The organism is Mycobacterium neglectum (assembly GCF_002591975.1).
Classification (GTDB): domain Bacteria; phylum Actinomycetota; class Actinomycetes; order Mycobacteriales; family Mycobacteriaceae; genus Mycobacterium; species Mycobacterium neglectum.
Genome location: NZ_NVQE01000001.1, coordinates 115344 through 346029 on the forward strand (window position 1 = coordinate 115344; position 230686 = coordinate 346029).

Consider the following 230686-nt stretch of genomic DNA (forward strand, 5'->3'; position numbering starts at 1 on the left):
CACCCGCGCCGTCGGCCTCACCACCCGAGTGACGACACCGTAGGAGGATCGAGATGGCCATCAACATGGACGTGATGCTCGACAAGATCAAGGACCGGCAGTGGGCGCTGGCCGACATCGATTGGGATGCGCCGGGTGCCGAGATGATCACCGACGAACAGCGGCCCAAGCTCAAGGCCTTCATGGCCGACCTCTGCTGGATCGAGAACATCGGTGCCCGCGGCTTCGCGGCGCTGGCCAAGAAGGCCCCGACGCCGACGATCGCCGAGATCTATCGCTACTTCCACGCCGAGGAACAGCGGCACGCCAATGCCGAACTCGCGCTGATGAAGCGCTGGGGGATGCTCGAAGACGGCGAGGTCCCCGAACCCAATGTCAACATCCGCCTGGCGATCGACTGGCTGGACCGCTGGGCGGACGATATGCCGCTGTCGCTGCTGGGCACGGTCATTCCGATGCTCGAGGTGGCGCTCGACGGCGCTCTGCTGAAGTTCCTGCTCGACGAGGTACACGATCCCGTGTGCCATCAGGTCTTCGAGAAGATCAACAACGACGAATCTCGGCATCTTGTAGTCGATTTCGAGGTGCTCGACATGATCGGTCACGCCAAGATCCGGCGGTTGCTGATCGACTTCGTGGGCCACAATGCCACCCCGGGTCTCATCATCGGCGCGATCATGGGTGCACCGCTGATCAACCGGATTCGCAACGAGATCACCGCGATGGGCATGGAGCCCGAGCGGCTGTACAGGGCAGTGAAGCGATTCAAGGAACTCGGCGATCGCGGCCAATACACCCACCGGGTACCGACTTACCTGTTCCTGCGGCGCTATGCCGGGGTGGTGACCAACCCGCGTCATCCCTACCATCTGCTGGCCAACTCCATGGTCTGGATCTCCGACCGGTATCCGCGGCCGCTTTTGCCCTCGGTACCGAGCTGGGTCAAAGAGGTCACCCACGAGCCGGCGGCCTGATGATGAGCACCCACATCTACGACACACTCATTGTCGGTGCGGGATTCAGCGGCATCGGCGCGGCGATCAAACTCAGCCAGGCCGGCGTCGACGACTTCACCATTCTGGAGCGCAGCGACCGGGTCGGCGGTACCTGGCGGGACAACACATACCCCGGTGCGGCCTGCGATGTTCCGTCTCTGCTGTATTCGTACTCGTTCGTCAAGAACTCGTCGTGGTCTCGGGCCTACTCTCCGGCTGACGAGATCTGCCGCCACATCGAGGACATGACCGCGAAATTCGACATCGGACGCCGGATCCAGTTCGGCGTTGAAGTCAACGGTCTCGACTTCGACGAGAAGACCGGCGTCTGGGCGGTGAAGGTAAAAGATAAACGCTCCAAGACTTTTCATGCACGCACCGTCGTGCTGGCATCGGGTCCGCTGCCCGACCACAAGGTGCCCGACATCCGCGGTCTTGACACCTACCGGGGACACACCATCCACAGCGCGCGGTGGGACCACGACTACGACTTCGCCGGTAAGCGAGTCGCCGTCATCGGCACCGGCGCCAGTGCCGTTCAGATCGTGCCGGAGTTGGTCAAGCAGGCCGAGTTCGTCAAGGTCTTCCAGCGCACGCCGGGCTGGATGCTGCCACGACTCGACATCGCCACCCCGGCTGCGGCACAGACTCTGTTCGCCAAAGTGCCTGCCGTTCAAGAGCTTGCGCGTCAGGCCCTTTACTGGGGCCACGAGATCACCGCGACCGCAATGGTGTGGAATACACCGCTGACGGGGCTGGTCGCCAGATTGGGCAAGGCCCACCTGCGCAGGCAGGTGTCCGACCCCTGGCTGCGGCGGCAGCTGACACCGGATTTCACCCCGGGTTGTAAGCGGATGCTCGTCTCCAGCGACTATTACCCGGCGCTACAGCAGGACAACTGCAAGCTCATCGACTGGCCGATCGCCACGGTCAGTCCGGTGGGCATTCGTACCAGCGACGGTGTCGAGCACCATCTGGACTGCATCGTCTTCGCCACCGGTTACGACGTGCATCTGACGGGGCCGCCGTATGAGGTCACCGGTATCGGCGGCCGCTCACTGTCGCAGGAGTGGGCAGCGGGTGCGCAGGCCTACAAGAGCATCAACGCCAACGGCTATCCGAATCTGTTCTTCATGACCGGTCCCAACTCGGGGCCAGGCCACAACTCGCTGCTGGTCTACGTCGAGGGCCAACTCGACTACGCGGTCAACGGCATCACCACGATTCTGAAGGAGAACCTGAAGTATCTGGATGTGCGCAAAGAGGTCCAGCAGCGCTACAACGAGCGCATCCAGCAGCGCCTGATCAAGACGACGTGGATGTCGGGATGCAGCAGCTGGTATCTGACGGCCGACGGCTTCAACGCTTCGATGTACCCCGGCTTCGCCACGCAGTATCTTCGTCAGATGCGCGACTTTCGATTCAGAGACTACGTCGCCGTGGAACACGGCGTGCGCACTGGCAGCAGCGCCCGCTCAAGCGCATGACCAATCCGCCCGACAGGCCACCGCGCCAACAGGCGGGGGCGATCTCGGCGATACTGAGAACCCTGCGGCGCGCACCTCGCCGCGTGCGGCGCGGCTCCCGCGACGTCATCGAGACCGCCGTATCGCAGTTGTTCGATGCGGCGGTGCTTCATCCGCACGCCGAAGCGACCTCTGGTGAGTACCGCATCGACGATCTCGCACGTACGGCGGGCACCACGACACGCAACATCCGGGTGTACCGCGACCGCGGACTGCTACACCCGCCACTGCGGGTCGGGCGTATCGCGCTGTTCAACGACACGCACCTGACGCGGCTGCGGCTGATCACCTCGATGCTGGACCGCGGCTACAACATCGCCCACGTCCACGAGATGCTGTCGGCCTGGGAGCAGGGTAAGAACCTGGGCGACATGCTGGGAATCGAATCGGCGATCGCCGGCAGCTGGGCGACGGAAAAACCCGAGCGGATGAGCGTGGCCGACGCCAGGCGGTTGGTCGATGACGACCCCGGATTCGACCGCATGGTCGGGTTGGGCGTGATCAAGCTGGAGGACGGCGAGGCAGTCGTGGTGCGCCCCAAGCTGATCGAGGCGTTCAACGAGATCAGACAGTACGGTGTTGCCACCGACAAACTGATCGACCTACACGAACAGATCTCGCCACTGCTCGATCAGATCAGCGGAATGCTGGTGCAGGCGGGTATCGAGGAGGTTCTGCACCGCGTCAACCCGGGTGCCGCACTGCCGCCGGATACCGAAGTGGCCGAACTGATCACGATGCTGGTGCGCTTCCGCACCCAGGCTGTCTCGGCGGTGTCGGCCACGTTGGCCTTCTCCATCGAATCGACGATCGAAACGACTGTCGGTCAGATCCTCGGCGAATTCATCGAGAAGGAACCGCCCGTCCCCGAAAACCACGAGGACGCCTGATCACTCCCATTCGATGGTGCCGGGCGGCTTGCTGGTGATGTCCAGCACCACACGGTTGACCTCGCGGACCTCGTTGGTGATACGCGTGGAGATGCGCTCCAGAACCTCGTAGGGCACCCGCGTCCAGTCCGCGGTCATGGCGTCCTCGCTGGACACCGGGCGAAGCACGATCGGATGACCATAGGTGCGGCCGTCGCCCTGAACTCCCACCGAACGGACGCCGGCAAGCAGCACCACCGGACACTGCCAGATCTGGTGGTCCAGTCCGGCAGCGGTCAGTTCCTCCCGCGCGATCGAATCGGCACGCCGCAGCGTTTCCAGCCGCACAGCGGTCACCTCGCCGACAATCCGGATGCCAAGTCCTGGGCCCGGGAACGGCTGGCGTGCAACGATTTCCTCGGGTAGGCCGAGTTCTCGCCCGACCGCGCGGACCTCGTCCTTGAACAGCAGCCGAAGCGGCTCGACAAGTTTGAACTTGAGGTCGTCTGGCAGTCCGCCGACGTTGTGATGGCTCTTGATGTTTGCAGTTCCCGACCCGCCGCCGGACTCCACGACATCGGGGTACAGCGTGCCCTGCACCAGGAAGTCGACCTCAGAACCGGTATCACCCACGATATCTCGGACAGCACCCTCGAACGCGCGGATGAACTGCCTGCCGATGATCTTGCGCTTGCCCTCGGGGTCGGTCACGCCGGACAGCGCTTCCAGGAATCGGTCGGCGACGTCGACGGTGACCAGATTCGCACCGGTGGCCGCGACGAAGTCACGCTGTACCTGCGCCCGTTCCCCTGCTCTCAAGAGACCGTGGTCGACGAATACGCACGTCAGCCTGTCACCGATGGCCCGCTGCACCAGTGCGGCGGCCACTGCGGAGTCCACGCCGCCGGATAGACCGCAGATCGCCCGCCCGTCGCCGATCTGGTCGCGCACCTGGTCGACGAGCGCGTCGGCGATGTTCGCCGGCGTCCACGTCGAGTCGATACCGGCGAATTCATGCAGGAACCGGCTGAGTATCTGCTGGCCATGCGGAGTGTGCATCACCTCGGGGTGGTACTGCACTCCTGCCAGGCCCCTTGACCTGTTCTCGAACGCCGCGACGGGGGCGCCGGAACTGGTGGCAACCACGTCAAAGCCCTCAGGGGCGGCGGTGACGGCGTCACCGTGGCTCATCCACACCGGCTGGGTCGTGGGTAGGTCGGAATGGAGTTCTCCCCCAGTAACTTCCAGTTGAGTGCGGCCGTACTCGCTGGTCCCGGTACGAGCGACGGTACCGCCCAGCACCTGCGCCATCGCTTGAAAGCCGTAGCAGATGCCGAATACCGGCACCCCCAAGTCGAATACTTCGGCGTTCAACTGCGGCGCGCCGTCTTCGTACACGCTCGAGGGGCCGCCGGAAAGCACGATGGCCCGTGGGTCACGGGCCTTGATCTCCTCCACGGTCGCGGTATGCGGAATCACCTCGGAGTAGACGCGCGCTTCGCGGACACGGCGAGCAATCAGTTGCGCGTATTGCGCTCCGAAGTCGACGACCAACACGGGACGGGGAGGACCTGTTGTCACCCGGACAGTCTAATCAGCGCGAACTCCCGTGACGTCCACGCTCATGCCTCAAGTATGCCCGGGGACGAAACTGGGAATGGTGAACTGGAGGCACGAACCCCAACCAAAGCGAGGTCACCCAGTGCTCGGTCTACCCGAACAGATTCGTGCCACCCTTTTCGACCTCGACGGCGTGCTGACGGACACCGCCAGCGTGCACAAAAAGGCCTGGAAGGCGATGTTCGACGACTATCTCAAGGCCGACGCCGAGCGCACGGCCACCGAATTCGTGCCATTCGACGTCGACGCCGATTACCTGAATTACGTCGACGGCAAAAAGCGCGAGGACGGGGTCCGGTCCTTCCTGGCCAGCAGGGGTATCAACCTGCCTGACGGTAATCCCGACGACGGCGCGGACGCAGAGACGGTCTTCGGCCTCGGAAACCGCAAAAACGATGCGTTTCAGCACACGCTGCACACCGACGGGGTCGCGGTCTTCGAGGGATCGCGCCGCTATCTGGAGGCGGCCGTCGACGCGGGGTTCGGCACCGCGGTCGTGTCGTCCAGCGCGAACACCCGCGAGGTGCTCGAACTGACCGGGCTCGACAGATTCGTCCAGCATCGTGTGGACGGGGTGACGATGCGGGAGCAGAACATCGCGGGAAAGCCGGCACCCGATTCGTTTCTGCGCGCCGCGCAGCTACTCGACGTCACGCCCGCGGAGGCCGTCGTGTTCGAGGATGCGCTCTCGGGCGTCGCAGCAGGACGTGCCGGGAAGTTCGGCTACGTCGTCGGCGTAGACCGAGTCGGGCAGGCAGAAGCACTGCGGGACAACGGTGCTGACGTCGTCGTCACCGACCTGGCGGAGCTGATGTTGCGATGAACACCGGCGACAATTTCACCGTCGAGCCATGGCATATCCGCGAAACCTCACTCGATCTCGACCTTCTGGATGAGTCCGAGTCGCTCTTCGCGCTGTCGAATGGCCATATCGGCATGCGCGGCAACCTTGACGAGGGCGAACCGCACGGGATGCCCGGCACGTACTTGAACTCGTTCTACGAGGTTCGTCCGTTGCCGTACGCCGAGGCGGGCTTCGGCTATCCGGAAGCCGGCCAGACGATCGTCAACATCACCAACGGCAAGCTCATTCGCCTGCTCGTCGACGACGAGCCGTTCGACCTGCGATACGGCGATCTACTCGAACATGAACGCATCCTTGATATGAGGGCGGGCACGCTGACGCGCACCGCACATTGGCGCTCTCCGGCGGGCCGGCAAGTGAAGGTGACCTCGACCCGCCTGGTGTCGCTTGCGCAACGCAGCGTCGCCGCGATCGAGTACACGGTCGAGGCTCTCGACGAGTTCGTCCGCGCCACGGTCCAATCCGAGTTGGTCGCGAACGAAGCGGTACCCGCGTCGTCACACGATCCGAGAGTCGCCTCCGTACTCGACAAGCCGCTGAAAGCCGTTCAGCACGAACACTCCGAATGCGGGGCGATCCTTCTGCACCGCACGAACTCCAGTGGGCTGTTGATGGCAGCGGCGATGGACCACGACGTCGAGGTTCCCGGACGTGTCGAAGTAACGACGGGCGCGGGCGAGGATTGGGCGAACACCACAGTGATCTGTGGTCTCCGACCGGGTCAACGACTGCGCATCGTCAAGTACCTCGCGTACGGGTGGTCGAGCCTGAGATCGCGCCCTGCACTACGTGATCAAGCAGCCGCGGCTCTCAGCAGCGCGCGCTACACCGGTTGGGAAGGCCTGCTCAAGTCCCAGCGGGAATATCTCGACGAGTTCTGGGACTGCGCCGACGTGGAGGTCGAGGGTGATCCCGAGAGCCAGCAGGCGGTGCGGTTCGGACTCTTCCATGTCTTGCAGGCCAGCGCGCGTGCCGAACGTCGGGCGATCCCCGGAAAGGGATTGACGGGCACCGGGTATGACGGTCACGCGTTCTGGGACACAGAGGGTTTCGTGTTGCCACTACTGACGTATACGGCACCGTATGCGGCCGCCGACGCCCTGCGATGGCGGGCCTCCACTCTTGACCTGGCCAGGGAGCGCGCCGCACAACTCGACCTCACCGGCGCCGCCTTTCCGTGGCGCACCATCCGTGGTGAGGAATGCTCGGCATACTGGCCGGCAGGGACGGCTGGTTGGCACGTGAACGCCGACATCGCAATGGCGTTCGAGCGGTACCGCATCGTGACGGGTGACGAGTCGCTGGAAGCCGAGTGCGGGCTGGCGGTCCTCGTCGAGACGGCGCGGCTGTGGCTGTCGCTCGGGCATCATGACCGGCACGGGGTGTGGCACATCGACGGAGTCACCGGGCCCGACGAATACACGGCGGTGGTGCGAGACAACGTCTACACCAATCTGATGGCGGCCCACAACCTTCGAACTGCCGCCGAGGCCTGCCTGCGCCACCCTGATGGCGCCGACGAGCTGGGTGTCACCGCGGCGGAGATGGCCGATTGGCGAAACGCGGCCGACGACGCGTTCATCCCGTTCGACGACGACCTGGGCGTCCATCCGCAGTGCGCGGGATTCACCACCCTTCGGGAGTGGGACTTCGTGTCCAACACCACCTATCCCCTGCTGTTGCACGAACCCTATGTGCGGCTGTATCCGGCTCAGGTGATCAAACAGGCGGATCTGGTGCTGGCCATGCACTTGCAGAGCCACGCGTTCACACCGGAACAGAAGGCGCGCAACGTCGACTACTACGAGCGCCGGACCACGCGCGACTCATCGCTTTCGGCGTGCACGCAGGCGGTGATGTGCGCAGACGTCGGCCACCTCGAACTCGCCCACGACTACGCGTATGAGGCCGCGTTGATCGATCTGCGCGATCTGCACCACAACACCCGTGACGGCCTGCACATGGCCTCACTGGCAGGTGCGTGGACGGCGTTTGTATCGGGCTTCGGCGGGCTGCGCGACGACGACGGCGTACTGTCGCTCGACCCACACCTGCCGTCCGGCATCACCAGACTCCGATTCAGGCTGCGGTGGAAAGACTTCCGGCTCACTGTCGATGTGAACCACGAGAACGTCACCTACACCGTCCGCGACGGGCCGCACACCTCGTTGACCATCCGGCACGCCGGCGAGGATTTGGAGCTCAGTACGACGAACGCTTCGACAGTCACGATCCGGCCACGTGAACCTCTGCTGCCCGAGCCGCAGCAGCCGCCCGGCCGGAAGCCCTTGCTCCGCAAGGCGCGCTAGGGCGTCAACACCGTCGAACCATGGGTGCGCCGGCCTTCGAGATCGCGGTGCGCCTGCGCGGCGTCCTTGAGCGCGTACTGCTCACCGACGGTGAGAACGATGACGCCCTTCGCGATTGCGTCGAAGAGTTCACCACAGCGCCAGGAGAACTCCTCGCGGGTCCGGTTGAAATGACTACGCATCGGACGCGTCAGATACACCGAACCGGCGGCGTTGAGCCGCTGTGGATCGACCGGCGGTACCGGCCCACTGGCGGCCCCGTACAGCGCGAGCGTTCCGCGTACCGCCAGGCTCGCAAGGCTCGCGTCGAACGTCGACCGACCGACGCCGTCGTAGACCGCGACGACCCCGTTGCCGCCAGTGAGATCGCGGATCCGCGCACCGAATTTCAGCGGGTCATCCGGATAGTCGAGCACATCGGCCGCTCCTGCTTGTCGAGACATGTCGGCCTTCGCCGACGTCGACACCGTCGTGATCACTCGGGCGCCCAAGGACGCAGCCCACTGGGTGAGGATCAGCCCGACACCACCTGCGCCCGCGTGCACCAGGATGTCGTCGCCCGGCTTCACCGCGTACACCGACCTGGTCAAAAAGTGCGCGGTCAGTCCTTTCAGCAGTGCCGAAGCAGCCACCTGATAGGTAACGCCATCGGGGATCTGGAAAACCAAATCAAGCGGTGCAACACAGTATTCGGCATAGGTGCCCACCGCATCAGCGCTGGCGACCCGATCACCGACGCGCAGGGACGTCACCCCATCGCCGACACCGGCCACAGTGCCCGACACCTCGCTGCCGGGCACGAAGGGCAGATCGTGTGGGTATGCGCCGGTCCGGAAATAGGTGTCGATGAAGTTGACACCGATGGCTTCGGCCTTGATCAACACTTCTCCCGGGCCCGGATTGGGCTGGGCCATATCGACGTACTCCAGAACCTCAGGTCCTCCGTTGTGAGGTACCTCGATCGCGTGCATGGTCATGCTCCTTCCGCAAGCCGGGCTCCCTTTCGTCACCATCAGCCGAGATGCGGCAGTTGCGGTTTCGTGGGAACAACGATGACAGTGGGACCGTCGGCGTCGAGCGCAGCGGTGAACTCATCGGCCAGCATGTCGGTGCTGTTCACCTCCACCGCACGGCATCCGAAGCCGGAGGCGATTGACGCGATGTCGAGGCCAGGCAGCTCCAACCCTGGCACGTTTGGCGTCTCCTCCAGCAGCGCAAAGGATTTGAGGATCGCATACTCGCCGTTGCGCAGCACCACGAACACGATCGGCAACTTGTGCTGCGCCGCGGTCCAAATCGCCTGGATCGAGTACTCGAACGAACCATCGCCGATGGTCGCGACGATGTGGCGTTTGACGCCACGGGCGCGATCACCCAGTGCGATGCCCACGGCTCCGGGCACGCCCCAGCCGATGCCGCCGCTTCCCGTGGCGAAGAAGCTCTTCGAGTGGGTCGTCGGCAGCCAGTTGAACAGGTCGACCATCGTCGACGTCGACTCCATGACAACGGCGGAGTCGTCGGGTTTGACGGTACTGATCACCTCGTACACCGCATTGGAGGTCATCGGCGCCTTCGCGGGAACGTCAGAGCGTCGGTCGCGCACCAGCGGTGCGGGGCGCTCGCGGTCGGCGGGCACCCGGACGATTTCGGTCAGCCGCGTGAGCGCCACACCGACATCGCCGACCAGGCTGTCGCCCACCGGGGCCACCGCGGACAGGTGCGTATCGGCGGTGATCTGCAGTAGTTCGGTGCCTTCAGGTAGGAACTCGCCCGCCACATAGGGGTAGTAGCGGAATACCTGGGCACCGATCACCACGACGAGGTCGTGACCGTGGACTGTCTGCTCGACCTCAGCGATGGTCATCGGCAGCGGCCCTGCATAGAGCGGGTGATCCTCGGGGAACGAGATCCGGTCCGCCAGCGCGCTGCCATACACCGGTGCGCCCAGTTTCTCGGCAAACGCGATGCCCGCGTCCCATGCTCCGGCCCGGTCGACCTCGGGGCCGAGCACCAACATCGGGTGCTGCGCCGCATTGATCCGCTCGGCGAATTCGGCCAGCCGGGTGGCATCCGGCGCGACCCGCTCGCTGATGCTGCGCACCACGGCCGGACCCAGCGCCTGCTTGTCCCAGTCGTCGAGTGGGATCGACAGGAACACCGGGCCCATCGGCGGCTGCATGGCCACCGCATACGCCTGCATGAATGCCGCGGGCACATCTTCGGCGCGAGCCGGCTCGTAGGCCCACTTCACCCACGGCTGAGGCAGCTGCGTCGCGTTCGGATTGTTCAGATATGGGTCGTAAAGCGACATTTCACGAGTCTGCTGTCCCGCGGTGACGATGAGCGGAGTGTTGGCGCGGTACGCCGCGATCAGACTGCCCATCGCGTTACCGGTCCCCGCAGCCGTGTGAAGATTCACCAATGCAGGCTTGCCGGTGGTCTGAGCGAACCCGTCGGCCATCGCCAATGCCGATGCCTCCTGCAGCGCCAACACATAGGTGAAGTCGTCGGGGAAGTCTCGCAGGAACGACTGCTCGGTGGAGCCGGGATTCCCGAAAACGGTTGTCAGGCCCAGTGTTCGAAGCAAGTCATACGTCACGTCGTGGACAGTCTTCTGATCGGCCATGGTTGCGTCCCTCGAAGTTGGAATAGATTTCGACTGCCGGGTGTTGTGCTGCAGCCTGCCAAGAGGGTCGCCTGTGTGATACCCCAGCGTCATCGGCGCTGGCAGCCATTCGGCCGTCGGCTGACGGGAAGAGTGTGATTACCGCTAGCGGGTACGGCGCTAAGCCAGCTGTTTCGAGTCAGGCAGTCCACCGGTCGCCTCGAACACCACCCGCCTGCCGATTTCGACAGCGTGGTCGGCGAACCGCTCGTAGTAGCGACCCAGCAGTGCAACGTCGACCGCGGAGCACACACCGTCCTGCCACTTGTGGTCGATCAGCAACGTGAACAGATGCCGGTGCTCTGCGTCCACGGCGTCGTCCAGGTCGTGCATTTGTGACGCCTTTTCCAGATCACCGGACAACAGCACCTCACGTGCAATCCTGGCCAAAAGGACCGCACGAGTACCCATCTCCGTGAAGCTGGCTCTGACGTCGTCGGGCAACGCGCAGTCAGGGTGGCGCAACCGCGAGATGCTGGCGACGTGCACCGCAAGTGCACCCATTCTTTCGATGTCGGCGCCGACGTGGATAGCGGAGACCACCGTCCTCAGGTCGCCGGCGACGGGCTGCTGCAGCGCGAGCAGTTTGAGCGCTGTGTCCTCGGCCTGACGGCCCATGACCGCGATGTGTTCGTGCTCGGCGATGACCTGTTCCGCCAAGGACAGGTCTGCCTCAAGCAGAGCCCGTGTCGCGTCGTCCAATGCCTTCGCTGCGAGGCCGCACATCTCAGCCAGCCGCGCGCCCAGGCCCGACAATTGTTGGTGATAGGCGGTGCGCATCGGCACTAGGTACCCGGGGCCGATCAATTCAAACGCGTTTGCTGGTGATTTATCCTGCCGAGCTGACCGGCTCGATGGGCAGGTGTCGCAGGGCCGCGGGTGCATCGGCAGGGACAACGGGGTGGTTCGGCGAGATCGGCGCAAGACGCCTATAGGGCTCACCCTGCGCCGGGCGCTGATCGATTTCACCTTTGTTGGGCCATAGCGACGCAGCGCGTTCTGCCTGCGCAGTGATCGAAAGCGACGGGTTGACACCGAGATTCGCCGAGATCGACGCGCCATCGTGCACCGAGAGCGTCGGGTAGTTGTACACCCGCTGATACGGATCGATGACGCCGTGCTCGGCGGTGTCACCGATCGCGGCACCACCGAGATAGTGAGCGGTCAGCGGGATGTTGAACAGTTCGCCCCAGGTACCACCCGCGACACCGTCGATCTTGTCGGCGATCCGGCGCGTGACCTCGTTGCCGACCGGAATCCACGTCGGGTTCGGCTCGCCGTGGCCCTGCTTGCTGTCCAGCCGCCGGAAGCCGAATTTGGTGCGACGCGTAAAGGTCGTGATGGAGTTGTCGAGGTGCTGCATCACCAGCGCGATCATGGTCCGTTCGCTCCACTTGCGCGGGTTCAGCAGCCGCAGCAGCTTGCGGGGGTTCGACCCGGCCTGCTGGAAGAACTGCTTCCATCTTGGAACATCCGATCCCGAGGGACCCGCACCGTCGGTCATCAGCGTCTGCAGCAAGCCCATGGCATTGCTGCCCTTGCCGTATCGCACCGGCTCGATGTGAGTGTCTGCGGTCGGATGGATCGATGATGTGATCGCCACCCCGTGAGTGAGGTCCAGATCTTTGGACACCTCGAAGCGTCCTGCGCCGACGATCGACTCGGAGTTGGTCCTGGTCAGCACGCCGAGCTTCTCCGAGAGCTTCGGAAGCTTGCCCTTATCGCGCATCTTGAACAGCAGCTTCTGCGTGCCGAACGTGCCGGCCGCGAGCACCACGTGGGTGGCGGTGAGCGTGCGGCGCTTACGCAGCAGACTGCCGGTGCGTGCGGTGCGCACATCCCACAGGCCGTCGGACCGTTGCGAGAAGCTCGTCACGGTTGTCATCGGAACGATCTCTGCCCCAGCCTTTTCCGCCAGGCCGAGGTAGTTCTTCAGCAGCGTGTTCTTGGCGCCGTATCGGCAGCCCGTCATGCAGGAACCACATTCGATGCAGCCCGTGCGCATCGGGCCGGCGCCGCCGAAGTACGGGTCCGGAACGGTCTTGCCCGGCGCCTTGGTGCCGTCGGGGCCGAAGAACACACCGACGGGCGTCGGAACGAACGTGTCCTCGACGCCCATGTCGGCGGCGACCTCTTTCATGACGCGGTCGGCATCGGTGAACGTCGGATTCTCGACCACGCCGAGCATCCGCTGCGCCTGGTCGTAATGCGGGGTCAGCTCGCTACGCCAGTCGGTGATCTGCTTCCACTGTGGGTCGTTGAAGAACGCGTCAGGGGGCACGTACAGGGTGTTGGCGTAGTTGAGCGATCCGCCGCCAACACCCGCGCCCGCCAGGATCATCACGTTGCGCAGCAGGTGGATTCTCTGGATGCCGTACATCCCGAGCCTCGGCGCCCATAGGAATTTGCGCAGGTTCCAGGAGGTCTTCGCGAATTCCTCATCAGCGAAACGCCGGCCGGCCTCGAGAACGCCTACGCGATAGCCCTTCTCGGTGAGCCGCAGCGCGGTGACGCTGCCCCCGAACCCGGAGCCGATGACCAAGACGTCGTAGTCAGGCTTCATTTGCCCAGTATCTACTTACCCGCCAGTAACTACTAGTCAGGTCACCCTTAGTGGGAGCCTTCAGTCGCCGACGGTCAGGCCGACCTTCTGGAACTCCTTGAGGTCGCAATATCCGGCCTTGGCCATCGATCGTCGCAGGCCGCCGACAAGGTTGAGTGAGCCGAACGGATCGTCTGAGGGGCCGGTCAGCACCTGCGCCAGCGACGGCCGCTCGCCGATGGCGACCTGCAGCAGAGCGCCCCGCGGCAGCGACGGGTGGGCCGCGGCGGCGGGCCAGAACCAGCCTCCCCCCAGCGCCTCTGCGGCGGTGGCCAACGGGGTACCGAGCACCACGGCGTCGGCGCCGCACGCAATGGCCTTGGCCAGATCGCCGGAGGTATGGATGTCGCCGTCGGCCAGCACGTGCACGTAGCGGCCGCCGGTCTCGTCGAGGTATTCGCGGCGTGCGGCGGCGGCGTCGGCGATCGCGGTCGCCATCGGCACGCTGATCCCGAGCACCTCGTCGCTGGTGGTGACACCGCTGGTCGACCCGTATCCGACGATGACGCCCGCCGCGCCGGTACGCATGAGGTGCAGGGCCGTGCGGTGGTCGAGCACACCGCCGGCCACCACCGGAATGTCGAGTTCGGAGATGAAGGTCTTCAGGTTCAAGGGTTCGCCGACTCCGTGATCCTGGGCGACCCGCTCGGCGGAGATGATCGTGCCCTGGATGACCAACAGGTCGACGCCTGCGGCGACGAGCGCCGGCGTCAGCGCCGCAGCGTTTTGCGGACTGACCCGAACGGCCGTCGTCACCCCGGCGTCGCGGATCCGTGCCACCGCGGCCCCCAGCAGGTCGGGGTCCAACGGCGCGGCGTGCAGTTGTTGCAGCAAGCGGATCGCCGCCGACGGTTCCGGCTCTCCCCAGCTGTCGCGGGGGCCCGTCTCAGCTGCGGCGATGATCTGGGCGATCTTCTCATCGACGTCCGCGTGCCTACCGATCAGGCCCTCACCGTTCAGCACGCCAAGACCGCCCTGACGACCCATTTCGATGGCGAATTCCGGGGACACCAGCGCGTCGGTCGGGTGCGCGACCACCGGGATCTCGAATCGGTACGCATCCAATTGCCAGGCCGTGGATACGTCCTGGGACGAGCGGGTGCGGCGCGACGGCACAATGTTGATGTCGTCGAGTTCATATGTGCGACGGGCAGTTCGGCCCATGCCGATTTCAACTGTGTCACGCACTGAGCCATCTCCTCTTCGCGCAGCGCGCGTCAGCGGGTGTAGTAGTTCGGGGCCTCGACGGTCATCGCGATGTCATGCGGGTGACTCTCCTTCAGACCCGCGGCCGTGATTTGTACGAACTGCGCCTGCTGCAAGTGCTCGATGGTGGCCGAACCCGTGTAGCCCATCGCGGCACGCAGCCCACCGGTGAGCTGATGAATCACCGTCGACAGCGGACCGCGGAACGGCACCCGCCCCTCGATGCCCTCGGGCACCAGTTTGTCCTCGGACAACGCGTCGTCCTGGAAATAGCGGTCTTTGGAGTAGGACTTTCCCCCCGCACGCCCGGCCATGGCCCCAAGCGAGCCCATGCCGCGGTAGCTCTTGAACTGCTTGCCATTGACGAAGATCAATTCGCCAGGCGACTCGGCGGTGCCGGCCAGCAGCGATCCCAGCATGGCGGTCGATGCGCCCGCGGCGAGCGCCTTGGCGATGTCACCCGAGTACTGCAGGCCGCCGTCGGCGATCACTGGAATCCCCTTGGGCGCGCACGCGGCGACCGCCTCCAGAATTGCGGTGATCTGCGGTGCGCCGACGCCCGCAACCACGCGGGTGGTGCAGATGGAGCCCGGACCGACACCGACCTTGACAGCGTCGGCGCCCGCGTCGACGAGGGCGGCAGCCGCGGCGCGGGTCGCGACGTTGCCGCCGATCACCTCGACGCGGTCACCGACCGCCATCTTCACGCGGTGCACCATGTCCAGCACGCCACGGTTATGGGCGTGCGCGGTGTCCACGATGACGACGTCGACGCCGGCGTCCGTCAGCGTCATCGCCCGCGTCCACGCGTCGTCGCCGACACCGACCGCGGCGCCGACGAGCAGCCGACCGTCACTGTCCTTGGTGGCGAACGGGAACTGCTCGGTCTTCACGAAGTCCTTGACGGTGATGAGCCCGGTCAGCTTGCCGTGGCCGTCGACGATCGGCAGCTTCTCAATCTTGTGGCGGCGCAACAGACCTAGAGCGGCTTCGGCCGAAACACCTTCCTGCGCAGTGATCAACGGCGCTTTGGTCATCACCTCCGACACCGGCTTGGACTGGTCGACCTCAAATCGCATATCGCGGTTGGTGATGATCCCGACAAGGGAGCCCTGCGAGTCGACGACCGGCAGCCCCGAGATCCGAAACCGCGCGCACATCGCATCGACCTCGGCCAGTGTGTTGTCCGGTGAGCACGTGACCGGGTCGGTGACCATCCCCGCCTCGGAGCGCTTGACGGTTTCGACCTGGCCGGCCTGTTCGGCGACGGGCAGGTTTCGATGCAGGACACCCATGCCACCGGCGCGGGCCATCGCGATCGCCATCCGCGATTCGGTCACGGTGTCCATGGCGGAGCTGACGAGCGGGACCCTCAGCCGGATCCGCTTGGTCAGCTGGCTGGAGGTGTCGGCTGTGGCGGGCACCACATCGGAGGCGGCGGGCAGCAGCAGCACATCGTCGAAGGTGAGTCCGAGCATCGCGATCTTCGTCGGATCATCGCCACCGGTAGGCACCGGAACGGCGAGGGGAAGGCTGCTTTCGGCGATCGACATGGGTGGGGCCTCCCGGGACAGACGAGCTAGATTCCCCATCTTATCGGCATTGACGTCGCCGGTTCCGCGCCACACTCCCGGTTGCGCCATGCCGGGCGGACGGCTGGCGCGAAATGTGGACGGCTGCGTAATGTGGAGTCGTGCGCGACCACCTCCCGCCGGGTTTGCCGCCCGATCCGTTCGCCGACGACCCGTGCGACCCCTCGGCTGCGCTCGACGCCCTTGAGCCTGGCCAGCCGCTGGACCCGCAGGAACGGACCGCGGTCGAGGCTGATCTGGCGGATCTCGCAGTATATGAAGCATTGTTGGGACACAAGGGAATTCGTGGCCTGGTCGTGTGCTGCGACGAATGCCAGCAGGACCATTACCACGATTGGGACATGCTGCGGGCCAACCTGCTGCAACTGCTGGTCGACGGCACGGTCCGGCCGCACGAGCCTGCCTACGATCCCGAACCCGACGCCTACGTCACCTGGGATTATTGCCGCGGCTACGCCGACGCCTCGCTCAACGAGGCCACGACGGACACCGACGGGTATCGCTGAGGGCGCAACCGTTCCCGGTTAGCTGCCTTCGCCGCCCGACCCGGTATCGGGTTCAGGAACCACGAATGTCGTCGTAACCGGCGCTTGCCGCTGTGTTGGCGGCGCCTGGACCGTTGCGGGCGGCGCTGGGACCGTTACCGGCGGTGCCTCGACCGTGGCCGTCGGCGCCTCTTCGGCGGCCTCGGAGACAGTCGATGACGGCGCCGGCTGGGTCTTCGTGGTCATCGCGACGGTGGTCGTCGTAAGTGGCGGTGTGGATGCCACCGATGACGTCGGCAGCGGTTCTTCCTCCGACGTCTGCGATGGAGGCGGCGTGCTGGGCGGAGCGGTGCTGGGCTCAGTCGCCGGCAACTGGGACACCGGTCCGGACGTCGGCGGCGTGGTCTCCGACGACGTGCTGGTCGGCGACGACGTCGGACTGGAAGGCGGCGTGGTCTCCGACGACGTCGGACTGGACGGCGGCGTGGTCTCCGACGACGTCGGACTGGACGGCGGCGTGGTCTCCGACGGCGACGTGGTGGCGGACGGCGGCGACTCGGTACCGGTGTTGTCCGGCGACGTGGGTGTCTGGAGCACGACCACGTCGGGGAAGACCGGCGGCGGCGCATCGGGCGGCAGGACCGCGGCGGCGTCTTGCGCCTCGACCTTCACCGTCAGCTCTTGCCACTCGGTGACCAGTTCCTGCTTGCGCACATCGTCGTTGACTGTCGCCACAGTGGTGGTGAGCGTCTCCAGTTTGTCCTGAGCGGCCTGCCACTGGCCCTGGTCGACGAGCTGCTGCACCTCGGCGAGTTGCTGCGAGGCGAGCATCACGGCGTCGTCCCTGGGGGCCGGCTGCTCACCGAAGATCATTGTGCGCAGCCCGTAGAGCGAGTCACCCGGGCCTGCGCCCGCGACGACGCTGGCGAAGCCACCGAGACACAGCACCGCTGCGGCAGTCGACCCGACAAGAGCCAGGGTCCGGCGCGAACGCGTGCGCGTGCGCTGCGCGGAGTCCAACGCGATCACCGCATCCCGCGGAGTCACCGGAACCGTCAGCGGCGCATCACGAATGTCGTCGCGCCAACCGGACAGCAGATTGATCAGTTCGGCCTCGCCGCGATCGGTTGCGTACACCGGCTGTTCGAACGCGAGTGCGTCGAGGAACCGATCGGTGCGGTTGATCTCATTGAGCGACGGGTCCCCGCCGTTGGAAGTCCAGCGTCCGAAGTCAGGCATGGTCGCGCCCCTTCGACATGATCTCGTCCTTCAACCGCGCCAGGGCGCGGTGCTGGGCGACCCGGACCGCGCCCGCGGTGCTTCCAACCGCTTCGGCGGTCTCTTCGGCGCTCATGCCGACGACCACGCGAAGGATCAGAATTTCGCGCTGTTTCTCGGGCAACACGGCCAGTAGCTGCTTCATCTGGGCCGAGGCCTCGGAATCCAGCGCCATCTGTTCTGGGCCTGCGTCAAGCGAGAGGCGTTCCGGCACGACATCCGTCGGGTCGGAGCGGTTCCTGCCCGCTGCGCGATGAGCGTCAGCGACCTTGTGCGCAGCAATGCCGTACACAAAGGCCAGGAACGGTCGTCCCTGATCCTTGTAGCGCGGCAGCGCCGTAATGGCGGCCAAGCACACCTCCTGCGCGACGTCATCTGCTGAGAGGCCACTTCGTTCAGTCGACCCAACCCTCGCCCGGCAATACCGAACGACGATGGGACGAATGGTCTCCAGCACCCTCCGGAGCGCATCCCGATTGCCCGCTACAGCCTCAGCAACGACATCATCGAGACGTTCTCCCGAAATTGTCATCGTGGGCGATCTCTCCAGCGTTACTTGCAGGACACTTACCGGTGGACTTGGCTCAGCTAAACAATAACTTTCAGGATGGCGTGCTCCCGTGTCAGCGGGCGGCCCACACGCCGCCCCGTGACCGGACTGTGTCGGCGGCACCATCGCGAATGGCTGTTACCTCTACATCTGAGCGCGTCGCGCTGCCGACACCGGCCAGCAACGACGCCAACGCCCACACCAGCGGCATCATTCCGAGACGTTGGGTGTCGTCGAGCGCGGTGTCGGCGACCTGCCGGGAGCCGTCGAGGTCACCTGCGCAGCACAACGCCGCGGCCAGGACCACCTCCGATTTCAGGGTGTGCCGTACCGAGCCGAACGCCACGGCGGCAATTCGGGCCGTTTCGGCGTGGTCCATCGCCGCCGCGCCATGACCGCGGGCCATCGCGAGCTCTGCGGACACCCATGCGATCCGCACGCGCAGTCGCGCAGGCCCCCGCTCGTCTATCAGGTCGGCGGCGCGGTGCAGTGCCCGCTCCGATGCCGCGAACCGTCCCGTGCCGAGCGCATCTGCGGCCAGTCCGATCAGTGCGTCGCCACCCGCCTCGCGATCGGGACCCGCGAGCGCCGACGCCCGGCCGTCAAAGGCGCGGGCGCGGTCGTGCCAGCCGAGTTGGCGAAGGAATGAGGCACGGGTGCTGTGGGCCAGCGACACCACAGGGTCACCCGGACCGCGACGCACTGCGGCGAGATCGGCCAGCGCGCTGCTGTAGCGGCCCTGACCGCCCGCCGCGACGGCCCGCAGCCAATGTTCATACGGAGTCGTCGCGGCGGGCAGTGGCCAGCACCCCGGGTCGTCGCCGAACGCGGCGTTCGTCAGTTCTGCGGTGGAAGTGATCATCTTCGGCCGCGACGCTATCAACGTAGACGCGCGGTACCCGGTACCGGCGGGCACGTTTTAGGGTGGAATCAAAATCACTTTGGTTAACAATTGATGCTGCCAACGTTAATTCCATGTAAGACGGCGACGGGTCCTGACAATTTGCCCGAACAACACCAATCGACGCGAACAGGACAAATGCGGGATGCCGGGCGCCACAACACGTTCGCTAAAACATCGAACTTGGCCACCAAGAGTCTCAAGATGAACGTGACGTAAATTCTGTACCTGCTGTTATGTCAATTAGCACATGCTCAGGCTATTGACGGAATTTCCTGAGCCCACCTAGTTTGTGTGCACGCAGTCATCGATGACTAGCGCTCGGTTCGGTTCCAAACTCCCGCACTCGTGTAGTTGGCGAATTGGGTGTGTAGAGAGGGGTTTCTCCAATGCCACAGCCTCAACAGCTTCCCGGCCCCAACGCTGATATCTGGGATTGGCAGATCGCCGGCCTATGCCGTGGCGTCGACTCAGCCATGTTCTTCCACCCCGACGGCGAACGCGGCCGGGCCCGCGCTCAGCGCGAGCTGCGCGCCAAGGAGATGTGCCGGAGCTGCCCGGTGATCACGCAATGCCGTTCGCACGCGCTGGCAGTCGGTGAGCCCTATGGCATCTGGGGCGGCCTGTCGGAGTCCGAGCGCGAACTCTTGCTGAAGCGGGGCATCCGCCGCGCCTCGTAGTCCCGAATCCATCGAGAAGGCCCCACCCCGAAGATGCCGGGGTGGGGCCTTCTCGATTCCGCGAACGCCACCAAGACGATTCGGATCAAGTTGGGCAATGCTCGGACACTCGAGCAAGGCCGTAGCCGAAACGGCGCGACAGCGGCGAGAACCTAGCGCAAGATGGACGCCGTGCCAGGAGCCTTCGACCATGACAGCAGCCTCGTCGACTTCGCAACGGCGACGGCCAGCACCGCGGTAGCCGGGTCGGTGTCGACCACTGCCAGCTCGGCGGTGGCCGGCTCTGCCGCGACAGTGGCGAGCACGGCAGTCGCCGGATCGGCGGCCACCGTGGCGAGTGCCGGTGTGGTCAGCTCGGCGGCTACCGTCGCCAGTACTGCCGTCGCCGGATCGATTGCCACCGCAGGCAGCGTCGCCGTGGCCGGAAGTATCGTCACCGCAATGTCTCTCGCGGTCGCCGGCAGTATCGCATGCGTGGCCTGTGCATTCTGCAAGAAGTGCATCGCGTGCTTGGGTTGCGTCGGCTGTACCGACTGCGTCGGGTGCGTGGGGTGCTACAACTGCTCAGGCCTGCGGTTCGCCGTCGGGCTGCGCGACGTCCACGTCTGATTCGTCGGCGGGTGTGTCCCGAACCGCGGCCTTGGGTTGGCGGGCGCCCACCAGCCGGATGACGCCGTAGCCGAGACCGACCGCAACGACGAGCACGACCAGCCAGGGAAGCAGCAAACCGAACAGCAGCACCAGGTTTCCCACAACGAAAACCATTGTGTCCCAGCCCCGTTCTACCTGCCCCAGGAAGCCTTGGTACTCCTTGGGCGCCGGCCCGCCGATCGTTTCGGCCACGAACGTGACATCTACGGTGCTGTACTCGATGCGGTCGCCGAGCGCGTCGCGCTGAGCACGCAGGCTGTCCAAATCAGCTTGGCGCTGCGAGAGTGCGTCCTCGGCGGAGATCAGCGCTTCGGGATCCCTGGCGTCGCGCATGATGGCCAAAAGGCGATCCACCGATGTCTGCAGAGCCTTGATGCGCGCGTCGAGGTCGACCCGTTGTGCCGTCACATCCTCGGACGTGGTTACGGCCGTCTGCACCGTTCCCAGAGTCTTGAGCTCCCGCACCACCCCGTCGAGCTTGCCCACCGGAACTCGCAGCACCACCGACGTACGGGCGAATCCGCGGTCAGAGCCGGCATCCTCGCTGCGACTGTCCACCCGACCGTCGACGTCCTCCACCATGACGGCTGCCTTGTCCGCGGCCTCAGAGGTATTGGCAACCGCGATGGTCATCGACGCGGTCTTCACGACATCGCGTGTGGCGTCCTCCACCGGCAGAGGCTCCTGCTGAGGTGGAGCCTCCGGTGCGCCGACGGAGGCGTCGTCGGTGAACTTGGACGCGGGCGCGTCGTCGCGCAAAGAAGGCCCTGATCCTGCGCAGGCCGTCAGAAGACTTAGTGTGGCGATCCCCGTAATCGCCAACGTCAACCACTTGCGGTACAACGTGCAGGAAAACCGGCTCATGAGAGCCACCATGCCATTAGCTGAGAATTTGGACCATTTTCGCTGGTTGGATAGGCGTCACCGAGTCAAGTCTGGGCCGAGATACGCGAGAGGGTGTGGAAAGCATTTTGAGACAGGGGCTCTAGTCGTCGGACTTATCGGGCTTATCGGACTTATCGGAGTCGTCGGACGTGTCTGAGTCGTCGGAGTCGCCGTCCTCGCCTGAGTCGTCAGCCTCGTCAGCGTCGTCGGCCTTTGCGGACTTAGCCGATTCGTTGATGCCGTCGGCGTGCTTCGTCAGAAGTCGAGCCAATTCGCGAGCTTCTTCAGGTGCCAACGAGTCGTCGAACAGCCGCTCGCTGTCCTCCGACACTCGCTCGAGGTAGACCTCGTTCTCTTTCGTGGCGACGTTCCACTGGCCGCCTTCGTGTTCCACCATGAATCCTGGGGTACCCGACTTCTGGGTTGTCACCCATTGTCAGGGGACGCGGGTCCAGGGTTGGCAGTTACGAGACTCAAAGGCCATCACCGTCGTATTGATATTCGCGAACATCGGTCCGATGGACATATTCGTCGCGACCACATTGTCCTTGTTCATATCGGGAGTGCTGTAGGTGAACCACACGCACATCGAGTCCTGTGTGGGCACATCGTTGATCCAAACCCCGAAGGTCGACGCCGAACCGCCCGTTTGGTAGAGCCCCGACGAGATATCTGGCCCGACGAGGAAGAAACCGTTCCCCGGGATCGGGTCCATCGGGGCGGCACTTGCCGGTGACACAGAAGCGACTGCGGCCACACCGGCAGCGAGCACAGCCGCTGCGCGACGCCGACGGATTGGGAACATACGCACCTCCTAGATACCCGACTTGGACGGCCCACGAAAGCGACGGAATCGGGCCTCCAGGCTCAGCGGTAAGCCCTGCTTCACCGGTGCAGCGCGCACCGTTGCACCAGGCAGCGCGCGGTCGCCGGCGCGAACGACAACCGGAAGCGTGAGCATCTTGCCGAGCACGCTGATCTCTCGCTTTGCCTGCTCGCGGGCGATGAACAGCAAGTCGAGCGGATACCAAAGGCCAACCCACGCTACGACCAGAAACACGCCGCTGCCGATCAAGTCGGTCGCAAATTCGCCCATCCCCGGTCGCGAGAACGCGAACGACAGCGCGATGCCAACAAAGAACAGCAGCGAGCCACTGAGCAGCGACCGCATGCCCTGGCGCCAGATGAGGTCGTGTTCGCGGTTTGCCCGCCGCAGTCGCAGGTCGCAATAGCGGCGGACGGCCGCGACCACGTTGGCGGCCTGCTCGTCGGGGCACTCGTCGGCGATATCCAGAACGACGCGCTGGTCAGGGTCGACGCTTCGCTGGGCCAGTAACCGCTCGACCAGTTCGTCCATACCGCTGTCAATGCGATGCGCTCCAGCGAGCAGGCCGCTCGGATCCGCATAGAACAGCTCTTCGGCATTGGCGACCTCGATCACCATGTCGGCCGCTGGCGTGCTCGTCCTGCGTCGCACGTTTCACCACACCTCCCCGGGCCGGGGCGTAACTGGCACCGCTCACCGACGGCAATCGGGATATTACGTACCAAGGCGTCCGCAAACAGCCGGATCGGCGCACCCGGTGCGAAACCCCGGCTAAGAGGGGAAGTTGACCACGCTCCCGTCCAGCGGCAGCTGGTTGGTGCGTTCGCCGGGCGCCGGGTCCCATTTGACGCGATCGCCGTCCATCGATCCAGCAAGTGTGAACCGATCGATCTCGTACGGCGCGTTGTCGCTCGACAGCGGAACCGGTCCTCGGGACACATGGAAGTGAAGATGAGCCTCACTGGTATTACCCGAATTGCCAAGCCGCCCAATGACCTGGCCGCGGGTGACCTTGTCGCCGACTTTCACGGAGGCAGACCGGGGAATCATGTGGGCATAGAACGCGAAATGCCCGCCACCGATGTCGATGATGATGTGATTGCCCCCGAGCTCCTCGAAGGACTGATCAGCCGTGATGACCTGTGGCACAGCCTCGTTCAGGTCCGACACCACCGTTGTCACCGTGCCATCGGCCACCGCCAGCAGCGGCGCGTCGAAGGCGAGGTAGTCCTCGTTGCGCTTTCCGTCGCCGGTGAAGGTGGCGGCCGGGTCCCTGGTCGGGTCCACGCGTAACCAGTCGATGGCATAACGCTCACTGCCGTTGAGCCTGGAACCGACGCCCATCACCGCTCCGCGATGCGACGTGACGCCGCAGCATCCGTTGAGCGCGACCCAGTCGTCACCGGCGAGCGGCGGACCGATGACCACCGGTGACGCCGCGCTGATGCGGACGACGCCACCGATCTGCGTCACATCATCGGGGTACCGGGAGCTGACGGGTTGGTTCTCCGGCAGCGCCGGACCAAGCGTCATGCCGACCCGGTGCGTCACCTCGGCGGGAACCTCGGCGCGGGTGTCGTAGACGTCGTCGAGCACGAGCACCGCAGTACGTCCTGCGGGGATTTCGGTGACTGGGCCGGAATGAAGATTGGGAATCAGGATGGTTCGTTCCGCGATCTCCTGCGGTCCGACGGTGGCTACTGTGGCTCCGTCAGGACCGCCGGCGAGGGTCTCGACCCGTGTGATCGTCGCCGGCTTCGGTCCGGAGTTGAGTACCTCGATCTCATAGGCCACGTGGATCTTTCCGTCTGTGCCCGTGACCGGAATCGGGTCGGGCGAAAGCGCCGTGAGAACCAGCGGCGCCACCACGTCCACATCGAGCGGATAGCCGGGCGGGATTCCGCCGCGGGACTGCACGACCGATGGTGCGGCGGTGTCGGTCGATGAGCCGCAAGCCACCAACAAAGCGGCACAAGACATCAGAAGAATCGGTGACGTTCGCATAGAGCACCCGCCTTGCTTGTCGTTGACGCATGGCATCAGGCTCGAAGTGGTCCCGCCTCTGCGGGAGGAGCTTAACGAAAACACCCCCGGCCCAACAGGACCGGGGGTGCGTCGTCAAGAACACTCAGTGCGAGTGGCCGTGCCCATGGCTGTGGCCGTGGCCGTGGCCGTCGTCTTCCGCCTCGGCCGGCTTCTCGACAATGGCCGTCTCGGTGGTCAGCACCATCCGCGCGACGGACGCCGCGTTCAGCACCGCCGACCGGGTGACCTTGACCGGATCCACGACGCCGTCGGCCGCCAGATCGCCGTACTCGAGCGTGGCGGCGTTGAAGCCCTGCCCGGCGGGCAACTCGGCGACCTTGTTCACCACCACGGCGCCGTCGAGCCCGGCGTTGGTGGCGATCCAGAACAGCGGCGCGGACAGCGCGGAAGCGAACACGGCGACGCCGAGCGCCTCGTCTCCCTTGAGCGACTCGCGCAGCGGGCCCAGTACCGAGCCGGCCTGGACGAGCGCAGCGCCGCCGCCGGTGACGATGCCTTCCTCCACAGCCGCTTTGGCTGCCGAGACGGCGTCCTCGACCGCTTCCTTGCGCTTCTTGAGGTCGGTCTCGGTCGCCGCGCCGACCCTGATGACGGCGACGCCACCGGACAGCTTGGCCAGACGCTCCTCGAGCTTCTCGCGATCCCAATCGGAATCGGACGCCTCGATCTCGGAGCGCAGTTGCGCCTTGCGCCCTTCGATGGCGTCCTCGGTGCCACCGCCGTCGACGATGACGGTGCTGTCCTTGTCGACCACGACCCGGCGCGCGGTACCCAGCACCTCGAGGCCGACCTCGCGGAGCACCAGACCGACATCGGGGTTGACGACCTGTCCCCCCGTGACGACAGCCAGATCGTCGAGGAATGCCTTGCGCCGGTCCCCGAAGAACGGCGCTTTGACGGCAACGGCCTTCAGCGTCTTGCGAATCGCGTTGACCACCAACGTCGAAAGGGGTTCACCCTCGACGTCCTCGGCCACGATCAGCAGCGGCTTGCCAGACTCGGCGACCTTCTCCAGCAGCGGAAGCAGATCGGGCAGCGAGCTGATCTTCTCGCGGTGCAGCAGCACCAACGCGTCCTCGAGCACCGCTTCCTGAGCGTCGAAGTCGGTGATGAAGTACGCCGAGACGAAGCCCTTGTCGAAGCCGACGCCCTCGGTGACCTCGAGCTCGGTGCTCAGGGTCGAGGACTCCTCGACCGTCACAACGCCGTCGACGCCAACGGTGGTCATCGCCTCGCCGACCAGCTCGCCGACCTCTTCGTCACGCGAGGAGACGGTGGCGACCTGGGCGATCCCCTTCTTGTCGCTAACCGGCGTCGCCGCCGCCAGCAGTGCTTCGGAGACGGCATCTGCGGCCTTGCTGATGCCTTGGCCCAGCGCGATCGGGTTGGCACCCGCCGCCACGTTGCGCAGCCCGGCCTTGATGATCGCCTGTGCGAGCACGGTCGCCGTGGTGGTGCCGTCGCCCGCCACGTCGTTGGTCTTGGTGGCGACCGACTTGACCAGCTGGGCACCCAGGTTCTCGAACGGGTCCTCCAGGTCGATCTCGCGGGCGATGGTGACGCCGTCGTTGGTCACCACTGGTCCGCCGTACGCCTTGGCCAACACCACGTGGCGGCCACGCGGCCCCAGCGTGATCCGCACGGCGTCGGCAAGCTTGTCGACCCCGGCTTCCATTGCCCGGCGCGCAGTTTCGTTGAACTCGATCTGCTTGCTCATGAATGTCCTTACTGAATGAAACTACTCGAAACGACTCGAAACGAGTGCCGCCCCGGAACTCACCCGTCTATACGGGAAGCTCCGGGGCGGGACACGGGTGCTTACTTGTTGACGACAGCCAGCACGTCGCGCGCGGAGAGAATCAGATACTCCTCGCCGTTGTACTTGATCTCGGTGCCGCCGTACTTGCTGTAGATGACGGTGTCGCCTTCAGAAACGTCCAGGGGGATGCGCTTCTCGCCGTCCTCGTCCCAGCGGCCGGGGCCAACTGCGACGACGGTGCCCTCCTGGGGCTTCTCCTTGGCGGTGTCGGGAATGACCAGACCGGATGCGGTCGTGGTCTCGGCCTCATTGGCCTGAACGAGGATCTTGTCCTCGAGTGGCTTGATGTTCACGCTCGCCACGATGGAGCCCTCCACTAATTTCGGGTTGTCGATCCCGGGGGATCCCGGGGTCTCAATTACCAGGTGTTCGGCATAGCGTCCGTGCCTCGCGCCGTCGTCGCGGGTGCCGGCGCAGGGGTTGGTCGCCTGCCACCTAGCACTCTATACATGAGAGTGCTAGCACTCAAGATCACCCCACTGCCTATCGCCGGTGGCGAACACGCAGGTCCCCGAAGAAGGCCGTGACCAGCGGGTTGACCACGCAGCGCGCTCCCACTGCAGGAAATGGCCGGCACCCGGGACCACGACCGGCCCCGTCCGGTTGGTGAACGCCACCTCGCAGGTGTGCAGAAAGTCCGGGCCGATCACCTGATCGTCCATGCCGTAGAGGATCAACGTGGGCACATCGACCTTGCGATCGATGATCGGCGGCTCGCTCATCGGCCGGCCGTGCTGGAGCTGGTAGCAAGCCCAGCCCGCGCGCATCCGCTCCGCTGTGGCGAACGGCTCGGTCATGAAGTCGATGTCTGCCGAGGTGAAGGTGCCGGGAGACGCCCATAGCCGGTGCCCATACATTCCGGCGATATGCCGGCGGCGCTTGGCTGGTGTATCGAGTTCGGCCGCCAGCGCGTCCGGTGTCGCCCCCTGAAGGTGGCGATAGTCGGCCGTCGGACCGTCGCCGATAGAGCGGATCGACGCGACGTCTATCCCGGCCGCGACGAAGTCGTCGAAGACGAACGGCGGCACCGTGTTGAAGTAAACGAGCTTCTCCACGAAATTCGGATAACGGTGCAGAAGGTCCACCGCGACCGCGCCACCGAGATCACCTGCGACCACAGCGCACCGCTGATGGCCGAGCACGTCATGCACGAGCAGATACGTGTCACGGCTCCACGCCGCAAGGTCGTACACATCGGCCGCCGAAAGATCCGAGTCGCCGAAGCCGCGCAGGTCCGGGACGATCACCCGGTGGCCGGCCTCGGCCAGCGCACCGATATTGCGCCACCAGATCCGCTTGGTTTCGGGCCATCCGTGCAGCAGCACGACGGGATAGCCATCATCGGGGCCTACGTCCACGAAGGCGATCGACAAGCCATCGCGGCCCTCACTCGGCGGGACCTCACGGCGGTGGACCGGGTAGGCATCCGGTGCCGGGGTCGCCGGTTGGGCGGGTCGCAATCGCAGGTCGTAGTGCACGGCAGCGAGTCTGCCGCAGCGACGCTCAGAAGTTCGTCGGATCGACCGTCAAGTGATCGGACACATCGCCGAGCATCTGGATTTCCACCTTGCGCTCGGTGAAATGCCAACCGCTTCCATCACGGCCGAACGTATCGAAATACCGCCCGACGACGATCGGCTGAATCGGCACGGAGTCGGTGTCCTGCACGACGCAGAACGTCGAACGGGAGACCGCGGTGTCACCGGTGAGCTCGACGATCGGGTTGAGCACGAGGTGACGTGTCCGCGGTGTGTTGCCGTGGTCCGGGTAGCGGCGGGTCGTGGCCGCGAACAGCTTGGCGATGTTCGCCGCACCGGAGACACCGTGTGGACCGGTGCCGCCGAACGACGCACGTGACAGCAGCGCGCCGACCCCGTCGAAGTCGCCGGTATCGATGAGTTCTGCATAGCGGTAGAGCAATTCGATGATGTCCAGCTTGTCGCTCAAGCCACCTGTCCCTTCACCACGGGTAGCCCGGGGTCGCTGACGGCATCCAGCGGCGACGGCGCCGCACCCGCCGCGATCAGGTGCGCCGCGAACGACGCGATCATCGCCCCGTTGTCCGTGCACAGCCGCGGCCGCGGGATGCGCAGCGTCAGTCCGGCCTCCTCGCAACGCTGCTCCGCCAGTTCACGCAGCCGCGAATTCGCCGCCACCCCACCGGCGATCAGCAACGTCGACACGTCGAGTTCCTTCGCCGCTCGTACCGCCTTGCGGGTCAGCACATCGGCGACCGCTTCCTGGAAGCCGGCGGCGACATCGGCCGAAGAGAAATCGGGATGACTCACGTTCTTTTCCATGTAACGCGCTACGGCCGTCTTGAGCCCGGAGAAGCTGAACGCAAACCGGTCGTCGCGCGGTCCGGTCATTCCACGGGGAAACACGATGGTGTCGCGGTCGCCGGTACGTGCGAGGTCGTCGAGCGCCTTGCCGCCGGGATACCCGAGGCCCAGCAGACGCGCCACCTTGTCGTAAGCCTCACCCGCGGCGTCGTCAACGGTGCTGCCGAGCTCGACGATAGGTTCGCCCAGTGACCGCACGTGCAGCAGGTTGGTGTGGCCTCCCGACACGAGCAGACCCACACTTTCGGGCAGCGGGCCGTGGTCATAGACGTCCGCGGCCAGGTGCCCACCGAGATGGTTGACGGCGTAGAACGGCACCTGCCACGCGGCCGAATATGCTTTGGCGGCAGCCACTCCCACCAACAGTGCACCGGCGAGTCCGGGTCCGATGGTTGCCGCGACGATATCCGGCTTGACGATGCCCGCCGTCTCCATGGCGCGGCGCATCGTCGGCCCCAGCGCCTCCAGGTGGGCCCGCGACGCGATCTCGGGAACGACGCCACCGAATCGGGCGTGCTCGTCGACGCTGGACGCCACTTCGTCGGCCAGTAACGTCACCGAGCCGTCCGCACCGAGTTGGGCGATGCCGACGCCGGTTTCGTCGCAGGAGCTCTCGATGGCCAGAATGACTGTCATGACGGATCCTCTTGAGGAAGTCGCTTCATCGTATAGGCGTCCGCCCCGCTGGCGCGGTAATAGCGCCTGCGTAATCCGACGTTGACGAAGCCGAAGCTCTCGTAAAGCGCAATCGCGGGCACGTTGTCCGTTCGGACCTCGAGGAAAATTACGCTGCCGGAGGCCAATTCGAGGAGTTCGGTCACCAGCCGTTTACCGATGCCTTGGCCTTGGTACGCCGGGTCGACGCCGATGGTGTGAATCTCATACTCGTATGGCCGTATTCGGCCCAACCGCGCGATCCCCGCATAGCCGATGAGGGTGTCCTCGCTGCGCGCGGCGACATAGTGAATGTGCTTGGCCTTGAGTTCGGCGAGGAACGCCCGTTCCGGCCAGGGGTCGTCGCCGGAGAACAGTTGGGACTCCAGCTCGGCGCACCGCGCAGCGTCAGACGGTTTCAGTTTCCCGTAGACGACGGTCATCGCGCCGCAGCCTGCCGCTCAGCCAGCGTCTTGGCGTCGGGACGCCGGAGATACAGCGGCACCAGTGGCGCCGGGGCGGAGGTCCAGTCGGCGACCGCCCGCACCAACCCCGTCGCGGTGGGATACCGGGCTGGCTGCGCCAGCGCTTCATCGGCGCCGGGTACATCGGCCGGGGCCGCGACGGCCGGACCCGCCACTCGCGCACCGTCGCGGTAGCGCGCCCAGTACACCTCGCGCCTGCGCGCATCCGTCACGACCAACAGGTCTCCCCCGGCCACGATGCCGATGGCGTCAAGACTGCACACTCCGTGCACAGGCAGACCGAGCGCATGGCCGTATGCCGCGGCGGTGGCCATCCCGACTCGAAGACCCGTGAACGGGCCCGGCCCGCAGCCGACGACGATCGCCTCGAGCTCATCGACGCCGACCTCGGCATCGGCGAGTGCACGGACCGCGTTGGGTGTCAGCTGCTCGGCATGCGCGCGCGCATCGAGCGTGACCCGTTCGGCCAGCACATCGATCGCGTCGCCGTCACGACGGACCACCCCGGCGGTGACCGCAGGCGTGGCGGTGTCGATCGCCAGGATCAGGCTGCTCACGGCGCGCTCCACTGCCAGATCGCCGTCCGCACCTCGGTGTCGGCTCCTCGTTCGAGCCGGATGTCGAGATGGCTGTCGGACAACCGCTCGGCCAGTCCTTCCCCCCATTCCACGACGACGACCGCGTCGTCGAGATCGGTGTCCAGATCCAGCGAGTCGAGTTCGGCGAGCAGGTCGACCGAGGTGGCATCGAGCAGCCGATAGAGGTCGACGTGAATCATGGCCGGGGCGTCGGCACGGCGCGCCCGGTGCACGCGGGCCAGCACGAATGTCGGCGAGACAACCGGCCCGTCGACATCCATCGCCTGCGCAATACCCTTGGCCAACACCGTCTTTCCCGCGCCCAGCGGGCCCGACAGCACGACTACGTCACCGGCGCGCAGTCCTCGGCCCAGCCGCTCCCCCAGGGCGATGGTGTCGGCCGCCGTCGGCAGCTCCGCCGTCCCCGCGCCACGCTCAGCCATGGTGGCGAACCCGATCCCGGACGCGGCGGGTCAGCGCGACGAGCTTGGACGGAGTTGCGCGCTCTACCAGCCGGACCAGCGCGTCATCGATGACCTCCGGCTGTTCTAGCTCAACGAGATGCCCTGCGCCTTCGACAATCACGAGTTCGGACTTCGGCAGGGCGTCGGCCATGTCCTGCGAGTACTCCATCGGGGTCAGCAGGTCCTCATCGCCACACGCGATCAGCGTCGGCACCTTCGCCAGCGTGGTCAGCCCCTCGGTTTCGTCGTGGACCTCGAGTGCGTGCAGGAACTCGACGAGCGTCTCGATCGGGGTGTCGTGCATCATCTTTTCGGAGAATCCGACGACGCTCGGGCTGACCTTCACATCACCGTAGGAGGCGGCGCGAAGGATCGGAGCGATCACAGCCTTGGCGGCGCCGCGAGTGCGATGCACGGTCTTCGGTGCGTACCGAACAGCGAAGCGGACCGCCTCCAGCGCGGGGTTCTTCAGGATCTCCCCCAGCGGGGAGCGTGAAACCCCCTCGGCCGCAGACGCTATCAGCGCAGCGCCGACGACGCGAGTGGGATAGCGCTGCGGGAACTGCCTGGCGTGCGACAACACGGTCATACCGCCCATCGAATGGCCAACCAACACAATCGGACCGCGCGGTGCCATCACCGCGAGCACCGTCTCCAGATCCCTGCCGAGTTGCGCCACACTGTAGGTCTCCGGCGGTGCTTGGCCGGACTGACCGTGTCCACGCTGGTCGTAGAAGACCATCCGCACCTGCGAGCCCCACTCCTGCGTCAGACGGGCACGTTGGAAATGAAAGGCGCCCATGCGAAGACAGAAGCCGTGGGCGAACACCACCGTGAGCCCGGCGTTGGGGTCCCCCACCTCGCGGACCGCCAGGTCGACACCGTCCGGTGTGGTGACGACGACGCTCCGGTCGGCGTCGAGAAGGCTGAAATCCTCGTGTTCGTAGGGATCGTCGCTGCTGACACGTCGGCGTAGCGATCTCGCGACGGACACCGCGGTGGCGGTGCCTACGGCGGTCACACCTGCCGCGCCCGCCAACCAGCGGGTACCCTGATCGCTCAACGGCTTTGACCGATCGGCTGGGTTTCGCGGTAGGTCCGCACCACGCGGCCGCGGGGGCTCGTGACGACCTCGTAGTTGATGGTGCCGAGCAGTTCGGCCCAGTCCTGCGCGGTCGATTCGCCCTGCGTTCCCGGCCCGAACAGGATCGCGTCGTCGCCCTCGGAGACGTCGCCGCCGGAACCCACGTCGACCACGAGTTGGTCCATGCAGACGCGCCCGACCGCGCGGCGCAACCGTCCGTTGATCAACACGTCGATACGGCCACTGAGGTTTCGGAAGACACCGTCGGCGTAGCCGATGGGTAGCAGCGCCAGGGTGGTGTCGCCCTCGGCGATCCAGGTGTGGCCGTAGGAGACACCTTCGCCCGCTTTCACCGGCCGTAGCAGTGCCACAGGGCATTTGAGCGTCATCACCGGCTTCAATCCCATGGCTCCACGCTCGGGAATCGGCGTCTGCCCGTACACGGCGATACCGGGCCGGACCATGTCGAACGCAAGATCGGGACGCGTCAATGCCGACGGCGAGTTGCTCAGGTGCACCAGCTCGTACCGCACACCCTGATCGCGTGCCTGACCCAACATCTCTTTGAGCCGTTGCGCCTGAACGTCGTTGAGGGGATGTTCGGGGACGTCACCGTGCACCAGATGCGACATGAGGCCACCCAGCGTGAACGCCCCGTCGGCCAGGGCACGCTTGAGTGCGGTCAACATCGCCGGATACTCTGCCGGGCTTGCACCGTTGCGATTCAGGCCGGTGTCGACCTTGACGGTGACTTTCGCGGTACGGCCGGTCTGCTCGGCCGCGGCGCGGAGTTCGCCCAGCTGGCGCAGCGACGACACGGCGATCTGCACGTCGGCGTCGAGCGCGGGTGCGAAGTCGGTCCCAGGCGGGTGCAGCCACGCCAGCACGGGGGCGGTGACGCCGTCGCGGCGGAGCGCGATCGCCTCCTCGATGGTGGCGACACCGAGTTCCGCCGCGCCTGCGGCGAGGGCAGCCCGGCCGGTCCGCGTCGCCCCGTGTCCGTACCCGTCGGCCTTGACGACAGCCATCACCTGCGCCGAACCCGCATGCTCGCGCAGCAGGGCCACGTTGTGTGCCACGGCGTCGAGGTCGATCACCGCCTCGGGGGCCACGTGCGTCGTTCCAGTCGATTGCATGGTCATGTCACCACAGTCGATTGTCCCAGACCAGAAATTGTGCCTTGGCGCACAGTGACGGCCGGTCAGTGCGCGAACGGCCGCAGCTCGTCGAAGTGGCCCTGCGGCTTCAGCGCGTCGAGCTGGGCAAGCACGGTAATCATGTCGTCGCGCAGCATCCTGGCCAGGTCAGCGGAGAAACCCTCCCGGACGACGATGCGTAAAACGACGACGTCGCTGGCGTTGTCCGGCATGGTGTACGCGGGCACCTGCCAGCCGAATGAGCGCAGGGCGTGGGAGACGTCGAACTCGGTGTAACCGGGATCACCGGACAGCCGGAAGCTGACCACGGGGATGGCCGAGCCGTCGGAGATGATTTCGAAGTGTTGGCTCTCTCTGAGCTGATCGCCAAGCCAGCGCGCCGTAGTCGACAGCGACGACATCACCTGGGCGTAGCCGGATCTGCCGAGCCGCAGAAAGTTGTAGTACTGGCCGATCACCTGGTTGCCGCCCTTGGAGAAGTTCAGCGTGAACGTGGGCATGTCACCGCCCAGGTAGTTGACCCGGAAGACGAGGTCCTCGGGCAGGTACTCGGCGCTTCGCCACACCACGAAACCGATGCCCGGGTACGTCAGTCCGTACTTGTGGCCGCTGACATTGATCGACACCACCCGGGGCAGCCGGAAGTCCCACACCACATCCGGGTGCAGAAATGGCACGACGAAGCCGCCACTGGCCGCGTCGACGTGCACGGGAACGTCGACACCGCCGTCGGCGGCCATCTTGTCCAATGCGGCGCAGATCTCGGCGATGGGTTCGAGTTCGCCGGTATAGGTGGTGCCGAGGATGGCGACCACACCGATGGTGTCCTCGTTGACCGCGGACAACACCTGCTCGGGTGTGATGACGTAGCGCCCCTCCTCCATCGGGAGGTAGATGGGCTCGACATCGAAGTAGCGACAGAACTTCTCCCAGACCACCTGGACGTTGGCGCCCATCACCAGATTCGGCTTACGGGTGCGCCAGCCGCCTTTTCCGTCTTTTCCGTCGCCGACCTTTGCGCGCCACCGCCAGCTCATCGCCAGACCGGCGAGCATCACGGCCTCGCTCGACCCGACGGTGGAGACGCCGATCGCGCTGGCCGGGTCGTCGTCGCGCAGGTCTTCGGCGTGGAACAGGTCGGCCACCATGCACACGCAACGCTGCTCGATCGCCGCGGTGGCCGGGTATTCGTCTTTGTCGATCATGTTCTTGTCGAACGTCTCGGCCATCAGTTTCTCGGCCTCGGGGTCCATCCAGGTGGTCACGAAGGTCGCCAGGTTCAGCCGGCTGCTGCCGTCGAGCATCAATTCGTCGTGGATGAAGCGATAGGCGGCGGCGGCGTCCATGCACTCGTCGGGCATCCGCAGCGCGGGAACGGGTGCCATCGCGAACCGCCCGGTGTATGCCGGGGAGATCAACGGAGCGTGAGAGCGCTTGCGCGACATGGCAAGACCTTTCGTTAGAGAGATGCGATGGCGGCCCGGACATGGGCCAGGATGCGTGATGCTGATGTCGGTGCCGGGTGCGGCCCGGGATCGGCGGCGGACAGGTTGGCAGCACGAGCGTGGACGTAGGCGGCTGAGGCTGCGGCTTCGCCGGGGGGCAGGCCTGCGGCGAGCAGTGCACCGACGACGCCGGAAAGCACATCGCCGGAACCGGCTGTGGCCGCCCATGATTGGCCCGCGGAGTTGAGGTACACCGACCCACCGGGTTCGGCGATCACGGTGATGTTGCCCTTCAGCAACACGGTAACGCCGAGGCGGTCGGCGAGCCTGCGGGTCGCGCCGATGCGATCGACACCGGGCGGCGAACCGGCCAGCCGCTCGAACTCTCCTGCGTGCGGCGTCAACACCGTCGGCGCAGCCCGATTGGCGACGAGGTCGGGGTGGGCCGCGAGGATGGTCAGCCCGTCGGCGTCGACGATCACCGGCAGATCGGTCTCCAGTGCGAACCACAGCGCCGCCGCACCCTTTTCATCGGTCCCCAGCCCCGGTCCTACCACCCACGCCTGCACTCGCCCCGCAGCGGAGATGGTCGGGGCGGCGACAACCTCTGGCCACTGTGAAATCACCTGCTGTGCGGCACTTCCCGCGTAGCGCACCATGCCCGACGTCGCGGCGACCGCGGCGCCTGTGCACAGCACGGCCGCACCGGGGTAGGTGGCCGAGCCGGCCAGGACACCGGTGACGCCCTGGGTGTACTTGTCGTCTTTCGGGCCGGGGACGGGCCATCGCGCAGCGACATCGCCGGCGTCCAACTCGAGCACGTCGGACCGTGGCAGGTCCAGGCCGATGTCGACCAGCTCGACACGGCCGCAATCGCCAAGGGCGTGAACCGGCTTGAGGCCACCAAAGGTCACGGTCAGTGCGGCGCGCACGTGCGGGCCCTCTGCGGCACCCGTGTTCACATCGATGCCGCTCGGGATGTCGACAGCGACCACCGGGGCGGTAACGCTTTCGAATATCTGGGCCGCTTCGGGCCGCAACGGCCCAGAGCCGGAGATCCCGACGACGCCGTCGATCACCAGATCGGTTGCCGCCGGAATGCTTTCGACGATCCGGCCGCCTGATGCGATATACGCGGCCAGCGCCTCGGTGTGCGTGCGTTCCGGTTTGAGCAAAACCGCCGCGGCCGATGCGCCGCGACGACGCAGGAGGGTGGCCGCCCATAGTGCGTCGCCGCCGTTGTCCCCGGAGCCGACGACCGCGCAGACCCGGCGACCGGCGACGCCGCCGGTGAGCAGGGTGAGTTCGCGTGCAATCGCGGTGGCCAGACCGTTGGCGGCGCGGCGCATCAGGGCACCATTGGGGAGGCTCGCCAACAGCGGCGCTTCTGCCTCGCGGATCTCGTCGGCGGAGTAGTAGTACCGCATCGGGATCAGGATGGCATGCCGAACCTCCTCCGCGTTGCTGGTGCGGGAAATGCCCGTGGACGACTTTTCCGGCGAGCAAGCAGAGAGCAAATTGCGCCCGCGCAACGAACCCGGCGCGGCCCACCGACGATTGTCACGATCCGATAACGTTCGGTACCGGAGTCAGCGCATTCTGCCCACCGGTTTTCCGCTGGCCAACCTGCGCTTCGGGCCGGTCGAGCCCATCCCGCCGACCGGAACCGAACTTGATCGGAAATACGAGTCTGTGCTTGGTTAGGCACACCGATGACTTGACGCGACTGAATCGAAATTTTGATCGGCGGTGAACAGCTAACTCATATGTGTGCGCTTGGTCACGATATCCGGGCTTCCGAAGGAACCAACCGGTCGAACCGTCCTTCGTGGGATCGATCTTTGCGGGTACCACAGGGTTCCGACGCCATAGCCATGCATCGGCTGGCGCACGCCACCGGGGCTCTCGACGTCAACTCGCCCTACGCGTACCTGCTGTGTGCGACTGACTTCGCCGATACGGCGATTGTCGCCGAGGAGGACGGCGACCTGCTGGGTTTCATCACCGGCTATCACCCCCCGACGCGGCCCGAGGTGTTGTTCGTCTGGCAGGTGGCGGTCGCCCCGTCTGCGCAAGGCCGGGGGTTGGCCAGCGCGATGTTGGACGGCCTCGCCGACCGGGTACGGACCGACCGCCACGGTCATCCGCTGACGGTCGAAGCGACGGTCGCACCGAACAACGAACAGTCACGTGCGCTGTTCGGTGCGTTCGCGCGCAGGCACGGGGTCCCGATGACCGAACATCCGCACTTCCCCGCGGAGCTTCTCGACCCTGACCTCAACCACGAAGACGAACCGATCCTTCGGATCGGTCCGATCACTGCTTCTCGCTAGAACCAAGACTGAACGGAGGCGCTGTGTCGCTACTGGAAACCGAAACTTTCGACCGCGAATCGGAACTTCCCGACGTGTTCGCAACAACCGAGTCCGAGGTGCGAAGCTACTGTCGCGCCTGGCCGACGACTATCGAAACCGCGCAGGGTTCATGGCTGACCGATACCTCGGGCCGGCGTTATCTGGACTTCTTCGCAGGCGCAGGCGCGCTCAACTACGGACACAACAATCCGGTTCTCAAGCGGGCGGTGATCGACTACCTCGCCTCGGACGGAATCGTGCACTCACTCGATATGGCCACCTCTGCGAAACAGAACTTTCTCGAGACGTTCTCGCGGGTGGTCCTTGCACCCCGCGGCTTGGACTACAAGGTGCAGTTTCCCGGCCCGACTGGCACCAACGCGGTCGAATCGGCATTGAAGCTGGCAAGGAAAGTGACCGGACGCGAGTCAATCATCAGCTTCACCAACGCGTTTCACGGCATGACGCTCGGATCGCTGTCGGTGACCGGCAACTCGATGAAACGGGCAGGCGCAGGCATCCCACTGGTACATGCCACGCCCATGCCGTACGACAACTACTTCGGCGGCGTGACCGAGGACTTCCACTGGTTCGAGCGGGTCCTCGACGACTCCGGAAGCGGGCTGAATCAGCCGGCTGCCGTGATCGTCGAAACCGTCCAGGGCGAAGGCGGCTTGAACGTCGCCCGTCTCGAATGGCTGCGCGCTCTTGCCGAGCTGTGCCGCCGACGCGGCATCCTGCTCATCATCGACGATGTGCAGATGGGCTGCGGCCGAACGGGTCCGTTCTTCAGCTTCGAGGCGGCCGGGATCGTGCCGGACATCGTCACCTTGTCGAAGTCCATCAGCGGCTACGGGTTGCCGATGGCACTGACGCTGTTTCACCGCGAGCTCGATGTTTGGGCACCTGGCGAACACAACGGAACGTTCCGCGGCCACAATCCCGCGTTCATCACCGCCACGAAGGCGCTGGAAACGTACTGGGAAACCAGCGCCCTCACCGAAGGTACGATCGCCAAGGGCACCTCCATACACGATCGACTCGAGCATATTGCGGCCGGACACGACGGTGTCTCGACGCGGGGTCGCGGCATGGCACAGGGGTTGAAGTTCGAGCAACCGGACCGCGCCAGTGACATCTGTCGTGCCGCGTTCGAGCGCGGTGTGCTCATGGAGACCAGCGGACCGGCCGACGAAGTTGTCAAATTGCTTCCCCCCCTGACCATTTCACCGGCTGATTTGACAGCCGGCCTAGACATCCTCGCCGAGTCGGTCGCCGCGACTGCCGCGTAGCCTGGAAGTTGGAAAGGAGCATTCAATGATCGTTCGCACCACCGACGAGATCACCGACACAGACCGCGACGTGTCAGACGGGTCGTGGCGGTCCAAGCGCATTGTCCTTGCCGGCGACGGTGTCGGCTTCTCGTTCCACGAAACGACGATCAACGCCGACTCGGTATGCGAATTTCACTACCAGCACCACGTCGAGGCGGTTTGGGTGGTCGAAGGCCAAGGCACGCTCACCAACCTCGAAACCGATGAACAGCACCGGTTGTCGGCGGGCACGATGTACTTGCTCGACGGGCACGAACGACACCGTGTGACCTGCCATGACCAATTGCGGATGTTCTGCGTGTTCAATCCGCCAGTCAGCGGGCAGGAAGTCCACGACGAGACCGGCGCCTACCCGCCGCCCCGGCCGGCGGCGTGATGACCATGGACCGTGTCGACAACTACCCCACCCGCCTCGATCACGCGACCCCGCCGATTCCGCGAATCGAGCCGACGGTGTGGGGAACAGAGGCTCACGGCCCGCTCACTGCGGCGGCGCTGAACAACTTCGCGGAGCAGGGCTATCTGATACGGGGCGACGCCGTGGGCGACGACTGGCTGCCCCCGCTCCACCAGGAGTTGGAGCGGTTGGCCGTGGACCTCGATCACACTGATCCGCGAATCATCCGTGAGCCGGGCGGCACCGTCCGCTCGGTGTTCGAACCGCACCTGCTCTCCGACCTCGTCGCCCAGGTCGTCGAACTCGACACCGTGCTACCGGTCGCTCGCCAACTACTGGGCAGCGACGTCTACATTCACCAGGCGCGGATCAATTTCATGCCTGGCTTCACCGGAACCGGGTTCTACTGGCATTCCGATTTTGAGACCTGGCACGCTGAGGACGGCATGCCCGCCATCCGTGCGGTGTCGTGCTCGATAGCGCTGACCGACAACTTCTCCTACAACGGCTCGCTAATGGTGATGCCGGGCTCACACGGCACGTTTTTTCCATCTGTGGGTGCCACGCCGGACAACAACTTCGACACGTCGTTGATCCGGCAGGAAGTCGGCGTTCCCGATCAGACGGTGCTCACGAAGGCGGCCGACCGGTACGGCATCAATCAATTCACCGGCCCGGCGGGCACCGCCCTGTGGTTCGACGCCAACCTGCTGCATGGGTCTGGATCGAATATCACGCCGTTCCCCCGGTCGAACGTCTTCCTGGTCTTCAATTCGGTGCAGAATCCGCTGTCCGAACCGTTCGCGGCGGCCACACCGCGACCGGAGTTTCTCGCCTCCCGACAGGTGCGGGCCTTGGGCAGCGCCGCAGCCAACGTCGACTGACGCCGTAATCGGACTAGCCGTCGGCCTGCTCCCAGAAGGCCGCGGCCAGCTCGGCGATCTCTTCCGGATACTCGCCGTTGATCGCATGCGACGCGTCGGGCCACAATTCGACGTGCCCGCGCGGCAACAGGTTTCGCGCCCGTGCCGCAGCCTTGGCGGAGTTGTGCATCACGCTGCGGCCGGCGATCAGGGCGAGGACCGGGATGTCCAGCGAGCGCAGCTGCTCATCAGAAATCATCTTGGGCATCGCCTTGCGTAGCACGTAATCAGTCGAGCCAGCGGAGATCAATGCCGCCCCAGGAAGTGGGCCGTCGACATCCGCGCCGCCTGAGATCCAGCTGAGCACTCGACTTCGCAGGGATGTGGGAACGCCGGGCACGAACAAGGCCGGCGACGCAAGCACTGCCTTCGCGGCGATCGGTGCGAAGGTGAACACCGGATCCAACAGGACCAGCGAGGCGGCCCGGCCAGGGCGACGGGAAGCGTAGTTGACCGCGGTCCAGCCGCCGATCGAAACGCCCATCAGGTGCACCTCGGCCAGCCCGAGGCCCGCCAAGGTCTCGTCCAGCCATTGCGCCTCGTCGTCGGGTCCGGTGATCGCCTTGTCCTGCACGGACATGCCCGCCTCACCGAGCAAGTCCACGCAGATGACCGAGCGGTGCTCGAGTATGGCGGGAATGTTGCCCAGCCACATCGGGGTCGACGCGTTGCGACCCGGCAGCAACATGACTGGCGGGCTGGTGGAAGGCCCATCGAGCCGGCATACGCGCACGGAGCCGAACGACGTTTTCACGTCGGCCAATTCGCGGACCGACGGCATTTCCGCCATGGCGGCCTGGTAGACACCGACGTAGTGCGCACGTGCCGCATCGCTGCGGAAGTGCCCGACCTTGCCCACTACTCGACGGTGACCGACTTGGCCAGGTTGCGCGGCTTGTCGACGTCGTAACCGCGCGCCTGCGCGACGCCCGCGGCGAAGATCTGCAACGGAATCGTCGACAGGAGCGGCTGGAAGAGCGTTGGTACCGCAGGAATCTCGATCAGATGGTCGGCGTGCGGCCGGACGGTGTCGTCGCCCTCTTCGGCGATGACGATGGTGATCGCGCCTCGGGCCTGTATCTCGCGGATGTTCGACAGCAGTTTGGCGTGCAGTGTCGCAGCGTTCTTCGGCGACGGCATGACGACGATGACCGGCAGGTCGTCCTCGATCAACGCGATCGGCCCGTGCTTGAGCTCGCCGGCGGCGAAGCCCTCTGCGTGCATGTACGCCAGTTCCTTGAGCTTCAGCGCGCCTTCGAGCGCGACCGGATAGCCGACGTGGCGGCCGAGGAACAGCACGGTCTGCGACTGCGCGAATCGCCGTGCCAGCTCGAATACCGGATCGATGGTGTCGAGTACCCGCGCAACCAGATCCGGCATGGCCTCGAGATCGGCGAACTCGCGGGCCACCTCTTCGGGGTACTTGGTGCCGCGTGCCTGCGCAAGGGCCAGCCCGACAAGGTAATTGGCGGTGATCTGGGCGAGGAACGTCTTGGTCGACGCCACGCCGATCTCGGGTCCGGCACGGGTGTAGAGGACTGCGTCGCACTCGCGAGGAATCTGACTGCCGTTGGTATTGCAGATGGCCAAAACCTTGGCCTTCTGCTCCTTGGCGTGCCGGACTGCCTCCAGGGTGTCGGCTGTCTCGCCGGACTGGGAGATGGCGACGACAAGCGTGTGACGGTCCAGAACCGCGTCGCGGTAACGGAACTCACTCGCGAGCTCTACTTCGACGGGAAGCCGGGTCCAGTGTTCGATCGCGTACTTGGCCAACAGACCGGAGTGGTACGCCGTGCCGCAGGCGACGATGAACACCTTGTCGATCTCGCGCAGTTCTTGATCGGAAAGGCGCTGTTCGTCGAGCACGATGCGGCCGTCGGCGAAATGGCCAAGCAGCGTGTCGGAGACGGCAGCGGGCTGTTCGGCGATCTCCTTGAGCATGAAGTACTCGTAACCGCCCTTTTCGGCGGCCGAGATATCCCAGTCGATATGGAATTCGCGGGCATTCGCGGAGTCGTCGGCTCCGTTGAAGTCCGTGATGCGATAGCCGTCGGCAGTGACGATCACCGCTTGGTCCTGACCGAGTTCCACCGCGTCTCGGGTGTATTCGATGAACGCTGCGACATCTGAGCCGACGAACATCTCACCGTCGCCGACACCGAGCACCAACGGCGTTGAGCGGCGGGCGGCGACGATCGTGCCCGGATCGTCCGCATTGGCGAAGACCAGCGTGAAATGGCCTTCCAGTCGGCGCAGCACGGCCAGCACAGAAGCTGGGAAGTCGCCCGCTGTGGGTCCGTGGTGGTACTGCCAGGACACCAGATGCACGGCCACCTCGGTGTCGGTGTCACTGGCGAACTCCACGCCGGTGGCTTCCAGTTCCGCGCGCATGGCGGAGTAGTTCTCGATGATGCCGTTGTGGACGACCACGATCTTCCCGGCGGCGTCCCGGTGCGGGTGGGCGTTGCGATCGGTCGGCCTGCCGTGGGTCGCCCAACGGGTATGCCCCAGTCCGGTGCTGCCCGCAAGGGTGCCCGCCTCGGATTCGGCAAGCGCAGTCTCGAGGTTGGCGAGCCGCCCGGCCCGGCGCCGTACCGTCAGGCCGCCGTTGCCGTCGAGCAGGGCCACCCCTGAGGAGTCGTATCCGCGGTATTCCATCCGGCGCAGCGCCTCGACGACAACGTCGCAGGCAGGACGCTGCCCGACGTAGCCGACGATTCCGCACATAGCCTTTCAGGGTAGTGCAAGGGCGACCGACAACCACCTGCGCTACGGTCGTCTGGTGGCGCGGACAGCGAAGCTCTTCAATGCGTTGAAGCGCCGTGGCCCCCACCGCGTTTTACGTGGTGACCTGGCATTTGCCGGCCTGCCCGGCGTCGTGTTCACCCCGGAGTCGGGCATGAATCTCGCGGGTGTGGCATTTGGTCACGATTGGCTCACACGTGACGACCGCTACTACGGAACGCTCGAGCATCTGGCGTCATGGGGCATCGTCGCCGCAGCGCCCGCCACCGAGACCGGACTGGCACCGTCGGTGCTCAATCTGTCCTACGACCTGGGCACGGCGCTCGACATCATCGCCGGGGTGCGGCTGGGGCCGGGCAGGATCAGCGTGCATCCCACCAAGCTCGGCGTGGCCGGACACGGTTTCGGCGGGTCTGCAGCCGTGTTCGCGGCCGCGGGGATGGCAGGCAGATTGAAAGCCGTCGTGGCGGCGTTCCCGACGGTCACCAAGCCACGCGCCGAAGAGCCCGCGTCGACGCTGAAGGTGCCCGGCCTGATCCTCGCCGACCCTGGAGATCCGATGTCGTTGCGTTCCAACGCCGTCGAACTCGCCCGAGTCTGGAAGAGCGGAACCTTGCGCGACTTGAGCGGCGTGAAGGCCGGTGGGCTCGTCGAAGGTCGCCGGCTGGCCAAGGCGGTCGGACTGCCTGGCGCCGATCGCGGCACGCAGAAGATCGTGCGCGCTCTGATGACCGGATATCTCCTGCACATGCTCACCGGCGACAAGGCCTACCGCGACTTCGCCGATCCTGAAGTCGCGCTTCCCAAGGCTACGACGATGGACCCGTTCGCCGACGATCCGGTGGCTCTCGAGAACAAGGTCGTCGCACTTCTCAAGCCCTGAGCGAGGCCAACCAACCGGTTGGGTGTATAACTTCCCCATGTCCACTGCGCCGTCTGTGCCTTCCTTGCGGACCGGAATCTTCCTCAACTACGCGGGCGGTTTCCTCGAGGCCGTCGACCAAATCGTCGAGCTCGAGAAGATCGGCGTCGACGTCGCGTTCGTCGCCGAGGCCTATTCCTACGACGCGATCAGCCAGCTCGGGTTCCTGGCGGCCAAGACGTCGCGGATGGAACTGGCCACCGGGGTTGTCCCGATCTACATCCGCACCCCGACGCTGCTCGCGATGACTGCGGCCGGACTCGACTATGTGTCCGACGGGAGGTTCCGGTTGGGCATCGGCACGTCCGGCCCACAGGTCATGGAGGGCTTCCACGGCGTGCCCTTCGATGCACCGCTGGGCCGGACCCGCGAGGTCGTCGACATCTGCAGGCAGGTGTGGCGCCGCGAACGGGTGACCTACGACGGCAAGCACTATCAGATTCCCCTGCCGGCCGATAAGGGCACCGGCCTCGGCAAGCCCCTGCGCTTGATCAATCACCCTGTCCGCGATCGCATTCCGATCAATATCGCCGCACTGGGCCCGAAGAACGTCGAACTCACCGCCGAGATCGCCGACGGCTGGCAGCCGGTGTTCTTCCTCCCCGAGAAAGCCGACGACGTGTGGGGCGACTCCCTGCGCGCAGGGTTCGCCAAGCGCGACCCGGCACTGGGCCCGCTGGATGTCACGGTCAGCGCTCCGCTGGCAATCGGGGATGACGTCGACGACCGACTGGCGTGGACGAAACCACAACTGGCGCTGTACATCGGCGGCATGGGCGCTCGCGGCAAGAACTTCTATCACAACCTGGCGACGCGCTACGGCTATGGCGAGGTCGCCAACGACATCCAGGACCTGTACCTGGCAGGCAAGAAGACCGAAGCCATCGCGGCCGTCCCCGACGAGTTGGTGCGCGCCGTATCGCTGGTGGGCCCGCGCGGTTACGTCAAGGAGCGTCTCGCCGCGTTCGCGGAAGCCGGTACCACCACACTTCTGCTGCAGCCACTGTCGGGTGACCGGGCCGAAACACTGCGATTCGTAGAGGAATTGCGCGAGCTGCTTCCGTAGCCGATTAAGCCGAATGCGGTTGGGCCTGTAGACTGATCATCAGCGGCATCGTCTGTTCTGCCTTTTGCCGTTTCTCGATCGTCATACCGAGCGCCGCGGACTGAATCCGCGCCGGGCAGGACGACCACACTACACTTTCGGAGCTTTAACCTTGTCTGTTCAAATCACTGATGGCACAACCGTGCCCACATTCGTCGACCTCGGCCTGCCCCAGGCGGTCGTCGACGTCCTTGCCGGCAACGGCATCGACACCCCGTTCCCCATCCAGGCCGCGACGCTGCCCGATTCATTGGCCGGCCGCGACGTACTGGGTCGCGGCCGCACCGGATCCGGCAAGACTTATGCGTTCTTGTTGCCCATGGTGACGAGACTCACATCGAGCCAGACGAAGCGAGCGCCGGGCCGTCCGCGTGCGCTCATCCTCGCCCCGACCCGCGAGCTGGTCGCTCAGATCGATGCCGCGCTCGCACCGTTGGCCGCCGCGACGAACCTGCGGAGCGTCGTCGTATTCGGCGGCGTCGGGCACCAGCCGCAGATCGACAAGCTGCGTGCCGGCGTCGACATCGTCATCGCCTGCCCCGGCCGCCTGGAAGACCATGTGAAATCGCGTCATGCAGATCTGTCTGCTGTCGAGATCACCGTGCTCGACGAGGCTGACCATATGGCGGACCTCGGCTTCCTGCCGCCGGTGAAGCGACTGATGGACAAGACGCCTCGCAATGGACAGCGAATGCTGTTCTCCGCCACCTTGGATGGTGGTGTGGATGTTCTGGTCAAGCGGTACCTGACCGATCCGGTGGTCCACAGCGTCGATTCGGAGCAGTCGCCGGTCGCAGCGATGGACCATCACGTGCTGCACGTCGAGAAGGCGGCCCGCATCAACGTGCTCGCCGACCTGGCGGCCTCGCCCGGACGAAAAATCGTCTTCGCCCGCACCAAGCACGGCGCCAAGAATCTTGCCCGCCAGTTGAATTCACGCGGAGTACCTGCCGTCGAGTTGCACGGCAACCTGTCTCAGAACGCCCGTACGCGCAACCTGGCGGCATTCTCCGATGGTTCGGCCTGGGTACTGGTCGCGACGGACATCGCCGCGCGCGGCATCCACGTTGACGATGTCACTCTTGTCGTGCACGCCGACCCGCCGGTCGAGCACAAGGCGTATCTGCACCGGTCCGGCAGGACGGCGCGCGCCGGAAACGACGGCACCGTCGTGACGCTGATGCTCGATGAGCAGGTGTCCGACGTGCGACAGCTGACGCGCAAGGCAGGCGTGAAGCCGACGATCACGCGCTTTCGCGGCCCGTCGCATCCGGTGCTGCACGAGATCGCCCCGGGTGAGCGCACCTTCGGCAAGCCGATCGTGCCTGCCGCCGCCCCCAGCCGACCCGCACCGACCAAGCCGGAGCAGGCCCGTCGCCGCCGTCCCGCACGCCGTAGGCGGCCGACCAACGCGTAGGAGTTGCGAACCAGCAGTTCAGGCACGCGCAACTGCATCGCACGCACGCTACCTCGTCACTGACCCACCTGGGGCAGTTCATCGGCCGCGATCTCACACGGCGTGCCCGTTGCCGTAGCAGGTACTGGCTCTGTAACGGGTTCTATTGGCGGTGGAGCCGGTGTCGGCGGCGGAACAGGCTCGACGGCGGCAGAAAGCGGCTCGGCAGGCGACTCTTCCGGAACAGGTTCGCCCGCGGCGTCGGTCGCGAGATCCGCCTCGACGACTTCAGGATCCTCTTCCGCTTCGGCATCGGCTTCAGGCTCTTCCTCCCCGTCATCGTCATCATCGTCGTCGAGTGAGTCGGGCTCGTCGTACTCGTCGGGCTCGGGCAGATCCGATAGCGCATCCTGTGACGTCCCCATCAAGCCGCCAAGAAGATCGCCGAGTTGCCCTCCGAATCCAGACAATCCGCTGCCCATATCAGGAATACCTCCGCCCATAGATGGCACAGTCGGCGGCCCCATCGCTGCCGGGTCGGCCGGGGGTGGCTGCGGCGGGGATGGCGGCGGTGCGGAAAGCTGTTCTGCCACAGCAGGGGCGGACCACGCCGGCAATCCACCAGCAGGAGCGGGCGCTCCGCCAGGCGTCGCGCCACCAGGTCCAGCGCCAACAAGTCCACCGGGACTCGAGATGACGCCCGCGGGCGCCGTCACGACTCCGTCGCCCGATGCCGGCAACCACGATGGGCCGAAATCTTCGGGTACACCGAACTGAACGGCCGCGTCGGGGCTGAGTTCAGCTGTCGCGGTGTCGTAGGCCTGAATCACAGCCGCCATCGTCGAACGCATCGCAGTCAACCACTCGGATCGAATCTCGTTGTCTACGAACGGCCTGACCTCTTGATCGACAAGCTCGCTGGCCGTGGCACGATCGCCCGAGCCGGTGGTGACCGTGTGCGCAGCGGCCCGCCAATCCGGCCGTGCCCCCCGGTCCCCCGTCGCCAAAGTCGCAGCGGCTTTCCGGTCCACACTGTGCCACAACCGATCCCGCAACGAAGCCAGCGATTCGGCCGCCCCACGCACGGCCGTCACCACAGCGGCCGAAGTGTCACCGTGCCTGCGCAGGAAATCCCGCGACGCCTGCGCACCCGCGCTGTGCCACGCGACCGACATCGAAGCAAGCTGGACATCCTGACGGGCGAGCAGCCCCTCGGCCGCTGCGGCCGCCGCCCTCAGTGCCTCGCAGTCGGCGTCCAGCGCATGCAGGTCGATTCCGTCCTCGCTGCCGTACCAGTCGCGCACCTGTGACGCGTGCAGGGTCAGGTCCGGATCTTGGAAGCCGAGCAGATGGCACGCCCATACGTAATCCTGGACGGCGTCGACGGCGGGCCGTCCTTCGGCCAATCGCGCAGCAGCATCGTATATCTCGGCCACCGCTCACCCCACCAGTCGGCCGGCGCGGACGTCGGCCTCGTCGTACCGAACCGCGGTGTTTCGCAACGTCGCCGCGATCTCCGCCGACGCCCGCGACCATTCTCGCAGTCGGTCGGCGATACCGTCGACCGCGATACGCACGGCTTCGCCGCGCCCCACGTGCAGCCGGCCGGCACTGGCAGCACCGAACTGCAGACCCGCGAGCCGGGTGCGGACAACGGCGTCGACAGCGTCGGCTACGGATTCATACTCGCCGGCCACGCCGAGCAGCGCAGCGACGTCGACCCGTGCGGCGTCTCGTTCCCCCATGTAGAGCTAGGACGCGGGAGACGTCCCGCCGGTTCCCACCGGATTCAGCGCTGTTCGCTGACCGATTCCGCTACCCGGACCGCGAGCTGGCGCGCGGTGTCCTCGTCGGCGGCTTCCACCATTACCCGAACTACTTGCTCAGTTCCCGAGGGTCGCAATAGGATTCGGCCCGAGTCGCCCAGTGTACGTTGGGCCTCTGCTACCGCGGTGCGCACCGACGGCGCTTCTGCCACGGTGGCCTTGTCCGCGACCTCGACGTTGATCAGCACCTGCGGCAGCGTCTGCATCGGCTCGGCGAGGGTGGCCAAAGACGTTTGTGTCTGTGCCATCCGCGACATCAAGCGCAAGCCCGTGAGGATGCCGTCACCCGTCGTGCCGAACGCGGGCATGACGATGTGTCCGGATTGCTCGCCGCCGAGCGAATACTCGCCGGCGCGCAGTTCCTCGAGCACGTAGCGGTCTCCGACGCCGGTGGTGCGTACCTCGATGGACGCCGCGCGCATCGCGAGGTGCAGACCGAGGTTGCTCATGACGGTGGCGACCAACGTGTTGGATGCGAGCTCACCGGCCTCCTGCATCGCCAGCGCCATGATCACCATGATCGCGTCGCCGTCGACGGTTTGGCCGCTTGCATCCACAGCCAGGCAGCGGTCGGCGTCGCCGTCGTGTGCGAGGCCGAGATCCGCGCCGTGCGCGATGACCGCCGCCCGTAAGGGCTCCATGTGCGTGGAGCCGCAACCGTCGTTGATGTTCAGCCCGTTGGGCTCTGCGTTGATGGCGATGACGTTGGCGCCTGCGGCGCGGTAGGCGCGAGGCGCGGCCGCCGAAGCGGCGCCGTGTGCGCAGTCGACGACGACGGTCAGCCCGTCGAGGCGAGTCGTGACGGCCTTGCCGACGTGTCGGAGGTATCGGTCCAGCGCGTCCTCGGCATCGACGACACGGCCGATGCCTGCACCGGTCGGCCGTTGGCCGGGTCCTTGGTGGACCAGCTCCTCGATCCGGTCCTCTGCCGCATCGTCGAGCTTGTGACCACCAGGGCCGAAGATCTTGATGCCGTTGTCCGGCATCGGATTGTGCGACGCGCTGATCATCACGCCGAAATCGGCGTCGTACGCACCTGCGAGGTAGGCCACGGCCGGGGTCGGCAGCACGCCGACCCGCAGGGCGTCCACGCCCTCGCTGGTGATGCCTGCGATCACCGCCGCTTCGAGCATCTCGCCGCTTGCCCTCGGGTCGCGTCCGACGACCGCCACCCGGCGGGCCCGTCCACCTACGCTGCCAAGGCGCCGAGCCGCCGCGGAACCCAACGCCAATGCCAGCTCAGAAGTGAGATCCTGGTTGGCGACGCCGCGCACCCCGTCGGTGCCGAACAGTCGACCCATGCCGACAAACTTCTCATAAGTGGCGCCCAAAGAGCCAACTGTCGGCTTCGGGGCCCGTGCCGCCGCCGAATCGGTACTCAAACGCGACTCACCGCCCGCATCCGGATGGATACGGGCGGTAAGAACGCTTCAGTCGCTTGTTTTAGCTGCCCTGCTCAGCGGACGGCCCCGCAGGCGTCGCGGGCTCCGTGGTCGGGACCTCGTCACCGGACTGGCCGGGGGTCGTGCCCTCAACCGCGCCCGGGAGGACCTCAGCCTGGCCAGGAAGGCCCTCGACCGCGGCGTTCTGCTGGATCAGGACCGAACCGAGGCTGTTAGTGCAGACGGTCTGCTCAGTGCCGTCGGCCTCAGTGGTCTCGGCCATGGTGGTGACCTGGTCGACCTCCAGGTCACAGACACCAGCAGCGATCTGAGCGGCGTCGGCGGCCTTCACGTCCTCGAGGATTCCGGCGTTCCCCAGGCTCACATTGACCAGGCCGTCGGGTGCGGTCTCGGGCTGCGCGGTCGCGATGCCCAGGCCTGCAGTGAACAGCAGCGACCCGCCGATAACGGTCCCGGCTGCGACGTTCTTCATGACGTTCCTCATCAATTACTCCTTTTCAGTCAGGAGGCGACAGTCCGGTACCCAACGTCGTGAACTGGATTTGTACCGGTGGCCGTCGCGGCCCCTCCGCACATGCGGCGCCGCCACCTCCGAAATGGCTGTATTCACGATCGGGACCGGCCCCAAACGAGAAAGCGGGGAATTGTGAGCTGGTCGGCGTTGAATGCAAACCGTCGTGAATGTCGGGAATTACCGGCCGGTAGTGGGGCCAACGCGAGACCGCCGGGTACGCGAAATCGCGTACCCGGCGGCCATCGAGGAATCGATCAGCGCTTGCTGTACTGCGGCGCCTTACGGGCCTTCTTGAGACCGTACTTCTTACGCTCGATGGCCCGCGGGTCGCGGGTCAGGAAGCCGGCCTTCTTCAGTGCAGGCCGGTCCTCGGGCTGCACCAGGATCAGCGCGCGGGAGATTGCCAGGCGCAGCGCGCCGGCCTGCCCGGACGGGCCGCCGCCATCGAGGTGGGCGTAGATGTCGAAGGCGTCCACCCTGTCCACGGTCACCAGCGGAGCCTTGATGAGCTGCTGGTGCACCTTGTTCGGGAAGTAGGCCTCCAGAGAGCGACCATCGAGGTGGAACTGGCCGGTGCCCGGCACGAGACGCACCCGGACGACGGCTTCCTTGCGGCGGCCGACGGTCTGGATCGGACGGTCGATGATGACTGGCTCGCGAGCAGGAGCCGCTTCAGGCGCGGCCGCCTCGGTCGCTGCCTCCTCGACGGGAGCCTCGGCCACAGCTTCTGTGGCTTCTGTGGCTTCCGGGGCCTCGGTGGCCTCTGGGGCCTCGGTGGCCTCTGGGGCTTCGGTCACTTCTTCGGTCGTGTCAGTCGGTTCGGTCACTGGGCCACCTGCTTGATCTCATACGGAATGGGCTGCTGAGCAATGTGAGGATGATCCGGCCCCACGTAGACCCGCAGCTTCTTCTGGATCTGATGACCGAGCTTGGTGTGCGGGATCATGCCGAGAATCGCCTTTTCGACGACCCGGTCGGCGTGCTTCTCCATCTCGTCGCCGAGCGCACGCGCGCGCAGACCGCCGGGAAAACCCGAGTGGCGGTAGGCGAACTTCTTCGTGAGTTTGTCGCCGCTGATGGCGACCTTGTCTGCATTGATGACGATGACGAAATCGCCACCGTCGACATTCGGCGTGAATGTCGGCTTGTGCTTGCCCCGCAGCAAATTCGCTGCTGCGACGGCGAGCCGGCCGAGCACCACGTCGGTGGCGTCGATGACGTACCACGAACGTGTGGTGTCACCCGCCTTCGGCGTGTACGTAGACACAGCGCTACCTCTCCATATATCGGGTTGATCCCGGAGTGACCCGGGGGTCGGTCTGGCATTGCGGTGGGGAATCCTCGGCGACCGACGTAGACCCGAGGCCCCGGCTGACTTAGTGCACCGTACGCCAACGAGGCAGCTTACCCGCGGACGTCCTCGCAGGTCAAAACACGAGTTTGGGCCACCGTGACCGCCTCTCCCAACGGCCGCGGTGGCCCAAACCTTTCACTGGCGAACCCCATGGCTCCCCTCCAAACGGGACCGCACAGACTTCATCGGCTATCCGCCCCAGGCGTTGGCCGCCATCCGATCCGTCGCAGCGACCTCGTCGGACCCGTCGCGGACGGCGTTGCCCAATCTGACCAGGATGTCATTCAGCGCACTCGCCGCCTGCTCCCATCGGACCTGCTCGATGCGATATGCCTCGGCGGCCTGGCGCGTCCAGATTTCCTGCAGTGGCGCGATCTGGGCGCGCAGATCATCCAGCGCAGCGTTCAGTCGCGCCGAGGTGGTGTGGATCTCCTGTCGGACCGTGTATTCGATCTCACCGAAGTTGTACGAGAGCACGTTCTCCATTTCGGACTCCTCAGAGGTTGGTGGCGACCGCGCCGATCTGGTGCGAATGGGTCTCCGCGGCATCGCGAAGTGTCGCTTGGTTAAGGCGGATCGTCTCGGCGATCCGCTGCAGCGCCGCGTGGAGCTTGACCGATTCGGAGTTCCATCGATCGACGACCTCGTGGAAACGGGACGCGGCCACCCCGCCCCAGACGGACGCCGGCACGCCACCCATGCGCCCGATGAAGGTCTGGAGCATCGCCCGGATCTCCTCATTTCGGGCATCAGTTTTCCCGGCGATGGCCGCCATCAGGTCGAAGTCGGTGTTGAGTGAGCCACCTGCCGGTGTCGTCATCGGTGTCCTTCCGTTCCGTTCGCGTTGTTATGAAGGTTCGACGTCCTCGCCGCCGATTCGGTTCCCTCTAGGAAATAGCGTGCGCGGAACGAATCGCTCGATCGCAGGCTTCCCGTACGAGATGTTCACGGCGCGGCCGGCTCTGGCAGCCGATCGCAATGCGCGCCGTCCCGTCGACCACTACCGCCCATGCGATGTTTCGCTCCGGTCGGATCTCGCGATACGTCACTGCGTCTCTGTCGGCGCGACGGTCCGACGGATTGAAATCCACGAAGGCGCCGTCGGCCGACTGGGCCAACGCTGCGAGCAGAGTGTCCGCCGTTTTCGCGAGATTGGAGGGCTGGGCGAGGACGGACTGTGTGATATGCAGGGCGACGTCACCGTCAGTCGGCGAAACCACTTGCACCCGAGCCGATCCCGGTCCCGATGTGATGCGCTGGGCGGTCCAGGTCGCCGGCACCATCAGACCGATCCTGCCTTCGACCAGCAACGTCATCGGCATATCGCCAACGCGATCCGAACTATTGTCGTGCACCGCCGCGACACCGCCGCACAGCACCACCGTCGACGCCACGCCGACCAGAACCGCAAGCGTCTTGCGGTGCCGGCGCCAGCCCGCTCCGCCAGTGGAGACTGCGGATTGAGCATGAATGCGTGATCGTTGCGCCGCGCCGGCGCGCAATATCCATCCGTCGTCGGCGATCCTGACCGGCACTCCGACGCCACGCAGACGATCGCAGACCGACGACCCGAGCAGCCCGGCACCGAACACGCTTTCCGGGGCGTCCACCAACACTGCCGCGGGCGCACCGACGGCCGCCGCCACCGCCTCGGCGTCCGCTACCGGCTCGCCCTGCCGCGGTACGACGGCGACGATCTTGCCGAAGACGGTCACGATCACGACATCTGTGGCGATCTCCACGATGGTGGTCTCAGCCGAGATGCCCTCCCGCAGCATCGCTGTTCGTTCCAGCAGGACAACGCCATTCGCCACGGTGCGTGCGGCCCGCTGTGCCGTGTCGATCCTGGCTGACGACCACCACACGGGGCAGACGAGGACCACGGTGCCGACGCCACCACCCGCGGCAGCGCTCATCACGTCATCCCACACATCGCGTACGGACACCGGACGGTCGTCGATCAACGCGATCTCGTCGTCGATGCAGTCGAGCGCGACTGAAACCCATTCCGGCCGGACATCGTTGACTCCGCGAATGGTCCCGGGTCCGACCTCGATGACGACCTCGCTCACGGTGGATCGGTCCAGGCCACCTGGATGAGCTGATCCGCACGTCGAGTGATCAACGTTCCCCGCCCTGGCGGAAGCGCTGATGGTCGGACCGTCCCGAGTAGCACACCTTCCTCCGGGCTCGCGCTCATCATCAACCCCATCGCGCCGAGTTCGCGCATCCGTGCGAGAACCGGATCGAACATCGCACGTGCCGCGCCACCGGACCGGCGGGCGACGACGACGTGCAGCCCGAGATCCGCGGCATGCGGCAGGAAGTCGGTGAGCGGAGCGAGCGGATTGCCGGTCGCCCCTGCCACCAGGTCGTAGTCGTCGACGATGAGGTAGATGTCGGGCCCCGACCACCAAGACCGCGTGCGTAGCTGCTGCTGGGTGACGTTCTCGCCGGGCATCCGCGCTTCCAGCCTTCCGACTATCGCCGGCAGTCGTGATGTCAGAGATGATGGTGACATCGCGTAACCGCCGAGGTGTTCGGACTCGACGACGCCGAGCAGGGTCCGGCGATAATCGACGATCTCGAGCTGAGCCTCGTCGGCGGTGTTGGTGCGAATCAGTTGTCGACACAGCAGCCGTAACATCGCCGTCTTCCCACACCCGGTTTCGCCGAGCACGATCAGGTGCGACTGCTCTGCGAAATCGACGTGTACGGGCTTCAATTCGTTCTCACCGATGCCGATCAGAACGTGTGAGCCGGGCTGCCGATCATGAACCGCGAGATCGCCACACGGGATCTGTCTCGGCAGCAACTGGACCACCGGTGCAGAGTTCGGCGCCCACCGGTCACGCAGGCGTTCACACTCGACGGCGATTGCTTCGGCGAGCCCTCTCGTGGTCGTCTCGCCGTCGAACCGAGGTATTGCAATCGCGAACTCCAGGCGGTTCGCCGCGATGCCGCGTCCCGCCGGTCGGGCCGACAGGTCACGCGCGCGCTTGCGGTCCATCTCGGATTCAGAAGGGTCACCGAGCCGAAGCTCGATGCGCGTCGCGATCTGATCCTTCAATGCGGGCCGCACTTCAGCCCAGCGCGATGCCGCAATGACGACATGAATGCCGAACGAAAGGCCCTGGGCGGCAATCGCGGTGATCGGGCCCTCGAGGTAGTCGAACTCCTGGCGCAGCGTCGCCCAGCCATCGATCACCAGAAACACGTCACTGAAGGGATCGTCGCCTCTTCGCGACGACGACTCCCGCCGCTGCAACATCGAGGCCACCGCCGCAACGGTGCGGCGGCACAGGTCGACATCTGAACGCCCGGCCATCGAGCCAACATGCGGCAGTCGCCGCATGGACGACAACGCTCCGCCCCCGAAGTCGAGGCAGTAGAACCCCACATCCGCCGGATCATGGTGTCGGGCCAGTGCCAGCAGCATCGTGCACAACGCTGTCGACTTCCCAGACCGCGGCGCGCCGACGATCGCGACATTTCCTGCTGGGCCGTCCAATTCGACGACGAGCGGATCGCGGCGCTGCTGGTATGGATTGTCCATCACACCGATCGGCACCGTCAGCCTGCGCTGGCCCCGCCCCGGCATCAACGCATCGAGGGTCGGCGACTGGGTCAGTGGTGGCAACCACACCTGATGTGCCGGCCGGCCCTGACCCGCAAGGCGATCCAGCATCCCGTCCAGCACGGTGCGAGCAGGCTGTTGGAACTGCTTGGTCTCGACCGGCTCGCTGAATCGTGACTGCACCCTGGTGAACACCCGCGGGATCGCCGGTGCCGACGACACGGACGTGTCGCGCCGCTCGTCGTCGGGGCCGGACACGAATGCGGTCTGAAACCGCACGAGGTCACCCGAAGCAGACTTGAGATAGGCCACCCCGGGTGCGGTCGGCAAATGATAGGCGTCGGGAACACCGAGGACCGCCCGAGACTCACCGGCGGAGAAGGTCTTCAGGCAGATCCGGTACGACAGATGGGTTTCCAGTCCCCGCAACCGGCCTTCGTCCAGTCGCTGGCTGGCGAGCAAGAGGTGCATGCCCAGCGATCGGCCCAACCGTCCGATCGCGACGAACAGTTCGGCGAAGTCGGGATGCTGGCTGAGCAGTTCGGAGAACTCGTCCACCAGGATGAACAACGCCGGCAACGGTGGTAGTCCGGCACCTCGCGAACGTGCCCGCCGATATTCAGCGAGGTTCGCCAATCCCCCCGCCGTCCGAAGTAGCTCCTGGCGTCTGTTCATCTCACCGGCGAGCGCATCGTTCATCCTGCTGACGAGGTGCGCTTCGCCGGCCAGATTCGTGATGACGGCGCCGACATGGGATGCCCGCTCCAGCCCGAGGAAAGTCGCGCCCCCTTTGAAGTCGACCAGAATCAGGTTGAGGACATCCGGAGGATGGGACGTGATCATCCCGAGGGCCAGCGTGCGCAGCAGTTCGGATTTTCCAGAGCCGGTGGCGCCCACGCACAAGCCATGCGGTCCCATCCCGTTCCGCGCGGCCTCGTTGATATCGAGGTGTACGCGAGTCCCGTCCTCCGCGACCCCTATGGGCACCGCCCTGATATGCCCGTCAGCGGCTGCTTTCCAATACTTCTCGGGATCGAGACGGTCTCTGTCGATCCCCATCATGTCGAACCAGCCGTGCGCCTCCGCACGCCCGTCCACCGCGGATCGGTATTGCGTGAGACGCCGAGCGCACGCCGACGCCTGGGTGATCGAAATCAGATCGGGACGCGCGGTCACCTCATCGCCATCCTGAGCGCGCACGGCTACGATTCCAGCGTCGACGTATAGGTGCAGTCGCCTTGGGGAAGCGGCCGGCACCAGCGACATTCCAACCTCGATAACGGTGGTGGAATTGCCCTCGTCGAGCCCACTTTCGAGCGCCGACGAATCGCCGCCGTCCAGGACCATCACGACGTGCCGCTGTTCGACACCGCCCTCGGGCAGAACGTGCCGATGGTGTGGCAGCCATTTCAGCCAATCCCACTCATTGCTCGACTCGGCACCGGCGACAGCGCCGATCACGATGTGGTCAGGACCATGCAGGATGGCAAGTTGACAGATCAGCGATCGAAGCAGCGCCCTCGCGGCCTGCGCGTCACCGTCGACGGTGATCACCGAGAAGTGCAGCAGAGCCAACGTTATTGGCGTATCGACGAGGGTCGACCGACTGCGAATCAAACTCCGCATTGCACTGACAGTCACCGGGTCTGGCTCGTCGACGGTGCTCAGATCCGGTTCGATCAATGCCGTCGACAGCGGTTGGTCACCGATGCCCACCCGGAGAAGGCAATAGTCCGGATCTTCTGGTCTTCGCTCCCACATCCGTCGGCTACCTGCCAGGGTCCACAGCGCTCGCGGTTCGGGGTGACACCACTGCAGTGAGTGCCGTTGACCGTCGGCAGTGCTTGTGGCCGCCCGGTCGAGCGTGTCGAGGTAGTTGAGATATTTCTGCCGATCCCTGTTGATCTCGGCGGTGCGGTTGGTGCCGCGGGCGCTGTAGACGAGCGTCCCGATCACCGACGTCAGCATCATCACGGGAAAGAACAGATACATCGGGTTGCGCGTCGTCTGCGCGCCGGACGTGAAGTACACCGCCATCATTCCGATGGCGGCAGCGAGCATCGCCACTGGCAGCAGTCGGGCGAGCAGGTTCGCCGGCGTGGCCGCCGGAATCTGTGGTGGCGCATCGACGACAACGGGGACGTGTGCCACCGGCGGCACCGGCACTCGTGGCACACGAACGAAATCCATCGAAATTATGGACGTCGCTGTCGCCGATCTGGTTCCATCCGAAATTCATCCCCAGCCCGCAAGTTGCCGCGATTGCCCTCCCGCGGGCGGGGTTACGGTCGTTTGGCACAGACACCCGAGGGGGGATCGATGCCAGATTCGCTGTGCCCGCTCACCGTCGCGGTCTGTACCGCGGCCGCACGATGCGCAGTCGATGTGACGCTGCCGGCCGATATGCACATCGGTTTGCTGCTGCCGCAGATCGTCGCCATCGTTCACCGCGATCTTGGCGACATTGAACCGGACACCGCGCGCGACTGGCGGCTGTCGAGGCTGGGCGATCTGCCCATGGATGAGTCTTTGACCCTGAACGACAACGATGTTCGTGCGGGCGACGTACTACTGCTCACGACCATCGCGTCTCCGGCAGCGACATGGGTCGAGTACGACCCATGCCGCGCCGTTGCCGCGACCAAGTCCGCTGTTCCGCCCGTCCTGCGAATCCTCCCTGCCATCTGCTGCGTCCTGCTCGGCGGATTGGGTGCGTCGGCATTGATGCTTCCTGCGGCGCGGGCCACTACCACCGGCCTGTACACCGGCATGTGTCTCGCAGTCGCTGCGGCCGCTGGAGCGATCGTCGTTCGGCGTGTTCACGGTGACCCGCTGGCATGTCTACCGCTGAGCCTGATAGCCGTGCTTTACGCGGGTGTCGTCGGCTTTCTGAGCGTACCGCCGGGCCCGTATGCACCCGGCCTGCTGCTGGCATCCGCAGTCATGATGTGTGCGGCGATTCTGCTCGTACGCGTGACCGGCTGTGGCAGAACCTGTTTGACGGCCGTGGCGACCGTCTGCGCGGTGGTGGCAGCCACCTCGGCCGCCACCGTGAACTGGAGACTACAACTCGACGCGGGCGGCGCGGTGCTTGTCACCGTGTCACTCGCGACGCTCGCATTCGCGCCGAGGTTGTCAATGGTGCTCAGCGGCACCGCCCCGGACGCGGCGCATGACGCCGGGCTATGCCATCGCATCTTGACCGGTCTGGTGGTGGGATCGTCGGTAGGCGCAGCGCTCGGCGTCACATCGGTTGTCATCGGAGAGATCCGTGCCATGGAGTCGACGATGCGCGCAACCACTTTCGCCACGATTGTCGCGCTGGTACTTCTGCTGCGGGTACGCACTCATGTCGATTCGACGCGTCGTATCGGCCTCGCTGTCGCCGCAGGCCTCACTGCGACAGTGGGTTTCGCCGCGGCTGTCATCTCCTATCCGGCACAAGCGCATGTGGTAAGCGCACTCGCTGCCACCGCGGGGGCTGCGGCACTGGGCTGCGTGGTCGGGCCGACGGTAAGTCCAATCGCTTTGCGCGCCGTGGAAGTCGTCGAGTATCTCGCGCTTGCGGCAGTCGTTCCCTTGGCCTGCTGGGTCGGCGGTATTTACGGATGGGCTAGGGAGATGAACCTGATATGACCACGATCGTCCGACTGGTGGGAGCCAGTGCATTCGCAGTCATGCCGCTGTGGACAGCGCCGGCCGCAGTTGCGGTGACGCCGCCGGTCGTCGACATGTCGACACTGCCCAAGCCGGGATCGCCAGCACCGCCGCAACGCACCGAACAACAGGGGCAGTGCGTGGTTTCCGCCGTTTCCACCGACAACGCGATTGAGAACACCGTCGACGATCTGCTGAGGCTGCAGGATGTCTGGCCACTTACGCGGGGTGCGGGTCAAACAGTCGCCGTGATCGATACCGGCATATCGCGACACCGTCTGCTCCCCCACCTCGTCCCCGGCGGTGACTATGTGTCGACCGGTGACGGCACCGCAGACTGCGACGGTCACGGCACGGTTGTCGCCGGGATCATCGGTGCGTCTCCGGACGCGGAAACCGGATTCAGTGGAATCGCGCCCGAAGCCACTATCATCAGTATCCGCCAGTCCAGCAACAAGTTCCGGGCAGCCGACGATCCGTCCGGGATCGGGTTCGGCGATGTCGACACCCTGGCGATGGCGGTGCGTACCGCGGCCGATTTGGGAGCGACCGTGATCAACGTGTCGACGGTCGCGTGCCTGTCGACAAAGGACGAATTGGACGACCGCGCTTTGGGTGCAGCGCTGGCCTACGCGGTCGACGTCAAGAACGCGGTGGTGGTGACCGCGGCCGGAAACGTCGGCTCGGCCGGCCAGTGCTCCGATCAGAATCCGACAACCGACCCCCGCCGACCCGGGATGCCCAACTGGTCCGACGTCAACACCGTGGTGACTCCTGGCTGGTACGACGATTATGTGCTGACCGTGGGCTCGGTGGGCCGCGACGGTATGCCATCACCGTTCAGCCTCGCCGGACCGTGGGTCGACGTCGCCGCGGTGGGCGAAGGGATCGTGTCGTTGGACCCCGATCGCGAAGGACTGATCGACACGCTCGTCACGACCGGTGACGAGGAGCCGATTTCGGGGACGAGTTACGCCGCACCCGTCGTCAGCGGAGTCGTCGCGCTGCTGAGGTCGCGAGCACCCGAACTGACCGCGCGACAGGTCATGGCGCGCATCGAAGATACGGCGCAGGCACCCTCCGCCGGTTGGGATCCCGCTGTCGGCAGCGGTACGGTCGACGCGCTCGCCGCGGTGAGTGCAGGCCCGGGATCGCACCTCGCCGGAAGCACACCTCGGCCGCTGCTCATGCCCGGTGTCGAGGCTGCCGAGCCCCCCAACCACTTTGCGATGCGAGGGGCCGCCCTGTGTGTCGCGGCGTCGATCGCGCTGGTTGCGACGACGGTGGCGGCGAGGCGGCTACGGCGTCGGACCGACGCTGTCCCGCTCGACTGAGGCGCTTCCGACGCTGAGTTCGGGACCGCGCGGCAACTGAGCGAGCAGCGTCCACGGCGCAGACACCGGGTTCGCCAGGCCCAGGCGTTGGGCCGCATCCTCGTCACGTATCCCGAACACCACACCCGCGTCGTTGACGAAGAAAAGCGTGCCGGTCACCGCCCCCTCGCCGGCCACGCTCGTCGCGCGGACGAATGCGCTCCGCCCGGGCGGCATGGCGAAACTGTCGACATTTGCGCCCGTGTCGTCGGCCTGCGCAAGTCGCACGGCATGACCGTCTTCGGACTCCAGTGAATCACCGACGAGGACGGCTCCGGATTGCGTACAGAGCACCGGATTTTCGGCGACACCGGCGCGATCGGGGAATGCGTCAACAGGAAGGGTGTCGAGAATCGGGGCATTACCGATGACATCCGGTGCCACGGTGACGACATCGCGCCGGGCCGAATAAGTGAACCTGATCAGGTCGGCCGCCACCTCGCCGACCCGCTGGACGCCGTCCGCGAGCACGACGTAGAAGTCAGCGGAATCGGCGCGAGTCAGTCGCACCACGGTGCCCACCGGCGAACCGGGCAGCACCGATGCGACGCCGGCCGCGGGGATGGCAGGCGCGGTGATCTCCGGCACCTCAGGTACCGCGTCGAGCAGAGCACGTGAAACCGGCCGTGGTGCAATGCCTTCGAGCTTGAGCGCGCGGACAGCGGCGTGGTTGCGCAGGTCTACCTTCGCCCGCCGCCCGTCGTAGAGCAGGTAAGTCGTGGCCGCGCTCTCACCTCGTGCGGTGACGAGTGCCGTCCGGCTCGAATCAAGGTGTGTTGGCGGGCGACCGACCAGAACCGTGGTTCGCCCTGCGGCGTCCTCGCACACCGTCCAGACCGATTCGTCCGCGCCGAGTGAAACCCCAATCGTGTCGGGGGCACCGGGAATACCCACGAGTGGCCCGCGCTTGGTGCGGTCCAGCGCCGAGGTGCTGACCAGGTCGGGTTCGTCCGGCGCGCCGGTGATCAACCGCGCGGACGCCAGGTTGAGCGCGGGATGCATGGTTTCACCGATACGTACGTAAAGCGCACCGGATTCGCGGGCCGTGACGATCGCCGCGCCGCCGACATCGCCTCTCGGCTGAAAGAACGCGAGAACCGCGCACACCGCGACCGCGATGGCCGCCAGCACACACCCGGCAGCCAGCGAAAGCGACTGCGCACGAAGCGGATCGTCGAGCATGCGAACATCGCCGCGCACCAGCGCGTTTTCCATCCGCCGCACCAGGAAGCGATATCCGTTGACCTGCAGTCGGTTTGTCGAATGTCCAGCCATCCCCTCCCCCGCCAACAGCCTAACGGCCGGCGGAGGACGGTTAAGACACAGATTTCAGCGCCAGCGCAGCCCTTTATCGAGTGTGGCGCGATGGCGGCCGGGACCGACGTTCGCGATAGGCCGCGACGTGTTGGCGGTTTCCGCAGTTTCCGGTGTCGCAGAACTTTCCCGAGCGATTGCGCGAGAGGTCCACCAATACCGCGTCGCAATCGGACGCGGCGCAGATCTTGAGCCGGCGCAACTCGCCGATGCGGATCAGGTCGGCCAGCGCCATGGCCATCTCCGCCCCCATCCGCTGCCAGAGTGGATCGTGCACCGACGCCAGGTGCAGGTGCCACTCGGGCATCTCCGCATGGCGGGTCAGCCACGGTGCTGCGTGGGTGTCGCTCAGCAGTGCATTCACCAGAGAAACCGCTTGCTCCTCGTCGCCGGCGACGGACCAGATCGCGCCGAGCCGCTCCCGCAGGCGATGCACCGAATCCAGTTCAGCCGCATCGCGGTCGCGTCTGCCGGTCCAGCCGAACCCATCGAGGTATACATCGAGTTCCCCCAGGTGAGCGAGCTGTTCGCCATCAATCCGGTCGCTGTTCACCAGCACACATGCGGCGCGCAATGTGAGCTCAGTGTCATGACTGAAAAGCATTTGACTCATGACCCCCTTCCCGGCTACGGTCATGACCAAAGTTAATTTTACTCATTACATGCCGGAGGTGCACCCGTGACCGCGAATCAGGCCCGCGCGTCCGTCGACCATTTCCGGCTCGGGCTGTTGTTCGCCGTCGGTTCCGCCCTTGCATTTGGGTCATCGGGTCCGTTCGCCAAAGCGCTGATGGAGGCTGGCTGGACACCGACGGCAGCCGTCGTCGCCCGCCTCGCCGGCGGCGCCCTGGTGATGGCCGTGTTCGCAACGATCGTTCGGCCCGGCTGGGTCCGCGAGGCGCTGCGCCACACGAAGACCGTCATTCTGTACGGGGCAATCCCGATCGCCGGTGCGCAACTCTTCTACTACAACGCGGTCGCGCATCTGTCCGTCGGCGTCGCGCTGCTGTTGGAGTACACGGCGCCGATTCTCGTCGTCGCCTGGGTCTGGATGACCACGCGGCGCAGGCCGACCAACCTGACGCTCGTCGGCGTCGCATTGGCGGTTGCCGGAATCATGTTGGTGCTGAACGTGTTCAGCGGTGCTCATATCAACCTGGTCGGCGTCGGCTGGGGGTTGGCCGCTGCGGTATGTGCTGCGTGCTACTTCGTGATGTCGGCCAACGCCAGCAACGGCTCGGCCGACAGCGAGGGCGTCAACCCCATCACGCTGGCCGCGGCCGGCCTGGTGGTCGGCGCCGCTGCGGTCACGCTGCTGGGTGTCGTGGGCATCATGCCGTTGACGTTCACGACCAACGACACCGTCATCGCCGGGTGGACCACCTCGTGGTTGGTTCCGGTCGTCGCGCTGGGAGTGGTGGCCACCGCGGTCGCGTACACACTCGGCATCGTGGGCATCGCGATGTTGCGTCCACGGTTCGCCTCACTGGTCGGCCTGTCCGAGGTGATGTTCGCCGTGCTGGCGGCCTGGGTGCTGCTGGGCGAGGCGATGACGCCGATTCAGGCGGTCGGCGGAGCCGTCGTTCTGGTGGGCTTGGCGCTGGCCCGTCAGGGCGACCGCAGCGAGGAGTCCGCCGACGTGACACTGCCCGAGGGTGTGCCTGCCGGGCACGCGGCAGACCGCTGACCTCAGATAATTGACGCGAGCGTCGACAGCAAGCGGTTGGCCGCAACCGGCCCCGATATGGGAAAATGGCCGACGTGAGTTTGCTCCGGATGTCATCGCGGCTGGCCGTGGTCGTTTCGACCGTTTTCTGTGCTGCTTCAGCACTCGTCGCCCCGTCGGCGGTGGCGCAGCCCGGACACCAGCCCGGGCCCGTGCCCGGGCCGGGACCGTCCCCCGGGCCGATCGCGGCGAACGCACCCGGCCCCGTCGCGACGCAGGCATCGTCATGCTCCGACATCGAGGTCATCTTCGCGCGGGGAACCGACGACACACCAGGGCTCGGAACGCCAGGCTCGGCGTTCGTCAGTGCGCTGCGCCCGCTGGTCGGCGGTCGTACCGTGAGCTCGTACGCGGTCAACTATCCCGCGTCGTACGACTTCCTGGCCGCTGCCGACGGCGCCCGCGATGCCGAGAACCGCGTCGCGATGATGTCGCAGCAGTGCCCGTCGACACGGATCGTGCTCGGCGGATACTCGCAAGGCGCTGCCGTCATCGACATGCTGGCCGGAGTCCCGCCGCTGGGCAACAAGATCGGCGACATCGGTTCGGCGGCTCCGCTGAGCCCGAGCCTGCAATCCAACATCGCTGCGGTAGCCGTGTTCGGCAACCCCGCAACGAAGTTCAGCAATCCGCTCACCAGCTCGGTATTCGGCGGTAGGGCGATCGACCTGTGCAAGGACGGCGACCCCATCTGCTCGGACGGCAGGAACCCGTTCGCACACAACGATTACGTGTCCGCGGGCATGGTTGCGCAGGCCGCGAACTTTGTCGCTGGACGGGTTTGACGGGTTCATCTCGGCTAGCGGCTACCCTGTTGATCTTGTGACCTTCGATCGACTCCGCAGCCGGCTCATCGTCGCGCTAGCCGCCACGCTGACCGCCTCCGCCGCGCTCCTCGCGCCCGCACTGTCCCCCACGCCGATCGGTGTCCTTGGAACCGCATCGGCCCAAGGTTGCCCCGACATCGAGGTCGTGTTCGCGCGCGGCACCAATGAGGACGCCGGCCTCGGCGTCGTGGGCGGCACCTTCGTCGACCAATTGCGGGGCAAGGTCGGCGGCAGATCCGTTGGCGCATACGCGGTCAACTACCCCGCGACGTTCGACTTCCTCAAGGCGGCCGCCGGGGCCAACGACGCGAGCGGCCACATCCAGTACATGGTGAACACCTGCCCCAACACCCGACTGGTGCTGGGCGGGTATTCGCAAGGTGCGGCGGTGATCGATGTGATCAGCGCTGTGCCGGTACCCGGCATCGGCTTCGACAACCCGCTGCCGCCCAACGTGCCCGAGCACGTCGCGGCGATCGCCGTCTTCGGCAATCCGTCCGCCAAGCTGGGTCTGCCCCTCACGGTCAGCCCCGTTTGGGGGGGTAGGTCCATCGACCTGTGCAACCCGGGCGATCCGATCTGCCAGACGAACGGCGAGGATGTCGCCGCACACCGGGCGTACGCGGGCGGGCCCACCAACGTGGCCGCCGACTTCGTCGCTGGACACCTCTGAGCTGGACCTATACCGCTAGTCACGGGTGTGTCAATCGTTTTCCATTAACATCCGTGGGGTGATCCGCCGCCATCTGCTCACCGGCCTCGTCGCCGCCCTCGTTTTCGGTGCCCTGCTCGTCGCCCCTCAAACCGTCGCCACGCTGACGCCTTCGGCGAATGCCCAGTCGTGCCCTGATGTCGAGGTGATCTTCGCCCGCGGCCGGCAGGAATCGGCCGGTGTCGGAAGGCTCGGCAATGCGTTCATCAGCGCGCTGCGCAACAAGACGAACAAGAACATCGACGTCTATGCGGTGCAGTACCCCGCCGACAGCGAGATCGACGTGGGCGCCAACGACATGAGCGGCCACATCCAGCACATGATTGCCACCTGCCCGGATACGCGGTTGGTCCTCGGCGGCTACTCGCTCGGCGCAGCAGTCACCGACGTGGTGCTCGCAGTGCCGTTCGCGTTCTTCGGCTGGGACAATCCGTTGCCGCCCGGCGCCGACACGCATATCGCCGCGGTCGCGCTGTTCGGCAACGGCGCCGCGTGGATTGGACCGATCACGAATTTCAATCCGCTCTACCGCGAGCGGACCATCGAGTTGTGCCACGGCGCCGACCCCATCTGCAACCCGGCCGATCCGAACACGTGGGAAGACAACTGGCCCGCCCACCTGGCCGGTGCGTACATCGACGCGGGCATGGCAAACCAGGCGGCCGACTTCGTCGCGGGTCGGATCTAGTCGATCACCCGTAGATCGCGGGTGACCTTCGTACGGGCCTCGAGCTCGGCGTCGGGCGGATAGTCGACGCCGACGAGCGTCAGGCCCTGCGGCGGTGCCGCCGCGAACTCACTGGATCGGTTCGTCGCCTTCAACAGCGTGGCGCACCAGCCGGGTTCGCGGCGGTGTTCACCGACTGCCAGCAGTGCGCCCACGACCGACCGCACCATCGCCCAGCAGAACGCGTCCGCGGTGACATGGGCGGTGACCCGGTCTCCGTCGCGTGACCACTCCAGTCTCTGCAGATCGCGAATGGTGGTGGCGCCGTCGCGATGGCGGCAGAACGCCGCGAAGTCATGCAGTCCCAATAGATCCCGCGATGCCGCCGCAATGGCGTCGATATCCAGCGGCCGGGGCCACGCCGTGACGAAGCGGGCGTCCTGCGGTTCAACACCGTACGGCGCCGTTGAAAGACGGTAGACGTAGTGCCGGCGCAGCGCGGAGAATCGGGCATCGAAACCCGTTGCCGCGCGGCCGATGTCGAGCACTCGCACATCGGTGGGTACGAACTTGGCAAGCCGTTGGACAAGCGGAAGAAACTCGCTCTGACCGGGTCGGGTCGTGCGGGGATACGCGTGCGGCAGCGCCTCGGCCGGCACATCGACATGGGCGACCTGCCCCGTGGCATGAACGCCGGTGTCGGTGCGTCCGGCCGCGCGAAGTTGCACCCGGGTGCGAAACACCGTCGACAAGGCGTCGTCGAGCACACCTGCCACGGTGCGCTGTCCGGTCTGTGCCGCCCAGCCCGCGAAGTCCGTTCCGTCGTAGGCGATGTCGAGACGAAGACGAACAAGCCCGCCACCGTTGTCGATGGCGGGCTTGTTCATAGCTTCGCTATTTGGCGTCGTCGGCCTTCTCGTCAGCCTCGGCTTCGGCGACCTCTTCGGCGGCCTCAGCTTCCTGGGCCTCCTCGATCGCTGAGTCTTCCGCCTTGACCTCGTCGACGGTCTCTTCAGGACCGACCGCAGCCTCGGGCTCAACCGCAGCCTGCGGTGCCGCGGCAGCCGCGACCGGCGCGGCCTTCTTCGACGCTCCTGCACGGCGAGCGCGGTTGGCCTCATCGGTCACGGTCTTCTCCCGCACCAGCTCGATGACGGCCATCGGGGCGTTGTCGCCCTTGCGTGCCTCCACCTTGATGATGCGGGTGTAGCCGCCGTTGCGGTCGGAGAAGAACGGACCGATCTCGGCGAACAGCGTGTGCACCACGTCCTTGTCGCGGATCTTCTTCATCACCTCACGCCGATTGTGCAGCGTGCCCTTCTTGGCATGGGTGATGAGCTTCTCCGCATAGGGCCGCAACGCCCGCGCCTTGGGCTCGGTCGTCTTGATGCGGCCGTGCTCGAAGAGCGACGTGGCCAGGTTGGCCAGCAGTGCCTTCTGGTGCGAGGACGACCCGCCGAGGCGAGGACCCTTTGTTGGCTTGGGCATTGCGACTATCTCCTAAATGGGGCCGGCCCCCGTATCAGGTAGGACCGGGACGGTTCTCTTTCGAGAAATTGGGGCTTAGAGCTGTTCGGTTTCGGCGTAGTCCTGATTGTCATCCAGGTCGTAGCTTGCATCACTGTTCCAGGTGCCGGTGGCGACGTCGTAGCCGGCGACCTCGGACGGATCAAACGTCGCCGGGCTGTCCTTGAGCGACAGACCGAGCTGGTGCAGCTTGATCTTGACCTCGTCGATGGACTTCTGGCCGAAGTTGCGGATGTCCAGCAGATCGGACTCCGTGCGGGCCACGAGCTCGCCCACCGTGTGCACACCTTCGCGCTTGAGGCAGTTGTACGACCGCACCGTGAGGTCCAGGTCGTCGATCGGCAACGCGAAGCTGGCGATGTGATCGGCCTCGGCGGGCGACGGGCCGATCTCGATACCCTCGGCCTCGACGTTGAGTTCCCTTGCCAGACCGAACAATTCGACTAGCGTCTTGCCTGCGGACGCCAGCGCGTCCCGAGCGGTGATCGAATTCTTTGTCTCGACGTCGAGAATCAGCTTGTCGAAGTCGGTGCGCTGCTCGACGCGGGTGGCCTCCACCTTGTAGGTCACCTTGAGCACCGGGCTGTAGATGGAATCGACCGGGATGCGGCCGATTTCGGCGCCCGAGGCCTTGTTTTGCACGGCGGGCACGTAACCGCGCCCGCGCTCGACAACCAGCTCCACCTCGAGCTTGCCCTTGTCGTTGAGGGTGGCAATGTGCATCTCGGGGTTGTGCACCGTCACACCGGCCGGCGGAACGATGTCACCCGCGGTGACCGCACCTGGGCCCTGCTTGCGCAGGTACATGGTGACCGGCTCGTCTTCCTCCGAGGACACGACCAGACCCTTGAGGTTCAGGATGATGTCGGTGACGTCTTCCTTCACCCCGGGGACGGTGGTGAACTCGTGCAGCACGCCGTCGATGCGAATGCTGGTGACCGCCGCGCCCGGGATGGACGACAGCAGCGTGCGCCGAAGCGAATTGCCAAGCGTGTAACCGAATCCGGGCTCCAGCGGCTCGATGACGAACTGGGACCGATTCTCCGAGGTGACCTCTTCGGACAAAGTGGGTCGCTGAGAAATCAGCATTTTTCTTCTTCTCCTTTTGACGCCCGCTATTTGACGTCTCTTGGGGGTGCTCGGGGGGCGGCGCCCCCCGAGGGTTTACTTCGAGTAGAGCTCGACGATCAGCTGTTCGGTCAGCGGGATGTCGATCTGCGCGCGCTCGGGCAGCTGGTGCACCAGGATGCGCTGACGTTCGCCGATGACCTGCAGCCAGCCCGGGATCGGACGATCGCCCGCGGTTTCGCGCGCGACCTCGAAAGGCAGCGTGTTGAGCGACTTTTCCTTGACGTCGATGATGTCGTACTGCGACACCCGGTAGCTCGGGATGTCGACCTTGACACCGTTGACCGTGAAGTGGCCGTGGCTGACCAGCTGACGCGCCATCCGGCGGGTGCGAGCCAGGCCTGCGCGGTAGACGACGTTGTCCAGCCGGCTCTCGAGGATGCGCAGCAGGTTGTCGCCGGTCTTGCCGGGCTGCCGGTTGGCCTCTTCGTAGTAGCGACGGAACTGCTTCTCCATCACGCCGTAGCTGAAGCGGGCCTTCTGCTTCTCCTGCAGCTGCTGGCGATATTCGCTCTCCTTGATCCGCGCGCGACCGTGCTGGCCGGGCGGATAGGGGCGCTTCTCGAACGATTGATCGCCGCCGACCAGGTCGACGCCGAGGCGACGCGACTTGCGGGTTGCGGGTCCGGTGTAACGAGCCATTATCTGTAGTCCTCCTAGACCCGGCGCCGCTTGGGCGGACGGCAGCCGTTGTGCGGCTGCGGCGTGACATCGGCGATCGCGCCGACCTCGAGGCCTGCGGCCTGCAACGAGCGGATGGCGGTTTCGCGGCCCGAGCCCGGGCCCTTCACGAAGACGTCGACCTTCTTGACGCCGTGCTCCTGCGCCTTGCGAGCGGCGTTCTCGGCGGCCAGCTGCGCGGCGAACGGGGTCGACTTACGCGAGCCCTTGAATCCGACGTGCCCCGAGGACGCCCATGCGATGACGTTGCCCTGCGGGTCGGTGATCGTCACGATCGTGTTGTTGAACGTGCTCTTGATGTGAGCGGCGCCGTGCGGGACATTCTTCTTTTCCCGGCGACGGGTCTTCTGAGCCTTCTTGGGCGCTCCGCCTGCTACCTTCTTTGCGGGTGGCATTACTTGGCCTTCTTCTTACCGGCGATGGTGCGCTTCGGGCCCTTGCGGGTGCGCGCATTGGTCTTGGTCCGCTGGCCACGCACCGGCAGGCCGCGGCGGTGCCGCAGACCCTGGTAGCAGCCGATCTCGATCTTGCGGCGGATATCGGACTGCACCTCGCGGCGCAGGTCGCCCTCCACCTTGAGGTTGCCCTCGATGTACTCACGCAACTGGGACACCTGATCGTCGGTCAGGTCCTTGGTGCGCAGGTTCCGGTCGATGCCGGTGGCTTCCAGGATCTCCTGGGAGCGGGTACGGCCGACGCCGTAGATGTAGGTCAGGGCGATCTCCATGCGCTTATCGCGCGGGAGGTCAACGCCCACTAGACGTGCCACAGTGGTGTGTTCCTTCTCGTTGCGGAGGTCTGTTCCCAGTCCGTTCCCGACGGCGTCGGGGTTTGGCCTCCGTGCCAAACGTGGGCAAGCGGCGTATCCGCTCAGTGGTACCGGGATTTCGTCATTGAGTTGTCTAGGGAAGCGGAAGCGCGACTAGCCCTGTCTCTGCTTGTGGCGTGGATCAGAGCAGATCACCATGACCCGCCCATGCCGACGGATCACCCTGCACTTGTCGCAGATGGGCTTGACGCTCGGGTTCACCTTCACGGCTATGTCGATCCTTCTTCTGTGCTTCTAGTTACTTGTACCGGTAAACGATGCGGCCCCGAGAAAGGTCGTATGGAGACAGCTCCACTACGACACGGTCCTCGGGCAGAATGCGGATGTAGTGCTGCCGCATCTTGCCGCTGATGTGGGCGAGAACCTTGTGACCGTTCTCCAGCTCAATGCGAAACATCGCATTGGGCAGGGGCTCGACCACGCGACCCTCGACCTCGATGGCACCGTCTTTCTTGGCCATTATCTTTCGGAGATCCTCCGTGTCCTAACGATTCGTTGGCGCCTTCCCGCCGCGAACGGCGGATACTGCTCGGGCGCAGTTGCACTCCGACTACAAAACGTGAGCCTGTAGCCAGAAATTCCAGCGATTCGAGGACAGAGTGCACGCAAAGAGCCGGCGCGGAAGCCGCACCGTCGATCCATACTACCCGTTCGGCCGTCGCTCCCAAAATCGCAGAACTTGCAGCTCAGCGCATAGACCGTGCGAGGCGGGTGGAAAGAGCCGGACCGACCGGTTCGCTCATGGCGAACCCTAACCCTGACCCTGATATCGGCTGGACGACGGGCGCATACTTATATCCGATGACTGCACCTGCTGCGGAGGCCCGCAAACCCGCAATTCTCACCGTCGACGACGACCCGGCAGTGTCTCGCGCGGTAGCCCGCGACCTGCGGCGCCACTACGGCGAGCGGTACCGGATCCTGCGCGCCGAGTCCGGCGCCGACGCGCTCGCCACCTTGAAGGAACTCAAGCTGCGCGGCGACACCGTCGCGGTTTTCGTCGCCGACTACCGGATGCCGCAGATGAGCGGCACCGAGTTCCTCGAGAAGGCGATGGAGTTCTTCCCTATGGCACGGCGGGTGTTGTTGACGGCATACGCCGACACACACGCCGCGATCGACGCCATCAACGTCGTCGACCTCGATCACTACCTGCTCAAGCCGTGGGATCCGCCGGAGGAGAAGCTGTATCCGGTGATCGACGGGCTGCTGGAGGAGTGGCGTGCGGTGGGCGACCGGGGTATGCCGTACACCAAGGTCATCGGCCATAGATACAACGAGCGGTCGTGGGAGGTGCGCCAGTTCCTGGCCCGCAACGGCTACTCGTTCCGCGCCGTCAACTCCGACGAGCCCAAAGGTTCGCAGCTCCTCGAGGCCGCGGGGCTCGACGACAAGAGGCTCCCGGTCGTCATCACCGAAAAGGGCGAAACGCTCGTCGAGCCGTCGGATGTCGAACTGGCCACGCTGCTCGGCCTGTCGACCAGCCCGCAGCTGGAAATGTATGACCTTGCGGTGATCGGCGGCGGGCCCGCGGGCCTGGCCGCAGCGGTATATGGCGCATCGGAGGGCCTCAAGACGGTCCTGATCGAGAAGGCCACCACCGGTGGTCAGGCGGGTCGCAGCTCGAAGATCGAGAACTACCTGGGCTTCGAGAACGGCATCTCCGGTGTCAACCTGACGACGACGGCGCGCAGGCAAGCCGAGCGTTTCGGCGCAGAGGTCATCACGACCCAGGAGGCCGGCCGGCTCGAGATCAACGGCGTCGGTGCGGCCCACTCCATACGCCTCAACGGAGACAGCGCAATCGGCGCGCGCGCCGTAATCCTCGCCACGGGCGTGGACTACCGCCAACTGGAGATCACCGGATGCCGGGCGACTCCCGAAGACCCCAACGAGGCGAACTTCGTCGGCCGCGGCGTGTTCTACGGCGCCTCGGTGTCAGACAAGAGTGAATGCGCCGGCGAGGACGTCTACATCGTCGGCGGCGCCAACTCCGCAGGCCAAGCCGCGATGTACATGTCGGAAACCGCCAAATCGGTGACCATGCTGATCCGCGGTGCGTCGCTGGAGGCGGGCATGTCGCAGTACCTCGTCGACCGGATCCTCAAGTCCCCGAACATCACGGTCCGGACCTGCACCGAGGTCGTCGACACCGTGGCCTCCGACGACCACCTGTCAGGGCTGGTGCTCCTCGACAAGCGGACAGACGAGACCGAGACGGTCACCTGCGACCGGATGTGCTGCTTCATCGGCGCGACGCCCCGTACCGACTGGCTCGAGGCAGCGGGAATAGCGCGCGACGATCACGGTTTCATCCTGTCGGGACCAGATTTGCGCGACAAGGTCGGTTGGACGCTGGATCGGCCGCCGCATCATCTGGAAACAAGCGTGCCGGGTGTGTTTGTTGCAGGGGATGTGCGTTCGGAGTCCGCGAAGCGGGTTGCGGCGGCCGTCGGCGAAGGGTCGATGGCCGTGATGTTGGTGCACAGGTATCTAGCGGAAGCCTGATTGAGAGGATGGCGCCGATGAGCACGCAAAAAGAAGAGGAATGCGTGCGTGACGAGCTGCGGACCCTGTTCCTTTTCGAGGACCTGTCCGATGAGCAGCTCGACATCCTGTGCGCCGCCGGCCACATCGAAACGTTCCCTGCCGGCGCTGTCGTTCAGGAAGGCGAACCGGCGACCTGCTTCTATGTGATGATCGACGGCGAGTTGATCATGTCGAAGCGCTCTGGCGGCGTCGACATCCAGACCAACCGTACGTCTCAGCGCGGCGTGTACTTCGGGGCGTGGTCGGCCTACATCCCCGGTGAAGAGCAGGCCTACCAGGCGTCGGTACGGCTGACCAAGCCTGCCCGCTGCTTCGTGTTGGACTCGAACAAGTTCGCCGACTTCATGCGGACGCAGTTCCCCATGGCCGTCCATCTGCTCGAGGGCCACCTCGTCGGCGGACGCCGACAGACCCAGATCATCGGTCAGCGCGAGAAGCTGCTCGCACTGGGCACCATCACCGCGGGACTGACCCATCAGCTCAACAATCCGGCGGCGGCCACCGCCCGCGCGGTGGCCGACCTGCGCGAGGGCGTCGGGCACATGCGGCACAAGCTCGCGATGCTGGCCGAGGCCAAATTCACCCCGGAGGCGCTGCGCGTCCTGGTCAACATTCAGGATGAGGTTGCCGAGCAGGTCGCCAAGACCCGCGATCACGAACTGACCGCACTGGAGGCCTCCGATCGCGAAGACCAGATCGGCGAATGGTTGGAAGACCACGGCATCGCAGGCGCCTGGGACTACGCGCCGACGTTCGTGGAGGCGGGCCTGGACACCGACTGGCTCGAGCGGGTTTCGGCATTGGTCGACGACGTCGACAAGACCGCGTCGCTGCAGGGCGCGATCGGGTGGCTGAAATACACCATCGACAACGAACTACGGATGAACGAGATCGCCGAAGCCTCCAAGCGCGTCTCGGCGCTGCTCGCCGGCGCGAAGCAGTACTCGCAGATGGACAGGGGTTCCTACGGAAGCGCCGACGTGCACGAGTTGCTGCGGAGCACGCTCATGATGTTCGGCGACAAGATCGGAATGGCAGGCAAGGGCAGGCCTGTCACCCTGGTCAAGGACATGGACAAGTCGCTGCCCCAATTGCAGTGCTATCCAGGCGATCTCAATCAGGTATGGACCAACATCATCGACAACGCCATTCAGGCGATGGGCGGGCACGGCACCTTGACCATCCGGACGGCACGTGAGAACGACGAGATGATTCGCGTCGAGATCTGCGACGACGGCCCAGGGATCCCCGAGGACATCATCGGACGAATCTTCACCCCGTTCTTCACGACCAAGCCGTTCGGTGAGGGCACCGGCCTCGGCCTGGACCTGGCCTGGCGCATCGTGGTCGAGAAGCACGGCGGAAACATTGCGGTGCAGTCCGAACCGGGCGACACCCGGTTCATCGTGTGCCTGCCGCTGGTTACGCCCGCCCCCATCGCACCCACTCCTGGCGAGCTTTCGGCCGCGGGCACCGAATAGTTCTACTCAGGTTGGAGCAACCATGACAAAGCCCGATCTCGGCAGGTTCGGCGTGTTCGGCCACTATTCGGGGTGGCAGCAGCTCACTGCACAACAGCTCAAGGACATCGAAGCCCTTGGGTACCGCGCAATATGGGCCGGTGGCTCACCGCCGGCCGAACTCGACTGGGTCGAGCCCATTCTCGGTGCCACCGAGTCGTTGAAACTCGCGACCGGCATCGTCAACGTCTGGACCGCCGCTGCAGGCCCTGTCTCGGAGTCCTTCCACCGCATCGAGGCGGCCTACCCCGGCCGCTTCCTGCTCGGCATCGGCGTCGGCCACCCCGAGGCGCACCAGGAGTACAAGAAGCCGTACGACGCCCTGGCCGACTATCTCGACAAGCTCGACGAGTACGGCGTTCCCAAGGACCGCCGGGTGGTCGCCGCGCTGGGCCCCCAGGTGCTCAAGCTGTCGGCCCGCCGCAGCGCCGGGGCGCATCCCTACCTGACCACGCCCGAGCACACCGCGCAGGCGCGCGAGCTCGTCGGTCCCGACGCCTTCATCGCCCCCGAACACAAGGTGGTGCTGACGGCGGATGCGGACAAGGCGCGCGCCGTCGGCCGCAAGGCGCTCGACGTCTATCTGAACCTGGCCAACTACCTGAACAACTGGAAGCGTCTCGGCTTCACCGACGACGACGTCGCCAAGCCGGGCAGCGACCGCCTCGTCGACGCGGTCGTGGCGTACGGGACGACCGACGCCATCGCGGCACGACTCACCGAGCATCTGAGCGCCGGGGCCGATCATGTTCCGGTTCAGGTGTTGACGGGTACAGACAAGCTCGTGCCCGCGCTCGCCGAGCTGGCGGGCCCGCTCGGACTCCAGTGAAGGGGAACACATGACTGAGCTCAAACCCGATCTCGGCCGTTTCGGGGTATGGACATTCGGCACGCCCAAGCCCGAACAGGCCACTGAGATCGAGCGGCTGGGCTACGGCGCCATCTGGATCGGCGGCTCACCGGCCGGCGATCTCGAGTACGTCGAACCGCTGCTGGAGGCCACCGAGAGACTTCAGGTCGCCACCGGCATCATCAACGTCTGGACTGCCCCGGCCGAGCAGGTCGCCGAGGCCTATCACCGCATCGAGGACAAGCACCCGGGCCGGTTCCTGCTCGGCATCGGCATCGGCCACCCGGAGCACACCGATGAGTACCGCAAGCCCTATGACGTGCTCGTCGAATACCTCGACGCGCTCGACAGCAGGAAGGTGCCAACGAGCCGACGGGTCATCGCTGCACTCGGACCCAAAGTGCTCAAGCTATCGGCGCAGCGTAGCGCGGGCGCGCACCCCTACCTCACCACCCCGCAGCACACCGGAGAGGCTCGAAACATCTTGGGGCCGACGGTGTTTCTCGCTCCGGAACACAAAGTGGTGCTGGCGCGCGACGCCGAAGCGTCGCGGAAGATCGGCCGCGACACCGTCGATTTCTACCTCAACCTCTCCAACTACCTGAACAACTGGAAGCGGCTTGGCTTCACCGACGACGACATCGCCAAGCCGGGCAGCGACCGCCTGATCGACGCTGTCGTTGCCCACGGAACCCCCGATGACATTGCCAAGCAGCTCAACGAGCACGTGGAGGCCGGCGCCGATCATGTCGCGATCCAGGTGCTCGGCGGCTGGGACAACCTGCTGCCGACGTTGGAAGAACTGGCAGGCCCCCTCGGGCTCAAGAGCTGAGCGTTGAATTATCGTATGCATGCGCTTATCATCTGCGCATGCATACTTCATCGGACATTCTTCCCCTCCACCGCATCGCGGTACTGGCATCGGTGGACGCGGTCAATGCCGTCACACCCGACGATCTCGCCCGGCCGACGCCGTGCGCCGGTTGGGACCTGGCGGCCCTGCTCGCGCACATGACCGTCCAGCACCGCGGCTTCGCGTCGGCGGCTCGCGGCGGGACCGACCTCGAGGTGTGGGATCCCGCGACCGTCGCCGACGCGGTCGCCGCAGACCCCACCGGTTCCTATTCGGCGGCCGCCGACGATGTGCTCACAGCGTTCGGGGCTGACGGCGCGCTCGACGCAACCTTCGCGCTCCCCGAATTCGGGCCGGGCGCAACATTTCCGGCGACGATGGCCATCGGTTTCCATTTCGTCGACTATGTGGTGCACGGCTGGGACGTCGCGCGCAGCGTCGGCGCAGCATTCGAGCTGCCGCGCGACGTCATCGAAGCCGTATTGCCGATCGCATTCGCCGTCCCCGATGGCGAATTCCGCGCCGAGGAGGGCAGCCCGTTCCGTCGTGCCGTCGAGGTCGACGACGATGCCAGCGCCATGGACCGGGTACTCGCCCATCTCGGCCGCTCGCCGGCCTGGACGCGCAGCCATCGTCCCACTTCCATACGGGTCAGCCCGGCCCGATGATCCCATCGGCCCGTTGGTTAGGGTTTGACCATGCGGTTACTGGTCACTGGCGGTGCCGGCTTCATCGGCGCCAACTTCGTCCACGTTGCTGCGCGCGAACACACAGTGACCGTTCTCGATGCGCTGACCTACGCGGGTAGCCGCGAGTCACTGGTGCCGGTCGAGAACGAGATCCGGCTGGTGCAGGGCGATATCACCGACTCCGAGTTGGTCGGCAAGCTGGTCGCCGAGGCCGACGCCGTCGTACACTTCGCCGCCGAAACCCACGTCGACAACTCGCTGTCCGGGCCGGAGCCGTTTCTGCATGCCAACGTCGTCGGCACGTTCACCATCCTGGAGGCGGTCCGCGCGCACGAGGTTCGGCTGCACCATATCTCGACCGACGAGGTATACGGCGATCTGGAACTCGGCAGCCCGCAGCGGTTCACCGAGTCGACGCCGTACAACCCGTCGAGCCCGTACTCGTCGACGAAGGCCGCGGGCGACATGCTGGTGCGCGCCTGGGTGCGGTCCTACGCTGTGCGCGCGACGATCTCGAACTGCTCGAACAACTACGGGCCCTACCAACACGTGGAGAAGTTCATTCCGCGCCAGATCACCAACGTGCTGACCGGGCGTCGACCCAAGCTCTACGGAGCCGGCGCCAATGTGCGCGACTGGATCCACGTCGACGATCACAACAGCGCGGTGTGGCGCATTCTGTCCGACGGGCAGATCGGCCGAACGTATCTGATCGGCGCGAACGGGGAACGCGACAATCTCACTGTGATGCGCACGATCCTGCGGTTGATGGATCGCGATCCCGACGACTTCGACCACGTCACCGACCGCGTCGGCCACGACCTGCGATACGCGATCGACGCATCTCCGCTGCGCGACGAGTTGGGCTGGAGTCCCTCGCACACCGATTTCGAGGATGGTCTTCGCGACACGATCGAGTGGTACCGGGCCAACGAATCATGGTGGGCCCCATTGAAGGACGGCGTCGAAGCCGGTTACGCAGGGCGCAACCAGTGACGTTCCGCGAGCTCTCGGTGCCCGGTGCGTGGGAGATCACCCCTCGCGTGCACCGCGATTCGCGCGGCGCATTCTTCGAGTGGTTCACCGATTCAGAGTTCACCGCACTCGCCGGGCATCGGTTCGATCTGCGTCAGGCCAACTGTTCGGTGTCGGCCGCCGGGACACTGCGGGGCGTTCACTTCGCCCAGCTGCCGCCGAGCCAGGCCAAGTACGTCGGATGCCCGCGCGGCAAGGTGCTCGATGTGGTCGTCGACATCAGGGTCGGGTCGCCGACCTTCGGACAGTGGGATTCGGTTGTCCTCGACGACACCGACCGGCGGTCCATCTACATCTCCGAGGGCCTGGGCCATGCTTTCTTTGCGCTGGAAGACGATTCGACGGTGATGTACCTGTGTTCGACGCCGTACAGCCCCGGACGGGAGCACACGATCAATCCGCTTGATCCCGCACTGGACATCGCCTGGCCGAAGGTCGACGGTGGGTCCATTCTGTCGGATCGGGACCGTGCAGCGCCGACGCTGGCGGAGGCCGAAGCCGCTGGTCTGCTGCCGACCTGGGACGAGACGCGGGCGTTCGCCGACGAGTTGCGGCGACGCTAGCGCAACTCCTCCTACGCACCCTTGCGCACGCCAACCCGGCATTACTAGGATATCCAAGTATCTAGCAGCGAGGGACGAACATGACCACACAGATTTCACATTTCATCGACGGCAAGCGCGTGGCCGGGCAATCCACCAGGACGGCCGACGTCATGAATCCCAGCACCGGCGAGGTGCAGGCCAAGGTGCCGATGGCGTCGCGTGCCGACGTCGACGCGGCCGTCGCCGGAGCCGCCGAGGCGCAGAAGGGGTGGGCGGCGTGGAACCCGCAGCGTCGCGCCCGCGTGATGATGAAGTTCATCGAGTTGGTCAACCAGAACGTCGACGAGCTGGCCGAACTCCTCTCGCTCGAACACGGAAAGACCGTCCCCGACTCCAAGGGCGACATCCAGCGCGGCATCGAGGTCATCGAGTTCGCGATCGGCATCCCGCACCTGATCAAGGGTGAGTACACCGAGGGCGCGGGCACCGGCATCGATGTCTACTCGCTGCGCCAGCCGCTCGGCGTGGTCGCAGGCATCACGCCGTTCAACTTCCCCGCCATGATCCCGCTGTGGAAGGCCGGCCCCGCGCTCGCGTGCGGCAACGCGTTCATCCTCAAGCCCAGCGAGCGCGACCCGTCCGTACCGGTCCGGCTGGCCGAGCTCTTTCTCGAAGCCGGCCTGCCGCCAGGCGTGTTCCAGGTGGTGCACGGCGACAAGGAAGCCGTCGATGCGATCCTCGAGCACCCCCTCATCCAGGCCGTCGGCTTCGTCGGCAGCTCCGACATCGCGCAGTACATCTACTCGGGTGCGGCCGCCAACGGGAAGCGCGCGCAGTGCTTCGGCGGCGCGAAGAACCACATGATCGTCATGCCCGATGCCGATATGGACAATGCAGTCGATGCGCTGATCGGCGCGGGTTACGGCAGCGCTGGCGAGCGCTGCATGGCGATCAGCGTCGCGGTGCCCGTCGGCGAGCAGACCGCAGACCGGTTGCGCGCCAGGCTGGTCGAGCGTGTCAACGAACTGCGAGTGGGCCACAGCCTCGATCCGAAGGCGGACTACGGCCCGCTGGTCACCGAGGCCGCGCTGGCCCGGGTCAAGGACTACATCCAGCAGGGCGTGGATGCAGGCGCCGAGGCCGTCGTCGACGGCCGTGAACGCGCCAGCGACGAACTGACCTTCGACGAAGCCGACCTGTCGAAGGGTTACTTCATCGGCCCGACGCTGTTCGACCACGTCACCCCCGACATGTCGATCTACACCGACGAGATCTTCGGCCCGGTGCTGTGCATCGTGCGCGCGAAGGACTACGAAGAGGCACTCGCGCTGCCGTCCGAGCACGAATACGGCAACGGCGTAGCGATCTTCACCCGCGACGGCGACACCGCGCGTGACTTCGTATCCCGGGTGCAGGTCGGCATGGTCGGCGTGAATGTGCCGATCCCGGTGCCGGTCTCGTACCACACCTTCGGCGGCTGGAAACGGTCCGGATTCGGCGATCTCAACCAGCACGGCCCGTCGTCGATCATCTTCTACACCAAGACCAAGACCGTGACACAGCGCTGGCCCGCGGGTAGCCACGGCGCCGAGTTCGTCATCCCGACCATGAAGTAGATGGACTACTTCGGGCTGGACGAACATGAACGCGTGATCGCCGAGACGGCGGCAGCGTTCGCCGAGAAGCGGCTCGCGCCATACGCGTTGGAGTGGGACCAAAGCCACCACTTCCCCACCGATGTGCTGCGTGAGGCGGCCGAACTCGGGATGGCCGCGATCTACTGCCGAGAGGATGTCGGCGGCAGTGAGTTGCGCCGACTGGACGCCGTGCGGATCTTCGAGCAGCTGGCGATGGCCGACCCGACCATCGCGTCGTTCTTGTCGATTCACAACATGTGTGCCTGGATGGTCGACACATACGGCACTGACGAGCAGCGCAAGTCATGGTTGCCGCGCCTGGCGTCGATGGAGGCGATCGCGAGCTACTGCCTGACCGAGCCGGGCGCCGGATCTGATGCCGGGGCGTTGCGCACCAAAGCGGTACGGAGCGGCGGGGACTACGTGCTCGACGGCGTCAAACAGTTCATCTCCGGTGCCGGAGCATCCGACGTGTACGTGGTGATGGCACGCACCGGTGGTGACGGCCCGCGCGGCATCTCGGCGTTCCTCATCGAGAAGGACACGCCGGGACTGAGTTTCGGCGCATCCGAGGACAAGATGGGGTGGAACGCCCAACCGACCGCGCAGGTGATCTTGGAAGGTGCGCGAGTTCCCGCCGACACGATGCTCGGCGGAGCCGACGGGGAGGGCACCGGGTTCGGTATCGCGATGAACGGACTCAACGGCGGCCGCATCAACATCGCCGCGTGCTCACTCGGCGGTGCCCAGTCGGCCCACGACAGAGCACGCAGCTACCTGGCGGACAGGCAAGCCTTCGGCGGGGCACTCCTCGACGAACCGACCATCAGGTTCGCCCTCGCGGATATGGCGACGACGTTGCAGGCTTCACGAACCCTGTTGTGGCGCGCGGCATCCGCGCTCGACGAGAACCATCCGGAGAAGGTCGAACTGTGCGCGATGGCCAAACGCTTCGTCACCGACGCCTGCTTCGACGTCGCCGATCAGGCGCTGCAACTACACGGCGGCTACGGGTACCTGCGCGAATACGGACTCGAGAAGATCGTGCGCGATCTGCGGGTACATCGAATACTCGAAGGCACCAACGAAATCATGCGTGTCGTCATAGGTCGGGCCGAAGCGGCCAGGGCCCGCGCGTCGGCTTAAGGGAGAACAATGACCACCATCGCATTCCTCGGGTTGGGCCACATGGGTGGTCCGATGTCGGCCAACCTCGCCGCCGCGGGCCACACCGTGCACGGCTTCGATCCGGTTGCCGCACTGAAGGATGCCGCGGCAGCAAAGGGTGCGCAGGTCTTCGACAGCGTCGCTGCGGCGGTTGCCGGAGCCGACGTCGTCATCACCTCGCTGCCCAACGGCAACATCGTGAAGGCGGTGTACGCCGATGCGCTGCCCGCAGCGCCGAAAGGGACGCTGTTCATCGACACCTCCACCATCTCGGTTGACGACGCGCGCGGGATTCACGCGCAGGCCGCGGACTACGGGCACGCACAGCTCGACGCGCCGGTGTCCGGTGGGGTGAAGGGCGCGACAGCGGGCACGCTGGCCTTCATGGTCGGCGGTGAGGATGCCGCGGTCGAGCGTGCCCGACCGGTGCTGGATCCGATGGCGGGCAAGGTCATTCACTGCGGCGGCTCGGGGACGGGCCAGGCTGCAAAACTGTGCAACAACATGGTGCTCGCCGTGCAGCAGATCGCGGCGGGCGAGGCCTTCGTGCTGGCCGAGAAGCTGGGTCTGTCCGCGCAGTCGCTGTTCGACGTGATCACCGGTGCGACCGGCAACTGCTGGGCGATCCATACGAACTGCCCGGTTCCCGGCCCGGTTCCGACGTCGCCGGCCAACAATGATTTCAAGCCGGGCTTCGCGACCGCCTTGATGCACAAGGACATCGGCCTGGCAATGGATGCGGTCAAGTCGACGGGATCGACTGCGCCGCTGGGCACCCACGCCGCCGAGATCTATGCAAAGTTCAACGAAGACCACGCCGACAAGGACTTCAGCGCGGTCATCGAGCTGATCCGCAACGGTTAGAACGGGGCGGGCGCTTGGTTGCGTGTGCGCTCAGACCTGATCCGTGAGGCGAACTCGGCGGCGCGGGTACGTCGCCGTTTCGGCATCATGAGACCGCGGTCGGCGTCGGTTGGAACCAGAATCGGCGGAGGCGGAAGGTCGGCGGTGGTCGTGTCCCACTTCTCGAAGAACAACCGACTGCCGGGCTTGGTGGTGTACTTCCTGCCACTCGGTGAGGTCCAGATGACGGTGCCGTCGGGCAGTTGAACGTCCTGCCATCCATCAAATGTCTTCATAAGATGGTTCTTTCGGCATAGGCACTTGAGGTTCGACGCATGAGTCGGCCCGTGCGGATACGGGATGGTGTGATCGATGTCGCAGCGATCAGCCGGCACGTCACAGCCGGGAGCCCGGCAGAACAGATCTCGCATCCGCACGAACTCGGCCAACCCCGCGGACGGCTGATAGCGCGGCTCTGCGTCGTCGCTGGGCATGGCGATCGGACGGACCTTGGCGCCGCCACGGATCAACTCCGACAGCAGCGGCGTCGGCACAATGCCCTCTCCGACGATCAGCGCCGCGGGTGCCTTGCCGGCGGTAGGCGCCTGCTCGCGCGAAGCCGCCTCGACCGCGGATTGTTCTGCCAAAACATGGATCACGATGTTCGAAGAAGCCTGTGCGCTGTCCGCGGCGCACCTTTCAGAACCGCACTTGCACGCCAGACGGTCACTGCCCGCGACGATTGCGCCAACTGCGTCTGAGCGACGTTCACCCATGGAGCGGGGGTCCTCATCGCAAACACCGGCAACCATCGCCGCAACGCGACGTTTGAGCACCGCGGCGTCGGTGGTCAATAGCCGACCCCACACCGACGTGGTCTCGGCTGGGTCGTCGAGGTCTCCGATCGAGAAGTCCCGCGAGCGCTTGGATGATTCGGTCCGCCGCACCGCCGCAGGATCGAATCGCTCAATCCAGGCATCGATCTTCTGATCCAGTTTCTGCTCCGACAACCGACCCCAGGTTCTCGCGCTCTCCGCCAAGGCGGCGTCGATCAACGCGATCGCCTCTGGGTCTTCCACCAACTGGGTGCGCCAGGTGATGGCGGAGACGACGCGCGAGCTCACCAGGCCCTGCAGGTAGAGCGCGGCGACGCGGGTAAGCCGGTCACGCAGCGCAACGGCTATCCGCATCTGGCCGGACGCTCGCCGATGCCCGACTGTCATCGCGGCAGCTACTTCCGCAGCAGCCGAATCCCAACCATCGAATGCCCAATTCGCCCGTTCGTCATCGTCATCGACCCGGCGCCTGGCCAGCTCAGCGATTGCGGCCAGGCGGCGCGCCGCCGCGGCGGCCTCGGCCCGCGTCCCGTCCTCGATCGCGGCAACGACCGTCGCGTCGTCCGCGGCGAGGAGGTCTGAATCGAACATACATTCGATTATGCCATTCGGCACCGACACGCAATGGCGCCTTCCGCAGCGACTGGCTCATCGCTGGTTCCTGCCACGCTCGCGCTTGATAGCCGGAGCATGTCCAGAAGCGATCGTGAACAGTTCGGACCACTGCTCGGCTGTGAGGTCACGCGGCAGCGATGTCTCTGAGATTCCATGCGCTGCAGTCCATGTCTTGATTTCCGCTTTAGCTTGGCCTCCGGTGCTTCTAGACAGAATTTGCCGCAGGCCGCGGCCTTTGCTCGAAAAAACGGCATGAACGTATGAGCTGTATTGCCGTCGTTGTGCGGGGTCGACGAGTGGGACGGTGCGTCGGGTGATGGTCATGATTCCGGCGTCCACTCCTGGCTGGGGCGTGAATGCCGATGCGGGTACCCGCTTGCTCAGTTTGAAGACGTACCACGGCCAGCACTGAGCGGTCATCATCGTCGCGCCACCAACGGCAGCGCGGCGACGTGCGACCTCCCACTGCACGATCAGAATCGCGCTTGTCCAGTGGTCGGTGTGCAGGATGCGCCGCATCATTGCGGTGGTTTGGTGGAATGGCAGATTTCCCACGATGGTGTGCGGTGTTCGAGGCAGTCGGAAGCGTAGGAAGTCGCTGTGAACGATGGTCGTTTGCGGGTTCACTCGGTGTTGTAGCCCCTTGACCTGTCGCAGGTCTATCTCGACCGCTGTGATCGGCCGGCGCAGGGTCTGCATTGGAAGTGTCAATGCCCCGCCGCCGGAGCCGATTTCGATGATTGGGCCGTCAGTTTGGGAAACGAGGCCGACGACCACGTCGACCATTTTTGGGTCGGTTAGAAAGTTCTGGCCGAACTCGTGTCGGCCGGCGCGGTAAATAGACATCGCGAATGGACTCCGGGCAGTGGTGGGATGGCCCGGGCAGCACAAAACGCCGCCCAGCTGGTGCGCTGAAAGCGACGGAGCGTGTATCGGTTCGCTGTCCGCCGCTAGAAGCGGCGGAACCTGATCACTGCGATGCTCGTAATTCCCACGGCGGCACCCTACAACATCTTCGCTGTCGTGAGTGCAACGTCATGACCCACAGCGACTAGGCCTGGGTTCTCGCCCCGAGTACGTCGCGGAACAGCGCTTGACGCAGCGCGAGTTCCCTGGGGTCGCTGTAGGCGTGGTACCCGAGCTTGTTCATTACATACCCGAACCCGACGCCGGTGTCCGGATCGGCAAACCCGAACGAGCCGCCGAGGCCGGGCCATCCGAAAGCCTTACCGGTGGAACCGAACACGAACTTGGATGTCGGCTTGCCGAAGCCAAGCGAGAAAGACGCGTCGAGGTGCATGATCCTGTCGCGCGACCCACCGGAGGGCGTCACCGCGGGGCCCGCCAAGGCATCGCGGACGGGCTGGCTCAAGCCCAGTTGCGAATCGCCGGTAGCCGCGCCGCCGTAGAGTTTCGCGATCGACCGGGCCGTGGCCGTTCCGTTGACCGATGGCATTTCCGGTATCCGCACATCGTCACGGTTGAAGTCGCCTGCCTCCTTGATTCCTTCGGCGATCAGGAACGCTCTCGCGATCAGACTGCGTGGGTTGAACAGGCCCGCCACGAACTTCGGGGGCATCGTGTGTAGATGCAACAGCATCTCGGTCCGGGTAACGGGGTCGAGCAGCGCCACCCGATTGCGATCAACCGACTCCGGTAGACCGATGAAGAAGTCCAGACCCAGTGGTGTCGCGACCTCGTCGGCGAAGAACCTGCCGAGCGTGCGCCCCTGCGGGTCGACGCGGTGGATGAGCGCGGACTGGTACCAGCCGAGGGTCACGGCGTGATAGCCGTACCTGCTGCCGGGTGCCCAGGCCGGCACCTGCGCCGCGATTCTCGCCGACAGCTTCTCTGGATCGGTGATGTCGGCGAGCGTCAGCGGCGGCGTGATCGCGACGAGACCGGCCTGGTGGCCGAACAGCTGTCGGACCGTGATCGCGCCCTTGCCGCCCTGCGCGAATTCGGGCCAGTAATCGGCGACCTTGGCGTCGTAGTCGATGAGCCCGCGTGACGCGGCAACCGCTACGGCGAGTGAGGCAACGCCTTTCGTGGTCGAGAAGACGTTGACGATCGTGTCCTGCTCCCAGCGCGCTTGGGTCTTGCCATTTCGGTGGCCGCCCCACAGATCGACGACCTTGCGGCCATCTCGGTACACCGCGACAGCGGCACCGATCTCCTTGCCACTGCTGAAATTACGATGGAATGCGTCGGCGACCTTTCCATACCCCTCGTCGGCGTCACCGCCGATCAGATCCTGTGTCACCTTTGCGGCCTCGCGCGGAGAACGTCGCGAAACAGCGCTTGGCGCAGGCGAAGAGCTCGCGGGTCGCTGATGAAATGGAACCCTAGCTTGTTCATCACATAGCCGAACCCGATACCGGTATCCGGATCGGCGAAGCCGACCGAACCGCCCGCACCGGGTGCCCCGAATGCCTTGTCGGAGGATCCGATCACATACTTCGTACTCTTCGGGATGGGCCTGCCGAAGCCGAGGGAGAACGACGTGTCGACATGCAGCACCTTGTCGCGCAGGCCCTTCGTCGGATTCACCGGTGGTGCCGTCAACGCCGCGAAGACCTCTGGGGTCAAACCGATACCCGAGCCGCCGATGGCCGCATCGCCGTAGAGTCTGGCCACCGATTCAGCAGTGCCCGTCCCGTTGGCGGCGGGTATCTCCACGACACGGACATCCTCACGGTTGAACGTCCCAAGACCGGTCGCGCCCTCGAATGCGACGCCCGCTTGGGCCGTCAGCGTCATCGGAATGAACCAGGCGGCCGCCAACTTCGGTGGCAGCACATGGAGGTGCATCAGGGTCGCGATCTGAGAAGGCACGTGCAGATGCGCCACGCGGTCGCGGTCGATGTAGTCCGGCAGGCCGATGTGAAAGTCCAGCCCTAGCGGCCGTGCGATCTCGTCGGTGAAATACCGACCGAGAGTACGCCCATCGGGATCGGCATGCCGAATGAGTTCGGACGCGTACCACCCGAGCGTGACGCCGTGGTACCCATGTCGGGTGCCCGGGGTCCAGGCGGGGACCTGCGCAGCCAACCTCTCCGAGAGTCGATCGGGGGCCGCGATATCGGCAAGGGTCAGCAGCGGTTTGATCACCGGCAGCCCGGCCTGGTGGGCCAGCAACTGCCGCACCGTGACCGCTTCCTTGCCGCCCTGCGCGAACTCCGGCCAGTAGTCGGCCACCCTCGCGTCGTAGTCCAGCAGCCCGCGCGAGACCGCCCGCGCCACCGTCAGAGCGGCAACACCTTTGGTCGTCGAAAACGTATTGACCAACGTGTCGTTCGTCCACGGTGATCGGGTAACACCGTTGCGGAATCCACCCCAGAGATCCACGACCTTGCGGCCGTCGCGGTAGATCGCAAGCGCGGCTCCGACCTCCGCACCGCTGTCCAGGTTGAGCCGAAACGCGTCGGCAACCTTTCCGTAGCCCTCATCGACGTCACCGCAGACACGCTCCGGCGAGACTCGGGTTCTCTGAGCCATAACCTAGTTCACCGCCTAAACGGCGGGCGCAGCCAACGACACACCGCCGTGCGCGGGAATGTTATCTGCGCAGACGCCGCGAGACGTGATGTTTGGGCTACGCGGCAGAGGACTTGTGTGTCGACCACCAGCGGCCGTGCATACGTTGGCAATCGGCGACACGCAGCGGCGTATCGCCGCCGAAGTCCGGTCGCACCGCAACGGCGGCCGGGATTTCAGGCACACCTTCTCCGGTGATGACGACGGAGGCCAGCCCGGAGCTGTTCGCCGCTCGCAGCCCGGAGGCCGAGCCGCTGATCGCAAGCGCACTGTCGGCGGTGATCCCGAGTTCGCACAGCGCGAGGCGGTGAGCTTCGGGACAGGGCATCGTCTTTTTGACATCCTCGACGGTCGCCACCGTCTCGACGATTCCCTCGCCGACCAGCTGCCGGACCAGGGGCTCCGCCCAGCTCCGCTGCCCACTGGTCACGACGGCCACCTGCACGCCTGCCGCGAAGATGTCCGCGACGAAGTCGACGAGTCCGGGACGCGGGGCGAGATCCCGGTCGAGAATCAGCTCGTCGAACAGCATCGTCTTGGTGGCGTAAATCTCGTCGGCGAGCAGCTTTGTCAGCACATCGGACTCGGTCGCCACGCCACGCTTGCGCAGTTCAGCCGCGACACGCTGTCGCTCATCGGTGAGCGCCAGCAGTTGTCGGTAGCGCGTCACCGACCACCGGAAGTCGAGACCATGCGCGGCGAAGGCCGCGTTGTACGCCTCCCGATGGCCGTCGCATTCGATGTCGGTCAGGGCGTCGAGGTCGAAGATCACGGCGCGCAGCGCGCTGCTGGTACCTACCGGTGCGGCGGAGTCCCACCAGAAGCGGCCCGCACGCCAAGTCGTCTCATGCGTAGTCGGCATGAAGCTAGGGTGGCCCACATCACAGCCTGCCAACCTCCCCCATTTGGGGGATCGGCGATGCCAACTTCTATTACCCCTGGAAAACGCCAGCTCTAAGGTGGTGCACATGACATCCGGCAGCGCTCCGGTGCGTCTGGTGCTCGTCGACGACCACGAGATGGTCATCGAGGGCCTCAAGGCCATGCTCGCGGCCTTCCAGGAGCGCGTGCAGGTGGTCGGGCAGGCCGTCGGTGCCGAGCGGGCGCTCAGCGTCGTCGACGAACTCAACCCAGACATCGTGCTGTCGGATGTGCGCATGCACGGATCCAGCGGGCTGGACCTCTGCATGGAGCTGCGCGAGCGGGATCCCAAGCGCAAGGTCGTGATGCTTTCGGTTTACGACGACGAGCAGTACCTGTTCCAGGCCCTGCGGGTAGGTGCTTCCGGGTATCTCCTGAAGAGCATCAGCAGCGACGAACTCGTCCGCCAGCTCGAGTACGTGCACCGCGGCGAGACGGCGATCGATCCGAGCATGGCCGCCAGAGCGGTGGACACCGCGGCACGGATGCAACGCGACGAATTCTGGCCCGGCGCGCGGCAGGGTTTGACACAGCGGGAGAGCGAGATTTTGTCGTATGTCGTGAACGGCCTGTCCAATCGCGCCATAGCCACCAAGCTGGTGATCGGCGAGGAGACGGTCAAGACGCACCTGAGCTCCATCTACCGCAAGCTCGGGGTCAGTGACCGCACCGGCGCTGTCGCAACCGCCCTGCGCGAAGGCATCTACCAATGACCTCGTCGGACCGTCCTTCCAACGCCGTCCGTGACCTGGTCGACGCCGACCGCGAACTCGCGTTGTTACGCGAACTGATCCAGGCCGCGTCCAAGGGGCCCGGCGTCGAGCCGCTCGCTGCCGCGGCGGCCCGGATGATCACCGCCGCCACCACCAGCGATGTGTGCTTTGTGCACGTCCTCGACGACAGCGACCGGTCACTGACGCTCGCGGGGGCGACGCCGCCGTTCGATGCCGAGGTCGGCAAGATCAGGCTGCCGTTGGGCCAGGGAATTTCCGGCTGGGTGGCCAGTCACCGCGAACCGGTGGTGATCAGGCAGGACAAGGAGACCGATCCGCGGTACATGCCTTTTGAGTCCCTGCGCGGCAAGGACTTCACGTCGATGGTGTCGGTGCCGATGGAGACGGACCCGGGCGGGCTGGTCGGCGTGCTGAACGTCCACACCGTCGACCGGCGCGAGTTCACCTCGGGTGACGTCGAACTGCTTCTGGTGATCGGCAGGCTCATCGCAGGTGCGCTACATCAAGCCCGACTGCACCGACAGCTGGTGGCCCGCGAACGGGCACACGAGAACTTCGTCGAGCAGGTGATCGAGGCCCAGGAGCTCGAGCGGCGGCGGCTGGCCGGCGACATTCACGACGGCATCTCGCAACGGCTGGTCACTCTGTCCTACCGGCTCGACGCGGCGAGCCGGTCGGTGCCCGACGATCCGGAGGCTGCCGCCGAACAGTTGGAGAAGGCCCGCGAATTGGTAGACCTGACGTTGCAGGAGGCCCGCGCGGCGATCGGCGGTCTGCGGCCACCTGTGCTCGACGATCTCGGCCTTGCCGGCGGGCTCGCCAGCCTCGCGCGCTCCATCCCCCAGATCGGTATCGACGTCGAACTGGTGGAAACCCGCGTGCCCGACCACATCGAGATCGCGTTGTACCGGATCGCTCAGGAATGCCTGCAGAACGTCGTCAAGCATGCGAAGGCCACGTCAGCGCGACTCACCTTCACCGTCGATGCCGGTGACACCGGAGAGGTCGCCCGGCTCGAGATCGTCGACGACGGAGTCGGTTTCGACACATTCGAGCATCCGCTGGGCAGCGACGAGATGGGTGGCTACGGTCTGCTGTCGATGGCCGAACGAGCCGAGATAGTCGGCGGCAGGCTCAACATCCGCTCGCGCCCGGGTTCGGGCACGGCGGTCACGGCGACGATCCCGCTGCCCCGGACCTAGAAGTCACCGGAGTTGCGGCGCAGCGTCTCGATGGACTCCGCGAGCGACCGGGACTCGTCGTCGGACATGCCGATATCGGCGAAAACCTCGTTGTTGAGCGTGACGGTGGCGTCCTCGACCGTCGACCGGCCGAGGTCGGTGATCCGCACCAGCGTGGTGCGGCCGTCGGTCGGATGCGGGGTGCGCTCGACCAGGCCGTCGGCCTCCAGCCGCCGGATGGCGTGCGTGACGCTGGTGACGTGCACCTGCAGCCGGTCGGACGCCTTGGTGATCGGCAGCGCGCCGTCCCGACTGAACGCCAACAACCGCAACAACTCATATCGGGAAAAGCTGAGGTCGTACGGTCTTAGCGCGTTCTCGACGCGGGCCAGCAGAATCTGGTGCGCCCGCATCACCGACGTGACCGCGACCATACCGTCGGCGACCTCGCCCCAGCCGAAGCGCTCCCAGTTGGTGCGCGCCAACGCGATGGGATCGCGCTTGCGCGGCCACGAAGGTCGGGAGGGCACGCCTCTTCATACCGCACGCGGCACACTTCCGTCCCCGTGTTGCGTCAGTGGACCGCGGCCCTCACCGCGGTCAGCACCGCGCGGGTGGACTGGCGGCTACCTACGGTGATCCGCACGCCGCCGTCGGCATAGCCGCGGACCTGCAATCCGGTGTCGTCGAACATCTTCCGCCACTGCCGACCCCATGACGGCAAGTAGACGAAGTTGGCATGCGCGTCGGTGCTGTAGATCCCCATCGCCCTCAGCCGTGTCCGCAGATAGCGACGTTCAGCCGTGATCATCCGGATACGTTGTTGCAGCTCACTTTCCGCGTCATACGATGCTGCGACGGCCACCAGACCGGTGATGGCGATGCCGAACGGCAGCTGCATGGACCACAGCCTGCGGGCCAGATCGGGGCCGCAGAAGCCATAGCCGACGCGGAGTCCCGCCAGCCCGTACGCCTTCGAGAAGGTCCGCACGACGACCACGTTGGGGTGTCGCGCGACGAGCGCCGGGCCGTCGATTCGATGATGCGGCGAGAGGAACTCCGCATACGCCTCATCGAGCACCACGACGGTCTGCGGTGGGACGCGTCGAAGGAACCGCTCGATATCGGCAGGCGACTCAACGGTTCCCGTCGGATTATGTGGTCGGCACACCACCACAACGCGGGCCTTCGCGGCCGCGTCGGCCATCGCATCGAGATCGTGGTGTCCGTGCGCATCGAGCCCGACGGTGACCGGTTCCAGCCGCGCCATGTGGGCGAAGATCGGATAGCCGTCGAAGGTCGGCGAAGCCATCACCATCCGGTCGCCCGGATTGGTGACGGCGTTCAGCACCTGCATGATCACACCCGTGGCGCCAGCTCCGATGACGACCTGCTCGTCGCGCACACCGACGTGGCCTGCGATGAGAGCGCGAAGCCGCTCGGGCAAGAACTCCGGATACCGGTTACCCGAGTCGATCGCGGAGACCAGCGCGGACCGAACAGCAGGCAATGGCGGAAAGGGATTCTCGTTGAGCGACAGGGCCATCGGGTTCACCGCATCGGGTAGGGCGCCGACTGCGGCAACAGTCACCTCACGATTCGGCGTGGACATCAGTCTCGACCGCCCCACCTGACGGCGGCGGCGCCTGCGAAGTCCCCGGCATGGGCGAAAGCCGACATCAGCACGATGTCGCCCCGCTTCAGTCGACCGTCGGTGACGGCGCGGTCCAGGTTGACAGGAATGCCCGCGGCGAACAGGTTCCCGCAGTCGTCGAAACTATCGACGTGTCTCGATTTATCAAGTTCGAGCGCCTCGCGCCAGTTCCGCAGAAAGGCCCGATTCGGCTGATTGGTGACAAGGAGGTCAAGATCGGAGGGCTTCACTCCGATTCGATCGCAGACTACATAGGAGACCTCGGGCACCTGGCGATTACCACGGGCCAGCACCTTGGTGATCTTGCTTTCGGTGAAGCCGATGCTGGCCTCCCCCGGCCCGGGCTGCCACCATTTGCGAGGGGGATCGACCGCGAGCGTCATATCGCCTGCGAACTCCCCGTAGGTGCGGCATTCGATGTCGAGGATCGGTGAGGAGTCCGACAGGGTCACCAGTCCGACCGCGGCGCCATCGCCGGGTACCGACGCCTGCGCCTTGGTCCGAACGGTCGGCTGGTCGAACGCCTGACCTGCCGCGTTCTGGGCTATCGCGACAAGTGCGGTTCGCCCCTCACCCGACTCGATCAGGTTGCGGGCGACTTTCAGCCCGAGCACGAATGCCGCGCATCCGCCGTTGTGCAGGTCGAGCACCCAATTCGGTTTCATACCAAGGCGATGCGCCATTCCACCGCCACCGCCGTAGAAGGGCATGTCCGGCATCTGGGTGTGGGTGATGAGGATATCGGCACCCGCTATGGTGTCGTGGCCGTGGCGTTCGATCAGCCCGGCCGCGGCGCGCTCCACCATATCGATGGCGGTTTCGTCCTCGGCAACATGGTGACGGAACTTGGGTGCGCGGAACATCACGTTGTCCCGCAGGTCGTCGGACTCGGCGAACTGCGCGTAGTAGGCGGCGCTGATCGGTTCGCCCGGTAGATATGTCGACACATCGAGAAGACTGACGCTCATGAGTTCCTCACTTCATCCAATCCGGCTTGACGGCAAGGCCGTTGCGATGGCGGTATTCGGCGATCGCTTTGAGGTTCTTCAGCTCCAGTAGGTGGCCGGGGCCGAACATGTCCCAGAAATCCCCGACCCACACCGGCCGCTTGGGCGGCGCGGTCTCCGGGTACGGGTTCTTGTCGTAGAACGGATGGTGGCAGTTGGTCCACAGAACCACCGAGCCCGGTTTGTCGAACACCAACTGCGCGTCGACAATTCGCATCAGATAGATCATCCAGAGGTGCTTGCCCTGATCCCATGCGCAGTGGTAATCGATCGTCCGCGATTCGGGGTTGGCGACAGTACGGGTGTAGATCGGGCTGCCGGTATCGCCACCGAGTTTGTCGTATGCCACCCACAGCCCCGGTTCCTCCGTCGGCTCGAAGCCGCGCAGGCTGTAGGTCCACTCCTCCAAGCAACGGGTATCGGCCAACCATTCGAAGAGCTCATCGGGTGGACATTCAACGTAATCGTTGACGGTGCAGTATTTTCCGAATACCTCATCGTGTGGATACACCGAACGCATCTGCTCCATGATCATGGGTGTCGCCTTCTCCTTCGGCGAGGTCTCGACGCGGATCACCCCGTCGATCGGATCGGTGGTACCCCGATCGACTGCGATGTCCTCAAGTGCGGGCAGTGACATAAGAGTGTTCCTCCTTCGTGATGGACGGTTTGGTGACAGCACGGGCGTCGTTGCCGAGGAAGGCTGCGAATGGCGGCACTTCATCTGCGGAGCACTCGATACTGATGACCGACGGCCCGTCGACATCGAGTGCGCCCTCGAGCGCGGCAGGCAGTGCGTCGAGGTCGTAGACATCCACCGCCCGCAGCTTCGGGAACATCGCGGCCAGCCCGGCACCCAACCGGCTCGGCCCGAACCGGTTGTAGCTGTATAGGTCGCCGTAGAACTGCTGCTCGCGTGTCACACACATGGCGTGCGCATGGTTGTCGAACAGCAGGAAGGTGACCGGCAACCGGTACTGCAGTGCCGTGTGAATCTCCATGCCGTGCATGAAGAATGAGCCGTCACCCGCGATGACAACGGTCCGGCCGACGGAGTCTGTACCGCGGCCGAACGCCACGCCGATGCCGGCGCCGAAGCTGTATCCCATCCCGCCCATGCCCAGCGCGACGATGAACCGGCCATCGCGGCGGACCGGCAGGTGATGTATCGCTGCGGCGCCGATGTTGCCGGCATCGACGATGACGTCGGACCCATCGGGCAGCATCCGGTCGAGCACCGTCATCGCATCGCGGTACCGGATCCCCGAACCGCCGTGCCCTGGCGGGCGCAGTTCCGTACGCCGCACCGCGTCTGGCACGCGGATGCGGGCCGGGCGGCCGTGGCCCGACAGCGCCGAGGTGAGCATCGACAGCGATCCGCGCAAGTCCTCGGTGTGTACGTGGGTGCACGGCAGGTACGGAGTCTCGGCGCCGATCGAATAGACGCGTGTCGACCGCAGCGCGTCGTCCAGACCTGCACGGGCCGTCACCGAGAGTCGGGTGCCGACCACGATGCACAGAGCGCTCTCGGCGATGGCATCCGCGACGCTCGGGTGGCCCATCACACCAGTCACTCCGAGTGCGGATGACGATCCCATCCCTGGCGTTCCTGCAACGTCTTTGGCGTCGGGAACGCACGCCACGCGCGCCCGCAACAGCGAGCGCAGCTGCTCGAGTTCTGTGCGCGCATCGTCACGAGCCACCTGTTCGCCGGCGATGATCGTGACTGGCCCGTCGATGCGCCGAAGCGCCCGTGCGATCGGATGCGGGTCGCCGGTGTGCTTGTCGCTCCGATCGATGAAGGCGTCGCCGCCGTTCACCGCGCGAAGCGCCGCCTGCTGAATGTCCTTGGGCAGCAGCAACACTGCTGGTCCACCGGAGCGGGCTGCGGCGACCGCCTCCGGCAACGCCGTGATGATGTCTTCCGGTGTCGTCACCCGCTTGCAGTAGACCGACACCGCTGAGAACAACGCCTGACCGTCGAGGGTGCCGTTGCGGCCGCTGGTGTCCTGGAAAGAACCACGACCGTCAAGGGACGTGGGCGCCTGTCCGATCAGCGCCAGCACGGGAATTCGGCTCGCGAAGGCCTCCCCGAGGCCCGGCACGGTGTTGAGGCATCCGCCGCCCGATGTCGCAGCCACCACACCGAGCCCGGCTCCACTGCGGCTGTATCCGTCGGCCATTGTCGCAGCGGAAAACTCGTGCTTGGCAAGCACCGCCGTGATGTCCGCGCGGTAGAACGCCGCATCGTAGAGATCTTCAATGTTGGCGCCATCGACGCCGAATATGTAGTCGACGCCCATCCCGGCGAGATACTCGACGATGTGGTCCACAACGCGATGCCTGGCCATATGTCACCTGTCCCCTATGCTCGTCGAGCGGCTTCATAGAGGACACGAGTGGCTAGTGGATTCGGTTCACCCGGTGGCTCGAATCACAGTTGCTTTTCGAGCAGCACCTGGCCCGAATCAGACGAAACCAGTTGCACAGCAGCGATTTCCTCCACCGGGAGGGGGGTGTTCGCGCTGGGCAATGCCGTCGCACCGGACAGTCCGAGCCACGTCGCAACCTGGCTCTGACTTCCGTCACGGCCGACGATGACCATGCCGAGGTTCTGCGGCGGCGCATCGCGTCGCCCCCAATCGCCGTACGTGCACGCCATGTCGATTCGGGTACCCCAGCCGTAACCCGTCATGCTGATGGTCGCGTTGATCGGCGTCTCGGACACCTTCGTCATTTCCATCGCGGATCCGGCGGCCTGCTCCGTGCCGGTCTGCAGCCCGAGACTGCCCGGGCGAATCGCGATCACCAATCCGATCGCCAGCACGGCCGCCGCGGCGGCGAGCGCGGCGGTGGTCACCCACCGGGAGCGCCTGCGACTCGCGTTGACGCGGTGCAGAAGCGAATCCAGCATCTGGGGTCGCAGCTGCGGCTCAAGGGAGTTGCCGTCGAGCGATGCGACATCGGCGGAGTCGAGTTTGGCTAGCAAGGGCGGGATTTCACCCAACTCCTCGACGGCGGCACGGCACCGCGAGCACGTCTGCAGGTGCGCTTCGTATTCGCGGAGATCGTCTGCGGACAAGGAGCCAAGGACGTACGCGGCGTCCCACGTCGCATAGCGATCGTCGTCCACGTCGTCACCCCCTCTGGGTAGCCCGAACAGAGTCATCTCCTCACCCCCATCTCCTGCAGCGTGAGTCGCAGGGCCCGCATCCCGTAGTGCATTCGCGACTTCACGGTGCCCTCGGCGATCTCCAGGTCGTCGGCGATCTGCGCGGTGGTGGCGCCTTGGTAATACGCGCGGGTGATGACAGCCCGGTGGTCGTCGGACAGCTGGGCCATGGCCTCGATCAACAACATGCGGTCCAACGCCGTCTCCACCTCGTCGGGCCCCGCGCGGTCCGCCGCCTGTTCGATGTCGGGCGTGCCCGATTCGCTGCGGAACCTTGCGCTTCGTCTCTCGTCGATGACGAGGTTACGCGCCACGGTGAACAGCCAGGCCCGCGCCGATCTCTCTTTGTCATCGGTCACCTCGGGGTGGCGCCACGCACGCAGTAGCGTCTCCTGCACGACATCCTCCGCCCGAGCCGTATCCCCGGTGAGCCGCACGGCGTAGCGCCAAAGAGCTGCGGCGTGCTCCTGATAGAGCACCCGCATGACCTGGCCTTCGGCGGTCTCCGGGTCGTCCAAATTTCAACCTCCGTTGTTAATACGAGGTTGCCGGTCATCTGGTTCAGTATCGGCGTATTGCCATACACCGCCCAGTGTGGACTTGATGCACACAATCAGGGTCACAACCGTGCGGGTAACCCACGTTCGCGCGGAAACTAGAGAGACGTGAGAATCCGCGGTCCGTCATCGGTCACGGCCACGGTGTGCTCCCAATGCGCGGCCCGGGAGCCGTCGGCGGTGACGACGGTCCATTGGTCTTCGAGGACAACCGTCTTCGTGGTGCCCAGAGTGAGCATCGGTTCGATGGCCAAAACGGATCCGGGCGCCAGGTGCGGACCGCGGCCGGGGGCTCCCTCATTGGGTAGAAACGGGTCCATGTGCATCTGTCTGCCGATGCCGTGGCCTCCGTAGCCGGCGACGATCCCGAACTTGCGATCGTGCTTGGCCTCGGCTGCACGGGTTCCGACCTCGATGGCGTGTGACACGTCGGAGAGCCGGTTGCCGGGCACCATCGCGGCGATGCCGGCCGCCATGGCCTCCCGGGTGGCCGCGGACAGCGCTTCGTCGACGGGGATAAGCGCACCGATACCGAAGGTGATCGCCGAGTCGCCGTGCCATCCGTCGAGGATGGCGCCGCAGTCGATGGACACCAGATCACCCGACGCCAGTGTTTCGGATGCAGTGGGAATGCCGTGCACCACACGGTCATTGACCGACGAGCAGATGCTGGCCGGGAAGCCGTGGTAGCCGAGGAACGACGGGATACCGCCACCGTCGCGGATCACGGATTCGGCGATCTCGTCCAGCTCGAGCGTCGATACGCCCGGGGCGGCGGCGTTGCGCACAGCCAGCAGCGCGGACGCAACCAGTGCGCCAGCGGCGGCCATGGCATCAAGTTCAGCGGGGGTCCGCTGCGGGACGACCCGACGGCTTCGTAGCCCTGGCAGACCCATGGCTTACTTTCCGAGCGCTCGTAACGCCCGGGCGAAGACCTCGTCCAGCGCGCCGACCGCATCGACGGTCTGCAGATTGTTGTGCGAGTAGTACTCCAGCAACGGCTCGGTCTCGTCGCGGTACACCTGCATACGGTTGCGGATCACGTCTTCGGTGTCGTCGGCGCGGCCGCGGGCCGACAGGCGCGTGAACAGCTCGTCCTCGGAGACAGCGAACTCCAGAACGGCATCGAGCTTGGTGTTGTGGTTCTTCAGCATCTCGTCGAGTGCCTTGGCCTGCTCGACCGAGCGCGGGTAGCCGTCGAGGATGAACCCCGCAGCCGCGTCCTCGTGTTCGATCCGGTCCTCGACCAGCGCATTCGTGAGGGTGCTCGGCACCAGGTCGCCGGCATCGAGGTAACGCTTGGCCTCGATCCCCAGTTCGGTGCCTTCGTTGATGTTCTTGCGGAACAGGTCCCCGGTCGAGATCTGCGGGATGCCGAGCTTCTCGGAGAGCTTCTGCGCCTGGGTTCCTTTGCCCGCCCCGGGCGGTCCGAGTAGAACGACTCTCACTTGAGGAACCCTTCGTAGTTTCTTTGCATCAGCTGGCTCTCGATCTGCTTGACGGTATCCAAACCGACACCGACCATGATCAGAACCGCAGTACCGCCGAAGGGCAGATTCTGTACCGAGCCGGTGTTGCCGATCTGCAGGAACAAGTTGGGCAACACAGCGATGACACCCAGATAGATCGAGCCCGGCAGGGTGATCCGGTTGAGCACGTATCGCAGATAGTCAGCGGTCGGCGCGCCTGGGCGGATACCGGGGATGAACCCGCCGAACTTCTTCATCTCGTCGGCACGTTCTTCGGGGTTGAACGTGATCGACACATAGAAGTAGGTGAAGAAGATGATCAGTCCGAAGTAGACCGCGATATAGGCCGGATCAGCCGGGTTCGTGAGGTATTCGGCAATGAACCTGGAGAAGCCGCTGTTGGCCGCATTCGGGTCACCGCTCGTGATGAGCTGGGTGATCAGGTGCGGGATGTAGATCAGCGACGACGCGAAGATGACCGGGATGACGCCTGCCTGGTTGACCTTCAGCGGCAGGTACGTCGACGTTCCGCCGTACATTCGCCTGCCGACCATGCGTTTGGCGTACTGGACCGGGATGCGTCGCTGTCCCTGCTCCACGAACACCACGCCGACGACGATGCCCAGGGTCGCCAGGCAGACCATGGCGAACACGAGGCCGCCACGGCTGTCCAGGATGGACTTGCCCTCGCCCGGCATCGCCGACGCGATGCTGGCGAAGATCATCAGCGACATACCGTTGCCGATACCGCGCTCGGTGACCAGCTCGCCCATCCACATCACCAGCGCGGCGCCTGCGGTCATGACCAGCACCATGACCACGAGGGTGAAGATGTTCAGGCCCTCGCTCTGGCCCTCGATGATGTCCAGGGTGCAGCCCTGCAGCAGACCGCCGTTGGCGGCCAGCGCAACGATGCTCGTGGATTGCAGCAGAGCCAGCGCGATCGACAGATAACGCGTGTACTGCGTCATCTTCGTCTGGCCGGCCTGGCCTTCTTTGCGTAGCTGCTCGAAACGTGGGATGACGACCGTCAGCAACTGGACGATGATGCTGGCGGTGATGTACGGCATGATGCCGACCGCGAACACCGAGAGCTGCAGCAGCGCGCCGCCGGAGAACAGGTTGATCAACGAGTAGACCTGCCCGGAGGCGCCGCCGCTGACCTCCGCGATGCACTGCTGGACATTCGGGTAGTTGACGCCGGGCGACGGAATCGAGGCGCCCACCCGGTACAGAATGACGATGCCGAGGGTGAAAAGGATTTTTCGCCTCAGGTCGACTGTCCGCAGTGACGAGATGAAAGCCGAAAGCACTCTTCCTCCTGCGCAGCCGACCTGTGACTAGCGGCATGCAAATGTGGCTGGTCTGACCAGCGGGTTCTGGTTAAGTCGGGTGTGTATCCCCGTCAGGCGCGCAGCCTGCGAAGTCACGCGTCAAACAGTCTACGAGACTAACAGTTGCAGCTCCTTTGCCCTGCATCACGCTGCCAGGATCGGGGCTCACAGTCCCTTCTCAGCTCGGGAACATACCGTGGGCCTCATATCGTTATATCCACTAAGTAAATGACTTGATTGAGGGGCTATTGATGGCAAGGACTGACAACGACACCTGGGATCTCGCATCGAGCGTCGGCGCGACGGCCACGATGGTCGCCGCGGCGCGTGCAATCGCGACCACTGCCGACGATGCGCTGATCAACGATCCGTTCGCCGAACCACTGGTGCGTGCGGTCGGCGTGGACTTCTTCACCAAGCTCGTCAGTGGCGAACTGCGCGCCGAGGATCTCGACGCCGACGACGCATCCGTCGGGATGGCGCGGATGACCGACAACATGGCGGTGCGGACCAAATTCTTCGACGAGTTCTTCGCGGCCTCTGCGGCCTCGGGCGTCCGGCAGGCGGTCATCCTCGCGTCCGGTCTCGACTCCCGGGCCTACCGGCTGGCGTGGCCTGCGGGCACGACGGTCTACGAGATCGACCAGCCCGAGGTCATCGAGTTCAAGACCAGGACGCTCGCGGATTTCGGCGCCGAGCCGACCGCGGACCGCAGGACCGTCGCGGTGGATCTTCGCTTCGACTGGCCGTCGGCACTGATCGCCGCGGGGTTTGATCCGAGCCAGCCCACCGCGTGGAGCGCCGAAGGCCTTCTCGGCTACCTGCCGCCGGAGGCCCAGGACCAGCTGCTCGACACCATCACCGAACTCAGCGCCATCGGCAGTCACGTCGCGGTGGAAAGCACACCGGGCATCGATCCCGCGGCCCACGAGAAGGCGATCGAGAGGATGCAGGAGGCGGCCCAGCAGTGGCGGAGCCACGGCTTCGAACTCGACTTCGCCGACCTCCTATATCTCGGCGATCGCAACGAGGCGTCCACCTACCTGGCCGATCGCGGCTGGCAGATCTCTTCGCAGAGCGTCAAGCAGCTGTTGCGTGAGAACGGCCTGCCCGAAATCACTGAAGCGGACGAGGACGTCGCGCGCTTCGGCGACCTGCAATATGTCAGCGGCATACTCGAGTCATGAGCCGAACGGACGGGGACAGCTGGGATCTGGCGTCCAGCGTCGGCACCACCGCCACGATGGTCGCCGCGGCGCGCGCGGTGGCCAGCCGTGAGCAGGACCCGCTGTTCGACGACCCATATGCCGCGCCGCTGGTGCGCGCCGTCGGCCTGGACTTCTTCACCAAGCTCGTCGACGGGGAGGTCGAGTTGCCCGACGACGGTAATCCGGGCGGCCCGGCGTTCCTCGCCACCTCGATCGCGGTGCGAACGCGGTTCTTCGACGACTTCTTCACCGACTCGGGCGCGGGAGGGATACGGCAGGCGGTGATCCTGGCGTCGGGCCTGGATTCGCGCGCCTACCGGCTGGAGTGGCCCGACGGCACCGTCGTGTACGAGATCGACCAGCCGCAGGTCATCGAGTTCAAAACCGCGACGATGACGTCGATCGGCGCACCCCCCGCCGCCGAACACCGCACGGTCGGCATCGACCTGCGGGAGGACTGGCCGAAGGCCCTGCGCGACAGCGGCTTCGACGTGAGCCAGCCGACGGCGTGGAGCGCCGAGGGTCTGCTCGTCTATCTGCCGCCGGACGCGCAGGACCGCTTGCTCGACGACATCACGGAGCTCAGCGCACCGGGCAGCCGGCTGGCCACCGAATATCACCCGGACGCCGCCGCGAGCATCGGCGCACGGCTACAAGACATGAAAGACCAGTGGGGTGACGCCCCCGTCGACCTGGACATCACGAAGTTGTTCTACGACGGTGAACGCAACGGTGTGGTCGACTACCTCACCGACCACGGCTGGCAGGTGTCCGCCCGTCGCCGCCCAGACGTATTCGCCGGCTACGGTCGCGTGTTTCCCGATACCGAATCGCTGGTACCCCTTCGCGATTCGCTCGCCGTCATAGCAACCCGAAAGTAGAGATCATGGCACGCACCGACAAGGACTCGTGGGATCTGGCATCCAGCGTCGGATCGACCGCGACGATGGTGGCCGCTCAGCGAGTGCTGAGCAATCGTGAGGGCCTCATACACGACCCGTACGCCGAACCGCTGGTCCGCGCTGTCGGCCTCGACTTCTTCGTCCGGGCGCTCGACGGTGAGATCAATCTCGACGACGTCGACCCTCGGTTCAACATGCGCCGCGCAGCGGAGGGAATGGCGGTCCGCACACGCCATTTCGACACGCTGTTCACCGATGCGGCGGCCGCCGGCGTGCGTCAGGCCGTGATACTCGCCGCCGGTCTGGACGCGAGAGCCTACCGATTGGGGTGGCCCGCGGGCACCACCGTCTACGAGCTGGATCAGCCCGAGGTCATCGCGTTCAAGGGCGAGACGCTGGCGAAATTGGGCGCCGAACCCGCTGCCGACCGTCGGCCCATCGCCGTCGACCTCCGCGAGGACTGGCCGAAAGTGCTTCGGGACAATGGCTTCGATCCCACACAGCCAACAGCGTGGATCGCCGAGGGACTGCTCATCTATCTGCCGCCCGAGGCGCAGGATCTGCTGTTCGATCGGATCGACGAACTCAGCGCGCCTGGTAGTCGTGTCGCCACCGAGCACATACCGGACATCAGCGCATTCTCCGACGAGAGGTCACAGGAGATCGCCGATCGGCTCAAGAAATACGGCCACGACATCGAAATGTCGGAGCTGATCTATCACGACGAGCGCAATGACGTCATCGACTACCTCACCGCGCACGGTTGGGATGTCACGGCCCAGACGATGCGGGATGCCTACGCCGCCAACGGGTTCGAGTTCCCCGAGGATAGCGCGATGGGCTTCTTCGCAGACATGAGCTACCTGTCCGCCATCAAGCGTTAGGCGCACCCGCTGTCGCGAGTTCGAGGAATCTGGCGTAGCGGTCTCCGACGGCGTTCGTCCACGCAGGATCCGGGTCGACGACTCGATCGACCGACGCCCACCGCGCGGCATCGCTGACCGACGATTCGAGTCCAGCCGCCATCCTGCCCAGATACGCCGCGCCGAGCGCAGCACCTTCGGCGACGCCGGACACGCTCACGGGCAGTCCGGTGGCGTCGGCGATGGCCTGCATCCAAGGCGCGACGCGCGTGCCGCCGCCGGTCGCGACGATGCGCGTCGCCCGGGCACCGCTCATCTCGATGATCTGCCGCACAACGAATCCCGACGCCTCGAAGGCCGCCCGTCGCACCGAGGCGCCGTCGTGGGTGAGGTCCAACCCGTCGAGCACGCCGCGGCGATCCGGATCGTGCAGCGGCACACGTTCACCCCGCAGGTACGGCGACCACACCGGGACCCGCCCGGGGTCGACGTCGCCGGCCGGCCCCACGAGGCGGTCCACCCAGCCGAGGAAAAGACCGCCGGCGTTACTCGGCCCGCCGATCTGAAGCTTGCCTGCGGCGGTATGGGGCAGCGTCCACAAGCCGGGAACCTCGCGGAACTCGCCGCTTGTCACCCACACGATCAGAGTCGTGCCGCACAACACCAATACGTCGCCATCCTGATCGGCGCCCGCGACGAGCTGTTCACACACCGCATCGACGGCTCCGACGCCCAACGCGCAGTCCGAGTCCCGCACCCGGCCCGCCGCGGCGCCCGTCGTCTCCACGCGCGGCATGGCCGCCGGTGACGCACCGCAGTCCGCGCAGACCGTCTCACTCCAACCGGTGCCGTCGAAGAGCGGATAGGCGGTGCTTGCGGTGGAGTTGTCGATCATCGCCTCGCCCGCCAGAGCATGATTGGCCACCGCCATCGCGGGCCAGTACCCGTGTGCGCCAGGTGCCTCCCCCGCCGTCCAGCGCAGGAACTCGACCGCCTCACCGGAGAGGAACGTGGTGTCCGGACCGGTGGCCGAATGGCCACGGACGTCTCCATAGAGCAGGCCCGGCGTCAGCGGGCGCCCGTCGTCGTCGACGGCGGTCAGGGACGGCACCATCGCGGTGACCGCCACCGCCGCGGCATCGGGTCGGCACAAGTCGGCCAGCGCTTTCAGGGCATGCGCCGGGCCATGGCGCCACGCCTCGTCGGCGTCGTGCTCGAGCCGATTCGGCGCGGGGACCCGCAGCCGGTGTGGAATCCGCACCCTCGCGGTTACCTGGCCGTCCTCATCGGCGGCGACGGCCTTGACGGCGGTGGTGCCGATGTCGATGCCGATCGTCAAGGCTTTTGCTGACACGAGCGCCACCGTACGTCAGCATGAACAACCGTGAGCCGACTTCGCGCCCTCGTGACGGCACCCCTTCGCGGTCCGGGTTTCGACAAGCTGAAGCAATTGTTCGACGTCGTCTACGACCCGTGGATCGAGCAGCGCCCGCTGCGCATCTACTCCGCCGAGCAGCTCGCGGAGCGCGCAAGGGCCGAACAGGCCGACATTCTTGTCGTGGAGGGTGATTCGGTGAGCGGGCCGGTATTCGACGTGCCGTTGCGAGCCGTCGCGTCCACCCGCGGAGACCCCAACAACGTCGATATCGCGGGGGCGGTCGCGGCGAGTGTCCCAGTGCTGCATACGCCCGGCCGCAACGCCGACGCCGTCGCGGAGATGGCGATCGCCCTGCTCTTTTCGGCCACTCGCCATGTGTTGACCGCAGACGCCGATGTCCGCGCCGGCGAGGTGTTTCGTGACGGCACCATCCCCTACCAACGGTTCCGGGCGCCCGAGATCGCCGGGTTGACGGCCGGTCTCGTCGGCCTTGGCGCGGTAGCGCGAGCGCTGCGGTGGCGGCTGCAAGGACTCGGTGTGACGGTGATCGCCTACGACCCCTACCACGACGAGGCCGGCCACAGCCTCGACGAACTGCTCGCCGAGTCCGACATCGTCTCGCTGCACGCGCCCGTCACCGAAGACACCGTGGAGATGATCGGCGCCGACCAGTTCGCAAAGATGCGCGACGGCGCGGTGTTCCTCAACACCGCTCGGGCCCAACTGCACAACACCGACGCACTGGTCGACGCGCTGCGCAGCGGGAAGATCGCCGCGGCAGGACTTGATCACTTCGTCGGCGAGTGGTTACCCGTAGACCACCCGCTGACGGGTATGTCCAACGTCGTACTCACGCCACATATCGGCGGGGCCACGTGGAACACTGAGGCACGACAGGCGCAGATGGTGGCCGACGATCTCGAGGCCGTCCTGTCGGGGCGCACGCCCCAGCACATCGTCAACCCGGAGGTGCTGACCTCGTGAAATTCGTCGCCGACCCCGAAAACGCGGTGCTGGCAGCCGCCAAGGACATGCTGCGCCGCGGTCTCGTCGAGGGCACAGCGGGCAACATCTCGGCAAGGCGCGAGGACGGCAACATCGTCATCACGCCGTCGTCGGTGGACTACGCCGACATGGCACTCGCCGACCTCGTGCTCGTCGACCGCTACGGCAGCGTACTGGAGGCCAAGGACGGCAGGGGCCCGTCGACGGAGATGGAGCTGCATCTCGCGTGCTACCGCGCGTTCGACGACATCGGCAGCGTGATCCACAGTCATCCCGTGTGGGCCACCATGTTCGCGGTTGCGCACCAGTCGATTCCGGCCGCCGTCGATGAGTTCGCCGTGTACTGCGGCGGCGAAATCCGGTGCGCCGAGTACGCCGCATCAGGCACGCCCGATGTCGGACACAACGCCGTGAAGGCATTGGAAGGCAGGGCCGCAGCGCTCATCGCCAACCACGGTCTGGTGGCCGTCGGGCCGCGGCCCGACAAGGTGCTGCACGTCACCGCGCTGGTTGAGCGCACCGCGCAGATCGTATGGGGTGCAAGGGCTCTGGGCGGCCCGGTGCCGATCCCCGACGAGGTCAACAAGAACTTCGGCGCCGTCTACGACTACCTTCGCCAGAACCCCATGTGAGCTCGGCTAGAAGCGGTACTCGCCCAACCAGAGCGCGCTGACACCGGTGAGTGATCTGTCGGCCTGGCTGAGTACCCCCGCCACCGAGCGACCCACCAGGACGGCCAGCGCCTCAGGCACCGAGGCGGCCGCAGGCTGCGACGAGGGCTTGGGCCTGAGCATGTCCATCAACGATGAGCCCGGGTAGTTGATCAGGCGCACGTCGTCGTCGGGGTCCAGTCCGGACAGCACCTTGGCTCTGTTGATCGCGGTCCGGAGCCCGCCGAGCTCGTCGACCAGGCCGTGTTCCAGCGCGTCGGCCCCTGTCCACACCCGACCGCGGGCGACCGCATCGACCGCCTCAACCGTCATGGTGCGGCCGGCGGCGACCCGCTCGACGAAATCGGTGTAGAACAGGTCGGCTTCGGCCTCGACATGCGCGTGCTGCGCGTCGGTGAACGGCTGATTGATCGACCATGCGTCGGCGTTGGCGTTGGTGCGCACCGAATCCGAGCCGACTCCGAGGCGGTCCTTGAGCTCACGGGCGACCAGCTTGCCGGTCACGACGCCGATCGAGCCGGTGATCGTTCCGGCGTTGGCCACGATCGCATCGGCGGACATCGACACGTAGTAGCCGCCGGAAGCCGCGACGGCACCCATCGAGGCGACGACGGGCTTCCCGCTGTCACGGACCCGATTCACCTCGCGCCAAATGGTTTCCGAGCCGGTGACCGATCCGCCGGGGCTGTCGACGCGCAGCACGATCGCGGAGACGGAATCGTCGGCCGCTGCCTCGCGCAGCGCCGCGGCGATGGTGTCGCCGCCTGCGCTCGAATTGCCGATCGGCAGCACCTGCGGTCCGCCTCGGCCGCTGACGATCGGGCCGTGCAGCGTGACGACGGCAATCGTCGGCTTACCCTTGCGCCCGGGCACCGGCGGCATCGGTGGCGACGGCCGCGAAGCGGTGGCCTTCGCGTAGCGCGACAGATACAGCCGGGGCGGCGCATCTTCGGAATCCGCATCCCCTGTTTCGGGTGAAATACCTGGTGCGCCAACGAGTTCGCCAATACGGCCGTACGCCTCGTCGCGGAATCCGATTCGGTCGATCAATCGGCCGATGACGGCATCGTCGCGCAGCAGCGGCGCCTTGTCAGCGAGCGCGTCGACCTCGGAGGACTCGAGATGGCGCGAGTCGGCGACCGCCTGCCACACCTGGGCCTGCAGGCTCTCGATCAGTCTGCTGTCGGCCTCGCGGTGCGAGTCGGTGTAGCTGTCCTGGGTGAAAAGGTTTGCGAAGGACTTGTATTCGCCGCGCGCGATGAACTGTGCCTCGATACCCGCCTTGTCGAGTGCATCACGCAGGAACATCGCATTGGTGGCGAAGCCGACCAACCCGACCGTGCCGGAGGGCTGCATCCACACCTCGCGAAACGCCGATGCGAGGTAGTACGACAGCGTGCCGGGGTAGGTCTCGGCCCACGCCAGCGAGGGCTTGACATCACTGAATGCCGAGATCGCCGCGCGCAGCTCCTGTACCGGCCCCGCCGTCGCGGCGGGCAGCTGGACTCGCGCGATCAGCCCGGCCACTCTCGGATCGTCGGCGGCTCGGTGAATCGCCGCGACGGCGTCACGCAGCACCATCGGCCTGTTACCGACGTTGATCAACGCCAGCGGGTCGAATCCGCCGGTCTCCTGCGGCTCGGCCAGCAGATCCAGTTCCAGCACACACCCGTCGGGGACTCCGCGGTGTCGGGCGGTGTCGACACGCCTGCCGAGCGCGCGAAGGTCGTCGATCCCGGGGATACCGGGAAGAAATGCGAACATCCTCTGAGTCTACGGACGCCCGTGCCAGGGGTTCAGCGCCCGATGAACCGGCCGAATTGCGGGCAGTACACGATCACCGAGGCCTGCATGAACCCCACTGCCTGCTCGCGACTGAAGTTACTGTTCTGCAGCGTGCCGACGATGCCCCGGACCACCGGCACCGGGTTGGGGTTCTGCGCCAACTGCTGAGTCATCGCGTCGCACACGGATCGCCCCATGGCGGGGATGTCGGTTTGGGGACTCGCCTGGATTCCCAGGGAGCTCACCGCCTCCTCGAACCGTTCGTCATTCGTCTGGGCGTTCGCTGACTGCAGTGCTGCGGTACCGCCGAACATCGCGAGACCGGCGGCAACCATCACAACGGTGATGGCGCGGCGGGCAGTGGTCATGTCAGCTCCTGAAGTTTCGACACGCGCAATGTAGATCGCACCCGCGCCCACATGCGTTACCGCATTCGGCGAACGCAAGAGCCCCCACCGTAACGGCAGGGGCTCTTGTCGACAACTCGATCTACTGGTCGGTCGCGGACCCGCGAGCACCGTCTGTGGATGATCCGCCCGCGGCTTCTGTACATGATCCGCCCGCAGCTGTGATCTTTTCGCGTGCGCTGCCGCTGAACTTGTGAGCGGTGACGTTGACCTTCACGGTCAGCTTGCCGTCACCGAGCACCTTGATCAACGAGTTCTTGCGTACCACGCCCGATGCCACCAGTTCCTCGACACCGACATCGCCGCCCTTGGGGAACAGCTTGTCGAGGTCACCGACGTTGAGGACCTCGTAGGAGGTGCGGAACCGGTTGCGGAAGCCCTTGAGCTTCGGCAGCCGCATGTGGATGGGCATCTGGCCACCCTCGAACGTCGCCGGGACGTTCTTGCGCGCCTTGGTGCCCTTGGTGCCGCGACCGGCGGTCTTGCCCTTGGAGCCCTCACCGCGACCGACACGGGTCTTTGCGGTCTTCGACCCCGGCGCCGGACGCAGGTCGTGCAGTTTGATTGTCATTGCTAAACCTCCTCTACCTCAACGAGGTGGTGGACGGTCTTGATGAGTCCACGGGTCTGGTCGTTGTCCTCACGCACGACAGACTGCCTGATCTTGCGCAGTCCGAGGGTCCGCAGGCTCTCGCGTTGCTTCCAGCGCGCGCCGATGGTGCTGCGCACCTGGGTGATCTTCAGCTCTGCCATTTCTTAAGCCGTTCCTTCACGCGCGGCCGATGCGGCGACCGCTTCAGCTTCGCGTCGCGCCCGCAGCATGCCTGCCGGAGCGACGTCCTCGAGAGGCAGGCCACGTCGGGCCGCGACCTCTTCGGGACGCTGCAGCAGCTTGAGCGCGGCAACGGTGGCATGCACCACGTTGATCGCGTTGTCGCTGCCCAGCGACTTGGCCAGGATGTCGTGCACGCCAGCGCATTCCAGCACCGCGCGGGCCGCACCGCCGGCAATCACACCGGTACCGGGGCTGGCCGGGCGCAGCATCACCACGCCCGCTGCGGCCTCGCCCTGCACCGGGTGGACGATGGTGCCGCCGATCAGCGGAACCCGGAAGAAGCCCTTGCGCGCTTCTTCGACACCCTTGGCGATGGCCGCGGGGACCTCTTTGGCCTTGCCGTAGCCGACACCGACCATGCCTTTGCCGTCGCCGACGATGACCAGTGCGGTGAAGCTGAACCGCCGGCCACCCTTGACCACCTTGGAGACACGGTTGATCGCCACGACGCGCTCGATGTAGTTGCTCTTCTCGCCGCTATCGCGGCCACCACGGCCACCGCGGTCGTCGCGACGACCACGTCCGTCGCGATCACCGCGACCGCCACCGCGGTTGTCCTGCGCCGGAGCGGCGCCAGCCTGCTCGGCCATCATGCAGTCCTTCCGTAACGAATCATTAGAACTTCAGCCCGCCTTCGCGCGCTGCGTCAGCCAGTGCCGCGATGCGTCCGCCATAGGTGTAGCCACCGCGGTCGAACACCACCGCGTCGATCCCTGCGGCCTTGGCCCGCTCGGCGATCAGCTGACCGACCCGCACGCTGTGGGCCTTCTTGTCGCCGTCGACCGCGCGCACATCCGGCTCGATGGATGACGCCGCGGCCACGGTGGTGCCGTCCAGGTCGTTGATCAGCTGCACGTGGATGTGTCGCGCCGACCGGTTGACCATCAAGCGCGGCACCTCGGCCGTGCCCTCGATCTTCTTACGCAGCCGGGCGTGCCGACGCAGTCGTGAGACCCGCCTGGCCTCGGACACGCTCTGTCCCACCGGCTTACGCGCCGCTGTCGCGGCTTCTTTTGTCTTGGTAGCCATTACTACTTACCTGTCTTTCCGACCTTGCGGCGGATCTGCTCACCCTCGTAGCGAATGCCCTTGCCCTTATAGGGATCGCTCTTGCGCAGGCGGCGGATGTTCGCCGCGATCTGGCCGACCTTCTGCTTGTCGATGCCGGTGATCGAGAACTTCGTCGGTGTCTCCACCGCGAAAGTCACGCCCTCAGGGGCGTTGATCAGCACCGGGTGGCTGTAACCCAGGGCGAACTCGAGGTTGCTGCCCTTGGCCACCACGCGATAGCCGACACCGAAGATCTCCATCTTGATGGTGTAGCCGTCGGTGACCCCGGTGACGAGGTTGGCCACCAGCGTCCGCGACAACCCGTGCAACGAACGGTTGCGCCGTTCGTCGTCCGGCCTTGCCACCACGATGGCGCCGTCGTCGCCGCGCGACACCCGGATCGGTTCGGCCACCGCCAGTTCAAGGGTTCCCTTGGGACCCTTGACCGAGACGTTCTGGCCGTCGATCGACACGTCGACCCCGGCGGGAACCGGGACCGGTTGCTTTCCAATTCGCGACATATCTCTTTACGCTGCCTCTCCCGCTACCACACGTACGCGAGGACTTCGCCGCCAACGCCCTCTCGGGCGGCCTGGCGGTCGGTCCTCAGACCCGACGACGTGGAGATGATCGCCACGCCCAGACCGCCGAGCACGCGCGGCAGATTGGTGGACTTCGCGTAGACACGCAGACCGGGCTTGCTCACCCGGCGCAGCCCCGCGATGCTGCGTTCACGGCTCGGACCGTATTTCAGTTGCACCACAAGCGACTTGCCCACCCGGGCATCCTCGGTGTGGTAGTCGGTGATGTAACCCTCGCGCTTGAGGATCTCGGCGATGTTGGCCTTGATCTTGCTGTGCGGCAGGGACACCTCATCGTGATACGCCGAATTGGCGTTGCGCAGACGTGTCAAGAAGTCTGCGATCGGATCCGTCATGGTCATGACAGCCGGTTCACCTTCCTCGCGGCGGTTCCCACTGGGTTAATCCCTTTGGGGCCTACCGCAACCTTTTTGGTTAGTAGTTGTTGGGCTGACTAGGGCTTAGCGCTCTTCGCGCAAGCGCTCATCACCAGCTGGACTTCTGCACACCCGGCAGTTCGCCGGCGTGCGCCATTTCACGCAGGCAGATGCGGCAGAGCCCGAACTTGCGGTAAACCGCGTGTGGGCGTCCGCACCTGTTGCATCGGGTGTACCCGCGCACCTTGAACTTGGGCTTCTTATTGGCCTTGTTGACCAGAGCCTTCTTTGCCATCTGTTCAGTTCTCCTTGAACGGGAAGCCAAGTGCACGCAGCAGCGCGCGGCCTTCGTCGTCGTTCGTCGCCGAGGTGACGACGGTGATGTCCATGCCACGGGGCCGATCGATGTCGTCGATGTTGATCTCGTGGAACATCGACTGCTCGTTGAGGCCGAAGGTGTAGTTGCCGGTGCCGTCGAACTGCTTGGGGCTCAGGCCGCGGAAGTCGCGGATACGCGGCAGCGCGATCGAGGTCAGCCGATCGAGGAACTCCCACATCCGGTCACCGCGCAGCGTCACGCGCGCACCGATCGGCATGCCCTCACGCAGCTTGAACTGTGCGATGGACTTGCGGGCCTTGCGAATCTCGGGCTTCTGGCCGGTGATCAGCGCCAGGTCATTGACCGCACCGTTGATCAGCTTGGCGTCCCGGGCGGCGTCGCCGACACCCATGTTGACGACAACCTTGACCACGCCGGGGATCTGCATGACGTTGGCGTAGTTGAACTCTGATTGCAACGCGCCACGGATCTCTTCGCGGTAGCGCTGCTTGAGGCGGGGGATGGTCTTCTCAGCAGTCGTCATCTCAGATGTCCTTGCCGTTGGTCTTGGCGATGCGGACCTTCTTGCCGCTTTCTTCATCCGTGCGGTACGTGACGCGGGTCGGCTTGCCGTCGGAGTCGACGACCATCACGTTGCTCACGTGGATCGGCGCCTCCTGCGTGACGATGCCGCCGGACTGCGCGCCGCGCTCGTTGCGTGAGATCGCGGTGTGCTTCTTGATCCGGTTGACGCCCTCGACGAGGATCTTGTCCCTGGTCGGATAGGCCTGCAGCACCTTGCCCTTGGCGCCCTTGTCTTTACCGGAGACAACCAGAACGGTATCGCCCTTGTGGACCTTCATTTACAACACCTCCGGAGCAAGCGAGACGATCTTCATGAAGCGCTTCTCGCGCAGTTCACGGCCGACCGGGCCGAAGATGCGCGTACCGCGTGGGTCGTTGTCGGCCTTGATGATGACGGCCGCGTTCTCGTCGAACTTGATATAGCTGCCATCGGCGCGACGGCGTTCCTTGACGGTGCGCACGATGACGGCCTTGACGACCTCACCGCGCTTGACGTTGCCGCCCGGGATGGCGTCCTTCACGGTGGCCACGATGATGTCGCCGATGCCGGCATAGCGCCGCCCTGAGCCGCCGAGCACGCGGATGCACAAGATTTCCTTGGCGCCCGTGTTGTCGGCGACCTTCACCCGCGATTCCTGCTGAATCACTCGAACTCCTCGACCTGGTAAATGTGTGCACGGCAGATACCGACCCGACGTGCGCGGTCTTGCTGTCACCGAAGAGCACGCAGGGCCATCTCCTGGCGATGAGCGCTTGCGCGAAGAGCACATCAGAGCTTGGCCGAGGTCTGCCCAAGGCAACCCGTTGATTCTAGGTGACGACCTGCGAGGAACCAAATCGCCGCTGGTCGACGGAGGACCCCAAGATCACTGGAAGTAAGGGTACCCTAACTTCCACTGCGATCAGAGGAGTTTCAATGCCCACTACCTGGCTCGACAGCGTCCTTCGCCAAACCCGGCGCGTTGGGAGCTTTCCGTATCCATATTGGGCGGCCTTTCTCCTGGACAATCCGGTCCGACGGCTGCTCGCCGACCCTGCCGACCTCGCCGCTGCGCTCGAGCTGGCCGGCTCCGAAACAGTCCTGGAGCTCGGACCCGGATCCGGGTTCTTCAGCAGGGAGGTCGCGGGCCGCCTGCCCCGCGGCCGACTGGAGTTGTTCGACATCCAGCCCGAGATGCTGGCCAAGGCGCGCCGCAAGCTCGACGGCGCCGGTCATCAGAACGTCGGATTCAACAGCGGTGACGCCGGCGCGGGACTGCCGTTCGAAGACGACACGTTCGACGTCGCGTACTCGGTCAGCGTCATCGGGGAGGTCCCCGACAAACCGTCGTGCCTGCGGTCGCTGGCGCGCGTGATCAAACCCGGCGGACTACTGGTCTTCATGGAGGGGTTCCCCGACCCGGACCGGCTCGACGCCAACGAACTCCGCGGTCTGGCCGAACCCGAGGGTTTCCGCCTGCGCGATGCCGGCGGGACGATCGTGCGCGACATCGTGCGCTTCGAGAACGCCTGACATTCCGATCCGTCCCTAGACGTCGGCCACGCAACGGAACCCGATATGGGTGGTCGCGCTGTCCTGCGACTGCGGCGAACGTGCCGCAGGCCGGTAGCGGTGGCAGTACTCCGGTGCACACAGGTGCGATCCGCCCTTGAGGGCCTGGTTCACGGCAGGGTTCGCCGTCGTGGGCGGGGTACAACAGCCCTTGTTCTCGTCGAGCCGGTGCTGCGCCGCGAATTCCGTGGTCGTCCACTCCCACACGTTGCCGATCATGTCGACCAGACCGAAGGCGTTGGCTTCGAAGGTGCCGACGGGCGATGTGCCGGTCCAGCCGGCCGCACCCTCGTTGAGATAGGGAAAGCGGCCCTGCCATGTGTTTGCCATCAGCCGACCCTCGGGCGTCGCATCCTCACCCCACGGGTAGGTGGTGGTGACGCCCGCGCGTGCGGCGTACTCCCATTCCGCTTCCGTCGGCAGCCGGCGGCCGGCCCACCGCGCGTAGGCCGCGGCGTCGGGGTAGGCGACCTGCACCACCGGATGATCGAGTCTGTCGTCGATCCCGCTGTCCACTCCGAACGGCCGACGCCAGTTCGCCCCGGGCTCCCACTTCCACCACTGCCGCCAGTCCCGAAGGTCCACCGGACCGCTCGTCGGCTGGAATACCAACGCACCCGGCACCAAATCCTCCGGTGCCACACCCGGATAGAGCGCAGGGTCCATCGGCTGCTCGGCAACGGTGAGATAGCCGGTGGCATCGACGAATTCGGCAAACTGCGCGTTGGTCACGGGATGGCGTTCGACGGCGATCGCGGCGACGGTCGCGGTGTGCGCCGGCGCCTCTTCCGGATAGAACTGCGTCGAGCCCATGCGAAATGACCCGCCGTCAAGCTCGACGAGCTGGGTGAGCATGAATCAAGGGATTTCGATGGCGAAGTCGTCCATCATCGGGGAGGTGAACGGGTCAAAATCCGCACTGCCCTGCGGACCCTGCACGTGCACCACGACCAGGTAGTCGCCGGAGTTCGTCCAGACGTGAGCGACCCGGTCGCCGAACTCCACCGCCTGCTCGGGGGTGTCAGCCCACGAACCGAGCAGCTTCTGACCGCTGTATCCGCACAGGTCGGCGGGCAGGACGCTGACGCTGCTGATGGGCGACGCCGCCATCGCCTCGTCGGCGTACTGCTTGAATGCCGCCGCGGGATCCAGCGTCGTCTTGGCGATCGTGACCGTTGCCGAGATCCCGTCCGGCCCGGTCAGATTCGCGCCGACGTCACCGTCGCCTTGCGTCGTCGACCAGCCGGGTGGCAGCGCCACGGTGATTACCGGAGCCCCAGGATCCGCAACCGCTGCCGTCACACCCTCCGACGAAGGATCCGGCAGGGCACAGGTCACCGTCCCGGGGGCCACCGCGGTGCGTGTGGTGGGCAGGACGCCGGGTTCGGTGAGTTCGGCCTCCGGGGTCGGGATGGTCTTCGTTGTCTGCGTTGACGTCGCGATCGTCGACGGTGTCGACTCCGCGACCGACTCCACGGCGTCGGCGACGGGTTCGCCTTCACTGGCCTTGCCGCAGGCCGACACCAGCACGGTTGTCAGGCACAGTGCGGCGATCGCCGCCGATCGAGTTCTCATCGCTTCAGTCCTTCGCCTCGGTCAATCGCTTCAGTCCTTCGCCTCTGTAAATCGCTTCAGTCCTTCGCCTCTGTAAATCGCTTCAGTCCTTCGCAAAAGCGCGCGCGAACTCGCGCTCCAGATCCGCATACGGCTGACCGGACACATTGACGTTCACCTGAGCGATAGTGCCACCTGTGAACGCGAACGGGGCCCTATATGCCCGCGATACCGGCGATCCGGTGTTGCGGCCGACGCTCAGGGTGGCTCCTGCGAGTCCGAAGGTCCCCGGGTGGATTCTGATGTCCGCTCGGGACGCGACCTCGGTGCCGTCGATGTAGAGCGCCGCATCGCCCAGCGGCGTATGGCTGCCCTCGACCGTTCCGGTCCGCGTGTAGGCGACACCGAACGTGTGCTTTCCCACCGGGACTGCTTCCGGTGACGACAGCTCCTGCTCCTCCTCGCCGAGGAAGTTGTAGATGTAGTGCAGCCGCCCGTCCTGCATGAAGAGGACGTGCCCGCCGTGTGCGCCGCCGTGCTTGAACAAAACTCCTTCCGCGTCGGCGCGCTCGATCGTCACCTCGACCATCACCACGAACGAGCGCCCCTGGATCTCCGCAGCCGCTCCCATCCCGACGTCGGCGGTGCCGGGATAGTAGAAGTACGACTCGCGGGCACCGGTCAGGTATGGCCGCCACCGTGACAGGGTCTCGAGGATGTTCAGGTCCGACAACGGCAGGCCGTTGTACTTCTCGGCCTCGCTGAACCATATGGACTTGAGTTCTTCGAGCTTGTCGGCGTTCTCCGCAGCGACATCATGGCATTGGCTGCGGTCAGCCTCGATGTGGAACAGTTCCCAGCGGTCCTTGTCGAAGTTCGACCAACCGGCAGGTGACGCCGCATGCACGGTGTTGGCGAACCAACCCTCGTGCCAGATGCCGCGGGTGCCCAGCATCGCGTAGAACTGGGTGTCCTTACCCGTCGCAGCCTCCGGATCATCAAGGGCCACTTTGAAACTGACGCCGTCGAGCGGCTTCTGGGCGTAGCCCTTCACGGTCTCGGGCGGATCGATACCGAGCAGCTCGTACACCGTCGGGGTGATATCGCAGACGTTCACGTAGTTGTCGCGCACCTCACCATGGGCGGCGATGCCCGCCGGCCAGGAGATGATCGCGGTGTCGGCGATGCCACCCTCGTGCGACGCGTAGCGTTTGTACAACTTGTAGGGCGTGTTGAAGGCCATCGCCCAGCCGATCGGATAGTGGTTGTAGGTCTCGGGCCCACCCAGGTTGTCCATGAACCGCAGGCCCTCTTCCACGGTGTCGACGTATCCGTTGAAGAACTTGACCTCGTTGACCGATCCGTTCGGTCCACCCTCGCCGCTGGCACCATTGTCCGAGATGACCACGATGATGGTGTTGTCCAGTTGGCCGGACTCCTCCAAATAGTCCAGGATGCGGCCGATTTGGGCGTCCGTGTAGCTCAGGAAGCCGGCGAACACCTCGGCCATCCGGGAGAACAACCGCTTGTCGTCGTCGGCGAGCGAGTCCCATGGCCGCACGGTGTCCTGCACGGGCCACGGTTCCCCATTGGGCCCCTTGACATCCGCATACGGGTTGATCGGTGATAGCTCGGTGTCTGCCGGGACGATGCCGAGACGTTTCTGGTTCTCCAGCACGACCTCGCGGTAGCGCTCGTAGCCCATGTCGAACGTGCCCGCGTACCTGTCTGCCCACTCCTTGAAGACGTGATGCGGCGCATGGCCTGCGCCGGGACAGACATAGGAGAACCACGGCTTTTCGGGGGCGATCACCTTGGCGTCGCGGATGAATTCGATTGTCTTGTCGGCGATGTCCTTCGACAGGTGGTAGCCGTCCTCGGGCAGCCCTGGCGGTGCGACGGGATGATTGTCATAGACGAGTTCGGGATACCACTGGTCGGTCTCGCCGCCCATGAAGCCGTAGAACCGTTCGAATCCTCGCGATAGCGGCCAATGTCGTTTGGTGGATGCGAGATTGGATTCCTCCAGCGGAGTCAGATGCCACTTGCCGATGCAATAGGTGTTGTAACCGTTTTCGGCGAGGACTTCCGAAAGCAGCGCGGTGTCGTTGGGGATGCGTCCGTTGCAGCCCGGGAATCCGTCGGTGAACTCCTCGATCGTCGCCATGCCGACCGTGGTGGCATTGCGCCCTGTCAGCAGTGACGCCCGCGTGGGCGAGCACAGCGCGGTGGTGTGGAACTGCGAGAGCCGGACACCGCGCTCGGCGATGCGGCTCATCGTCGGCATCTGAACCAGACCGCCGAAGCAGTCCCAGGTCGCGATGCCGGTGTCATCCCACACGAGGTACAGAACGTTGGGTGCATCTTCGGGCGCGGTCGGTGCGGCGTAGGGACCCCAATCCGGTTCCGAATCCCGGATGTCGAGTTCGATCCTGCCGTTGAATTCCGTCGCCATCGCCGCCTCGTCCCGGTTCGCTGATCGCCGCGTGCTCGACGATCGCCGTGGAGATTACCCCGGTGATATGAGCTCAGACTGAGAAATCGGCGATGGTGGCGCTCCTCGCTTGCGGGTCAGCCACCACTGCACCGAGGCCAACGGAATCGTCCAACCCAGCCACGCACCCAGGCCGGCCACGAACCAGAGGTAGTGTTCCTCGTTACCGCCAAAGATACTGTCCTGCAACGGCTGCAGCGAAATGAACAACACCGGTGTCCAGATCCGGTTGGTGATCGTCGACAGCGCAACGGTGGCGCTGCGCACCATATGGACGCGGTGGTCGGCGAAGCGCCGCTGTCGCGCCGCGGCGAACCCGTTGATGGTGAACCACAACCACACCGCACCCAACAGCACATTGCTGACCGCCAGCAGTGGACCGAAAGGGGTGGCGGCCCCGATCACCATCGCCAGCGTCGCGGCCGGGATCGCCGCGGCGACATAGACGCGCCCGGTGCGACGGTGCAATGCCGGGTGGCGGCTGCGCAGCCGCGGCCAGACCTGCGCGACGGCGGTGACCATGGCCACGCTGCCGAACATCACGTGGGCGACCAGCAGCGGATAGTGCCACGCAAACGTCGCGGGGACGCGGGTGCCGCCCGTGAAGTACGGCGGCAACGAGAACAGTAGGAACGCGGCCACGATCACCGCGAGAACCGGGGTCAGCCATTTCGCGCGCGGCCGAAGTGCGTATGTCATACGCACAAAGCGTACGGCATACGCACCACCCCTGCAATCGCCTATGCTGGCACCAAATGAGCGATCCACTGCCCCGCGCGCTGGAGATTCTGTGGCAGGAGCCGAGTGCACCCCGACGCTCTTCAGGGCTGAGCCGGGAACGCATCGTCACCGCGGCCGTAGAGCTGGCGGACACCGACGGCCTTGGCGCACTGTCGATGGCCCGGCTGGCCGAGCGCCTCGGCTGCGGCACGATGTCGCTGTACCGGCACGTCGCCAACAAGGACGAGTTGGTGACCTTCATGCTCTCGACGGCGCCCGGACCGCCGCCCGCGCCCGCCGATCCCGCGGATTGGCGTGGTGCGCTGACGGATTGGGCGGCGGGCCTGTGGGATATCTACCACCGGCACCCCTGGGTCCTGGCGGCCGCCGCGGCGGGCCCGCCCGCGGATCCCGGCCAGTTGGCCTGGCTCAATGCGGGGTTGGCCGCACTCGCGGGGACGGGATTGCCCGAACGCGACAAACTCGCCGCCGTGATGGCGGTGCTGCACTTCGTTCGCGGCGCGGCGGCGTTGAACATCGAGGCGGCGCAGGTACAGGGCCCGGACTATCCGGTGCTGCTCCGGCGATTCATCGACGCCGAACGGTTCCCGGCGCTCGCTGCGGCGCTGGAAGCCGGCGTGTTCGACACCGCCGACGAGGATCACCTGGCCGACTTCCACTCGGGACTTGGGCAGTTCCTCGACGGGGTGGATGCGAGGATGCAAGCGCAGGGTTGACATGGGAGTATGCCGAGAGTGGCGACAAGCAAACCGCAGACCATCTCCTATCCGCATCCCGGCTCGCATCCCGGCCGCCATGACGACTATGCGGTGGACCCGCACGTGGTCGTACTGTTCGGCGCCACGGGCGATCTGGCCAGACGCAAGCTGATCCCCGGCCTGGCGTATCTGGATCAATCCGAACTGGCGCCCCACATCGAGATCGTCGCCACCTCTCTCGAGGACATCTCCACCGAGGACTTCCTCAAGCTGGCGAAGGAGGCCATCGACGACTTCGGCACCCACAAGCTCAGCACCCAACAGTGGACGCGGTTCGCCGAGACGGTCACCTATGTGCCCCAGAGCGCGGGGCCCGGTGCGCTTGCCGAGGCCGTCGCATCCGCTGAAGCCAAGCTCGGCCCCGACGTCCGCCGGCTGCACTACCTGTCGGTGCCACCGAAGGCGGCCCGCGCGGTGATCACGATGCTGAAGGACGCCAACCTGGTGGACCGGTCCCGAGTCGTGATGGAGAAGCCGTTCGGCACCGATCTGGCCAGCGCTGTCGAGCTGAACTCCTTTGTCCACGAAACGTTCGACGAAAGGCAGATTTTCCGCATCGACCACTTCCTCGGCAAGGAGGCGGCACAGAACATCCTTGCCTTCCGCTTCGCGAACGGTCTGTTCGAACCGATCTGGAACCGCAACTTCATCGACCACATCCAAATCGACATCCCAGAGACCCTCGGCCTGGATCAGCGCGCCAACTTCTATGAAAGCACCGGCGCCTACAAGGACATGGTGGTCACCCACCTCTTCCAGGTGATGGCGTTCGTCGTGATGGAACCGCCGACGGCACTGGAACCGCGCGCGATCAGCGAAGAGAAGAACAAGGTGTTCCGATCGATGCTCCCGGTGAACTGTTCGGACGTCGTGCGCGGTCAGTACGCCGGTTACCGTGACAATGACGGTGTTGCAAGGGATTCCGACACCGAGACGTTCATCGCCCTGAAGGTCGGCATCGACAATTGGCGCTGGGCGGGCGTGCCGATCTATCTGCGCACCGGAAAGCGAATGGCCGAAGGCATCCGGATCATCTCCATCGCGTTCAAAGAGGCGCCGCGGACGATGTTTCCGGCCGGATCAGGCGTCGGGGCCCAAGGCCCCGACCACCTCACCTTCGACCTGGCCGACAACTCCAAAGTGTCACTGTCGTTCTACGGCAAACGGCCCGGTCCCGGCATGAAGCTGGACAAGCTGTCGATGCAGTTCTCGACTCAGGAGATCGATACGGCAGGCGACGTGCTGGAGGCCTACGAACGACTGATCCTCGACGCGATGCGCGGCGACCACACCCTGTTCACCACCGCCGAGGGCATCGAATCGCTATGGGAGCGCTCAGAGACATTGCTGAAGGACCCGCCTCCCGCGAAGGTTTATCAGCCGGGCACCTGGGGACCCAATTCGATCCATCAGCTGATCGCGCCCAACGCGTGGAGGCTGCCGTTCGAGAGGGCATGGCGCGAATCCAAGAACGGCGACGACGACTAGGTGCTCTGCGCTACGCGGCGCGAAGGTTAAGCGTGGCTATGTCGTTGGCGGGCCGCCTTGACGAACCCCGGTGTGCGTCAACTTCTCTTAACAGCCGAAGTCCGACGCAGTTCGGGATAACGTTTCTTCGTGCCTAGCGTGATGTCGGGGTTCGATGACTGGCTGAACCGCGCGCTCGAAGAGTGCGCGCGCAATGCCGGCGAGGACGTCACGACTTACGTCGCGCGCGCCGTCGCATCACAGATGGTCGCCGACCAAAGGCGCACCGAGACGATTCCTGTCAGAGAACTGCTCGACCGCCTCTCTCAGTCCGGGGTGCTCGACAGCGACGCGATGCCAGACGTCTCGACAGTGGTATCCGACCCCGAGCGCCTGCGCGCGGTTCACCGGACCGGACTGCTCGATTCCCCTAGGGACGCGGTCTATGACCGGATCACTCGGGCGGCTGCCGACGCGCTCGATGTCCCATTTGCGGCGCTGTCCCTCATCGATGCCGACCGACAATTCTTCGTGGGCACCGTGGGGATGGGCGATATGTCCGACCCACAGAACCGGCAGACGACACTCGACCAGTCGATCTGTCAGTACGCGGTGGCGGACCGTGCTCCTTTGGTACTCGAAGACGCCCGCAACGACCCGGTATTCAAGAACCATCCGGTGGTCCGCAGCGGTGCGGTGGCGGCATACCTCGGCATACCCCTGATCGATCACGCCGGCCACGCCGTCGGCACGCTTTGTGTATTCGACGACAAGCCGCGACTGTGGGGCACCGGCCACATTCAATTGCTGACCGACCTGGCGCAGCTCGCCGTCGAGCGGATTTTTGGTCCCGGGCCAGGTCCGCGCGCCTAGAAAAGGGGAACCGCCGGTTGAATTTTTCGCCTTCGCTGCACCGTGACAATGTTAACTATCTGTTGACACACCCGCGCAAATACCTGCATGGTGTGCAGCGGCACACTTACGATCGGTTGCCACTGTTTCGCCCAAGGGGTTTTGACGAGTGCAACTCGACGCGCAGGTGAGTACCCAATTGCCCAGCGACCGGCCGACTACGCCGCTAGTTAAGGCCGCGAAGGTTCGACTCATCGAGCCCACACCGCCGCGCCTCGTCGAGCTGATACGCGTTGACCCAGGGTATTCGGTGATCACCGTGGCGATCGACGCCCTATATGCCACGATCGCGGTGTTGCTGGCCCACTGGTGGATCCCGGGCACGCTCGAACAAGACCGCAATATCGACCTTTATTCGTGGGTTTTCGTGCCGGTGGTGGTTGTCGTATTGGCTACCCGCGGGCTGTACCGACAGAAGCTGAGCCACGGTTTTCTCGACGAACTCGAACCGGTGGAGACGTCCATCGCGGTCGCCGCTCTCGCGACGTTGACGATCATGCTGCTGCTTGTGCCTCGCCTCCCGGCCGGCGAGGCCGCGGGCACCTACTTCCGGCCCAGCGAGATGATCCTGCGGATCTGGGTGTGCGCGGCCATTCTCATACCCGCGGTCCGCCTGCTCAGATCGGCATTGAACCGCTCGCTGCGGCGGAGATTCCACGTCGGAGTGCCTGCGCTGATCGTCGGCCACGGCCCGGTTGCCCATCAGCTCATCTCCCGGATGCGTCAGGTGCCGGAATACGGTCTGTGGCCGGCCGGCCTGATCGACGATATGCGGCCGACCGACTCCGAGATGGTTGACGTGCCCTACCTGGGCACCACCGGCAATCTCGAAAGCGCGGTACGCGCCACCCGGGCTGAAGAGCTCATCATCGCACCGTCATCGCTGCCTGACGAACAGTTGGCGCGCACCGCCCAGCTGGCGCAGCAGCTCGGAATGCGGGTTCGTGTGGTGCCCCGACTGATGGACGCCGTCGGCAGCGGGACGTGGATCGAGCACCTGGGCGGCGTGCCTCTCATGGTGCTGAACCGCGTCGATCCGAAGGGCTGGCAATTTGCTCTCAAGCACACCGTCGACCGAGTGGTGGCCCTGGTGGGACTGGTGCTCATCTCGCCTCTGATGATCGTGCTCGCACTCGCGGTAAAGCTCAGTTCGCCGGGGCCGATCTTCTTCAGTCAGGACCGAATTGGGCGCGACGGGAAGGTCTTCGGCTGCCTGAAGTTCCGAAGCATGCGTGCGACGGAACTGGCCAAGGCGGGCTTTGAATTGCGGGCGGGGGCGGCGCCCGGCGGGGTCGAAGGCGACGATCGGCGCACTTGGATCGGCAAGATCATGCGTAGGGCATCCCTGGATGAGCTGCCTCAGCTGTTCAACGTGTTGCGGGGCGAAATGAGTCTGGTCGGTCCGCGTCCAGAACGGCCGGAGTTCGTCGAGCTGTTCGAGATGCACGTGCGCCGCTATGGCCAGCGGCACAGGGTGAAGGCAGGCATGACCGGCTGGGCTCAAGTGCACGGCCTTCGCGGGCAGACCTCGATCGCTGACCGGGCCGAATGGGACAACTATTACATCGACAACTTTTCGATGCATCTGGACTTCAAGATTTTGATGCTGACCGTCTTGGCGGTGCTACGCCCCACGGAAGACTGATCCCGGCGTCATCTGACCGCGGTTGATTCCGCAACCGGCACGGACTCCTTGAATTCGCAATATTGCCATTTGCCTATGGCAAGAATTCTAGTTGCGCTACCTTTCTTAATAGCGCTGTCATGGGGGTTTGGGGGTTTGCGATGCATCCTGAACCAGCTCATGTGGGCTTGATTCCTGACGGATTGCGCCGTTGGGCAAAAGCCAACGACGCTACATTGCAGGACGCGTATGTCCGCGGCGCGGAGAAGGTCACCGAGATTCTCCTTGCGCTGCAACGAAACGGCGTGCAGACCGTTTCGGTGTACAACCTGAGTCGTGCAAATCTGGCGCGCCCCGACGCCCAACTGGACGCGGTGTTTGCAGCATCCATACTTTTCTTCACCACGCTGATTCCCGATCACTTCGATCGCGCCACCTGTAGCGTGCGGCTGCATGGCGACCGCCATGCGTTACCGCACAAATATCTCGCGGCTGCACAAGATCTGGAAGAGTCGATGCGGGGCAACGATTTTCGCATCAACATTCTGGCTGCATACGACGCCTACGACGAGTTGCGTACGGCGGCCGCGCGAGCGCAACGTGAAGAGTGTGACATCAGTGCTGCACTCGACATCGGAAACGTCGACCTGGTCATCCGAACCACCCCCGAGACCCTACTCAGCGGATTCCTGCCACTGCAGAGCCAATACGCCGAGTTGGTCTTTCTTCCGACCCCGTTGAACGACCTCGACGTGCAGGACATCGATGATCTCATCGCTGCGCATCGGGACTTTCCGCAGCTGCGCGGCCGATAGAGGCGCTATGGAGCCCGCAGAGAATCCGTTGATCATCGGCGCTGGCCCCGCCGGTCTCACCGCCGCAATCGGACTGGTGAATGGGGGTATGTCACCGCGCATCTATGAGGCGTCGGGCGATATCGGCGGGTTGGCACGCACACCGACCAGCGGTGACTGGCGGGTGGATCCCGGCGGTCATCGGTTCTTCACCCGCAGCGAAGAGATCTCTGCTATCTGGAGGTCTCTGCTTCCCGCCGACCAGTGGATCTCGGTGCGGCGGCGCTCCGCCATGCTCGTGGACGGTCATTATGTGCGGTACCCGCTTCACGGTGGTGACCTCGTTTCACAACTGGGGTTTCGCAGCGGAATGCATGGCATGGGTAATTTCTTCTGGTCCAGACTGCGGCGCGCGTTGCGCCCGATGGACCATTCGGCGAGCTTCCGGGATTGGGGCATCGAACAATTCGGCCGTCATTGGTACGAGCTGTTCTTCGACGGATATGTCCGCAAGACGTGGCTCACCGACCCCGACAAGTTGGCGAGCGACTGGGCGAATCAGCGAATAAAGCCAATCAGCTGGCGCGTACGGCGACATCACACGAATCCGGATGCCTTTCGATATCCCCGGCGCGGTCCCGGCCAACTCTGGGAAGCTGCAGCGCAGTACTTGGCGAACTTCGGCGTGGTCCCGTCGTTGAATTCACAGGTTGTCGCGGTCCGCCACCAAGGCAGCCGGTGGACCGTGGAGCTGCAGAATGGCGAAACCGCATCCGGTGATGCCGTGTTCTCCAGCATGCCACTACGGCTGCTGATTGACGTGTTGGAGCCGGCACCGCCGCAGCATATTCGCGAGATCGCCGCCAACCTCAGACATCGATCGTTGATCACGGTGGCGGTCGCACTTCGTGAGCGCTACGACATCCCGTACAACTGGGTGTACACGCCCGGCCGGAATTTTCGGGTGGGCCGGATCCAGAACTACGACCGATGGTCGAGCGAACTCGCTCCGAAGAATTGGAACGGGACATATCTGGGACTGGAGTACTTCACCCATCCGGACGATGATCTGTGGGTGGCCAGCAACGAATCCCTCAGCGACACAGTCCAAGAGGATCTCCGGGCGCTCGGTGTCAGCGGATCAGCCCTCGAACATGTCATGATCGTTCGCTCACAGTTCGCATATCCGATCAACGATCCGGAGCGGGAAAACAGCGTGGCTGAAATTCGCGACTATCTGCGTCGCAGCCATCCCTCTCTTCACCCCATGGGACGTAATGGCATGCACCACTACGACAATCAAGACCATGCGATGCTGAGCGCAATGCGCAGTGTTGACCAGTATTTCGGCGCGAATGTGGATCCGTGGCAGGTGAACACGGACCTCGAGTATCACGAATCCGGATTGATGAAGTCCTGAGGCGCCGGTCCTTAGCCGCGCCGCCTGCGGTGGACCGCCAACGCAACGACACTCGCGCCGATGACCACACCGACGCCTGCGGCGACCCACCAAACCGGGTTGGCGCCGCTGTTGTCGGCGGCCTCCGGTGGTGCGGCCACTTGGGTGTCGACGCTCACCGGATCGCGGTCGGGCAGTGATATCAGTGCATCACCTTCCAACGCCGCCCACCGACGTGTATCACCGTCGAGCCAGCCCAGCAATGAATCGAGTTGCTCCGGCGCGGCCTGTGATGTCGCGAAAACCACCGTGCGGTTGCCGCTGCGACCGACTTGAAGAGACGCGAACGGCGTCGTCGTCTCGAGCGTCAGCCTGGCAGGTCCTCCCCCGCCGAGGCGTTGGACCTCTAGTTCTCCGTCCGTCGAACTACGCACCGGCGGAACCACTTTGTCGCTGTCCCACCCGGCGGCCGAGATCAGGACAGCCGGAGAACCGCTGTCGATCGCGCTCGCCAGGGTCACCACCTCGGTATCGATACGTGGCCCGCTGATCCGTTGCAGCCCTTCCATGATCGAGACGGCGCGAGCGGTGTCGTCGAACGATTCCGGTTCGATGCCGACCTGAACTTTCGGCATCAGCGCCTGGGGAACCGACTGGAATCCCGCGGGCTCGGGCGGATCCGCCGGCGTGCTGTCGATGGTGGTGGAGTCGTCGATCTGCAGAGTCACCGGTTGGAAGTCCCCGCACTGACCGACATCCCCCGCGACATCGACGGCGACCGAAAGGTTGGTGTAGCGCCGAAGTTCGGACTGCGGAATGCTGACCGAGCGGTCGATCGAACCGCTGGAGTCAGCCGCCCATCGGTCGACCGTCTCGCCATCGGCGGACACGACGACCTGTCCGCCGACGGTGGACGGCAGTGGCGTGTAGGACCCCTTCAGCTGCACCCGTACGTCGCGCACGGGTTTGCCCAGGCGGGTTTGGTCGACACCGACGACCACCTGCGGTTTGAACGCCGTGGCCGTCGCGCCGGGCTGACCGAGGTCGCGGAGGGTGGTCGGGTTCGCCGGTGTCGCGTCGAACGGATTGATCGGCCCGGTAGCCACTTTGGAGGACAGCGCCAGTTCGGTGAGATCGCTGCTGAGCATTCGCACCTGGTTGGCGAGGTCGTCGGCCGACCCGGTGATCTCCAGGGCGGGCACACCCCCGTCGCCGCCCTGCAGCGACACCGCGGCGTCCGGTCCCTCACGAATGACGACGTTGCGTTCCAGCGGTCCAGATGGCGGCGGCGCCTTGTCGTCGCCAAGGGATGCGATGTCGATATCGGTGTTCTGCTTGCCGTAACGATTGACGACGGTAGTCGTCATCCCGACCGCGGCATCGGATTCCGCAGCCGACGGTTTCTGCGGGATGAAGATCGTCATCTTCTGCAACACCGGAGGAAGGAAGTCGGCGACCATCGTGGGCGCCGCCTCCTTGCCGGTGTAGTCGATCGCCGCTTCGGAAAGCTGGAGCGGAACCGTCGGGTCGTACAGGCAGTCACCTTCTTCGGGCAACAGTCGACTGCGCACCGTGAACGTGACGGTGTTGTCGACGACGCGTGCACCGGTCAACGGAATCGACAGAGGCGTGTCCTCGGCCATCAGCAGCTCGATACGCGACAGTGTGCGACGGTCCTGGGTGACGATGAGGGTTCCGCCGCGCACATAGGGCGGCAACTCGACATCGGCAGTCAACGCACCGGGGGTCAACCCTTGCGGCACGGGCACGGTGATCGTCTGCGTCCCCTGCAGCCCGTAAAGCGAGATGTCGGTGTCAGCGCCGAGAGAGGTCAGACTGAGCGTCGGTGCATCCGCCACCTGCCCGCCATCGGAAGGTGCCGCATTCACTTGTGGCGAGCCGAAATTGACGGCGAGAACAGCGACCAAGGCAACGCTCGCCGTGACAAGCGTCGCCCTTTTCAGAACACGCGCAAGGGTAGCGCCCATGGCCCGAACGTATAGCCATGGGCGGCCAACGACAAGCCGGGTTCGGCGATCCCCGGCGAGAAACCGGTGTGAGCTGCAGTACGAAAAACCCCCGACACGCCGTGTGTGCGGGGGCTTTCCTCTTGCGGTGAAGCTTATTTCGCCTTTTCGAGAACCTCGACCAGTCGCCAGCGCTTGGTCGCCGACAGTGGCCGCGTCTCCATCAACGACACCCGATCGCCGATACCGGCGTCACCCTGCTCGTCGTGTGCCTTGACCTTGGTGGTGGTCCGGATGATCTTGCCGTAGAGCGGGTGGCTCTTGCGAGATTCCAGCTCGACCACGATGGTCTTCTGCATCTTGTCACTCACCACGTAGCCGATGACCGTCTTGCGACGACCGCGGTTCTCTTCGGCACGAGGAGTGTGCTTGGGGCCCTTACCCTTTGCCGGATCTTTTGTCTCAGCCATTACGCTTCCTCACCTACGGGCCCGGATGCCAGGCCCAATTCACGTTCACGCAGCACGGTGTAGACGCGTGCAATTTCCTGGCGCACCGTGCGAAGGCGGCGGTTGTTGGCCAGCTGTCCGGTCGCCATCTGGAAGCGCAGGTTGAACAGCTCTTCCTTCGACTCGCGCAGCTTGTCCGTCAACTCGTCGTCGGTCAGTTCGCGCAGCTCGCCCGGCGTCACTCCCACAGCCATCAGAAGTGCTCCTCTCGGGTAACGATGCGTGCCTTGATCGGCAGCTTGTGAATCGCACGGGTCAGCGCCTCGCGCGCGGTCTTCTCGTCCGGGTAGCTCAGCTCGAAGAGCACGCGACCCGGCTTGACGTTGGCCACCCACCACTCCGGCGAACCCTTGCCCGAACCCATGCGGGTTTCGGCGGGCTTCTTGGTCAGCGGGCGGTCCGGGAAGATGTTGATCCAGACCTTGCCGCCACGCTTGATGTGCCGGTTGATGGCAATACGAGCGGACTCGATCTGCCGGTTGGTGATGTACGCGTGCTCCAGTGCCTGGATGCCGTAGTCACCGAAGCTCACCGAGGTGCCACCGCTGGCGATGCCGCGCTGCCTCGGGTGATGTTGCTTGCGGTGCTTGACCTTGCGGGGAATCAACATGGTTAGCTCTCCGTGCTCTCCGGGCTGGCTGCCTCGCCGGCAGCGGCCTCGGTACCTGTCGTAGCCTCGGCGACCGCAGGTGCTGCCGGTGCCTCTTCAGTGGCAGCACGACCGGCCTCGGTGCTCGTCGCGGTGGTGCCCGACGCACCGCTGCGGCGCGGACGGGTGCCCGACGGACGCTCGCGACGCGGACGGTCTGCGCCTGCCGGAACGGCGGCGGTCAGCTCGCGCTTGCCACCGACGATGTCGCCCTTGTAGATCCAGACCTTCACGCCGATGCGGCCGAACGTCGTCTTGGCTTCATACAGCCCATAGTCGATATCGGCGCGCAGCGTGTGCAGCGGCACCCGACCCTCGCGGTAGAACTCCGAGCGGCTCATCTCGGCGCCACCGAGGCGGCCCGAGCACTGCACCCTGATGCCCTTGACGTTGGGCTGGCGCATCGCGGACTGAATGGCCTTGCGCATGGCGCGCCGGAACGCGACACGGTTGCTCAACTGTTCGGCAACGCCCTGGGCCACCAACTGTGCCTGCGACTCAGGGTTTTTGACCTCGAGGATGTTCAGCTGAACCTGCTTGCCGGTCAGCTTCTCCAGGTCGGCGCGGATTCGGTCGGCTTCGGTGCCACGGCGGCCGATGACGATGCCAGGACGCGCAGTGTGGATATCGACACGGACCCGATCGCGGGTGCGCTCGATCTCCACGTCGGCGATGCCGGCGCGCTCCAAACCGGTGGCAAGCAGACGACGGATCGCCACGTCTTCCTTGACGTAATCCTTGTACTGCTTGTCGGCATACCACCGGGACTTCCAGTCGGTGGTGATACCGAGGCGGAAGCCGTGGGGATTGATTTTCTGGCCCACTACTCCGAGCCCTCCTTCGCTTCGTCAGAAGCTTCTGCAGTCTTCTTGGCGGCGGCCTTCTTGGCCGGCGCCTTCTTGGCGGGAGCCGTCTCGACGGTCACTGTCTCGGTGGTTGCCGTTTCGGCTGCCGCCTTGGTGGCCGGCGTCTTCTTCGCAGCAGCGGCCTTGCTGCCCTGTGCGCGACGCGAGCGTGCTGCGCTGGCCGACGACGCGGTGGCGCCACCCCGCCCACCCTCACGGCTGGGCCTGCTCTCGACGATCACGGTGATGTGGCTGGTGCGCTTGCGAATCCGGAACGCGCGGCCCTGGGCACGCGGCCGGATGCGCTTGGCGGTCGGCCCCCCGTCGGCGTAGACGGTGGCAACGACGAGGGTGGACGGATCCAGTCCCTCGTTGTTCTGCGCATTGGCCGCGGCGCTTGCGATCACCTTGGCGACCGGCTCGCTGGCGTCCTGCGGCGCCCACCGCAGGATGTCGAGCGCCTCGGTCACCGACTTGCCGCGCACCAGGTCGATGACCCGGCGTGCCTTCGTCGGCGAGATGCGCACGAAGCGCGCCACCGCAGTGGCGGACGGATATTCAGTCGTCGTAGTCATTACCGGCGCTTAGCCTTCCGGTCGTCCTTGATGTGACCCTTGAACGTGCGGGTCGGTGCGAACTCGCCGAGCTTGTGCCCGACCATCGCCTCGGTGACGAACACCGGGACATGCTTGCGGCCGTCATGCACCGCGAAGGTATGCCCGATGAAGTCGGGGATGATCGTCGATCGACGCGACCAGGTCTTGATGACCTGCTTGGTGTTCTTCTCGTTCTGGACGTCGACCTTCTTGAGCAGATGGTCGTCGACGAACGGACCCTTCTTGAGGCTGCGTGGCATCGTTTACTCCTACCGGTGCTTCTTGCCGGTGCGCCGGCGACGAACGATGAGCTTGTCGCTCGGCTTGTTGGACTTGCGGGTACGGCCTTCGGGCTTACCCCACGGGCTGACCGGGTGACGGCCGCCGGAGGTTTTGCCCTCGCCGCCACCGTGCGGGTGGTCGACCGGGTTCATCACGACGCCACGGACAGTCGGGCGCTTGCCCTTCCACCGCATACGGCCGGCCTTACCCCAGTTGATGTTCGCCTGCTCGGCATTGCCGACCTCGCCGACGGTGGCGCGGCAGCGCACGTCGACGCGACGGATCTCACCGGAGGGCATACGCAACGAGGCGTAGGCACCTTCCTTGCCCAGCAGCTGGATGCTCGCGCCGGCCGAGCGCGCCATCTTGGCGCCGCCGCCGGGCCGCAGCTCCACCGCGTGGATGAGCGTGCCGGCCGGGATGTTGCGCAGCGGCAGGTTGTTGCCTGGCTTGATGTCGGCGTTGGCGCCGGACTCCACGACGTCACCCTGAGAAAGTCCCTGCGGCGCAATGATGTAGCGCTTCTCGCCGTCAAGGAAGTGCAGCAGTGCAATGTTGGCGGTGCGGTTCGGGTCGTACTCGATGTGCGCCACCTTGGCGTTGACGCCGTCCTTGTCGTTGCGACGGAAGTCGATGACGCGGTAGGCGCGCTTGTGCCCGCCGCCCTTGTGACGCGTGGTGATCCGACCGTGTGCGTTGCGGCCGCCCTTGCCGTGCAGCGGGCGAACCAGCGACTTCTCCGGATGGTCGCGAGTGATCTCGGCGAAATCGGAGACGCTGGCACCGCGACGACCCGGGGTCGTCGGCTTGTACTTGCGAATTCCCATGTTTCTCTAAGTCTCTCTGCTATCCGCCCCGGCTAGGCCGGTGCTCCGAACAGGTCGATCGGCTTGCTGCCCGCGGCCAGCGTGACGATGGCGCGCTTGGTGTCCTTGCGCTTGCCGTAACCGGCGCGGGTGCGCTTGCGCTTGCCCTGCCGGTTGAGGGTGTTGACCGAGTCGACCTTCACTTTGAAGATCTTCTCGATCGCGATCTTTATCTGCGTCTTGTTCGAGTCCGGGTGCACGACGAACGTGTACACGTTCTCTTCGATGAGCCCGTAGGACTTCTCCGAGATCACCGGCGCCAAGATGATGTCGCGGGGGTCAGTCACGGTCGCCATCAGGCCGACACCTCCTCGTCTGAGTTCGTGTGAGCTGAGATGTAGGCATCCAGCGCCTCGACACTGAACACCACGTCGTCGGCCTTCAGCACGTCGTAGGTGTTCAACTGATCCGGCGAAAGCACGTGCACGCCGGGCAGATTGCGAACGCTCTTGGCGCCGGTCTCGTCGGTGCGGCCGATCACGATCAGCACGTGGCGATTCTCGGTCAGCGTGGCCAGGAACGTCTTGGCGCTCTTGGTCGACGGGGCCTGACCTTCGACGAGCTCAGTCACCGCGTGGATACGGCCGTTGCGTGCCCGATCCGAAAGCGCCCCGCGCAGAGCGGCGGCGATCATCTTCTTCGGGGTGCGCTGGCTGTAGTCGCGCGGTTGCGGACCGTGCACGACGCCACCACCGGTGAACTGCGGTGCACGCGTCGAACCCTGACGTGCGCGGCCGGTGCCCTTCTGCCGGTATGGCTTCTTGCCACCACCGCGCACCTCGCCACGAGTCTTGGTCGAGTGCGTGCCCTGGCGCTTGGCCGCCAACTGCGCCTCGACGACCTGATGCATCAGCGCGATGTTGGCCTCAGCGTCGAACAGTGCGGCGGGCAGCTCCACAGAGCCGTCCTTCTTACCCGCTGGGGTATGAACGTCGATCTTTAAAGTCTTGTCGGCCATTACTTCTCGCCTCGCTTGATTGCACTGCGCACTGTCACCAGTCCGCCATTGCGACCGGGGATGGCACCCTTGATCAGCAGCACGCCGTTCTCGGCATCGACCTTGTGCACCAACAGGTTCTGCGTAGTGATGCGGTCGCTGCCCATGCGGCCCGACATGCGGGTGCCCTTGAACACGCGGCCGGGCGTGGCGCAGCCACCGATGGAACCCGGGCGGCGATGCACTGCCTGCGCGCCGTGGCTGGCGCCCTGGCCCTTGAAACCGTGACGCTTCATGGTGCCGGCGAAGCCCTTACCCTTCGAGGTCCCCGTCACGTCGACGTAGGCGCCGTCGGCGAAGATCTCCGCGGTCAATTCCTGACCCAGCTCGTACTCGGCAGCAGCGGCCTCATCGTCGAGCCGGAACTCTGCGATATGGCGGCGCGGGTTCACACCCGCGGCCGCGTACTGCCCCGTCAGAGGCTTGTTGACCTTGCGCGGGCTGATTTCGCCGTATGCAAGTTGCACTGCGCTGTAGCCGTCGCGTTCCGGCGTGCGGATCATCGTGACGACATTGGGCCCGGCCTTGACGACCGTCACCGGCACGACCTTGTTGTTCTCGTCGAACACCTGCGTCATGCCCAGCTTGGTGCCCAGAATGCTCTTTCTAGCCATTTCTCTTGGGATCTCCTACTGGGATGACTATTGGATGTTGACGTCGACGCTGGCCGGCAGATCGATGCGCATCAGAGCGTCAACGGTCTTCGGCGTTGGGTCGAGGATGTCGATCAGCCGCTTGTGAGTACGCATCTCGAAGTGCTCCCGCGAGTCCTTGTACTTATGCGGGGACCGAATGACGCAATACACGTTCTTCTCGGTCGGCAGCGGCACCGGCCCAACCACACTGGCGCCCGTCCGGGTGACGGTCTCGACGATCTTGCGCGCCGAGGCGTCGATCGCCTCATGGTCGTAGGCCTTGAGCCTGATGCGGATCTTCTGTCCCGCCACGCTTGTCCTACCTCACTATTAACGGGCCCATACTCGGGCCTGGTCTGCTGCCACACGCCGAGAACAACCCGGTCGCGCAGCTATGCCGCCGCTGTTTACCTGTCTGTGGTCCACCGACCCCCGCGCTCGGGTGTGTCGCCCTAGCGCACGCTCGCCCGCGTCGAAAATCCGTCGCGATCGAGGTTGGGACCGGACGCGCCCCTGGAGGCGCAGGTCGTATGCCCCTGCTGGGCAGTCCCAAATTGGGGCCGTCCCGGCTCGAGGCAACCTGAACAGTATGCCCTAGATCTGGGCCTGCTCCAAATCCCTGGCCACCCGAAATCCGCTTGGCAGGCCCGTCTGCGACCGAGGCTACCTTACTCTCGAGTAAGGTAGCTCGGCATGGCAGCCTCGACCACGACATATCGCATGTGGAAGCGCCTCTCCGAGCGGCCGGGCGGCAGTCGGCTGTTCTCGGCCGCGGCGATGGTCCGAGTGCCTTACTTCGCCTCGATCGTGCCGCATGTGGTGCGGATGGGGCCGGGTTACGCCGAGGTCACCGTTCCCAAATGGTTCTTCCTCTACAACCACCTGCGGACCGTGCACGCGATCGCGTCGTGCAACGCCGCGGAGATGGCGATGGCGATGGGCATGTTAATGGAAGCCACGGTCCCGACCAGTCATCGTTGGATCCCGAAGGCGATGAACGTGCGCTACCTCGAGAAGGCCACGTCGTCGCTGCGGGCGCAGGCCCGGCTGGAGCCGCCGGACTTCGCGTCGATCACCGAAGGCACGGAGGTCACGGTCGGAGTGCAGGTGCTCGATCGCGCGGGTACCGAAGTGGTGCACGCCGACATCACCTGCTGGGTGACGCCGGCTTAACTGCACGGGTCTAGTCCAGATATGTGCCGTGGCCTTCGCGAACCAGACCGCCGGTGTCGAAGGTGAGTACCTCGTTGACCAGACCGCCGAGGTGATTGCGGTAGTTGATCACCAGCGTGGACTCGCCGCGGTAGACGTCGACGATCTCGAAGTGCAGATCCGGCAACGACTTCAATGCCGTCGTCCAGTAGTGCCGCAACGCATCCTTACCCGCGACCACTCCCCCGGTCTCCGGCAGAACGCGCGCTGCGACGGGTGAGGTGAAGACCACGTCGTCGCGGAAGTGCTTGAGCACCGCCTCGATGTCATGGGCATTCCATGCGTCAACCCACTTCCGGGAGAACGTCTTCGCGTCGGGAGTCGGCATACCTCAGTCCTTTAGTCCAGCCCAGAACGGGCACCTGTGCGCTTGGTCGAAATCGGTGGTGACGCGATTGCCGCCCGGCTGCAGCGACATTCGCTCACCCGCGTTGCCCTCGTCGTAGGCCGGCCAGCCCGAACCGGGTGAGCCCGTCGCGACGAACCGACTCCAGTAATCGATCATTTCGTCCGACAGCCGCAGCTGATCGGGGCTCAGCGGGGGCGCCCCGCCCATATCGAACAGGTACCGAAGCTCCAGCGAATGGCCCGCGCCGACGGGAAACGGAGCCGCGCGCAACGGCTCCGGCGCAGGCGCATCGCCGTCGGCGAAAATGTAGGAGTATACCGACTCAGCGGTGGACAGCGAATCGGCGAGCCGGTCGGCCACGCATGCGAACAGTCCGTCGGTCGTCGCCGCCGAATACGCCAGCGGCACACTGCCACCGAAGCGGTCCGGCGAATACTGCTGCGCGACCGCCGCGGCGTTGTGACCGAATGCCTGCTCGAGCAGTTCCGGATAGTGAGCGGCGTCGATGGGACGTCCGCGAACGAATTGCAGCGCGGTGAAGAGGTTGAACTCGTCGGCCGTCGTGCCGATCAGCACCGGCACCTTGGCCGCCCGCCCCTGCGCCGCGCCCGTCAACGGGTCGACCGGCAGCGACGTCGTTCCCGTCACCGGCCCACTGAGCTGTTCGGTGCCGATGCGGTCGTAGAGCACAGGGCGCTGCAGCTTCTCCGGCGGCAGCGCGCGCAGACAGGCCGCCGCGGTCGCGGGATCGCCGCAGCCCGCCTCGGCCGCGTAGCGCTCACTGGTCTGCGCCGCGGCTGGCAGGTCGTATTGCGCTGCGCAGGGACCACTCTGGATGATCGCCGCGCTGAACAGTCCCTCCGAACCCGGGGCGACGAGGTGGTCGCACACCGACATCCCGCCCGCCGACTCCCCCGCGATCGTGACCTTGTCCGGATCACCCCCGAAGCCGGCGATATTGGTTTGCACCCATCGCAATGCGGCCTGCTGATCGGCCAGTCCGTAATTGCCGACATCGCCGGCCGGGCCAAGTGCTGGGTGCGCAAGGAAACCCAGCGCACCCAGCCGGTAGTTGATCGTCACGACGATGACGTCGCCGCGGCTCGTCAGCCTGCGCGCGTTGTAGATGTCACCGCTTCCGTTGACAAAGCCGCCGCCGTGAATCCACACGAGAACCGGTCGCTTTTCGCCCGACGGTGGTGGCGTCCACACATTGAGCGTCAGGCAGTCCTCGCTGGTTTCGCGTTTGTCGACGTCGTTGTCGACGTCCTGGACGCATCGTGGGCCGGGGCGGGTGGCATCACGAAACCCGGACCAACCAGGCACCGGAGCCGGCGGCTGAAACCGCAACGCTCCCACCGGCGGTGCGGCATACGGGATTCCGGCGAACAGGCGGTGATCGACTGAGACCATCCCGCGTAGCGCCCCCGATTCGGTCTGCGCCACGCCGGGATCGTCGGGCACATCGATGGTCGCGGTTTCACCGCGCCCGCACCCCGCGAGTAGCACCACCGCCGTTAGCGCCATCGCGGCGGCAGTGCCCAGACGGCGAACTTTTGCAACTGGCATCGGTCCCGAGACTACTGAGGGACCTCTCTTCCGTTGCCGTTGAGTGTGTTGGGTTGCACTCATGCGGCGTCCCCTTGCGGGGTTGGGGTTTTGGCCTCACCGCGTCCGGCCCCGCATGGGTGGGGTCTTACAGATGCTCCGCCGGCACCGGATGATCCGGTGTCGGCGCCATGGCCTGTACCAACCGTGGTGGTTGGCCCGGGAACCGATGGGGCCGTGGTCCCGACTGGACCACAACTGGCATCATCCGGCCAGTCACGGAGATTGCGTGCAGCATTGCGGTCGCGATCGACGGTCTCACCGGTGATCGGGCATACCAGGTGTTTGTCGATGCGACCCTTACCTTCCAGGCGGCATGGGGTGCCATCGGGTTGGTAACAGCCGTGGTGGATTTGGCTGGATGGGAACCAGCGATCGGCCGCGGTCAGGGTGCTGCCGTGCCGGGAGGTCTTGTAAGCCAGTCGCGGCTTGATCAACCCCATCGCGGCATCAGACACAGCGCGCCGGAAAGCCCGACGCCCCATGCCCTGTTTCATTGCGGCCACGTCGAGGTCCTCGACGACGATGTGGCCGTAGGTGCGCGCCAACTCGGTGCTGAGTTGATGCGCTGCTTCCCGCCGCAGATGCACGCACCGGCGATCCAGCCGGGTCAGCTTGGCTTTCGCTGCCCGATGACCGCGCGATCCGGGAATACGGCGGGAAAGGTCACGCCCAGCCCGACGGCGTGCCGCCAGGGAGGCTTTCAGCGGGGCCGGATTCTCATATTCGACCACGGTTTCGGTGCTTGTGACGGTGTCGATCGTGGCGACGGTGGCCAGCGTGCGTATCCCGAGATCCACTCCGGCGCGCACCGTTGGCTGGGCGGGCGTCCGGGCCGTCTCCGGTGTGCGCAGCGCGTATCCGATCGACACGAACAACCGGCCCCACCGCTGCGACAGCGTCATGTTCAAGATCCGGGCCCGACCGGAGGCGACATGGCGCTGCACCCGGCGGGTGTTCTCCTTGGACCGCAGGGCGCCGATTACCGGGACGGTGATGGTGCGTCGGTCGTCTTCGACCCGCATGGTTCCAGTGGAAAACCGCACCCGGCCAGCGTCACGGCGCACCGAGGTGAACCGGGGAAACCCGACGCGTCGACCCTTGCGGGTGCCGTTCTTGCTGGCAGACCAGTTGTCTAGCGCCCGCGCCAGGTCCGCGAGCCCCGACGAGTAGGCCTCTTTGGAGTTCTCGGCCCACCACGGCGCCACTTCATCCTTGGCCCGGTTCCACGCCCAGCGCAGTGAGCCCAGATCCCAGCCCACCGACTCATGCGATGGATCGACAGCTTTCGCGTCCAAGTCGGCCTTCACTCGCGCCAGGCCCCAATTGAACGCCTTGCGCCGCCCCCCGAAATGCGAGCGCACCAACCCCGCCCGCTGGGCCTCGGCCGGCCATTCCACCTCGAACTTCGCCGCCGTCACCACCCAACCCGACGGCAGTTTCTCACCCACTGAACCCGTGGCAGCGTAGCCGTCGGCATCGCCGTCGAACAGATCGAATAGCACCGACACCGACTCCACCGCCACCCGGTACGTCTCGAAATCGGCACCAATGTCCACATACCGCGACAACGTCGGTGTGCCATCGGGTTTCGGTGTACCGCCAAGATGCGCGCCACCAGTGGCCGCGGCGACCTTTGCGGCCCGCCCCCGGGTGCGCATCCCTACGATCACGGCGCCTGGCCCGGATCACACATACTGGCCGTCAGTGCGCGCATCGTAAGATTCCGCGCCCCGCGCGCCCATACAACGAGGCGCACATCGCCGTGAGCACTTCGACCATGTCGCACACCAGATCTCGGCCCTCTCACCGGGAACGGCCACCACAATCCGGCGGCCCTGCGCAGACAACGCCCTCTGCAGATGCTCCATCCCGAAACGGTCCAACCGGTTCCGATGCTCCACAACGATCACCCTCGCATCCGGGTCTGACAAGATCCGACCCATCTTCGGGCGCTTGCCGTTCAACCCGGACCCGACGTGGGGAACCACCCGCGCCGGCACCAGCTCCTGCTCTATCGCCACACCGTCAACCGGGCCACCTATGGTTCCAGCAGCCCAGGACTTCGGCTACGTACACAAAATCGGTGTCGCAGAGGCTCCCGATCATGCCCTGATAATCAGCCGGCCCCACCCGCTGCGCCGGTTTCCGCAGCGTCCCTGCCGAAACCTGCGATTAACCGCTTGCCGGTTCACCCCAACCGGCTCAGCCCAATCCGCCAGATTCACAACAACGACCTTGAATGCACTCAGCACCCAGCCGCTCTCTTCCCTTGCGTGGCCTCCGTCACATAGACTCCTGAACTTGACACCCGTCAAGTTATGGGGTCCCCGGAAATTAGGAGCCTGAATGAGCACGCCGACGATGGATGACGCCACAAAAGTGCTGGCCGACCCGACGGCCTACGCCGACGACGCACGGCTGCACGCGGCGCTGACCCATCTGCGGACGAACAACCCGGTCGCCTTGGTCGACCAGCCGCCGTACCGCCCGTTCTGGGCGATCACCAAACACGCCGACATCATGGCCATCGAGCGCGACAACAACCTCTTCCTGTCCGAGCCACGGCCCCTGCTCGTCACCGCCGAAGCCGACGATTTCGGCAAACAACAACTCGAAGCCGGCACGGGGTTGCGAACCCTCATCCACATGGACGATCCGCACCACCGCAAAGTGCGCGCTATCGGTGCGGACTGGTTCCGCCCCAAGGCCATGCGCGATCTCAAGGTCAACGTCGACGCGTTGGCCAAGCGCTACGTCGACCGGATGCGTGACATCGGCCCGGAATGCGACTTCGTCACAGACATCGCCGTCAACTTCCCGCTCTACGTGATCATGTCGCTGCTCGGCCTGCCCGAGGAGGATTTCCCTCGGATGCACCAGCTCACCCAGGAGCTGTTCGGCGGCGACGACGACGAGTACAACCAGCGCGGCAAGACACCGGAAGAACAGCTGGCGATTCTGGTCGACTTCTTCACCTACTTCGCGCAGCTGACCGCATCGCGTCGCGAACACCCGACCGACGATCTGGCATCGGCGATCGCCAACGGCCGCATTGACGGAGAGCCGTTGTCCGAGGTCGACACCGCGTCCTACTACGTGATCGTCGCCAGCGCAGGCCACGACACCACAAAGGACGCCATCTCCGGCGGACTGCTCGCGCTGATCGAAAACCCCGGTGAGATGGATCGCTTACGCAAGGACCCCGGACTGATGGGCACCGCGGTCGAGGAGATGATTCGGTGGACGACGCCGGTCAAGGAGTTCATGCGCACCGCGGCCGAGGACACCACAGTTCGCGGCGTGCCGATCGCCAAGGGCGAATCCGTCTACCTGGCTTACGTTTCCGGCAACCGTGACGAAGAGGTCTTCGACGAGCCGTTCCGGTTCGACGTCGGCCGCGACCCCAACAAGCATGTCGCCTTCGGCTACGGAGTGCACTTCTGCCTGGGGGCCGCACTCGCGCGAATGGAGATGAACAGCCTGTTCTCCGAATTGATTCCGCGGTTGGAGTCCATCGAACTCGCCGGCGAGCCGGAGTTGGCGGCGACGACGTTCGTCGGCGGGCTCAAGCACTTGCCGATCCGTTACTCGCTGCGCTGATCGGCCCTTTTCTTGGCGTGTGTGGCCAGGAAGCCGTCGACGGCGGCCTCGGCGCATGCACGGTAGTCGAAATCGGCCACGGTGCTCAATCTTCCGAGAATCAGCGGTCCGATCAGCAGCGCGATGGCCTGAATGCGGTTGGGCACCTCGATTTCGCGTTCCGCTTGTGGGCTGTCGAAGATGGCATCGAAGGGCGCGGAGTAGAGCTGGATGATCCGCGCCCGCAGCGGGCCGGTGGCCTCCGAATCAGCCTGGCGCACTTCGGAATAGTCGCCGGCATCGGGCCCTGAGGCCAGCCATGTCAATGCGGTGAGCATCGCGGGTACTTCGGCAATCGCCTCAGTCCAGCCCTCCACCACCGCGATCAGCTGCTCCCGCAGACCACCTTCGGGCGGCGGCATCGGCGCGGGTTCCAGCAGGCTCATGAAGGCCGCGCCCAACAGATCGTTGGCGCTCGAGTAATGCCGATAGAGCGTGGCCCTGGCGACGTTGGCACTCCGTGTCACCGCGTCGATCGTCACCGCGTTCGGACCGCCCGCGCGCAGGAGAGCGGTTGCGGCCGCGAGCAACCGAGCTCGGGACCTGGCCGGCCGCGGGTCGGTGCTTTCCTGGCGCTCGCGAGGGTCGGGGACGGTCACCGTTTACACCACCTCCTCAGCGGGAACAAGACTGTTGGTCTTGCTACGAGACTGTTAGTCTCAAAACTACCTCTACAAAAAGGGAGCGCGACACATGGTCGACACCCTCACCCGGTCGGACCAGACTATCGACGCCAACCTGGCGACCCTTTCCAGGTTCGGCCGCTTCTGGTTACTCACCGTCGCTGCCCTCGACGTACTGCTGGTCATATCTTCTATGGTCGCGCTCAACGCGGCCCTCCCCGACATCGCTGTCGAAACAGCCGCGACGCAGACGCAACTCACCTGGATCGTGGACGGCTACACATTGGTGCTGGCCTGCCTGCTCCTGCCCGCCGGTGCGATCGGCGACCGGTATGGGAGGCGGGGCGCACTGGTCGGCGGGCTGGCGATCTTCGCAGTTGCCTCGATTGCTCCGGCGTTTCTCGACAGTCCGGTTCAGATCATCCTTGCTCGCGCGCTTGCGGGCGTAGGCGCCGCGTTCATCATGCCGGCGACGTTGTCCCTGCTGACTGCCGCGTTCCCAAAGAACGAGCGCAACAAGGCCATTGGCATCTGGGCCGGGGTCGCAAGCTCGGGCGCAATCGTCGGCTTCATGGGCACAGGCTTACTGCTGCACGCCTTTTCCTGGCAGTCGATCTTCTACGCGTTCACGGCCTCGGCCGTCGCCCTCATCATCTGTACGTTCACAATCCGCTCGTCGCGCGACGACACGGCCACGCCGATCGACGGCATCGGTGCGGTGCTGATCGGCTCGGCGGTCGCGATTTTCGTATTCGGTGTCGTGGAAGCACCGGTGCGCGGGTGGATGCATCCGGTCGTGTGGGGCTGCATGGTCGCGGGTGTCGGGCTCGCGGTCGCATTCGCGGTGGTGGAACTGCGACGACGGCATCCGCTGCTCGATGTCCGGTTGTTCGCCAGACCCGATTTCGCCACCGGGTCGGTCGGTATCACAATCCTTTTCTTCGCCAACTTCGGCTTCTTCTTCATCGCGATGCAGTACCTGCAACTGGTTCTCGGCTACAGCCCCCTACAGACGGCGTTCGCCCTCGCCCCGCTGGCCGTGCCGATCATGATTCTGGGTGCGACGATGCATCTCTACCTCCCAAAGATCGGGCTCAGGACCGCCATCGCGCTCGGCCTGTTTCTCATCGGAGCCGGGCTCTACCTGATGCGCTACCTCGATGCCGGGAGTTCATACCTGGATCTCGTGTTGCCAATGTTGGTCACCAGCGCAGGCATCGGTCTGTGCGTTGCGCCGACCACCTCCGCGATCATGAACGCCGTGCCGACCGAGAAGCAGGGCGTCGCATCGGCGGTCAACGACACCACGCGTGAGGTCGGTGCAGCCGTCGGTATCGCCGTCGCCGGTTCGGTGTTGGCGGCGCAATACGGCACCGCGCTCTCTCCCGCGCTCGTCGGCTTCCCCGAACAGATACGGGCAGGCGCATTGGAATCCCTTGCGAATGCACTCGCCATTGCCGAGGAGATGGGCCCGCCCGGTGCGCGCTTGGCAGACCTCGCGACGTCCGCGTTCATCGACTCGATGAGCCTGTCTCTCCTGGTGCTTGCGATCGTATTAGCACTCGCAGCGGCCTTCGTCGCGATCTGGGCTCCTGGCCGCGACGGCAGGCAGTCCAGCTTGGTGCGACGAATCAAGGCGCGGTGGCGGACCTCAGACGACGAACTCGGCAGCCCGATGCCCGAGCATGACGATGGTGGCGTGCGGGCCCCGGCTGGGAATCGCGGGCAGCACCGAGCCGTCGACCACCCATAACCCGTCGACACCGCGCACCCGGCAGTGCGCATCCACCACTGCCGCCGCGTCATCGTCGCGCCCCATCGGCGCTGTGCCGCAGAGATGTTGCGAAGTCGACCACGACGCGGTCGCACCTTTCACGTGGGCGCCTGCCAGTTCCCGCGCCAGTTCGGCGCCTGCGCCCAGGGCGGCGACGTCAGCGGGCTCGCGGTCATACCGATGCTCGATGGTGGGTAGGACATCGGGATCGGCCGACGAAAGCCGCACTCTTCCTCGCGATCTCGGCCGCATCAGAGCCACGCCGATGTGTGGATGATCACCCGGGTCGTCGCGACTACCGCTCACCATTGCGCCGAACCCCGCTGTGTAGGGACGGATTTCGAGCCCGTCGTCGGTGCTGAGCGTCGCCTCCAATGGCGGAAGACCGTGGGTCTCCGTCCAGTCCACCGGCAGCACCCATTCCGGGTGGTCCGCCGACGCCATGCCGACCGGTAGGTCCGCCACCACGGGTACCCCCGCGGCGTTCAGCGCCTGCTGGGGGCCGACGCCCGACAGCATCAGCAGATGGGCCGATCCGATAGCACCGGCCGACAGGACGATTCGGTCCGCGGTCAGGTCGACGGGTCCGGCGGGCCCGTGGCACTCCACCCCTATTGCCCGCCCGCCGACGATCTTGATCCGTCGGACCCGGGTGTCGGTCAGCACCGTGAGTCCGGCGCGATCCATCGCGGGTTTCAGGTAGGCCCCACCCGGGCCGACCCGCGTTCCACCGTTGATGTTCAGCGGTACCGCACCGACGCCGGGCGGCAGCGGCGAGTCCGGGGTCGATCCGTTGAGGTCCTCGATCCACCGATAGCCCGCCGATATCGCAGCATCCACGAACGTCGCTGTGCAGCCGTCGAATTCGGTGACCCGCTGAATGATGATGGGACCAACATCACCGTGCAGCGGCCCTCCGAAATCGACGTCGGTCTCGATCGCCAGGAAGTGCGGAAGTACGTCGGCCCACGCCCATCCTGGCATTGCCCAGCCGTCGAAGTCGGACGGGAGTCCGCGGCAGAAGTAGCCACCGTTGACCGCACCGGATCCGCCGACCACCGCACCCCGCATGATTTGTGCGTGCCGTTCGGGGTCCTCGGTCAGCGTCGTGGGATAGCGCCGCACCACCGAGCTGGCGGTGCCGATCGGCAGCCGCAGGCCGTCGCTGATCTGGGTCAGCACCTGTGGGTCGGCGGCCCCGGGGCCGGCTTCCACGACGGTGACCCGGCAGCTCGAATCAGCCGAAAGCCGCTCCGCTAATACAGATCCGGCGCTACCAGCGCCGACGATCAGCACATCGCTGTGCAAGGCGGACTTCAGGTCCGAATCTGGGGCTTGAGCGCGCCGACATGCCGCTCGCGCACGACCCCGGCCCACAAACCTGCGCCGTAGGCCATGTCGTCGAGCCGCTTCAGCAGGACGTAGGTGAGCACTCCGACCGGTTTCGCGTCATCGTCGCCGTGGCCGTTGCGGGTGATCCAGTCGGCCACCCCGTCGACGATGGCGGCCACCAGCACCACCTGGCGGCATCGTCGCGACAGCAGGGCTGCGACGAACGCGACAGGCCAGTAGTGGCGGCAGATGGCGGACGCGAGCTGTAGCGCTGCGGACCACAGTCCGTGGGCGGCGACCACAGCCACTTCCTTCGGCTCGGTCTCCACGGTGGACAGCGACCTTGCGATACGACGGCCGGTGATCGCGGCGACCACCACCGATGCCAGATAGCCGACATTCGATCCCATCGCCATCAGCATCCAGGCCACCAGCGTCCATCCCGAGATGACCAGTGGCGCGGTCTTACCGGGATGCCGAACCGAAAGCGGCGCAGCGGATTCTCCATAGAAAGACTTGCGCGACAACCATTCCCGCAGTTGTGTACGGTGGTCGTGAGCGACCAGTGCGACGGGTTCGTACCGCAGCCTGGCACCCGCCTCGATCAGCCTCCAACACAGGTCGACGTCTTCGCCAGACTTGAGCGTCTCGTCGAATCCGCCGAGTTCCTTGAGCACGGTGCTGCGGCAGATGATCGCGGCGCTGGGGACATACGCGACGGATCCAAAGGGCACCACGGGCGCCTCGCGCATGCCGAGATCGAGGGAGGACCTCACGGCCTCGTACCGCGCCACCACGTTCTCCGGCTCGCGTAGGCCGATGATTCGCGGTGCGACCAGTGCCACCGCGGGATCGCAGAAGTGGCCGAGCAGCGCCTCCAGCCACCCGCGTCGCGGTACCACGTCGGAGTCGAGGAACGCGATGTAGTCCGTGTGGCACGCCGCCATGCCGGTGTTGCGGGCAGCGGCTGGCCCTTTGCTCCGGTCGTGTCGCAGGATCTGAACGTCGCTGTACATCTGGGCGAAGTCGGCTTGCTGAACAGGGGAAGCCGATCCATCGTCGACAACCACGATGCGCATACCACGAAGGGCTGCTACCAGCCTGCGAAGACCAGAGATGTTGTCCCGTACAGGAATAACCACCGTGACATCTCGATGTGACGGCCCGGTCGCAGGCCGCGGATGCGCAACCGTCGCATCCAGCAATGTGCGGGCCAACTGTGCGCTGACCGCGTCGTGGACCTCGAGCCGCCCGCCGGTGAGCATGGTCTGCGCCGCGGGAGCGAGCCGCAACAGTCGCGTTGGCGACCCACCGAGTAACGCGGAGCCCTCGCCGAGGACCTTCACCCGGCGATCCACCTGGACCGCGAAGCCGTCGGGTAGCCGTGGTCCGGTCATGTCAGCATGCCGTTCCGGTCAGGAGTCCAACCGGTCACGCGCCGCATACAGCCGTCGACCATCTCTGTGAAGATGCGCGCGCCTTCCTCTGCGGTCGCCGTCGTGGGATCACCGAGAATTCCCACCTCACTGACCGCGGCGATTCCTCCTTGGCGCAGCGCGGGCATCAGCTGTCCCAGCGGTGCGCTGTTGCCGGGGACCCGCTCGTCGATCCAGACGTCAGCGGGCGAAATATGTAGCAATACAGAGGTTTCGGTGTGACCGGCATGTGCGTCGGCGTTTTCCGCGCTGCAGGGGCACCAGCCCACATCACGGCCCTCGTACCGAAGCAACGCCGCGGCCGCAGCCAGCGCTTCCGCATTGCCACCGTGCCCGTTGACAAAGACGAGGCGCGACGCCCAGCGCGATGCGGACCGGCCGAACTCCACCAGCAAAAGGCGCAGCGCGGAGGTGCCGATCGAGACGGTGCCGCTGAAGTCCTCGTGCTCACCGCTGGCGCCGTACCCGATGGCGGGAGCGACCAGCCATTTCAATTCATCTCCGCCGAGCTGACCGACCAGGGCCCGGGAGACGGCGGTGGCAATGCGGGTATCGGTGTCCAGCGGCAGGTGGGGCCCATGCTGTTCGGTGGAACCGACCGGGACGATCAATGCTGATGACGTGCTCTGCAGCTGCCTCGACGTCGCGCTCGCGAGCTCGCTTCCAGAAGGCACAGGCCGATGGTAGGCCGAATTCACCTGGTATGCGCCAATTGTTGGCGCATGCGCAGACATTGATTTCCAGAAATTTGCGCGACCGACAACCATGCATTCACGCCAGCCCCCTGAGCCACGCCTGTACCAGGAAGTTCGCGTGGTCCCCGCCGTCCGCGTCAGACGGTCGGGTTGCCGGGCACGCCGAGTGCCCGAGCGAACCCTTCGGGTACCAACACGTCGTCGGCGCAGAGGTCGTGCACCGATGAGTGACCCAGCCCCATGAGGGCCGAGTCGATGCCGCCCCGGAGGACGTCGAGCACATTCTCGACTCCCGCCTGACCGTTGGCCGCCAGACCCCAGAGATAGGCCCGCCCGATCATCACAGCGCGTGCGCCGAGAGCCACGGCCTTGACCACGTCGCTGCCGCGCCGGATGCCACCGTCGAGAAGCACCTCGACCTCATCACCGACCGCGGCCGCAATCGCGGGAAGTGCCCGTATCGACGCGGGCGTGCCATCGAGGTTGTTTCCGCCGTGGTTGGATACCGAGATCGCCGAAACACCCGCGTCTACAGCACGTTTCGCATCGTCGACCCGCATCACGCCCTTGAGCATGAACGGACCACCCCAGAGCTCGCGCAGCCAGGCGATGTCCTCCCAGGTGGGCGGTGGGGTACCCATCCATTCGCCGTAGGCAGCGAAGAACGGCGGCCCGCTCTCGCCACGCGCCGCCTGGTTGGGCACCCGCAGGTTCGGCGGCTTCAGGGTCTTACCCCATTGGTACAGCCACGCCGGCCTGGTCAGCCCCGTCGGCAGCATCCGCACGGTGGTGCGCAGGTTCATCTCTTCGGGGATCTTCGGGCTGCCCCAGTCCCGCCCATGCGAGAAGCTCCAGTCGGTGGTGACGATCAGGCCTACGGCACCGGCCGCACGCGCGCGCTCCACCCGCGCAGCGATCGCGTCCCGGCCACCGAGCCAGTACACCTGGAAGAAGAGCTTTTCGTTGACGGCGATGACCTCTTCGATCGGCTTGCTGGCGAATGACGAAAGGCCCATTGCTGTGCCCCGCGCTGCCGCAGCCCGCGCGACTGCGGTCTCACCGTCGGGATGGACGGCCTGCACACCCGTCGGCGATATCACGACGGGCATCGAAATATCTTGACCCATAACGGTTGTCGCAAGATCGCGCTTCTCGGTCGCGCCGATGACATGCGGCGCAAAACCCAGCTGGGAGAATGCGTCAACATTGTCGGCGACCGTTACCCCACGTTCGCTCGCCGCGAGCAGCGCGGAGTACACCGGCTTGGGCAGACGCCGCTTGGCCCGCTCTTGGGCGGCGGCCACGGTCTCGAACCAGATGTCGGCCATGAGTTACACCGGACTTTCGTTACAGAGTCGCGCAGGAGGCTTGGTCAGCAGTTTGAGCATGACCGGTTGGCTACGCGAGTGATCGACACTGGACTTGGGCTTCACACGGTCGGCGGCCAACGCCGGCGCACCGTAGCCCTGCACGCACTCAGGATCCGGACCGTCCATCGGCAATCCGGTGAAGAACTTGGCGGCCATGCAGCCGCCGCGGCAGCTGTCGTAGTGTCCGCAGCTGCCGCAGGCTCCGGCCGACTGCGGTTCGCGCAGCTCGCGGAACAGCGGCGCGTTCTTCCACACACTGTCAAAACCGCTGTCGGTCAAGATGTTTCCGGCCAGAAAGCGGTCATGAATGGCGAACGGGCACGCGTACACGTCCCCCACCGGGTCGATGAGACAGACCACGCGGCCGGCGCCACACAGATTCAGGCCTGCCAGCGCGCCTGGCTCGCCGAGCCCGGACAGGTGGAAGAACGAGTCGCCGGTGAGCACGCCGTCGCCCTTGGCCACCAACCAGTTGTACAGCTGTACCTGCTGCTCAGCCGTGGGGTGCAGTTCATCCCACACGTCGGCACCGCGTCCCGATGGCCGAAGCCGGGTGATCCGCAGCGTGGCACCGTAACGCGCTGCCAGAGCGGCGAAGTCGTCAAGCTGATCGACATTGGTGCGAGTCACCACTACTGAGATCTTGGCGTCCTTGAAGCCCGCCTCGGCGAGGTTCTCCAGCGCCCGGATCGCCATCGCGAAGGAGCCCGCTCCTCTGACAGCATCGTTGACTTCTGCCGTCGCTCCGTCGAGCGAGATCTGGACGTCGACGTAGTCACTGGCCGCCAGGCGTTCCGCCACCTCTTTCGTGATGCGCACGCCATTGGTCGAGAACTTGACACCGACGTGGTGGGCGGTGGCGTAGTCGACCAGCTCCCAGAAGTCCGACCGCACAGTCGGTTCCCCGCCGCCGATGTTCACGTAGAACACCTGCATACGCTCGAGTTCGTCGATGATGTCCTTGCACTGCTGGGTGGTCAACTCGCGGGGATCACGCTTACCCGACGAGGACAGGCAGTGCACGCAAGCCAAGTTGCACGCGTAGGTCAGCTCCCATGTCAGACATATCGGCGCATCCAGTCCGTGTTCGAACTGCTCGATCAGCCGTGGAACGGGCTGGACGGCAGGCGATTCGATTTCCGGCGCGGGCGCCGATTCCATTGTCGTCATTGCAGCACCAACATCTTCGATTGAGCGAGCACGCGGAGCGCGTGGAGGTAAGGGGCCTGTTGCGCGTCGTCTACTCCCGCGGCGCGGCAGGCGGACCGAACGTCGAGGTGGTCAGCCAACGAGTTGACCACCTCGACGATCGTCCGGTTCTTCAGGAAGGACAGCTTGCGCGTACCGAAGTGATACAGCAGCGCACCGAACGGCTCGGGCCGCACGGCCACCTGGGGGTGAAGCCGCCAGCTGAGGTCGGGGTCGAACGCAACGTCCGTGCCGGTCTCAGCCATCGACGGGGACACGGTCAGTAAACCCCGCACATCCCGTCGATAGACACCTCTTCGACCAGGGTCTCGGTGACGAGCTCATCGCCCGATGTGGTCGCAGCCTCTGTTGTCTGATTCGGCTCCACTATCCGCACCTTTCCTTGACAGGGTCTCGACAAACTGTGATCGAGATCGCAATAATATGGCATCCAGTGCCAGAATGAAAGCCGGCCCCCGAAAAAGGAGTGAACGTGCACCCGGAATCCCAGCACCGCGTCGGCCGTCGACGGTCGACGAGCTGGGAACACATCAGCAATATCGCGATCGATCTGTTCGCCGCGCGGGGGTTCGACGATGTGAGCGTCGACGACGTCGCCGAGGCCGCTGGTATCGCGCGGCGCACGCTGTTCCGCTACTACCCGTCCAAGAACGCATTGCCCTGGGGCGACTTCGAGGCACACCTGGCCCTCATGCGCGACCTGCTCGCCGATCTGGACCCAGATGTGGGAATCGACGCTGCGTTGCGTACAGCACTGCTGGCGTTCAACAACTTTGACGAAGCCGAGACCGCACGACACCGACAGCGGATGCGGGTCATCCTTCAGACCGAAGCCCTGCAGGCCTACTCGATGACGATGTACGCGGGCTGGCGTGCGGTCGTCGTCGCATTCGTCGCCCGCCGGCTGGGCATGAAGGAGGCCGACGTCGTGCCACAGACGGTGGCGTGGACCATGCTCGGTGCTGCGCTTTCGGCCTACCAGCATTGGCTGGACGACGAGTCGGTGTCGCTTCCGCAGGCCCTCGGCGACGCCTTCGACACCGTCAGCGATGGGCTGAAGGCGCTGGACAACGCGACCCTTCGGAAAAATTCGTGATTAAGGCGTCGGAGTTTCGGTCCCCGCGGCGACGATAAGGGTGTGAGCGCCGAATCGGAGGGCAACGACGCTCCGCGGAAGCTGCTGGCGATGTACGACGAATCGCTGCCGGTCGTGTACGGATACTTCGTCCGGCGCTGCAGTGACCGCGGAACGGCCGAGGATCTGACGTCGGACACATTCCTGGCGGCGATGGATGCCGCACGCAAGGATGTGCCGCCGCCGATGACGTTGCCGTGGCTGCTCGGAGTGGCACGCCACAAACTGGCCGACCACTACCGCCGTCGCCACGACCGGTTCACCGTGCCCGTCGCCGAACTACCCGAGCCCGCCGATGCGGGCGACGACTGGGATGCCGAGCTCGACCGCATCGTCGCGCAGAGCGTCATGGCCAGGCTGCCCGAGCGGCATCGCACCGTATTGGCGTTGCGCTACATGGACGACTGTTCCGTGACCGAGTGCGCGGAGCTGATCGGACGAACCGTGCACGCCACCGAGGCGCTGCTGGTTCGGGCGCGCCGAGCCTTCAGATCCCACTATCCGGAGCCGGAAGGAGACAAGTCGTGAACAACAGCCGCGATCCGTTGACAGCGCTGCACGGCGATGAGCTTGTCGTCCAACCAGATCCGGCGTTCGCGGCTCGGCTGCGCTCACGCCTAGAAGGTGCACTGAACCTGCCCAATCGAACCGAAGGAGTTGACATGAGCGGCACCGACACCGCCATCGCCGAACTGGCCGAACCCAAAACCGCTGTATCCGGCGTGCCCCGATCGGCGGCACTGCCGTATCTGTCCGTGGCGAATGCGAGAGCGGCCATCGCCTGGTACGTCGACGCGCTGGGCGCCGTCGTCATCGGCGAGCCGATCGTGATGGACGATGGCCGCATCGGGCATGCCGAACTCGCGCTCGGCGGCGGCATGTTCTACCTCGCCGACGAGTATCCCGAGATCGGCATGAAAGCCCCTGCCCCACAGTCTGTTTCCGTCATGCTCGTCATCGCGGTCGCAGATACCGACAGTGCGGTAGAGCGGGCCCGTGACCGTGGCGCCACGGTACGTCAGGAAACGCGCGAGGCGCACGGTTCGCGCAATGCTGCGATCGTCGACCCCTTTGGACACTGCTGGTCGCTCAACGGCCCGACAACCGGCGCGGCAGTGGCGATCCAGCACGGAGACGTCGGCTATGTCTCGGTGTGGACGCCGGACGCCGAGCAGGCGGCGACCTTCTACGGTCACGTGCTGGGTTGGGAGTTCGACCCCGAAACCCATCAGGTCACCAACACCAAGCAGCGCATCGGCCTCTACAGCGTGCCGGGGCAGGCCAGCTTGTTCTGCAGCTACGCCGTGGTCGATCTCTCGGGAGCCCGGCAGGCGATCGTTGCCGCAGGCGGGACCGTCGACCAACTGGAACAGTTCGACTTCGGCGTCGGATGCGGTGCGACAGATCCGGCCGGCGCCAGCTTCGCGGTGTTCGAGGCTGCGCCGGGGATCGCTCGGCCGGAGCTGAACGGATCTGGGCCCGGCGAGCTTTCGTACATCACATATGAAGTTCCGGACTCGACCGCGTTCCGCGCGTTCTACAGCGGGCTGCTGTTCTGGTCGTTCGAACCGGGCCGGGTGGACGACGGCTGGCAGATCCAGCACACCCATCCGATGGCGGGTGTCGCGGGTGGCAGCGCGCAGGCGGTCACGGTGCCGATGTGGACTGTCGCCGACATCGAAGCCGCGGTCGCGCGGGTACGCGAGGCAGGTGGCACGGTGATCGAGGAGCCGTCAACGCAGTCGTACGGCACCTCGGCACAGTGCATCGACGATCAGGGCACGCGGTTCTACCTCGGCGAGTTCTGACTGACTGCGATTAGTCGGAGTCTCGGCCGCGGTGAGCGCGGCTAGGACTCCACAAATCGCTACTTAGCCGAGGACGTCGGCGATGGGTGCGCCCGCCGCGATCTTGGCGCGGGCCTTCATGACCTTCCCGGGCATGCCGCCGCCGACCACTCCGGCCACCACACCGTCGCGCTCGTAGTACGCCAGGAATTTGCGGCCGTCATCCTCGACGACGTGGACCACGTCGTCGGCCTCGGGCTCACCGAGGCACTGGATCTTGACGTCGTACTGGTCGCTCCAGAAGTAGGGCACCGACACCGTGGGAGGTGCGTCCTGGCCCAACATCGCGGGCACCAACGCACGCGCCTGGTCGGCCACGTTGCTCCAATGTTCCACGCGCACTTGGTGTCCAAGGGTGTGGCGCCACGAGGCGACATCGCCGATCGCCCAGACATGGGCGGCGCTCGAACGGCCGTGGTCGTCACAGACGACGCCGTTGTCGATCTCGAGGCCGCTGCCGTCGAGCCACGCGGTGGCCGGATGCGAACCGATGCCGACGACCACGAGATCGGCGTCGAGTTCGGTGCCGTCGCCGAGAACGACGCGCTCTACCCGCTCGGCCCCGCTGACTTCCGACACGCCGACACCGCACCGCACGTCGACACCTTCGGCGCGATGCAGTCGGGCGACCAACTCGCCGATCTGGCCGCCTAGCACCGACGCCAGCGGCGACGGCTGCGGCTCCACCAGGACGACATCGACGCCCATTCCGCGCAGGCTCGCGGCCACCTCACAACCGATGAATCCCGCGCCGACGACGACCGCTCGTCTCGCCGAGCCTGCCTCCTCGCGCAACGCGAGGCTCTCGTCGAAGTTCCGCAGCACGTGGATTCCGGGGAGATCGGGGAACGACGGGATGCGCTTGGGTACCAAACCCGTCGCGATGATGAGCTCGTCGTAGGAAAGCTCGGTGCCGTCGGCCAGGCTCAGCGTCTGCGCCGCGGTGTCGACCGACCGGGCACCGTTGGAGAGCAACACCGTGATGTCGTTCTCGTCGTAGAACTCGGCGGGCTTGAGCGTGACGTCGTCGGTCTCGGCACGCAGCACTTCCTTGGAAAGCGGCGGCCGGTCATACGGAAGATGGCCTTCTTCGCTGACGATGGTGACCGGCCCGCTGTATTCGGAGCGCCGCAGCTGTTCGGCTGTGCGGGCAGCCGCCAGGCCGCCTCCGACGATCACGATTCCCCCAGTGGTGGACATGGGCAGATTTTGCACGATGCCCTTCGACAATTGTCCGCCACCCCGGTCAGGTGCGGTCCCGATCGATGATGTTGGTCAGCACCACGATGCTTTCGCTGCGCTCGACGTCGGCCGCCGAACGGATCCGCTCCAGCGCCTCCTCCAGATGGCGCATGTCGCGTGCGAGCACGTGCAGCATCGCATCAGCGGTCCCGGTGACAGTGGCCGCGCCGATCACCTCGGGGATGTCGATCCAGGCCGCGCGCAACTGTTCTGGCGCGATGGTGCCGTGCCGGAACACCTGCACGTACGCCTCGGTGTTCCACCCGAGCGCGCTGCGGTCCACGACCGTGGTGAAGCCGCGGATGACGCCGTTGTCGAGGAGGCGATCGATCCTGCGCTTCACCGCTGGTGCCGACAGGTTCACCCGCTCGCCGATCTCGGCATAGGTGGCGCGTGCATCGTTGGCGAGCTCGGCCAGAATGCGCTCGTCAGTCTCGTCCAACCGGTCCATCGTGGCCTCCGCGCAATAAATCGTCGCCAATTCTTATCGTGCACAATGAATAGTAGGTCAATACGCAAGAAACGGTGATTGATTGCAAAATCGATCCGCCATATCGTTTATTTATGACGATCTCAGATGTCGCCGCCAACGCGGCCCCGGTATCCGATGTCGCCGCACGACAAGAACGGGTGGCTTCGATCCGCCATTACGCCATGACGGCACCGACGTTCTTCACCGTCGAGTACGCGATCAATCCCTGGATGGACACCTCGGTGCCGGTGGACACCCATCTCGCGCTCAGCCAATGGGAAGCGCTGCGCCAGACCTACAAGGAACTCGGCCACACCGTCGAACTCATCGAGCCCGTTGCCGGTCTGCCGGACATGGTTTATGCCGCCAACGGCGGAATGATGGTGAACGGCCACGCCGTCACCGCCCGGTTCGCCTATCCGCAGCGCGCCGGTGAGTCGGCCGCCTACGCCGAGTGGATGACCCGCCACGGCTACCGCCCCTCAGATACTCGCCACACCAACGAAGGCCAGGGCGATCTCCTCGTCGTCGGCTCAATCATGCTGGCAGGCTATGGTTTCCGTACCGAACGGCAGGCCCATGACGAAATCGCGGCTGCACTGCAGATGCCCGTCGTCAGTCTCGAACTGATCGATCCGCGCTTCTATCATCTCGACACCGCGCTCGCGGTACTCGACAACACCACGATCGCGTTCTACTCGCCGGCGTTCAGCGACGCGTCGCGGGCCACGCTGCTCGAGCTGTTCCCCGATGCCATCGAGGTGGCCAGCGCCGACGCATTCGTGCTTGGCCTCAACGCCGTGTCCGACGGCCGCAACGTCGTGTTGCCCGCCGCGGCCACCGGCTTCGCCGCACAGCTGAGGGACGCCGGATTCCATCCCATCGGTATCGATCTGTCCGAACTGCTCAAGGGCGGTGGCTCCGTCAAATGCTGCACATTGGAGGTACATCCGTGACCGTGGTCGACACCATGAACATCACCGAGGCGGCGATCGCCGTCGACGATCGCTACGTCGCCCACAACTACTCACCGTTACCGGTGGTCGCGGCCAGTGCGGATGGCGTCTGGATCACCGATGTCGAGGGTCGCCGCTACCTCGACTGCCTGGCCGCCTACTCGGCGGTCAACTTCGGCCACCGTAACCCGGAAGTCATCGCCGCCGCCCATGCGCAGCTGGACCGCGTGACTCTGGTGAGCCGCGCGTTTCACTCAGATCGGCTCGGCCCCTTCTGCGAGGCGCTGGCCGAACTCTGCGGCAAAGACATGGTGCTGCCGATGAACAGTGGCGCCGAGGCGGTGGAAAGCGGTATCAAGGTCGCCCGCAAATGGGGCACCGATGTCAAGGGTGTGCCAGCCGGTCAGAGCAACATCGTCGTGGCACACAACAACTTCCATGGTCGCACCACGACCATCATCAGCTTCTCCGACGACGAGACGGCACGCCGCGGGTTCGGCCCGTACACGCCCGGATTTCGCTCGGTGCCCTTCGGTGACGCCGACGCCCTCGCCGCGGCAATCGACGAGAACACCGTCGCCGTTCTGCTCGAACCGATCCAGGGCGAGGCCGGGATCATCGTTCCGCCCCGCGACTTCCTGCCGCGGGTCCGTGCGCTGTGCACCGAGCACAACGTGTTGATGATCGCCGACGAGATTCAGTCGGGCCTGGCGCGAACGGGACGCACGTTCGCGTGCGACCACTTCGGCGTAGCACCCGATATTTATTTGCTGGGCAAAGCCCTCGGCGGCGGCGTGGTTCCGTTGTCCGCCGTCGTCGCTGACCGGGATGTACTCGGGGTGTTGCATCCCGGTGAGCACGGCTCGACGTTCGGCGGTAACCCACTTGCGGCGGCGATCGGTACCACGGTGGTGGCGATGCTGGCACGCGGCGAATTCCAGTCGCGTTCAGCAGAACTCGGTGACCACCTGCACGCGCGGCTGCGCGCTCTGATCGGGTCCGGCGTGGTCGCCGTACGTGGCATGGGACTGTGGGCCGGCGTGGATGTCGATCCCGCGCTCGGCAGCGGAAAGCAGATCACCCTGAAACTCGCCGAACGTGGTGTGCTGGTTAAGGACACGCACGGTTCGACGTTGCGGTTCGCGCCGCCGCTGGTCATCACCGCGGAGGAGATCGACTGGGCGATTGAGCAGTTCGCCGACGTTCTGGCCGATACGGGTTCACACTTGTCCGGTACTGCGTTATAGCCCCACAGGAGGCACCATGACTGCCCCATCGATCAGCCTCAAGGACCAGCTGCTGCGGCGCAGGCCTGTGACCGGCGCGCCGGTGGCGCACGGTGCCTCCGACCATCTCAAGCGAAGTATCGGCGCGTTCCAGCTGACGATGTTCGGCGTCGGCGCCACCGTCGGCACCGGCATCTTCATCGTGCTGCAGCAGGCCGTGCCCAAGGCCGGGCCCGCGGTGCTGATCTCGTTCGTGATCGCAGGCGTCGCCGCGGGCCTATCCGCCATCTGCTACGCCGAGATGGCCTCCGCTGTACCGGTTTCCGGATCAACCTATTCGTACGCCTACACGACGATGGGCGAGTTCGTCGCGATGGGCGTGGCCGCATGCCTGCTTCTCGAGTACGGCGTCTCGATGTCGGCGACGGCTGTCGGCTGGAGCGGTTATCTGAACAAGCTGCTGGACAACTTGTTCGGATTCACGCTGCCGCACTCGCTGAGCGCGTCGCCGTTCGGTGAGACACCGGGCATCGTCAACCTTCCCGCCATGCTCCTGATCGTCATGTGTGCGCTGCTGCTGATTCGCGGTGCCAGCGAGTCCGCGAAGGTCAACACCATCATGGTGCTTCTCAAATTGGGGGTGCTCGCGCTGTTCGTCGCCGTCGCGGCGACCGCGTTCACCACTGACCACTTCGCCGGCTTCTGGGATGCCGGCTTTGCCGGAATCACCGCGGGGGCGGCCACCATCTTCTTCACCTTCATCGGACTCGATGCGGTTTCTACCGCAGGCGACGAGGTCAAGAATCCACAGAAGACCATGCCGCGCGCGATCATCGCCGCGCTGATCGCCGTCACCACCATCTACATCCTGGTGGCGTTCGCGGGCCTCGGTACGCAGGACGCCGAAGCGTTCGGATCCGAAGAACAGTCCGAGGCAGGGCTTTCGGTCATCCTTGAGAACGTTCTCGGGGGCTCGACCTGGGCCAGCACGATCCTCGCCCTCGGTGCGGTGATCTCGATCTTCTCGGTGACACTCGTGGTGATGTACGGCCAGACCCGCATCCTGTTCGCCATGGGCCGCGACGGGTTGCTTCCATCGATGTTCGCCAAGGTCAACCCGCGCAGCATGACACCGGTGAACAACACCATCGTCGTGGCCGTCATCACGGGGCTGCTGGCGGGCTTCGTCCCCATCGACTACCTGTGGGACCTGGTGTCGATAGGCACACTCGTCGCATTCATCACGGTGGCGGTCGGCGTGATCATCCTGCGCCGCCGCGAGCCCGACCTGCCGCGTGGCTTCAAAGTTCCCGGTTATCCGGTGACACCGATCCTGTCCATCGCCGCCTGCTTGTGGATCCTGTACGGCCTGCCCCCGAACACCTGGATATGGTTCGGGATCTGGGTGGCCGCGGTGCTGACCTTCTACTTCCTCTGGAGCCGACGCCACAGTGCGCTGATCGACGGCGGTGACGGCCTCATCCCCACCGCGGCTCCGACGGAGGACGAAGTACTGATGCCGCCGAAGGATCCTCAATGAGCGTCGCCGTCGGCTACCTGGCCGGCAAGGGCGGCCGCTCGCCGCTGTACCTCGCGGTGGAAGCTGCGAAGACGCTGAAGACGTCGCTGACGGTGGTGACCGTGGTGCCGCGGCCATGGATGACGCCCTCGATCGCCCGTATCGACGCCGAATACGCCCAGTACGCCGAGCAGTTGGCGGCGGACTCGGCCAAAGACGCGCGCGAATGCCTCAACGCGATTGGCAGCGGCGTCGAGGTGGAATTCCACAAGGTCGCGCACCGGTCGGCTTCCGGCGGACTGCTCGAAGCCGTCGACGAGCTCAAAGCCGAAGCGCTGGTGCTGGGTTCGGCGGCGGACGGCAAGCTGGGACAAGTTGTCATCGGCTCGACGGCGGACCGGCTGCTGCACTCCTCTCCCATTCCGCTCGCCATCAGCCCCCGGGGCTACCGAGGGTCGAAGTCCGGCGGACTGTCTCGTTTCACCTGCGCCTTCCCCGGCACAGCCGAATGCGTGCACGTCGTAGAACGCGTGCGGGCACTGGCGGAAAGACTCGACGTGCCGATGCGGGTCGTCACCTTCGTCGTCCGCGGCCGAACTATGTACCCGCCCCAAATAGGGCTGCGCGTCGAGGACTCGATACTCGAGGCCACTGCAGCACAGGCACGGGACACGTTGGCGGAGTTGAAGAAGCAGGGTGTCGTTGGTGAGGACGTGACGCTGCAGGTCGCCACGGGCAATGGCTGGGACGAGGCCATCGACAACGCCGACTGGCTCGACGGCGAACTGCTGGCGCTCGGCACCAAGCAAACCGGCGGAATCGCCAGGGTTTTTCTCGGCTCGCGCGGATCAAAGATCCTGCGGCACAGCCCAGTACCGGTCCTCGTACTGCCGGGCTAGTACTTCATCGTGCCGCGGTCGACGTTGATCTGGCTGCCCGAGATCGTCGCCGAACCATCGCTGGCCAGCCACGCTACGACATCCGAAACTTCTTCGGCCGTCATGAAATCCTGCAGACTCGACGCGCCCGCCTGACTCACCGCACGGTACGGGAACGGCTTGAAGCTGTGGATGAAGCTCGGGAACTTCCCGAAGAGCTCCATCATCGCGTCCTTCTCCACCATCGGCGTGTCGATCGAGTAGGGATGGATCGAGTTGACCCGAATCCCGAACTCGCCCACCTCCAATGCCAGCGAGTTGGTCAGTGAGGTCAGGCCGTGTTTGGACGCCGCATAGTGACCGTTACCCGGGGTGGCCTTCAGCCCCGCCGATGAACTCACGATGACGATCGACCCGCCGTTGCCCGCCGAAATCATCGCCGGAACAGCCGCGCGAATGGTCTTCCAGGTACCCGTCAGATTCACGTCGATGACCGAGCTCCACTGCTCCTCGGACATCTCGAAGAGACGGGCCCAGCTCAGTACGCCCGCGTTGGCCACCAGGATGTCCAGCCGGCCGAACTGCTCGATCCCGTCTGCGACCACCTGCTGCAACGCGGCCAGATCGCGGATGTCGACCTCACGGGCCAGCACCTTGCGGCCTGCGGCCTCCACGGCGCGCACGGTCTCGGCGAGTTCCTCCGACGTTCCCAGCGGGTAGGTGATGGTCTCGGAGATCGGCCCGCAGACATCCACGGCGATGATGTCGGCGCCCTCGTTGGCCAACCGGATCGCATGCGCGCGGCCCTGGCCACGCGCGGCCCCCGTAATGAATGCCACTCGCCCCTCCAGGGGCCCGCCAGTTGCCGTCACCGCTGCTCCATTCACTTGGCGCGAGCGACCGTGTCTGTACAGGGACGCGCCGCTGAACTACGTACCAAAGCAGTCGCTCGCGCGGGCGAGCTCCACGTTCACGCTAACAGCCGAACTGGAACGTGTTCTAACAGCCCTGACGACCGGGTCCGATGTCGCCGCCGGGGCGGCTCCGGGTCAATCGAGGGCGTCGCGGGTGATCGGGCAGGTCATACAGTGGCCTCCCCCGCGACCGCGGCCGAGTTCGGCACCCACGATCGTGATCACCTCGATGCCCGCCCGGCGCAGCAGGGTATTGGTGTGGGTATTTCGGTCGTAGGCGAAGACCACGCCCGGTTCGACGGCGACGAGGTTGTTGCCGCTGTCCCACTGCTGACGCTCTGAGTCGTACTTTGTGCCACCCGTTTCCACCACCCGCAGGGCGCCCAGCCCGAGCGCATCAGCGACCACTTCGACGAACGGCTTGTTCGCCTCCTCGACCTCGACGCCCGGATCGGCATCGCTGGGATGCAGGACGAACGTCTGTATCGAGTCGACGATGTCTGGATACAGCGTGACCACATCACGGTCGGCGAAGGTGAACACGGTGTCCAGGTGCATGGCCGACCGGAGCTTGGGCATTCCGGCGACGACGACCTTGGTGACGGCTTTCTCGGCGAACAGTTTGGCCGCCACTTGGGTGATCGCCTGGCGCGACGTGCGCTCGCTCATCCCGATGATGACGACCCCGTTGCCCGGCACGAGGACGTCGCCGCCCTCGATGGTCGACATCCCCCACGACTCTTCCGGGTCACCCCACCACACGGTCGAGCCGACGAAGTCGGGATGGAACTCATAGATGGCCTTCATCAACAACGTCTCGTCGTGTCGAGCGGGCCAGAACAGCGGATTGAGCGTCAGGCCTTGATAAATCCAGCACGTGGTGTCACGGGTGTAGAGCGTGTTCGGCAGCGGCGGCATCAGATACTCGGTGACGCCTGCGGCTTCGCGCGCCAGCGCCCGGTAACCCGACTGGATCTCAGAAGGCAGGTCGCGGGTCGACATGCCACCGATCAGCAGCTCCGTCAGCCGCGGGCTCTGCAACGAGTCCAGGAAGCCGCGCGTGTCATCGACGAGTCCCAGGCCCACTTCGTTCGGCACGATCTTGCGGTCCAGAAGCCAGGATTTCGCCTCGGGGATCTCCATCGTCTCGGCGAGGAGCTCGTGTAGTTCGACCACCTCGACATCGCGGTCGCGCATCTTGTCGATGAAGTCGAAGTGGTCGCGGCGGGCGTTTTGCACCCACAGCACATCGTCGAACAGCAGGTCGTCGCAGTTGGTCGGGGTCAGGCGCTCGTGCGCCAGACCCGGCGAGCACACCAGCACCTTGCGCAGCTTGCCGACCTCGGAGTGAACACCGTAGTTCGCGGACGGATTCGTCACTTCAGTTCCTCTCAAGCGGTGGCCGCTAGATTTCGATCGCTCCCGTTGCCAAGGACACCACAGCTGCGACGGCGCCGAGGAGAATCACCCCGAACAACACCGCCTCCGCCGGCCGGAATACGCGCAGACCTCTTTCGCGGCGCGCCTGGTAGTAGAGCGCAGCAGCCGGTGCGTACAGGAGGCAGGACAACAGCAGCTTGTCGAAGCCCGCGGCGTAGATCAGGAACAAGGTGTACACCGTCGCCAGTCCGGCGATAACCATGTCCGGAACAAGCGATTTGCCGTCTCCATACGTCTCGCGGGTAGCTGTGAGCTTCAACGCGTAGGCCGCCGCGAACAGGTACGGAATGAGCGACAGCGCGGCGGTCAGGTCCAGCATGAAATCAAGCGCATCGGCCGCGAACAGCAACGCCACCAGCAACAGCGAGATCAGCCCGGCGGCCATGACGAGTGCGGTAACGGGCGCGCCGTGGCTGTTGGTGCGCGCCAAGAACTTCGGCATGTCTGCGGATTTGGCCGGAATGTAGAGCACCTCCGCAGCCATCAACGTCCACGCGAGATATGCGCCGAGGACCGAAATGATCACGCCGACTCGAATGAAGATCGATCCCCAATGACCGACCACCGATTCCAGCACCGCCGCCATGGATGGCTGGCTTACGCCGGCGAGCTCGCCCTGGGGCATGACGCCGTAGGACACCAGAGTTACCAGGGCGAAAACGCTGAGCACACCCAGGAATCCGACGACCGTGGCGCGGCCCACATCCTCCCGCTTGCGCGCCATCCTCGAATAGACGCTTGCGCCCTCGATACCCAGGAACACGAACACTGTGATCAGCATGGTGCCGGTGGCCTGGTCCCAGATCGCGGAGAACGAATACCCCTCCGAGCCTCCCCAGAAGTTGTCGGCGAACACATCGGCCTTGAACGCGATGCCCACGATCACGATGAACATCAGGATCGGCACGACTTTGGCGATGGTCACGATGTAGTTGATGACGGCCGCATCCTTGACTCCGCGCATCACCAACGCCGCGAACAACCACACACATATCGCGGACACGACCACCGCGAGCACGGTGTCCCCCGCGCCGAACGCGGGTACCAGCGCGCTCAACGTCGCGGTGATCAGTACCCAGTACGAGGTGTTACCCGCGCAGGCCGATGCCCAGTACCCGATCGCCGAATTGAAGCCGACATAGTCGCCGAAACCTGCCTTCGCGTACGCAAAGATACCGGCGTCGAGATCCGGCTTGCGCATCGCGAGACGCTGAAACACGAACGCCAGCATCAGCATTCCCAAACCGGCGATGGTCCACGCGATGATCGCCCCGAGCACGCCCGTCTCGGTGCCGAATCTGCGTGGCAGGAGGAAGACGCCGGCACCGATCATCGATCCGACCACCATCGCGGTCAACGTCGGCAAACTGACCTTCTGGTCACCCTTCGATGTGGTTGCGTCGGTATCGGTCATCGATCCGCTCCTGACGGTGGACTAGAGGTCGGCCAATATCTGTTGACGTTTGGCCGTGTACTCGTCGTCTGAGATCGCGCCTGTTGCACGAAGCGTCTCCAGCTCCTGAAGGCGTTGCGAGGTCGAGGGTTCGGGGGGCGCGGAAGTGAACGGCGCCGCCGAGGGTGCGGCTGCCTGCGCAGGCGCCGGGGGTGCCTGGGCTGCCGCAGCACGCCGCACGATTGCCTGGACCTGTTGGCGGGCCGCCGGATTGGCGCGTAGATCGATCATGCTGTTCAGGCCGATGCTGTTGGCCTTGAGAATTTGGAGGATCTCCATCAGCGGCCCGACCTGTCCGGACAGGTCGTAGGTTCTGTTGTCCTCGGCGATGGTGAAGGTCGCCGGCATCATGCCGCTGACCAAACTGCTTCGTTCCCAGTCGATTTGGTACTCGCTGGTGGTCGGGTCAACCAGCGCGACGAGTTTGCGGCTGGTGATCATCGGCAGTCGCGAAATCGACGCGATCACCCGATCCTGGCTGGCGAACGGCGCGATGCCCGGTCCGGAGATTTGCAGATCGATCTTCACCAGCGGCTGCTCGTTGATCCGCGTACCGGTCTCGTGAATACCAACGACCTGCGCCAGCGCCAGCACACCGGTCTGTTCCAGAGCCTGCGTCTTGGCTTTCGACCGCGCGCCCATGCTGGTGATACCCAATGCAATCAAGACATCGAGGGCGGTGATGGCCAAACCCGCCCAGAACATCCACTTCATGATCGGTTGCGCCCCGGACGCGAAATAGATCGCCAGGAAGATCGGGCCGACGATGCCGCACAACAGGACGAAGGCCTGGATCTTGACGTACCGCCAGAAAGTGGACATAAGGCCAAGCTCCTATGGAAAGTGGTCGTCGCGTCGCGTGTCAGATTAGACCCAAATCCGGGATTTTGAGCCGTTGCGGACCTTCCTGTCGGGCGCTGGTCACGGCGTCAGAGTCGGCGGTCTCGATGGCACTGTTCTGCGTACAAACGGGCGACTTCGAGGAGCGTGCGGGTTGGCTTACGGCATAGCGAGATTGGGCCCGGAACGGTGCTGGAGGTGCCCGAGCGCGGCGGTCACTCCGCCCGCGCCTACGGCGTCGGTGCGCTCGCGCTGAGCGGAACGATCGGCTGAGCTACCGGCGCCTCATTAGTCTGCGCGTCGGGGCCGCCGAGCAGGAAGTACAGCGGCGGCGTCCAGTCCAGACCCGGGGTCGTGGCGTAGCTGGTGTGAATGGCGACGCCCCGCGCGTACGACACCGAGGATTCCTCGTCATCGGGGTTGTAGTCACAAACCGCATCGCCGAGGTTGCACACGCTGATCGTTCGGGCGCCGATGGCCGGCGGCATCGGGCCGGGCGCATGGGCCAGGATCGGCCAATCCTGCGCCGCCCCCTTACCGCGCTCCGGGATTCCACTGGCCGTCCCCAGATTCAGAGTCGGGTCCTCCGGCAGGCGATCACCGTCGGCCACCAGCAGCACCGCGGCCAGATTGGGGCTGGCCTGGAGCGCCTCTAGGTTGCGGTGCACGACCATCGCACCCTGCGAATAGCCGGCCAGCACCACCTTGGATGCCGGGCAGCGCTGGACAAACCCCTCGTATTGCTTGCCCAGCGCCGCGGACCCGGCGTCCACGCTGCCGATGAAACCTAGCCACTCACCCACACCGCCGTCCTCGCCGGGAGCGTCCACCGCGGGGTAGTCGACCGCCTCGGCGGTCATGGTGCGGCCGTCCTGCTGGACCTGGGCCGAAAGCTCGCTCAGCGACTGGTAGACCACGCGGCCCATACCGTCGTTCTGAGTCAATTCGGCGGGGGTGCGCTCACCCGAGCCCGCGGCACCGATGAAGTGCACATCGGGGCAGGTGGACTGCGCTGACGCGACACCTAGAGAGAGCCCGGTGAGCCCAGAAAGACCGGCGAAAGCTGCACACGCGAGTGTGGCGACGCGACGGAACATGTAAACCTCAACCCTTCCGAGCCCCGACCAGGGCATACGCGTAGTAAATCGCCCCGGTCGCCGTCGGTGTTACAGCGCCGGGCACGCAGGCTTCCGCCGAGGTGATACACCTCACATCCTGCGGTAATGTCCGCGACGTGCCAACGATGAAGACTGCGCGGATCCCCGCGGCAAATGCGAAGTTCGAGCTCACCGACGTCGAAATCCCCGAACCAGGTCCGAGGCAGGTCCGTGTCAGGGTGCACGCGTGCGGCGTCTGTCATTCCGACGTCCTGACCGTGATCGGCATGCTGGGTAATTCATACCCGCGTACGCCTGGCCACGAGATCGCCGGCGTGGTCGACGCCCTCGGTGAGGGCGTGACGTCGTGGACGGTCGGAGACCGCGTCGGCGTCGGCTGGTTCGGCGGTTGCGATTTCACCTGTGAGGCGTGTCGACGCGGTGACTTCATCTCGTGCGAGAACGGTCAGATACCCGGTATCGCCTACGACGGTGGTTACGCCGAGTACATGGTTGCGCCTGCAGAAGCGCTCGCTCGCATCCCCGACGACCTCTCCCACGTCGACGCCGCCCCGCTGATGTGCGCGGGTATCACGACGTTCAATGCGCTGCGCGAATCCGTCGCTCGACCAGGCGACATTGTCGCGATCCTCGGAGTCGGAGGTCTCGGACACCTCGGCATCCAGTTCGCGGCGAAGATGGGCTTCGAAGTGGCCGCCATCGCCCGCGGGACGGACAAGGAGCCATTGGCGAAAAAGCTTGGCGCACATCATTACATCGACTCCAAAGCATCCAACGTCGCAGAGGAGTTGAACAAGCTCGGCGGCGCACAGGTGGTCCTCGCGACCGTCACGGTCGCCGACGCGATGACAGTCACGCTCGACGGCCTCAAGGCACGCGGACAACTCGTCGTCGTCGGCGCTCCCAGTGACCCGCTTCAGGTGCCGGGAGCCTCGATCATCTTCAAGTCCTCAGCCGTCCAAGGCCATGCGTCCGGAACGTCGCAGGACTCGGAGGACACGCTGCGCTTTTCGGCGATCACCGGCGTGCGGCCGATGATCGAGAAGATGCCGCTGTCGGAGGCGCAGGCTGCCTTCGACAAGATGATGAGCGGCGATGCCCGGTTCCGCGTGGTGCTCACGATGACCTAGGCGCAAACGCAAAGCGGCGCCCGGCCAAGGGAAACGCTCGGCGGGTTTCACGCGGTGGGTGAGGGAACGCGCATGCCAAGCAGTCGCGAGCTCAACGACTTGCCGTGACTGTCAAGCGCCAGCGATGTGGTCACCCCACCATCGAGCGCCTCCGTGCACACGAACTGTAGACCGCAGATCAAAGGAACTTCGTACCGGACGACGTCGCCGGTGATGTAGTCGGCCAGGTGTTTTCTCACCTGGTCGGCGGTGACATGCTTCGTGATCCATTGGTAGTGCCGGTCATCGAGCGGGAAGACCGACAGGATCGCAGTATTGCCCTTGTCTCCAGCGCGGGCGTGCGCAATTTCACGCAGGGGGACGCTGGTCACGTCGTCTCCATCAGCTCGATCTTGGGCGTCACGGCGTCACGGTGGATGAACGTCGACAGGATTCCGGTCACCTCGGTGACGTTCGTCCGGACACCACCGCCGCCGGCGGGGCCATTGAGGTACAGCGATTCGACTTCCCGGATGACATGGTGAGCGTGACCCGAGTCCGCGGACATTGCGGCAACTCGCAACCGGCACTCGCCATCAGCCACGGAATTCGGGGTATCGAGGGTGCCGATGAGGTCGATACGAGGATCGATGCCGCGGCGTCGAATCCGCTCGGCGGCAACCTCGCCGGCAAGTCGCGCTCGATCAACGCAGCCCGGTCCGGCATAGCTGATCTCCGCTTCGCCGCGAAAGCCGGCGCGATAGCCGACACTGACCTTCAGCTCATCGGGCCGACGCCTGCCTACTGCGCCCCGGACGTCAACCCGATCCACGCCCACCTCGCGCAATGTCACACCGTAAACGTCGAGCGTGACATCAGGAGTTTTGTACGCCCCCGGATCACCGAGTTCATAGAGCAACTGCTCGCGCACCGTTCGGCGATCGATCAAACCCCCTGTGCCATCGAGCTTTCCAATGCTGAAAGTTCCGTCGTGAGAGATGTCAGCGAAAGGTAAACCGATATCGGCCAATCCGGGAACGACTTTGTATCCGGGATCTGCGAAATATCCACCGCTGACTTGTGTGCCGCACTCCAGCAGGTGGCCTGCAAGTGTCGCAGCGGCCATCATCGCCTCGTCGTCGACGTCCCATCCGAATCGGTCGACGAGCGCGGCAACGAACAGGGATGGGTCGGCCACCCTGCCGGTGATGACGACATCAGCGCCGGCCTGCAGACCTGGAATCAAACTGTCCGCACCCAGATACGCGTTCGCGGAGACGATTTCACCATGGGAGGACAGAGGTTTGCCATCCTCGAGGGCATGCGCCTCCTGATCGATGAGGTGCAGCACGTCGTCCCCAGTGACCACCGCAACACGACACTGCAATCCGTTTTCCTGGGCGATGCGGACAGCCAGCTGGCCCGCCGCTATCGGGTTCGCGGCCCCGAGATTGCTCAGGATTCGCACCCGTCGCGGAATCGCCTCTGGAAGGAGCGCTCGTAAGCGTGCTTCGGCGTGCAAGTCGTAACCGCGCGACGGGTCGGCTCGTCTGCGGGCATGCGCGAGCGCTATCGTGCGCTCGGCAAGGCATTCGAGGACAAGGTCATCGAGCGCGCCATGGCGTACCAGTTCGACCGCTGAATCTATGCGGTCACCGGCAAATCCCGCGCCGCAACCGATGCGGACCGTGTCGGTCACCGAAGTCATCGTCCAGTCGCTTAGAGGCTCAGTGCGCCAGTGGCCAAAGCCACCGCGGTCATGACGAGCGTCGTCCCGAAAGCCCACAGGAAAATGTGGCGTTGGTGCTTTCCGAGCTCGACCTGAGCCATTCCGACCAGGATGAAAGTCGAGGCAGTCAGTGGGCTGAGCGGAAAGCCCGTCGTCATCTGTCCGAGAATCGCCGCACGACCTATCTCCGCCGGATCACCTCCGAAGGACGCCGCGGTTTCTGCCAGGACGGGTAGCACTCCGAAGTAGAACGCGTCCGGCGTGAAGACCAGACTCAGCGGCATCGCAAGAACCGCGGTGATCACCGGCAGCAAGCCACCCGCGCCGTCAGGCACGACACCGACCAACGCCTCGGCCATCGCCTTGATCATTCCGGTTCCGGAGAGGATGCCAGTGAGCACGCCCGCCGCGAAGATCATGGAGACCACCAGGACGACATTTCCACCGTGCCGATCGAAGAGTTCGCGTTGCTGCTTCCAGCTGGGAATGTTGACGGCTACGGCGAGCGCGAACGCGACGACGAACGCGACCTCCAGCGGCAGGAGTTGGAAGAGCAACACCACGACTAGCGCCACCGTCAGCGCGACGTTGAAGACCTGCTTGACACGACCGATCACGCGTCGTCGTGTCGAAAGATCCTCCTGATGAACGGTTCCCGGACCACCAACGGGCCGCGATGCCGTTGCATCCTCCGGCGCGGACTCGCTCAGCTCACAGACGCCGATCTTGGATCGCTCGCGCCGGCCGATCAGGTAAGCCGCCAGCAACACCCACGCTATGCCCCCACCCATCGCGGGCAACATAGGAATAAACAGCTCTGCGTTCGTCAGATCGAGCGACGCCATGGCACGCACGGTTGGACCGCCCCACGGGATCATGTTCATCACACCGGCCGCCAGCGCGACCACACCGGTGAGGACTATCGGCCGCATGCCGATGCGCTTGTAGATCGGCAGGAACGCCGACACCGTGATCAGGAACGTCGATGCGCCGTCACCGTCGAGTGCAACCAGAAGGGTGACAACAGCGGTACCGAGGGTGATTTTCACTGGATCGCCCCCGGCCCAGTCCACCACCCGCTTGATCACCGGATCAAAAAGCCCGAGGTCCACCATCAGGCTGAAGTAGAGGACGGCGAAGGCGATCATCACCGCCACAGGGGCGACCGTCAGGACGCCTTCGCCGACGAACTCGCCCAACTGCGAGCCCCACCCTCCGGCGATGGCGAAGACGATGGGCACGAGAACCAAGCAGACCAGCACGGAGGCTCGGGTCCAGAGCGTCAGGGCGAGAAAGGATCCTATGGTCAGGAACCCGAGGGTCGCGGTCATGTCCATCTCCTGTAATGCCGATCACAACGCCTTTGAGTATGAGACGGCCGACTTACGCAGGTCCAACATTAATAAGGCATAGATTTATGAGCTATGCGCATAGCTTGCACGTTGGCCCAGTTGGAGGCGGTGGTCGCCATAGCGGACAGTCAGAACTTCAGCCGCGCCGCGCGGCTTCACATGGTGGCTCAGTCGTCGCTGAGCCGCACGGTCGCGCAGGTAGAGCGGATATGCGGCGTCCAACTATTTGAGCGCACGACGCGTCAGCTGAATCTGACCAGCGATGGTGAGCAGTTCATTCGGATGGCGCGCAACATCTTGCAGACCTACCAGAGGGAGGTCGGTGACTTCGAGGCCTATCTCTCGGGCACCAGAGGTGTGCTCCGGCTCGCTGCACTGCCTTCGCTTGCCGTGTCGCTGCTCCCGCCGATGATCACCCGTTTTCGCAAACTCTATCCGGACATCAGGGTTGAGGTCGAAGACGTCCTCGCCGATCAGATCACCGACCATATCCGCAGCGGCACAGTCGATCTGGCGGTCACCGCGGAACCGCCGGTATCCCTTCAAGCCACGATGTCGGCGGCCGCCATCCGGTTCGACACGATCGCCGTCGACCACTTTTTTTGTGTCTTGCCCCGCGGTCATCGCCTCGAGGACCGCTCTGTTATCGATTGGGCCGACATCGGCGGCGAGGCGTTCATCGCCTTCGATGAGTCCAGCTCGGTCCGGCGCATTGTCGACGAAGCACTCATGAGTCACGGCGTCACACCTGCCCGCTTGATCAGCGCGCGCAACGTGGCATCCATCGCGGGACTCTGCGCAGCTGGACTCGGCGTCTCCTCAGCGCCCGGATTCGTCCTACCGCTGATGTCGTCGCCAGGCGTTGCCTTTCGACCTTTCGCCGGGGAACCGGTGACACGGCGAATCGGAGTCATGCGGGGTACACGACGACGACCGTCACCGGCTGCCCGTCAGTTCTTGGAAATCATCGACCGTGCGCCCGCGGAGATCGAACTGCCTCCCGGGGCGTACTGGCGGACGTGACACGGCCCCATCGCCGACGAAAACGGCGCCCACCCCGAGGGGTGAGCGCCGCTTCGCGGTATTGCTAGATCACTTGTGGATCTTGGTGACCCGGCCGGCGCCGACGGTGCGGCCACCCTCACGGATCGCGAACCGCAGGCCTTCGTCCATGGCGACGGGCTGGATCAGCTTGACGGAGATGTCGGTGTTGTCACCGGGCATCACCATCTCGGTGCCCTCGGGGAGGGTCACCACGCCGGTCACGTCCGTGGTACGGAAGTAGAACTGCGGGCGGTAGTTATTGAAGAACGGCGTGTGACGGCCGCCCTCGTCCTTCGACAGGATGTAGACGCTGCCGTCGAACTCGGTGTGCGGGGTGGTCGTGCCGGGCTTGACCACGACCTGGCCGCGCTCCACGTCCTCGCGCTTGATGCCGCGGACCAGCAGACCGACGTTGTCGCCCGCCATGCCCTGATCCAGCAGCTTGCGGAACATCTCGACACCGGTGACCGTGGTCTTGGTGACGGTCGGCTTGATACCGACGATCTCGACCTCTTCGTTGACGTTGATCACGCCACGCTCGACGCGGCCGGTGACGACGGTGCCGCGGCCGGTGATCGTGAAGACGTCCTCGACGGGCATCAGGAACGGCTTGTCGGTCTCGCGGACCGGGTCCGGGATCGACTCGTCGACGGCGTCCATCAGGTCCTCGACGGACTTGACCCACTCCGGGTCGCCCTCGAGCGCCTTGAGCGCCGACACCTTGATGACGGGAGCATCCTCGTCGAACTCCTGGGCGGCCAGCAGTTCGCGGACCTCCATCTCGACGAGCTCGATCAGCTCTTCGTCGTCAACCATGTCGGCCTTGTTCAGCGCGACGAGGATGTAGGGCACACCGACCTGACGCGCCAGCAGCACGTGCTCGCGGGTCTGCGGCATCGGGCCGTCGGTCGCGGCAACCACCAGAATCGCGCCGTCCATCTGGGCGGCACCGGTGATCATGTTCTTGATGTAGTCCGCGTGGCCGGGGGCGTCGACGTGCGCGTAGTGACGCTTCTCGGTCTGGTACTCCACGTGGGAGATGTTGATCGTGATGCCGCGCTGACGCTCTTCAGGCGCATTGTCGATCTGGTCGAATGCGCGCGACTCGTTCAACTCGGGATACTTGTCGTGCAGAACCTTGGTGATTGCTGCGGTAAGCGTGGTTTTGCCGTGGTCAACGTGACCGATGGTCCCGATGTTGACGTGCGGCTTCGTCCGCTCGAACTTCGCCTTCGCCACTTCTGTGTCCTCCTGGACTTGTTGGTGCTTGTTTAGAGCAGTGTTGATCTTTGCAGTTGTGTGGTCCCGCGAAACCAACGGGTCAGATTACTGACCTGTTGCCTTCGCGATGATCTCCTTCGACACGTTCGCCGGAACTTCTGCGTACGAGTCGAAAACCATGGAGTAGTTGGCCCGGCCCTGAGTCTTCGACCGAAGGTCTCCGACGTAACCGAACATCTCCGACAGCGGAACGTGCGCCTTGACGACGCGTGCACCGGCGCGCTCCTCCATAGCCTGGATCTGGCCACGGCGGGAGTTCAGGTCGCCGATCACTTCACCCATGTACTCCTCGGGTGTGGTGACCTCGACGGCCATGACCGGCTCCAGGATGACCGGCTGCGCCTGTGCGGCAGCCTTTTTCAGTACCTGGGAGCCGGCGACCTTGAAGGCCATTTCCGACGAGTCGACCTCGTGGTAGGCGCCGTCGAGCAGCGTGACCTTCAAGTTCACCAGTGGGTAACCGGCCAGCACGCCGTACTGCATGGCGTCCTGCGCACCGGCATCCACCGACGGGATGTACTCGCGGGGGATGCGGCCACCGGTGACCTTGTTCTCGAACTCATAGGTGGCACCGTCCTCGCCCGTGAACGGCTCGATGGAGATGAGCACCTTCGCGAACTGGCCCGAACCACCCGTCTGCTTCTTGTGGGTGAACTCGACCTTGTCGACCGTGCGCTTGATGGTCTCCTTGTAGGCGACCTGGGGCTTGCCGACGTTGGCCTCGACCTTGAACTCGCGCTTCATGCGGTCCACGAGGATGTCGAGGTGCAGCTCGCCCATACCGCCGATGACGGTCTGGCCGGTCTCCTGATCCAGGTGCACCTTGAAGGTCGGGTCCTCTTCGGCGAGCTTCTGGATCGCGGTGCCCAGCTTCTCCTGGTCGCTCTTGGTCTTGGGCTCGATGGCCACCTCGATGACGGGATCGGGAAAGGTCATCGACTCCAGCACGACCTGCTGGTTCGGATCCGACAGCGTGTCGCCGGTCGTGGTGTCTTTGAGGCCGATCACGGCGTAGATGTGACCCGCCGACGCGGTCTCCACCGGGTTCTCCTTGTTGGAGTGCATCTGGAACAGCTTGCCCAGCCGCTCCTTCTTACCCTTGGTGGCGTTGACGACCTGCGAACCGGAGTCGACCTTGCCCGAGTACACCCGGACGTAGGTCAGCTTGCCGAAGAACGGATGCGTGGCGACCTTGAAGGCCAGCGCCGAGAACGGCTCGTCGGTCGACGGCTTGCGGATGAGGATCTCTTCTTCCTTGCCCGGCGCGTGTCCGGAAACGGACTCGACATCCAGCGGCGACGGCAGATAGTCGATCACCGCATCGAGCATGGGCTGCACACCCTTGTTCTTGAACGCGCTGCCGCACAGCACCAGGTAGGCATCGGAGTTGATGGTGAGCTTGCGCAGCGCACCCTTGATCTCCTCGACCGACAGCTCCTCGCCGCCGAAGTACTTCTCGAGTAGCGATTCGTCGGTCTCGGCGACCGCCTCGAGCAGCTTGGTGCGGTACTCGTCGGCCTTCTCAGCCAAATCGGCTGGGATGTCGATGGTCTCGTAGGTCTCACCGAGCTTCGTCTCGCCACGCCATACCTTGGCGTTCATCTCGACCAGGTCGACGATGCCCTCGAAGTCGCCCTCGGAGCCGACCGGAAGCTGAATCGGGATCACGTTGGCGCCGAGGCGCTCTTCCATCGTGCGCACGGAGAAGTAAAAGTCCGCGCCTACCTTGTCCATCTTGTTGACGAAGCAGATCCGGGGAACGTCGTACTTGTCGGCCTGGCGCCACACCTGCTCGGACTGCGGCTCGACACCCTCCTTGCCGTCGAACACGGCAACGGCACCGTCGAGCACCCGCAAGCTGCGCTCCACCTCGACGGTGAAGTCGACGTGCCCGGGGGTGTCGATGATGTTGATCTGGTTGTCGTTCCAGAAGCAGGTGGTAGCGGCGGAGGTGATGGTGATCCCCCGCTCCTGCTCCTGCTCCATCCAGTCCATGGTGGCGGCGCCGTCGTGCACCTCACCGATCTTGTAGCTGATACCGGTGTAGTAGAGGATGCGCTCGGTCGTCGTCGTCTTACCGGCATCGATGTGCGCCATGATGCCGATGTTGCGGACCTTGGTCAGGTCGGTCAGCACGTCCTTCTGTGCCACAGAAGTCTTCTCTCTCGCTTGATAGTGTTTTCAGCCTTGACTCGCCAGCACCCCGGCATTGCCGCGGGCGGCTAAGTCACCAGCGGTAGTGCGCGAAGGCGCGGTTCGCCTCGGCCATCTTGTGGACGTCTTCGCGTCGCTTCACTGCGGCGCCCAGACCATTGCTGGCGTCAAGAAGTTCGTTCGCCAGGCGCTCCACCATGGTCTTTTCGCGGCGCTGCTTGGAGAAGCTGACCAGCCAGCGCAGGGCGAGCGTGGTCGACCGCTCCGGACGCACCTCGACGGGCACCTGGTAGGTGGCGCCACCGACACGACGGCTGCGCACCTCGAGGGCCGGCTTGACGTTGTCCATGGCGCGCTTGAGCGTCACCACTGGGTCGGTGCCGGTCTTCTCGCGGGCCTGTTCGAGCGCACCATAAACAATGCGTTCGGCCAGCGATTTCTTCCCGTCCAACAGAACCTTGTTGACCAGCTGGGTGACCAGCTGCGACCCGTAGACCGGATCGTTGACCAACGGACGCTTGGGTGCGGGCCCCTTGCGCGGCATTAGCTCTTCTCCTTCTTGGCGCCGTAGCGGCTGCGCGCTTGCTTACGGTTCTTCACACCCTGGGTGTCCAACGAACCGCGGATGATCTTGTAGCGCACACCGGGCAGGTCCTTCACACGACCGCCGCGCACGAGCACCATCGAGTGCTCCTGCAGGTTGTGGCCCTCACCGGGGATGTAGGCGGTGACCTCAACCGCGCTCGTCAGCTTGACGCGCGCCACCTTCCGAAGTGCCGAGTTCGGCTTCTTCGGGGTGGTGGTGTACACGCGGGTGCACACGCCGCGGCGCTGCGGGCTGCCCTTGAGGGCCGCGGTCTTGACCTTGGCGATCTTGTCGCGGCGACCCTTGCGGACCAGCTGCTGAATGGTTGGCATCTACCGGCTTTCTGTGTGCTTCGTTGTCTCTAGGTCGTGCTGAAAGTCTCTGTACTGCAGTTATGTCCCGTTCGCGTACCCCGCGATCGGGTGTGTCGCACGCGCCCGCCGCGAAGATTTGCCTCTAGGCTTCGTGGACACGCGAATTGGCCCGGCGTGCAGGCATGCTTGCAGACGTTTTTGGTGGTGCACGTCCGCAATGCGCCTTATCTGCCAGGCACGATCGTCCACGATACCAGGGTGACGCGTGGCGACCAAACCCGTCGGCGAACGGCTAGCCGCAGGTCAGACGCCTAGCTCGACCCTTACTCTTCGCGCAAGCGCTCATCGGCGTTCCATTCCGGCCGCCAGCCGCGTCATCATGTCGGTGAACACCGCGTCGGTCTCGATCCCGTGCATCGCGCCGGTCATCTCCAGCAGCACGAATCCATGCATCGCCGACCAGAACTCCAGCGCTGCGTAGAACGCGTTCTCGCCTTCGAGTCCATAGGACGCCAGGACGTCGATCACCGGGGCCGCCGTCCGACGGGTGGCCTCGGTGAACTCGGGATCGTCCCCCCCGAGGGGCATCCGGGTGAAGGCGGAGTATCGGCCCGGATGGTGGTGGGCGTAGCTGCGGTACGCGGCGGCCATGGCCAACACCGCATCGTCGCGGGTACGGCCCTGACCCACGTTGTTGAGCATGTCGATGATGTCGCCGACCACCCGCATTCGCACGGTGCGCCGCAAGTCCTCGAGGCTGAGCACGTGGTTGTACAGCGACGGGCCTTTGGTGCCGAGCTGGGTCGCGAGCGCATTGATCGTGAGCGCGTCCCATCCCTCGCGGTCCAAAAATGTCAGCGCCGCGTTGACGATCGAGTCGCGGCTGAGCCGCGCGGGACGCCGGCCCTGCGTGCTCGACGGCTGAGCTGCCATATAGAGCGTCCCCCTCTCCGGGATCCCGCGGAATCGGGCCACGCCAAACTAACACCTCTAGTTTTACCTGGTCAGATCTCTCTCAGTTGACGCGGTCCTGACTGAGTTGGGCGAGTTGCTCGGTGACGGCGCACAGATCGGGCAGCGTCGCGGGGTTCAGCGTCTGGATCGACCAGGTGATGACGTCCCCGCCCTTGGCGACGTAAATACTGCAGGCGTTGCCGTCGTAGGCCTTGAAACCTTTGTTGCCGTCCAGCGACAGTTCGGTCAGCGTGCGTCCGGCGCTCTGTTCGAGCGACCGCTCGGTGTCCATATCGCTGCCGCGATACCACCACGTCGATATCCCCATCCCGGCGCCGACACTGCCGAATTGGGAGTTCTCCTGCCAGAAGCATCCGGCATCGCTGACGACGGCCCTGGTGAACTTCGCCGGCCCGGTCGCCGCGGCGATGTCCGCGTCAGTGATGCCGTTGCAATCCCCGCTGCGGAACCCCGCGCCCGCCGTTGCCGCTGCCGGGGTCGACGGCGCCGCACCATCCCCCGAGGGCCCGCAGCCGCCGAGGACGGCCGACACCGCGACCGATGCCACCAACCACGACACCGTCTTTCGCGCATTCATCACAGGTCCGACCGGAGGGTGGCGGACAGCAATTTCTCGGCATCCTGACACGGGTCGCCGCCACTGGACTTGCCGCGGAACTGCACCCACCAACTCAGCACTCCCGTGCCGGCCGCGGCCGTCGCAGCGCATCCCGCGCCAGTGGTGTCACGCCGGGCCAGAAATGCGTCGTGTCGTTCGACGTCGGTATCGGTGATCGTCGCCCCGCGTTCGGTGGCCAACTCCCGCTCGCGCTCCAGGCTGCCGGACTCGAACCACGAGAACGTCACGTCGATGATCTGAGGCACTCCTGGGCCGACATCTCCCCGCGTCAGCACGTACTGACAGACGGCGCCGCTGTAGGGGCGGACCACGTGATCGGCGGCCAGCGTTTCCTCGACGGAGCTGTCGAGCAGAAGTCCGCAGCGGTCATCGACATAGCCGTAGCTGCGGGTGGGATCGGGTACGCCGAGATGCGCCCGTCGCGCGGTACCGCTGACGGTCGAGGAACATCCAACGATCACCGCCGCCGTGACCGCCGCGGCAGCAACCTGATTGACACGCCAACGCATCGCACATGACACGCTACCCAGCCCCCTGGCGAATAGCGACTTGAACGAACCGAGCCTTCACCTGGGCGCGAGGCCGTACTCTCTCCCCATGATCTGGAGTCTTGTGGCCCGGGCTGCGTCGGCATGTGCGATTGCGCTGCCCGTTGCGATGACTGTCGGGGTTCCTGGTGCAGCTGCGCAACCGCCCGGAGTCTGCAACCCGTACCTACGTCAATGCGCCGGCAACGTCGTCGTCGGTGACGACGTCCAGGGCGATACCCACTTCACCGGGAACGGCATCAAGCAGACGATCGACTGCAACAACCGCACATTGCTGGTGAACGGCGGGTTCAACGAGATCACCGCGCTGGGAACCTGCTGGGCGGTAACCGTCCAGGGCAACGGGAACATCGTCGTCGCCGACAACATAATCAACGACGTGACCGTGTACGGCTGGGATCAAACCGTGCTCTACAAGAACGGTGCGCCGAAGATCTGGGATCGCGGCCGCGAACTGGGCATGACGAACAACGTCAACCGGGTGGCCGGATGAGGCGCGCATCCGCCGTGGCCGTCGCCGTCATTGCGGCCGCCATGGTGCTCGCCGGCTGCGGCTCGGAGAGTTCGGACACCAAGACTCCGACCGCGACGGCTGGCACATCCGGTGCGCAGGTCGAGGTCGGTAACACGATCAACTACGGGTCGTTCGGCACCACCGCCGACATCGATTGCGCGGATGGCAAATCGCTCAACATCGGCGGGTCCAACAACACCTTGACCGTCAAGGGCACCTGCGCCAACGTGAACATCGGCGGGGCCGACAACAAGGTGGACTTCGAGCGCATCGACAAAGAGATCAGCGTCGTCGGCCTGAACAACACCGTGACCTACAAAGACGGCGATCCGAAGGTCAATGACACCGGTTCGAACAACAAGATCGGCAAGGCCAGCTCTTAGGTGCTCGCACCGTGCCTGCCCGCGCCCGCCGCGAATCGTGCAGCGCCTTCCAGTGATTCGGCGGCCACGCGTGACATGCTGCCGAACTCGAAGTCCATCGCGTCGGCTTCCGACGACCCCCACTGATGCAGCATCGACAGGCGATCGGCGCGCATGCACTGCTGGGGAAGCGCCGCGAGTTCGGCCGCAAGTTCCTCGGCCCGCCGGCGTGCTTCGCCTTTCGGCACGACCCTGTTCGCGAGCCCGATCTCGTATGCCTCGTTGGCCCCGACCGCGCGTCCGGTGAGGATGAGGTCCATCGCTCGGCTGTGCCCGATCAGCCTGGGCAGTCGCACGGTGCCGCCGTCGATCAGCGGCACGCCCCAGCGGCGGCAGAACACGCCCATGATGGCGTCCTCCTCGACCACTCGCATGTCGCACCACAGCGCCAATTCCAGTCCACCCGCGACGGCGTAGCCGCTGACCGCGCCGATCACCGGCTTTGACAGCACCATTCGACTCGGCCCCATCGGCCCGGGGCCGCTGCGGTGGACGGGATTGGCGTCTTCAGTTCCGAAGGCCTTGAGATCGGCTCCCGCGCAGAATGTTCCGTTGTCACCCCAGAGCACAGCGACGGCGGCCGAGTCGTCCTTGTCGAACTCATCGAACGCGGCGTACAACCCGGCCGCGGCGGGTCCGTTGACCGCATTACGCGCCTCGGGCCGATTCATGATCACCGTGGTCACCGGGCCGTTCTTCTCCACCCGCACGCCACCCGGTTCCCCGGTCATGTCGCCTCCATCAATTCGTGGTCGCGCCGCGAGATCAGCTCCGCGGCGAATTCGTTGTAGGCCGCACGCAGTTCTGCGCCCGGCCAGTTGTTGGGCAGTAATTCTCGGGGCAGCACCGGGTCGGTGAGAAGATGTCGCACCATCGCGGCGGCGATGACGAACCGCTCGGGAATGTCAGCGGCGGAGTTCATTTCGTCAAGCAACTCGCGACCGATACGCGCCCAGCCCAGCAGGTCCCACAGCCCGGCGGCGAGCTCGGCCGGATCGTCGTCACGGGTGTGCAATTCCCGGCCGCGTTGCAGCACTTCGGCAGGCAGGGCGGTGTCGAGGTTGTCGGGCCGTAACCACACTCCTTCGCGGAGTTCACCGAACCTGTTGTCCTGCAATGTGTTACGCAGCGTCGCGCGGGAGCGGGCGTCGGTGCCGACGCTGGTGATCACCAGCGTCTTCCATGCTCCGTCCCACGTGCGCAGCCGGGGATTTATCGCGTCGTCCTGGCGCCGCTGCCTGCCGAGCAGCCGGTCGGACAGCCGGTAGCCGTCCTGCGACCGCACCAGGTCACCTGCGCTAACCATCCTGGTCAACGCCACTCGCACCGTCGGCTCTTTGATGTCGAAATCAGCTGTGAGCCTGATGAGTTCGCTCGCAGTGGCCCAGGCCGGATGCGCGCCGAGGAGCACACTCAGCACGACCGAGCGGGCCGTCATCCGCTGGGGCGATGACATCGTCAGACCCCGGATGCCTTCCGGCCGTGATCGCCGAACGGCTCATCACGTTGACGGACGGCCTCGCGGAAGCCGTGCTCGCGGGATTGCGCGACGAACGCGTGCCCTTCCGGAGTGTGCCGGGCGACACCGTCGAAGATCGTCGAGATCATCGCGCTGTTGGACACCCCTTGGTTGAGCAGCGCGGAGTTCATCGCAAGCTTCACCATGATCAGCTGGTTGATCGGGACGGCGGCTATCCGCTCGACCAGTCGCTCCGTGCGTTCGTCCAGATCCTCGGGGGCGGGCGCCTCCACAGCCAGTCCCCACTCGGCGGCCTGGGCCCCGGTGATGGAATCACCGGTCAGCAGAAGACGTTTGGCCCGCTGATCACCCAGCCGGTGGGCCCACATCCCTGCGGCGGGTACACCCCAGACGCGGGTGGGTGGATAGCCGATCTTGGCATCGGCGGCGGCGATCACCTGATCGGCGTGCAGTGCGATGTCGGTGCCGCCAGCCACGCAGTAACCGTGGATCTTGGCGACCGTCGGCTTGTCGGCGTGCAGCAGGCTGGAGAAGCCGCGAACGAACCGGCTCATCATCTGGTAGTCGATCATCGGATCCCACGGCTGATCGGGCAGATGGTTGACCGCCTGTGTCCTGCCGGACAGCACGGTGTCCTGGTACGGACTGCCCCCGCCCGCCGACGACGAACCCTCGGCGTAGGCGGACAGGTCGAAGCCCGCGCAAAAGCCTTCGCCGCGACCGGAAACGAGGATCACGTGCACGCTGGGATCGAGGTCCGCGCGTTCGACTAATGCGGACAACTCCAAGGGCGTGTCGGCGACGATCGCGTTGCCCTTCTCGGGCCGGTTGAACGTGATGCGCGCAACCCGGTCGGTGACCTCATAGGTCATCGTCTTCAAGTTGTCGAAATCAACGGGTCTGATCGCGTGCGTCATCCCTTCACCAAAGCACGTTCCAGGATCGGTGCGAGATCCAGCCCGGTAGGCATGGTTCCGAACGCCCCGCCCCACGCACCGCCCAGTCGCGTCGCCAGAAACGCCTCGGCGACAGCGGGATGACCGTGGCGCACCAGCAGTGAGCCCTGCAGCGCCAGGCTGATGTCCTCGGCGACCTTGCGGGCGCGGTACTGGACGGACTCCAGGTCTCCCAATTCGGACCGTAGGCCGTCGACGTGGGCGTCCAGGCGCCGATCCTGACCCGCGGTGCGGGAAAGCTCGTCGAAGAGTACGTCGACGCACTCCGGCCGGGTTGCCATGGCGCGCAACGTGTCCAACGCGCTGACGTTGCCCGATCCTTCCCAGATACCCATCAGCGGCGCTTCGCGATACAGCCTGGGCATACCGGATTCCTCGACGTATCCGTTACCGCCGAGGCATTCCATTGCTTCGGCCGCGTGCGGGGTGGCGCGCTTGCACACCCAGTACTTGCCTGCCGCCAAACCGATGCGACGCAGCATCGTCTCACGCTCGTCACCGCGCACCGCGGCGTCGGTGGCACCCGCCATGCGCATCGCGAGGATGGTCGCAGCCTCGGCTTCGACCGCGAGGTCGGCCAGCACGTTGCGCATCAACGGCTGATCGATCAAGTACTCGCCGAACGCCTTTCGATGCTGCGCGTGATGAATCGCGCGGGCCAGGCCGCTACGCATACTGGTGGCGCTGCCCAACGTGCAGTCCAGCCGGGTGAGGTTGACCATCTCGATGATGGTGGGCACCCCGCGGCCCTCCTCGCCGACGAGCCACGCGGTCGCGCCGTCGTACTCCACCTCGCTCGAGGCGTTGGCGTGGTTGCCGAGCTTGTCCTTGAGTCGCTGCAGGAACATGCGGTTGCGGCTGCCGTCGGGCAGGATCCTCGGCAGCAAGAAGCACGACAGACCCTTGGGCGCCTGGGCGAGAACGAGAAAGATGTCGCACATCGGCGCCGAAGTGAACCACTTGTGGCCGGTCAGGCTGTAGCTGCCGTCTGAGTTGGGGACGGCCTCGGTGGTGCCCGCGCGCACGTCGGAACCGCCCTGCTTCTCGGTCATCGACATGCCCGCGGTGATACCGACTTTCGTCGTCGGCGCCTTGAGCTCTGGGTCGTACTCACGGCTGGTCAACAGTGGCTCGTAGACCTTCGCGAGTTCGGCGTTGGCGCGCAGGGCGGGCACGACGGCGTAGGTCATCGAGATCGGGCACACGTGGCCGGGTTCGGGCGTCCAGACCGACATTTTCGCCGCCCGCACGACGTGGGCGCCGGTCCGGTCGTCCGCCCACGGCGCGGCGTGCAGACCGTGACCGATCGCCGTCGTCATCAGCTCGTGGTAGGCCGGGTCGTACTCGACCTCGTCGACGCGGTGACCGTAGCGGTCGTGAGTGCGCAGGATCGGCTGGTTGCGATCGGCGAGCTCACCCCAACGCTGCGCCCGCTTGGAACCCGAGATCGCGCCGAGATCGCTGACCTCGTCGACGCCCCATTCGCCGCCCTCGCGGATCAGCGCCTCGGCGAGCACCGGGGAGGTGGCCGGGTTGTAGTCCTCCAGCAGCGGAACCTGATTGGTGACGACGTGCGTATCTGCCATGCCGCCGATATTACACTTTTTCGACAACTGAACAATAGTCGTAATACCGGCTCGTCAGTGCTGAAGGCGTGAAGCGACGACCTGGAGCACCTGTTCGGCGGAGGAGAAGAACGAACCGATGTGCGCTTGGCCGGCGATGACGTCGACGGTCGCGTGAAGAGCCGCTGCGTCGGCACGCATATGCGGCACGATCCAGTCCTCAGAACCCACGTAGTACGTGGCGCCGCAGCCAACCGTCACGGGGTCGATGTAGCGGGTCGGACGCAGCGATCCCTCGATTGCGGCGGCCACCGCATATGGGTCATTGCCCGCCTCGAACATCGTCTGTAAGCCGACGTCGGTGACACCGAGCACCTGCCACAGGCCCGACCAATCGCCGCGCCACAAGAAGGCCGCCAGCGGTCGAAGCAGCCGGTCGGCTTCCTCGGCGTGGGCATGCATCGCGTACGCACCGACCACGACGTGACTCACCCTCTCGGGATGGCGGCTGGCGAGGTTGCAGGCAAGCCAACCGCCGCGCGAGTACCCCCATGCGGTCACGCGGTCGATCCCCTCGGCGTCGAGAACCGCGACAAGGTCGGCCGTCACGCCGGCGGCAACGTAGGCGTCGGCGTCATGCGGGGTGTCACTGGCCCCATGCCCGAGCGGATCGACATTGATGACACGCCAATCCCGGACGAGCGCCTCTGAGTAGCCGAAGTCGCGCCAGTGCTGTGCCGCGCACAACGTCCCTGCGATCAGCAGCAGAGGGGGTCCGTCGCCGTCCACCGTGTAGTCGATCCGGTGGCCGCGCGACTCAACAGCCATGCGCGGATCAGATCACGGATCGGGCACCGGGCCCGGCAGATTCTCCACAGTCGGCGTTCGGCGCGCCCGTCGCGCCTCGTGGCGGTTGAGCACAGCGATCACCACGACGGCCAGCGCCCAGCCCAGCAGGATGTCGATGACGTAGTGCTCGGCGGTGTACACCAGCGTGAATGCCATGATCAGCGGATAGAGCACCAGCACCGGCCGCCACCCTCGGTGCACCCGGTTCCACAGGAACATCGCCACCGCGGCGGTCATACCAGCGTGCAGGGACGGAATGGCCGCAACCAGATTGACGCTGGCCTGGCCCTGATCGAGCAACGCCGTTGCCGAGTGCAGGTTCAGGTTGCCCCAGCCCCGGCCGACGATTCGCTCGATCCAGTTGTTTGCGCCGTCCTGCGTGGACTGCATTGCCCCGAGCACACCACCGTCGGGCACACCGCGCGCCGACCTGAACATGCACCGCGGGTTGGCGGGGCCGCCGGCGACATCCGCCGCGGTGCAGCGGGCGGCTGCCCACGGCGGTGCGGCGGGCAGTGTCGCGTAGATCGCCAAGCCCACGACATTGAGCCCGACGAACAGTTTGACGAAGGACTTCCATTCCTCGCGATCACGCAGCCACAACACCGCCGCGACCACGTAGGGAAGGATGAAGAACGACATGTAGACGCTGCTGATGATTACCTCCCACCACGGCGGCTCGGGAAGCTTCAGCTGCTCCTGCAGCCACACGGTCGGCATCGTGCCGGAGAACAGCCAGCGGTCGGCGTCGGCGGGCCACTCCCACAGCGTCGGCCGACCGATCATGTCGGCCGCTCCCCTGCTCAGGTCGTAGGCGATGAGCACCAGGGCGAACGGCAGCCAGTCCCGGATGATGTACAGCATTCGACGGCCCTGACCGATGCTGGCGACCGCCAAACCCGTGCAGACGTAGAGCAGCACCAGTTCGCGGTTGAAGGCGAAGCCGTCGGTCGCGGTGCGGTAGATGATGACTGTCGCCCAGATGACGACGGCGACCCATCGCAGGATCCGCAGCCATGGAGCCGGACGACCTGGACTGGGCGCCTGCTCGACCGGTTCGATCGGTTCGACCGGATCGATCGGATCGACCGGATCGACCTGTTTGACCGGTTCGATCGGATCGAAGGCGCGCGGGGGCGCAATTGACGACTCGTCAATCGCGGACATTCCGAAGAGAATAGTTCACCGATACGCCACTCGACGTTCAACTACCGCCTATCCGGCCGCGCGACGGCCTCGGTATCCAGTGCACCGTCCTCCCCGGGTATCACCACCTCGCCGGCGTGACTGCGAGCAGTGCGGTCCCTAGCGGCAACACGGCGGACGTATAAGTAGGTCACCAGCGCCGCCAGAGCCGTACACGCGCCGGCGAAGATGAACGTCAGCCGTGTGCCAAAGTGCTCGGACATCCATCCCAGCAGCGGCGCGCCGATCGGGGTGGTTCCCGCCAGCGCAACCACAAGCAGACCAAGGACTCGCCCCCGCATCTCGGGCTCGGCGGTCAACTGCAGCCATGTGCTTGTCAGAGCCTTGTAGATCATGGAACTGGCTCCGAGGACGAAGACGACACACAGCGCCGTCGTCACCGTTGGCGACAGCCCCGTAGCGATGAAGAGCACCCCCAGCACCATCGCCGCACCGATGATGCGTCCCAGTGATGCGCTGAGTACCCCGGCAAGTGCCAGTCCCCCGATGACAGAGCCCGCGCCGAGGGCGCCCAGCAGATAGCCGACCGTGCGCGCGTCGCCGTCAAACGTCTGGTATCCCAGCAACGGGATCAAAACCTGGAAGTTGAGGGCCACCACTCCGACGCACGCCAGCAGAGCCAGCGGACCGAGCAGTTTCGGATTCGCGCGGACGTAGGCCAGACCAGCTTTTAGCTGGCCCTTGCCGCGGGACTGCCGCGGGGGCGCGGTGAGTTCGGCGGAGCGCATCAGAAGAAGGGTGATGATGACGGGCACGAACGATACGGCGTTGAGGAAGAACGTAGGTGCGAGACCGACAGCGGCGATGAGCACCCCGCCGATCGAGGGCCCGACCACCCTGCCGGCGTCCTGAACGACATTGTTGAGCATGACCGCATTCGCCAGGCGCGACGCATCGACCATTTCGCTCGGGAAGGACTGGCGCGCAGGCTTGTCCATCGCATCGACGAGGCCGGCGAGCAGCACCACACCCAAGACGATGTAGATGTTGATATGGCCGGTCAGCGTGAGGACGCCCAGCAGCGTGGAGGGGATCATCGCGGCACCCGCCATCCAGATCATGATGCGCCGCTTGCTGAACCGATCGGCCAGTACTCCGCCCCACGGTGCGAGCAGAAGTGTCGGGACTTGCTGCAGGGCGATCGTGGCGCCCAGCCAGGCGCCGGAATGGGTCAGCTCCAGAATCAGCCAGGCCTGTGCGAGCTTTTGCATCCACGTGCCGGTGAAGGAGACCGCCTGACCGGTGGCGAACAGCCGATAGTTCCGGATCCGCAACGATGCGAACGTCGCGCCCAAATACGTGCTCACGCCCTGACTTCCAACAACTTGTCGATGACGGGCACGGCCGCAAACAGCGTGTCTCGTTCAGCGTCATCGAGCGCGTCGATCTGCCGCATGAGGTAGGAATGCTGGCGCGACGCGGCTATCTCCAGCGCGTCGACCGCATGTCCCGTCAGAGCAACGAGGAAACTGCGGCCATCCTCCGGATCGACCCACCGCCGCATGTACCCGGCCGCCTCGAGCTTCGCCACCAACCGGGTCATCGTCGACTTACCGACCTGCTCGAGGCGGGTGAGCTCGCCCACCCGCAGTGGGCCGTGGCGCTCAACGGTCGTCAACACCGACATCTGCGACGGCGTCAGATGCAGCTCAGCGCGCTTGCGGAGGCGGCGCGCGAGTCGATGAACAGACTGACCGAGGGCGACGGCAGCGGAGTCCTGCGCCGGGGGCGACGGACGGTTCATCGAGGGCCCCCTTGAAATTAGTGCGCTATGCGTACTATATCAGATGCGGCCACCGATGCGAGTTCGTCACCCGTGCCAAAAGCCGGATCTGACAAAGTGTTTCGGAAGTGACAACCCGTGGACCGCCGCGGCCGCGGCTGCGTCAGCCCAGGTGCTCGCGCAAGAATGCGATGTCGTCCTTGCGGCCTGCGTCGGCGGTTTCGCAGATGACCGGGGCGTCGGCGGCGCCGACCACCGCGACGAGCAACTGCGGGTCGATCTGACCGGCGCCGAAGTTGGCGTGCCGGTCGGCGCCCGACCCCGCGGCGTCGCGCGAGTCGTTGCAGTGCACCAGGTCGATGCGGCCGGTGAGCGCCTTGATGCGGGCGACGGCGTCGATCAGCTCCTCGCCCGCAGCCCAGGCGTGGCACGTGTCCAGGCAGAACCCGATGCCGGTATCGCCGATGCGGTCCCAGAGCCGTCCGATGACGTCGAAGTGCCGCGCCATGGCGTGGTCACCGCCCGCGGTGTTCTCGAGGTACACCTGCATATCGGTCTCGAGGAAGTCCAGCGCCTTGACCCAGCGTTCGAAGCCGGCCTCCATATCGCTGTCGTCGGCGTGCCCGCCGTGCACGATCACCGCGGTCGCGTTGATCTCGGCGGCGGCGTCACACGTGTCCTGCAGGATCTTGCGCGACGGGATGCGCACTCGGTTGTTGGCCGAGGCGACGTTGATCAGATACGGCGCGTGGACGTAGAGCGGCATGCCGGCCGCCTTGAGCACGTCGGCGTCCTCGCGCGGCTTGGGCTTCTTCCAGCTCTGCGGATTGCCGAGAAAGAACTGCACCACGTCGGCGCCGTCGGCGGCCGCGTCGGCCAGGGGGTCATCTCCGTGAACATGCGAACCGATAAGCACGGGGCCAGTCTAGGCGTGGGGTCCGACGCGGCGATTCCGGCCGAGTGTGCATCCTCGCCGGGAAACCCGCGCCGAAGCCGACGAGGATGCACAGAACCCGCCGCGGAAAGTCTCAGAGGTCCCACACACCGCGCGGCGTGAGACTTGTTGTCATGCAAGGTCGGTTCATCGGTTGGGACTCCGTCGCTGCGGGGAAGCTGACCGGGCACGCACTTCGCACTCGGTATCGGGCCGTCTACCCGAGCATCTATCTGCGGCGCGACATCGAGCTCACAGCAGCGCTTCGCGCTGAGGCGGCCTGGCTGTGGTCGAAGAAGCGTGGCGTCATCGCGGGAAATTCAGCAGCCGCGCTGCACGGTGCGAAATGGGTCGACGCGCGCCGTGCGGCCGAGTTGATCCACCACAACCGCAGACCGCCTGTTGGCATTCATGTGTGGTCCGACGATGTCGAGGACGACGAGATCGTCGACATCAGCGGTATGCGCGTATGCACGCCTGCCCGCGCCTCATTCGATCTGGCCCGTCGGTATCCCTTGGATCGCGCGGTGGCCGCCATCGATGCACTGGTCAACGCCACCCGACTCGACGTGGCCGACGTGGAGAAGCTGATGACCGGCCACCCGGGCCGGCGCGGTACCCCGACGGCGCGCACGGCATTGAAGCTTGTCGACGGCGGCGCGGAGTCGCCCCGCGAGACCTGGCTGCGCCTGCTCGTCGTGCGGGCCGGATATCCGCGCCCACAAACCCAGATCCGCGTCCGCGACCGGTACAACTACGAGTTCGCGCGCATCGACCTGGGCTGGGAGGACCCGAAGATCGGCCTGGAGTACGAGGGCAAACATCACCAGACCGACCGGTTCACCTATGAGCGGGACATCCGGCGGTTGGATGAGTTGTCAGGACTCGACTGGATCATCATCCGCGTCACGGCCGCGGACACCGAGGACAGTGCACTGGTTCGGCTCGCCGATGCCTGGCGCCGTCGAGTGTGAATCCTCGTCGGGAAACCCGCGCCGAAGCCGACGAGGATGCACACTCGATGAGATTTGGCGGCGCCGACGGTCAACATGGCATGAACAGCATCTGGCCGCTGGTGCATGCCGAGCGGCAGGCCCTCATCGCCGATCTGGAAGGCCTCACCGAGGATCAATGGGCGCGGCCGTCGCTGTGCACGGGGTGGACGGTTCACGATGTCGCCGCCCATCTCGTCGACGTCGCCGAATCCACCCGACTCGGCTTCGCCCGCGACATGGTCAGGGCCTGCTTCGATTTCGATCGGCAGAACGAGCGCGGTATCGCGCGGGCCAAGGGCGCGACACCAGCCCAGACCCTGCAGCGCCTGCAGAAGGCCGCCACCCGGACGACGACTCCGCTGGCGCCGATCGACACCCGCGTCGTCGAGGAGGTAGTGCACGGCGAGGACATCCGCCTGGCGTTGGGCCTGCACCGCGGGTATCCCGCAGAAGCCGTCGAAAAAGCATTGCGCCAGCAGATCCGCACCTCGACAAGGTTCGGCGGGGCCAAGGAACTCGTCGCCGGCGTCACCCTGACAGCGACGGACCGCGACCTCACCATCGGCGCCGGACCCGAAATCCGTGGCACCGCATTGGAATTGCTGCTCGCCTGCTCAGGCCGCAACAAACTGCTGGCCAGCTGACACGGAAGCGCCCCCGGGACGAATCCCGGGGGCGCTTCTCGAACTTGCTCTAGCGGTAGTCGCTGTAGCCGTAATCGTCCAACGGCACCGCGGCACCGGTCGCCTGACCGAAGTCCGGGCTGTAGTACTGATCCTCGTAGGACGGGATCGTGTACGCGGCGGCCCGAGCTTCCTCGGTCGGCTGCACCTGGATATTGCGGTACCGGTTGATACCGGTGCCGGCCGGGATCAGCTTGCCGATGATCACGTTCTCCTTCAGACCCTGCAGCTTGTCGCTGCGGCAGTTGATCGCCGCATCGGTAAGCACACGCGTGGTCTCCTGGAACGACGCCGCCGACAGCCACGAATCCGTGGCCAGCGATGCCTTCGTGATACCCATCAGCACCGGACGACCCGCCGCGGGCTCGCCACCCTCGGCAACCACCCGACGGTTCGCGACCTCGAACTCGCCACGTTCGGTCAGCGAGCCGGGCAGGAACTCCGTCGCACCCGAATCGATGATCGTGACGCGACGCAGCATCTGCCGGACGATGACCTCGATGTGCTTGTCGTGGATCGACACACCCTGAGCCCGGTAGACCTCCTGGACCTCCTTGACGAGGTGGATCTGCACCTCGCGGGGGCCCTGGACACGCAGCACCTCGTGCGGATCCGCGGAGCCTTCCATCAGCTGCTGACCGACCTCGACGTGGTCGCCGTCCGACAGCAGTCGCTCGGTGCCGTCGTCGTGCTTGAACACCTTGAGGCGCTGACGACGAGACAGCTTTTCGTAGACCACTTCCTCGCCACCGTCATCCGGGATGATGGTGATCTTGTAGAAGCGCTCGCCCTCTTCGAGTTGCACGCGACCGGTGACGTCGGCAATAGGCGCCTTGTCACGCGGAACGCGGGCCTCGAACAGTTCCTGCACGCGAGGCAGACCACCGACGATGTCGCTGCCGCCGGAAACGCCGCCCTGGTGGAACGTGCGCATGGTCAGCTGCGTGCCGGGCTCACCGATGGACTGCGCTGCCACGATGCCGACCGCCTCGCCGATATCGACGAGCTTGCCCGTCGCCATCGAACGGCCGTAGCACATCGCGCATACGCCGGTGCCGGTCGCACAGGTCAGCACGGAGCGGACCTTGACCTCGGTGATGCCCGCTGCGAGCAGCGCCTCGATCGCCGGATCGCCCAGGTCGTGACCGCGCTCGACGATCACGTTGCCCTTGGCGTCGACCGCGTCGGTGGCCAGCGTCCGCGCGTAGGCGGACGTCTCGATGTGCTGATCGCGAACCAGCGTCTTGTCAGCCACCTCGCCCAGCGTGATGTTCACGCCGCGCTCGGTCTCGCAGTCGGTCTCGCGAACGATGACATCCTGGCTGACGTCCACCAGACGACGGGTCAGGTAACCCGAGTCGGCGGTACGAAGAGCGGTGTCCGCCAGACCCTTACGGGCGCCGTGGGTGTTGATGAAGTACTCCAGCACCGTCAGGCCCTCGCGGAACGAGGACTTGATGGGACGCGGGATGAACTCACCCTTCGGGTTGGTCACCAGACCCTTCATGCCCGCAAGCGTGCGGGTCTGGGTCAGGTTGCCCGTGGCGCCCGACTTCACGATCGTGATGATCGGGTTGTCCTCGGGGTAGTAGGCCTCCAGAGCCTTACCGACCTCTTCGGTGGCGTCCTGCCAGATCTTCACCAACGCTTCGTTGCGCTCGTCGTGGTTGAGCGCGCCGCGTTGATACTGCTTCTCGATCCGGTCGGCTTCGAGCTCGTGACGCTCCAGGATCTCCTGCTTCTGCGGCGGCACCAGAACATCGGCCATCGACACGGTGACACCCGAACGGGTGGCCCAGTAGAAGCCGGCGTCCTTGAGCTTGTCCACCGTCTGCGCGACGACGATCATCGGGTAGCGCTCGGCGAGATCGTTGACGATCCGAGCCTGCACCTTCTTGTGCATCTGCTCGTTGACGAACGCGTACGGGATCGGGAGCAGCTCGTTGAACAGCACCCGGCCCAGCGTGGTGTCGGCCGTCCACGCATCGCCCGGCTTCCAGCCCTCATCGCCGAACAGCTCGGCCTCGAGTTCGGCAGGCGGACGCTGCTGGGTCAGCCGCACGCGGATGTTGGCGCGAACGCTGAGTGCACCGCGGTCCATCGCCATGATCGCCTCGGCGGGTGAGCTGTACACACCCGACTCCGGCTTGTCCTTGGCGGCGGCCACATACTCGCCGGTGTCGCCCTCGATCATGGTGGTCAGGAAGTACAGACCCGTCACCATGTCCAGACGCGGCATGGCCAGGGGGCGGCCCGATGCCGGCGACAGGATGTTGTTCGACGACAGCATCAGGATGCGAGCCTCGGCCTGCGCCTCGGCACTCAGCGGCAAGTGCACCGCCATCTGGTCGCCGTCGAAGTCGGCGTTGAACGCCTCACACACCAGTGGGTGCAGCTGAATCGCCTTGCCCTCCACCAGCTGCGGCTCGAAGGCCTGGATGCCCAGGCGGTGCAGCGTCGGTGCGCGGTTCAGCAACACCGGGTGCTCGCCGATGACCTCTTCGAGGACGTCCCACACCTGGGGACGCTGACGCTCCACCATCCGCTTGGCGCTCTTGATGTTCTGCGCATGGTTCAGGTCGACCAGACGCTTCATCACGAACGGCTTGAACAGCTCGAGTGCCATCAGCTTGGGCAGACCACACTGGTGCAGCTTGAGCTGCGGGCCCACCACGATGACCGAACGGCCCGAGTAGTCGACGCGCTTGCCGAGCAGGTTCTGACGGAACCGGCCCTGCTTGCCCTTGAGCAGATCGGACAGCGACTTGAGCGGACGGTTGCCCGGCCCAGTGACCGGACGGCCGCGACGGCCGTTGTCGAACAGCGCGTCCACCGACTCCTGAAGCATGCGCTTCTCGTTGTTCACGATGATCTCGGGCGCACCGAGGTCGATGAGTCGCTTCAACCGGTTGTTGCGGTTGATGACGCGGCGGTACAGGTCGTTGAGGTCCGACGTGGCGAAACGGCCACCGTCGAGCTGCACCATGGGGCGCAGCTCCGGCGGGATCACCGGAACCGCGTCGAGCACCATGCCCAACGGCGAGTTGCTGTTGGACTGGAACGCCGCGACGACCTTGAGACGCTTCAGCGCACGAAGCTTCTTCTGGCCCTTGCCACTACGGATGACCTCGCGCAGTTCCTCGGCCTCGGCATCGATGTCGAAGGTCTCGATGAGCTTCTTGATGGCCTCCGCGCCCATGGCGCCGGTGAAGTACTCGCCGTAACGATCGATGAGCTCGCGGTAGAGCACCTCGTCGACGATGAGCTGCTTGGTAGCCAGCTTGGTGAAGGTGGTCCAGATCTCGTCGAGCCGGTCCAGCTCACGCTGGGAACGGTCACGGAGCTGACGCATCTCGCGCTCGCCGCCGTCTCGCACCTTGCGCTTGACGTCGGACTTGGCGCCCTCGTCCTCGAGCTCCTTCATGTCGGCTTCGAGCTTCTGCGCCCGGGCCTCCAGGTCGGCATCGCGCTGATCCTCGACGGCCTTCTTCTCGACGACCATCTCGGCCTCGAGCGTGGACAGCTCGTTGTGCCGCATCTCATCGTCGACAGCCGTGATCACATAGGCCGCGAAGTAGATGATCTTCTCGAGATCCTTCGGGGCCAGGTCGAGCAGGTACCCGAGCCGCGAGGGCACACCCTTGAAGTACCAGATGTGCGTGACGGGCGCGGCCAGCTCGATGTGGCCCATCCGCTCACGACGCACCTTGGCGCGAGTGACCTCGACGCCGCAGCGCTCGCAGATGATGCCCTTGAAGCGGACGCGCTTGTACTTGCCGCAGTAGCACTCCCAGTCGCGAGTCGGTCCGAAGATCTTCTCGCAGAACAGGCCGTCCTTCTCTGGCTTGAGCGTGCGGTAGTTGATGGTCTCCGGCTTCTTGACCTCGCCGAAGGACCAGTTACGGATGTCGTCCGCGGTGGCAAGACCGATGCGGAGTTCATCGAAGAAGTTGACGTCTAGCACGTAACTCCCTTTCCCCTTTCGGGACTAGAAAAATAACTACTAAGCAAGATCTTCCACAGATGCAGATTCGTTGCGGGACAAGTTGATTCCCAGGTTCGCCGCAGCGCGCTCCAGGTCCTCGTCATCACCGTCGCGCATCTCGATGGCAGCGCCGTCGCTGGAAAGCACCTCGACGTTGAGGCATAGCGACTGCAGCTCCTTGAGAAGCACCTTGAACGATTCGGGAATGCCCGGCTCGGGGATGTTCTCGCCCTTGACGATCGCCTCGTAGACCTTGACGCGGCCGACGGTGTCGTCGGACTTGATCGTCAAGAGCTCCTGCAGCGTGTACGCCGCGCCGTAGGCCTGCATGGCCCAGCACTCCATCTCGCCGAACCGCTGACCACCGAACTGCGCCTTACCGCCCAGCGGCTGCTGGGTGATCATCGAGTACGGACCGGTGGAGCGGGCGTGGATCTTGTCGTCCACCAAGTGGTGCAGCTTCAGGATGTACATGTAGCCGACCGTCACCGGGTACGGGAACGGTTCACCACTGCGGCCATCGAACAATTCGGCCTTGCCGTCGTCGTTGATGAGCTTGTCACCATCGCGGTTCGGCAGCGTCGCCGCCAGCAGACCAGACAGCTCCTCTTCCCTGGCACCGTCGAACACCGGCGTGGACACGATGGAGTCAGGTGCGACGTCCAACATCTCCTCGGGCAGGTTCGCGGCCCAGTCCGGTGAGCCGTCGATCTTCCAGCCGGACTTGGCGGCCCACCCGAGGTGAGTCTCCAGAATCTGACCGATGTTCATCCGTCGCGGCACACCGTGCGTGTTCAGGATGATGTCGACGGGCGTGCCGTCGGGCAGGAAGGGCATGTCCTCGGCGGGCAGGATCTTGCCGATGACGCCCTTGTTGCCGTGGCGTCCGGCCAGCTTGTCGCCGTCGGAGATCTTGCGCTTCTGCGCGACGTAGACGCGGACCAACTCGTTGACACCGGCGGGCAGCTCGTCGTCATCCTCGCGCGAGAACACGCGGATGCCGATGACCTTGCCGGACTCACCGTGCGGCACCTTGAGCGACGTGTCGCGGACCTCGCGAGCCTTCTCACCGAAGATCGCGCGAAGCAGCCGCTCCTCCGGAGTCAGCTCGGTTTCACCCTTCGGTGTGACCTTGCCGACCAGGATGTCGCCGTCGCGGACCTCGGCGCCGATGCGGATGATGCCGCGCTCGTCGAGATCTGCCAGCACCTCATCGGAGACGTTCGGGATGTCCCGGGTGATCTCCTCGGCGCCCAGCTTGGTGTCGCGGGCATCGATCTCGTGCTCCTCGATGTGAATCGAGGTGAGCACGTCCTCCTCAACCAGCCGGTTGGAGAGGATGATCGCGTCCTCATAGTTATGGCCCTCCCACGGCATGATCGCCACGAGCAGGTTCTTGCCGAGCGCCATCTCGCCGTTCTCGGTACAAGGACCGTCAGCGAGCACCTGGCCGGACTCGACCCGGTCGCCCGCGTCCACGATCGGGCGCTGGTTCGCGCACGTGCCGTGGTTGGAGCGGGCGAACTTGCGCATCCGGTACGTGTGCCGGGTGCCGTCGTCGGCCATCACGGTGATGTAGTCGGCCGAGACTTCCTCGACTACGCCCGCCTTGTCGGTGACGACGACGTCGCCCGCGTCGATCGCGGCACGCAACTCCATGCCGGTTCCGACCAGCGGCGCCTCGCTTCGCACCAGCGGAACCGCCTGGCGCTGCATGTTGGCACCCATCAGGGCACGGTTGGCGTCGTCGTGCTCGAGGAACGGGATCATGGCCGTCGCGACCGACACCATCTGGCGCGGTGAGACGTCCATGTAGTCGACCTCGGTCGCCGAAACGAACTCGACCTCGCCACCCTTCCGGCGAACCAGGATGCGGTCCTCGACGAATCCGCCCTTGTCGTCGGTCGGCGAGTTGGCCTGCGCCACGACGTGGCGGTCCTCCTCGTCGGCGGTCAGGTACTCGATCTTGTCGGTGACAATGCCGTCGACGACCTTGCGGTACGGCGTCTCGATGAAGCCGAACGGGTTGACCCGCGCGTAGGTTGCCAACGACCCGATCAGACCGATGTTCGGTCCTTCCGGCGTCTCGATCGGACACATGCGGCCGTAGTGGCTCGAGTGCACGTCGCGAACCTCGAGGCCGGCACGCTCACGGGACAGACCGCCGGGGCCCAGCGCCGAGAGGCGGCGCTTGTGGGTCAGACCCGAAAGCGGGTTGTTCTGGTCCATGAACTGCGACAGCTGCGACGTTCCGAAGAACTCCTTGATGGCCGCCACGACGGGACGGATGTTGATCAGGGTCTGCGGCGTGATCGCCTCGACGTCCTGAGTCGTCATCCGCTCGCGAACCACACGCTCCATGCGGGACAGGCCCACCCGGATCTGGTTCTGGATCAGCTCGCCGACGGTACGCAGGCGACGGTTGCCGAAGTGGTCGATGTCGTCAACCTCGACCGGCACCTCGACACCGCCCGGAGCGGTCATCATCTGATCGTTCTGGTGCAGACGCACCAGGTACTCGATCGTGGCGACGACGTCCTCTTCGGTCAGCGTCGAGCTGGTGATCGGCTTGCCGGCGTTGAGGCCGAGCTTCTTGTTCACCTTGTAGCGGCCGACGCGGGCCAGGTCGTAGCGCTTCTCCTTGAAGAACAGGTTCTCCAGCAGGGTCTGAGCGGACTCCTTGGTCGGCGGCTCGCCCGGGCGCAGCTTCCGGTAGATGTCCAGCAGCGCCTCGTCGGTGCCTGCGGTGTTGTCCTTCTCCAGCGTGCCCATCATGATTTCGGAGAAGCCGAACCGCTCGACGATCTGCTCGTTGGTCCAGCCCAGTGCCTTCAGCAGCACGGTGACCGGCTGACGACGCTTGCGGTCGATGCGCACACCCACGGTGTCGCGCTTGTCGACGTCGAACTCCAGCCACGCGCCGCGACCCGGGATCACCTTGACGCTGTGCAGCGTCTTCTCGGTGGACTTGTCGATGCTCTCGTCGAAGTACACGCCCGGCGAGCGGACCAGCTGGGACACCACGACACGCTCGGTGCCGTTGATGATGAACGTGCCCTTCTCGGTCATCATCGGGAAATCACCCATGAAGACCGTCTGGCTCTTGATCTCACCGGTGTTGTTGTTGATGAACTCGGCCGTGACGAACAGCGGGGCTGCGTACGTCATGTCCTTGTCTTTGCACTCGTCGACCGGAGCCTTGACTTCGTCAAAGCGCGGGTCGGAGAAAGACAGCGACATCGAGCCCGAGAAGTCCTCGATCGGCGAGAGCTCGGTGAGCACCTCTTCGAGGCCGCCGACGGGGTCGACGGAGTCGCCGCGGAGCTTGGCGTTTTCACGCCACCGCTCCGAGCCGATCAGCCACTCGAAAGAGTCGGTCTGTATGTCGAGTAGCCCCGGAACCTCGAGCGGCTCACGGAGCTTTGCGAACGAAATTCTGTTTGGTGCTCCTGGTACGGAGTTCGTGGTTGCTACTGCTGACTTGGATTGGCGGGACCCTGCCAAGATGCATCCTTCCAGCACCTCATGCGACTGCCGGAGGGCCTCAAGGGGGCTTGAGCGCCGATTCCTTCATGTCGCGTATCTGCGTCGGTTCGGCTGGCTTTCTCAAGCCCAAATGGCCCCCAACACAGGACACGCGACTAGATCACTGAGCGGACTCAGGCTAGGGGTGTCAGGTTGCCGGGTTTAGGAGGGCAGGATGCAGCCAGCGCAACGTCCAACAGTACCGCAGGACGGCGTATTCCTCAACCACCGCATGCAGGGACGGCCGGGACGCTGGCTGGCGACTCGCTACTTCTCATCCATCCATACATTGCTGACCAACAGATTGACCCCTCGAAGCCCTTCCGTCAAGAGATAACACGGTCTTTGGTGTGGAGTTTTGCGTTGAACCCGAGTTTGCGCCGGGTCGGCGCCGGCCTCAGGCGGCCACCGAAGGCGCGCAGGTGGCGGCCGTCCCGGTCGTCTCGCGCAGACAACCCGGCTGGAGAGTGAAGATGCCGGCGCTGCCCGCCATGAACGGCTCCAGGAAGTTGAGGAGGTAGGGCCTGCGCAGCGAATTCGGCAGGTCAACCAGGGTCGCCTGGCCGTTCGGCGTGTCAATGGTGCGCGTCTCACCGCTGTCGAGATAGATCCCATCGGCGCGGTCGCCGTCGAACATGTCGTTCACCCAACCGACCATCAGGATCTCGGCCGCCGCAACATTCTGCGGCTTGGAGAATCCCGACACCAATTGCTGCGAGAACTGAATGAGAAAGTTGCCGCCGCGCATCGTGTCGACGTGCGAGCCGCCGGCCAGCGTCACGCCGTAGAAGTCAGCGCCGGGTCGCGCCTCGATCAGTGCCGCGGTGCCGACGCCGAACATGTTCCACATGTACTTCGGCGCAGCGAGTTGGTAGATCGGGATGCCTGGGTCGACCTTCTTCAGGTCGTCGGTCATTTCGCCGTTCATACCGACTCCGTCGAGCAGGACCACGCCCGCCAGGCGATCGTCGATTTCGGCATCGGTCATGTAGCCGGCGATACCGGACACCGCGCCACCGCCGAGCGAATGGCCCATCAGGACGACCTGGCTCCAGGTCAGTTGTCCGTCGTATTCGGTCGCGCTCAGGCTGTCGGCGAGCGCTGTGTTGGTGGGATCGAACAGGCCGGCCATCGCCTGGTGCATCGGCGCCCCACCGAGCCAGCACTGGTCGTAACTCAGGAAGTTCGACGTGATCGACGGTGCGACGACGATGCTGTTCGTCTGCTCTGCCAGCGCCGCGGCGGTGTAGCTGTACCACGGACCGGCCGCCAGGAACCCGTGCTGCAGGTAGATGAGACGGTCGGGATCGGGGTTCTCCGGGATATAGAAGTCGACAGGGACTTCTTCCCCCTCGCCGGGCGCGCAGCCGCAGTCGATCCGCAGCCTGGAGCTGTACACCGTCACCGTGCTGTTGGCCGGAAGCATCGGCGGGCCGCCGATCAACTGCGTGACGAGCCCGTACAGGCCGAAGACGACTGTTCCGATCACGTCGAGCAAGATGTTCAACGGAGTTGCGGTGGCCACGGCGTTGACCGGCGCCGCTGCGGAGGTTGCGAACGTCACCGCGGTGAGCTCGGGGTTCTCCGTCTGCTCGTTCGCTTTGTCCAGCAGGTTGGCCTCTTCGAACGAGTTGGCGACATTCACGGATGCGTGTTCGTCGATGGGGTCGGTCGCAAGGGCTCCCTTGATCTCGACGTTCGCGGTATTCGCCACAGGTCCGAATTCGTCGATGTCGGCCCGCGTCAACGGCGCGATCTGCGAACCCCCCACAGGCACACCGTCCTGGTGGGCTCCGGTGCCGTTCTCCGTGGGCTCGACACCCTCGCCGAGTTCGCCGGCCTCCCCCTCTGCCCCGTTGATCTCCTCGTCGATCAGGTCCTCGCCGGTCGTCCCATCCGTGAGGTCCTCGCCGGTCGTCTCATCTGTGCCGTCCCCGTCGATGGCGTCCTCGTCGAGGGCGTCCTCGTCGATCAGGACCCCGTCGGTCGCGTCCTCGACGGGATCGGGTTCGACCCCCGCGGGATCGTCGCCCTGCTCGTCCTCACCGGTGAGGTCCGGCCCGTTCGGTGTGATGGTTCCTGGCGCCGAATCATCTTTGTTAGCAGGAGAATCCACCGATTCGGAGACCTTGGTGCCGCCGCCCTCGTTCGCGTCGCCCTCGGTCGCCATCGCGACACCTGCGCCGGCCACCACCGCCGCCGTGACACCCGCGATGACGACACCCGTGCTCATCCACACCAAGAACCGGTCGACCATGACCCTCCGTTCGCTGACCGCGAGAAAGATAGCGTGCTTTATCAGCTCATGACGAATGATTCCACGATTCCGTAATATCCTCGGTGTTTGCTCGCGCATTGCGCCAGAGGTCTGAGAACGGCTCCGGTTCGGCGCTACGGGGCGGCGCGTTCGACGCGGATCGGCACGCCGGTCAGCCGCGCCATACCGGCCAGCGACTCGATGTCGTCAGGGTTGCTGGACATCAGCTTGTTGACGTTCGCGCCGCCGGCGCGGTTGGCCAACCGCCACCCGGCGGTGCCCTTGTGTCCCCAACCGTGCGGAATCGCCACCACGCCGGTGACGATGTCCTTGGTGACGATGACGGGCACTTCGATCTCACCGTGCTGCGACGCGATCCGTACGACGTCGCCGTCGACGATGTTGGCGGCCGCCGCGTCGTCGACGTGAATGCGCGCATGCTGGGCACGTTCGCCGCGCATCAGCAGTGGCGCGTTGTGCATCCACGAGTTCTCGGAGCGAGACTCGCGCATACCGATCAGCCGCATGGGATAGGCCTCGTGCGCTTCGCGGCGCGCCAGCTTGGCGACCTCGGCGGCGATGTCGTCGTGCCGCAGCCGCACCCGCCCGCCGCGGTAGACGACGATGTCGCCAAGCACGCCCTCGCGCAGGTGTGGCGCCAGCACCGTGCCGTGGGGATGCACGGCGGTCAGACGCGCGAAGGACAGCCCGCCGCGACGTAGCCCAAACCAGTCGCCGCCCTCCCCCAGCCGGATGATGGCGTCGACCAACAGGCGTGGTGTCACTCGAACACCGAACAGCGACAACGCCTTTCGCATGACTGCCATCATCGCGAGCCCGGGTGTGCGCCACCCCAGCCGCGAGGTGAGGTCGTCGATGATCTCCCACTCGGCGCGGGCCTGGCCCATCGGGGCGATCACGCGTTCGGTGGCCTGCCGGAAGGGCGTGGGCTGCAGCGTCTGGAAGGGCAGCGGAAAGTCGTCGCGCTCGTACATCGTTGTCGCGGGCAGCACGTAGTCGCAGTGCGCGAGCGTCTCGTTGACGTACAGGTCGATGCCCACCATCAGGTCCAAGGACTCCAACGCCGCCTCTAATTCATTGCCGTTGGGTACCGACAGCACCGGGTTGCCTGCGCTGACGAGCAGAGCCCTGACCTGACCGCGGCCCGCTGTGGCGATTTCCTTGGCCATCACCCCGGCGGGTTCGGACCCGAGCACCGACGGGAAGTCGCCGATGCGTGAGCGTCTGCGGGAGTAGATCGTCCGCAGCAGCGCGCCGCCGGCCTTGCCAAGCCAACGCTCGCCGGGCAGTCCCAAGCGGCCGAACATGCTGCCGCCGGCCACGTCGAGATTGCCGGCCACCAGGTTGACCGCGTCGAGCAGATACGTTGTGAGCGTGCCATTTTCGCCGATACTGGTGCCGACACGCCCGTACACCGCGGCACGCCGGGTGCGGACCAGATCGCGGGCCAGCGAGCGCACGGTGTCCGGGTCGATCCCGGTGCGCGGCGCGGTGACGTCGGGGCTGAAGGGTCGGGCCAGCTGCTCCAGCCAGACACCGCCGTCGGCCTGGCGGGCGAGCCTGGCCCGGTCGACGAGGTTCTCGCCGAACATCACCTGCAGAAGCGACAGCAACAGGTAGGCGTCCCCATCGGGAACGATGCCCAGCCATTCGAATTGCGCGGCGGTCTCGGTCTTGCGTGGATCGACGACAAGGACGCGTCCGCCGCGCTTGACGATGTCGTGCATACGGTCCTTGATCCGCGGCACGGTGAGCACACTGCCATGTGACACAACGGGATTGGCGCCGATCACGACCAGCAGATCGGCGCGAAGCACATCGGGCACCGGCAGCGCCAGCGGTGAACCGTACAGCAGTTGGCTGGCCACGAATCGGTTGTTGACGTCCTGGCTGCCCGCGGTGAACACGTGCAACTTCGGGCCGAAGCCGAGCATGAACGTGCTCAGGCTCAGCGTGTGGCTATAGCTGAATGCACCGGGATTGCCGTAGTACCAGCCGATGGCGCCGGAACCGTGCCTGCGATGGATATCGGCCAACCGGGCTGCGATGTCCGACATCGCCTCGTCCCAGCCGACCGGTTCGAATCCACCGCTGCTCGTGCGCCGCAACGGCGTGGTCACCCGGTCGGGATCGTTGACGATCTCGCTGAACGCGACGCCCTTCTGACAGGCGAACCCAGCCGAGAGTGGATGGTCCTTGTCAGGGCGCAGCGCCGTGAGACGGCCATCTTCGACGGTCGCGATCATGCCGCACAGCGGTTCACAAATACGGCAGAACGTCGTTTTCTGAACGCCAGCCTTGTGCTCGGTGCTCATCTTCCGACGTTAACGCGGGACTACCTCTCGAGGGTCCTGGTCTCGACAGTCGGGCTGTCGACAGTCGGGATGACACCCGTGGGGGCGTCGTCATCTCGATGCCGGGGCGCCTCGACGGTCTCCCCGAACGCACTGGCGTGATACTGGTGGGTGCCTTCGAGGTCGTCGCGGATCGCTTCCTGCGCGGCAGGCGGCAGGGTGTGCATCAGCTCGCGAACCCGTGCCTGGCGACGCGCCACGGCCTGACGTTCCGGCATACCCGGGGTCGCCTGGATCTGCGGCGGCACACCCTCGATCTCCTCGACACCGCCGTCGTGGTGGCCGGCGTCGAACATGGCCTGCTCCTCGGCTATCGTCGACTCGTCCTTCTCCTCCGACATACCGATCGGGCCGATCCGGCGGCCGTTGAGGAACTGCCGCACCACCGGCTCGTCGCTGGTCAACAGCACCTCACGAGGACCGAACATCACCAGGTGCTTACGGAAGAGCATGCCCATGTTGTCGGGCACGGTCCGCGCGATGTTGATGTTGTGCGTCACGATCAGGATGGTGCAGTCGATCTGGGCGTTGATGTCGATGAGCAGCTGGGAAAGATAGGCGGTACGAACCGGGTCCAGACCGGAGTCCGGCTCGTCGCACAGGATGATCTGCGGGTCGAGCACCAGCGAACGGGCCAGGCCGGCACGCTTGCGCATACCGCCGGAGATCTCGCCCGGGAACTTGGTCTCATCACCGCCAAGGCCGACCAGGTCGAGCTTCTCCATGACGATGTTGCGGATCTCGCTTTCCTTCTTCTTGGTGTGCTCACGCAAGGGGAAAGCGGTGTTGTCATACAGGCTCATCGAGCCGAAGAGGGCGCCGTCCTGGAACATCACACCGAACAGCGTGCGGATCTCGTAGAGCTCCTTGGCTGTGCACTGGATGATGTCCGTGCCGTCGACGATGATCTTGCCGCGTTCAGGACGCAGCAGCCCGATCAGCGATTTGAGGAACACCGACTTGCCGGTACCGGACGGGCCGAGTAGCACGCTGACCTCACCGGCCGGGACCTCCAGCGTGACGTCTTCCCAGATTCGCTGGGGCCCGAAGGACTTGGTGAGCCCCTCAACCTGAATACCAATGCCCACGCGCGCGATCCTTCCGCCAGTGTTCGCAAGCCACAGGCCTTCCCGCCTGTGGTTTGAGTCACTGTAGCGTACGCGCATCAGCGTGCGGCACAGGCGTGAAGTGCGATCACGGGCATCCACATTGGGCAAAATGCGAGGTCGCTGACCTCTTCGTCGGTGCCCAACCCGCCGCGTGGAGATGGCTGGCGACGGTTTTTGGGACTCAGATGCAGCCGGTTGGCGATCTGCTGGTCGGTCAGCCCAGGGGCTCCCGCGCTCCGGCAGACACGAATTCAACGGGATCCGCTTATTTACTCGAGCGTCGGAATGATCAGTGCGGCCAGCAAACCTCGACTACTATGCGCGGTGCGGTCGCACATCACGGAACGACCGAACTGAGGCCGCGCAATTGAGGTCCGGTCGGTGTCCCGCGGCATGGTCGGAGCCGGCAAGGGAGACGCATCGTTGTCGCAGCAGTCCGTGTTCGACCCGCCGCACGAGCGCACGCCCGATATTTCAGACGAACCGACCGGCAGGTCCCGTGCCGTCGTTGCCAAATCGCTGCGCGACTACGTGCGCGCGCATCCGGTCGCCGCGATCGAGACCACCGGCAACCAGGCCGTCCTCGGGGTGCGTTGCCTGAAATATCTGTTCCTGGATTTGTTCACCGGCCGGTTTCCGTGGAAAGAGTTCGTCCGGCAGGGCGCGTTCATGTCGGGCAGCGCCGTTCTGCCCACCCTGCTCGTCGCGATACCCATCGGCGTGACGTTGTCCATCCAGTTCGCGCTCCTGGCAGGACAGGTCGGCGCGACGTCGATGGCCGGCGCCGCGAGCGGGCTTGCGATTGTGCGGCAGGGGGCCTCGCTGGTGGCTGCAATCATGATGGCCTCGGCCGTCGGCTCGGCGATCACCGCTGATCTCGGCTCACGCACCATGCGCGAGGAAGTCGACGCGATGGAAGTCATGGGCGTCTCGGCCATCCGACGCCTGGTCGTCCCGCGTGCTGCCGCGGCGATGCTCGTGGCCGTCGGGCTCACCGGCACGACCTGCTTCGTGGGCTTCTTCGCCAGCTATCTGTTCAACGTGTACTTCCAGCACGGGGCCCCGGGAAGCTTCGTGAGCACGTTCTCGGCGTTCGCCACGGTCGGCGACCTGATACTCGCCCTTTTCAAGGCGGTCCTCTTCGGGTTGATCGTCGCAATCGTCGCCTGCGACAAAGGGCTTCGCACCAAGGGTGGGCCGGCCGGCGTCGCGAACTCGGTGAACGCCGCGGTCGTGGAGTCGATCCTCGTCCTGATGCTTCTGAACGTGATGATCAGCCAGGTCTACGTGTTGATGGTGCCTCAACATGGCCTGTGATCCGATGCTCGGCAACCGGGGGCGCGGATGACGCCGTCGGCCTACCGGATCCCCGGCATTCGACCACTCGCCTCGGCGGGCAGCGCCGTCACGCGATCACTGCGCCGGCTCGGCCACATTCTGTCGTTCTTCATCGAGGCGATCACGTCGATTCCGATTGTCTTGCGGCATTACCGATCCGAGTTCCTCCGCCTGCTGTCGGACGTCACCTGGGGTAACGGTTCGATCGTCGCAGGCGGCGGGACGGCAGGTGTCGCGGCGGTGCTCGGGATCACCTCGGGGGCGCTGATCGGCATCGAGGCGTACAACATGCTCGGCATGTTGGGGCTGGGGCCTGCGACCGGATTCGTGTCCTCCCTGGTGTCGACCCGCGAGCTGATCCCGATGATGGCCGCGCTGGCATTCGCCATGCAGTCGGGATGCAGGTTCACCGCCCAGCTCGGTGCCATGCGCATCAACGAGGAAATCGATGCCCTTGAGTCACTTGCCATTCGGCCCATTCCGTTCCTCGTCACCACCCGGTTGCTCGCCTCGGCGGTGGCGGTGGTGCCGTTGTACGTCATGTGCCTGTGCTTGGGCTATCTCAGCGCACAAGTTGTTGTGAGTCTGTCCGGCGGCGGCTCGACGGGGGCGTATCTGCACTACTTTTCGCTCATGCTGAGCGGCACCGACATCATCTATTCGGTGCTCAAAGCGGTGGTGTTCGTCTGGCTTGCGTCGACGATTCAGTGCTATTTCGGCTTCTTCGCATCCGGCGGCCCGGAGGGCGTAGGGGTCGCCGCCGGGCACGCCATGCGCGCCGCCATCACCACCGTGGTCATCGTCAACATGCTGCTGACCATGGCGCTGTGGGGCGTCGACTCCGGCGCGCGGTTCGGCGGCTGAGGCATGGGCAACTCGATCGAACCCAACGGACGTGGCTGGTCTGATCGCCAGCTGCTCATCGGCGGTGCGGTGGTGCTCATTGTCGCCGCGTTGATCACCGGGTTGCTGTTGGCCAAGTCCCAAGGCCGTCTCGATCCCCACGTCCGGGTGACCGCCGAACTGGTCGATGTGGGCGACGGCCTGCCGGAACGCGCCGACGTCAAGTTCCGCGGTGTCCTGGTCGGCGCAGTCACCAGCCTGGAACCCGCCCGCGACGGCCGTCCCAACATCGTGGAGATCGACCTGAAACCCGAGGCGGCCAAAGGCATACCGGACACCGTCACCGCGCGGGTGGTGCCCAGCAACGTCTTCGCCGTCTCGTCCATCCAGCTGGTCGATCACGGCGACGCGACGCCGCTGCGCCGGGGCGCCGTCATCGCCGAGGACACCGAGTTGCCCACGGTGCTCTTTCAGACGACCATCGACCGGGTACGCCGGATCCTGGTCGCCACCCAACGAGACGGGACCGACCCCCCGGTGGGGCTCGTCAATCTGCTCGCCGAAGCCACCGATCACCGGGGCGACGCATTGTTGAGCTCGGGGGCGCGGCTGCACCGCATCCTGACCGAGATGAACCGGCTGATCGCGACGAGTTCCGATGAGCCGTCGACGGTTTCCATGTTGAGCGAGATGGCACAGGCATTGACCTCGACGGCGCCCGAACTGTTCGACAATCTGCACAACGCGGTGGTGCCGATGCGCACCATCGCCGAAAAGCAGGCGGAGTTACAGAGCTTGCTGTCCGGCGGGCTGAACACCGCTTCCACGGCCTCGGACGCGTTCGACAACCACGTCGACCAACTCATCGGAATCACCACGCATCTGGAACCGGTCATCGGCGTGCTGGCCATGAATCAGGACAAGTTCTTGCCCATCGCGACCCGGCTCACCCGCCTTTCGGACAAGATGCTGACGCAGGGTTGGGACGCCGATCGGCAGAGGTTCAGCGCCAAGTTCATCGTGTCGTTCACGCCGTTGCGGACCTATGTCCGCGCCGATTGCCCGCGCTACGGCCCACTCGAGGGGCCGAGTTGCCACACCGCACCCGAGCAGCCACAGAAGTTCGACATCCCACAGGTGCTGTTGCCAGGCAGCTACCGGCCGCCGCCCGATCTGGCGCCACCCCCAGGCATGCCGCCGCCCTCGATCGACGACGTGGTCGGGATCGCCGCGGCACCGGCATCCTACGGAGGCAATGTCGGACCCGTCGGCAGTGCCGGTGAGCGCGAGCAACTTTCGGAAGTCCTCGGCGGCGAAGTTGATAGTGCGCAACAGCTTCTGCTCGGACCGGTCGCGCGGGGCACCGTGGCGAGCATCAGCCCCGATCCGGCAGCGGGTGGCCGATGAAGTTCCGGACCGCGCTGATCGGCTTCTCCGCCTTCATGGTGGCCGCGCTCGTACTGACCACTCTTGTGTACGGCACCTTGCGCCGCGACCCCGGGGGCCCGACGGATACCTACACCGCGTTGTTCACCGACGTGACCGGCCTGCGCGACGGCGACGACGTGCGCGTGGCCGGCGTCCGGGTCGGGCGGGTCGACTCGGTCACCTTGGCCGGCGACGCGGGCGATATCGCCGAGGTGAGGTTCCAGCTCGGCAGCGACCAGTCGATCTATGCGGACACCGTCGCGGCGGTGATGTACCAGAACATCGTCGGCCAGCGGTATTTGGGCCTGTCCCGCGACTTGGAAAACCCCCCCTCGCCGCGGCTGCCGCCAGGCACGCAGATCCCGCTGGACCGCACCGAACCGTCGTTCGACGTCGGTGCGCTTCTCAACGGTTTCGAGCCGCTGTTCACGCTGCTCGATCCCGCTCAGGTGGACCGGCTGTCGAATGCGATGATCGACGCCTTCGGCGGCGACTCGGCGGCCATCGCCCATTTCGTCTCCCAAACCTCGCAACTCACCGCCACTTTCGCGGGCCGCGACGAGATCCTGGGCGACGTGATCCTCAACCTGAACACCGTGGTGAGCAATCTCGCGGCCCAGGACACCAACCTCGACGGGGTCATCTCCTCGGCGCAGACCATGGTGTCCGAGCTCAACAGTCGTCGCGAGAACCTGGTCGCCTCGGTCGGATCGCTGAATCATGCCGCAGGCCGGATCGCCGCGATCGGGGACACGGCCTATCCGCAGCTGACCGAATTGGTGTACCGGGAACCCGGTTTCACCCAGCATCTCGTCGGGCAGCGCGACCAGGTGGCATTCCTCGGGTCCAATGTGCCGTTGGTGCTCAAAGGGCTCGCCCGGATATCCGGCAACGGCGCCTACGGCAACGCCTATACCTGCAGCCTGAACATGATGGGCTTCTTCCCCGGACTGAACAACCTGGTGCCCAGGATCGTTCGGCTCGCCTCCCCCGGCAACGTGGTCAAGAACTCGCAGAAGTGCAGGGCCACCGAATGAAGAGACCGTTCTGGATCGGACTCGCGGCCCTGACGATGGCAGCCGTTGTGGTGGCCGGCCTCCTCATTGCTCGCTCGGCGGGCTTCGGATACACGCGCTATGAAGTCGAATTCGCCCAAGCCGCGCAGCTGCGAGTCGGTGACAACGTCAGCGTCGCCGGTATCAGCGTGGGAGAGGTCAAGTCGGTCGCCTTGGCCGGCGATCGAGTTCGGGTCGGGTTGCGGGTACGCGACAACGTCAAACTGGGCGCACAGACCAGGGCCGCCATCAAGCTGACCACGATATTGGGTTCCCGCTACGTCGAGTTGCGACCACGCGGCCAAGAGCCACTGTCGGACAGGGTGATTCGTCTGGACTACACCGAGGTCCCCTACGACCTGCAATCGTTGCTGTGGGATTCGACCTCGACCTTCGAGCAGGTCGATGCCGACCGGCTCGCCAGCGGGCTGACCGTCCTGTCCAAACAACTCGACGGACTACCCGCGGCGCTGCCACAGGCCATGACGAACCTGAAGAAGCTGTCGGGGATCATCGCCGAGCGCCGCGACCAGATCGGCACCCTGCTCGAGGCGAGCGCGACGCTGACCAGCACACTGCACCGCCAGCAGGCCGCCCTGGGACAACTGGTCTATCAGGGCCGGGATCTGCTGGCCGAGTTCGTTTCTCGTCAGGACTCGTTCCGGCAGCTGATGTCGTCACTGACCCAGTTGGTCGACCTGCTCAGTAAAGTCGTCGTCGGCGATCGCCCGGCATTCGAGAAGCTGCTGCGCGACATGCAGGAACTGACCGCAATGGCCAGCGACAACGACGAGCTGTTCCGGAACATGCTGCAGACCATGCCGATTCCGATCCGCAATCTCACGAACGCCACCGGGTCCGCGCCGGCGCTGGAGTTCTTTCCGGCGAACGGGACGCTGGTCGACGACTGGATGTGCGCGATCAGCGGCCGCGCCACCCAGTTCAACGCCGTCGAGTACTTCCAGGACTGCGGATGAGGAAGTTCATCGTCGCCACCATCGTCGTCGTCCTCGCGATAGCGGGCATCGGCTACCTCACCGCGGCCAAAGCCGGGATCACACAGCAGCCGATCACCGTCTCCGCGCAGTTCGACGAGGCCTCCGGTCTGTACGCCGGCAATGCCGTCGAGGTGCTGGGTATGCAGGTCGGCACGGTGGAAAGTGTCACGGCCAAGGATTCCTATGTCGAGGTGATTCTGAGCATCGACAAGGACATTCAGGTGCCGGCCGACGTGATGGCCGCGACCATTTCGAGTTCGATCCTCACCGACCGGCGCGTGGCGCTGTCGCCGGCCTATACCGGCGGACCGGTGCTCGAGAACGATGACGTGATTCCGCTCGACCGGACCCGCACGCCGGTCGGTTTCGACCGCGTGCTGGCCACCATCGACAGGCTCACCGGCGCCATGCGCGGCGACGGCGAGGGCGGCGGACCGCTGGCGGACTTGGTGAATACCGGCGCCGAGACCGCGGCAGGCAACGGGCAGAACATCAAGAGCGCACTCGACCAGTTGGCGAACGCCCTGCGAATGACGTCCGATGGTGCGCAAACCAAAGACAATCTCACGACGATCGTCACCAGCCTCGCCTCGCTGACGAAAGCTGCGTCGGAAAACGATGCGACGATTCGTGAGTTCGGCTCGATGGTGCACGCCACCAGCGATGTGCTGGCCGCCCAGAACTTCGGCACCGGCAGCACCGGCCGACGGACCAACGAAGTGCTCGAGGCCGCCGCCGACCTGCTGGAGAAGAACAGGGACACGATCAAACAGGCCCTCGGCAACGGCGATGTCATGCTGGCCGCGGCGAACGACAACAGCCGGGAAATGGCCGAGGCCTTCGACGTATTGCCGTTGTTGCTGGACAACGTCTACAACGCGATCGACCCGGTCAACGGGTCGATGCGGGTGCATGCCCTTGTCGACAAGATGATGTTCGACAGTCAGATGACCAAAGAGGTCTGCAATCTCATGGGTCTGCGCCAACTCGGCTGCAGCACCGGCACGCTGCAGGACTACGGACCCGACTTCGGGTTGACGTACATGCTCGATTCGATGGCACGGATGGGCCAGGGCGGATGAGCGCCGTTCGACGGAGCGCCGTTGTCGGCCTCAGCGCGATCATGGTCCTCAGCGGTTGTGCCGCACCGAGTCTCGACAGCATTCCGCTGCCGGCCCCGTCGGTGGGCTCGGATTCCTACACGCTGACCGCGACGTTCGCCAACGCGCTCAACCTGCCACTGAAGGCCAAGGTGCGGCTCGGCGGGGCCGACATCGGCGAAGTCGTCTCGATGCAGGCGTCCGACTACACCGCGGTCGTCACGATGCAGGTGCGCGAAGGTGTTGAACTTCCCGTCGGTTCGCTGGCCGAACTGCGTACCGCGACCCCGCTGGGTGACGTGTTCGTCGCGGTGCAGCCACCCGCAGAACCCGGACCGGCGCTGCTCGCCGACGGTGACACGCTGGGGCTCGGGTCGACGGCGTCGGCGGCGACGGTCGAGGCGGTGCTGAGCTCGGCGGCGGTCCTCGTCAACGGCGGCGTGGTGCGCGACCTGACCAAGGTGGTCAACGGTCTCGGCAGGGCAGCCGGCGACAACGGCGACACGTTCGGAGACCTGGTGCGCCAATCCAACCGGCTGGCAGACACACTCAGCGGGCGGTCAGACCAGATCCAGTCCGCACTCGACGACACCGCGGCGCTTATCGACACCATGAACAGCAGGCAGGAGTCCATCAACGAGCTGCTCAGCGCGGCGTCGCCGGCGCTCGGCGCGGTGGACACCCGCCAGCTCACCGACCTCGTCGGCACGGTCGGCAACATGTCGGCGCAGCTGTCGAAGTTTCCGTCCCTGCAGGGCACCGACACCCGAAGTGTGGTGGCCGATCTCAACGCGCTCTCAGGGGCTTTCAACGATGTGGTGCTCAGCCCCGACACCAGCATGGTGGCCATGAACCGGATGCTGCCGCCCGTCGTCAAGGCGACATCGGGTACGGCGATCGGCGCCGAGGCCACCATGGCGAAGCTGGCCCTTGGGAACTGGCCCGATATCGGTTATCTGGGCGACCCGCAGTTCCACGGCCCCAAGCGAGCGGACTGGCACTTTCTGGTCGGCAGCCTGAAGTACACCCTGTTCCGGTTGCAGGAACGCGTCGTCGGACAGGGACCATCATGACACTCGACGGGATCGCTGAGCGCTGGTTGGCGACGTTGGAGATGCTGCGCCGCAACCGGTCTGCGCTCTCGGGGATTTCGCTCGTCATCATTTTCGTCGTCAGCGTGACGTATCTGACGTTCGGCGCGCTGCGGATCAACCCGGCCCGGTCCACCATCGAGGTGCGCATCCCGCTGGCCGAATCGGGCGGACTGCTGCCGCGCCAGGACGTCACCCTTCGCGGTGTGCCGATCGGACGGGTCGACTCCGTCGTGCTGGCAGCGGGCGGAGTCACCGCTGTCGCGTCGATCGACGATCGGGTGAAGATCCCGGTCGACAGCGCGGTGCGGGTGTCGGGGCTGTCCCCCGCCGGCGAACAGTATCTCGACTTCCGACCCGTTGCCAGCAGCGGTCCTTACCTGGTCGACGGCAGCGTGATCGATCCCGACCGCACCTCCGTGCCCGTGACCCTGGCCCAGACGCTGGCCAACGCGAATGGTGCTCTCACCCAACTGGATCCGGAGAAACTCAAAGTCATCCGCCAGGAACTCGGTGTCAGCGTCGAAGGCCCCGACAAGCTGGCGGACATCCTCGATGGCGGAACGTTCTTGATCTCCGCACTGGACGGTGTGCTGCCGGAAACGGTGAGCCTGCTGTCCACCAGCCAGATGGTGTTCTCCACTGTGGTCGACGTCGATCCCGGGCTCGCCGCGACCGGTGAGGGTCTGGGATCGGTGTTCGCCGGTATGAACCGGATGGACGGCGGATTCCGCACCCTGGTTGCGCGCGCGCCCGAAAACCTGCAGGGCATCGACGATCTCTTCGCCGACAACTCCGAGACCATGGTGCGTCTGTTGGGGAACCTGGCCACCGTCGCAGAGTTGTCGTACGTGCGGGTGCCGGCGTTGAATGCGTTGTTCCCCGATCCGGCAGTGCGCGGTTCGGCGCTGGAGAACATGTTGACCGTTTTCCACGACGGCGCGGCGTGGGCCATCGGCGATATCTACCCGCGCTATGTCTGCGATTACGCGGTGCCCCGAACACCGCCGTCGGCGGCTGACTACCCCGAACCCCGGCGGTACACCTACTGCGACGACCCGAACCCGTCGGTACTCATCCGCGGTGCGCGCAACGCACCGCGGCCTGCGGGCGACGATACGGCCGGACCCCCGCCAGGCGCGGATATGGCAGCGACCACGGACCCCACGCCGCGAGGAAGATGGACGATACCGACGCCGTACGGGGGGCCGCCGCTACCAGTGGCGATTCCCGGCGATGTCCCGCCACCGCCGCCACCCCCAGGACGATAGGCAGGAGTGAAGACCTTGGGAGAGAACGAGAAAGACACCACGGACGAACCGAAAGACGAACCGCCGGTTGATGCTCCGGAGGAGACCGAACCCGAACCCGAAGCCGTCGTCGAAGCCGAAGCTGCGGCCGAAGCCGAGGAAGACGCGGACAAGCCGCGCTGGACCAAGCGCGCGCTGCGCTGGGCGGCCGTCGCCGCAGTGGCCGCCGTGGTGGCCGTCGCGGGTTGGGAGGGTTGGTTGCTCTACCAGCAGCACCAGACGGACGTCGCCGCCGAGCAGGCCCTCGATGCTGCAACGAAATACGCTGTGGTCCTGACGAGTATCGACACCAACGCGCTCGACCAGAATTTCACCGAGGTGCTTGACGGTTCGACCGGTGAATTCAAGGACATGTACGCCAAATCCAGTACCCAGCTCCGCCAGTTGTTGGTGGACAACAAGGCGACCGCACATGGCGTCGTCATCGATGCCGCGGTGAAGTCCGCCACCAAGGACAAGGTCGAGGTGCTGCTGTTCGTCGACCAGTCGGTGAGCAATTTGGCCGTGCCCGATCCTCGGATCGACCGCAGCCGGATCAAGATGACGATGGAGAAGGTGGACGGTCGGTGGCTGGCCAGCCAGGTCGAGTTGCCGTGAAACTGGCAGCGGGGCTGGTGGCGATCGCCGTCGGCGCCGGCCTGTTCACCACCGCGCCGACGGCTGCGGCCTCCGCGGCACAGTTCTGCGATGAGCTGACGGCGGTATGGGACGGCACCAACTGCGTGACGACCGTGGAGTCGAATCGCAATGCACGGATGACTATTTCGCTGGCCCTGCCCGACGGGTTGCTGGACAATCCGACGGCGGGGCCGGTGCTGCGGGAGTATTACAGCAACCTCATCAATGCGTGGCGTCGCACCGGCGCCACCATGGTGCGCGACAGCAAGGGGTCGGCGTACGTCGAGTCGTACCCCGGTCCCGGCGCGGTGCAATCCCTTGTCGTTCATGAGGTGTGGCTGCCCGATGGAGTGCAGGCGAACAACGCGTACCGGTCCTTCATCTTCGATTTGGCGCAGGGGCGCAGGCTCGCTCTTGCCGACATCTTCAAATCGGGTGTCGATCCGCTGCAGGTGATTCCGCCTGCTGCGCGGCCGCTACTGCCCGCGGCACTCGACGCTGCTCCGCCCCCGCACGAGCCGGGCACCTATCCGTTCACGGTTCAAGAGTGGGAGCCCAGCGGAAGCGGTTCCGGATTTTCCGGCGACTACGGCGGGTGGGCCCTGTCGACCAACGAACTGATCCTGCGCCTGCCCGATGCGCCGATGGCACATGAATATCCGATCCCGCGTGATCGGTTCGTGTGGTCCATGGACGGGGGCGCCGTGACGATCAGGGTGCCCCTCGCAGCGCTTGCTGCATCGTTGCGTCCGGAGTACGGCGGAACGTAGCGGAAGCTAGTCGACGATTCGCCAGTTGTCTTTGCCGACTTCGACGGCCGTCACCTCGACCGTCTTCTCGACGGAATTCTGATCGGCCGCTGTGCAGTCGAAGCTGTCGCCGATCGGGACGATCTTCAGCCCGGTACCGCACGTCACCGTGACCGGGAAGCCCATTTCCGATTCGATCTCCGTGGCCAACAACTCCTCCGTGCTGGGCAGGTCGTAGACGATGTCCAGCGTGCTGAAGTTGACGTTGCCTTCGTCGTCCTTGACCGTTACCTCGACCCGGACCTTTTCTCCGTCGACGTCCGCGTCGCAGATGAACTTGTCACCCGATTTGAGGTCGACCTGGTCTCTCGGGCAGGTCACTGTCGGAGCGTTTGGCGTTATCGACGAATAGGTGCCTTTGAGTTCGTCGGAGATGGATTTTTCGAGCTTGTCGTAGTCGGGGCCGCCGGCGGAGAAGGAGAAGTTGCACGCTGTCAGGGACAGCAGTGGTGCCGCAATGACGGCAAGCGCGATACGCGGCAGGGCGGCAAACACGGATTCAAGATAGACGTAGTTGACGCCTGCGACAGTGGCTTCACATAAAAGCGCGCTCCGGCCGGACCTGAGGACGAACTTGCGCCCTACGACCGAGAGTGAAGCCAGGGTTGTTGATGCTCGACAACAACCCTCGCTTCACTCTCGACCATAGGACCCACTAGGGCTGTACGGGCCCACGGCGCCCGAAACGCAGAACCGCCCGGGACCGTGATGATCCCGGGCGGTTCGTACGGTCTGAACTACTTGACGGTGACCGTCGCGCCGGCGGCCTCGAGCTTGCTCTTGGCTTCCTCGGCGGCCTCCTTGGCGACCTTCTCGAGCAGCGGCTTGGGGGCGCTGTCGACGAGGTCCTTGGCCTCCTTGAGGCCCAGGCCGGAGACGATCTCGCGGACGACCTTGATGACGCCGATCTTCTTCTCGCCGGCACCCTCGAGGATGACGTCGAACTCGGACTGCTCCTCGGCGGCCTCGGCAGGTGCACCACCGGCGGCGGGGCCGGCGGCCGCGACGGCGACCGGAGCGGCGGCGGTGACCTCGAAGGTCTCCTCGAACTTCTTGACGAACTCAGAGAGCTCGAGCAGCGTCAGTTCCTTGAACGCGTCGAGCAGGTCTTCGGTGGACAGCTTGGCCATGATTGGTCCTTCCTGATTCTTTCTTGGTTTCCGGGTTGTGTGGTTGGGCTACTCGGCCGCGTCGGCCGGTGCCTGGTCTTCGGATGACGCCTCGGCGGGAGCTTCGGCGGCGGGTGCCGCTCCGGGCTCCGATGCCTTCTTCTCTTGCAGTGCAGCGAACAGTCGTGCGGCCTGCGACGCCGGAGCGTTGAACAGTCCTGCGGCCTTCGACAGATTCGCCTTCATCGCACCGGCCAGCTTGGCCAGCAGCACCTCGCGCGATTCCAGGTCGGCGATCTGTTCGACCTCGGAAATGCTCAGCGCGCGGCCGTCCATGTAGCCGCCCTTGATGACGAGCGCCTTGTTGTCCTTGGCGAACTTCTTGATCGCCTTGGCGGCGTCGACAGCCTCGCCCTTGACGAACGCGATCGCGGTGGGTCCGACGAAAAGCTCGTCGAGACCCTCGATGCCCGCCTCCGCCGCGGCACGCTTGACCAGCGTGTTCTTGGCGACGGTGTAGGTGGCGGAATCACCGAGCGAACGGCGCAGGTCTTTGAGGTTGGCAACCGTCAGCCCGCGGTACTCGGTGACGAGCGTCGCCGTCGAGTCCTTGAACTGTTCGGCGATGTCGGCAACCGCGGTGGCCTTTTCAGCCTTGGCCATGCATGCCTCCTCGAAAATGGGGACCGAGGTCGCCGAGAAGGATCACGTCCGGAAATGACGAACGCCCCGACACAGACAGGTCGGGGCGCATACGTGAAGCACTAGCCTCGTCCTCCTGCGTGGGCCGCCGGGCAATGCCGGACCTTCAACCGATCTCTCGGTGACCAACGGTCTTGGGTGGAACGGTGTCAAATATAGCCGACGACCCGCCGATCAGCCAAAACGGCCCGCAACCCCCGCCAGCGCGGCCAGGTGATCGTCGACGGTGGTCAGTCCCTGACCCATGGTGCTGACCGCCACGTGGGTGGCACCCGCCTCGGCCCATGCGGCCAGTTCCGCCGCAACGGTGTCCGGCTCGATCGAGGATCTCACCTGGCCCTGCAGGCCAAGTGCCTCGGGATCACGTCCCGCCGCGACCGCGGCCTCACGGACGGCCGCGCGGGCCTCGTCGAGCTTGGGCCCGGGCCCCATCATCGGGAACCACCCGTCGGCGAGCCGCCCGATCCGTTCGTAACCCTTCGCCGACGCCGTGCCGATCCACACGGGGATCGGCCGTTGCACAGGTGGCGGCGCGATGCCGGCTCCGGTGACGGTGTCGAATTTGCCCTCGAACGTGACGCTGCGCTCGGTCCACAACCGCCGCATCAGGTCGATCTGTTCCTCCGACCGCGCGCCCCGGACACCGAAGTCCTCACCCAGTGCATCGTATTCGACGGCGTTCCAACCGATTCCGATACCGAGCCGGAATCTGCCCTGCGACAACAGGTCGACTTCGGCGGCCTGCTTGGCGACCAGTACGGTCTGCCGCTGCGGGAGAATGAGGACGCCGGTGACGAATTCGAGTGTCGTCGTGGCCGCGGCGAGATATCCGAACATCACCAACGGCTCGTGAAACGTGGTGTCGACGTCGTAGTACCCGTCCCACCCCTCGTACACGGCGGGATCGGCCCCTACGACGTGGTCGTATGCGAGCAGGTGGTCGTAGCCGAGGCCTTCGACTCCCTGCCCGTAGGCGCGGACGGCACCGACATCGCCGCCGAGTTCGGTTTGGGGGAAAACCACTCCAACACGCATGCCCTTACCTCTCGCGAATCCGGCGCGCTTATCAACCGCCATGGTGCGTCAGCGCGCCGAAAACACCAGGGCCGCCGCGCCGACCAGTCCGGCCTCGCCGCCGAGTTCGGCGGGCACCACCCGCAGTTCGCGGATGAAGTCCAGCCCCGCATAGGTGTGCAGCGCCCCGCGCAGCGGGTCGAAGAGCAGGGCGCCGGCCTTGGCCACTCCGCCGCCGACGACCACGAGGTCGAGGTCGCAGACGGCGCCGACCGATGCGATCATCGCGGCCACCGCCGTTGCACCACGGGCGAATGTCCGCAGCGCAATCGCGTCGCCCGCCGCCGCGGCGTCGGCCAGTTCCTTGGCATCGGCGTCGGCGGGCGCATGCCACCCCTGCTCCCTGGCCCACTGCGCCATCCGCGGACCGGCGGCGATCGTCTCGACGCAACCGCGGCCTCCGCACGAGCACGGCCCGCCGGCGGGGTCGACTACGACATGGCCGACGTGCCCGGCATTGCCGGTGCGACCGCCGTACGGCACGCCGTCGAGCACCAGCCCACCGCCGACTCCGGTGGACACCACCATGCCGAGCATGAACCTCGCACCGCGACCCGCGCCTCGCCACCGCTCACCCAGTGCCATGCACAACCCGTCACCGCCCAACCGCACAGGGCAACCGACCACCTCCGACACCCGTTCGACGATCGGAAAGCGTTGCCACTCGGTGATATTGATCGGGCTGACCGTACCGTTCGGCACGTCGATCGGCCCGGCTGACGCAACTCCAACGCCGCGCACACGACCGCCGGCCACGGCGAGCGCCTCGGCCACCAGCGACTCGACCACCGCCCAGACGATCTCCGCATCACCGTTCGGTGTCGGCAGCCGAGCCTGATGCACCAGTGTGCCGTCGTCGTCGGCGAGACCGACGGCAATCTTCGTGCCGCCGATATCGATAGCCAGAGCAAGTTCGGACATCAGTGCCGATGGGTGTTGTCGGGCTGCCGCGGATCGCCGGGATGCTCATAGCCCGGCGACAATTCGACGAGAGCGGCGCACCGGGCGTCCAGCCACACCCGGAACGCACGACGCCTGGCCGCGGCGCGCAAGTGTTCGGCGACGCCGGCGGTCTCGGCGAAGCGCAACGGATTCCGCTCTTCGTAGGCGGCGACCGCCTCGTCGGTCACGTCGACGGCGTCCGTCACGTCCACGAATAGCGCCCGCGCCAACGGATCGGACAGCACCGCCGCGGCCACGCTGCCGATCTCGAGTCGCACCGTCATGTCGGGTAGCAGATCGTCCTCCGACGGAGCACCCTGCGCGCTGAGCCCGCGTGCGGCCGCCTCGGTGGCCACCACGCGTTCGGTGACGAGAAGCTGTGTCAGCCAACGCCTCAGCTGCCGCCCCTCGCTCGTACCCGGACGCGGCAACGACGACGCGGAGCGCGACGACCGTAGCCGAGCTTCGCGGGCGTCGACCTCGTGCACTCCCACCGGCACCCCATCCACCATCGCCGCCGTCATCGCACTGTCACCTTCACTGCGGGCGAGTACAGCAGTTGCCCGGCGCCCGCGACGCGGATCAGCGCCCACCATTCACCGGGTTCCACCCACACCGGCGGCGCGACGTCGAAGCTGAGTTCAGCCGCACCGCGAGCCGGCAGTTCGACACCGGATGCGGCCGGCCCCATCCACTCCCACGTCCCCCACGGGCTGATCAGGTGGGCCTCGACGGCAAGCTCCGCATAGGCATCGGTGGCGACGCCGACTCTCAGAACGGCGCGCTCCCCCGCCTTGACGTCGACGGCCTCCGGGTCGGCGACGAACCGCAGCAGACGGTCGTCGGGCGGCGCGGCCACCGACACGACGCACACATCCTCGACCACCTGGCGCCATGACGGCGGCATCGAAACGTGGTGACCGGTCAGTGCGAGTTCGGCCCGAATCGGATACAGGCCGGGCACCGCGGTCGACGGCGCGTTCACCTCCACCTCGGTCGCCAGGTGCTCACCCGGCGGCAGCATGAACGGAAGCTCAGCGGGATCGGTCATCCATCCGTCCGGGCACAGCAGCCGCACTCTGCCGTGCAGCACCGTGTCGCTGCAATCGCTTGCTACCGTAAGCCGCAGCTGCGCTTGCGAATTCGGTTCGACGGCGATCTGCGGCGGGTGCAGGTGTGCGACGGCGGGTAAGCCGCCGAGCGGCGCGGGACCACGGTTGTGCAGCCAGTACCGCGCATACAGCGGCTGCGCGGCCTCTGCGTCGGGTGCCAACACCGTGTGATCGGCCTCCAGGATCTGCGGCAAGTTCAGCCGGGTCAGCACCGTGGCGATCTCGAATCCGTGCAGGGCGAGCCCCTCTGACGAAAGCTGCTGGACTCGAGGCTTTTCCAGAAGGTCGACGCGTGCCGAGGCCGAGACGCGGCGCAGCCCCGAACGAACCTCGACATCGGTTGCCGCACCTAACGTTTCAACCAAACGCACCGCGACGCCGTCGGCGGGATCGACGTGCCGACTGCTGCCGCCCGCCAGGGGATTGCCCGCCGCCTTCAGCGCGCCGAGTTGTACAGTCCCCGCGGGCTCGATCTCCAGCAGCGACCCCCACGGCGGTAAACCACCTTCGGCGCTGGTGTTCTCGGTGATCGCTTGCGGTGGCCGGGAGAACTCCGCGCTGCGGGCTCCGATGGCGGCCTGACGCCAGTCGCCGTCACCGGAGACCACCGCGTATTCGAAGGTGTGGGTCCAGTGCTGCAGTTGAAAGTTGGACCCGTCGGGAGCGGTGCGCCGTGGCGGGTCGATCCAGGTGCCCGAAGGCCAACCGGTACACGAGCGCATCAGCGACATGTGCAGCGTGCCGTCGGAATCGACGGCGAATCCGGGCACTCCGCGGTTGAGCACCGCGACCGTGCGCGCGTCGAACGGCTCCAGCCCGGCAGGCGCGTCCTGGTCGACGACGATCTCGAAGTCGGCGAGATCGGTGACAAGCGAGTCCACAGCGGAGGTGAGCTCCGATCCGGCGACGACGAGCACCGGCAGTGCGCGCGCTCGACGCAGATCCGCTCCCGGCACCCACTCGTCGGCCAGCGGCGCGGTGGCAGGCACCCACACTCTCGCGTGGCCGGTCGCGTGGAGCTGGCGTTTCAATTCTTCGGCGTACGCCGGATCAGCCTCGGCCAAAACCGCTGCCGTAAAAGGATTCTGGTCCGGTCCACCCAGAGCGATCCGCGCGTCAGGGAGGTTGGAGTCGACGTCGACATCGCCGTAGCGCGGATGGTCGGCGCCGCTGCAGGTCGCCGTGACGCCCGCGCGTGCGAGCGCAACCATCAGCGAGCGGGCCAGCGGCGCCGACGCGGACTCCGACGGAGAAACCACCTCGGCCACCGACACCGCGCGCACGCCGCCACCAACCCGGACCCGCACCGCGGACGACAGCCCGAACCAGCCATACGCCGGGTTGTCCAGCGTCCACGGATGCACGGCGGAGTCGACGGCCGACTCGTCACCCTTGGCGTGCAGCAGCCCGAAGCCGCGGCCGATCACCGCATCCCCGACCTCGCTGACCGGCAGCCCACCCGGCACCGGACACGGCCAGCGCAGCCGCAGCAGGCGGTCCGCGCCGGTGAACTCGTCGATGGTGGTTCGGCATTCCACCCGGGCCACGTCATGCCACAGCGTCAGAGTCTGTGTGTAGCGCAAGAAATCCCCGATCCGGCCACCGATGACGAGCCGCTCGCCGAGGGGGCCGCGGTATGCCTGAACCTCGGCGCGGCTCGCCGATGAGCAGACGACCGGGCCCTTCGGCAGCAGATGCCACGGGCCCTCGCCGGCCTCCGGATGTGCGGGGTATTCGTCGTAGACCGCGAGCTCGTTGCCGACCTTCCCGTCGGCGATCAGTTCGCGATCCGAACTCGCCTCGACCAGTGAGCTCACCCCGCCGCCGCGTTCGGGGTCGACCCGTAGGCGGTAGTGGCTGTTGCCGATCTCGTTCCCGCCCAGGGGCTTCCAGCCCTGCGGATCCCCTGACCGCTCCAGCCGGTAGGACTGCCAACCCAACGAGGGCACATCGCGTGCCAGCCAGCTGACTACGCGTCCATCGTGTTCGACGTGCGTTGGCAGCTCGGCGCCGTCGGAATCGAACACCTGAACGCCCGAGCCCACCGCCTCGTCGAACCGGGCCGTCACCACGTCACTGCGCTTGTGTGCCAACGCATTCCAGACGACGACGCCACCGTCGGCAACACTGACCGCTCGTGACAGCAGGGCCAGGGCGTTATCGCGGGCCGTCGTGCCGAGTTCCCACGCGTCGCGCCATCCCGTCAGCAGGTCAAGGTAGACCTGATCGGATTCCGAACCGGTGATCGCGTCATGGTGTGCGCCGTAGACGAGCTGCACCCAAGCCTTGGCCAAGGCCGCCTCCGGATACGTGGCGCCGGCGAGCAGACCCGCGAACACAGCGAACTTCTCGGCGTCGAGCACCGCGTCCTCGGCCGCTCGATTGGCCTGTTTGGTGTCGATGTAGGACACGTGGCAGCCGGTGTAGATCGGATTCATGTCGCGGGTCTGCGGCGAGGCCTCGACCCCACGTTCGGTGAGCTCGGCACGCACCGCCGCGAAGAACTCACTGGGCAACGCGCACAAGAACTTCGGCCATGTGTAGCGCGCATTCCAGTCTCGGTGGATCTCGGTGACCCACTTGTTCGGCGGCGTGTAGTCGGTGCCGACCGGCAGCAGCACATTGCGCGTCAGCGCCACCTTCTTCAGTCCAGCGAACAGTTCGTAGGTCGAGGTCTCGGCCTCCTCGAGCGTCGCGGCCGAGTCCATCCACCACCCCGCTGCGTAGTGGGCGGGCATGTAGTGCGTGAGCAGCCCGCGCCCGGACGGGGCGATCCACTCGAACTCACTGCTGAACTGCATCCGTTCGGGGTCGCCGTCGCCGGCCATCGGCCCCCACTGGTGATGCGGTCCGCGCGCCCACGAGCTGGACGTCAACCCGGCGTCGGCTGCCATGCCGGGGAACTGGGGATCGTGTCCGAAGGCGTCGAGCTGCCAGGCGGTGGCAGGGTCGGCGCCCAGGATGTCGCGCTGAAAACCTATGCCGTGCACGAAGTTCCGGATGGTCGTCTCCGGGCTCGTCAGGTTGGTGTTGGGCTCGTTGTAGGTGCCGCCCATGATCTCGACGCGGCCGTCGGCGATGAACCTGCGCAGGTCGGCGCGGTCCTCGGGGTGGGTATCCCAGAACGGCTTGAGGTAGTCGACCTCGGCCAGTACGAACTTGTATTCGGGTTCGCGACGCGCCACTTCGAGATGGGCCCGCACCAGGTCGAACCCGTTGGTCTGCCTGCAGCGACCGGGCGGGTCTTCGGTCCACACGCTGGTGTAGGCCGCCTGGGTGTTCCACCACACCGGGTCGTAGTGGAAGTGGCTGATCATGTGCATCGTCCAGCCGGGCTCGGCGACGGTGAACAGGAATCCGGTGATGCTGTCTCCGGCGATGACGCGCGCGTCGCGCTGCTCACCAACGACGGGATCGGTCACCACCACCGGGACCTCGACGCTGCCGTCGCCGGGTCCGGCAGGCGCGCGCCCGGTGAGACCGTCGCCCTCGATGCGCACGCTCCCGCCGCCACCGGTGTAGGCGACCCGCACCAACTGCTGCGGTGCCTGCGACGGTCCTGTGAAGAGCTCCGTCGACTCCGCCGAGATCACATGCACGCCAGAACCCTACGGCGTCAGGGCCGCGAAATGTCGACGACCAGCGCACGGTGATCCGAGATCGCCAATCGGGGCGCGCTGCAGCTGTTCACCTGCAGCCCGTCGTCGTCGGTCAGGATGTGGTCGAGTTGGGTCTCTGCGACGTCGGCCGGGAAGGTCGGCGCTTCACCGAGCGCTCGCAGTCCGCTCAGACGCCCGACTCGCGACGGCGCCATGTTCAGATCGCCCATCAGAACATGCGGGCCAGGGAAGCCGCGCAGATCGCGAATGAGGAGCCGCATCTGCCGCCGATTCCACCCGGGCACGAACGACAAGTGGGTGTTGGCGACGGTCAAGGGGCCAACGGGGGTCTCCAGCCGCGCGATCACGGCCGCTCGTGGTTCCTCGTTGACGACCTGCACGCGATTGGGGCCCCGCAGATACATCGGGAACTTCATCGGGATCCGCGGAAGCCGCACGACCTGCCAATCGTCGACCGGGTATCGCGACAGCAAGGCGATGCCGTAGGCGGCGGTGCCCGGCTGTTCGCGGCCGGTCGCGGCCATCCACGTCGCGCCGGGCGTACCCGAGATCGCGGCGACGAACCGATGGCTTTCGGCATCCATGGCGGCCGCGGCGACCGCGGTCAGATCGGCCATCCCGGACCGGGGCTGATCGAGGTCGACCTCCTGCAGCGCGAGGATGTCGGGGTCGAGTTGCCGGATCGCGTCGACAAGCCGGTCTCGGTGAACCTGGCCGTCATGGACGCTGCGTCCATGCAGGATGTTGAAGGTAGCCATCCGCATGGGTACTCCATACCCGAAATAGCCCACTGCCGATCAGGAGCCCTGTGCCCGGACGAAATGAAGACCTGCGCGACGCACTGAAACGTGCGGCGTCGGCCCTGCGTGCGCAGGGCCCGGAGTTCGCGCTGGCAGGCAGCTATGCGCTGTGGGTGTTCGGCGGTCCCGAACCGGTGCACGACGTGGATTTCGTCGTCGCGGAAGCCGATACCGAGAAGGCAGCCGCCACGCTGAAGGACGCGGGGTTCAACGTGGAGCGGACGCCGGAGAACTGGCTGTTCAAGGCATGTGTCGGCGACGACTTCGTCATCGACGTGCTGCACCGTCTCAACGGTGTGCCGGTCGAGGCGGAGACCATTCAGGCCGCTGAGGAGTTCGACGTGCTCGCGGTCAGGATGCGGGTGCTCCCGCCGACACACGTGTTGACCGAGAAGCTCAATGCGCTCAACGAGCACAACTGTGATTTCGCGGCGTTGGTGCCAGGCGTCCGCGCGGTCCGCGAACAACTCGACTGGGACCACCTGCGCACCGCGACGAAGGACAACGACTTCGCGGCGGCTTTCCTGTTCCTCGCCGACCGCCTCGACCTCACGGCTTGATCAGACTGGCGGCTTTCTCGCCGATCATGATCGTGGCGGCATTGGTGTTGACGGACACGATCGTTGGCATGACCGATGCGTCGGCGACGCGTAAGCCGGCCAGTCCGTGCACCCGCAGATCCGGATCGACCACCGCGTCCGGACCGGTACCCATCGCGCAGCTGCCCACCGGGTGGTAATACGTGCTCGTGGCGCGGGCCACGTAGGCGCGTAACGCCGCGGTGTCGGTGGCATCCGGTCCGGGGAGCACCTCGCGAGCGCGCCACGGCGCAAAGGGCTTGGTGTTCGCGATCTCACGTGCCACCTGCACTCCGTGGATCATCCGCCGCACGTCGGACTCGGCGCCGAGGTAGTTGGGATCGATGATCGGAGGGGTGGCCGGATCCGGTCCCGCGAGTCGGATCGAACCCCTCGCTTCTGGGACGGTGGCTACCGCGATGGTGAAGCTGTTCGCCGGTGCGGTCAGGTGCGGCGGGTGGAACGGCACGTGGATGAACATCAATTGCATGTCCGGTCCTGCGAGGGATGGGTCGCTGCGCCACAGCATCGATGTTTCGGCGTGGTTGTTCAAGCCGGGGGGAATCGGCTGTGCCGCTTCATAAACAACGCCGCACAGCGGGTGGTCGTGCAGATTACGACCCACTCCAGGCAGGTCGTGCACCACTGGCACCCCTGCGGCTTCCAACTCACCGGCTGGTCCCACACCGGACAGCAGCAGCAACCGGGGTGAGTCCACCGCACCGGAACTGACCACCACCTCCACGTCGGCATGAGCGGCGTGCAATTGGCCGCGGCGCACGAATTCCACTCCGGTGCAGCGCCTTCCGGTGAAGAGTAGCTTCCGCACCCGAGACTCGGCAGAAACTGTCAAATTAGGCCGACGGCCACGAAGTGGATGCAGATAGGCGGCTGCGACGCTCTGCCGGACGCCGTAGGAGATCGCCAGGTCGTGCCAACCAGCACCTTCGGCGACGGCTCCGTTGAAGTCCTCGGTCAGCTCGAATCCGGACGCAACCGCGCCGTCGAGGAAGACCTGGGACAGCGGGTTGGCCTCCACGGCGGGTGCGGGACGCATCGGCCCGGCGGTACCGCGGTACCGCGCGTCTCGACCGCTGACCGTTTCACTGCGTTTGAAGAAGGCAAGGACGGAGTCGTAATCCCAGCCGGTACAACCGGATTTGGCCCAGTTGTCGAAGTCACTCGAGTGACCGCGCAGGTGGACCATCGCGTTGATGCTGCTGCTGCCACCGAGGGTGTGACCGCGCGGCCAGTTGTGCGCAAGGTCGTCGGTACCGGATTGCGGAACGGTGGTGTATGCGTAATCGACGTCGGTGCCCCACAGGGCCGGCCACGCGGGCGGAACCCCGATCTCGGGGAAGTTGTCCGCTGGACCGGACTCCAGTAACAGCACCCGGACGGCCGGATCCTCCGAAAGCCGGGCGGCCAGCACGCAGCCGGCCGATCCAGCGCCGACGACCACGTAGTCGTAGTGTTCAGACAAAGCCCCTCCTCTGGACGTGCATCTACAATCTGAATCAACGTCGTATCCCCGCAGACGGTTCACTGTGCGGTCTCCCCCGAGGAGAGAGTCAACAAGGAGGACGGCTCTTGCGCTCCGGCCTGACCATCGGGGAGTTCGCCACATTGACGCGCCTGAGCGTGCGGACGTTGCGTCGTTACCATGCGGCCAAACTCCTCGAACCCGACACGGTCGACCCGTTCACGGGTTACCGCTACTACGCGCCCGAGCAGATCCCGACCGCACAGGTCATCCACCAGTTGCGGCAGCTCGACGTCCCGCTGGCCGAGGTGGAGTCCATCCTCGCCGCCGATGATCCGCAGCGGCGCGCCGAGGTGATCGCGGGTCATCTGCGTCGCCTCGAAGATGAGCTGGATCGCACACGGTCGGCCGTTGTGTCGCTGCGCCGGCTGTTGCGACCCGATGCGGCCGAAATAGATGTCGAGCTGCGATCGGTGCCCGCGCGCAGAGTTGTCGCCATCAAAGGGCATGTGCAGCTGGACGAATCACTCGAATGGTATGACTCGGCGATGGCGGAGTTGGATGCCGCGTTTCCGCCCGCGGAACGCACGGGACCGCCCGGCGGCCAGTACGCCAACGAGTTGTTCACCGAGGGCGCAGGGCCGTTCGCCGTCTTCTGGCCGGTCCGGGCTCCTCGTGCGTCGGGCCGGATCGAGGTCGTCGAGCTGCCTGCCGCCGAACTCGCGGTCACCGTTCATCCGGGACCCCACGACGACATCGACGTCACCTATGGCCGCCTGGGCGCCTGGGTCGTCGCTCATACGTTGGCCGTCGACGGACCCATCCACGAGGAGTACCTCGTCGCGCCGCGCGACACCGGCGACTCGGCGAGCTGGCGCACCGAGATCGGCTGGCCGGTGTTCCGCCTCACTTCAGCATGACCTTCACCCGTCACCATCGGGGAAATCAGCGCCGCGCGAGAGTGTTTCGTTCGCGCGGATATCGACCAAGTTCTCCTCGAGGGTGGCGGTCACAGCGTCGTATCCACCGCTGCCGAGGATCAGCCGTCGGGGAGGTGGATTCTGTGCCATCGCCGCGATCACCGCGCGTGCGCCACGTCGCGGATCGCCGGGCTGTTCACTGTCCTGGTCGATCATCGCGGCGCGAACCTGCTCCAACATGGCCTCGTACTCGGGGATGCTCTCCGTGACCGGTTCGTCGGCGAAGCCTGCATAGGCCCTCGTACGAAACGCTCCCGGCTCGACGGCCAGTACGCGAATCCCCTGCGCCGCAACCTCTTCTCGGAGCACCTCGGTGACGGCCTCGACGGCAAACTTGGTGGCGCTGTAGTAACCGAATCCGGTCACCCCACGAATCCCTGCCACCGAGGACATGTTGACGATCCACCCGCTGCCGCGTGCGCGCATGCCCGGTAGGGCTGCACGGACCACCGAAAGCATGCTGAAGAAGTTCAGTTCGAACATCGCACGCACATCGGCCTCGTCCATACCCTCAATTGATCCGTACCAGCCGCGGCCGGCGTTGTTGACCAGCACATCGATGCCCCCGAAGTGCTTTTCGGCCGCATCGATCGCGTCTCGCACCTGTACGGCATCGGTCACGTCGAGCGGTAGGACGAGGACGCGGTCGCTGTATTTTTCGCTCCACGAGCGCAATTCGTCGGGACGACGTGCGGTGAGGACGACTCGGTCCCCGACCTCGAGGGCGGCGTCGGCGAAGGCCATACCGAATCCGCCCGGTGTGCCGCCGGTGATGAACCATGTCTTCGCCATGGCTCAGGGCTCGATCACGAGTCGGCTGATCAATGCACCATCCATGGTGAACCGGAAGTACAAGTCGGCGACCCCGCCCGGGAAATCGCCTTCCAGGTGTTGCACCACATCGACGTGCACCGCGTCCAACCTTGTTGCGCCGACGAACTCGGTGGTGAAGGTGAAACCCGAGGCCGCGTTCTGCAGCCAATCGCGGATGCCGTCGCGGCCGCGGTAGGTGTTGCCCTCGTCGGTCACGACCGCGTCATCGGCGAAGGCCGCGACCGCGGTGGCCACGTCCCTCTCCTGGTGCGCAGTCAGGTACGTCGTGATCGTCGCGGGCAGCTCATCCCACGAGGTCGTCATCTCTTGCTTGTCTATCGTCATGCCTCAACGGTGGGGTCTCCCGCAGGGAGAGAGTCAAGCCCTGCCGCGCGGCGCAACCGTTCAGCAACCACATCGACGGCGCGTGCCACCTCGGGCGGCTCGAGCACCTCGAAGTCGTGGCCGATGGTGGCGAAGTAGAAGACCATCCGTTCGGGGTCGTCGGCGCCCGCGGTGACGATGCAGGAATCGGGACCGTCGGGTTCGATGGTCACCGAGGCCGGCGAAAAGTGTTGGGCTATAGCCTCTTCGGAAGCGTGGTAGCGCACCCGTGCCACATACCGGTATGGCGAACTGCTGATCGACTTCTGGACGTAGGTCGCGGCGTCCGGCGCATCACGGGCGGCGAACGTGCTGCCGAGCGCGCGGACGTCGGCCATCCGGTCCAGTCGCAGGCTGCGCCAGTCCTGCTTGTCACGGTCGTAGGCCAGCAGGTACCAGCGCCGCCCGGTCGTCACCAGTTGATAGGGCTCCAGCCGTCGCTGGGTGGCATTGCGGCGAATGTCGACGTAGCCGCAGTTCACGTGCTCGCGGTCGCGGCAGGCCCGCGCCAGCGTCATCAGGACGTCGGGTTCGACGGCTTCGTCGGACGACGGCGAGGTCAGTGTCACGGTGGAGTCGTGCACCGCCGCCACTTGGGAACGCAGCCGCGAGGGCATCACCTGATCGAGCTTGCTCAGCGCGCGAAGCGCGGACTCGCCGACGCCGGCGACCGTGCCCCCCGCTGCCAGCCGCAGGCACACCGCCATCGCGACGGCCTCGTCGGGATCGAGCAGCAACGGAGGCAGTGCCGCGCCTGCGCCCAGTTGATACCCGCCGCCGTGGCCCTTGCTGGCGTGCACCGGATAGCCGAGGTCACGCAGGCGGTCCACGTCGCGGCGAACGCTGCGGGTCGTCACGCCGAGCCGCTCGGCGAGTTCCTCACCGGTCCACACCCGCCGCGACTGCAGCAATCCGAGGAGTTGCAGCACCCTGCTGGTCGTTTCCGCCATGGTTTCGAGTCTGTCGTAGTTATAGGACCGAAACTGTCCTACATGTGATTCAGGGTAATCGTATGAACATGACGACGAGCGTGACCACAGAGATGGCTTTCCAGCTCGACTTCCATTGGACGCAGTCGCTGCGACCCCGCCTGGAAGGCCTGACCGACGACGAGTACTTCTGGCAGCCGGTGCCGGACTGCTGGACCGTGCATCCCGACGGCGGCGTGGACTTCGCGTATCCCCCGCCCGAGCCGGCGCCGTTCACGACAATCGCGTGGCGGCTCGCGCACGTGATCATCGGCGTGTTCGCGATGCGCAACCACAGCCACTTCGGGGCGGCCGAAGCGAGCTACGAGACCTGGCCGTACGCTACGGACGCCGCGACGGCGCTGCGTCAGCTCGACGAGCAGTACCGAGTCTGGATCGACGGCGTGCGCGGGTTGTCCGAAGATGACCTGTGGCAGCCGTGCGGGCCCGCCGAGGGGCCGTACGCCGACTATCCGATGGCCACGCTGGTCCTGCACATCAACCGGGAGGTTATTCACCACGGCGCCGAAATCGCCTGTATCCGAGATCTTTACGTCCACACCGCCACGAAGGGAAAGTAGCGATGCCAGGAATGCGCCCACCCGCAGCCGACGAACGACAGACATTGATCGAGTTTCTGCGGTTCAACCAGGACGCGTTCTTCTCGGTGGCCTACGGCCTGACCGATGAACAGGCGCGATCGGCGCCGTCAGTCAGCTCGCTGTCGATCGGCGGACTGATCAAGCACGCCGCCAATGTCCAGAAGGGCTGGGTGAACCGGGCCGCCGCGGCGCCCGACATGCCGCCGCGCGACGAACGCCCGATGGAAGAGATCATGGCGGAGTACGCCGACCAGTACGTGATGCACGACGACGAAACTCTCGCTGACCTGCTCAACGAGCTGGCCAAGCAGAATGCCGAGACGTTGCGCGTCTTCGCCGAAGCCGATCTCGACACACCGGTTCCCGTGCCGCACGACGTGCCGTGGTTTCCCCAGGACATCGACAACTGGTCGGTGCGCTGGGTGGCCATGCATCTCATCGAGGAGCTGGCACGCCACGCTGGGCACGCCGACATCATTCGCGAAACCTCCGACGGTGCAACGATGTACGAGCTGATGGCGGCGAATGAGGGATGGCCTGAGACAGACTTCATCAAGCAGTGGAGGCCGCGGCAGGACGCCGCGAACTAGTCTCGAGGAATGCAAACGCGCAGCGGGACGGCGGTCTGCGGGGACGTCGAGCTCTACTACGAGGATCTCGGCGACCCCAGCGACCCTGCAGCGCCGCCCGTGCTGCTGATCATGGGTGTCGGCGCCCAGCTGCCGATGTGGCCGGATGGCTTCTGCGAGCAACTCGTCCGACGGGGCCACCGGGTGATCCGGTATGACCACCGCGACATCGGGTTGTCCACGAAAATGGCCGGCCACCGCGCGGAAGGCTCGGTGTATCGGCGAGTGGCCCGCTATGCGGTGGGCCGGACCAGCCCGGTTCCGTACACGCTGGTCGATATGGCCGACGACGCTGTCTCGCTGCTCGATAATTTGCAGATCGACCGCGCCCACGTGGTCGGCGCATCGATGGGCGGGATGATCGCGCAGGTGCTCGCGGGTAACCATCCGGATCGGGTGCGCTCACTGGGCATCATCATGTCGAGTTCGGGCAAGGCGTTCTCGGCGCTTCCACGGTGGCGGGTCATCAGGCTGGCGCTCGGCGGTCCGGGCAAGGGCGCGCCGTGGGAAGAAAGGCTGGAGTCGGAAATACGCAACATCTCGATCATCAACGGGCCGAATTTCCTTCCGCCCGTTGAGCAATTGCGCCGACGTGTCGAGGATCTGCGTGCCCGCAGCGACTACCCGCAGGGCATGCTGCGGCAGTTCGACGCGATCCTCGGCACGGGGAGCCTGCTTCGCTATACCCGCAGCATCGTGGCGCCGACCGTAGTGATTCACGGCTCGGAGGATCCAATGGTTCGGCCACGCAACGGACGGCACCTGGCGCGCATCATCGAGGGCGCGCGCTATGTCGTCGTCGATGGCATGGGACATGATCTGCCGGAGCCGGTGTGGCGTCCGGTCGTGGAGGCGTTGACGGAGAACTTCGTGGGCGCAGAGCCTTAGGGATAGTCGGCCATGGCATCCCAGAAGGCTTCGTCGTCGCGACCCATTCTTCGGTCCGCCTCTTCGCGTAACCCTGCTGCTCGCTGGTGGATGTATTGCGCGGTCGAGCGCGGCATCTGCCCGGGGCCGTAGACGCCCCGCCGGATCCGGCGGACCCGACCGCGGCGCATTTCCCAGCGCAGCGCATCGGACACCGTCTTCGATGCGCGGCCGGGGATCGCAAAGCCTTGGTACTCGAGCTGTTCGATCAGCTCAAAGATGGACGCCGCACCGTGGATGTCGAGGTTTACCGCGAGCATGTAACGGAGCTCTATGCCCTGCAGCACTTTTCGCTGGACGATTTTCGAAGTCGTCATGGCACGACCATGGCATTCCGCACCGACAGCTCGGACGGTTTGCGGACGGCCGCACCGCGCCGCTTGTGGATAGAGGCGGTCCCGGCCTCCCGGCCTCCCGGCCTCCCGGCCTCCCGGCCTCCCGGCCTCCCGGCCTCCCGGACCAATATGACTTCGTGCCAACCTCCGCGCGACTTTGTCGCTCAACTACTACCGCCACCACCAACGTCAGCGACACTGTCGCGCGGAGCTTGGCACTACCTATATATGCCTCCAGAGGACCTGCCTCAGCACATGGACGACACGAACACTCGCGGTCCGGCCTTCCCGGCCCGCCATGGCACCGGCGTCACACCCTCCGGGCGTCACACCCTCCGGGCGTCACACCCTCCGGGCCTCACACCCTCCGGGCCCCACGCTCCCGAGCCTCCGAGCCTCCGAGCCTCCGGGACCAATATGACTTCGTGCCAAGCTCCGCGCGACTTTGTCGCTCAACTACTACCGCCACCACCAACGTCAGCGACACTGTCGCGCGGAGCTTGGCACTACCTATATATGTCCCCGGAGGACCTGCCTCAGTTCATGTGACGACACGAACACACGGGCGGCCCGGCCTCACACTGTGCTCGACCACTACGTCGAGATCGCCAAGCCGTTCACTCCAGTTCCGCAAGGGCCTTGCGCGCGGCCTCCAGTTCGGCTTCCAGGGCAGCGACTTTGGCGGCCTGCTGGGAGCGCGCCTCCTCGATCAGTTCGTCGATCGGGGCTGAGAGGTCCTCGTGCAGTTCCCTTGCGGCACGGGAGACGGCGGCGGCCGCGACCGCAAGATTCCGTGCTCGATACGTGGTGCCCTGCTTCAGTTCGGCCCGCCATTCGCCATCGGCGGTTCCGGTGACCGTGAGCGTCAGCTCGAGCGTTTTGGGCTTCTTGCCTGCCGACTTCTTGGCCGGTGCCTTCTTGGGCTTCTCCTCGACCGGCTCGTCAGCGACCGACGGAACCACCGCATCCGGCGTGTCGGAATAGAAGGACTGCGCTTCTGGTGCCAGAGTTTCTACAGACATGACTTCATTAGAACACATGTTCGATGCGTCAAGTCAACAGCTACGACCCCGCTCAGCGCAGGACGGTCTGCACCGCGTACTCCACCACGGCATCGAGATCGCCGCCGAGGTTGCCCGCCAGCCACTGCTGCGCCAATTCGGCCATCGCGCCCGTATATAGCGCCGCACCCACTTGTGCCGCAACGGGATCCGAGCCGGGGTTCAGCCGCCACCCTTCGGTCAACACGCCCTCGCGAAGCAGGTCCTGGGTGGCTGTCCGACGCGCCGCGAGAACCGGATTGGCTCGCGCATCGGTGAACAAGATCCGGCCGCGGCGAGGGTCGGCCGAACTGAATCCGAGGACCGCCGCGATGCCCGCGCGCGTCCGATCCCGAAGTGAATCGCCCGACGCGGTGATCGCAGCCTCGACCTCGGCACCCAACTGCGCGCTGACCTGGTCGTAGACCGCACCCAGCAGATCGTCGGTGTCGGCGAAGCTCTCGTAGAAGTACCGGGTGTTCAGTCCGCACTCGCGACACACCGACCGCACGGCCAGGGCGGCCTCACCGCCGTCGCCGAACAGGCGGTAGGCAGCATCGATCAGCTGCGCTCGCCGTTCGGTGCGCCGGTCGGTCAGCGGCACCCCGGCCCATCGGGTCGGACTGGGCATCAACTCAGGGTAAGCCGAGCCGGCCAACTCTGGTCACACCCGTAGCCAAATAGTATTCTGGCTACAGCTGTAACCAGACTTCAGGAGGGAGCCACCGTGTACCTGCCGCACCAGATGGTCGGGCAATTCGTGAACCAGCGCTTCGACGAGGGCGTGCGCAAGCACTTCTTCAAGGGCATGGAGTTCGCCGCGCCCGTCGCCGATCCCGGCTGGTTCGGACCCGGCAGCGCCGTCTGGCACGTGCACTCCCACATGCACGCGCTGATCTTCGGCCTGCAATGCGCGGCGTACCTCGAGCGGTTGGACCCGTCGATCTACTGGATGGGCATGCATCATTCGCGCCTGGTGAAGCGCGATAAAGACGGGACGGCCATCCCCGAGATCGACCCCAGGGGCGCCTCGGTGCGACTCGGTCATTCCGTCGCGTTCTTCATCGGGACCGCGTACGGCTCGACCGAGACCGCCGAGCGGCTGGCAAAATCGGTGCGCTCGATGCACCACACCATCAAGGGCGTCCGGCCCGACGGCGCCGCCTATGACGCCGACGATCCCGAATGGCTGCGCTGGAACTACGCCACCGTCGTCTGGGGCCTGGCCACCGCACACGAGCTGTATCACCCGAACCCGCTGCGCGGGAAGAAGATCGACGACTACTACGGCGAGTTCGTGCGCGTCGGACATGCCCTCGGCGGAACCGACCTGCCTACCACCAAGGCCGACACGCTGGAATGCCTGAAGTCGTATCTGCCCAGGCTGGCCGTCACGCATGGCATGGCGATGTCCACCGGACCCAACCTCCCGATGCCGCACAGCGCCGTCGACTGGGCGATCCGCGACACGATGCCGAAGTGGGCCAAGGAACTGATCTCGCATCGCGACCCCAACATCGTCGAACGCACAGCCAGACGCGCCGCGGTGTGGAGCATCATCAATGGCCTGCACGTCGCGGCCGGCACAGCGCCGGAGTTCCGGCTGGCACAGGCGCGGGTGAAATCCGGAACCACGGTCAAACACACGCTGCCGACCTACGTGATCGGCGACGATCCGGTGCGCAGCCGCGATGAGGTGGAGCACAGTTTCGCTTAGGACTGTGACCCGATCCACACGTTTTCGCGGCTCAGCGCCGATTTTGAGAGACTGGCGGCTATGAGTACGACGAAACCACGCGAGGTGGCCAAACTGGACCGGGTTCCGCTGCCGGTCGAGGCCGCCCGGATAGGCGCGACGGGTTGGCAGGTAACCCGCACCGGCGCGCGAGTCGTCACCACGCTCGCCGGCAAAGGCTCGCTTCAGCAGAAGATCATCAAGCAGATCCCACAGACCTTCGCGGATCTCGGACCCACCTACGTCAAGTTCGGCCAGATCATCGCGTCGAGCCCCGGCGCGTTCGGCGAGCAGATGAGCCGCGAGTTCCGCAGCCTGCTCGATGCCGTACCGCCCGCCGACGAAGACGAAGTACACCAGCTGTTCAAGGAGGATCTCGGCGACGATCCGTCCAACCTGTTCGCCACCTTCGACGAGACGCCCTTCGCATCGGCGTCGATCGCTCAGGTGCACTACGCGACCCTGCACAGCGGCGAGGAGGTCGTCGTCAAGATCCAGCGGCCCGGCATCCGTCGCCGGGTCGCCGCCGACCTGCAGATCCTGAAACGCGGGGCACGCCTTGTCGAATTCGCCAAGCTCGGCCAGCGGCTGTCGGCGCAGGACGTCGTCGCGGACTTCGCGGACAATCTCGCCGAGGAGCTGGATTTCCGGCTCGAGGCACAGTCGATGGATGCCTGGGTGGCGCACATGCACGCCTCACCGCTGGGCAAGAACATCCGGGTGCCCCAGGTCTACTGGGACCTGACCAGCGAGCGAGTGCTCACCATGGAGCGGGTCACCGGTGTCCGCATCGACGACGCCGCGGCGATCCGCAAGGCCGGCTTCGACGGCACCGAACTCGTAAAGGCGTTGCTGTTCAGCGTCTTCGAGGGCGGGCTGCGACACGGCCTGTTCCACGGCGACCTGCACGCGGGCAATCTGTTCGTCGACCCCGACGGCAAGATCGTGTTCCTCGACTTCGGCATCATGGGCCGCGTCGACCCCCGCACACGGTGGCTGCTGCGCGAACTCGTGTACGCACTGCTGGTCAAGAAGGACCACGCCGCCGCGGGCAAGATCGTCGTGCTGATGGGCGCGGTCGGCACCATGAAGCCCGAGGCCGAAGCCGCGAAGGATCTGGAGAAGTTCGCGACGCCGCTGACCATGTCGTCGTTGGGCGATTTGAGCTATGCCGAGATCGGTAAACAACTTTCGACGCTGGCCGACGCCTACGACGTCAAGCTGCCGCGCGAGTTGGTGCTGATCGGCAAGCAGTTCCTCTACGTGGAGCGCTACATGAAGCTGCTCGCACCGAAGTGGCAGATGATGACCGACCCGCAGTTGACGGGGTACTTCGCCAACTTCATGGTCGAGGTCAGCAGAGAGCACACAGAAGAAGTCGAGGCCTGAGTGCAGACGCGCACCGGCACGGCCAAGTCCGGCGAGCTCGATATCTACTACGAGGACATGGGCGACCCCAACGACCCGGCCGTGCTGCTCATCATGGGACTCGGTGCGCAATTGTTGTTGTGGCGCAAGGATTTCTGCGAAAAGCTCGTCAACCAGGGCCTCCGTGTCATCCGCTACGACAATCGCGACGTCGGCCTGTCTTCCAAGGTGACCGGTCAGCACTCCGGCGCTTCCCTGGCGCCGAGAATGGTGCGCTCGTTCCTCGGACTGCGCAGCCCGGCGGTCTACACACTCGAGGATGTCGCCGATGATGCCGCCGCACTACTCGATCACCTGAAGATCGACACGGCCCATATCGTCGGCGCGTCCATGGGCGGCATGATCGCGCAGGTCTTCGCCGCGCGACACGACATGCGCACGAAGACCCTGGCCGTGATCTTCTCGAGCAACAACCAACCGGTATTGCCGCCGCCCGCGCCCAAACACCTGCTGGCGATCCTGCAGCGCCCCAAGGCCGCGACCCGCGACGCGATCATCGAGAACGCCATCCGCGTCAGCCGCATCATCGGCAGTCCCGGCTATCCCGCACCCGAGGACCGGATCCGCGCCGAGGCCATCGAGGGCTACGACCGCTCCTACTATCCGGCGGGTATCGGCCGGCAGTTCGCGGCGATCATGGGCAGCGGCAGCCTGCTGCACTATGACCGCCAGATCACCGCACCGACAGTGGTCATCCACGGCAAGGCCGACAAGCTGATGCGGCCGTTCGGCGGGCGCGCCGTCGCCCGCGCGATCAAGGGTGCGCGCCTGGTGCTCTTCGACGGCATGGGGCACGAGTTGCCGCGCGAACTCTGGGATGACATCGTCGGTGAACTGAAGACGAATTTCGCCGCCGCGTAAAGAATTTACGGCTCTGTAAGTGCTGTGATCCTGCCCTCGTAATTGCAGACCGACGGCAATAGACGTTACATTCGAAGACGAGTGCTCAGGGCTTTGCGAGCTGTCAACGTTGATGACGGCGGAGCTGCTGATTCGCCCCAGAAAGGCACCGAGCTGATGGCTGTTGCACGCAAACTAGAACCGCATTTCGAAGACGTCCAGGCGCATTACGACCTGTCCGACGAATTCTTCCGACTCTGGCTGGACCCCAGCCAGACCTACAGCTGCGCCTACTTCGAGCGCGACGACATGACGCTGGAAGAAGCGCAGCTGGCCAAAATCGACCTCGCGCTGGGCAAGCTGGGCCTGCAGCCCGGCATGACCCTGCTCGATGTCGGCTGCGGCTGGGGATCGACCATGATGCGAGCCATCGAGCGCTACGACGTCAACGTCATCGGTCTCACCTTGAGCGAGAACCAAAAGGCCCATGCGGAAAGGGTTTTCGCGAAATCCGACAGTCCGCGCGACAAGCAGGTGCGGCTGCAGGGCTGGGAGCAGTTCGACGAGCCCGTCGACCGCATCGTGAGCATCGGGGCGTTCGAACACTTCGGCTTCGACCGCTACACCGACTTCTTCAAGATGGCCTATGCCGCGCTTCCCGACGACGGCGTCATGCTGCTGCACACCATCACCGCGCTGACGCTGCCGCAGATGGCCGACCGCAAGATTCCGCTGACCTTCGAGGTGGCGCGGTTTGTGAAGTTCATCCTCACCGAGATCTTCCCGGGTGGGCGCCTGCCGTCCATCGAAAAGGTAGAGGAGTATGCGACGCCGGCCGGATTCACGCTGACCCGCCGGCAGTCGCTGCAAATGCACTATGCGCGCACTCTGGACACCTGGGCCGGGGCGCTCGCGGAGCACAAGGACGAGGCGATCGCCGTGCAGTCCGAAGAGGTCTACAACCGTTATATGCACTACCTAACGGGCTGCGCGCACGGCTTCCGGACTGGCTATATCGACGTCCACCAATTCACACTCGCAAAGTAGGCGCCGAATTAGGGCGTGAACCACGCCAAACGCTAGGGTGTACGACCAGATAGCACGTGGCGAATCCGTACACGTCACCAGGAAGGCCAACTAGCGAACCATGTCTGATAACTCCACCGGCACGAAGGATATGACTCCTCATTTCGAGGACATCCAGCACCACTACGACCTCTCGGACGACTTCTT

233 protein-coding genes and 1 pseudogene (2 of these 234 only partly in view) are annotated in these 230686 nt (G+C 65.4%); 82 read left to right on the plus strand and 152 right to left on the minus strand.

Going from position 1 to position 230686, the window contains the following annotated elements; translation table 11 throughout:
* The 4 genes in view from CSQ99_RS00515 to CSQ99_RS00530 are tightly spaced (at most 10 nt apart) and all read left to right on the plus strand, a layout consistent with a single transcriptional unit that may run on beyond the window.
* A protein-coding gene (locus CSQ99_RS00515; protein WP_176560824.1) for an SDR family NAD(P)-dependent oxidoreductase crosses the window boundary here: on the plus strand, positions 1-43 show its 3' portion. The gene continues 791 nt to the left of window position 1, outside the view; only the last 43 of its 834 coding nucleotides appear in the window; the start codon falls outside the window, past its left edge; its stop codon occupies positions 41-43.
* A gap of 10 nt (positions 44-53) precedes the next feature.
* On the plus strand, positions 54-974 hold the full coding sequence (locus CSQ99_RS00520) for a reductase (protein WP_099037086.1): 921 nt from the start codon (positions 54-56) through the stop codon (positions 972-974).
* On the plus strand, positions 974-2482 hold the full coding sequence (locus tag CSQ99_RS00525) for a flavin-containing monooxygenase (RefSeq protein ID WP_099037087.1): 1509 nt from the start codon (positions 974-976) through the stop codon (positions 2480-2482). The genes CSQ99_RS00520 and CSQ99_RS00525 overlap by 1 nt, the downstream gene beginning before the upstream one ends.
* Positions 2479-3411: a MerR family transcriptional regulator gene (locus CSQ99_RS00530; protein WP_176560802.1), complete on the plus strand. Its 933-nt coding sequence runs from the start codon at positions 2479-2481 to the stop codon at positions 3409-3411. The genes CSQ99_RS00525 and CSQ99_RS00530 overlap by 4 nt, the downstream gene beginning before the upstream one ends.
* Here CSQ99_RS00530 and guaA read toward each other — a convergent pair whose 3' ends face one another.
* The gene (guaA, locus tag CSQ99_RS00535; RefSeq protein WP_099037088.1) at positions 3412-4971 is read right to left on the minus strand and encodes a glutamine-hydrolyzing GMP synthase; all 1560 of its coding nucleotides are present in this window, start codon (positions 4969-4971) and stop codon (positions 3412-3414) included.
* Between the two features lie 76 nt (positions 4972-5047).
* Here guaA and CSQ99_RS00540 point away from each other — a divergent pair, with 76 nt between their 5' ends.
* Together CSQ99_RS00540 and CSQ99_RS00545 are read left to right on the plus strand one after the other, a co-directional pair.
* Positions 5048-5833 carry a beta-phosphoglucomutase family hydrolase gene (locus tag CSQ99_RS00540; RefSeq protein ID WP_176560803.1) on the plus strand — a complete coding sequence of 262 codons (786 nt, stop codon included), beginning with the start codon at positions 5048-5050 and terminating at the stop codon, positions 5831-5833.
* Entirely contained in the window at positions 5830-8184 is a 2355-nt protein-coding gene (locus CSQ99_RS00545) for a glycoside hydrolase family 65 protein (protein ID WP_099037090.1), read from the plus strand. The genes CSQ99_RS00540 and CSQ99_RS00545 overlap by 4 nt, the downstream gene beginning before the upstream one ends.
* On the opposite strand, the gene CSQ99_RS00550 is transcribed toward CSQ99_RS00545, so the two are convergent.
* The 6 genes from CSQ99_RS00550 to guaB form a co-directional block, all read right to left on the minus strand.
* Positions 8181-9155, minus strand: a complete 975-nt coding sequence (locus CSQ99_RS00550) for a quinone oxidoreductase family protein (RefSeq protein WP_099037331.1) — start codon at positions 9153-9155, stop codon at positions 8181-8183. The two genes, CSQ99_RS00545 and CSQ99_RS00550, sit on opposite strands and share 4 nt — an antisense overlap.
* A gap of 41 nt (positions 9156-9196) precedes the next feature.
* Positions 9197-10810, minus strand: a complete 1614-nt coding sequence (mdlC, locus tag CSQ99_RS00555; RefSeq protein WP_099037091.1) for a benzoylformate decarboxylase — start codon at positions 10808-10810, stop codon at positions 9197-9199.
* 159 nt (positions 10811-10969) lie between these two features.
* Positions 10970-11629: a phosphate signaling complex protein PhoU gene (phoU, locus tag CSQ99_RS00560; protein ID WP_099037092.1), complete on the minus strand. Its 660-nt coding sequence runs from the start codon at positions 11627-11629 to the stop codon at positions 10970-10972.
* A 49-nt stretch (positions 11630-11678) separates the two neighbouring features.
* Positions 11679-13412 (minus strand): GMC family oxidoreductase, encoded by a 1734-nt coding sequence (locus CSQ99_RS00565; RefSeq protein WP_099037093.1) that lies wholly within the window; start codon positions 13410-13412, stop codon positions 11679-11681.
* Positions 13413-13472: 60 nt separating this feature from the next.
* Positions 13473-14615, minus strand: a complete 1143-nt coding sequence (locus CSQ99_RS00570; protein WP_218014571.1) for a GuaB3 family IMP dehydrogenase-related protein — start codon at positions 14613-14615, stop codon at positions 13473-13475.
* A 53-nt stretch (positions 14616-14668) separates the two neighbouring features.
* Complete coding sequence (guaB, locus tag CSQ99_RS00575) at positions 14669-16210, minus strand: IMP dehydrogenase (protein WP_099037095.1); 1542 nt, start codon at positions 16208-16210, stop codon at positions 14669-14671.
* Positions 16211-16350: 140 nt separating this feature from the next.
* On the opposite strand from guaB, the gene CSQ99_RS00580 reads away from it, so the two are divergent.
* Entirely contained in the window at positions 16351-16755 is a 405-nt protein-coding gene (locus CSQ99_RS00580) for a DUF5319 domain-containing protein (RefSeq protein ID WP_099037096.1), read from the plus strand.
* An 18-nt stretch (positions 16756-16773) separates the two neighbouring features.
* On the opposite strand, the gene CSQ99_RS00585 is transcribed toward CSQ99_RS00580, so the two are convergent.
* The 3 genes from CSQ99_RS00585 to CSQ99_RS00595 form a co-directional block, all read right to left on the minus strand.
* Positions 16774-17973: an anti-sigma-D factor RsdA gene (locus CSQ99_RS00585; protein WP_099037097.1), complete on the minus strand. Its 1200-nt coding sequence runs from the start codon at positions 17971-17973 to the stop codon at positions 16774-16776.
* Positions 17966-18544 carry a sigma-70 family RNA polymerase sigma factor gene (locus tag CSQ99_RS00590; RefSeq protein WP_099037098.1) on the minus strand — a complete coding sequence of 193 codons (579 nt, stop codon included), beginning with the start codon at positions 18542-18544 and terminating at the stop codon, positions 17966-17968. Before CSQ99_RS00590 ends, CSQ99_RS00585 begins: the two co-directional genes overlap by 8 nt.
* A gap of 91 nt (positions 18545-18635) precedes the next feature.
* On the minus strand, positions 18636-19424 hold the full coding sequence (locus tag CSQ99_RS00595) for a hypothetical protein (protein WP_099037099.1): 789 nt from the start codon (positions 19422-19424) through the stop codon (positions 18636-18638).
* A 428-nt stretch (positions 19425-19852) separates the two neighbouring features.
* Between CSQ99_RS00595 and CSQ99_RS00600 the strand changes: the two genes are divergently transcribed.
* Positions 19853-20143, plus strand: a complete 291-nt coding sequence (locus CSQ99_RS00600; protein ID WP_099037100.1) for a WhiB family transcriptional regulator — start codon at positions 19853-19855, stop codon at positions 20141-20143.
* Positions 20144-20295: 152 nt separating this feature from the next.
* Here the strand turns inward: CSQ99_RS00600 and CSQ99_RS31805 are convergent, their stop codons facing one another.
* The 18 genes from CSQ99_RS31805 to CSQ99_RS00690 form a co-directional block, all read right to left on the minus strand.
* A complete protein-coding gene (locus tag CSQ99_RS31805; RefSeq protein WP_176560804.1) occupies positions 20296-20580 on the minus strand; it encodes a hypothetical protein in 285 nt (94 codons plus the stop codon).
* 127 nt (positions 20581-20707) lie between these two features.
* Positions 20708-21658 carry a DUF4349 domain-containing protein gene (locus tag CSQ99_RS00610; protein WP_099037332.1) on the minus strand — a complete coding sequence of 317 codons (951 nt, stop codon included), beginning with the start codon at positions 21656-21658 and terminating at the stop codon, positions 20708-20710.
* Between the two features lie 121 nt (positions 21659-21779).
* A complete protein-coding gene (locus tag CSQ99_RS00615; protein ID WP_245908579.1) occupies positions 21780-22109 on the minus strand; it encodes a hypothetical protein in 330 nt (109 codons plus the stop codon).
* A gap of 6 nt (positions 22110-22115) precedes the next feature.
* Entirely contained in the window at positions 22116-22484 is a 369-nt protein-coding gene (locus CSQ99_RS00620) for an Rv1352/Rv1906c domain-containing protein (protein ID WP_099037102.1), read from the minus strand.
* Positions 22485-22493: 9 nt separating this feature from the next.
* The gene (locus CSQ99_RS00625) at positions 22494-23156 is read right to left on the minus strand and encodes a hypothetical protein (RefSeq protein ID WP_245908581.1); all 663 of its coding nucleotides are present in this window, start codon (positions 23154-23156) and stop codon (positions 22494-22496) included.
* A 120-nt stretch (positions 23157-23276) separates the two neighbouring features.
* On the minus strand, positions 23277-24485 hold the full coding sequence (locus tag CSQ99_RS00630) for a M23 family metallopeptidase (RefSeq protein WP_245908583.1): 1209 nt from the start codon (positions 24483-24485) through the stop codon (positions 23277-23279).
* Positions 24486-24633: 148 nt separating this feature from the next.
* A complete protein-coding gene (groL, locus tag CSQ99_RS00635; protein ID WP_099037105.1) occupies positions 24634-26268 on the minus strand; it encodes a chaperonin GroEL in 1635 nt (544 codons plus the stop codon).
* Positions 26269-26369: 101 nt separating this feature from the next.
* The gene (groES, locus tag CSQ99_RS00640; protein WP_046754122.1) at positions 26370-26672 is read right to left on the minus strand and encodes a co-chaperone GroES; all 303 of its coding nucleotides are present in this window, start codon (positions 26670-26672) and stop codon (positions 26370-26372) included.
* Between the two features lie 156 nt (positions 26673-26828).
* Positions 26829-27848, minus strand: a complete 1020-nt coding sequence (locus CSQ99_RS00645) for an alpha/beta fold hydrolase (RefSeq protein WP_245908585.1) — start codon at positions 27846-27848, stop codon at positions 26829-26831.
* Positions 27849-27873: 25 nt separating this feature from the next.
* Positions 27874-28317: a nuclear transport factor 2 family protein gene (locus tag CSQ99_RS00650; protein ID WP_099037106.1), complete on the minus strand. Its 444-nt coding sequence runs from the start codon at positions 28315-28317 to the stop codon at positions 27874-27876.
* Positions 28314-29348: a tRNA (adenosine(37)-N6)-threonylcarbamoyltransferase complex transferase subunit TsaD gene (tsaD, locus tag CSQ99_RS00655; RefSeq protein ID WP_099037107.1), complete on the minus strand. Its 1035-nt coding sequence runs from the start codon at positions 29346-29348 to the stop codon at positions 28314-28316. The genes CSQ99_RS00650 and tsaD overlap by 4 nt, the downstream gene beginning before the upstream one ends.
* Positions 29345-29809, minus strand: a complete 465-nt coding sequence (gene rimI, locus CSQ99_RS00660) for a ribosomal protein S18-alanine N-acetyltransferase (RefSeq protein WP_099037108.1) — start codon at positions 29807-29809, stop codon at positions 29345-29347. The genes tsaD and rimI overlap by 4 nt, the downstream gene beginning before the upstream one ends.
* Positions 29806-30408 carry a tRNA (adenosine(37)-N6)-threonylcarbamoyltransferase complex dimerization subunit type 1 TsaB gene (tsaB, locus tag CSQ99_RS00665; protein WP_099037334.1) on the minus strand — a complete coding sequence of 201 codons (603 nt, stop codon included), beginning with the start codon at positions 30406-30408 and terminating at the stop codon, positions 29806-29808. Before tsaB ends, rimI begins: the two co-directional genes overlap by 4 nt.
* Entirely contained in the window at positions 30405-30872 is a 468-nt protein-coding gene (tsaE, locus tag CSQ99_RS00670) for a tRNA (adenosine(37)-N6)-threonylcarbamoyltransferase complex ATPase subunit type 1 TsaE (RefSeq protein WP_099037109.1), read from the minus strand. Before tsaE ends, tsaB begins: the two co-directional genes overlap by 4 nt.
* Positions 30865-31956, minus strand: a complete 1092-nt coding sequence (locus tag CSQ99_RS00675) for an alpha/beta fold hydrolase (protein ID WP_099037110.1) — start codon at positions 31954-31956, stop codon at positions 30865-30867. The genes tsaE and CSQ99_RS00675 overlap by 8 nt, the downstream gene beginning before the upstream one ends.
* Positions 31953-33119, minus strand: a complete 1167-nt coding sequence (gene alr, locus CSQ99_RS00680) for an alanine racemase (RefSeq protein WP_099037111.1) — start codon at positions 33117-33119, stop codon at positions 31953-31955. The genes CSQ99_RS00675 and alr overlap by 4 nt, the downstream gene beginning before the upstream one ends.
* A 59-nt stretch (positions 33120-33178) precedes the next feature.
* Positions 33179-34579 carry a glutamate decarboxylase gene (gad, locus tag CSQ99_RS00685; RefSeq protein ID WP_099037112.1) on the minus strand — a complete coding sequence of 467 codons (1401 nt, stop codon included), beginning with the start codon at positions 34577-34579 and terminating at the stop codon, positions 33179-33181.
* Positions 34580-34593: 14 nt separating this feature from the next.
* Positions 34594-36006 (minus strand): NAD(P)H-hydrate dehydratase, encoded by a 1413-nt coding sequence (locus CSQ99_RS00690; protein WP_099037113.1) that lies wholly within the window; start codon positions 36004-36006, stop codon positions 34594-34596.
* Between the two features lie 49 nt (positions 36007-36055).
* Here CSQ99_RS00690 and CSQ99_RS00695 point away from each other — a divergent pair, with 49 nt between their 5' ends.
* The 5 genes from CSQ99_RS00695 to thpD all read left to right on the plus strand — a co-directional run bounded on the left by CSQ99_RS00695 (position 36056) and on the right by thpD (position 39548).
* Entirely contained in the window at positions 36056-36283 is a 228-nt protein-coding gene (locus CSQ99_RS00695; protein ID WP_141562644.1) for a hypothetical protein, read from the plus strand.
* Positions 36284-36345: 62 nt separating this feature from the next.
* The gene (gene ectA, locus CSQ99_RS00700; protein ID WP_099037115.1) at positions 36346-36912 is read left to right on the plus strand and encodes a diaminobutyrate acetyltransferase; all 567 of its coding nucleotides are present in this window, start codon (positions 36346-36348) and stop codon (positions 36910-36912) included.
* Positions 36913-36935: 23 nt separating this feature from the next.
* Positions 36936-38225, plus strand: a complete 1290-nt coding sequence (gene ectB, locus CSQ99_RS00705) for a diaminobutyrate--2-oxoglutarate transaminase (protein WP_176560805.1) — start codon at positions 36936-36938, stop codon at positions 38223-38225.
* 25 nt (positions 38226-38250) lie between these two features.
* Entirely contained in the window at positions 38251-38643 is a 393-nt protein-coding gene (locus CSQ99_RS00710) for an ectoine synthase (protein WP_099037116.1), read from the plus strand.
* 5 nt (positions 38644-38648) lie between these two features.
* Positions 38649-39548 (plus strand): ectoine hydroxylase, encoded by a 900-nt coding sequence (thpD, locus tag CSQ99_RS00715; protein WP_176560826.1) that lies wholly within the window; start codon positions 38649-38651, stop codon positions 39546-39548.
* Positions 39549-39561: 13 nt separating this feature from the next.
* Here thpD and CSQ99_RS00720 read toward each other — a convergent pair whose 3' ends face one another.
* Together CSQ99_RS00720 and glmS are read right to left on the minus strand one after the other, a co-directional pair.
* The gene (locus CSQ99_RS00720) at positions 39562-40446 is read right to left on the minus strand and encodes an alpha/beta fold hydrolase (protein WP_099037118.1); all 885 of its coding nucleotides are present in this window, start codon (positions 40444-40446) and stop codon (positions 39562-39564) included.
* Positions 40446-42314, minus strand: coding sequence for a glutamine--fructose-6-phosphate transaminase (isomerizing) (gene glmS, locus CSQ99_RS00725; protein WP_099037119.1), 1869 nt, complete (start codon positions 42312-42314; stop codon positions 40446-40448). Before glmS ends, CSQ99_RS00720 begins: the two co-directional genes overlap by 1 nt.
* Positions 42315-42369: 55 nt before the next feature.
* Between glmS and CSQ99_RS00730 the strand changes: the two genes are divergently transcribed.
* From CSQ99_RS00730 to CSQ99_RS00740, 3 genes are all read left to right on the plus strand, one after another.
* Positions 42370-43215: a dienelactone hydrolase family protein gene (locus CSQ99_RS00730; protein WP_099037120.1), complete on the plus strand. Its 846-nt coding sequence runs from the start codon at positions 42370-42372 to the stop codon at positions 43213-43215.
* 64 nt (positions 43216-43279) lie between these two features.
* Complete coding sequence (locus CSQ99_RS00735) at positions 43280-44320, plus strand: LLM class F420-dependent oxidoreductase (RefSeq protein WP_099037336.1); 1041 nt, start codon at positions 43280-43282, stop codon at positions 44318-44320.
* Between the two features lie 181 nt (positions 44321-44501).
* On the plus strand, positions 44502-45776 hold the full coding sequence (locus CSQ99_RS00740; protein WP_099037121.1) for a DEAD/DEAH box helicase: 1275 nt from the start codon (positions 44502-44504) through the stop codon (positions 45774-45776).
* Between the two features lie 56 nt (positions 45777-45832).
* Here the strand turns inward: CSQ99_RS00740 and CSQ99_RS00745 are convergent, their stop codons facing one another.
* From CSQ99_RS00745 to eccCa, 10 genes are all read right to left on the minus strand, one after another.
* Positions 45833-47191, minus strand: coding sequence for a hypothetical protein (locus CSQ99_RS00745; protein ID WP_245908594.1), 1359 nt, complete (start codon positions 47189-47191; stop codon positions 45833-45835).
* A 3-nt stretch (positions 47192-47194) separates the two neighbouring features.
* Entirely contained in the window at positions 47195-47500 is a 306-nt protein-coding gene (locus CSQ99_RS00750) for a type VII secretion target (RefSeq protein WP_099037122.1), read from the minus strand.
* Between the two features lie 44 nt (positions 47501-47544).
* A complete protein-coding gene (gene glmM / locus CSQ99_RS00755; RefSeq protein WP_099037123.1) occupies positions 47545-48882 on the minus strand; it encodes a phosphoglucosamine mutase in 1338 nt (445 codons plus the stop codon).
* 142 nt (positions 48883-49024) lie between these two features.
* Positions 49025-49468 (minus strand): hypothetical protein, encoded by a 444-nt coding sequence (locus tag CSQ99_RS00760; protein WP_245908595.1) that lies wholly within the window; start codon positions 49466-49468, stop codon positions 49025-49027.
* A gap of 284 nt (positions 49469-49752) precedes the next feature.
* Positions 49753-50220, minus strand: coding sequence for a 30S ribosomal protein S9 (rpsI, locus tag CSQ99_RS00765; RefSeq protein ID WP_425437751.1), 468 nt, complete (start codon positions 50218-50220; stop codon positions 49753-49755).
* Positions 50221-50321: 101 nt separating this feature from the next.
* A complete protein-coding gene (gene rplM / locus CSQ99_RS00770) occupies positions 50322-50765 on the minus strand; it encodes a 50S ribosomal protein L13 (protein ID WP_099037125.1) in 444 nt (147 codons plus the stop codon).
* A 276-nt stretch (positions 50766-51041) separates the two neighbouring features.
* Positions 51042-51338: a WXG100 family type VII secretion target gene (locus tag CSQ99_RS00775; RefSeq protein ID WP_099037126.1), complete on the minus strand. Its 297-nt coding sequence runs from the start codon at positions 51336-51338 to the stop codon at positions 51042-51044.
* Positions 51339-51348: 10 nt separating this feature from the next.
* Positions 51349-51672, minus strand: coding sequence for a WXG100 family type VII secretion target (locus CSQ99_RS00780; RefSeq protein WP_099037127.1), 324 nt, complete (start codon positions 51670-51672; stop codon positions 51349-51351).
* Positions 51673-51739: 67 nt separating this feature from the next.
* Positions 51740-52924: a type VII secretion-associated protein gene (locus CSQ99_RS00785; protein ID WP_099037128.1), complete on the minus strand. Its 1185-nt coding sequence runs from the start codon at positions 52922-52924 to the stop codon at positions 51740-51742.
* The gene (gene eccCa, locus CSQ99_RS00790; protein ID WP_099037129.1) at positions 52921-56619 is read right to left on the minus strand and encodes a type VII secretion protein EccCa; all 3699 of its coding nucleotides are present in this window, start codon (positions 56617-56619) and stop codon (positions 52921-52923) included. The genes CSQ99_RS00785 and eccCa overlap by 4 nt, the downstream gene beginning before the upstream one ends.
* Positions 56620-56748: 129 nt before the next feature.
* Here eccCa and eccD point away from each other — a divergent pair, with 129 nt between their 5' ends.
* Both eccD and mycP read left to right on the plus strand, forming a co-directional pair.
* Positions 56749-58065: a type VII secretion integral membrane protein EccD gene (eccD, locus tag CSQ99_RS00795; protein WP_099037130.1), complete on the plus strand. Its 1317-nt coding sequence runs from the start codon at positions 56749-56751 to the stop codon at positions 58063-58065.
* A complete protein-coding gene (gene mycP, locus CSQ99_RS00800; RefSeq protein WP_099037131.1) occupies positions 58062-59420 on the plus strand; it encodes a type VII secretion-associated serine protease mycosin in 1359 nt (452 codons plus the stop codon). The genes eccD and mycP overlap by 4 nt, the downstream gene beginning before the upstream one ends.
* Here mycP and eccB read toward each other — a convergent pair.
* Both eccB and CSQ99_RS00810 read right to left on the minus strand, forming a co-directional pair.
* Complete coding sequence (eccB, locus tag CSQ99_RS00805; protein ID WP_099037132.1) at positions 59385-60734, minus strand: type VII secretion protein EccB; 1350 nt, start codon at positions 60732-60734, stop codon at positions 59385-59387. The genes mycP and eccB overlap by 36 nt on opposite strands.
* Before the next feature lie 73 nt (positions 60735-60807).
* Complete coding sequence (locus tag CSQ99_RS00810; RefSeq protein WP_099037133.1) at positions 60808-61377, minus strand: CGNR zinc finger domain-containing protein; 570 nt, start codon at positions 61375-61377, stop codon at positions 60808-60810.
* Between the two features lie 75 nt (positions 61378-61452).
* Between CSQ99_RS00810 and CSQ99_RS00815 the strand changes: the two genes are divergently transcribed.
* The 4 genes from CSQ99_RS00815 to CSQ99_RS00830 all read left to right on the plus strand — a co-directional run bounded on the left by CSQ99_RS00815 (position 61453) and on the right by CSQ99_RS00830 (position 64726).
* Positions 61453-62460, plus strand: coding sequence for an EamA family transporter (locus tag CSQ99_RS00815; RefSeq protein ID WP_099037134.1), 1008 nt, complete (start codon positions 61453-61455; stop codon positions 62458-62460).
* Between the two features lie 65 nt (positions 62461-62525).
* Positions 62526-63284: a cutinase family protein gene (locus CSQ99_RS00820; protein ID WP_245908597.1), complete on the plus strand. Its 759-nt coding sequence runs from the start codon at positions 62526-62528 to the stop codon at positions 63282-63284.
* A 37-nt stretch (positions 63285-63321) separates the two neighbouring features.
* On the plus strand, positions 63322-63999 hold the full coding sequence (locus tag CSQ99_RS00825; protein WP_099037135.1) for a cutinase family protein: 678 nt from the start codon (positions 63322-63324) through the stop codon (positions 63997-63999).
* Between the two features lie 58 nt (positions 64000-64057).
* Positions 64058-64726, plus strand: a complete 669-nt coding sequence (locus CSQ99_RS00830; protein WP_099037136.1) for a cutinase family protein — start codon at positions 64058-64060, stop codon at positions 64724-64726.
* Here CSQ99_RS00830 and truA read toward each other — a convergent pair.
* The 8 genes from truA to infA form a co-directional block, all read right to left on the minus strand.
* Positions 64723-65592, minus strand: a complete 870-nt coding sequence (gene truA / locus CSQ99_RS00835; RefSeq protein WP_099037137.1) for a tRNA pseudouridine(38-40) synthase TruA — start codon at positions 65590-65592, stop codon at positions 64723-64725. The two genes, CSQ99_RS00830 and truA, sit on opposite strands and share 4 nt — an antisense overlap.
* 7 nt (positions 65593-65599) lie before the next feature.
* Positions 65600-66193, minus strand: a complete 594-nt coding sequence (gene rplQ / locus CSQ99_RS00840) for a 50S ribosomal protein L17 (RefSeq protein ID WP_099037138.1) — start codon at positions 66191-66193, stop codon at positions 65600-65602.
* A gap of 75 nt (positions 66194-66268) precedes the next feature.
* Positions 66269-67321: a DNA-directed RNA polymerase subunit alpha gene (locus CSQ99_RS00845; RefSeq protein WP_099037139.1), complete on the minus strand. Its 1053-nt coding sequence runs from the start codon at positions 67319-67321 to the stop codon at positions 66269-66271.
* A gap of 75 nt (positions 67322-67396) precedes the next feature.
* Positions 67397-68002, minus strand: coding sequence for a 30S ribosomal protein S4 (gene rpsD, locus CSQ99_RS00850; RefSeq protein WP_099037140.1), 606 nt, complete (start codon positions 68000-68002; stop codon positions 67397-67399).
* Between the two features lie 14 nt (positions 68003-68016).
* Entirely contained in the window at positions 68017-68436 is a 420-nt protein-coding gene (rpsK, locus tag CSQ99_RS00855; RefSeq protein WP_099037141.1) for a 30S ribosomal protein S11, read from the minus strand.
* Positions 68436-68810, minus strand: a complete 375-nt coding sequence (gene rpsM / locus CSQ99_RS00860) for a 30S ribosomal protein S13 (RefSeq protein WP_099037142.1) — start codon at positions 68808-68810, stop codon at positions 68436-68438. The genes rpsK and rpsM overlap by 1 nt, the downstream gene beginning before the upstream one ends.
* 153 nt (positions 68811-68963) lie before the next feature.
* Positions 68964-69077, minus strand: coding sequence for a 50S ribosomal protein L36 (gene rpmJ / locus CSQ99_RS00865; RefSeq protein WP_003879483.1), 114 nt, complete (start codon positions 69075-69077; stop codon positions 68964-68966).
* A gap of 31 nt (positions 69078-69108) precedes the next feature.
* Positions 69109-69330, minus strand: a complete 222-nt coding sequence (infA, locus tag CSQ99_RS00870) for a translation initiation factor IF-1 (protein WP_003418601.1) — start codon at positions 69328-69330, stop codon at positions 69109-69111.
* Positions 69331-69671: 341 nt separating this feature from the next.
* On the opposite strand from infA, the gene CSQ99_RS00875 reads away from it, so the two are divergent.
* From CSQ99_RS00875 to mmsB, 10 genes are all read left to right on the plus strand, one after another.
* A complete protein-coding gene (locus CSQ99_RS00875; protein ID WP_099037143.1) occupies positions 69672-71378 on the plus strand; it encodes an NAD(P)/FAD-dependent oxidoreductase in 1707 nt (568 codons plus the stop codon).
* 17 nt (positions 71379-71395) lie between these two features.
* Complete coding sequence (locus CSQ99_RS00880; RefSeq protein WP_099037340.1) at positions 71396-72901, plus strand: ATP-binding protein; 1506 nt, start codon at positions 71396-71398, stop codon at positions 72899-72901.
* A gap of 22 nt (positions 72902-72923) precedes the next feature.
* Positions 72924-73769 carry an LLM class F420-dependent oxidoreductase gene (locus CSQ99_RS00885; RefSeq protein ID WP_099037144.1) on the plus strand — a complete coding sequence of 282 codons (846 nt, stop codon included), beginning with the start codon at positions 72924-72926 and terminating at the stop codon, positions 73767-73769.
* Between the two features lie 10 nt (positions 73770-73779).
* Positions 73780-74622, plus strand: coding sequence for an LLM class F420-dependent oxidoreductase (locus tag CSQ99_RS00890; RefSeq protein WP_099037145.1), 843 nt, complete (start codon positions 73780-73782; stop codon positions 74620-74622).
* 38 nt (positions 74623-74660) lie between these two features.
* A complete protein-coding gene (locus CSQ99_RS00895) occupies positions 74661-75311 on the plus strand; it encodes a TIGR03086 family metal-binding protein (protein WP_176560806.1) in 651 nt (216 codons plus the stop codon).
* Between the two features lie 30 nt (positions 75312-75341).
* On the plus strand, positions 75342-76328 hold the full coding sequence (gene rfbB / locus CSQ99_RS00900; RefSeq protein ID WP_099037147.1) for a dTDP-glucose 4,6-dehydratase: 987 nt from the start codon (positions 75342-75344) through the stop codon (positions 76326-76328).
* A complete protein-coding gene (locus CSQ99_RS00905; protein ID WP_099037148.1) occupies positions 76325-76930 on the plus strand; it encodes a dTDP-4-dehydrorhamnose 3,5-epimerase family protein in 606 nt (201 codons plus the stop codon). Before rfbB ends, CSQ99_RS00905 begins: the two co-directional genes overlap by 4 nt.
* Before the next feature lie 80 nt (positions 76931-77010).
* Positions 77011-78528: a CoA-acylating methylmalonate-semialdehyde dehydrogenase gene (locus CSQ99_RS00910; protein WP_099037149.1), complete on the plus strand. Its 1518-nt coding sequence runs from the start codon at positions 77011-77013 to the stop codon at positions 78526-78528.
* Positions 78529-79695, plus strand: a complete 1167-nt coding sequence (locus tag CSQ99_RS00915; protein ID WP_099037150.1) for an acyl-CoA dehydrogenase family protein — start codon at positions 78529-78531, stop codon at positions 79693-79695.
* A gap of 9 nt (positions 79696-79704) precedes the next feature.
* Positions 79705-80580, plus strand: coding sequence for a 3-hydroxyisobutyrate dehydrogenase (gene mmsB / locus CSQ99_RS00920; protein WP_099037151.1), 876 nt, complete (start codon positions 79705-79707; stop codon positions 80578-80580).
* Here the strand turns inward: mmsB and CSQ99_RS00925 are convergent.
* The 5 genes from CSQ99_RS00925 to CSQ99_RS00945 form a co-directional block, all read right to left on the minus strand.
* Complete coding sequence (locus CSQ99_RS00925; RefSeq protein ID WP_099037152.1) at positions 80577-81986, minus strand: HNH endonuclease signature motif containing protein; 1410 nt, start codon at positions 81984-81986, stop codon at positions 80577-80579. The two genes, mmsB and CSQ99_RS00925, sit on opposite strands and share 4 nt — an antisense overlap.
* A 57-nt stretch (positions 81987-82043) precedes the next feature.
* Positions 82044-82856 carry a 23S ribosomal RNA methyltransferase Erm gene (erm, locus tag CSQ99_RS00930; protein ID WP_099037153.1) on the minus strand — a complete coding sequence of 271 codons (813 nt, stop codon included), beginning with the start codon at positions 82854-82856 and terminating at the stop codon, positions 82044-82046.
* Between the two features lie 205 nt (positions 82857-83061).
* Positions 83062-84273, minus strand: a complete 1212-nt coding sequence (locus CSQ99_RS00935) for a serine hydrolase domain-containing protein (RefSeq protein ID WP_099037154.1) — start codon at positions 84271-84273, stop codon at positions 83062-83064.
* Positions 84270-85508: a serine hydrolase domain-containing protein gene (locus CSQ99_RS00940; protein WP_099037155.1), complete on the minus strand. Its 1239-nt coding sequence runs from the start codon at positions 85506-85508 to the stop codon at positions 84270-84272. Before CSQ99_RS00940 ends, CSQ99_RS00935 begins: the two co-directional genes overlap by 4 nt.
* 97 nt (positions 85509-85605) lie before the next feature.
* Entirely contained in the window at positions 85606-86409 is an 804-nt protein-coding gene (locus CSQ99_RS00945) for an HAD family hydrolase (protein ID WP_099037156.1), read from the minus strand.
* A gap of 106 nt (positions 86410-86515) precedes the next feature.
* Here CSQ99_RS00945 and CSQ99_RS00950 point away from each other — a divergent pair, with 106 nt between their 5' ends.
* Both CSQ99_RS00950 and CSQ99_RS00955 read left to right on the plus strand, forming a co-directional pair.
* Entirely contained in the window at positions 86516-87181 is a 666-nt protein-coding gene (locus CSQ99_RS00950) for a response regulator (RefSeq protein ID WP_099037157.1), read from the plus strand.
* Entirely contained in the window at positions 87178-88404 is a 1227-nt protein-coding gene (locus CSQ99_RS00955) for a GAF domain-containing sensor histidine kinase (RefSeq protein WP_099037158.1), read from the plus strand. The genes CSQ99_RS00950 and CSQ99_RS00955 overlap by 4 nt, the downstream gene beginning before the upstream one ends.
* Here CSQ99_RS00955 and CSQ99_RS00960 read toward each other — a convergent pair.
* The 10 genes from CSQ99_RS00960 to secY form a co-directional block, all read right to left on the minus strand.
* Positions 88401-88913 (minus strand): MarR family winged helix-turn-helix transcriptional regulator, encoded by a 513-nt coding sequence (locus CSQ99_RS00960; RefSeq protein ID WP_099037159.1) that lies wholly within the window; start codon positions 88911-88913, stop codon positions 88401-88403. The two genes, CSQ99_RS00955 and CSQ99_RS00960, sit on opposite strands and share 4 nt — an antisense overlap.
* 44 nt (positions 88914-88957) lie before the next feature.
* Positions 88958-89995: a pyridoxal phosphate-dependent aminotransferase gene (locus CSQ99_RS00965; RefSeq protein ID WP_099037160.1), complete on the minus strand. Its 1038-nt coding sequence runs from the start codon at positions 89993-89995 to the stop codon at positions 88958-88960.
* A complete protein-coding gene (locus tag CSQ99_RS00970) occupies positions 89995-91005 on the minus strand; it encodes a 3-oxoacyl-ACP synthase III family protein (protein ID WP_099037161.1) in 1011 nt (336 codons plus the stop codon). Before CSQ99_RS00970 ends, CSQ99_RS00965 begins: the two co-directional genes overlap by 1 nt.
* Positions 91006-91012: 7 nt before the next feature.
* The gene (locus tag CSQ99_RS00975) at positions 91013-91684 is read right to left on the minus strand and encodes an SRPBCC family protein (RefSeq protein WP_099037162.1); all 672 of its coding nucleotides are present in this window, start codon (positions 91682-91684) and stop codon (positions 91013-91015) included.
* Complete coding sequence (locus tag CSQ99_RS00980) at positions 91665-93395, minus strand: thiamine pyrophosphate-binding protein (RefSeq protein ID WP_099037163.1); 1731 nt, start codon at positions 93393-93395, stop codon at positions 91665-91667. Before CSQ99_RS00980 ends, CSQ99_RS00975 begins: the two co-directional genes overlap by 20 nt.
* An 83-nt stretch (positions 93396-93478) precedes the next feature.
* Positions 93479-94213 carry an anti-sigma factor family protein gene (locus CSQ99_RS00985; RefSeq protein ID WP_099037164.1) on the minus strand — a complete coding sequence of 245 codons (735 nt, stop codon included), beginning with the start codon at positions 94211-94213 and terminating at the stop codon, positions 93479-93481.
* Positions 94210-94734, minus strand: a complete 525-nt coding sequence (locus CSQ99_RS00990) for a sigma-70 family RNA polymerase sigma factor (RefSeq protein WP_099037165.1) — start codon at positions 94732-94734, stop codon at positions 94210-94212. The genes CSQ99_RS00985 and CSQ99_RS00990 overlap by 4 nt, the downstream gene beginning before the upstream one ends.
* 137 nt (positions 94735-94871) lie before the next feature.
* On the minus strand, positions 94872-95669 hold the full coding sequence (map, locus tag CSQ99_RS00995) for a type I methionyl aminopeptidase (protein ID WP_176560807.1): 798 nt from the start codon (positions 95667-95669) through the stop codon (positions 94872-94874).
* A gap of 3 nt (positions 95670-95672) precedes the next feature.
* Positions 95673-96221: an adenylate kinase gene (locus tag CSQ99_RS01000; RefSeq protein ID WP_099037166.1), complete on the minus strand. Its 549-nt coding sequence runs from the start codon at positions 96219-96221 to the stop codon at positions 95673-95675.
* Positions 96218-97555, minus strand: a complete 1338-nt coding sequence (gene secY / locus CSQ99_RS01005) for a preprotein translocase subunit SecY (RefSeq protein ID WP_099037167.1) — start codon at positions 97553-97555, stop codon at positions 96218-96220. The genes CSQ99_RS01000 and secY overlap by 4 nt, the downstream gene beginning before the upstream one ends.
* A 272-nt stretch (positions 97556-97827) precedes the next feature.
* On the opposite strand from secY, the gene CSQ99_RS01010 reads away from it, so the two are divergent.
* From CSQ99_RS01010 to CSQ99_RS01020, 3 genes are read left to right on the plus strand one after another with little or no spacing between them, the layout of a single operon-like run.
* Positions 97828-98763, plus strand: coding sequence for a class I SAM-dependent methyltransferase (locus CSQ99_RS01010; RefSeq protein ID WP_099037168.1), 936 nt, complete (start codon positions 97828-97830; stop codon positions 98761-98763).
* Positions 98760-99665: an SAM-dependent methyltransferase gene (locus CSQ99_RS01015; protein ID WP_099037169.1), complete on the plus strand. Its 906-nt coding sequence runs from the start codon at positions 98760-98762 to the stop codon at positions 99663-99665. Before CSQ99_RS01010 ends, CSQ99_RS01015 begins: the two co-directional genes overlap by 4 nt.
* A gap of 5 nt (positions 99666-99670) precedes the next feature.
* Entirely contained in the window at positions 99671-100570 is a 900-nt protein-coding gene (locus CSQ99_RS01020; protein WP_099037170.1) for a class I SAM-dependent methyltransferase, read from the plus strand.
* Here the strand turns inward: CSQ99_RS01020 and CSQ99_RS01025 are convergent.
* Positions 100560-101903, minus strand: a complete 1344-nt coding sequence (locus CSQ99_RS01025; RefSeq protein ID WP_099037342.1) for a xylulokinase — start codon at positions 101901-101903, stop codon at positions 100560-100562. The genes CSQ99_RS01020 and CSQ99_RS01025 overlap by 11 nt on opposite strands.
* 30 nt (positions 101904-101933) lie before the next feature.
* On the opposite strand from CSQ99_RS01025, the gene CSQ99_RS01030 reads away from it, so the two are divergent.
* Positions 101934-102911 carry an NAD(P)-dependent oxidoreductase gene (locus CSQ99_RS01030; RefSeq protein WP_099037171.1) on the plus strand — a complete coding sequence of 326 codons (978 nt, stop codon included), beginning with the start codon at positions 101934-101936 and terminating at the stop codon, positions 102909-102911.
* A complete protein-coding gene (locus CSQ99_RS01035) occupies positions 102908-103564 on the plus strand; it encodes an L-fuculose-phosphate aldolase (protein ID WP_099037172.1) in 657 nt (218 codons plus the stop codon). Before CSQ99_RS01030 ends, CSQ99_RS01035 begins: the two co-directional genes overlap by 4 nt.
* Positions 103565-103570: 6 nt before the next feature.
* Here the strand turns inward: CSQ99_RS01035 and sppA are convergent, their stop codons facing one another.
* The 12 genes from sppA to rplN all read right to left on the minus strand — a co-directional run bounded on the left by sppA (position 103571) and on the right by rplN (position 110189).
* A complete protein-coding gene (sppA, locus tag CSQ99_RS01040; protein ID WP_099037173.1) occupies positions 103571-105367 on the minus strand; it encodes a signal peptide peptidase SppA in 1797 nt (598 codons plus the stop codon).
* Between the two features lie 32 nt (positions 105368-105399).
* Complete coding sequence (locus tag CSQ99_RS01045) at positions 105400-105756, minus strand: DUF732 domain-containing protein (RefSeq protein ID WP_099037343.1); 357 nt, start codon at positions 105754-105756, stop codon at positions 105400-105402.
* A gap of 121 nt (positions 105757-105877) precedes the next feature.
* Positions 105878-106366 (minus strand): 50S ribosomal protein L15, encoded by a 489-nt coding sequence (rplO, locus tag CSQ99_RS01050; RefSeq protein WP_099037174.1) that lies wholly within the window; start codon positions 106364-106366, stop codon positions 105878-105880.
* A 2-nt stretch (positions 106367-106368) separates the two neighbouring features.
* Complete coding sequence (gene rpmD, locus CSQ99_RS01055) at positions 106369-106548, minus strand: 50S ribosomal protein L30 (RefSeq protein WP_083124674.1); 180 nt, start codon at positions 106546-106548, stop codon at positions 106369-106371.
* A gap of 3 nt (positions 106549-106551) precedes the next feature.
* Positions 106552-107220 (minus strand): 30S ribosomal protein S5, encoded by a 669-nt coding sequence (gene rpsE, locus CSQ99_RS01060; RefSeq protein ID WP_176560808.1) that lies wholly within the window; start codon positions 107218-107220, stop codon positions 106552-106554.
* 25 nt (positions 107221-107245) lie between these two features.
* Positions 107246-107614: a 50S ribosomal protein L18 gene (gene rplR / locus CSQ99_RS01065; protein ID WP_176560827.1), complete on the minus strand. Its 369-nt coding sequence runs from the start codon at positions 107612-107614 to the stop codon at positions 107246-107248.
* A 47-nt stretch (positions 107615-107661) separates the two neighbouring features.
* Positions 107662-108201, minus strand: a complete 540-nt coding sequence (gene rplF, locus CSQ99_RS01070) for a 50S ribosomal protein L6 (RefSeq protein ID WP_099037177.1) — start codon at positions 108199-108201, stop codon at positions 107662-107664.
* Positions 108202-108224: 23 nt separating this feature from the next.
* Positions 108225-108623, minus strand: a complete 399-nt coding sequence (gene rpsH / locus CSQ99_RS01075) for a 30S ribosomal protein S8 (protein ID WP_099037178.1) — start codon at positions 108621-108623, stop codon at positions 108225-108227.
* 124 nt (positions 108624-108747) lie between these two features.
* Positions 108748-108933, minus strand: coding sequence for a type Z 30S ribosomal protein S14 (locus tag CSQ99_RS01080; RefSeq protein ID WP_006245130.1), 186 nt, complete (start codon positions 108931-108933; stop codon positions 108748-108750).
* Between the two features lie 4 nt (positions 108934-108937).
* Positions 108938-109501 carry a 50S ribosomal protein L5 gene (gene rplE, locus CSQ99_RS01085; RefSeq protein WP_099037179.1) on the minus strand — a complete coding sequence of 188 codons (564 nt, stop codon included), beginning with the start codon at positions 109499-109501 and terminating at the stop codon, positions 108938-108940.
* A gap of 1 nt (position 109502) precedes the next feature.
* Positions 109503-109820: a 50S ribosomal protein L24 gene (gene rplX, locus CSQ99_RS01090; protein WP_099037180.1), complete on the minus strand. Its 318-nt coding sequence runs from the start codon at positions 109818-109820 to the stop codon at positions 109503-109505.
* Positions 109821-110189 (minus strand): 50S ribosomal protein L14, encoded by a 369-nt coding sequence (gene rplN / locus CSQ99_RS01095; protein WP_014209128.1) that lies wholly within the window; start codon positions 110187-110189, stop codon positions 109821-109823.
* A gap of 269 nt (positions 110190-110458) precedes the next feature.
* On the opposite strand from rplN, the gene CSQ99_RS01100 reads away from it, so the two are divergent.
* Entirely contained in the window at positions 110459-111055 is a 597-nt protein-coding gene (locus CSQ99_RS01100) for a class I SAM-dependent methyltransferase (RefSeq protein ID WP_099037181.1), read from the plus strand.
* Between the two features lie 15 nt (positions 111056-111070).
* Here the strand turns inward: CSQ99_RS01100 and CSQ99_RS01105 are convergent, their stop codons facing one another.
* The 4 genes from CSQ99_RS01105 to CSQ99_RS01120 all read right to left on the minus strand — a co-directional run bounded on the left by CSQ99_RS01105 (position 111071) and on the right by CSQ99_RS01120 (position 115841).
* Complete coding sequence (locus CSQ99_RS01105; RefSeq protein WP_099037182.1) at positions 111071-111949, minus strand: formylglycine-generating enzyme family protein; 879 nt, start codon at positions 111947-111949, stop codon at positions 111071-111073.
* Between the two features lie 3 nt (positions 111950-111952).
* Positions 111953-112669 (minus strand): hypothetical protein, encoded by a 717-nt coding sequence (locus tag CSQ99_RS01110; RefSeq protein WP_099037183.1) that lies wholly within the window; start codon positions 112667-112669, stop codon positions 111953-111955.
* 82 nt (positions 112670-112751) lie between these two features.
* Positions 112752-115103 carry an arylsulfatase gene (locus CSQ99_RS01115; RefSeq protein WP_099037184.1) on the minus strand — a complete coding sequence of 784 codons (2352 nt, stop codon included), beginning with the start codon at positions 115101-115103 and terminating at the stop codon, positions 112752-112754.
* Positions 115104-115157: 54 nt separating this feature from the next.
* Entirely contained in the window at positions 115158-115841 is a 684-nt protein-coding gene (locus CSQ99_RS01120) for a DUF2306 domain-containing protein (RefSeq protein ID WP_099037185.1), read from the minus strand.
* Positions 115842-115897: 56 nt separating this feature from the next.
* Between CSQ99_RS01120 and CSQ99_RS01125 the strand changes: the two genes are divergently transcribed.
* From CSQ99_RS01125 to CSQ99_RS01150, 6 genes are all read left to right on the plus strand, one after another.
* Positions 115898-116599 (plus strand): TetR/AcrR family transcriptional regulator, encoded by a 702-nt coding sequence (locus CSQ99_RS01125; protein WP_099037186.1) that lies wholly within the window; start codon positions 115898-115900, stop codon positions 116597-116599.
* Between the two features lie 18 nt (positions 116600-116617).
* On the plus strand, positions 116618-118129 hold the full coding sequence (zwf, locus tag CSQ99_RS01130; protein WP_099037187.1) for a glucose-6-phosphate dehydrogenase: 1512 nt from the start codon (positions 116618-116620) through the stop codon (positions 118127-118129).
* 141 nt (positions 118130-118270) lie between these two features.
* A complete protein-coding gene (locus CSQ99_RS01135) occupies positions 118271-118981 on the plus strand; it encodes a GAF domain-containing protein (RefSeq protein ID WP_099037188.1) in 711 nt (236 codons plus the stop codon).
* Positions 118982-119129: 148 nt separating this feature from the next.
* Positions 119130-120665 carry a sugar transferase gene (locus CSQ99_RS01140; protein WP_099037189.1) on the plus strand — a complete coding sequence of 512 codons (1536 nt, stop codon included), beginning with the start codon at positions 119130-119132 and terminating at the stop codon, positions 120663-120665.
* A gap of 140 nt (positions 120666-120805) precedes the next feature.
* Positions 120806-121459, plus strand: coding sequence for an undecaprenyl diphosphate synthase family protein (locus CSQ99_RS01145; protein WP_176560828.1), 654 nt, complete (start codon positions 120806-120808; stop codon positions 121457-121459).
* A 7-nt stretch (positions 121460-121466) separates the two neighbouring features.
* Positions 121467-122858 (plus strand): NAD(P)/FAD-dependent oxidoreductase, encoded by a 1392-nt coding sequence (locus CSQ99_RS01150; RefSeq protein WP_099037191.1) that lies wholly within the window; start codon positions 121467-121469, stop codon positions 122856-122858.
* 11 nt (positions 122859-122869) lie between these two features.
* Here CSQ99_RS01150 and CSQ99_RS01155 read toward each other — a convergent pair whose 3' ends face one another.
* From CSQ99_RS01155 to rpsJ, 12 genes are all read right to left on the minus strand, one after another.
* Entirely contained in the window at positions 122870-124825 is a 1956-nt protein-coding gene (locus CSQ99_RS01155) for a hypothetical protein (RefSeq protein ID WP_099037192.1), read from the minus strand.
* Positions 124826-124959: 134 nt separating this feature from the next.
* Positions 124960-125274, minus strand: coding sequence for a 30S ribosomal protein S17 (gene rpsQ, locus CSQ99_RS01160; RefSeq protein WP_099037193.1), 315 nt, complete (start codon positions 125272-125274; stop codon positions 124960-124962).
* Positions 125274-125507, minus strand: a complete 234-nt coding sequence (gene rpmC, locus CSQ99_RS01165) for a 50S ribosomal protein L29 (RefSeq protein WP_099037194.1) — start codon at positions 125505-125507, stop codon at positions 125274-125276. Before rpmC ends, rpsQ begins: the two co-directional genes overlap by 1 nt.
* Positions 125507-125923, minus strand: coding sequence for a 50S ribosomal protein L16 (gene rplP, locus CSQ99_RS01170; protein WP_006245113.1), 417 nt, complete (start codon positions 125921-125923; stop codon positions 125507-125509). The genes rpmC and rplP overlap by 1 nt, the downstream gene beginning before the upstream one ends.
* A 2-nt stretch (positions 125924-125925) precedes the next feature.
* The gene (gene rpsC / locus CSQ99_RS01175) at positions 125926-126786 is read right to left on the minus strand and encodes a 30S ribosomal protein S3 (RefSeq protein ID WP_099037195.1); all 861 of its coding nucleotides are present in this window, start codon (positions 126784-126786) and stop codon (positions 125926-125928) included.
* A complete protein-coding gene (gene rplV, locus CSQ99_RS01180) occupies positions 126786-127382 on the minus strand; it encodes a 50S ribosomal protein L22 (protein ID WP_099037196.1) in 597 nt (198 codons plus the stop codon). The genes rpsC and rplV overlap by 1 nt, the downstream gene beginning before the upstream one ends.
* Positions 127382-127663 carry a 30S ribosomal protein S19 gene (gene rpsS / locus CSQ99_RS01185; RefSeq protein WP_010908582.1) on the minus strand — a complete coding sequence of 94 codons (282 nt, stop codon included), beginning with the start codon at positions 127661-127663 and terminating at the stop codon, positions 127382-127384. Before rpsS ends, rplV begins: the two co-directional genes overlap by 1 nt.
* A gap of 9 nt (positions 127664-127672) precedes the next feature.
* A complete protein-coding gene (gene rplB, locus CSQ99_RS01190; RefSeq protein WP_099037197.1) occupies positions 127673-128512 on the minus strand; it encodes a 50S ribosomal protein L2 in 840 nt (279 codons plus the stop codon).
* 32 nt (positions 128513-128544) lie between these two features.
* On the minus strand, positions 128545-128847 hold the full coding sequence (rplW, locus tag CSQ99_RS01195; protein WP_014209146.1) for a 50S ribosomal protein L23: 303 nt from the start codon (positions 128845-128847) through the stop codon (positions 128545-128547).
* On the minus strand, positions 128847-129509 hold the full coding sequence (rplD, locus tag CSQ99_RS01200; protein WP_099037198.1) for a 50S ribosomal protein L4: 663 nt from the start codon (positions 129507-129509) through the stop codon (positions 128847-128849). The genes rplW and rplD overlap by 1 nt, the downstream gene beginning before the upstream one ends.
* Positions 129509-130162, minus strand: coding sequence for a 50S ribosomal protein L3 (rplC, locus tag CSQ99_RS01205; RefSeq protein WP_006245106.1), 654 nt, complete (start codon positions 130160-130162; stop codon positions 129509-129511). The genes rplD and rplC overlap by 1 nt, the downstream gene beginning before the upstream one ends.
* A 27-nt stretch (positions 130163-130189) precedes the next feature.
* Positions 130190-130495 carry a 30S ribosomal protein S10 gene (gene rpsJ, locus CSQ99_RS01210; RefSeq protein ID WP_003883485.1) on the minus strand — a complete coding sequence of 102 codons (306 nt, stop codon included), beginning with the start codon at positions 130493-130495 and terminating at the stop codon, positions 130190-130192.
* 381 nt (positions 130496-130876) lie between these two features.
* Between rpsJ and CSQ99_RS01215 the strand changes: the two genes are divergently transcribed.
* Positions 130877-131356 (plus strand): hotdog fold domain-containing protein, encoded by a 480-nt coding sequence (locus tag CSQ99_RS01215; RefSeq protein WP_099037199.1) that lies wholly within the window; start codon positions 130877-130879, stop codon positions 131354-131356.
* Positions 131357-131366: 10 nt separating this feature from the next.
* On the opposite strand, the gene CSQ99_RS01220 is transcribed toward CSQ99_RS01215, so the two are convergent.
* The 4 genes and pseudogenes from CSQ99_RS01220 to CSQ99_RS31200 all read right to left on the minus strand — a co-directional run bounded on the left by CSQ99_RS01220 (position 131367) and on the right by CSQ99_RS31200 (position 135580).
* Positions 131367-131723 (minus strand): nuclear transport factor 2 family protein, encoded by a 357-nt coding sequence (locus CSQ99_RS01220; protein WP_099037200.1) that lies wholly within the window; start codon positions 131721-131723, stop codon positions 131367-131369.
* A gap of 3 nt (positions 131724-131726) precedes the next feature.
* A complete protein-coding gene (locus CSQ99_RS01225; RefSeq protein ID WP_099037201.1) occupies positions 131727-133313 on the minus strand; it encodes a carboxylesterase/lipase family protein in 1587 nt (528 codons plus the stop codon).
* 59 nt (positions 133314-133372) lie between these two features.
* Complete coding sequence (tnpB, locus tag CSQ99_RS01230; RefSeq protein WP_099037202.1) at positions 133373-135025, minus strand: IS607 family element RNA-guided endonuclease TnpB; 1653 nt, start codon at positions 135023-135025, stop codon at positions 133373-133375.
* Positions 135022-135580: pseudogene (locus CSQ99_RS31200) on the minus strand (IS607 family transposase). Before CSQ99_RS31200 ends, tnpB begins: the two are co-directional and overlap by 4 nt.
* A 121-nt stretch (positions 135581-135701) precedes the next feature.
* Between CSQ99_RS31200 and CSQ99_RS01240 the strand changes: the two are divergent.
* Positions 135702-136955: a cytochrome P450 gene (locus tag CSQ99_RS01240; protein WP_099037203.1), complete on the plus strand. Its 1254-nt coding sequence runs from the start codon at positions 135702-135704 to the stop codon at positions 136953-136955.
* Here the strand turns inward: CSQ99_RS01240 and CSQ99_RS01245 are convergent.
* Positions 136940-137593, minus strand: coding sequence for a TetR/AcrR family transcriptional regulator (locus tag CSQ99_RS01245; protein ID WP_099037204.1), 654 nt, complete (start codon positions 137591-137593; stop codon positions 136940-136942). The two genes, CSQ99_RS01240 and CSQ99_RS01245, sit on opposite strands and share 16 nt — an antisense overlap.
* 94 nt (positions 137594-137687) lie before the next feature.
* Between CSQ99_RS01245 and CSQ99_RS01250 the strand changes: the two genes are divergently transcribed.
* Positions 137688-139370, plus strand: a complete 1683-nt coding sequence (locus CSQ99_RS01250) for an MFS transporter (protein ID WP_099037205.1) — start codon at positions 137688-137690, stop codon at positions 139368-139370.
* Here CSQ99_RS01250 and mftG read toward each other — a convergent pair.
* The 7 genes from mftG to mftA form a co-directional block, all read right to left on the minus strand.
* Entirely contained in the window at positions 139269-140699 is a 1431-nt protein-coding gene (mftG, locus tag CSQ99_RS01255) for a mycofactocin dehydrogenase MftG (protein ID WP_099037206.1), read from the minus strand. The genes CSQ99_RS01250 and mftG overlap by 102 nt on opposite strands.
* 8 nt (positions 140700-140707) lie before the next feature.
* Positions 140708-142120, minus strand: a complete 1413-nt coding sequence (gene mftF, locus CSQ99_RS01260) for a mycofactocin biosynthesis glycosyltransferase MftF (RefSeq protein ID WP_099037207.1) — start codon at positions 142118-142120, stop codon at positions 140708-140710.
* Entirely contained in the window at positions 142117-142857 is a 741-nt protein-coding gene (gene mftE / locus CSQ99_RS01265) for a mycofactocin biosynthesis peptidyl-dipeptidase MftE (protein WP_099037208.1), read from the minus strand. The genes mftF and mftE overlap by 4 nt, the downstream gene beginning before the upstream one ends.
* A gap of 134 nt (positions 142858-142991) precedes the next feature.
* The gene (gene mftD, locus CSQ99_RS01270; protein WP_099037209.1) at positions 142992-144182 is read right to left on the minus strand and encodes a pre-mycofactocin synthase MftD; all 1191 of its coding nucleotides are present in this window, start codon (positions 144180-144182) and stop codon (positions 142992-142994) included.
* Positions 144183-144185: 3 nt separating this feature from the next.
* The gene (gene mftC / locus CSQ99_RS01275) at positions 144186-145385 is read right to left on the minus strand and encodes a mycofactocin radical SAM maturase (protein ID WP_099037210.1); all 1200 of its coding nucleotides are present in this window, start codon (positions 145383-145385) and stop codon (positions 144186-144188) included.
* 5 nt (positions 145386-145390) lie between these two features.
* Complete coding sequence (mftB, locus tag CSQ99_RS01280; RefSeq protein ID WP_099037344.1) at positions 145391-145678, minus strand: mycofactocin biosynthesis chaperone MftB; 288 nt, start codon at positions 145676-145678, stop codon at positions 145391-145393.
* A gap of 14 nt (positions 145679-145692) precedes the next feature.
* Entirely contained in the window at positions 145693-145800 is a 108-nt protein-coding gene (mftA, locus tag CSQ99_RS01285) for a mycofactocin precursor MftA (RefSeq protein ID WP_099037345.1), read from the minus strand.
* Between the two features lie 105 nt (positions 145801-145905).
* Here mftA and mftR point away from each other — a divergent pair, with 105 nt between their 5' ends.
* The 3 genes from mftR to CSQ99_RS01300 are packed head-to-tail and all read left to right on the plus strand — an operon-like array spanning position 145906 to position 148376.
* Positions 145906-146529, plus strand: coding sequence for a mycofactocin system transcriptional regulator (gene mftR, locus CSQ99_RS01290; protein ID WP_099037346.1), 624 nt, complete (start codon positions 145906-145908; stop codon positions 146527-146529).
* A 42-nt stretch (positions 146530-146571) separates the two neighbouring features.
* Complete coding sequence (locus tag CSQ99_RS01295) at positions 146572-147096, plus strand: RNA polymerase sigma factor (RefSeq protein WP_099037211.1); 525 nt, start codon at positions 146572-146574, stop codon at positions 147094-147096.
* Positions 147093-148376 carry a VOC family protein gene (locus CSQ99_RS01300; RefSeq protein ID WP_099037212.1) on the plus strand — a complete coding sequence of 428 codons (1284 nt, stop codon included), beginning with the start codon at positions 147093-147095 and terminating at the stop codon, positions 148374-148376. The genes CSQ99_RS01295 and CSQ99_RS01300 overlap by 4 nt, the downstream gene beginning before the upstream one ends.
* Positions 148377-148439: 63 nt before the next feature.
* Here the strand turns inward: CSQ99_RS01300 and CSQ99_RS01305 are convergent, their stop codons facing one another.
* Together CSQ99_RS01305 and CSQ99_RS01310 are read right to left on the minus strand one after the other, a co-directional pair.
* Positions 148440-149615 (minus strand): FAD-dependent oxidoreductase, encoded by a 1176-nt coding sequence (locus CSQ99_RS01305; RefSeq protein ID WP_176560809.1) that lies wholly within the window; start codon positions 149613-149615, stop codon positions 148440-148442.
* 46 nt (positions 149616-149661) lie between these two features.
* Positions 149662-150108, minus strand: a complete 447-nt coding sequence (locus tag CSQ99_RS01310; RefSeq protein WP_099037213.1) for an Rv2324 family transcriptional regulator — start codon at positions 150106-150108, stop codon at positions 149662-149664.
* 113 nt (positions 150109-150221) lie between these two features.
* On the opposite strand from CSQ99_RS01310, the gene ddaH reads away from it, so the two are divergent.
* From ddaH to CSQ99_RS01330, 4 genes are read left to right on the plus strand one after another with little or no spacing between them, the layout of a single operon-like run.
* Positions 150222-151085: a dimethylargininase gene (ddaH, locus tag CSQ99_RS01315; RefSeq protein WP_176560810.1), complete on the plus strand. Its 864-nt coding sequence runs from the start codon at positions 150222-150224 to the stop codon at positions 151083-151085.
* Entirely contained in the window at positions 151058-152332 is a 1275-nt protein-coding gene (gene rocD, locus CSQ99_RS01320) for an ornithine--oxo-acid transaminase (protein ID WP_425437746.1), read from the plus strand. Before ddaH ends, rocD begins: the two co-directional genes overlap by 28 nt.
* A gap of 16 nt (positions 152333-152348) precedes the next feature.
* A complete protein-coding gene (locus tag CSQ99_RS01325; RefSeq protein ID WP_099037215.1) occupies positions 152349-153851 on the plus strand; it encodes an amino acid permease in 1503 nt (500 codons plus the stop codon).
* Positions 153848-154729, plus strand: coding sequence for a universal stress protein (locus tag CSQ99_RS01330; RefSeq protein WP_099037216.1), 882 nt, complete (start codon positions 153848-153850; stop codon positions 154727-154729). The genes CSQ99_RS01325 and CSQ99_RS01330 overlap by 4 nt, the downstream gene beginning before the upstream one ends.
* Here CSQ99_RS01330 and CSQ99_RS01335 read toward each other — a convergent pair.
* The 5 genes from CSQ99_RS01335 to CSQ99_RS01355 all read right to left on the minus strand — a co-directional run bounded on the left by CSQ99_RS01335 (position 154726) and on the right by CSQ99_RS01355 (position 160452).
* Entirely contained in the window at positions 154726-155580 is an 855-nt protein-coding gene (locus tag CSQ99_RS01335; protein ID WP_099037217.1) for a mycofactocin-coupled SDR family oxidoreductase, read from the minus strand. The genes CSQ99_RS01330 and CSQ99_RS01335 overlap by 4 nt on opposite strands.
* Before the next feature lie 177 nt (positions 155581-155757).
* Positions 155758-157002, minus strand: a complete 1245-nt coding sequence (locus CSQ99_RS01340; protein WP_099037218.1) for an arginine deiminase — start codon at positions 157000-157002, stop codon at positions 155758-155760.
* A gap of 25 nt (positions 157003-157027) precedes the next feature.
* Positions 157028-158476 carry a basic amino acid/polyamine antiporter gene (locus CSQ99_RS01345; protein ID WP_099037219.1) on the minus strand — a complete coding sequence of 483 codons (1449 nt, stop codon included), beginning with the start codon at positions 158474-158476 and terminating at the stop codon, positions 157028-157030.
* 21 nt (positions 158477-158497) lie between these two features.
* On the minus strand, positions 158498-159337 hold the full coding sequence (locus tag CSQ99_RS01350) for an SHOCT domain-containing protein (RefSeq protein WP_099037220.1): 840 nt from the start codon (positions 159335-159337) through the stop codon (positions 158498-158500).
* Between the two features lie 248 nt (positions 159338-159585).
* The gene (locus tag CSQ99_RS01355) at positions 159586-160452 is read right to left on the minus strand and encodes a cutinase family protein (protein WP_099037221.1); all 867 of its coding nucleotides are present in this window, start codon (positions 160450-160452) and stop codon (positions 159586-159588) included.
* 146 nt (positions 160453-160598) lie between these two features.
* Between CSQ99_RS01355 and CSQ99_RS01360 the strand changes: the two genes are divergently transcribed.
* Positions 160599-161603: an alcohol dehydrogenase gene (locus tag CSQ99_RS01360; protein ID WP_099037222.1), complete on the plus strand. Its 1005-nt coding sequence runs from the start codon at positions 160599-160601 to the stop codon at positions 161601-161603.
* A gap of 47 nt (positions 161604-161650) precedes the next feature.
* Here CSQ99_RS01360 and CSQ99_RS01365 read toward each other — a convergent pair whose 3' ends face one another.
* Genes CSQ99_RS01365 through CSQ99_RS01375 form a run of 3 tightly spaced genes read right to left on the minus strand, consistent with a single transcriptional unit; the run spans position 161651 to position 164642 of the window.
* Entirely contained in the window at positions 161651-161974 is a 324-nt protein-coding gene (locus CSQ99_RS01365; protein ID WP_099037223.1) for an AtuA-related protein, read from the minus strand.
* Positions 161971-163290 (minus strand): acyclic terpene utilization AtuA family protein, encoded by a 1320-nt coding sequence (locus tag CSQ99_RS01370; RefSeq protein WP_099037224.1) that lies wholly within the window; start codon positions 163288-163290, stop codon positions 161971-161973. Before CSQ99_RS01370 ends, CSQ99_RS01365 begins: the two co-directional genes overlap by 4 nt.
* Before the next feature lie 11 nt (positions 163291-163301).
* The gene (locus CSQ99_RS01375; protein ID WP_099037349.1) at positions 163302-164642 is read right to left on the minus strand and encodes a CitMHS family transporter; all 1341 of its coding nucleotides are present in this window, start codon (positions 164640-164642) and stop codon (positions 163302-163304) included.
* Positions 164643-164735: 93 nt separating this feature from the next.
* Here CSQ99_RS01375 and CSQ99_RS01380 point away from each other — a divergent pair, with 93 nt between their 5' ends.
* On the plus strand, positions 164736-165686 hold the full coding sequence (locus tag CSQ99_RS01380; RefSeq protein ID WP_099037225.1) for a LysR family transcriptional regulator: 951 nt from the start codon (positions 164736-164738) through the stop codon (positions 165684-165686).
* Positions 165687-165755: 69 nt separating this feature from the next.
* On the opposite strand, the gene tuf is transcribed toward CSQ99_RS01380, so the two are convergent.
* From tuf to CSQ99_RS01415, 7 genes are all read right to left on the minus strand, one after another.
* Positions 165756-166946: an elongation factor Tu gene (gene tuf / locus CSQ99_RS01385; RefSeq protein ID WP_083124562.1), complete on the minus strand. Its 1191-nt coding sequence runs from the start codon at positions 166944-166946 to the stop codon at positions 165756-165758.
* Positions 166947-167033: 87 nt separating this feature from the next.
* Entirely contained in the window at positions 167034-169139 is a 2106-nt protein-coding gene (gene fusA, locus CSQ99_RS01390; RefSeq protein ID WP_099037226.1) for an elongation factor G, read from the minus strand.
* A 76-nt stretch (positions 169140-169215) separates the two neighbouring features.
* Positions 169216-169686: a 30S ribosomal protein S7 gene (gene rpsG, locus CSQ99_RS01395; protein WP_099037227.1), complete on the minus strand. Its 471-nt coding sequence runs from the start codon at positions 169684-169686 to the stop codon at positions 169216-169218.
* Positions 169686-170060: a 30S ribosomal protein S12 gene (gene rpsL, locus CSQ99_RS01400; RefSeq protein WP_014209181.1), complete on the minus strand. Its 375-nt coding sequence runs from the start codon at positions 170058-170060 to the stop codon at positions 169686-169688. The genes rpsG and rpsL overlap by 1 nt, the downstream gene beginning before the upstream one ends.
* Positions 170061-170384: 324 nt before the next feature.
* Positions 170385-170975, minus strand: a complete 591-nt coding sequence (locus CSQ99_RS01405) for a TetR/AcrR family transcriptional regulator (RefSeq protein WP_099037228.1) — start codon at positions 170973-170975, stop codon at positions 170385-170387.
* 82 nt (positions 170976-171057) lie between these two features.
* Positions 171058-171594: a DUF3558 domain-containing protein gene (locus CSQ99_RS01410; RefSeq protein WP_099037229.1), complete on the minus strand. Its 537-nt coding sequence runs from the start codon at positions 171592-171594 to the stop codon at positions 171058-171060.
* The gene (locus CSQ99_RS01415; protein ID WP_099037230.1) at positions 171594-172145 is read right to left on the minus strand and encodes a DUF3558 domain-containing protein; all 552 of its coding nucleotides are present in this window, start codon (positions 172143-172145) and stop codon (positions 171594-171596) included. The genes CSQ99_RS01410 and CSQ99_RS01415 overlap by 1 nt, the downstream gene beginning before the upstream one ends.
* 88 nt (positions 172146-172233) lie before the next feature.
* On the opposite strand from CSQ99_RS01415, the gene CSQ99_RS01420 reads away from it, so the two are divergent.
* Together CSQ99_RS01420 and CSQ99_RS01425 are read left to right on the plus strand one after the other, a co-directional pair.
* Complete coding sequence (locus CSQ99_RS01420) at positions 172234-172677, plus strand: DUF3060 domain-containing protein (protein WP_099037231.1); 444 nt, start codon at positions 172234-172236, stop codon at positions 172675-172677.
* The gene (locus tag CSQ99_RS01425; RefSeq protein WP_099037232.1) at positions 172674-173081 is read left to right on the plus strand and encodes a DUF3060 domain-containing protein; all 408 of its coding nucleotides are present in this window, start codon (positions 172674-172676) and stop codon (positions 173079-173081) included. Before CSQ99_RS01420 ends, CSQ99_RS01425 begins: the two co-directional genes overlap by 4 nt.
* Here the strand turns inward: CSQ99_RS01425 and CSQ99_RS01430 are convergent.
* The 9 genes from CSQ99_RS01430 to CSQ99_RS01470 all read right to left on the minus strand — a co-directional run bounded on the left by CSQ99_RS01430 (position 173078) and on the right by CSQ99_RS01470 (position 181815).
* Positions 173078-173851, minus strand: coding sequence for a crotonase/enoyl-CoA hydratase family protein (locus CSQ99_RS01430; protein ID WP_176560811.1), 774 nt, complete (start codon positions 173849-173851; stop codon positions 173078-173080). The two genes, CSQ99_RS01425 and CSQ99_RS01430, sit on opposite strands and share 4 nt — an antisense overlap.
* Positions 173848-174576: a PaaX family transcriptional regulator C-terminal domain-containing protein gene (locus tag CSQ99_RS01435; protein WP_099037233.1), complete on the minus strand. Its 729-nt coding sequence runs from the start codon at positions 174574-174576 to the stop codon at positions 173848-173850. Before CSQ99_RS01435 ends, CSQ99_RS01430 begins: the two co-directional genes overlap by 4 nt.
* A gap of 2 nt (positions 174577-174578) precedes the next feature.
* On the minus strand, positions 174579-175517 hold the full coding sequence (locus CSQ99_RS01440; protein ID WP_099037234.1) for a crotonase/enoyl-CoA hydratase family protein: 939 nt from the start codon (positions 175515-175517) through the stop codon (positions 174579-174581).
* Positions 175514-177142, minus strand: coding sequence for an acyl-CoA dehydrogenase family protein (locus CSQ99_RS01445; protein WP_099037235.1), 1629 nt, complete (start codon positions 177140-177142; stop codon positions 175514-175516). The genes CSQ99_RS01440 and CSQ99_RS01445 overlap by 4 nt, the downstream gene beginning before the upstream one ends.
* Positions 177143-177196: 54 nt before the next feature.
* Positions 177197-177949 (minus strand): alpha/beta fold hydrolase, encoded by a 753-nt coding sequence (locus CSQ99_RS01450; protein WP_099037236.1) that lies wholly within the window; start codon positions 177947-177949, stop codon positions 177197-177199.
* Between the two features lie 12 nt (positions 177950-177961).
* Complete coding sequence (locus CSQ99_RS01455; protein ID WP_099037237.1) at positions 177962-179137, minus strand: phosphatase PAP2 family protein; 1176 nt, start codon at positions 179135-179137, stop codon at positions 177962-177964.
* A gap of 41 nt (positions 179138-179178) precedes the next feature.
* Positions 179179-180483 carry an MFS transporter gene (locus tag CSQ99_RS01460; RefSeq protein WP_099037238.1) on the minus strand — a complete coding sequence of 435 codons (1305 nt, stop codon included), beginning with the start codon at positions 180481-180483 and terminating at the stop codon, positions 179179-179181.
* A complete protein-coding gene (locus CSQ99_RS01465; protein WP_099037239.1) occupies positions 180480-180920 on the minus strand; it encodes a MarR family winged helix-turn-helix transcriptional regulator in 441 nt (146 codons plus the stop codon). Before CSQ99_RS01465 ends, CSQ99_RS01460 begins: the two co-directional genes overlap by 4 nt.
* A gap of 142 nt (positions 180921-181062) precedes the next feature.
* The gene (locus tag CSQ99_RS01470) at positions 181063-181815 is read right to left on the minus strand and encodes a deoxyribonuclease IV (RefSeq protein WP_099037240.1); all 753 of its coding nucleotides are present in this window, start codon (positions 181813-181815) and stop codon (positions 181063-181065) included.
* 152 nt (positions 181816-181967) lie between these two features.
* Between CSQ99_RS01470 and CSQ99_RS01475 the strand changes: the two genes are divergently transcribed.
* Both CSQ99_RS01475 and CSQ99_RS01480 read left to right on the plus strand, forming a co-directional pair.
* The gene (locus CSQ99_RS01475; RefSeq protein WP_099037241.1) at positions 181968-182807 is read left to right on the plus strand and encodes a hypothetical protein; all 840 of its coding nucleotides are present in this window, start codon (positions 181968-181970) and stop codon (positions 182805-182807) included.
* 80 nt (positions 182808-182887) lie between these two features.
* The gene (locus CSQ99_RS01480; protein ID WP_099037351.1) at positions 182888-183472 is read left to right on the plus strand and encodes a maleylpyruvate isomerase family mycothiol-dependent enzyme; all 585 of its coding nucleotides are present in this window, start codon (positions 182888-182890) and stop codon (positions 183470-183472) included.
* Positions 183473-183521: 49 nt separating this feature from the next.
* Here CSQ99_RS01480 and CSQ99_RS01485 read toward each other — a convergent pair whose 3' ends face one another.
* The 5 genes from CSQ99_RS01485 to CSQ99_RS01505 form a co-directional block, all read right to left on the minus strand.
* Entirely contained in the window at positions 183522-187475 is a 3954-nt protein-coding gene (locus CSQ99_RS01485; RefSeq protein WP_099037242.1) for a DNA-directed RNA polymerase subunit beta', read from the minus strand.
* 39 nt (positions 187476-187514) lie between these two features.
* Entirely contained in the window at positions 187515-191000 is a 3486-nt protein-coding gene (rpoB, locus tag CSQ99_RS01490) for a DNA-directed RNA polymerase subunit beta (protein ID WP_425437747.1), read from the minus strand.
* A gap of 418 nt (positions 191001-191418) precedes the next feature.
* Entirely contained in the window at positions 191419-193278 is a 1860-nt protein-coding gene (locus CSQ99_RS01495; protein WP_099037244.1) for an alpha/beta hydrolase, read from the minus strand.
* Between the two features lie 134 nt (positions 193279-193412).
* Positions 193413-195614, minus strand: coding sequence for a molybdopterin-containing oxidoreductase family protein (locus CSQ99_RS01500; RefSeq protein ID WP_099037245.1), 2202 nt, complete (start codon positions 195612-195614; stop codon positions 193413-193415).
* A gap of 20 nt (positions 195615-195634) precedes the next feature.
* Positions 195635-196741 carry an ABC transporter ATP-binding protein gene (locus CSQ99_RS01505; protein ID WP_099037352.1) on the minus strand — a complete coding sequence of 369 codons (1107 nt, stop codon included), beginning with the start codon at positions 196739-196741 and terminating at the stop codon, positions 195635-195637.
* A gap of 492 nt (positions 196742-197233) precedes the next feature.
* Here CSQ99_RS01505 and CSQ99_RS01510 point away from each other — a divergent pair, with 492 nt between their 5' ends.
* From CSQ99_RS01510 to CSQ99_RS01555, 10 genes are read left to right on the plus strand one after another with little or no spacing between them, the layout of a single operon-like run.
* Positions 197234-198079: an MlaE family ABC transporter permease gene (locus tag CSQ99_RS01510; protein WP_425437753.1), complete on the plus strand. Its 846-nt coding sequence runs from the start codon at positions 197234-197236 to the stop codon at positions 198077-198079.
* A 27-nt stretch (positions 198080-198106) separates the two neighbouring features.
* Positions 198107-198964, plus strand: coding sequence for an MlaE family ABC transporter permease (locus CSQ99_RS01515; RefSeq protein WP_099037247.1), 858 nt, complete (start codon positions 198107-198109; stop codon positions 198962-198964).
* A 3-nt stretch (positions 198965-198967) separates the two neighbouring features.
* A complete protein-coding gene (locus tag CSQ99_RS01520; RefSeq protein WP_099037248.1) occupies positions 198968-200350 on the plus strand; it encodes an MlaD family protein in 1383 nt (460 codons plus the stop codon).
* Positions 200347-201408, plus strand: coding sequence for an MCE family protein (locus tag CSQ99_RS01525; protein WP_099037249.1), 1062 nt, complete (start codon positions 200347-200349; stop codon positions 201406-201408). Before CSQ99_RS01520 ends, CSQ99_RS01525 begins: the two co-directional genes overlap by 4 nt.
* Positions 201405-202403, plus strand: a complete 999-nt coding sequence (locus tag CSQ99_RS01530) for an MCE family protein (protein WP_099037250.1) — start codon at positions 201405-201407, stop codon at positions 202401-202403. The genes CSQ99_RS01525 and CSQ99_RS01530 overlap by 4 nt, the downstream gene beginning before the upstream one ends.
* The gene (locus tag CSQ99_RS01535) at positions 202400-203506 is read left to right on the plus strand and encodes an MlaD family protein (RefSeq protein WP_099037251.1); all 1107 of its coding nucleotides are present in this window, start codon (positions 202400-202402) and stop codon (positions 203504-203506) included. Before CSQ99_RS01530 ends, CSQ99_RS01535 begins: the two co-directional genes overlap by 4 nt.
* Positions 203503-204597 carry an MlaD family protein gene (locus CSQ99_RS01540; protein WP_099037252.1) on the plus strand — a complete coding sequence of 365 codons (1095 nt, stop codon included), beginning with the start codon at positions 203503-203505 and terminating at the stop codon, positions 204595-204597. The genes CSQ99_RS01535 and CSQ99_RS01540 overlap by 4 nt, the downstream gene beginning before the upstream one ends.
* Positions 204594-205886: an MlaD family protein gene (locus CSQ99_RS01545; RefSeq protein ID WP_099037253.1), complete on the plus strand. Its 1293-nt coding sequence runs from the start codon at positions 204594-204596 to the stop codon at positions 205884-205886. The genes CSQ99_RS01540 and CSQ99_RS01545 overlap by 4 nt, the downstream gene beginning before the upstream one ends.
* A gap of 6 nt (positions 205887-205892) precedes the next feature.
* On the plus strand, positions 205893-206522 hold the full coding sequence (locus tag CSQ99_RS01550; RefSeq protein WP_245908602.1) for an Mce protein: 630 nt from the start codon (positions 205893-205895) through the stop codon (positions 206520-206522).
* On the plus strand, positions 206492-207313 hold the full coding sequence (locus tag CSQ99_RS01555) for a hypothetical protein (protein ID WP_425437748.1): 822 nt from the start codon (positions 206492-206494) through the stop codon (positions 207311-207313). Before CSQ99_RS01550 ends, CSQ99_RS01555 begins: the two co-directional genes overlap by 31 nt.
* Before the next feature lie 6 nt (positions 207314-207319).
* Here CSQ99_RS01555 and CSQ99_RS01560 read toward each other — a convergent pair whose 3' ends face one another.
* The 8 genes from CSQ99_RS01560 to CSQ99_RS01595 form a co-directional block, all read right to left on the minus strand.
* Positions 207320-207847 carry a DUF4333 domain-containing protein gene (locus tag CSQ99_RS01560; protein WP_245908603.1) on the minus strand — a complete coding sequence of 176 codons (528 nt, stop codon included), beginning with the start codon at positions 207845-207847 and terminating at the stop codon, positions 207320-207322.
* Between the two features lie 242 nt (positions 207848-208089).
* Positions 208090-208482, minus strand: coding sequence for a 50S ribosomal protein L7/L12 (rplL, locus tag CSQ99_RS01565; RefSeq protein ID WP_099037255.1), 393 nt, complete (start codon positions 208480-208482; stop codon positions 208090-208092).
* A gap of 48 nt (positions 208483-208530) precedes the next feature.
* Positions 208531-209124 (minus strand): 50S ribosomal protein L10, encoded by a 594-nt coding sequence (gene rplJ / locus CSQ99_RS01570; protein WP_099037256.1) that lies wholly within the window; start codon positions 209122-209124, stop codon positions 208531-208533.
* Positions 209125-209337: 213 nt separating this feature from the next.
* A complete protein-coding gene (locus tag CSQ99_RS01575; protein WP_099037257.1) occupies positions 209338-210198 on the minus strand; it encodes an LLM class F420-dependent oxidoreductase in 861 nt (286 codons plus the stop codon).
* Between the two features lie 48 nt (positions 210199-210246).
* Positions 210247-211158 carry an ROK family protein gene (locus tag CSQ99_RS01580; RefSeq protein ID WP_099037258.1) on the minus strand — a complete coding sequence of 304 codons (912 nt, stop codon included), beginning with the start codon at positions 211156-211158 and terminating at the stop codon, positions 210247-210249.
* The gene (locus CSQ99_RS01585) at positions 211158-211703 is read right to left on the minus strand and encodes a DUF7158 domain-containing protein (protein WP_099037259.1); all 546 of its coding nucleotides are present in this window, start codon (positions 211701-211703) and stop codon (positions 211158-211160) included. The genes CSQ99_RS01580 and CSQ99_RS01585 overlap by 1 nt, the downstream gene beginning before the upstream one ends.
* Complete coding sequence (locus tag CSQ99_RS01590; protein ID WP_099037260.1) at positions 211700-215890, minus strand: glycoside hydrolase family 38 N-terminal domain-containing protein; 4191 nt, start codon at positions 215888-215890, stop codon at positions 211700-211702. The genes CSQ99_RS01585 and CSQ99_RS01590 overlap by 4 nt, the downstream gene beginning before the upstream one ends.
* Before the next feature lie 17 nt (positions 215891-215907).
* Positions 215908-216675 (minus strand): endonuclease/exonuclease/phosphatase family protein, encoded by a 768-nt coding sequence (locus CSQ99_RS01595; RefSeq protein WP_176560812.1) that lies wholly within the window; start codon positions 216673-216675, stop codon positions 215908-215910.
* A 44-nt stretch (positions 216676-216719) separates the two neighbouring features.
* On the opposite strand from CSQ99_RS01595, the gene CSQ99_RS01600 reads away from it, so the two are divergent.
* A complete protein-coding gene (locus tag CSQ99_RS01600; protein WP_099037261.1) occupies positions 216720-217271 on the plus strand; it encodes a nucleotidyltransferase in 552 nt (183 codons plus the stop codon).
* Here CSQ99_RS01600 and CSQ99_RS01605 read toward each other — a convergent pair.
* Positions 217261-218772 (minus strand): GMC family oxidoreductase, encoded by a 1512-nt coding sequence (locus CSQ99_RS01605; RefSeq protein WP_245908605.1) that lies wholly within the window; start codon positions 218770-218772, stop codon positions 217261-217263. The genes CSQ99_RS01600 and CSQ99_RS01605 overlap by 11 nt on opposite strands.
* 107 nt (positions 218773-218879) lie before the next feature.
* Between CSQ99_RS01605 and CSQ99_RS01610 the strand changes: the two genes are divergently transcribed.
* Positions 218880-219692 carry a MerR family transcriptional regulator gene (locus CSQ99_RS01610; RefSeq protein WP_099037263.1) on the plus strand — a complete coding sequence of 271 codons (813 nt, stop codon included), beginning with the start codon at positions 218880-218882 and terminating at the stop codon, positions 219690-219692.
* Between the two features lie 3 nt (positions 219693-219695).
* Here the strand turns inward: CSQ99_RS01610 and CSQ99_RS01615 are convergent, their stop codons facing one another.
* The 3 genes from CSQ99_RS01615 to CSQ99_RS01625 are packed head-to-tail and all read right to left on the minus strand — an operon-like array spanning position 219696 to position 221899.
* Positions 219696-220544 (minus strand): SDR family NAD(P)-dependent oxidoreductase, encoded by an 849-nt coding sequence (locus CSQ99_RS01615; protein WP_099037264.1) that lies wholly within the window; start codon positions 220542-220544, stop codon positions 219696-219698.
* Between the two features lie 3 nt (positions 220545-220547).
* Entirely contained in the window at positions 220548-220910 is a 363-nt protein-coding gene (locus CSQ99_RS01620) for a nuclear transport factor 2 family protein (protein WP_099037265.1), read from the minus strand.
* On the minus strand, positions 220907-221899 hold the full coding sequence (locus CSQ99_RS01625) for a helix-turn-helix transcriptional regulator (RefSeq protein ID WP_099037266.1): 993 nt from the start codon (positions 221897-221899) through the stop codon (positions 220907-220909). Before CSQ99_RS01625 ends, CSQ99_RS01620 begins: the two co-directional genes overlap by 4 nt.
* 62 nt (positions 221900-221961) lie before the next feature.
* Here CSQ99_RS01625 and CSQ99_RS01630 point away from each other — a divergent pair, with 62 nt between their 5' ends.
* Genes CSQ99_RS01630 through CSQ99_RS01640 form a run of 3 tightly spaced genes read left to right on the plus strand, consistent with a single transcriptional unit; the run spans position 221962 to position 224036 of the window.
* The gene (locus tag CSQ99_RS01630) at positions 221962-222498 is read left to right on the plus strand and encodes a DinB family protein (protein ID WP_176560813.1); all 537 of its coding nucleotides are present in this window, start codon (positions 221962-221964) and stop codon (positions 222496-222498) included.
* A gap of 2 nt (positions 222499-222500) precedes the next feature.
* Entirely contained in the window at positions 222501-223109 is a 609-nt protein-coding gene (locus CSQ99_RS01635; RefSeq protein ID WP_099037267.1) for a DinB family protein, read from the plus strand.
* 9 nt (positions 223110-223118) lie between these two features.
* Entirely contained in the window at positions 223119-224036 is a 918-nt protein-coding gene (locus tag CSQ99_RS01640; RefSeq protein ID WP_099037268.1) for an alpha/beta fold hydrolase, read from the plus strand.
* Here CSQ99_RS01640 and CSQ99_RS01645 read toward each other — a convergent pair.
* The 3 genes from CSQ99_RS01645 to CSQ99_RS01655 form a co-directional block, all read right to left on the minus strand.
* Positions 224033-224392 (minus strand): hypothetical protein, encoded by a 360-nt coding sequence (locus CSQ99_RS01645; protein ID WP_099037269.1) that lies wholly within the window; start codon positions 224390-224392, stop codon positions 224033-224035. The two genes, CSQ99_RS01640 and CSQ99_RS01645, sit on opposite strands and share 4 nt — an antisense overlap.
* A 635-nt stretch (positions 224393-225027) precedes the next feature.
* Positions 225028-225432 (minus strand): DUF6319 family protein, encoded by a 405-nt coding sequence (locus tag CSQ99_RS01650; protein WP_099037270.1) that lies wholly within the window; start codon positions 225430-225432, stop codon positions 225028-225030.
* 52 nt (positions 225433-225484) lie between these two features.
* Positions 225485-226081, minus strand: coding sequence for a TetR/AcrR family transcriptional regulator (locus CSQ99_RS01655; protein WP_099037271.1), 597 nt, complete (start codon positions 226079-226081; stop codon positions 225485-225487).
* 96 nt (positions 226082-226177) lie between these two features.
* Between CSQ99_RS01655 and CSQ99_RS01660 the strand changes: the two genes are divergently transcribed.
* The 5 genes from CSQ99_RS01660 to CSQ99_RS01680 form a co-directional block, all read left to right on the plus strand.
* Positions 226178-227167: an oxygenase MpaB family protein gene (locus tag CSQ99_RS01660; protein ID WP_099037272.1), complete on the plus strand. Its 990-nt coding sequence runs from the start codon at positions 226178-226180 to the stop codon at positions 227165-227167.
* Between the two features lie 60 nt (positions 227168-227227).
* Positions 227228-228574, plus strand: a complete 1347-nt coding sequence (locus tag CSQ99_RS01665) for an ABC1 kinase family protein (RefSeq protein ID WP_099037273.1) — start codon at positions 227228-227230, stop codon at positions 228572-228574.
* Positions 228575-229474, plus strand: coding sequence for an alpha/beta fold hydrolase (locus CSQ99_RS01670; protein ID WP_099037274.1), 900 nt, complete (start codon positions 228575-228577; stop codon positions 229472-229474).
* Positions 229475-229630: 156 nt separating this feature from the next.
* Positions 229631-230500, plus strand: a complete 870-nt coding sequence (locus CSQ99_RS01675; protein WP_099037357.1) for a cyclopropane mycolic acid synthase family methyltransferase — start codon at positions 229631-229633, stop codon at positions 230498-230500.
* Between the two features lie 100 nt (positions 230501-230600).
* Positions 230601-230686 carry the beginning of a cyclopropane mycolic acid synthase family methyltransferase gene (locus CSQ99_RS01680; RefSeq protein ID WP_099037275.1) on the plus strand. The gene runs 814 nt beyond the window's last position, so 86 of the gene's 900 nt are visible here — the first part of the coding sequence; its start codon is at positions 230601-230603; the stop codon falls past the right edge of the window.

Coding starts and splice junctions, on each gene's coding strand:
- CSQ99_RS01405 (WP_099037228.1), bottom strand. CDS start 170,975: ATGGCAGCTCAGCCGTCGAGCACGCAGGGCCGGCGTCCCGCGCGGCTC.
- rplE (WP_099037179.1), bottom strand. CDS start 109,501: ATGACGACTGCTGAGAAGACCATCCCCCGCCTCAAGCAGCGCTACCGC.
- CSQ99_RS00890 (WP_099037145.1), top strand. CDS start 73,780: ATGACTGAGCTCAAACCCGATCTCGGCCGTTTCGGGGTATGGACATTC.
- CSQ99_RS01375 (WP_099037349.1), bottom strand. CDS start 164,642: ATGACCGCGACCCTCGGGTTCCTGACCATAGGATCCTTTCTCGCCCTG.
- CSQ99_RS01305 (WP_176560809.1), bottom strand. CDS start 149,615: ATGTCCACCACTGGGGGAATCGTGATCGTCGGAGGCGGCCTGGCGGCT.
- thpD (WP_176560826.1), top strand. CDS start 38,649: ATGGACCGTGTCGACAACTACCCCACCCGCCTCGATCACGCGACCCCG.
- CSQ99_RS01430 (WP_176560811.1), bottom strand. CDS start 173,851: ATGACCGGGGAACCGGGTGGCGTGCGGGTGGAGAAGAACGGCCCGGTG.
- ddaH (WP_176560810.1), top strand. CDS start 150,222: ATGACGATCTCAGATGTCGCCGCCAACGCGGCCCCGGTATCCGATGTC.
- rpsQ (WP_099037193.1), bottom strand. CDS start 125,274: ATGGCTGAGACAAAAGATCCGGCAAAGGGTAAGGGCCCCAAGCACACT.
- CSQ99_RS01515 (WP_099037247.1), top strand. CDS start 198,107: ATGACGCCGTCGGCCTACCGGATCCCCGGCATTCGACCACTCGCCTCG.
- rpmC (WP_099037194.1), bottom strand. CDS start 125,507: ATGGCTGTGGGAGTGACGCCGGGCGAGCTGCGCGAACTGACCGACGAC.
- glmM (WP_099037123.1), bottom strand. CDS start 48,882: ATGGGTCGACTGTTCGGCACCGACGGGGTGCGCGGCGTCGCCAACCAG.
- rplQ (WP_099037138.1), bottom strand. CDS start 66,193: ATGCCCAAGCCAACAAAGGGTCCTCGCCTCGGCGGGTCGTCCTCGCAC.
- rpsS (WP_010908582.1), bottom strand. CDS start 127,663: ATGCCACGCAGCCTCAAGAAGGGTCCGTTCGTCGACGACCATCTGCTC.
- rpmD (WP_083124674.1), bottom strand. CDS start 106,548: ATGGCAGAGCTGAAGATCACCCAGGTGCGCAGCACCATCGGCGCGCGC.
- mdlC (WP_099037091.1), bottom strand. CDS start 10,810: ATGGCCGATCAGAAGACTGTCCACGACGTGACGTATGACTTGCTTCGA.
- CSQ99_RS01125 (WP_099037186.1), top strand. CDS start 115,898: ATGAGCGATCCACTGCCCCGCGCGCTGGAGATTCTGTGGCAGGAGCCG.
- rpsL (WP_014209181.1), bottom strand. CDS start 170,060: ATGCCAACCATTCAGCAGCTGGTCCGCAAGGGTCGCCGCGACAAGATC.
- guaB (WP_099037095.1), bottom strand. CDS start 16,210: ATGTCGATCGCCGAAAGCAGCCTTCCCCTCGCCGTTCCGGTGCCTACC.
- tsaE (WP_099037109.1), bottom strand. CDS start 30,872: ATGGCTGAGCGTGGCGCGGGGACGGCGGAGCTGCCGACGGCGGCCGAC.
- CSQ99_RS01345 (WP_099037219.1), bottom strand. CDS start 158,476: ATGACCGATACCGACGCAACCACATCGAAGGGTGACCAGAAGGTCAGT.
- mftF (WP_099037207.1), bottom strand. CDS start 142,120: ATGACCGGACCACGGCTACCCGACGGCTTCGCGGTCCAGGTGGATCGC.
- CSQ99_RS01155 (WP_099037192.1), bottom strand. CDS start 124,825: ATGGGCGCTACCCTTGCGCGTGTTCTGAAAAGGGCGACGCTTGTCACG.
- CSQ99_RS01545 (WP_099037253.1), top strand. CDS start 204,594: ATGACACTCGACGGGATCGCTGAGCGCTGGTTGGCGACGTTGGAGATG.
- CSQ99_RS01630 (WP_176560813.1), top strand. CDS start 221,962: ATGAACATGACGACGAGCGTGACCACAGAGATGGCTTTCCAGCTCGAC.
- CSQ99_RS01635 (WP_099037267.1), top strand. CDS start 222,501: ATGCCAGGAATGCGCCCACCCGCAGCCGACGAACGACAGACATTGATC.
- CSQ99_RS01655 (WP_099037271.1), bottom strand. CDS start 226,081: ATGCCCAGTCCGACCCGATGGGCCGGGGTGCCGCTGACCGACCGGCGC.
- CSQ99_RS00550 (WP_099037331.1), bottom strand. CDS start 9,155: ATGCACGCGATCGAGGTACCTCACAACGGAGGACCTGAGGTTCTGGAG.
- CSQ99_RS00895 (WP_176560806.1), top strand. CDS start 74,661: ATGCATACTTCATCGGACATTCTTCCCCTCCACCGCATCGCGGTACTG.
- gad (WP_099037112.1), bottom strand. CDS start 34,579: ATGTCGCGCAAGCGCTCTCACGCTCCGTTGATCTCCCCGGCATACACC.
- CSQ99_RS00530 (WP_176560802.1), top strand. CDS start 2,479: ATGACCAATCCGCCCGACAGGCCACCGCGCCAACAGGCGGGGGCGATC.
- CSQ99_RS00925 (WP_099037152.1), bottom strand. CDS start 81,986: ATGTTCGATTCAGACCTCCTCGCCGCGGACGACGCGACGGTCGTTGCC.
- CSQ99_RS00880 (WP_099037340.1), top strand. CDS start 71,396: ATGAGCACGCAAAAAGAAGAGGAATGCGTGCGTGACGAGCTGCGGACC.
- rpsD (WP_099037140.1), bottom strand. CDS start 68,002: ATGGCTCGTTACACCGGACCCGCAACCCGCAAGTCGCGTCGCCTCGGC.
- CSQ99_RS00540 (WP_176560803.1), top strand. CDS start 5,048: ATGGTGAACTGGAGGCACGAACCCCAACCAAAGCGAGGTCACCCAGTG.
- rplJ (WP_099037256.1), bottom strand. CDS start 209,124: ATGGCCAAGGCTGAAAAGGCCACCGCGGTTGCCGACATCGCCGAACAG.
- CSQ99_RS00610 (WP_099037332.1), bottom strand. CDS start 21,658: ATGAGCCGGTTTTCCTGCACGTTGTACCGCAAGTGGTTGACGTTGGCG.
- CSQ99_RS00875 (WP_099037143.1), top strand. CDS start 69,672: ATGACTGCACCTGCTGCGGAGGCCCGCAAACCCGCAATTCTCACCGTC.
- CSQ99_RS01425 (WP_099037232.1), top strand. CDS start 172,674: ATGAGGCGCGCATCCGCCGTGGCCGTCGCCGTCATTGCGGCCGCCATG.
- CSQ99_RS00595 (WP_099037099.1), bottom strand. CDS start 19,424: ATGATCACTTCCACCGCAGAACTGACGAACGCCGCGTTCGGCGACGAC.
- CSQ99_RS00780 (WP_099037127.1), bottom strand. CDS start 51,672: ATGACGACACCGGCAGGTGGCTCACTCAACACCGACTTCGACCTGATG.
- CSQ99_RS01115 (WP_099037184.1), bottom strand. CDS start 115,103: ATGGCGACGGAATTCAACGGCAGGATCGAACTCGACATCCGGGATTCG.
- CSQ99_RS00950 (WP_099037157.1), top strand. CDS start 86,516: ATGACATCCGGCAGCGCTCCGGTGCGTCTGGTGCTCGTCGACGACCAC.
- truA (WP_099037137.1), bottom strand. CDS start 65,592: ATGAACAAGCCCGCCATCGACAACGGTGGCGGGCTTGTTCGTCTTCGT.
- rimI (WP_099037108.1), bottom strand. CDS start 29,809: ATGACCGTCGTCTACGGGAAACTGAAACCGTCTGACGCTGCGCGGTGC.
- eccD (WP_099037130.1), top strand. CDS start 56,749: ATGCCAGATTCGCTGTGCCCGCTCACCGTCGCGGTCTGTACCGCGGCC.
- eccB (WP_099037132.1), bottom strand. CDS start 60,734: ATGGCTGGACATTCGACAAACCGACTGCAGGTCAACGGATATCGCTTC.
- CSQ99_RS01080 (WP_006245130.1), bottom strand. CDS start 108,933: ATGGCAAAGAAGGCTCTGGTCAACAAGGCCAATAAGAAGCCCAAGTTC.
- CSQ99_RS00760 (WP_245908595.1), bottom strand. CDS start 49,468: ATGAGGAACGTCATGAAGAACGTCGCAGCCGGGACCGTTATCGGCGGG.
- CSQ99_RS01475 (WP_099037241.1), top strand. CDS start 181,968: ATGCAAGGTCGGTTCATCGGTTGGGACTCCGTCGCTGCGGGGAAGCTG.
- rplP (WP_006245113.1), bottom strand. CDS start 125,923: ATGTTGATTCCCCGCAAGGTCAAGCACCGCAAGCAACATCACCCGAGG.
- rplW (WP_014209146.1), bottom strand. CDS start 128,847: ATGGCGACCGTGACTGACCCCCGCGACATCATCTTGGCGCCGGTGATC.
- CSQ99_RS01580 (WP_099037258.1), bottom strand. CDS start 211,158: ATGTCCGAACTTGCTCTGGCTATCGATATCGGCGGCACGAAGATTGCC.
- rplD (WP_099037198.1), bottom strand. CDS start 129,509: ATGGCCGACAAGACTTTAAAGATCGACGTTCATACCCCAGCGGGTAAG.
- CSQ99_RS01145 (WP_176560828.1), top strand. CDS start 120,806: ATGCATCCTGAACCAGCTCATGTGGGCTTGATTCCTGACGGATTGCGC.
- CSQ99_RS01355 (WP_099037221.1), bottom strand. CDS start 160,452: ATGTTCCGTCGCGTCGCCACACTCGCGTGTGCAGCTTTCGCCGGTCTT.
- CSQ99_RS00775 (WP_099037126.1), bottom strand. CDS start 51,338: ATGGAGAACGTGCTCTCGTACAACTTCGGTGAGATCGAATACACGGTC.
- CSQ99_RS01435 (WP_099037233.1), bottom strand. CDS start 174,576: ATGTCATCGCCCCAGCGGATGACGGCCCGCTCGGTCGTGCTGAGTGTG.
- CSQ99_RS01220 (WP_099037200.1), bottom strand. CDS start 131,723: ATGCCGACTCCCGACGCGAAGACGTTCTCCCGGAAGTGGGTTGACGCA.
- CSQ99_RS00525 (WP_099037087.1), top strand. CDS start 974: ATGATGAGCACCCACATCTACGACACACTCATTGTCGGTGCGGGATTC.
- CSQ99_RS00570 (WP_218014571.1), bottom strand. CDS start 14,615: ATGGGCCGAACTGCCCGTCGCACATATGAACTCGACGACATCAACATT.
- CSQ99_RS01010 (WP_099037168.1), top strand. CDS start 97,828: ATGGCAAGGACTGACAACGACACCTGGGATCTCGCATCGAGCGTCGGC.
- CSQ99_RS01330 (WP_099037216.1), top strand. CDS start 153,848: ATGAGCGTCGCCGTCGGCTACCTGGCCGGCAAGGGCGGCCGCTCGCCG.
- infA (WP_003418601.1), bottom strand. CDS start 69,330: ATGGCCAAGAAAGACGGTGCCATCGAGGTCGAGGGTCGCGTGGTCGAG.
- CSQ99_RS01350 (WP_099037220.1), bottom strand. CDS start 159,337: ATGTCCACTTTCTGGCGGTACGTCAAGATCCAGGCCTTCGTCCTGTTG.
- CSQ99_RS01135 (WP_099037188.1), top strand. CDS start 118,271: ATGTCGGGGTTCGATGACTGGCTGAACCGCGCGCTCGAAGAGTGCGCG.
- CSQ99_RS00750 (WP_099037122.1), bottom strand. CDS start 47,500: ATGGGGGAACGAGACGCCGCACGGGTCGACGTCGCTGCGCTGCTCGGC.
- rocD (WP_425437746.1), top strand. CDS start 151,058: ATGCTGCACATTGGAGGTACATCCGTGACCGTGGTCGACACCATGAAC.
- CSQ99_RS01495 (WP_099037244.1), bottom strand. CDS start 193,278: ATGGTCGACCGGTTCTTGGTGTGGATGAGCACGGGTGTCGTCATCGCG.
- CSQ99_RS01440 (WP_099037234.1), bottom strand. CDS start 175,517: ATGACGCACGCGATCAGACCCGTTGATTTCGACAACTTGAAGACGATG.
- CSQ99_RS00975 (WP_099037162.1), bottom strand. CDS start 91,684: ATGTCACTGCCCGCACTTGAGGACATCGCAGTCGATCGGGGTACCACC.
- CSQ99_RS00600 (WP_099037100.1), top strand. CDS start 19,853: ATGCCACAGCCTCAACAGCTTCCCGGCCCCAACGCTGATATCTGGGAT.
- CSQ99_RS00710 (WP_099037116.1), top strand. CDS start 38,251: ATGATCGTTCGCACCACCGACGAGATCACCGACACAGACCGCGACGTG.
- CSQ99_RS00940 (WP_099037155.1), bottom strand. CDS start 85,508: ATGGCTCAGAGAACCCGAGTCTCGCCGGAGCGTGTCTGCGGTGACGTC.
- rpsK (WP_099037141.1), bottom strand. CDS start 68,436: ATGCCACCCGCAAAGAAGGTAGCAGGCGGAGCGCCCAAGAAGGCTCAG.
- rpsG (WP_099037227.1), bottom strand. CDS start 169,686: ATGCCGCGCAAGGGGCCCGCACCCAAGCGTCCGTTGGTCAACGATCCG.
- CSQ99_RS01535 (WP_099037251.1), top strand. CDS start 202,400: ATGAGGAAGTTCATCGTCGCCACCATCGTCGTCGTCCTCGCGATAGCG.
- CSQ99_RS01465 (WP_099037239.1), bottom strand. CDS start 180,920: ATGAACCGTCCGTCGCCCCCGGCGCAGGACTCCGCTGCCGTCGCCCTC.
- CSQ99_RS01325 (WP_099037215.1), top strand. CDS start 152,349: ATGACTGCCCCATCGATCAGCCTCAAGGACCAGCTGCTGCGGCGCAGG.
- CSQ99_RS01420 (WP_099037231.1), top strand. CDS start 172,234: ATGATCTGGAGTCTTGTGGCCCGGGCTGCGTCGGCATGTGCGATTGCG.
- CSQ99_RS01100 (WP_099037181.1), top strand. CDS start 110,459: ATGCCCACTACCTGGCTCGACAGCGTCCTTCGCCAAACCCGGCGCGTT.
- mftC (WP_099037210.1), bottom strand. CDS start 145,385: ATGGAATCGGCGCCCGCGCCGGAAATCGAATCGCCTGCCGTCCAGCCC.
- CSQ99_RS01105 (WP_099037182.1), bottom strand. CDS start 111,949: ATGCTCACCCAGCTCGTCGAGCTTGACGGCGGGTCATTTCGCATGGGC.
- rplC (WP_006245106.1), bottom strand. CDS start 130,162: ATGGCTAGAAAGAGCATTCTGGGCACCAAGCTGGGCATGACGCAGGTG.
- rplO (WP_099037174.1), bottom strand. CDS start 106,366: ATGACAATCAAACTGCACGACCTGCGTCCGGCGCCGGGGTCGAAGACC.
- CSQ99_RS00980 (WP_099037163.1), bottom strand. CDS start 93,395: ATGGCCAGGCATCGCGTTGTGGACCACATCGTCGAGTATCTCGCCGGG.
- rpsH (WP_099037178.1), bottom strand. CDS start 108,623: ATGACCATGACGGATCCGATCGCAGACTTCTTGACACGTCTGCGCAAC.
- CSQ99_RS00915 (WP_099037150.1), top strand. CDS start 78,529: ATGGACTACTTCGGGCTGGACGAACATGAACGCGTGATCGCCGAGACG.
- CSQ99_RS00545 (WP_099037090.1), top strand. CDS start 5,830: ATGAACACCGGCGACAATTTCACCGTCGAGCCATGGCATATCCGCGAA.
- CSQ99_RS00585 (WP_099037097.1), bottom strand. CDS start 17,973: ATGCCTGACTTCGGACGCTGGACTTCCAACGGCGGGGACCCGTCGCTC.
- tsaD (WP_099037107.1), bottom strand. CDS start 29,348: ATGACAGTCATTCTGGCCATCGAGAGCTCCTGCGACGAAACCGGCGTC.
- CSQ99_RS01480 (WP_099037351.1), top strand. CDS start 182,888: ATGAACAGCATCTGGCCGCTGGTGCATGCCGAGCGGCAGGCCCTCATC.
- CSQ99_RS00565 (WP_099037093.1), bottom strand. CDS start 13,412: ATGAAGCCTGACTACGACGTCTTGGTCATCGGCTCCGGGTTCGGGGGC.
- mmsB (WP_099037151.1), top strand. CDS start 79,705: ATGACCACCATCGCATTCCTCGGGTTGGGCCACATGGGTGGTCCGATG.
- CSQ99_RS01540 (WP_099037252.1), top strand. CDS start 203,503: ATGAGCGCCGTTCGACGGAGCGCCGTTGTCGGCCTCAGCGCGATCATG.
- CSQ99_RS00520 (WP_099037086.1), top strand. CDS start 54: ATGGCCATCAACATGGACGTGATGCTCGACAAGATCAAGGACCGGCAG.
- mftB (WP_099037344.1), bottom strand. CDS start 145,678: ATGGCTGAGACCGGCACGGACGTTGCGTTCGACCCCGACCTCAGCTGG.
- CSQ99_RS01455 (WP_099037237.1), bottom strand. CDS start 179,137: ATGTCCGCGATTGACGAGTCGTCAATTGCGCCCCCGCGCGCCTTCGAT.
- CSQ99_RS01500 (WP_099037245.1), bottom strand. CDS start 195,614: ATGAGCACCGAGCACAAGGCTGGCGTTCAGAAAACGACGTTCTGCCGT.
- CSQ99_RS00620 (WP_099037102.1), bottom strand. CDS start 22,484: ATGTTCCCAATCCGTCGGCGTCGCGCAGCGGCTGTGCTCGCTGCCGGT.
- rplX (WP_099037180.1), bottom strand. CDS start 109,820: ATGAAGGTCCACAAGGGCGATACCGTTCTGGTTGTCTCCGGTAAAGAC.
- CSQ99_RS01520 (WP_099037248.1), top strand. CDS start 198,968: ATGGGCAACTCGATCGAACCCAACGGACGTGGCTGGTCTGATCGCCAG.
- CSQ99_RS01045 (WP_099037343.1), bottom strand. CDS start 105,756: ATGACCACTGCCCGCCGCGCCATCACCGTTGTGATGGTTGCCGCCGGT.
- CSQ99_RS01595 (WP_176560812.1), bottom strand. CDS start 216,675: ATGCGGATGGCTACCTTCAACATCCTGCATGGACGCAGCGTCCATGAC.
- CSQ99_RS01240 (WP_099037203.1), top strand. CDS start 135,702: ATGAGCACGCCGACGATGGATGACGCCACAAAAGTGCTGGCCGACCCG.
- CSQ99_RS01370 (WP_099037224.1), bottom strand. CDS start 163,290: ATGACTTCGGTGACCGACACGGTCCGCATCGGTTGCGGCGCGGGATTT.
- CSQ99_RS01585 (WP_099037259.1), bottom strand. CDS start 211,703: ATGACGGCGGCGATGGTGGATGGGGTGCCGGTGGGAGTGCACGAGGTC.
- CSQ99_RS01445 (WP_099037235.1), bottom strand. CDS start 177,142: ATGGCAGATACGCACGTCGTCACCAATCAGGTTCCGCTGCTGGAGGAC.
- CSQ99_RS00695 (WP_141562644.1), top strand. CDS start 36,056: ATGCCCGTGGACGACTTTTCCGGCGAGCAAGCAGAGAGCAAATTGCGC.
- CSQ99_RS01120 (WP_099037185.1), bottom strand. CDS start 115,841: ATGACATACGCACTTCGGCCGCGCGCGAAATGGCTGACCCCGGTTCTC.
- rplF (WP_099037177.1), bottom strand. CDS start 108,201: ATGTCGCGAATTGGAAAGCAACCGGTCCCGGTTCCCGCCGGGGTCGAC.
- CSQ99_RS01640 (WP_099037268.1), top strand. CDS start 223,119: ATGCAAACGCGCAGCGGGACGGCGGTCTGCGGGGACGTCGAGCTCTAC.
- CSQ99_RS01450 (WP_099037236.1), bottom strand. CDS start 177,949: ATGGCTGTTGAGTCGCGCGGCCACCGGATCGACTACACGGTGGACGGC.
- CSQ99_RS01650 (WP_099037270.1), bottom strand. CDS start 225,432: ATGTCTGTAGAAACTCTGGCACCAGAAGCGCAGTCCTTCTATTCCGAC.
- CSQ99_RS01020 (WP_099037170.1), top strand. CDS start 99,671: ATGGCACGCACCGACAAGGACTCGTGGGATCTGGCATCCAGCGTCGGA.
- CSQ99_RS00985 (WP_099037164.1), bottom strand. CDS start 94,213: ATGACTCTGTTCGGGCTACCCAGAGGGGGTGACGACGTGGACGACGAT.
- CSQ99_RS00945 (WP_099037156.1), bottom strand. CDS start 86,409: ATGCCGACTACGCATGAGACGACTTGGCGTGCGGGCCGCTTCTGGTGG.
- rfbB (WP_099037147.1), top strand. CDS start 75,342: ATGCGGTTACTGGTCACTGGCGGTGCCGGCTTCATCGGCGCCAACTTC.
- CSQ99_RS00630 (WP_245908583.1), bottom strand. CDS start 24,485: ATGTCTTGTGCCGCTTTGTTGGTGGCTTGCGGCTCATCGACCGACACC.
- CSQ99_RS01110 (WP_099037183.1), bottom strand. CDS start 112,669: ATGAGAACTCGATCGGCGGCGATCGCCGCACTGTGCCTGACAACCGTG.
- eccCa (WP_099037129.1), bottom strand. CDS start 56,619: ATGGATTTCGTTCGTGTGCCACGAGTGCCGGTGCCGCCGGTGGCACAC.
- CSQ99_RS00965 (WP_099037160.1), bottom strand. CDS start 89,995: ATGTCCACGCCGAATCGTGAGGTGACTGTTGCCGCAGTCGGCGCCCTA.
- CSQ99_RS01225 (WP_099037201.1), bottom strand. CDS start 133,313: ATGCCAGTTGCAAAAGTTCGCCGTCTGGGCACTGCCGCCGCGATGGCG.
- CSQ99_RS00810 (WP_099037133.1), bottom strand. CDS start 61,377: ATGCTTTTCAGTCATGACACTGAGCTCACATTGCGCGCCGCATGTGTG.
- CSQ99_RS01525 (WP_099037249.1), top strand. CDS start 200,347: ATGAAGTTCCGGACCGCGCTGATCGGCTTCTCCGCCTTCATGGTGGCC.
- glmS (WP_099037119.1), bottom strand. CDS start 42,314: ATGTGCGGAATCGTCGGCTACGTCGGGCAGCGTCCTGCCTGCGACGTT.
- CSQ99_RS01530 (WP_099037250.1), top strand. CDS start 201,405: ATGAAGAGACCGTTCTGGATCGGACTCGCGGCCCTGACGATGGCAGCC.
- CSQ99_RS01675 (WP_099037357.1), top strand. CDS start 229,631: ATGGCTGTTGCACGCAAACTAGAACCGCATTTCGAAGACGTCCAGGCG.
- mycP (WP_099037131.1), top strand. CDS start 58,062: ATGACCACGATCGTCCGACTGGTGGGAGCCAGTGCATTCGCAGTCATG.
- CSQ99_RS01620 (WP_099037265.1), bottom strand. CDS start 220,910: ATGACGATAGACAAGCAAGAGATGACGACCTCGTGGGATGAGCTGCCC.
- rplV (WP_099037196.1), bottom strand. CDS start 127,382: ATGACTACGACGACTGAATATCCGTCCGCCACTGCGGTGGCGCGCTTC.
- CSQ99_RS00910 (WP_099037149.1), top strand. CDS start 77,011: ATGACCACACAGATTTCACATTTCATCGACGGCAAGCGCGTGGCCGGG.
- CSQ99_RS01310 (WP_099037213.1), bottom strand. CDS start 150,108: ATGGACCGGTTGGACGAGACTGACGAGCGCATTCTGGCCGAGCTCGCC.
- rpsE (WP_176560808.1), bottom strand. CDS start 107,220: ATGGCCGAGCAGGCTGGCGCCGCTCCGGCGCAGGACAACCGCGGTGGC.
- CSQ99_RS01625 (WP_099037266.1), bottom strand. CDS start 221,899: ATGGCGGAAACGACCAGCAGGGTGCTGCAACTCCTCGGATTGCTGCAG.
- CSQ99_RS01615 (WP_099037264.1), bottom strand. CDS start 220,544: ATGGCGAAGACATGGTTCATCACCGGCGGCACACCGGGCGGATTCGGT.
- CSQ99_RS01215 (WP_099037199.1), top strand. CDS start 130,877: ATGGCAGCCTCGACCACGACATATCGCATGTGGAAGCGCCTCTCCGAG.
- CSQ99_RS01250 (WP_099037205.1), top strand. CDS start 137,688: ATGGTCGACACCCTCACCCGGTCGGACCAGACTATCGACGCCAACCTG.
- erm (WP_099037153.1), bottom strand. CDS start 82,856: ATGTCTATTTACCGCGCCGGCCGACACGAGTTCGGCCAGAACTTTCTA.
- CSQ99_RS00690 (WP_099037113.1), bottom strand. CDS start 36,006: ATGCGGTACTACTACTCCGCCGACGAGATCCGCGAGGCAGAAGCGCCG.
- CSQ99_RS00820 (WP_245908597.1), top strand. CDS start 62,526: ATGGCCGACGTGAGTTTGCTCCGGATGTCATCGCGGCTGGCCGTGGTC.
- CSQ99_RS01410 (WP_099037229.1), bottom strand. CDS start 171,594: ATGAATGCGCGAAAGACGGTGTCGTGGTTGGTGGCATCGGTCGCGGTG.
- CSQ99_RS01150 (WP_099037191.1), top strand. CDS start 121,467: ATGGAGCCCGCAGAGAATCCGTTGATCATCGGCGCTGGCCCCGCCGGT.
- CSQ99_RS00845 (WP_099037139.1), bottom strand. CDS start 67,321: ATGCTGATTTCTCAGCGACCCACTTTGTCCGAAGAGGTCACCTCGGAG.
- CSQ99_RS01575 (WP_099037257.1), bottom strand. CDS start 210,198: ATGCGTGTTGGAGTGGTTTTCCCCCAAACCGAACTCGGCGGCGATGTC.
- phoU (WP_099037092.1), bottom strand. CDS start 11,629: ATGCGCACCGCCTATCACCAACAATTGTCGGGCCTGGGCGCGCGGCTG.
- CSQ99_RS00590 (WP_099037098.1), bottom strand. CDS start 18,544: ATGACAATTTCGGGAGAACGTCTCGATGATGTCGTTGCTGAGGCTGTA.
- ectA (WP_099037115.1), top strand. CDS start 36,346: ATGTGTGCGCTTGGTCACGATATCCGGGCTTCCGAAGGAACCAACCGG.
- CSQ99_RS01360 (WP_099037222.1), top strand. CDS start 160,599: ATGAAGACTGCGCGGATCCCCGCGGCAAATGCGAAGTTCGAGCTCACC.
- CSQ99_RS01415 (WP_099037230.1), bottom strand. CDS start 172,145: ATGCGTTGGCGTGTCAATCAGGTTGCTGCCGCGGCGGTCACGGCGGCG.
- CSQ99_RS01380 (WP_099037225.1), top strand. CDS start 164,736: ATGCGCATAGCTTGCACGTTGGCCCAGTTGGAGGCGGTGGTCGCCATA.
- sppA (WP_099037173.1), bottom strand. CDS start 105,367: ATGTTCGCATTTCTTCCCGGTATCCCCGGGATCGACGACCTTCGCGCG.
- alr (WP_099037111.1), bottom strand. CDS start 33,119: ATGACCATGCAATCGACTGGAACGACGCACGTGGCCCCCGAGGCGGTG.
- CSQ99_RS00885 (WP_099037144.1), top strand. CDS start 72,924: ATGACAAAGCCCGATCTCGGCAGGTTCGGCGTGTTCGGCCACTATTCG.
- CSQ99_RS01665 (WP_099037273.1), top strand. CDS start 227,228: ATGAGTACGACGAAACCACGCGAGGTGGCCAAACTGGACCGGGTTCCG.
- CSQ99_RS01015 (WP_099037169.1), top strand. CDS start 98,760: ATGAGCCGAACGGACGGGGACAGCTGGGATCTGGCGTCCAGCGTCGGC.
- CSQ99_RS01645 (WP_099037269.1), bottom strand. CDS start 224,392: ATGACGACTTCGAAAATCGTCCAGCGAAAAGTGCTGCAGGGCATAGAG.
- groL (WP_099037105.1), bottom strand. CDS start 26,268: ATGAGCAAGCAGATCGAGTTCAACGAAACTGCGCGCCGGGCAATGGAA.
- CSQ99_RS00955 (WP_099037158.1), top strand. CDS start 87,178: ATGACCTCGTCGGACCGTCCTTCCAACGCCGTCCGTGACCTGGTCGAC.
- rplL (WP_099037255.1), bottom strand. CDS start 208,482: ATGGCCAAGCTGTCCACCGAAGACCTGCTCGACGCGTTCAAGGAACTG.
- CSQ99_RS00970 (WP_099037161.1), bottom strand. CDS start 91,005: ATGAGCGTCAGTCTTCTCGATGTGTCGACATATCTACCGGGCGAACCG.
- mftD (WP_099037209.1), bottom strand. CDS start 144,182: ATGGCCGACATCTGGTTCGAGACCGTGGCCGCCGCCCAAGAGCGGGCC.
- rplB (WP_099037197.1), bottom strand. CDS start 128,512: ATGGGAATTCGCAAGTACAAGCCGACGACCCCGGGTCGTCGCGGTGCC.
- map (WP_176560807.1), bottom strand. CDS start 95,669: ATGGGTCTGCCAGGGCTACGAAGCCGTCGGGTCGTCCCGCAGCGGACC.